At 45.0% G+C, this 230,686-nt stretch carries 171 protein-coding genes and 3 pseudogenes (1 of these 174 cut by a window edge); 75 read left to right on the top strand and 99 right to left on the bottom strand.

What is annotated here, in order from left to right; translation table 11 throughout:
- From V202x_RS26870 to V202x_RS26855, 4 genes are all read right to left on the bottom strand, one after another.
- Window positions 1-2,164, bottom strand: partial view of a hypothetical protein gene (locus V202x_RS26870; RefSeq protein ID WP_197993119.1) — the 5' portion only. The gene continues 899 nt to the left of window position 1, outside the view; 2,164 of the gene's 3,063 nt are visible here — the first part of the coding sequence; it begins with the start codon at window positions 2,162-2,164; its stop codon lies off the left edge, out of view.
- A 954-nt stretch (window positions 2,165-3,118) separates the two neighbouring features.
- Window positions 3,119-3,805: a hypothetical protein gene (locus V202x_RS26865; RefSeq protein WP_145180120.1), complete on the bottom strand. Its 687-nt coding sequence runs from the start codon at window positions 3,803-3,805 to the stop codon at window positions 3,119-3,121.
- Between the two features lie 38 nt (window positions 3,806-3,843).
- Window positions 3,844-4,386 (bottom strand): hypothetical protein, encoded by a 543-nt coding sequence (locus V202x_RS26860; RefSeq protein ID WP_145180118.1) that lies wholly within the window; start codon window positions 4,384-4,386, stop codon window positions 3,844-3,846.
- Window positions 4,387-4,472: 86 nt separating this feature from the next.
- On the bottom strand, window positions 4,473-5,243 hold the full coding sequence (locus tag V202x_RS26855; protein ID WP_145180116.1) for a hypothetical protein: 771 nt from the start codon (window positions 5,241-5,243) through the stop codon (window positions 4,473-4,475).
- A 555-nt stretch (window positions 5,244-5,798) separates the two neighbouring features.
- Between V202x_RS26855 and V202x_RS26850 the strand changes: the two genes are divergently transcribed.
- Window positions 5,799-8,213, top strand: a complete 2,415-nt coding sequence (locus tag V202x_RS26850; RefSeq protein ID WP_145180114.1) for a DNA topoisomerase (ATP-hydrolyzing) subunit A — start codon at window positions 5,799-5,801, stop codon at window positions 8,211-8,213.
- Between the two features lie 95 nt (window positions 8,214-8,308).
- On the top strand, window positions 8,309-10,240 hold the full coding sequence (locus V202x_RS26845) for a type IIA DNA topoisomerase subunit B (RefSeq protein WP_145180112.1): 1,932 nt from the start codon (window positions 8,309-8,311) through the stop codon (window positions 10,238-10,240).
- A 38-nt stretch (window positions 10,241-10,278) separates the two neighbouring features.
- Here the strand turns inward: V202x_RS26845 and V202x_RS26840 are convergent, their stop codons facing one another.
- Window positions 10,279-11,172: a hypothetical protein gene (locus V202x_RS26840; RefSeq protein ID WP_145180110.1), complete on the bottom strand. Its 894-nt coding sequence runs from the start codon at window positions 11,170-11,172 to the stop codon at window positions 10,279-10,281.
- Between the two features lie 260 nt (window positions 11,173-11,432).
- A complete protein-coding gene (locus V202x_RS26835; protein ID WP_145180109.1) occupies window positions 11,433-13,685 on the bottom strand; it encodes a hypothetical protein in 2,253 nt (750 codons plus the stop codon).
- Between the two features lie 583 nt (window positions 13,686-14,268).
- Here V202x_RS26835 and V202x_RS26830 point away from each other — a divergent pair.
- Together V202x_RS26830 and xerD are read left to right on the top strand one after the other, a co-directional pair.
- Window positions 14,269-16,533, top strand: a complete 2,265-nt coding sequence (locus tag V202x_RS26830; protein WP_145180107.1) for an ATP-dependent helicase — start codon at window positions 14,269-14,271, stop codon at window positions 16,531-16,533.
- A gap of 135 nt (window positions 16,534-16,668) precedes the next feature.
- Window positions 16,669-17,619, top strand: coding sequence for a site-specific tyrosine recombinase XerD (gene xerD / locus V202x_RS26825; RefSeq protein ID WP_145180105.1), 951 nt, complete (start codon window positions 16,669-16,671; stop codon window positions 17,617-17,619).
- Between the two features lie 25 nt (window positions 17,620-17,644).
- On the opposite strand, the gene V202x_RS26820 is transcribed toward xerD, so the two are convergent.
- The 10 genes from V202x_RS26820 to V202x_RS26775 form a co-directional block, all read right to left on the bottom strand.
- On the bottom strand, window positions 17,645-18,583 hold the full coding sequence (locus V202x_RS26820; protein ID WP_145180103.1) for a DUF1559 domain-containing protein: 939 nt from the start codon (window positions 18,581-18,583) through the stop codon (window positions 17,645-17,647).
- 100 nt (window positions 18,584-18,683) lie between these two features.
- Window positions 18,684-19,100 carry a hypothetical protein gene (locus tag V202x_RS26815; protein ID WP_145180101.1) on the bottom strand — a complete coding sequence of 139 codons (417 nt, stop codon included), beginning with the start codon at window positions 19,098-19,100 and terminating at the stop codon, window positions 18,684-18,686.
- Between the two features lie 22 nt (window positions 19,101-19,122).
- Complete coding sequence (locus V202x_RS26810; protein ID WP_145180099.1) at window positions 19,123-19,722, bottom strand: type II secretion system protein J; 600 nt, start codon at window positions 19,720-19,722, stop codon at window positions 19,123-19,125.
- Between the two features lie 2 nt (window positions 19,723-19,724).
- Entirely contained in the window at window positions 19,725-20,177 is a 453-nt protein-coding gene (locus V202x_RS26805) for a PilW family protein (protein WP_197993118.1), read from the bottom strand.
- Between the two features lie 22 nt (window positions 20,178-20,199).
- Window positions 20,200-21,309 (bottom strand): type II secretion system F family protein, encoded by a 1,110-nt coding sequence (locus tag V202x_RS26800; RefSeq protein ID WP_145180094.1) that lies wholly within the window; start codon window positions 21,307-21,309, stop codon window positions 20,200-20,202.
- A gap of 77 nt (window positions 21,310-21,386) precedes the next feature.
- Window positions 21,387-22,616 (bottom strand): type II secretion system F family protein, encoded by a 1,230-nt coding sequence (locus V202x_RS26795; RefSeq protein ID WP_145180092.1) that lies wholly within the window; start codon window positions 22,614-22,616, stop codon window positions 21,387-21,389.
- 91 nt (window positions 22,617-22,707) lie between these two features.
- Window positions 22,708-23,796, bottom strand: coding sequence for a type II secretion system F family protein (locus V202x_RS26790; protein ID WP_197993117.1), 1,089 nt, complete (start codon window positions 23,794-23,796; stop codon window positions 22,708-22,710).
- Between the two features lie 78 nt (window positions 23,797-23,874).
- Entirely contained in the window at window positions 23,875-25,092 is a 1,218-nt protein-coding gene (locus V202x_RS26785; protein ID WP_145180090.1) for a GspE/PulE family protein, read from the bottom strand.
- Window positions 25,092-25,541, bottom strand: coding sequence for a hypothetical protein (locus V202x_RS26780; RefSeq protein ID WP_145180088.1), 450 nt, complete (start codon window positions 25,539-25,541; stop codon window positions 25,092-25,094). The genes V202x_RS26785 and V202x_RS26780 overlap by 1 nt, the downstream gene beginning before the upstream one ends.
- Window positions 25,534-26,106: an RNA polymerase sigma factor gene (locus tag V202x_RS26775; RefSeq protein ID WP_145180086.1), complete on the bottom strand. Its 573-nt coding sequence runs from the start codon at window positions 26,104-26,106 to the stop codon at window positions 25,534-25,536. The genes V202x_RS26780 and V202x_RS26775 overlap by 8 nt, the downstream gene beginning before the upstream one ends.
- A gap of 397 nt (window positions 26,107-26,503) precedes the next feature.
- Between V202x_RS26775 and V202x_RS26770 the strand changes: the two genes are divergently transcribed.
- Entirely contained in the window at window positions 26,504-27,025 is a 522-nt protein-coding gene (locus V202x_RS26770) for a shikimate kinase (RefSeq protein ID WP_145180084.1), read from the top strand.
- Between the two features lie 43 nt (window positions 27,026-27,068).
- Window positions 27,069-28,112, top strand: a complete 1,044-nt coding sequence (locus V202x_RS26765) for a 3-deoxy-7-phosphoheptulonate synthase (protein ID WP_145180082.1) — start codon at window positions 27,069-27,071, stop codon at window positions 28,110-28,112.
- A gap of 101 nt (window positions 28,113-28,213) precedes the next feature.
- Here the strand turns inward: V202x_RS26765 and V202x_RS26760 are convergent, their stop codons facing one another.
- From V202x_RS26760 to V202x_RS26750, 3 genes are all read right to left on the bottom strand, one after another.
- Complete coding sequence (locus tag V202x_RS26760) at window positions 28,214-29,512, bottom strand: Gfo/Idh/MocA family protein (RefSeq protein ID WP_145180080.1); 1,299 nt, start codon at window positions 29,510-29,512, stop codon at window positions 28,214-28,216.
- Window positions 29,509-30,573, bottom strand: a complete 1,065-nt coding sequence (locus tag V202x_RS26755; protein ID WP_145180078.1) for a hypothetical protein — start codon at window positions 30,571-30,573, stop codon at window positions 29,509-29,511. Before V202x_RS26755 ends, V202x_RS26760 begins: the two co-directional genes overlap by 4 nt.
- 66 nt (window positions 30,574-30,639) lie before the next feature.
- The gene (locus tag V202x_RS26750; protein ID WP_197993116.1) at window positions 30,640-31,248 is read right to left on the bottom strand and encodes a TetR/AcrR family transcriptional regulator; all 609 of its coding nucleotides are present in this window, start codon (window positions 31,246-31,248) and stop codon (window positions 30,640-30,642) included.
- Between the two features lie 345 nt (window positions 31,249-31,593).
- Here V202x_RS26750 and V202x_RS26745 point away from each other — a divergent pair, with 345 nt between their 5' ends.
- From V202x_RS26745 to V202x_RS26710, 8 genes and pseudogenes are all read left to right on the top strand, one after another.
- Window positions 31,594-32,028, top strand: a complete 435-nt coding sequence (locus V202x_RS26745; RefSeq protein WP_145180074.1) for a secondary thiamine-phosphate synthase enzyme YjbQ — start codon at window positions 31,594-31,596, stop codon at window positions 32,026-32,028.
- Window positions 32,029-32,031: 3 nt separating this feature from the next.
- The gene (locus V202x_RS26740; protein WP_145180072.1) at window positions 32,032-32,355 is read left to right on the top strand and encodes a hypothetical protein; all 324 of its coding nucleotides are present in this window, start codon (window positions 32,032-32,034) and stop codon (window positions 32,353-32,355) included.
- Window positions 32,356-32,449: 94 nt separating this feature from the next.
- Window positions 32,450-32,545: pseudogene (locus tag V202x_RS28180) on the top strand (YjbQ family protein); the annotation flags it as partial.
- On the top strand, window positions 32,546-32,977 hold the full coding sequence (locus V202x_RS26730) for a hypothetical protein (protein WP_145180069.1): 432 nt from the start codon (window positions 32,546-32,548) through the stop codon (window positions 32,975-32,977). It begins immediately after the preceding pseudogene.
- A gap of 403 nt (window positions 32,978-33,380) precedes the next feature.
- Window positions 33,381-37,127 carry an HD domain-containing protein gene (locus V202x_RS26725; protein WP_145180067.1) on the top strand — a complete coding sequence of 1,249 codons (3,747 nt, stop codon included), beginning with the start codon at window positions 33,381-33,383 and terminating at the stop codon, window positions 37,125-37,127.
- Between the two features lie 17 nt (window positions 37,128-37,144).
- Window positions 37,145-37,729 carry a hypothetical protein gene (locus V202x_RS26720; RefSeq protein WP_145180065.1) on the top strand — a complete coding sequence of 195 codons (585 nt, stop codon included), beginning with the start codon at window positions 37,145-37,147 and terminating at the stop codon, window positions 37,727-37,729.
- Between the two features lie 98 nt (window positions 37,730-37,827).
- Window positions 37,828-38,127 (top strand): annotated as a pseudogene (locus V202x_RS26715) (secondary thiamine-phosphate synthase enzyme YjbQ); the annotation flags it as partial.
- A gap of 98 nt (window positions 38,128-38,225) precedes the next feature.
- Window positions 38,226-38,471 (top strand): hypothetical protein, encoded by a 246-nt coding sequence (locus V202x_RS26710; RefSeq protein WP_145180061.1) that lies wholly within the window; start codon window positions 38,226-38,228, stop codon window positions 38,469-38,471.
- Window positions 38,472-38,517: 46 nt separating this feature from the next.
- Here the strand turns inward: V202x_RS26710 and V202x_RS28175 are convergent, their stop codons facing one another.
- Window positions 38,518-38,676 (bottom strand): recombinase family protein, encoded by a 159-nt coding sequence (locus V202x_RS28175; protein ID WP_409996694.1) that lies wholly within the window; start codon window positions 38,674-38,676, stop codon window positions 38,518-38,520.
- Between the two features lie 110 nt (window positions 38,677-38,786).
- On the opposite strand from V202x_RS28175, the pseudogene V202x_RS26700 reads away from it, so the two are divergent.
- Window positions 38,787-39,110, top strand: a pseudogene (locus V202x_RS26700) (secondary thiamine-phosphate synthase enzyme YjbQ); the annotation flags it as partial.
- Window positions 39,111-39,176: 66 nt separating this feature from the next.
- Here V202x_RS26700 and V202x_RS26695 read toward each other — a convergent pair.
- Complete coding sequence (locus V202x_RS26695; RefSeq protein ID WP_145180055.1) at window positions 39,177-39,536, bottom strand: winged helix-turn-helix transcriptional regulator; 360 nt, start codon at window positions 39,534-39,536, stop codon at window positions 39,177-39,179.
- 118 nt (window positions 39,537-39,654) lie between these two features.
- Here V202x_RS26695 and V202x_RS26690 point away from each other — a divergent pair, with 118 nt between their 5' ends.
- From V202x_RS26690 to V202x_RS26675, 4 genes are all read left to right on the top strand, one after another.
- Window positions 39,655-40,335, top strand: a complete 681-nt coding sequence (locus tag V202x_RS26690) for a DsbA family oxidoreductase (protein WP_145180053.1) — start codon at window positions 39,655-39,657, stop codon at window positions 40,333-40,335.
- Entirely contained in the window at window positions 40,329-41,471 is a 1,143-nt protein-coding gene (locus V202x_RS26685) for an FAD binding domain-containing protein (protein WP_145180051.1), read from the top strand. Before V202x_RS26690 ends, V202x_RS26685 begins: the two co-directional genes overlap by 7 nt.
- Before the next feature lie 32 nt (window positions 41,472-41,503).
- The gene (locus V202x_RS26680) at window positions 41,504-42,253 is read left to right on the top strand and encodes a glucose 1-dehydrogenase (RefSeq protein WP_145180049.1); all 750 of its coding nucleotides are present in this window, start codon (window positions 41,504-41,506) and stop codon (window positions 42,251-42,253) included.
- A gap of 245 nt (window positions 42,254-42,498) precedes the next feature.
- Window positions 42,499-43,272, top strand: coding sequence for an MBL fold metallo-hydrolase (locus V202x_RS26675; protein ID WP_145180047.1), 774 nt, complete (start codon window positions 42,499-42,501; stop codon window positions 43,270-43,272).
- A 41-nt stretch (window positions 43,273-43,313) separates the two neighbouring features.
- On the opposite strand, the gene V202x_RS26670 is transcribed toward V202x_RS26675, so the two are convergent.
- The 5 genes from V202x_RS26670 to V202x_RS26650 form a co-directional block, all read right to left on the bottom strand.
- Window positions 43,314-45,014 (bottom strand): alkaline phosphatase, encoded by a 1,701-nt coding sequence (locus tag V202x_RS26670; protein WP_145180045.1) that lies wholly within the window; start codon window positions 45,012-45,014, stop codon window positions 43,314-43,316.
- A gap of 96 nt (window positions 45,015-45,110) precedes the next feature.
- Window positions 45,111-45,995 (bottom strand): inositol oxygenase family protein, encoded by an 885-nt coding sequence (locus V202x_RS26665; protein WP_145180043.1) that lies wholly within the window; start codon window positions 45,993-45,995, stop codon window positions 45,111-45,113.
- Between the two features lie 157 nt (window positions 45,996-46,152).
- Window positions 46,153-46,614, bottom strand: coding sequence for a DUF4198 domain-containing protein (locus V202x_RS26660; protein ID WP_144990349.1), 462 nt, complete (start codon window positions 46,612-46,614; stop codon window positions 46,153-46,155).
- Window positions 46,615-46,728: 114 nt separating this feature from the next.
- Window positions 46,729-47,748, bottom strand: coding sequence for a DUF1559 domain-containing protein (locus V202x_RS26655; RefSeq protein ID WP_145180041.1), 1,020 nt, complete (start codon window positions 47,746-47,748; stop codon window positions 46,729-46,731).
- 125 nt (window positions 47,749-47,873) lie between these two features.
- The gene (locus V202x_RS26650) at window positions 47,874-49,457 is read right to left on the bottom strand and encodes an HTTM domain-containing protein (RefSeq protein WP_197993115.1); all 1,584 of its coding nucleotides are present in this window, start codon (window positions 49,455-49,457) and stop codon (window positions 47,874-47,876) included.
- Window positions 49,458-49,749: 292 nt separating this feature from the next.
- On the opposite strand from V202x_RS26650, the gene V202x_RS26645 reads away from it, so the two are divergent.
- The 3 genes from V202x_RS26645 (at window position 49,750) to V202x_RS26635 (ending at window position 54,333) form a co-directional block, all read left to right on the top strand.
- Window positions 49,750-50,898 carry a GntR family transcriptional regulator gene (locus V202x_RS26645; RefSeq protein ID WP_145180037.1) on the top strand — a complete coding sequence of 383 codons (1,149 nt, stop codon included), beginning with the start codon at window positions 49,750-49,752 and terminating at the stop codon, window positions 50,896-50,898.
- Window positions 50,899-51,518: 620 nt separating this feature from the next.
- Window positions 51,519-53,261 carry an arylsulfatase gene (locus V202x_RS26640; protein WP_197993114.1) on the top strand — a complete coding sequence of 581 codons (1,743 nt, stop codon included), beginning with the start codon at window positions 51,519-51,521 and terminating at the stop codon, window positions 53,259-53,261.
- Between the two features lie 88 nt (window positions 53,262-53,349).
- Window positions 53,350-54,333, top strand: a complete 984-nt coding sequence (locus V202x_RS26635; protein WP_145180035.1) for an HAD family hydrolase — start codon at window positions 53,350-53,352, stop codon at window positions 54,331-54,333.
- Between the two features lie 57 nt (window positions 54,334-54,390).
- Here the strand turns inward: V202x_RS26635 and V202x_RS26630 are convergent, their stop codons facing one another.
- Both V202x_RS26630 and V202x_RS26625 read right to left on the bottom strand, forming a co-directional pair.
- A complete protein-coding gene (locus V202x_RS26630) occupies window positions 54,391-58,998 on the bottom strand; it encodes a M56 family metallopeptidase (RefSeq protein ID WP_145180033.1) in 4,608 nt (1,535 codons plus the stop codon).
- Complete coding sequence (locus V202x_RS26625) at window positions 58,995-59,393, bottom strand: BlaI/MecI/CopY family transcriptional regulator (protein WP_145180031.1); 399 nt, start codon at window positions 59,391-59,393, stop codon at window positions 58,995-58,997. Before V202x_RS26625 ends, V202x_RS26630 begins: the two co-directional genes overlap by 4 nt.
- 831 nt (window positions 59,394-60,224) lie before the next feature.
- Here V202x_RS26625 and V202x_RS26620 point away from each other — a divergent pair.
- From V202x_RS26620 to V202x_RS26605, 4 genes are all read left to right on the top strand, one after another.
- Window positions 60,225-60,572: a PadR family transcriptional regulator gene (locus V202x_RS26620; protein ID WP_145180029.1), complete on the top strand. Its 348-nt coding sequence runs from the start codon at window positions 60,225-60,227 to the stop codon at window positions 60,570-60,572.
- A 1-nt stretch (window position 60,573) separates the two neighbouring features.
- Complete coding sequence (locus V202x_RS26615) at window positions 60,574-61,548, top strand: carboxypeptidase-like regulatory domain-containing protein (RefSeq protein ID WP_145180027.1); 975 nt, start codon at window positions 60,574-60,576, stop codon at window positions 61,546-61,548.
- Window positions 61,549-61,625: 77 nt separating this feature from the next.
- Window positions 61,626-62,900, top strand: a complete 1,275-nt coding sequence (locus tag V202x_RS26610; protein WP_145180026.1) for an alpha/beta hydrolase — start codon at window positions 61,626-61,628, stop codon at window positions 62,898-62,900.
- Window positions 62,901-63,156: 256 nt separating this feature from the next.
- Window positions 63,157-64,296, top strand: a complete 1,140-nt coding sequence (locus V202x_RS26605) for an FAD-dependent oxidoreductase (RefSeq protein WP_145180024.1) — start codon at window positions 63,157-63,159, stop codon at window positions 64,294-64,296.
- A 52-nt stretch (window positions 64,297-64,348) separates the two neighbouring features.
- On the opposite strand, the gene V202x_RS26600 is transcribed toward V202x_RS26605, so the two are convergent.
- On the bottom strand, window positions 64,349-65,995 hold the full coding sequence (locus tag V202x_RS26600; protein WP_145180022.1) for a neutral/alkaline non-lysosomal ceramidase N-terminal domain-containing protein: 1,647 nt from the start codon (window positions 65,993-65,995) through the stop codon (window positions 64,349-64,351).
- Complete coding sequence (locus tag V202x_RS26595; RefSeq protein WP_232098727.1) at window positions 65,943-66,779, bottom strand: SGNH/GDSL hydrolase family protein; 837 nt, start codon at window positions 66,777-66,779, stop codon at window positions 65,943-65,945. The genes V202x_RS26600 and V202x_RS26595 overlap by 53 nt, the downstream gene beginning before the upstream one ends.
- Window positions 66,780-66,979: 200 nt before the next feature.
- Between V202x_RS26595 and V202x_RS26590 the strand changes: the two genes are divergently transcribed.
- Window positions 66,980-67,468, top strand: a complete 489-nt coding sequence (locus V202x_RS26590; protein WP_145180020.1) for a metallophosphoesterase family protein — start codon at window positions 66,980-66,982, stop codon at window positions 67,466-67,468.
- Between the two features lie 6 nt (window positions 67,469-67,474).
- On the opposite strand, the gene V202x_RS26585 is transcribed toward V202x_RS26590, so the two are convergent.
- The 4 genes from V202x_RS26585 to V202x_RS26570 form a co-directional block, all read right to left on the bottom strand.
- Window positions 67,475-68,563, bottom strand: coding sequence for a formylglycine-generating enzyme family protein (locus V202x_RS26585; RefSeq protein WP_145180018.1), 1,089 nt, complete (start codon window positions 68,561-68,563; stop codon window positions 67,475-67,477).
- Window positions 68,564-68,751: 188 nt separating this feature from the next.
- On the bottom strand, window positions 68,752-71,385 hold the full coding sequence (locus tag V202x_RS26580; protein ID WP_145180017.1) for a tetratricopeptide repeat protein: 2,634 nt from the start codon (window positions 71,383-71,385) through the stop codon (window positions 68,752-68,754).
- 130 nt (window positions 71,386-71,515) lie between these two features.
- Complete coding sequence (locus V202x_RS26575) at window positions 71,516-74,479, bottom strand: serine/threonine-protein kinase (RefSeq protein WP_145180015.1); 2,964 nt, start codon at window positions 74,477-74,479, stop codon at window positions 71,516-71,518.
- Between the two features lie 512 nt (window positions 74,480-74,991).
- On the bottom strand, window positions 74,992-75,873 hold the full coding sequence (locus V202x_RS26570; RefSeq protein WP_145180013.1) for a FliM/FliN family flagellar motor switch protein: 882 nt from the start codon (window positions 75,871-75,873) through the stop codon (window positions 74,992-74,994).
- 272 nt (window positions 75,874-76,145) lie between these two features.
- Between V202x_RS26570 and V202x_RS26565 the strand changes: the two genes are divergently transcribed.
- The 3 genes from V202x_RS26565 (at window position 76,146) to V202x_RS26555 (ending at window position 78,714) form a co-directional block, all read left to right on the top strand.
- Window positions 76,146-76,934 carry a TIGR00266 family protein gene (locus V202x_RS26565; RefSeq protein WP_145180012.1) on the top strand — a complete coding sequence of 263 codons (789 nt, stop codon included), beginning with the start codon at window positions 76,146-76,148 and terminating at the stop codon, window positions 76,932-76,934.
- A gap of 52 nt (window positions 76,935-76,986) precedes the next feature.
- Entirely contained in the window at window positions 76,987-77,520 is a 534-nt protein-coding gene (locus tag V202x_RS26560) for a DUF3592 domain-containing protein (RefSeq protein WP_145180010.1), read from the top strand.
- Between the two features lie 213 nt (window positions 77,521-77,733).
- Window positions 77,734-78,714: a zinc metallopeptidase gene (locus tag V202x_RS26555; protein ID WP_145180008.1), complete on the top strand. Its 981-nt coding sequence runs from the start codon at window positions 77,734-77,736 to the stop codon at window positions 78,712-78,714.
- A 13-nt stretch (window positions 78,715-78,727) separates the two neighbouring features.
- On the opposite strand, the gene V202x_RS26550 is transcribed toward V202x_RS26555, so the two are convergent.
- Complete coding sequence (locus V202x_RS26550; protein ID WP_145180006.1) at window positions 78,728-79,207, bottom strand: RrF2 family transcriptional regulator; 480 nt, start codon at window positions 79,205-79,207, stop codon at window positions 78,728-78,730.
- 138 nt (window positions 79,208-79,345) lie between these two features.
- Between V202x_RS26550 and V202x_RS26545 the strand changes: the two genes are divergently transcribed.
- The gene (locus V202x_RS26545) at window positions 79,346-79,918 is read left to right on the top strand and encodes a protoglobin family protein (protein ID WP_145180004.1); all 573 of its coding nucleotides are present in this window, start codon (window positions 79,346-79,348) and stop codon (window positions 79,916-79,918) included.
- A 19-nt stretch (window positions 79,919-79,937) separates the two neighbouring features.
- On the opposite strand, the gene V202x_RS26540 is transcribed toward V202x_RS26545, so the two are convergent.
- The 3 genes from V202x_RS26540 to V202x_RS26530 all read right to left on the bottom strand — a co-directional run bounded on the left by V202x_RS26540 (window position 79,938) and on the right by V202x_RS26530 (window position 84,538).
- On the bottom strand, window positions 79,938-81,278 hold the full coding sequence (locus tag V202x_RS26540) for a PQQ-binding-like beta-propeller repeat protein (RefSeq protein ID WP_232098726.1): 1,341 nt from the start codon (window positions 81,276-81,278) through the stop codon (window positions 79,938-79,940).
- Between the two features lie 45 nt (window positions 81,279-81,323).
- A complete protein-coding gene (aspS, locus tag V202x_RS26535; RefSeq protein WP_145180843.1) occupies window positions 81,324-83,087 on the bottom strand; it encodes an aspartate--tRNA ligase in 1,764 nt (587 codons plus the stop codon).
- A gap of 356 nt (window positions 83,088-83,443) precedes the next feature.
- Window positions 83,444-84,538, bottom strand: coding sequence for a PmoA family protein (locus tag V202x_RS26530; protein ID WP_145180002.1), 1,095 nt, complete (start codon window positions 84,536-84,538; stop codon window positions 83,444-83,446).
- Window positions 84,539-84,767: 229 nt separating this feature from the next.
- On the opposite strand from V202x_RS26530, the gene V202x_RS26525 reads away from it, so the two are divergent.
- Together V202x_RS26525 and V202x_RS26520 are read left to right on the top strand one after the other, a co-directional pair.
- Window positions 84,768-85,391: a ClpP family protease gene (locus V202x_RS26525; RefSeq protein WP_145180000.1), complete on the top strand. Its 624-nt coding sequence runs from the start codon at window positions 84,768-84,770 to the stop codon at window positions 85,389-85,391.
- 135 nt (window positions 85,392-85,526) lie between these two features.
- Window positions 85,527-86,219 carry a hypothetical protein gene (locus V202x_RS26520; protein ID WP_145179998.1) on the top strand — a complete coding sequence of 231 codons (693 nt, stop codon included), beginning with the start codon at window positions 85,527-85,529 and terminating at the stop codon, window positions 86,217-86,219.
- A gap of 19 nt (window positions 86,220-86,238) precedes the next feature.
- Here V202x_RS26520 and V202x_RS26515 read toward each other — a convergent pair whose 3' ends face one another.
- Together V202x_RS26515 and thiS are read right to left on the bottom strand one after the other, a co-directional pair.
- Window positions 86,239-87,072, bottom strand: coding sequence for a thiazole synthase (locus tag V202x_RS26515; RefSeq protein WP_145179996.1), 834 nt, complete (start codon window positions 87,070-87,072; stop codon window positions 86,239-86,241).
- Window positions 87,073-87,077: 5 nt separating this feature from the next.
- Window positions 87,078-87,278 (bottom strand): sulfur carrier protein ThiS, encoded by a 201-nt coding sequence (thiS, locus tag V202x_RS26510; protein ID WP_145179995.1) that lies wholly within the window; start codon window positions 87,276-87,278, stop codon window positions 87,078-87,080.
- Between the two features lie 327 nt (window positions 87,279-87,605).
- Here thiS and V202x_RS26505 point away from each other — a divergent pair, with 327 nt between their 5' ends.
- Together V202x_RS26505 and V202x_RS26500 are read left to right on the top strand one after the other, a co-directional pair.
- Window positions 87,606-88,436 carry a glycerophosphodiester phosphodiesterase gene (locus V202x_RS26505; RefSeq protein ID WP_145179993.1) on the top strand — a complete coding sequence of 277 codons (831 nt, stop codon included), beginning with the start codon at window positions 87,606-87,608 and terminating at the stop codon, window positions 88,434-88,436.
- A gap of 112 nt (window positions 88,437-88,548) precedes the next feature.
- Window positions 88,549-89,511 (top strand): PDZ domain-containing protein, encoded by a 963-nt coding sequence (locus V202x_RS26500; RefSeq protein ID WP_145179990.1) that lies wholly within the window; start codon window positions 88,549-88,551, stop codon window positions 89,509-89,511.
- A 1-nt stretch (window position 89,512) separates the two neighbouring features.
- Here the strand turns inward: V202x_RS26500 and V202x_RS26495 are convergent, their stop codons facing one another.
- The 5 genes from V202x_RS26495 to acs all read right to left on the bottom strand — a co-directional run bounded on the left by V202x_RS26495 (window position 89,513) and on the right by acs (window position 97,583).
- Window positions 89,513-90,949 (bottom strand): neutral/alkaline non-lysosomal ceramidase N-terminal domain-containing protein, encoded by a 1,437-nt coding sequence (locus V202x_RS26495; RefSeq protein WP_197993113.1) that lies wholly within the window; start codon window positions 90,947-90,949, stop codon window positions 89,513-89,515.
- 229 nt (window positions 90,950-91,178) lie between these two features.
- Window positions 91,179-93,083: a glycoside hydrolase family 88 protein gene (locus tag V202x_RS26490; RefSeq protein WP_197993112.1), complete on the bottom strand. Its 1,905-nt coding sequence runs from the start codon at window positions 93,081-93,083 to the stop codon at window positions 91,179-91,181.
- Window positions 93,084-93,183: 100 nt separating this feature from the next.
- On the bottom strand, window positions 93,184-94,689 hold the full coding sequence (locus tag V202x_RS26485) for a PKD domain-containing protein (RefSeq protein ID WP_197993111.1): 1,506 nt from the start codon (window positions 94,687-94,689) through the stop codon (window positions 93,184-93,186).
- A gap of 32 nt (window positions 94,690-94,721) precedes the next feature.
- Window positions 94,722-95,504, bottom strand: coding sequence for a nickel pincer cofactor biosynthesis protein LarB (larB, locus tag V202x_RS26480; protein ID WP_145179978.1), 783 nt, complete (start codon window positions 95,502-95,504; stop codon window positions 94,722-94,724).
- Window positions 95,505-95,627: 123 nt separating this feature from the next.
- Window positions 95,628-97,583, bottom strand: coding sequence for an acetate--CoA ligase (gene acs / locus V202x_RS26475; protein WP_145179975.1), 1,956 nt, complete (start codon window positions 97,581-97,583; stop codon window positions 95,628-95,630).
- A 567-nt stretch (window positions 97,584-98,150) separates the two neighbouring features.
- Between acs and V202x_RS26470 the strand changes: the two genes are divergently transcribed.
- A complete protein-coding gene (locus V202x_RS26470; RefSeq protein WP_145179972.1) occupies window positions 98,151-99,269 on the top strand; it encodes an acyltransferase family protein in 1,119 nt (372 codons plus the stop codon).
- Window positions 99,270-99,345: 76 nt separating this feature from the next.
- Here V202x_RS26470 and V202x_RS26465 read toward each other — a convergent pair whose 3' ends face one another.
- The 4 genes from V202x_RS26465 to V202x_RS26450 form a co-directional block, all read right to left on the bottom strand.
- A complete protein-coding gene (locus V202x_RS26465) occupies window positions 99,346-100,335 on the bottom strand; it encodes a cell division protein FtsQ/DivIB (protein WP_145179969.1) in 990 nt (329 codons plus the stop codon).
- A gap of 228 nt (window positions 100,336-100,563) precedes the next feature.
- Window positions 100,564-101,526 carry a D-alanine--D-alanine ligase gene (locus V202x_RS26460; RefSeq protein WP_145179966.1) on the bottom strand — a complete coding sequence of 321 codons (963 nt, stop codon included), beginning with the start codon at window positions 101,524-101,526 and terminating at the stop codon, window positions 100,564-100,566.
- Window positions 101,527-101,694: 168 nt separating this feature from the next.
- On the bottom strand, window positions 101,695-103,908 hold the full coding sequence (locus V202x_RS26455; protein WP_145179963.1) for an HlyD family efflux transporter periplasmic adaptor subunit: 2,214 nt from the start codon (window positions 103,906-103,908) through the stop codon (window positions 101,695-101,697).
- 32 nt (window positions 103,909-103,940) lie between these two features.
- Window positions 103,941-104,843, bottom strand: a complete 903-nt coding sequence (locus V202x_RS26450) for an efflux RND transporter periplasmic adaptor subunit (protein ID WP_145179960.1) — start codon at window positions 104,841-104,843, stop codon at window positions 103,941-103,943.
- Window positions 104,844-105,166: 323 nt separating this feature from the next.
- On the opposite strand from V202x_RS26450, the gene V202x_RS26445 reads away from it, so the two are divergent.
- Entirely contained in the window at window positions 105,167-106,246 is a 1,080-nt protein-coding gene (locus tag V202x_RS26445; RefSeq protein WP_145179958.1) for a peptidase, read from the top strand.
- 61 nt (window positions 106,247-106,307) lie between these two features.
- Complete coding sequence (locus V202x_RS26440) at window positions 106,308-106,841, top strand: hypothetical protein (RefSeq protein WP_145179955.1); 534 nt, start codon at window positions 106,308-106,310, stop codon at window positions 106,839-106,841.
- Between the two features lie 48 nt (window positions 106,842-106,889).
- On the opposite strand, the gene V202x_RS26435 is transcribed toward V202x_RS26440, so the two are convergent.
- The 5 genes from V202x_RS26435 to V202x_RS26415 all read right to left on the bottom strand — a co-directional run bounded on the left by V202x_RS26435 (window position 106,890) and on the right by V202x_RS26415 (window position 117,251).
- Entirely contained in the window at window positions 106,890-108,419 is a 1,530-nt protein-coding gene (locus V202x_RS26435) for a hypothetical protein (protein ID WP_409996693.1), read from the bottom strand.
- 35 nt (window positions 108,420-108,454) lie between these two features.
- Complete coding sequence (locus V202x_RS26430) at window positions 108,455-110,872, bottom strand: c-type cytochrome (RefSeq protein WP_145179950.1); 2,418 nt, start codon at window positions 110,870-110,872, stop codon at window positions 108,455-108,457.
- 285 nt (window positions 110,873-111,157) lie between these two features.
- Window positions 111,158-112,774 carry a DUF1570 domain-containing protein gene (locus tag V202x_RS26425; protein ID WP_145179947.1) on the bottom strand — a complete coding sequence of 539 codons (1,617 nt, stop codon included), beginning with the start codon at window positions 112,772-112,774 and terminating at the stop codon, window positions 111,158-111,160.
- A 109-nt stretch (window positions 112,775-112,883) separates the two neighbouring features.
- On the bottom strand, window positions 112,884-116,144 hold the full coding sequence (locus V202x_RS26420; RefSeq protein ID WP_145179944.1) for an LptA/OstA family protein: 3,261 nt from the start codon (window positions 116,142-116,144) through the stop codon (window positions 112,884-112,886).
- 63 nt (window positions 116,145-116,207) lie between these two features.
- A complete protein-coding gene (locus V202x_RS26415) occupies window positions 116,208-117,251 on the bottom strand; it encodes an SIS domain-containing protein (protein WP_145179941.1) in 1,044 nt (347 codons plus the stop codon).
- A 439-nt stretch (window positions 117,252-117,690) separates the two neighbouring features.
- On the opposite strand from V202x_RS26415, the gene obgE reads away from it, so the two are divergent.
- The 3 genes from obgE (at window position 117,691) to V202x_RS26400 (ending at window position 120,600) form a co-directional block, all read left to right on the top strand.
- Window positions 117,691-118,692: a GTPase ObgE gene (gene obgE, locus V202x_RS26410; protein WP_145179938.1), complete on the top strand. Its 1,002-nt coding sequence runs from the start codon at window positions 117,691-117,693 to the stop codon at window positions 118,690-118,692.
- A 20-nt stretch (window positions 118,693-118,712) separates the two neighbouring features.
- Entirely contained in the window at window positions 118,713-118,964 is a 252-nt protein-coding gene (locus V202x_RS26405) for a hypothetical protein (RefSeq protein ID WP_145179935.1), read from the top strand.
- Window positions 118,965-119,403: 439 nt separating this feature from the next.
- Window positions 119,404-120,600, top strand: coding sequence for a hypothetical protein (locus tag V202x_RS26400; protein ID WP_145179932.1), 1,197 nt, complete (start codon window positions 119,404-119,406; stop codon window positions 120,598-120,600).
- A 1-nt stretch (window position 120,601) separates the two neighbouring features.
- On the opposite strand, the gene V202x_RS26395 is transcribed toward V202x_RS26400, so the two are convergent.
- The 6 genes from V202x_RS26395 to V202x_RS26370 form a co-directional block, all read right to left on the bottom strand.
- Window positions 120,602-121,702 (bottom strand): zinc-binding dehydrogenase, encoded by a 1,101-nt coding sequence (locus V202x_RS26395; protein ID WP_145179929.1) that lies wholly within the window; start codon window positions 121,700-121,702, stop codon window positions 120,602-120,604.
- A gap of 154 nt (window positions 121,703-121,856) precedes the next feature.
- Window positions 121,857-122,966 carry a 2-aminoethylphosphonate--pyruvate transaminase gene (gene phnW / locus V202x_RS26390; RefSeq protein WP_145179926.1) on the bottom strand — a complete coding sequence of 370 codons (1,110 nt, stop codon included), beginning with the start codon at window positions 122,964-122,966 and terminating at the stop codon, window positions 121,857-121,859.
- 1 nt (window position 122,967) lies between these two features.
- A complete protein-coding gene (gene phnX / locus V202x_RS26385) occupies window positions 122,968-123,762 on the bottom strand; it encodes a phosphonoacetaldehyde hydrolase (protein ID WP_145179923.1) in 795 nt (264 codons plus the stop codon).
- Window positions 123,763-123,783: 21 nt separating this feature from the next.
- Window positions 123,784-124,356 carry a phosphonate degradation HD-domain oxygenase gene (locus V202x_RS26380; RefSeq protein ID WP_145179920.1) on the bottom strand — a complete coding sequence of 191 codons (573 nt, stop codon included), beginning with the start codon at window positions 124,354-124,356 and terminating at the stop codon, window positions 123,784-123,786.
- On the bottom strand, window positions 124,349-125,686 hold the full coding sequence (locus V202x_RS26375; protein WP_145179917.1) for an MFS transporter: 1,338 nt from the start codon (window positions 125,684-125,686) through the stop codon (window positions 124,349-124,351). Before V202x_RS26375 ends, V202x_RS26380 begins: the two co-directional genes overlap by 8 nt.
- Window positions 125,687-125,700: 14 nt before the next feature.
- Window positions 125,701-126,858 (bottom strand): TIGR03364 family FAD-dependent oxidoreductase, encoded by a 1,158-nt coding sequence (locus tag V202x_RS26370; protein ID WP_145179915.1) that lies wholly within the window; start codon window positions 126,856-126,858, stop codon window positions 125,701-125,703.
- A 278-nt stretch (window positions 126,859-127,136) separates the two neighbouring features.
- Here V202x_RS26370 and V202x_RS26365 point away from each other — a divergent pair, with 278 nt between their 5' ends.
- On the top strand, window positions 127,137-128,306 hold the full coding sequence (locus V202x_RS26365; protein WP_197993110.1) for a substrate-binding domain-containing protein: 1,170 nt from the start codon (window positions 127,137-127,139) through the stop codon (window positions 128,304-128,306).
- Window positions 128,307-128,370: 64 nt separating this feature from the next.
- On the opposite strand, the gene V202x_RS26360 is transcribed toward V202x_RS26365, so the two are convergent.
- On the bottom strand, window positions 128,371-128,922 hold the full coding sequence (locus tag V202x_RS26360) for a GNAT family N-acetyltransferase (RefSeq protein ID WP_145179911.1): 552 nt from the start codon (window positions 128,920-128,922) through the stop codon (window positions 128,371-128,373).
- A 286-nt stretch (window positions 128,923-129,208) separates the two neighbouring features.
- Between V202x_RS26360 and V202x_RS26355 the strand changes: the two genes are divergently transcribed.
- Together V202x_RS26355 and V202x_RS26350 are read left to right on the top strand one after the other, a co-directional pair.
- Window positions 129,209-132,736, top strand: a complete 3,528-nt coding sequence (locus tag V202x_RS26355) for a PVC-type heme-binding CxxCH protein (protein WP_145179908.1) — start codon at window positions 129,209-129,211, stop codon at window positions 132,734-132,736.
- A 235-nt stretch (window positions 132,737-132,971) separates the two neighbouring features.
- Window positions 132,972-134,462: a hypothetical protein gene (locus tag V202x_RS26350; RefSeq protein ID WP_145179906.1), complete on the top strand. Its 1,491-nt coding sequence runs from the start codon at window positions 132,972-132,974 to the stop codon at window positions 134,460-134,462.
- A 29-nt stretch (window positions 134,463-134,491) separates the two neighbouring features.
- On the opposite strand, the gene V202x_RS26345 is transcribed toward V202x_RS26350, so the two are convergent.
- Together V202x_RS26345 and V202x_RS26340 are read right to left on the bottom strand one after the other, a co-directional pair.
- Entirely contained in the window at window positions 134,492-136,180 is a 1,689-nt protein-coding gene (locus tag V202x_RS26345; RefSeq protein ID WP_145179904.1) for a GH3 auxin-responsive promoter family protein, read from the bottom strand.
- Window positions 136,181-136,279: 99 nt separating this feature from the next.
- Window positions 136,280-136,486: a small basic protein gene (locus V202x_RS26340; protein WP_145179902.1), complete on the bottom strand. Its 207-nt coding sequence runs from the start codon at window positions 136,484-136,486 to the stop codon at window positions 136,280-136,282.
- Between the two features lie 331 nt (window positions 136,487-136,817).
- On the opposite strand from V202x_RS26340, the gene V202x_RS26335 reads away from it, so the two are divergent.
- The 3 genes from V202x_RS26335 to nrdR all read left to right on the top strand — a co-directional run bounded on the left by V202x_RS26335 (window position 136,818) and on the right by nrdR (window position 139,159).
- Window positions 136,818-138,317, top strand: a complete 1,500-nt coding sequence (locus tag V202x_RS26335; protein WP_197993109.1) for a sodium:solute symporter — start codon at window positions 136,818-136,820, stop codon at window positions 138,315-138,317.
- 19 nt (window positions 138,318-138,336) lie between these two features.
- On the top strand, window positions 138,337-138,519 hold the full coding sequence (locus V202x_RS26330) for a hypothetical protein (RefSeq protein WP_144990222.1): 183 nt from the start codon (window positions 138,337-138,339) through the stop codon (window positions 138,517-138,519).
- Window positions 138,520-138,703: 184 nt separating this feature from the next.
- Complete coding sequence (nrdR, locus tag V202x_RS26325; RefSeq protein ID WP_144990220.1) at window positions 138,704-139,159, top strand: transcriptional regulator NrdR; 456 nt, start codon at window positions 138,704-138,706, stop codon at window positions 139,157-139,159.
- Window positions 139,160-139,173: 14 nt separating this feature from the next.
- Here the strand turns inward: nrdR and V202x_RS26320 are convergent, their stop codons facing one another.
- The 4 genes from V202x_RS26320 to V202x_RS26305 all read right to left on the bottom strand — a co-directional run bounded on the left by V202x_RS26320 (window position 139,174) and on the right by V202x_RS26305 (window position 146,642).
- Entirely contained in the window at window positions 139,174-140,598 is a 1,425-nt protein-coding gene (locus V202x_RS26320) for a DUF1501 domain-containing protein (protein ID WP_145179897.1), read from the bottom strand.
- 2 nt (window positions 140,599-140,600) lie between these two features.
- Window positions 140,601-143,213, bottom strand: a complete 2,613-nt coding sequence (locus tag V202x_RS26315; RefSeq protein WP_197993108.1) for a PSD1 and planctomycete cytochrome C domain-containing protein — start codon at window positions 143,211-143,213, stop codon at window positions 140,601-140,603.
- A 292-nt stretch (window positions 143,214-143,505) separates the two neighbouring features.
- Window positions 143,506-144,999 carry a sulfatase gene (locus tag V202x_RS26310; protein ID WP_145179893.1) on the bottom strand — a complete coding sequence of 498 codons (1,494 nt, stop codon included), beginning with the start codon at window positions 144,997-144,999 and terminating at the stop codon, window positions 143,506-143,508.
- Between the two features lie 53 nt (window positions 145,000-145,052).
- Window positions 145,053-146,642, bottom strand: coding sequence for a sulfatase family protein (locus V202x_RS26305; RefSeq protein WP_145179891.1), 1,590 nt, complete (start codon window positions 146,640-146,642; stop codon window positions 145,053-145,055).
- 400 nt (window positions 146,643-147,042) lie between these two features.
- On the opposite strand from V202x_RS26305, the gene V202x_RS26300 reads away from it, so the two are divergent.
- Window positions 147,043-148,860, top strand: coding sequence for a GspE/PulE family protein (locus tag V202x_RS26300; protein WP_232098724.1), 1,818 nt, complete (start codon window positions 147,043-147,045; stop codon window positions 148,858-148,860).
- Between the two features lie 97 nt (window positions 148,861-148,957).
- Window positions 148,958-149,623, top strand: a complete 666-nt coding sequence (locus V202x_RS26295; protein WP_145179889.1) for a CvpA family protein — start codon at window positions 148,958-148,960, stop codon at window positions 149,621-149,623.
- An 18-nt stretch (window positions 149,624-149,641) separates the two neighbouring features.
- Here the strand turns inward: V202x_RS26295 and rdgB are convergent, their stop codons facing one another.
- Both rdgB and V202x_RS26285 read right to left on the bottom strand, forming a co-directional pair.
- Window positions 149,642-150,268: an RdgB/HAM1 family non-canonical purine NTP pyrophosphatase gene (gene rdgB, locus V202x_RS26290; RefSeq protein ID WP_145179887.1), complete on the bottom strand. Its 627-nt coding sequence runs from the start codon at window positions 150,266-150,268 to the stop codon at window positions 149,642-149,644.
- A 169-nt stretch (window positions 150,269-150,437) separates the two neighbouring features.
- Complete coding sequence (locus tag V202x_RS26285; RefSeq protein ID WP_145179885.1) at window positions 150,438-151,508, bottom strand: hypothetical protein; 1,071 nt, start codon at window positions 151,506-151,508, stop codon at window positions 150,438-150,440.
- A gap of 372 nt (window positions 151,509-151,880) precedes the next feature.
- Between V202x_RS26285 and V202x_RS26280 the strand changes: the two genes are divergently transcribed.
- Window positions 151,881-152,573, top strand: a complete 693-nt coding sequence (locus V202x_RS26280) for a metallophosphoesterase family protein (RefSeq protein WP_145179883.1) — start codon at window positions 151,881-151,883, stop codon at window positions 152,571-152,573.
- Window positions 152,574-152,680: 107 nt separating this feature from the next.
- Here the strand turns inward: V202x_RS26280 and V202x_RS26275 are convergent, their stop codons facing one another.
- Together V202x_RS26275 and V202x_RS26270 are read right to left on the bottom strand one after the other, a co-directional pair.
- On the bottom strand, window positions 152,681-154,105 hold the full coding sequence (locus V202x_RS26275; protein ID WP_145179881.1) for a class II fumarate hydratase: 1,425 nt from the start codon (window positions 154,103-154,105) through the stop codon (window positions 152,681-152,683).
- A 134-nt stretch (window positions 154,106-154,239) separates the two neighbouring features.
- A complete protein-coding gene (locus V202x_RS26270) occupies window positions 154,240-157,242 on the bottom strand; it encodes a PVC-type heme-binding CxxCH protein (protein WP_145179879.1) in 3,003 nt (1,000 codons plus the stop codon).
- A gap of 338 nt (window positions 157,243-157,580) precedes the next feature.
- On the opposite strand from V202x_RS26270, the gene V202x_RS26265 reads away from it, so the two are divergent.
- A complete protein-coding gene (locus tag V202x_RS26265; RefSeq protein ID WP_145179877.1) occupies window positions 157,581-158,516 on the top strand; it encodes an SMP-30/gluconolactonase/LRE family protein in 936 nt (311 codons plus the stop codon).
- Between the two features lie 76 nt (window positions 158,517-158,592).
- On the opposite strand, the gene V202x_RS26260 is transcribed toward V202x_RS26265, so the two are convergent.
- Window positions 158,593-159,747 (bottom strand): type IV pilus twitching motility protein PilT, encoded by a 1,155-nt coding sequence (locus V202x_RS26260; protein WP_145179875.1) that lies wholly within the window; start codon window positions 159,745-159,747, stop codon window positions 158,593-158,595.
- A gap of 262 nt (window positions 159,748-160,009) precedes the next feature.
- The gene (gene hisF, locus V202x_RS26255) at window positions 160,010-160,792 is read right to left on the bottom strand and encodes an imidazole glycerol phosphate synthase subunit HisF (protein ID WP_145179873.1); all 783 of its coding nucleotides are present in this window, start codon (window positions 160,790-160,792) and stop codon (window positions 160,010-160,012) included.
- A 700-nt stretch (window positions 160,793-161,492) separates the two neighbouring features.
- Here hisF and V202x_RS26250 point away from each other — a divergent pair.
- The 4 genes from V202x_RS26250 (at window position 161,493) to V202x_RS27665 (ending at window position 165,290) form a co-directional block, all read left to right on the top strand.
- Complete coding sequence (locus tag V202x_RS26250) at window positions 161,493-162,497, top strand: DUF1559 domain-containing protein (protein ID WP_144990189.1); 1,005 nt, start codon at window positions 161,493-161,495, stop codon at window positions 162,495-162,497.
- 131 nt (window positions 162,498-162,628) lie between these two features.
- A complete protein-coding gene (locus tag V202x_RS26245; RefSeq protein ID WP_145179871.1) occupies window positions 162,629-163,069 on the top strand; it encodes a carboxypeptidase-like regulatory domain-containing protein in 441 nt (146 codons plus the stop codon).
- A 761-nt stretch (window positions 163,070-163,830) separates the two neighbouring features.
- Window positions 163,831-164,889, top strand: a complete 1,059-nt coding sequence (locus V202x_RS26240) for a DUF1559 domain-containing protein (protein WP_145179869.1) — start codon at window positions 163,831-163,833, stop codon at window positions 164,887-164,889.
- A 242-nt stretch (window positions 164,890-165,131) separates the two neighbouring features.
- The gene (locus V202x_RS27665) at window positions 165,132-165,290 is read left to right on the top strand and encodes a hypothetical protein (protein WP_197993107.1); all 159 of its coding nucleotides are present in this window, start codon (window positions 165,132-165,134) and stop codon (window positions 165,288-165,290) included.
- Window positions 165,291-165,773: 483 nt separating this feature from the next.
- Here V202x_RS27665 and V202x_RS26235 read toward each other — a convergent pair whose 3' ends face one another.
- Window positions 165,774-166,817 carry a DUF1559 domain-containing protein gene (locus V202x_RS26235; RefSeq protein WP_145179867.1) on the bottom strand — a complete coding sequence of 348 codons (1,044 nt, stop codon included), beginning with the start codon at window positions 166,815-166,817 and terminating at the stop codon, window positions 165,774-165,776.
- A gap of 709 nt (window positions 166,818-167,526) precedes the next feature.
- Between V202x_RS26235 and V202x_RS26230 the strand changes: the two genes are divergently transcribed.
- Both V202x_RS26230 and V202x_RS26225 read left to right on the top strand, forming a co-directional pair.
- The gene (locus V202x_RS26230; protein ID WP_145179865.1) at window positions 167,527-168,702 is read left to right on the top strand and encodes a sialidase family protein; all 1,176 of its coding nucleotides are present in this window, start codon (window positions 167,527-167,529) and stop codon (window positions 168,700-168,702) included.
- Window positions 168,703-168,863: 161 nt separating this feature from the next.
- Entirely contained in the window at window positions 168,864-170,216 is a 1,353-nt protein-coding gene (locus tag V202x_RS26225; RefSeq protein WP_145179863.1) for a right-handed parallel beta-helix repeat-containing protein, read from the top strand.
- A 38-nt stretch (window positions 170,217-170,254) separates the two neighbouring features.
- Here V202x_RS26225 and V202x_RS26220 read toward each other — a convergent pair whose 3' ends face one another.
- Both V202x_RS26220 and V202x_RS26215 read right to left on the bottom strand, forming a co-directional pair.
- On the bottom strand, window positions 170,255-171,490 hold the full coding sequence (locus tag V202x_RS26220) for an aminotransferase class I/II-fold pyridoxal phosphate-dependent enzyme (RefSeq protein ID WP_144990177.1): 1,236 nt from the start codon (window positions 171,488-171,490) through the stop codon (window positions 170,255-170,257).
- A 241-nt stretch (window positions 171,491-171,731) separates the two neighbouring features.
- Window positions 171,732-172,832, bottom strand: a complete 1,101-nt coding sequence (locus V202x_RS26215; RefSeq protein ID WP_145179861.1) for a peptidylprolyl isomerase — start codon at window positions 172,830-172,832, stop codon at window positions 171,732-171,734.
- Between the two features lie 646 nt (window positions 172,833-173,478).
- Between V202x_RS26215 and V202x_RS26210 the strand changes: the two genes are divergently transcribed.
- Both V202x_RS26210 and V202x_RS26205 read left to right on the top strand, forming a co-directional pair.
- Complete coding sequence (locus V202x_RS26210; protein ID WP_145179859.1) at window positions 173,479-174,585, top strand: SPFH domain-containing protein; 1,107 nt, start codon at window positions 173,479-173,481, stop codon at window positions 174,583-174,585.
- 94 nt (window positions 174,586-174,679) lie between these two features.
- Window positions 174,680-175,852, top strand: coding sequence for a glycosyltransferase family 4 protein (locus tag V202x_RS26205; protein ID WP_145179857.1), 1,173 nt, complete (start codon window positions 174,680-174,682; stop codon window positions 175,850-175,852).
- Between the two features lie 11 nt (window positions 175,853-175,863).
- On the opposite strand, the gene V202x_RS26200 is transcribed toward V202x_RS26205, so the two are convergent.
- The 5 genes from V202x_RS26200 to V202x_RS26180 all read right to left on the bottom strand — a co-directional run bounded on the left by V202x_RS26200 (window position 175,864) and on the right by V202x_RS26180 (window position 179,808).
- Window positions 175,864-177,075, bottom strand: coding sequence for an FG-GAP repeat domain-containing protein (locus V202x_RS26200; RefSeq protein ID WP_145179855.1), 1,212 nt, complete (start codon window positions 177,073-177,075; stop codon window positions 175,864-175,866).
- Window positions 177,072-178,229: a hypothetical protein gene (locus V202x_RS26195; protein ID WP_232098722.1), complete on the bottom strand. Its 1,158-nt coding sequence runs from the start codon at window positions 178,227-178,229 to the stop codon at window positions 177,072-177,074. Before V202x_RS26195 ends, V202x_RS26200 begins: the two co-directional genes overlap by 4 nt.
- Window positions 178,213-178,554 (bottom strand): hypothetical protein, encoded by a 342-nt coding sequence (locus V202x_RS26190; RefSeq protein ID WP_145179853.1) that lies wholly within the window; start codon window positions 178,552-178,554, stop codon window positions 178,213-178,215. Before V202x_RS26190 ends, V202x_RS26195 begins: the two co-directional genes overlap by 17 nt.
- The gene (locus tag V202x_RS27660) at window positions 178,554-179,468 is read right to left on the bottom strand and encodes a DUF1559 domain-containing protein (protein ID WP_197993106.1); all 915 of its coding nucleotides are present in this window, start codon (window positions 179,466-179,468) and stop codon (window positions 178,554-178,556) included. The genes V202x_RS26190 and V202x_RS27660 overlap by 1 nt, the downstream gene beginning before the upstream one ends.
- A 148-nt stretch (window positions 179,469-179,616) precedes the next feature.
- The gene (locus V202x_RS26180) at window positions 179,617-179,808 is read right to left on the bottom strand and encodes a hypothetical protein (protein ID WP_145179851.1); all 192 of its coding nucleotides are present in this window, start codon (window positions 179,806-179,808) and stop codon (window positions 179,617-179,619) included.
- Between the two features lie 175 nt (window positions 179,809-179,983).
- Between V202x_RS26180 and V202x_RS26175 the strand changes: the two genes are divergently transcribed.
- From V202x_RS26175 to V202x_RS26150, 6 genes are all read left to right on the top strand, one after another.
- Entirely contained in the window at window positions 179,984-180,802 is an 819-nt protein-coding gene (locus V202x_RS26175) for a Nif3-like dinuclear metal center hexameric protein (RefSeq protein ID WP_145179849.1), read from the top strand.
- Between the two features lie 217 nt (window positions 180,803-181,019).
- Window positions 181,020-182,501, top strand: coding sequence for a lysine--tRNA ligase (gene lysS / locus V202x_RS26170; RefSeq protein ID WP_145179847.1), 1,482 nt, complete (start codon window positions 181,020-181,022; stop codon window positions 182,499-182,501).
- 68 nt (window positions 182,502-182,569) lie between these two features.
- The gene (locus V202x_RS26165) at window positions 182,570-184,162 is read left to right on the top strand and encodes an ABC transporter permease (protein ID WP_145179846.1); all 1,593 of its coding nucleotides are present in this window, start codon (window positions 182,570-182,572) and stop codon (window positions 184,160-184,162) included.
- Window positions 184,163-184,230: 68 nt separating this feature from the next.
- Window positions 184,231-184,977: an ABC transporter ATP-binding protein gene (locus tag V202x_RS26160; RefSeq protein ID WP_197993105.1), complete on the top strand. Its 747-nt coding sequence runs from the start codon at window positions 184,231-184,233 to the stop codon at window positions 184,975-184,977.
- 185 nt (window positions 184,978-185,162) lie between these two features.
- Window positions 185,163-186,020 carry a branched-chain-amino-acid transaminase gene (ilvE, locus tag V202x_RS26155; RefSeq protein ID WP_145179844.1) on the top strand — a complete coding sequence of 286 codons (858 nt, stop codon included), beginning with the start codon at window positions 185,163-185,165 and terminating at the stop codon, window positions 186,018-186,020.
- 703 nt (window positions 186,021-186,723) lie between these two features.
- The gene (locus tag V202x_RS26150) at window positions 186,724-187,485 is read left to right on the top strand and encodes a YHS domain-containing protein (protein WP_145179842.1); all 762 of its coding nucleotides are present in this window, start codon (window positions 186,724-186,726) and stop codon (window positions 187,483-187,485) included.
- Between the two features lie 36 nt (window positions 187,486-187,521).
- On the opposite strand, the gene V202x_RS26145 is transcribed toward V202x_RS26150, so the two are convergent.
- Together V202x_RS26145 and V202x_RS26140 are read right to left on the bottom strand one after the other, a co-directional pair.
- The gene (locus tag V202x_RS26145; protein ID WP_144990153.1) at window positions 187,522-187,917 is read right to left on the bottom strand and encodes a hypothetical protein; all 396 of its coding nucleotides are present in this window, start codon (window positions 187,915-187,917) and stop codon (window positions 187,522-187,524) included.
- Window positions 187,918-188,152: 235 nt separating this feature from the next.
- Window positions 188,153-188,350 carry a hypothetical protein gene (locus V202x_RS26140; RefSeq protein ID WP_145179840.1) on the bottom strand — a complete coding sequence of 66 codons (198 nt, stop codon included), beginning with the start codon at window positions 188,348-188,350 and terminating at the stop codon, window positions 188,153-188,155.
- Between the two features lie 490 nt (window positions 188,351-188,840).
- Between V202x_RS26140 and V202x_RS26135 the strand changes: the two genes are divergently transcribed.
- Together V202x_RS26135 and V202x_RS26130 are read left to right on the top strand one after the other, a co-directional pair.
- Complete coding sequence (locus tag V202x_RS26135) at window positions 188,841-189,119, top strand: Flp family type IVb pilin (protein WP_145179838.1); 279 nt, start codon at window positions 188,841-188,843, stop codon at window positions 189,117-189,119.
- A 139-nt stretch (window positions 189,120-189,258) separates the two neighbouring features.
- Window positions 189,259-189,579 (top strand): branched-chain amino acid aminotransferase, encoded by a 321-nt coding sequence (locus V202x_RS26130; RefSeq protein ID WP_144985300.1) that lies wholly within the window; start codon window positions 189,259-189,261, stop codon window positions 189,577-189,579.
- A gap of 140 nt (window positions 189,580-189,719) precedes the next feature.
- On the opposite strand, the gene fliS is transcribed toward V202x_RS26130, so the two are convergent.
- The 7 genes from fliS to V202x_RS26095 form a co-directional block, all read right to left on the bottom strand.
- A complete protein-coding gene (gene fliS / locus V202x_RS26125; protein WP_145179836.1) occupies window positions 189,720-190,193 on the bottom strand; it encodes a flagellar export chaperone FliS in 474 nt (157 codons plus the stop codon).
- Between the two features lie 49 nt (window positions 190,194-190,242).
- Entirely contained in the window at window positions 190,243-192,978 is a 2,736-nt protein-coding gene (fliD, locus tag V202x_RS26120) for a flagellar filament capping protein FliD (RefSeq protein ID WP_145179834.1), read from the bottom strand.
- Window positions 192,979-193,222: 244 nt separating this feature from the next.
- Window positions 193,223-194,005 (bottom strand): TylF/MycF/NovP-related O-methyltransferase, encoded by a 783-nt coding sequence (locus V202x_RS26115; protein ID WP_145179832.1) that lies wholly within the window; start codon window positions 194,003-194,005, stop codon window positions 193,223-193,225.
- 44 nt (window positions 194,006-194,049) lie between these two features.
- Window positions 194,050-194,904 carry a phytanoyl-CoA dioxygenase family protein gene (locus V202x_RS26110; RefSeq protein ID WP_145179830.1) on the bottom strand — a complete coding sequence of 285 codons (855 nt, stop codon included), beginning with the start codon at window positions 194,902-194,904 and terminating at the stop codon, window positions 194,050-194,052.
- A 34-nt stretch (window positions 194,905-194,938) separates the two neighbouring features.
- Window positions 194,939-195,640, bottom strand: a complete 702-nt coding sequence (locus V202x_RS26105) for a sulfotransferase domain-containing protein (RefSeq protein ID WP_145179828.1) — start codon at window positions 195,638-195,640, stop codon at window positions 194,939-194,941.
- 69 nt (window positions 195,641-195,709) lie between these two features.
- Window positions 195,710-199,915, bottom strand: coding sequence for a tetratricopeptide repeat protein (locus V202x_RS26100; RefSeq protein ID WP_145179826.1), 4,206 nt, complete (start codon window positions 199,913-199,915; stop codon window positions 195,710-195,712).
- 306 nt (window positions 199,916-200,221) lie between these two features.
- Window positions 200,222-202,030: a flagellin gene (locus V202x_RS26095; protein WP_145179824.1), complete on the bottom strand. Its 1,809-nt coding sequence runs from the start codon at window positions 202,028-202,030 to the stop codon at window positions 200,222-200,224.
- A 1,234-nt stretch (window positions 202,031-203,264) separates the two neighbouring features.
- Here V202x_RS26095 and V202x_RS26090 point away from each other — a divergent pair.
- Entirely contained in the window at window positions 203,265-203,543 is a 279-nt protein-coding gene (locus V202x_RS26090) for a hypothetical protein (protein ID WP_144990135.1), read from the top strand.
- Window positions 203,544-203,633: 90 nt separating this feature from the next.
- On the opposite strand, the gene V202x_RS26085 is transcribed toward V202x_RS26090, so the two are convergent.
- Window positions 203,634-204,779 (bottom strand): cysteine desulfurase family protein, encoded by a 1,146-nt coding sequence (locus V202x_RS26085; protein ID WP_145179822.1) that lies wholly within the window; start codon window positions 204,777-204,779, stop codon window positions 203,634-203,636.
- A gap of 48 nt (window positions 204,780-204,827) precedes the next feature.
- A complete protein-coding gene (locus tag V202x_RS26080; protein WP_145179820.1) occupies window positions 204,828-205,901 on the bottom strand; it encodes an AAA family ATPase in 1,074 nt (357 codons plus the stop codon).
- A gap of 199 nt (window positions 205,902-206,100) precedes the next feature.
- Between V202x_RS26080 and V202x_RS26075 the strand changes: the two genes are divergently transcribed.
- Complete coding sequence (locus V202x_RS26075; RefSeq protein WP_232098720.1) at window positions 206,101-206,916, top strand: 3'-5' exonuclease; 816 nt, start codon at window positions 206,101-206,103, stop codon at window positions 206,914-206,916.
- Window positions 206,917-206,927: 11 nt separating this feature from the next.
- Here V202x_RS26075 and V202x_RS26070 read toward each other — a convergent pair whose 3' ends face one another.
- The 4 genes from V202x_RS26070 to V202x_RS26055 form a co-directional block, all read right to left on the bottom strand.
- Window positions 206,928-208,124 (bottom strand): hypothetical protein, encoded by a 1,197-nt coding sequence (locus V202x_RS26070; RefSeq protein ID WP_145179818.1) that lies wholly within the window; start codon window positions 208,122-208,124, stop codon window positions 206,928-206,930.
- Window positions 208,125-208,333: 209 nt separating this feature from the next.
- Window positions 208,334-211,507 carry a HEAT repeat domain-containing protein gene (locus V202x_RS26065; RefSeq protein WP_197993103.1) on the bottom strand — a complete coding sequence of 1,058 codons (3,174 nt, stop codon included), beginning with the start codon at window positions 211,505-211,507 and terminating at the stop codon, window positions 208,334-208,336.
- A 20-nt stretch (window positions 211,508-211,527) separates the two neighbouring features.
- Window positions 211,528-212,493, bottom strand: coding sequence for an aldose 1-epimerase (locus tag V202x_RS26060; protein WP_145179814.1), 966 nt, complete (start codon window positions 212,491-212,493; stop codon window positions 211,528-211,530).
- A gap of 65 nt (window positions 212,494-212,558) precedes the next feature.
- Window positions 212,559-213,125 (bottom strand): YqgE/AlgH family protein, encoded by a 567-nt coding sequence (locus V202x_RS26055; protein WP_145179812.1) that lies wholly within the window; start codon window positions 213,123-213,125, stop codon window positions 212,559-212,561.
- 332 nt (window positions 213,126-213,457) lie between these two features.
- Here V202x_RS26055 and V202x_RS26050 point away from each other — a divergent pair, with 332 nt between their 5' ends.
- Window positions 213,458-215,542 carry a hypothetical protein gene (locus V202x_RS26050; protein WP_145179810.1) on the top strand — a complete coding sequence of 695 codons (2,085 nt, stop codon included), beginning with the start codon at window positions 213,458-213,460 and terminating at the stop codon, window positions 215,540-215,542.
- A 72-nt stretch (window positions 215,543-215,614) separates the two neighbouring features.
- Here V202x_RS26050 and thiC read toward each other — a convergent pair whose 3' ends face one another.
- Window positions 215,615-217,264 (bottom strand): phosphomethylpyrimidine synthase ThiC, encoded by a 1,650-nt coding sequence (thiC, locus tag V202x_RS26045; protein ID WP_145180835.1) that lies wholly within the window; start codon window positions 217,262-217,264, stop codon window positions 215,615-215,617.
- A 482-nt stretch (window positions 217,265-217,746) separates the two neighbouring features.
- Here thiC and V202x_RS26040 point away from each other — a divergent pair, with 482 nt between their 5' ends.
- The 3 genes from V202x_RS26040 to V202x_RS26030 all read left to right on the top strand — a co-directional run bounded on the left by V202x_RS26040 (window position 217,747) and on the right by V202x_RS26030 (window position 223,531).
- Window positions 217,747-218,733, top strand: coding sequence for an adenosine kinase (locus V202x_RS26040; RefSeq protein ID WP_145179808.1), 987 nt, complete (start codon window positions 217,747-217,749; stop codon window positions 218,731-218,733).
- A gap of 1 nt (window position 218,734) precedes the next feature.
- On the top strand, window positions 218,735-220,396 hold the full coding sequence (locus tag V202x_RS26035; protein WP_145179806.1) for an NCS2 family permease: 1,662 nt from the start codon (window positions 218,735-218,737) through the stop codon (window positions 220,394-220,396).
- Window positions 220,397-220,594: 198 nt separating this feature from the next.
- Window positions 220,595-223,531: an FG-GAP-like repeat-containing protein gene (locus V202x_RS26030; RefSeq protein WP_145179804.1), complete on the top strand. Its 2,937-nt coding sequence runs from the start codon at window positions 220,595-220,597 to the stop codon at window positions 223,529-223,531.
- 10 nt (window positions 223,532-223,541) lie between these two features.
- Here V202x_RS26030 and V202x_RS26025 read toward each other — a convergent pair whose 3' ends face one another.
- Together V202x_RS26025 and V202x_RS26020 are read right to left on the bottom strand one after the other, a co-directional pair.
- Window positions 223,542-224,975, bottom strand: coding sequence for a hypothetical protein (locus V202x_RS26025; RefSeq protein WP_145179801.1), 1,434 nt, complete (start codon window positions 224,973-224,975; stop codon window positions 223,542-223,544).
- Window positions 224,976-224,981: 6 nt separating this feature from the next.
- Entirely contained in the window at window positions 224,982-225,596 is a 615-nt protein-coding gene (locus V202x_RS26020) for a sigma-70 family RNA polymerase sigma factor (protein WP_145179799.1), read from the bottom strand.
- A gap of 211 nt (window positions 225,597-225,807) precedes the next feature.
- Between V202x_RS26020 and V202x_RS26015 the strand changes: the two genes are divergently transcribed.
- Together V202x_RS26015 and V202x_RS26010 are read left to right on the top strand one after the other, a co-directional pair.
- Window positions 225,808-229,248 (top strand): DUF1553 domain-containing protein, encoded by a 3,441-nt coding sequence (locus V202x_RS26015; RefSeq protein WP_145179797.1) that lies wholly within the window; start codon window positions 225,808-225,810, stop codon window positions 229,246-229,248.
- A 57-nt stretch (window positions 229,249-229,305) separates the two neighbouring features.
- A complete protein-coding gene (locus V202x_RS26010) occupies window positions 229,306-230,631 on the top strand; it encodes a DUF1501 domain-containing protein (protein WP_145179795.1) in 1,326 nt (441 codons plus the stop codon).
- The last annotated feature ends 55 nt before the right edge of the window (window positions 230,632-230,686 follow it).

Genomic DNA, 230,686 nt, shown 5'->3' with positions numbered 1-230,686 from the left:
GATCGATAGGCTGACTTTCTTCTGGTTTCACTTTGCCAATAGTCCGCCAACTGACTCTGTTAGGTTGATCTTTAGGGCGATTCACCAGATTGATATCATAATCCTGTCCCAGCACTAGATTACGAATTTCAAGGCGTCCTTCATCATCCGTGGTGGTTGTACCGCCGAAGCTTGTTCGCCAAGGTGCCTTGTCATCGCCGATATGTACTTTAACACCGTAGCTGATTTCACGATCCTGCAGTGGCTCTTTCGTTTTCGCATCGATGAGTTGTGCAAGTGCGGTTCCCAGAGGGCGAATCGGAATGGTCACCATTTTCTCATCTGGACCGATTTCGACAACACCTGCTAGTTTCTTATCCTTGCTACGCGCATAGATTACGGTACGATGTAGCTCTCGCTCGACTTTAAAACGACCTGACTCGTCTGTCGCAGATTTCATGTCTCTGCCTGCCAAGTTGTAACGATAAATTCCAGATACTTCAGCATTCGGGACCGGTTGAGGTGGGTTTCCTGTGACAACAGAACCTGCTAGAAGCCCCTTTTCCGGCCGCGCGGCATGAAAATTAAACTCTTTTTCTGATTCAGCAGTGATCTCAAATTTTTTAACAGGAGACTGAGTTGGTCCCCGAATATCAAACTTGCCATCACCGACGAACAGTTCAAATTCGCCGTTTTTATCAGACGTGCTATAATGCACTATTGTTGGCTGAACCCAAATGGTTCTTTTATTTGGGTTAGGAAGCTTTAGATCTTTCTGATTGTGTGCGTCTTGTCCGTACTGATAGACATAAATCGTTTGCCCTTCGACCGCTTCTTGCTGGGAGCCGACAGTCACACGGCCAAATAACCGAGTCGCGGGACGTAGTTTGAAATCCAGATTTCGGATTGGCTTTCCGGGCCAAAGCGCAAAACCGGTATGTGGTGTCGACGCCCACATCTTATCTTTCACGACTACGAGGTAGACCATATTGGGGGCAGCCTTAATGGTATAACGGCCTTCTTTGTCTGTCTTCACAGTTGCTCGAAATGAATCGATCTGATGGCCCTTTCCAGAAACAGTAATTGCAATCTCTTTTGCAGGCGAACCATCTGGAAGCGTTACCCGACCACCAAGAGGGACCAGCTTCTCAAGTTTGAGGGTCAAAGAGCCTTCAGCTGTTTTCGGGTCGTAGTTGCCTCGCTGATGCACGTGCTCTTTGTCTCTGGGCCAGATTGTAATTGGAGTTTTTTGCCAGTGCGGAATCCACTGAAAGACTGCTTTGCCTGATTTATCTGTTGTTTCCTGAACAAGCTTGATAAAAAATGACAGATTCAAGTCCTGTGGTTGATCCGGCTTTTTCAAGAGCCACGGGTAGACTTTGATCCCAGCAAGCGGTTTATCATTGGTTCCTTTAATATGCACTTCTAATGGTTGAGTCCCGTCGAGCGTCAAGCGAATGGGATGATCGGGTAACTCAGGTGGTTTTGTGATTTGATCTCCAGACTGGCCACGAGGTAGTACATACGCTTTGTAGTCGACGCCGTGACCATCACTGACGGCACACACGTATTGAATATCTACATCCTGAGGCACCAGAAACTGGATATGACCTTTGTTGTCGGTCGTACCGGTTCCCCAGACTTTATAGCTGCCCATAATGCCTGTTTTTGCATTCGCAATAGGCTTACCGGTTCTATCGACGACAAGTAGTTCCACACGGCGCGCAGGATGTAACTGCAATCGCAGCTTTGTGAGTGAATCATTATTTTCAATATTTTGCCAGGGAAGTTTGAATTGTGCGAGTTGCCGACCTGAGTCTGCAGTCACCTGTATCGTCTGGCCCCGCACTTTCGTACTTAGTGCGTACAATGTGAATCGCCCCTGCGCGTCAGTTTTTGTTTGAATCTCCTGCTTTTCAGGATGCAACCATTCGATGAATACTTTCACCCCTTGTACTGGTTTCTTATTTTCATCAGTGACAATTCCACTCAAGGTAATCTGATCTACTAGTAGTTTTTGCTTAGCTGTTTTTGACTTGTCTTTACGGACTTGTTTTGGGGGCGCAGGCGAGGCTGACTCTACGGATAAGAACAAAATTCCCAGGACAGACAGAAACGCGAATGCCGTTCTGGAATATATTTTGGAGGATGGATTCGAGATCATATTGACAGGGACTTTTTTCATTGAATCCGCACTTTCAGAAAATGAGGTACTTGGATCATTTACCCTCAAAAACCCCAGGCAACTTTTTGATCGCTCCCTGGACTTTTGATTGCTAGTCCGTTTTGTAAATGCCTGCCTATTGTTATATGCTACTAGAAAAACAGTGAAATAATAAATAAAAAACCAAACGATTTCTGTAAAATCGGGTTTGTGTTGAAATCTACTTTTTTGTTCGTTCATGAACCCAAATTTTCACACTCAGACAACTGCATTTCCTCAGTATAATCTGCTAAATGATACTTGCCTGATTTTACCGGTTAGAAAATAAGCAGGCGATACATATTTTGTGCGTTTATCAAAGAAGAACATATGGTGTCTGTTTATCAGTGCTGCAGTCTCTTTTTCATAAATAGGATTAAGAAGCTGGTCTTCCTCCAGCCGTGTCAATATGTCACCATAGATTTTTAATGAGATGATGACCGATTTCAATTAGACATACCGGCCTGAGCTAGAGGTTTAACGAGGGTTGTTATGGAGCTGGTCAGTTAGTTAGATACAAGATTATTGTGAGAACAGTTATGCGCGTTATTGTCTCGAAAGTGGTACTTTTTGGCAAATAGGGACATGCACAAACGGAAGCAATTTTAAATTTCTGGAGTCGAATTTGGTTAAAACAGTTAGGTTTAATAGTGCTACCAATTTCAGTGAGGTAGATAGATTCACTAGATTTTTTTCTCGCGCGCGAGCCATAAACAGGGAGTTTGTCTTTTGGCACGGTTGAGTCAAGTCGTAAATTTTCACTTGTTAATCAGTGTTAAAAGGAAGTTTTGAAAGCCTTGAATTAATCAAGGGCAATTTAGTATTGGAAGATTGTTCTGCGCATGAAAAAACAGAGTCATTCCTTTAAGGTTATCAGGAACGACTCTGTTTGTTTAACAAGTGTTTCTTAGGAAACAGGCTTACCTTGGAAAATATTTATTGTTCGAATGAAGCCTGATTTAATTTGGAAGGTGACGGAGGAACCGGCGGGTTCGCATTTTCTGTTTTTGGAGCCGCCTCTGGTTGAGAAGCTTCCGGACTTTCATTGATATAATATACTGGTCCACCATAGTGCTGTCCTCGGCAATGTCGACAACCATGGCCTCTGCAGGAACGACAATCACGCGTATGGTACATATTTGGATTTGGTGGTGGGGGAATCATGCCACTACGTGGTTGCCAGGATGGTACACGCTGGTAATAAAAACCGAGTTGCGTTGTGTCAGTTGGCATGTAAACCTGTGGGTAATTGACAGCAGCTGTGGGACCTGGCTGTCCCATAAATTGATTCGAGTAATAACGTTGGTACTGAACCGGAGTCCTTTGAATACTTTGTGCAGAAGGAGGGCACCAACCATGACCTGGAGAGGTGTGGCACTTTCTTAAAAAGGCCCAGCCTTCTCGTGAGGTGTAGTTTCGATAAGTTCCATCACCATCATAGCGATTTGAATACCCGGGAGGACAATTGTAAGCATAGCCACCGCCGCGAACGTGATGGGCCACTTGTTGGATGTTTCCATCGTTCACTGTGGTTCTATCATCAGCGCTTACATTTGACGTAGTGCTGACCGCGAAACCGGTCACTGCCAGAATAGTAAGCAGTTGTACGTTTAAGATTCTCATAACGATCTTCCTGAACCTCATTGAGGATAATATTATAATTATTGAACGATGCGAGAGATTGGAGTAATACGGCTTGAAGGAATTCCCCAACCGTAGTTGTAGCTCTGTCGAACATTGGGAGCCAGTGGAACAGCAATCGGAACGCCGTAACCTTGTGCACCATAGATTCGTCCATCCCGTTGGTCGAACGAGTAGGGATCAACGGCGTATGTCATATTGTAGTGGCCGATGGGAGGACAACCTTTACCACCACATCCGGTAGGAATGAAGTAACCGAATTTGCAACGGAAAAAGTTGCGTAAGGAACCGCGTTTCCCAATACCAGCAGAAGTCCTTGATCCGGCACGACAGTGCGGGCAATCGCTGCCTACGTAAGAAGGACTATTCGAATAAGAATAGATATGGTTCTTCTTACAGCCACATTTATCATTTAAAAAACCAACCTGTTTAATCGGAGAACCTGATTTCTGGTACTGTTTCAGACTGGCTGGTTCACCAGCTTGCAGGCTCTGAACTGACAGGGCTGTAATGATCCCTGTCGTTACAATGAGTCCTGTTAATTTATAGGTAAAATTGTGCATGATATTTTTCCTGATGGTATCTCTGAGCGAATAGTCTCAGAGTGATAAACATTTTCTGGTCTCAACAGCCTTTTACTTTTAAACTGTCACCTTACCAACGGAGGAATGAACCTTGGGAAGAAGCCAAAATCCGATTTGTATTTTACATGAACCTGAGTACCTTCCAGCTTCCATCGTTCATGAGATCGCATCCCGAATGGTGTCCACATCCAGCCCCCCTTTACGTTGTAGTAATAAGGGCCATACATGGCTTTGTACTCATGTGGATATAACATTTCCTGAGGAGCCAATGCCTGGTTTGTGATAATGGTTCGTCCGACATAGTTAGGAATACCAGGTTTGGGAGAAGGGTACATTGGAGCTCCCAGTTGAGGATATCCGGGTAATACATTCATACCCGCCGTCGATCGGATCTGTTGAGGTGCTTTATAGTTTTTATGATGTTTAAAGTGCCCGTGTGAATAGCTGATTGGTCGTGCCTGCTGTGCTTGATCAAAACGAGCAGGTGCTGCTTGAATCATTCGAGGTTGATTACTGACCTGTTGAATATACCTGCTATTTTGAGTGCGACGACCCAGCTTCGGTCTTTTTGCAAACGAACTTTGCTTAGGTGGTTGGGAAGTTGCTTCTCGTTCATGGCTGACTTGCTTGATATTAGATGGCTTGCCAGCCGATCGGGAAAACTTTTGTTTCAACCAACTGACCGGATTATATTTTGATACTTTTGAGCGACTTTCCTGCTGAACCACAGCATTATTGACAGCACCTGTTTCCGCTGCCTGTACCGCTGGTGCCATCAGCAAAAATGCCGGTAACAGCCCGGTAAGCAAGGTTACCTTGAGACTCGAACGAGCCATAACAATCCCTCCCTGGATTTTTGTTGTGGTTTATCCACCAATTAGACTGTGTTAGAGAGTCGTCCAACTCTCCCAGTCAATATGAATGATCAGTTATCTAATTTCAGAACCTTTGTCGGCTTATAAACGAGGCAAAGCCACTTTATAAAGACCGAAGGAAAATCCGAATTTCGCGAAATTTCACTTTTCAGATCTCTGGTCATTTTTGTATGTTTCAATCGCCAAATAGTGATTCTCAAAAACGAAAGTCACTAGTTCAAATTTCGGCTGGCAGGAATCGTCGGAATGAGTCATTTTGTAACTACAATGACGATTCGTCCTATTTTCCCGAATTATCGTCTATTTAAAGGGTTACGAGTGGCCTTATCTATTCAATAATCGTTTCAACAGATACAATCCTTAGTGTTTGTTTAAGTGGCAAAATCAGCATATTTTTCTTAAGTTACCATCTGGGATCACCCGAATTCTTAACGAGAGCCATTGATCAATGTGGCTATTGATAGATTCTCAGCCCGTCGTTCATACGGCTGAGTCGTAGATGTATTGGAGAGACTCTTGGCTAAACGAAAATCAGCCAAAAAAGGCAAAACCGAAGGCACAAATGGACAAGTCGGGAGTGAAACCGACCGTATTGAATATATTCCTATTAGTGAAGTGACACGCAGACGCTACCTGAATTACGCGATGTCTGTTATTACGTCACGTGCTTTACCAGATGTCCGTGATGGCCTTAAACCGGTTCAACGGCGTATTCTGTATGTTATGTATCAAGACTTGCGTCTCGTGGCCAATGCGAAGCCACGTAAATGTGCCAAGATTTGCGGTGATACCACGGGTAATTACCATCCCCACGGCGATGCATCTGTCTATGACGCTCTTGTACGACTGGCACAGGATTTCAACCTGAGAAACCCTCTGATCAATGGTCAGGGTAACTTCGGTTCTATTATGGGATTGCCAGCGGCAGCTGCACGTTATACTGAAGCAAGGTTGACTGGAATAGCAGAACATCTCATGAATGAGCTGCGATTTCAAACCGTTGAGATGCGTCCCAATTATGATGGTACTCGTAATGAGCCTGTCGTACTACCTGCGCGATTTCCCAACCTGCTTGTCAATGGAGTACATGGAATTGCAGTCGGGATGGCAACGAATATTCCTCCTCATAATCTGGGTGAGGTCATTAAGGCTTGTACACATCTTATTCATAACAAGAATGCGACTGTTGCCCAGTTAATGAAGCACATTAAAGGTCCTGACTTCCCTATGGGAGGCCGGATTGTGACTGATAAGCGATCTTTAACAAGTGTTTATAAAGAGGGGCGTGGTCCCATAAAGATTCGAGGTGAATGGAAACCTGATACTGACAGGCGTTCGAAAGGGATGAACCGTCTGATTGTTTATTCCGTTCCTTATGGGGTCGAAACGGGTTCGCTTCTTTCAGAGATTGGTGGTATTGTTGAAGCGAGAAAACTTCCGCAACTGGTTGATGTTGCTGATGAGACAGACGATAAAAATGGCCTGAAAATTGTTCTGGAAATCAAGCCAGATGCTGATCCTGAAACAGTGATGGCCTTTTTATATAAGCATACACATCTGGAGCAGAATTTTTCGGTCAATCTGACCTGTCTCGTGCCAGATGAGTCTGACGTGCTTGTGCCACAACGCTGTGATTTGAAGGAGATGTTGCAATACTTCCTCGATTTTCGCTTCGTGAGCGTTCGACGTCGTTTTGAGTATCAACTGGAATTGCTCGAAAGACGAATTCATATTCTCCAAGGCTTTAAAATTATCTTTAATGGTTTGGATAAAGCGTTAAAGTTAATTCGTGCCAGTAATGGCAAGCAGGATGCCGCGAAGAAACTAATGGCAAATTTTCGTCTGGATGAAATTCAGACGATGGCAATTCTGGAATTACAACTCTATCGTATTTCCAAACTGGAAATAAACACGATTCGAGAAGAGTTAAAAGAAAAACAGGCAGAAGCTGATCGTATCCGCCGTATTCTTGCTTCTAAAAGAAGACTTTGGAAAGTCGTTGAAAACGAACTGGTTGAAATTGGGAAGGAATTTCCTGAGAAACGTCAAACCAAACTGGGCTCTTCCGATGAAATTACCGAATTTGACCCTCAGGCTTATATTGTGAGGGAAAATACAAATGTCGTTGTCTCCAGAGAAGGCTGGATCAAAAGGGTAGGACGTCTCAAAACAAAAGGGGAAACTCGGGAGCTCGATAAAACGCGCACCCGAGAAGGTGACAGTGTGTTAGCGGTGGCACCAGGAAGTACACTCGACCATGTCGTGTTTTTCTCCAGTGATGGTGTTGCCTATACATTACCCATCGAACAGGTGCCTGTTTCCTCTGGATATGGTGAACCACTTTCAAAACATGCACGTCTGGGAGATGGTGTGAATCTGGTTGCAGCTATCACAACTGATTCACGGTTCACACCTGAAGATAAGTCGACTCGCAGAAAGCCCATTCCCACTCCCCATCTCTTGATTGTCACCGAAAAAGGCCAGATCATGCGGGTCTCTTTCAGTACATTTCGTACAGCATCAACAAAGGCGGGTCGTAAATACTGTCGGCTTGGTAAAGATGATCGTGTGGTCTATGCGGCTTTGGTCGAAGATGCAGAAACAATGTTTATTGCTACGAATGATGCTCGAGTGTTGCACTGTGAGATTGAAGAAGCGGCGTTGCTCTCCAATCCGGGTAAGGGAGTCAAAGGCATTCGTCTTGAAAAAGATGACTTTGTCATTGGAGCGCTCCAGTTGAGTCGTCCCAGTGACTGTTTACGGGTGATAAACACAAATGGCAAGAAAATGACGTTTGGCCAAATGAAATATGGAGTGACCTCCCGGGGTGGCAAAGGAGTTAAAACCAGCCAGAGAAGTGGCTTTGCTGAAATATTGTATCCACCAATTGAAGTTGTCGACTGGGATGAGCTAGGAGACTATGAAGAGTAGACTCATTCCATTTTTTCATCTTGGGCCAGTCGAGGCTTTGAGATAACATCAGTTTCATATTTGCAGTTTATCTAGAGAAATTTATCACATCTATTATGGCAACCGCAGCAAAATCATCGAACACGAAGAAATACTCAGCCGCCGACATCGAAGTCCTGGAAGGATTGGAAGCCGTCCGCAGACGACCCTCCATGTATATTGGAGGAGTTGATATTCGAGGGCTGCATCATCTGCTCTGGGAAATTGTAGACAATTCGGTCGACGAATATCTCGCGAAGGAAGCAGACACAATTGTTGTTACGCTCCATAAGGACGGCGCATCGTGCAGTGTAAAAGATAACGGGCGAGGTATTCCCGTTGATAAACACTCTAAGACCAAAAAGTCGGCACTGGAGCTGATATTGACCACATTACACGCTGGCGGAAAGTTTTCGGATAAAAACTATGCTCGCAGTGGTGGTTTACATGGAGTTGGTTCTTCAGTCGTGAATGCGCTCTCTTCTGAAATGATGGCCACGGTAGTTCGTGATGGCCATCAATATGTCCAGCGCTATAAAAAAGGGAAACCAACTACGCCTGTCAAAAAAGTAAAACCGTTACGCGGACATGGCACAGAGATTTATTTCCGGCCCGATGATACCATTTTTCGACGTGTCCATTTCAATGCTGATACGATCCGCCAACATCTGGAAGATGTTGCGTTTATTCATGGTGGATTGAAAATTACGTTTAAGGATGAAGTCAAAAAAGAGACTCACGAACTTTCTCATCCGGAAGGAATTCGAGGGTATCTAGAAAAACTGACTCAGGAACAGCAGAAAAAGGCGGTACACGAACAACTGTTTTTCGCGGAAAAAGAAGATAAGAATGTTCGTGTTGAAATGGTCTTGCGTTGGACTGATGCAACTGATGAGCAAGTTCGCAGTTATGTCAACGGAATTCGCACACATGCTGGAGGAACGCACGAAAGTGGTTTGCGTTCCGGTATTGCCAAAGCAGTGAAGAATTACATGGACGTACATAATATCAAACACAAAGGGCTTTCCATCACTACAGAAGATATCAGGGAAGGCGTACTTTGCTTGATTTCGGTTTTCCATAACGATCCAATGTTCCAGGGCCAGACAAAAGAAAAGCTAAATAATCCTGAAGTGAGTGGTTTTGTGGAAGGAATTGTGCGTCCACTTTTAGAAACATGGTTAAATAATAACCCAAGTATTGCCGATGCAGTGGTTGGTCGTATTGTGTTAGCTGCACGTGCCCGTTTGGCCAGCCGAGATGCACAAAAAGAAGTTCGCCGAAAGTCTGCCACGAATCGAAAATCGACTTTGCCAGGGAAGCTTCTCGATTGTCGCTCTAACAAACCCGAAGAGTCGGAGCTCTTTCTTGTGGAAGGTTTATCTGCTGGCGGTACGGCGGCAATGGGCCGTGACAGTCGTATTCAAGCGGTATTACCGCTTCGTGGTAAAGTGTTAAATACCGAATCGTTGGCGGTTTCCAAGATCATGGGAAATCAGGAGATCAAGGATTTGGTTGAGACATTGGGAACAGGTATCGGCGCCAACTTTGACATTCACAAACTGCGATATAACCGTATTATTCTGCTGATGGATGCCGATAGTGATGGTTATCACATCAGCACATTACTGCTGACATTCTTCTTTCGTCATATGATGGAATTGATTCGGCAGGGAAAGTTGTTTCTGGCACAGCCACCTTTGTACTGTATCACCGTTGGAACTGAAAAATTTTATGCACAGGACGATGTTCAGAAAGAAGAAATTGTGGAGTCGTTGCCCGCCAACCGAAAATACGAAATTGGTCGCTTTAAAGGACTGGGCGAAATGACCGCCAGTGAGTTGAAAGTGACAACGCTGGACCCGAAACATCGTGTTCTATTGAAAGTCGATATTGATAGTCAATTAGAAGCGGATTCGACCTTCTCTCAGCTCTTTGGGAAAGACCCTTCTCTTCGCTATGATCTCATTATGGAAGAAGCTGTCGAGGCAGATGATATCGATTACTGATTTTGTTCAGGTATAGAATTTTCAATTGATTGAGGAAATTAGTTTTTATGAACTTCAATTAAGACGTCTATAAGGTCTGGCCGGATGGCGTGAGCTTTTTTTAGTAAGTTCGTGAATTCTTGTTTCGCAAATTCCACCTTTGGTTGTGGTGTCATTCTTAAATAAGTTTCACCAATTTCGAACAGGTATTCCGCTTCAGCCCGCACTCTCAGATATTGTTGCATGAAGTCGGGAAGATCAGTTTTTTCTTTTTTGCTGCGATTTTGTTGCCTCATCCATAGTACACCTCTCTTATAGATTTCCTGCTTGTCTGCCTCACTTAGTGCTCCATACTGATTCGTAAGAAGCTGAGATAGCATTTCTTCTGTGTTCAATTGATGCCCTTTGTTTCGAATGACATTCCTGACAAACTTTAAAAAGGGCCCTTCTTTATTTCGCATAACTTCTTTGGAAGCTTGAGCAAATGGTTTTTGATAGAGCCAGCTTTGATTACCACCATAACTCAAGACCCAAACAGATAGCCGAATCATGTCGCGATCTTCCAAATCGATCCATTCATTTTCCTGAGTTCTTAACCATGAGTTTCTCTTTGCCTCCATCTCACGAAACTGTTTTTTCCCATATTCAGATCTGAGTTGGTTTCGTAAATCATTATACTGAATTTCTAATTCACCAAAACGATCATAGGCCTTCAAAGCACGCCTCATTAACGGATCATTTTGTAAAGCGTTTTCCCAAGCAGACTCACAGTTTTTTCCAGCGAGTCCTACTTGAGTCCAGACATTCTTAAATTCTGCTTGTTTTTGAATAGAAAGTTTTTGTTTAGACGGAGGCAATTCAGGCACCCAAAGTCGAACAAAACTTAGAAACGCATCGTACTCATTGACTGCTAAAACAAATTCCGCATTGCCAATTGTGGCTACTAGCGTCAATGAAAATACGATGTTCCTTAATGGTTTTCTATGAAATGAGCGATTGGACGTTCTTAGACATGTGGAGGCGAAAGTGCAGACAACACAATTCAATAATGCGAAACGGTTCTTCATACTCAGTCTCATATTCAAGTACGATATAAGAATAGGAAATCACTCGTCAGATAATGCCTAAAGACTAAATTTTGTGAATCTGAACAAAAAAAGAGGCGAATCAGATGATTCGCCTCTTTTACAAAATATTGGATAAATGGACTAGACTAATTTACCGCAGCAGTTTCTTCCACAGCCGGCGGAACTTCGTCATGTTTTTCAACAGTCAAGTCATTGCCGACAGTTACCGTTAACCAACCATCATTTGCCAAAATATCGGTGATGTGTAAGTAAACGGTTCTGTTTTCCAGTTTCGCTTTTACCTGAGAAGGCTCAACACGATTCGGAAATGCCTTTTCCATCTTACTTCTTACAACACCAGCACGGGCGATTTGTGAAGCAATCCGATCAGGCCTTACAACTGGGGATGATTTCACGTCTCCTCGTGTGATATGGATTTTGTCTCCCTCCACTTTGAAATGTAGAGGAACTGTAATGATCTGTGTTGGTACTGCTGTTTCTCCTTTTTGTTCGAAACCACAACGCAAAATGAGATTCACTGTGTTATCGCTAATTTGCACACGAATCGGGTCTTTTTTATCAAACGCGAGAATATTTGGGCCTTTATCAGGATCAACAGGGGGGCGTTCCAGTTTGACTTCCCGATCCAAAATATCGGCGATCGACTTTTCAAACTCTGTGATTAAGTCTTGATCAGAAATTTTACGACCTTCTAAACCCATACGTGACAAGCTGTTGTTCATTACGGATTCATGTAGTTGCAGAACAACGCTATCTTTAGAGGAGATGGAAAGTGGAGGTGAATTGGCAGCCAATTCACCCGTATCCATTAACCGAGTACGAATATAGAGGTGGCTATCTGTAGATGCAAAGCTTCGAGCTGAAGGAAAGAGATCATTATCTCTCAGACGCTTGTTTAATTGGCCACCCACTTTTTCGTTGGCTCGTGTGATTCGATCATCTACTTCTTCATCAAAACGTGGGCGAACTCGATCACGAACTCGTTGAGCAGCAATTGCTTCTGCTTCACCTTTTAATTGTGCTGTACGACGATAGGCCATGGAACGACCGAGCCCTGACAAAAGAGGAATTCCATCCAAATTTGTACTGGCTCCGACAGTTGTGTTATGTGCATCAACCTGAACCCAGGCAGGTTGAGTTGTAAAAGTATCACCGTCAAAGTTAATCTCTTTCCCACCCCAGATTTGATGATGGCCTGAAGTATAAATAACAGCCTGGCTTGTTGTACCAGAGGTTTCACTGTTTGTAACACCATTCAGCGTCAAATCGAATCGAAGTGTGGAATCGCTGGGCTTGAAGTCGACTCCGACTTCAGTTGTCGTTGCCTGATTCCCAGTAACGTAAGCGCCCAAGATGCAATCAACGACGGGACCTTTCTCACATGTGCTATCATTGATCAACCGGTTAATGAAATCTTCGGCGACCATGACTCGTAAGTTATAATTAAAGTAGTTGTTTCGTAAAGCTGTGGTTAAAGGCTGTAAGCCCCTTCCCAGTTCTTTGCGTAACTGGGCGTAGGTTTTACGCGCTTCAAAAGCATTCTTATTACTTTGAGAGCTTTCATATTCTTCGAGGTTAGTCACAAGGGCCGTCAATTGTTTTCGGATTTTGCTAACATCAATTTTACTTGTGCTTGCTTTAGACTCGGCTAAAAACGCTTTAACGGATTTTTCTAAGTCCTTGAATTGTTCTCGATTAAAGAACTTTCGCTGTTCCGCATCTTTTAATGCGCCACGCGCTTCGAACTTGGCTTGCAGCGATTTCACAAGATCAAGCAATTCCACTTCAGAGTAATTGTTTTTTAATTCTTTTTGCAGTTCATTCAACTGTAGGTATTCAACCCAGCCATCGCCATTTTGTAACGAATTGAGGTAGCTCTTTAATGACTTAGCAACTGCTGCTAATTCGTTTTGCTTCGACTTCATTTGAGCAGTTTTGACAGCTCCCCAATCTTGTCCGAGTGTTTTGAGAACCGCATTAGCGATATCAATACGCCGTTGCAGACGACTACAGTATTCCGATAAGGCAGCTTGGCCTTGTGCCTCTTTAATTTTTGCCTGCAAAGCTGCTAATGTCTGTTTTTGTTGATTCAGAGTTAAATCTGTTTCATACAATTTTCCCAGCAGCTCAGAAACTTGTTGTTCCCATTGAACCCATTTACCTTCCAAGCCTTCTAAAGATTCTGTTGAGAGATCTTCAGGAACTTCGGCAGGCAAGATGCCTTGTAAACCAACGTCTTCTTTCTGAGGCTGCTTTCCTTCGACCGCCATTGTGGTTGTCACAACCAACGCCAAGCTGGCGATACCTAAAACTGCTAAACTAACCATACCAAAATACTGTTGTTTGTTTCTGGAAGGTTTTGATTCCTTTAGAAGCATGTCTAATCGCACTCCATCGGCAAAGGGATTTGAAAAACGGCTGCCACCGTTTAAAAAGTACACAGGACAGATTTGGCCCGTATTACAAATTAGGTAGAGGTGGGGACTACCGTTGTAAAATTAATTATCGTCATTTGTTGGCAGTGAGTATGTGTGAAATAATACTTAGGCACTACCATTCAACTATTAAAGCATCAAAATCTGCAAAACCCTGCCTATAAGCAGGTTTCAACAATGTTGTTATTTTCTTACAGAATACTTGTTCATTTTTGATAGTAAATTACAGGCTGAATATTCTAGGTAAACAGCCTAGTTCTCAGTATCGACAATCTCAGAAAGTCATTATTCTTTTTGCAACATATCCAAGCATGTCATAGCACCACTTCTGCGCAGTCTAGTGGACCCGCAAATATTGTGCAATCAACCAAGGCAACTTGTATTCACATCATAGGCAAAACATACATATGTTCACATTTGAATGCTGTGATAATCGGGTCATTCGATTTGGAATTTCCGAGTCCACAACATACATTGATGACTTCGTCTGTTTGAATTCAACTTTACGACACTAAAGGAATTTCTCTTGGATTTTCAGCAGGTCCTGACTTCACCGCAATTTGAAGCGGTCTCATATCATGAAGGTCCACTCTTAGTGCTTGCTGGTCCTGGTTCCGGTAAAACACGTGTGATCACCCACCGCATTGCCTCACTGATTCATGCTGGGATTTCCCCGCGCCAAATATTAGGAATTACATTCACGAATAAAGCATCAGATGAAATGGGCGAACGGGTCCAACAATTGATCCCAAACACTCATGTGGAAATCTCTACTTTTCATAAATTTTGTGTTCGTATCTTAAGACGATATGGAAATGTGGTTGGACTTGATAGTAATTTTTCGATTTTCGATACGACTGATCAACAACAACTCATTCGTCATATTCTGAACGAATTAGATATCGATACTGTTGCCTACAATCCATCAACGATTGGATCAATGATCAGTCGTGCAAAAAATGATCTGATTAGTGCAGAACAGTTTGTTGAAACTTATCAGGAGTCTATTGGAGATCACCTACAAGCAGTTGCCGCGCGGGTCTATCCGGTGTATCAGAGATTATTACTGGAATCAAATGCTGTTGATTTTGATGATCTACTGTTACATGTAGCCAGTCTTTTAAGAGACTCTCCCGAGTTACGGGAGAGTCTGGATGAGAGATATCAGTACATTCTTGTGGATGAATACCAAGATACGAATTTGGCGCAATATCAAATTGTGATGGGGCTTTCTTTGAACACGCGGAATCTTTGTGTGACCGGTGATCCTGATCAATCCATTTATGGCTGGCGCGGTGCAAAAATCGAAAACATTTTACAGTTTGAGCGAGATTTTCCAGATTGTAAAACGATTCGGTTGGAACAAAACTTTCGCAGTACAAAAGAAATCCTGCGCGTAGCTGACTGTTTAATTTCACATAATCAGAAACGTAAAGCCAAAACTCTGTTTACTGAAAATGAAGAGGGCAAACCCGTTGAATTGTTGTGCTTCAATGATGAACGTCAAGAGGCTGATGAAGTGGCTTTACGAATCCGTAATTCTATAGATCAGGAAGACTTTGATTACTCGGATTTCGCAATTTTTTACCGGGTGAATTCGCTATCCCGAGAACTCGAATTGGCGCTTGCCCGATATAAAATTCCTTATCAATTGGCCGGAAGTGTAGCCTTTTATGAACGGACAGAAGTCAAAGACTTGCTATCTTATTTGAAATTAATTAATAACCCGGATGATCGTATTGCCTTTTCTCGGATTGTAAATAAACCATTACGAGGGATCGGCAAGACAACGCAGAATAAGCTGATTCGCTGGGCGGATGAACGAGGGATTTGTCTCTTAGAGGCTGCTCATCAAGCTACAGACTGTCCGACTCTTTCCAAACGAGCCTCTACGACGGTTGCTCGTTTTGCCAAGATGATTTCCAGCTTTTCGATGGCCGACTCTGGCTCGGTTGCGCATTTAATGGAAGCGATTATCGACAGTACACGCTTGGTCGACACCTGGAAAGAAAGTCCTGATGAAGAAGATCAACAGCGGATTGCCAATGTCAATGAATTGCTGTCAACGGCTCGGAAATATGATGAAATTTTCGGAGAAGAAACAACACTGGAAGGATTTCTGGAAGTGAGTACCTTGGCTAGTGCCACCGATCAATTGGATGATTCCGCTGGCCGTGTGACATTAATGACCCTGCATGCTGCCAAGGGATTGGAATATCCAGTCGTATTTATCATCGGAGTCGAACAAAACCTGATTCCGCATGAGCGTGTTCTACGTGACGAGTATCGAGACGGTTTGGAAGAGGAGCGGCGACTGTTTTTTGTTGGTATCACTCGAGCCGAACAACGTCTTTTCTTGACGCAAACCCGAGAACGTTCTCTAAGAGGTCGTCCCTGGCGAACCATTACCAGTGATTTCCTGAAAGAAATCGATGTCGATGTTAAAGACCAGACGGATCACATATCTGACTCGAAATCTCACTTTGATGAGTTTGTTGAATCAGTCAAACGTGGTGAAGTTGATTCCGAAACATTGAAAGCTACAGCATCAAAACGCCCGTTGTTGATGACAGGTGCAGATCTCTTGAAAGAGACTCCAGAAGCAGCAGATCTTCCACAAGGATTTTCAGTCGGTATGCGTGTACGGCATCCGCGCTATGGTGTTGGTACAGTCATATCAATGAGTGGTTATTCCCGAAAACGAACGGTCAATGTCATTTTTGATAATGAGAAAGAAAGTCAGACCTTTATGGCCACCCATTGTCCATTACAACCGTTGGGATTGCGCTAATCGGTTCCAGGCTCAAGGCTAACCTTGTTTCCCACCGATAAAAATACAGGTCTCGATTCAAGCTAAGGAATCACCAGTAGTTCTAACGTGTTCGCATTAATAGTTTTGTGCGATCAGAAGCCCGTAGGTCCTTGCATGCCACCACGTAAAAAACCACCAGCAAAATCTAAATTTCAGGCCCGTAAGAATGCTGATCCAAAAGTGCATTTAGCGCCTTATTTGAATTATCTGGAGGCAGAATGTGGAATGGCTCACAATACACTATCAGCGTATAGGTCAGACATTGTCCAATTTCTAGATTGGTATTGTAAGCAGAAACCACGTGCTTTCAGTGATGTTGATTTAAAATTTCTGTCCAAATATTTGCAACATCTCAATAAACGAAAACTGGCAGCAACAACCATTGCGCGTCACTTAGCATCAATCAAATTATTTTTTCGCTACTTGGTTCTGGAAGGAATTTTGGCTGAGAGTGTTGCCGACCTAGTCAACTCTCCCAAACTCTGGAATTACCTACCTAAGGTAATAAGTCCTGAAAAAGTGAACGAACTCTTGATGGCTCCTTGTAAAAGAGATCGCTATCCATTACGTGATCGTGCGATTCTGGCAATGATGTATGCCACAGGCTGTCGTGTCAGTGAGGTTGTGAATCTACCTTTAAGTGCCATTAAGCTTGAGGAAGGCTACGCTCGGTGTATCGGCAAGGGGAATAAAGAACGAATCGTTTCACTGAATCCAGTTGCTGTAGCCGCCGTTGAAGCCTATCTGAATCATGAAAGACCGCACATGATAAAACGAAATCAGGCGGAACAATCGCTTTTTCTCAACCGTGGAGGTAAGCAATTATCACGGATCATGGTCTGGAATATCGTTAAGAAAAATGCAGCCCGAATTGGTTGCAGTAAAGAGGTTAGCCCTCACACATTGCGGCATAGTTTCGCCACACATATGATGGCTGGTGGTGCTGAGATCCGTGCCCTGCAGGAGCTATTAGGACATGCTAATATCCGAACGACTCAAGTCTACACACACGTAGATCACAGCCGCTTGAAAGCAGTGCATCAGATGTATCATCCGCGAGGGTAAAACAATCACTCGTTGTCGGCTCCAATTAAAACTCTTTCATGATCAATTTGCCATCAGCACGATTACCTAATTGTTCAAACAAGGCAGCATCAATATCTTCCGAAATAAATTTGACTCTGCCATCTCCGAATCCAAATTGGGCACCACCTAGGTGGTAACTGCCAAACCCTCCTACTCTGAGTAGTGGATCAATTGGTTCTATCTTTTCTTCATTCAGTTCGTCAGACGGAGATTGATTGGGTCTATTGTAGTGTCTCAGATTATTTGGTAAATCCGCATTGAAAGAACCCGTATTTCGTAAACTGGCTTTTGTTCCCGACATCCAACCCAAATCATTATCTTGAAATAAATGCTCACCGATAAAAATCGTATTACTACTGCCGTCTGTGATCTGGTCGTAACTGATGCTGCTGTTTAAATACATCACGCCTGAATTATCAACATTGATGGGAGTGTCTACTGCGTCATAGCAAACCGCGTAATTGGTCTGATAGACTTCAATGTTATTCTCTGTTTTAGATATTGTGAGCGAATCTTTCGGATCTGAAGGGCATCGTAAAACCGAGACAGGTGCTTTTCGAGCTTGTTGATTCACTGGTGCATAAACGCTTTCATTAAAATCAATTGAACGATTCAAAATCGGCTGGTCCAGATAAGGCATTAAACCTGCCAACCATCCCATGTGATAACCCACGGGTTCATTTTTTATAGGACCAGTCTGGTTGTAGACTCCGGCGGGTAAAATCTCAAAAGCCATTTCATAATTTTGAATTGCCAGACTGATTTGCATCAGATTGTTTTTGCACTGTGTGCGTCGGGCTGCTTCGCGCGCTTGTTGAACTGCTGGCAGTAATAGTGCGATTAAAATCGCGATAATGGCAATCACAACAAGAAGTTCAATCAAAGTGAATCCATGGGGTTCGCCACTGGACCGACTTCGATAATTGAGAAGAGGGTTTTTCATAAATTTCATTCTCCAAATATATAAAATCAATGATAGCTTACAAAATAGAGTCAAATAAGAATTATAAAATCAATTTGGTGGATCTCTGAAATAAATTAGATCACAAAACTATATTTTTTGTACGAGTAACTGAAAATGCACCATTTTCAGGATAAATCACACGCGCTTGGATCGAGATCTGACGATCATCCTTTCCCTCGGTTTTCAGCGTTATCTCTGCAGAACCTGCATAACGCGTTCCAAGATCCATAGGACTAATCTCCCAGACCTCTCCTTTGTATTCATTGTTTTCCAGTCGTTGTTGGGCAGCACGTTCCAATGCTGATTCTAAAATCCATTCTGCCTGTAAACGATTTTGCTCTCTTATGGTTTGCCGCCTTTGTAATAAGGCAGATTTCAGTAATGAAGACATCAATAGTGAGATTAACAGCAGACAGATCATCACAATGACTAAGACAGCACCTCTGCGAGACGTTGTTCTGCCGAGTGATAGTTGTGAATTTGCTGAACTTCGCATATTAATGACCCCGTCTGTTCTCTTATTTTGTTTCTTCTTCCGGTTGTTTTTTCCGGATTGAGGCCAGCCGATGGTCATGGCCTATTATAGAAATAATTGACAATTCTCTGGTTGAAGCTTCGTTTTTATTGACTTCTTTTTGTACTGGTATATTAAATTGACGTGCTTGATCGATTGAAATTCCTGCTTGATTTGAACGCTTTCGTTGAAAGAAATAAGCCTGAGATCCTTCAGGTAAATAAAATGTATCCTGATGAACCTGCTGATCTTTCCGAATTACAAAACGGAAAATACGGCTGCCCTTGACATGATACTTCACAACTTCATTTCCGGCTTTTTTAATCGTCAATTCAGGACTGTTACGAGCATCCCCATCTAGAAAATCCAGGCTGTCAGCTGCATGGATATCAGACCGAATGAGACGAGAAAATCGATAAAAGGATGATCCTAACCATGTCGCTTTACTGGTTTCGCGTTCTGTACGCATGACTGTATTTATTATTGTCATGCTGATACCCATCAGCACAGTTGCAATTCCCATTGCTACAACTACTTCCACCAATGAAATGCCAGGAGTACTTCCGTGGTGTGTTTTCATCGAACTAACAATAAAACGCTGCATCACTACAAACTTTCCTTGGGACACACCCATGAAGTCAATCGCACAGGTGCGACATTCACTCCACGGTGATCTTTCCAGCCTAACTCTATCTGAATCTTTTTCATTACAGGAAGATCACCAGAGTCAGTGATTTCAATAGCTAAACTAGGATCGTGTAACTGCCCTGATGTGCTTTCTGAGAGAGCAAATTTATCTACGGCCGGTTGATTGATGTCATCGAAAGGTAATGCGGCAATGCGTTCCATCATATTTTCAACCTCGACGATTGCAATTTGGCAATGTTCAGTTTGTCTTTGTTCGCAATGTACCCAATAAATGGCTGGTACAATAATCATCGTGACAGTCATCAACAGTACGCCGGCAACCATCATTTCAACGAGTGTGAACCCCCGTTGTAAACACGGTAGGTTCTTGACGAAGCATAATTCCTGATTGATGTGATATTTTTTTTTCACGGTGATAACCAATATAAAACAATTATGCTAAGTTATTCATAAGTTCCACAAGTGGCAAAAATAAACCGATTACGAATACACCGACCAGGCAACCCATGCTTAGAATCAAAGCCGGTTCCAGGTATTCCCTGATTAATGCCATTCGGTAATCAATGCGTCGTTCGATACTTTTCGCAATGGCTTTAAGAGCCCAGCTTAAATTCCCTGCTCGTTGAGCTGACTGTAGCAAGCGTACTTCACCCGGAGTCAATAGGCTGTAATCGTGCAAGGAAGTCCAGCAATCGTTACCTTTTCGAATGTCTTCCAAAATCGCTCGAAAACGTTGTGATAGAAAACGATTTTTTGTGCAATGAGTTAGTGTCTCAAATGCTCCCATCAAAGGACGCCCTGAGTCTGTCACGACATGTAAAAACCGCAATACGTCGGGTGCCCTTCCTCGCGGATAAATGCCTGAAAAATACATCGGTCTCCCTCTGTACTCGAGATATTCGGTTTTGATTAACAATGCACGTAGTAAATAGATTGTTAAAAGCAGTAATGGAAAGATCCAATAGTATTTTACCAACCAATCTGACGCCCGAATGATATCCAATGTTAAAGCTGGTAACTCGACTTCAAAATCGAAATAAATCTTTTTCATTTTGGGAATAATCCAGTAGCAGATGAAGCTTAGGATTAATGTTAAGATAAATAGGACAGATACAATGTAATAGGAGACTCCTGCGCGTAGACTATCGCGTTCATTGCGCTCTTCTGCACAAACTTCAGCAGCCATTGTCAGGGCTGAAGGGAGCGTGCCAGATTCTGCCCCAGCCTTAACCAGAAAAAAAGCTTTTGTGGGAATGACAGACGGAATCTTCTCCAATGCTTCAGCTAAAGGGACCCCACTTCTGAGCAAATCGACTAAACGTATGATTTGATGCCTCCAATGACCTCGTACATCTTTGGCGAAAGCTTCCAGTACATCGATTAACGGGAGCTGCTTTTCTGAAGCGACCGCTAAAATACGCAATAATGCTACTTGTTGAGATTTAGTCACTCGTCCTAAAAAAGAAAATGATCCACGCAAAATAGAACTATTTTCCAGACGCAGTAATCGCTCGAACTGATTGAAACTGTCTCGCTTGGTCATCGACTAATGATCTCTTTCAACAATTTCCACTTTCTGTCTGAAAGATAGAAGATCCAAATGGAACTGGACCTCTATTCTTAAGCGATCCAGTTCATCAGTTGAATCAATGGCGCAAACATGGCAATAAATAACCCCCCCATTAGAATTCCACAGAATATAATAATGAGTGGTTCCACCACTGAAGCAAAAAACGTGATACGAACCCTCGTTTGGCTATTCAGCATGTCTGCCAATGCATTGAGAATCTCAACAGAATATTTTGGTCCTATACGTGAAGAGGTCCCTGTTTGGTTTGATAGTGTTTGCAAAAAAGTAACAGGAAAGATATTTAATGATGCCAGTGATGAAATTTGAGCTTGTCCTGTTGAAGCGGTTTGTGAGAATTGTCTGCAGGCAGTGCGGATTTCATAGTTGCTTGAGCTTTCACCAGTCATTTTCAATGCGTCGATAAAAGGGACGTCATTATCAACAAGTAAGGCGAGTAAATGAGAAAATCGAGAGACTGTAATCCCACTTAAAAGCCCTCCTACCAATGGTAAGCGATAAATGAGTTTCTGTATCACCCTTTGACCAATTTCTGTTTTCATAAGCCATAGACAGCCAGCAATTCCAAACAGTGCTGCTGGCAGATACCACCACCACTGAGTACACAAAAAATCGGACATTTGAAAAAGTTTCAAAGTAATTTCCGGCAATTCGATTTGAAAGTCCAAATAGATCGATTTAAAAGAGGGAATGATCCAAATCAACATACTCAACAACACCAGTAATGCGAAGCCGACTAGAATCAAAGGATAGCTGAGTGCCATCAGTAACTGGCTTTTCATTTCACCCAGTTGTCTGGTGTGAGCAACATAATCGGCTAAAATTTCACTCATTCTTCCTGACCGGATACCAGCATGAACCAGAGCGCAAAGCTCGCGTGGTGCTTTAGATTCTGATAACACCGTTTCCAAATCTTTACCTGCATCAAGCTGTGCCGCCAATTTCTGTACTGCGGAACGGAGGCGAGCATTTTCGATTTCATGTGAAACGGCCTCCAATCCAACAGACAAAGGCAGCTTAGCGCGTGTCAAATCAGACAGATGTTCCGAAATCACTTCAAAATCACCAGAAGACAAATTTGACATACTATTCTCACTAGTTGCACTAGAAGTAGCATAAACGGCCGCTTCTTCCTGTATGCATTCAATTTTCACACCCTGATTTTGAAGCATGCTGGCCACTTCATCCCGGTCAGCGGCATGAATACGGCCTGATACATTTTTTCCTTTCAAATTGATTCCCTGGTAACGATACCAAACCATCGATTTTCAATCCCGTGGAAACGAATAATCGTTATAAAGTATCACGATATTCAAAATTAAAAGTAATTCACTCTTCTTTAGATCTAGAACTTTAAGGCTCTGCCAATTGTTTAAGCATATCGGAGAACGGTAGAAATAAAACGAGAGAATAACACAAAACAGCTCCCCCCCCGATGATTGCTCCGGTAAAAATGGGAAATAGGACCCTGAACCAGCGTGTATAATTGGTCGCTTTTCTCCGATACATATCTGCAGCGTTTTTTAATGCGAGACTTAACTCACCCTGTTGATTTTTTGTTGTCAATAGCCAGGTTAACAGTGGCGGCCAGCCATATTCTTTTGCTGACTCACTGGTTTCCTGTTGAGATTTTAAATGTCTCTCTGCCATAAGATTCGCAGATTTCACTAATTGATCATCGCCGGTTGCCTCCGCTGACAACACGATGGATTCGGCAAAGGGGATATTCTGTTGAATCAAGAGCGAAAGTAACTCCGAAAAGTTGCCATAGCGATAATAATTAGCAATTTTATGAACTCCAGGGATCCATCCGACCAGGCGACTGGTACCTTTAAAGTTGAGTAACTGGGAGCTACCTGTTCGCATCCATAAGATGACAAATAGAAACAGTAATAATGGTGGAATTAACCCCCAGTAAATGATTGTTGATTCCATTGTATTTAAAAAATGTAATGGTCGAGATTGTTCGAACCGAAATATTTCATAAGCCATATTGAAGCGCGAAAGCATTTCGAACAGAAAAATTAGAAACAAACCATAAACTAGACTAAATACGATCAGCGGATAAACCATTGCCATGCCGATCTGACGTCTTAAATGAAACAGTTCCCAGGCATAATTTGACATTTCCTCCAATGCCACCGTTAACTTTCCAGATTTGATTCCCGCCTCGACAATCACTCGATAAACTTTGGGAAACTGAGAGCCTTCAGAATTCATCGCTTCAGATAATGAACTACCTCGTTCCATCCGGTTCGCTAATTTTGAACTGATCTTTCCCAAACGATCAGGGAGTTCATTGCCCATTTCTCGCAAACCTAATTCCAGTGGTATCCCTGCCTGGACTAATGAAATGATTTCTTCATTCAAGGCAATCAATTCATCAAGTTCAAATTTCGTTTCCATTGGATTCGATGGTTCTGAACCTTCTCTCGAATTCATGTTCATACTCTCTTAGATAGAAACGATTATTTCAGTATTGTTTTTAATCTTTGTCGTTTGTTAATCAGGTCACCTCATTTAGGTTTCCGTGCGAGTCATACCCAAAATTCGTCGTACTTCTGCAGGGCTTGTAATTCCCTGGTTGACTGCCTGCAATGCACGATCCCACTGTGTGCGCATTCCTGATTGAACTGCCAGCTGGTGTAATGCAGACGAATCTGCCCGATTTAAAATCGCATTCGTCACATCAACGTGATTCGGCTGAAGCATTTCTGTCAGAACAACTCGACCCAGGTAACCGGTCTGACCGCAATCAGAACATCCTGTGGGTACTTTCCATTTCTCAACATGCAAACCCAGACGATCCTCTTCCTTGGCTGAAAATTGTGCACATGAGCAAAGACGCCTCAAGAGGCGCTGACTTAGAATTGCTAATAATCCGCTACGTAGTAAGTAAGGCTCAATTCCCATATCTGACAGGCGGCTGACAGCCTCAGCTGCACTACCCGCATGAAATGTGGTCACAACCAGATGCCCTGATAGCGACGCCTGAAAAACCGTTTCTGCCGTCTCACGATCACGGATTTCTCCAACCATGATCACTTCAGGGTCCTGTCTCAGCAATGATCGCAGTCCCAAAACCATATCAAATCCAGCGGATGGGTTCACCTGTGATTGGGCCACTGTAGGCACAACGACTTCAATCGGATCTTCAAGTGAAGCCAAACTTCTTGAACCCTGCGATTGCTGTATAATTTCACGTAAACAGGCATAGATGGTTGTTGTTTTTCCACTGCCTGCGGGACCGGTCATCAAGACGACTCCACCGGTCTGGGTAAGTAAGTGTTTCAAGTCTGTGAGAATTTCGTCAGGCAAGTTCAGACTTTCCAGGTGCTTGTACTGTCCTGACCCGACAAACAAGCGCACTACAACCTTTTCTCCATAAAGCGTGGGGAAAGTACTGATCCGCGTTTCCACCGCTTGTTCCCCTTGCTGACGAATTCGCCCTTCTTGAGGAACATCGGTACGATATGTCAATAAATGTGAAATCACTTTTAAGCGTGCGGTAATTCGTGGTGCTAATTCATGTGAAAAATCAGCTACGTGATGCAATACACCATCGATGCGCCAATCCATACGCATTTGATTTTCAGTGGGTAGCAAGTGAATATCGCTGGCATTGATGGCTTGAGCCTGATTTAAAATTAAATCTACCAACTCAGTTACAAATTCGGGATGGCTCTCTGCTTTTTCAGGAAGCTGCTCTTGAAAGTGTTGGGACAAGGTCTCCTGCATTAATCGCCTCGATCAAAGATCTGCTCAATCGTTCCTGCACGCTCATCCCGAAAGCGAACGACGGCGTCAACAAGCCCCCATTCACAGGATTGTTTGAGAGTCGCCTGCACAGAATTCCAATCAGTCTTAATTGCCCCTGGCTGTGAAGTTGTGGTAGAGAGTCCTAAAACTTGACTGCCTCTTGCATAAATGGTCTTGGGCCAAGCGGGAGCATGATGAGAGGAGGCACTTTCTCTCAGCTCTGGAGTTTTCGTGGAAAAGAAAAGAGTCATTACGAAAAAGAGCATGGAAATTACAGCCAGACTTTGCAAGCGATTTCTTCGAGTGCGCGCCTGACGTGCTGCATTCAGCACTTGCTGACGATGACTGTTCCGCAAAGAATGGACAGAAGCGGCGCCAGCTTTCGCTAATTTTTCTTCTAGAAAATGATGGTCTTCAAACTCAAACATTGATATCCTCACGCGTCGTGGGACGCAGGTAATTATCTAGCTTTTGGAGTGCATAACGATAGCGACTGGCCACGGTATTGGGCGATTCATCCAGCACATTGGCAATTTCAGCAAATGTCATATCCTCCCAAATCTTTAAAACGACAACTTCCGACTGGTTCGTCGGAAGCCGTTTTAATGCCCGCCTGATTACTTGTGCCTCGTCATTCTCTTCCACAGTTGCAGAATCTCGTGACCAGAGCTGTTTGCACTGTGAGAAGATTTGTAATGGTTTTCGTTTTTGTAAAATTCTTAATGCTTCGTTTCTTGTGACTCTCAATAAATAGGCCCAAGGTTGCTGTGCCGTTGCCAAAATTTTGGGTCTCATGGCGATCCGCACCATTGTTGCTTGAATTGCGTCCTCTGCATCAGCTGTGTTCTTTGTGACCGTCACTGCATACCTGATGAGACGATGCGCCGTTAAATCGTAAAGCGAACCTAACTTACTGACACCATGATCATCGAGATCGTTGGCACAACAGCGTATCTTTGCGGCAAACTTGACAGGTGACAGTTTTTCCACCATTGAATTCGATTCTTCAAGCTTCAGAATAACTCAGATTGCCGTTATAGAAACATAACAACAATGTCTTAACAGAATTGTTAAGATGTTTTGACGAGCAAAATTCCCGCGAAATTTCTATAAACATCAAACTGATGCTTGTGTTCATTTCAACTAGATAATAACTATTTAACTTTCAACTTAACTTCCACTTAGACACTATTAGACAATAATTGTGAGATTATTTGTTTTCTCTTTATTAGATTTTTTATTAATTTTCGAACACATATTATGCTTATATTACATAAGTCATTATATATGTTGAAGATGCACCATTTATGTTTTTGGCCTTAGAATTCACAAAAGACATTTTGCGAGCAATTTCTAGACTTCCCTTATTCAATCTTGGGGAGAAATAGTGATGGTCCCAAACGACAATCCCTCTGCACGAGGGGTTGTACTCATTGGTATGCCCGGGTCAGGAAAATCGACAGTCGGTAAACTACTGTCTGAACAGACAGGCTTTCCATTCCTTGATACGGATGAATTGATAGAGTCCGGCGAGTCTCAAAGACTTATAGAGATTATCTCCGCGCATTCTGCAGAGGGATTTCGCAAAATTGAGTCTGCGTACGTTCAATCCATTCAATCGGCAGGATCGATCATTTCTACGGGAGGAAGTGTCTGTTATAGTAATGAAGCCATGCAACATCTTCGTTCTCTTGGTACGATAGTATGGCTGGATGTGTCTCCTGAAGTGCTGGAACAACGTATTTCAGATGCCTTTGACCGGGGTGTGTTGATAGAACCAGGAACGAGCCTGGCTGAACTGTATAAGAGTCGATATGCACTTTATGAAAAGTACGCACAAATAAAGATAGATGGCTCCAAACTCACTCCACAGGAAGTGGTCTCCCAAATCTGTCAGCAACTGGCTTTCTAATAGATTACTTCACTTAATATGAATGAAAACGATTGAAGAACCGATGCTACCCATACAAAACGTCAACGTTCATGATTCGATCCGTCTCGTTGCTCCTAAGGAACTCAAAGAGACTTACAAACGTACGGATAAAGTGACTCAGACAGTCGGTGAATCGCGTGAAAATATCAAGCGCATCCTTTCTGGAGAAGACCAGCGACTGATCGTCGTGGTTGGTCCCTGCTCAATTCATGATCCCCAGGCAGCTGTCGAATATGCCAAACGTTTGAAAGAGCTCTCTTCAAAAGTTGACGACCACATGTTTTTGATCATGCGGGTTTATTTCGAAAAACCACGCACCACTGTCGGTTGGAAAGGCCTCATTAATGACCCACATCTGGATGGGACCTTTGATGTTTCCTCTGGTTTAAAGATTGCCCGTCAGTTATTACTCCAAATTGGTGAAATTGGACTTCCTACGGCAACGGAAATGTTGGAACCGATTACACCTCAATATATTGCGGATGTCATTTCGATCGCATCTATTGGTGCACGTACTACAGAATCGCCGACACACCGTCAGATGGCCAGCGGATTATCAATGCCCGTCGGTTATAAGAATGGTACCGATGGCAGTCTGGATGTCGCATTAAATGCCATGCTTGCAGCACAAAGCCCACATAGCTTTCTGGGTATTGATGCAGATGGACAGACCTGTGTTATAAATACCAAAGGAAATCCTTGGGGACATCTGATTTTACGTGGTGGACGCTCTGGGCCAAATTACCAACGGGAACATTTGAAGGCTGCCGCCGATCGACTCAGATCGGCAGGGCTTTCTCCTCATTTTTTGGTCGATTGTAGCCATGCCAATTCCAACAAGGATTATCGTAATCAGGGCATTGTATGGAATGATGTGATTGACCAGCGCGTCGCCGGTAACGAAACAATTATCGGTTTAATGCTGGAAAGCAACCTGCATGCTGGTAACCAAAAACTGACAGACGATCTGTCACAGCTACAGTATGGTGTTTCCATCACTGATGAGTGTATCGACTGGGAAGAAACCGAAAGTTTGATTCTGACTGCCCACGAAAAACTGGCTTAGCCGGTCTCTACTACCAGAGCCGGTAAAAAATCTGTGAAAAGGTCATCAACAATTCTATCAGGCTCGGTGTAGCACGGCAGATTGGAAACCTAAAAAAAGAATTAAATAAACCTTGTCAACCCCGGTACAGCTAACGGAGGTTGATCGATTTTAAGATCCCAGTCCAGTTCATCAGGTACAAGCTTTTGCTCTGAGTTAAGAGCCTGCTCCCATGTAATTCTTTTACCTGTGTAGGCGGCCATCCTACCTAAAATGGCCATCATTGTTGTGCGAGCCATTCTCGTGCCATCATTGATCGGCTTTCCGGTACGAATTGAGGCGATGAGTTCATCGTGTTCAGTTTGGTACATGTTGTTTTTCACGCCACGATAGCGCCAATTGGTTTCCCCCTCAATGACGGGGGTTCGGGCGATTTTGCAAATTCCTTTTGTGCCGATGATGTAATCTCCGTTTGATGTATAACATCCATCCTGTGATCGACAGCCGAGAAATCCTCGAATACCGTTGGCATATTCGTAAACAACAAAGCCGTTATCAAACGTGTTTGCTTCAGAGGGAATCGCGCGGCTCCCGAGGGCAACGGCCGCGGTCGGCATGACATCATTGAGCCACCAGGACATTTTATCGACGCTGTGTGCGCCAGAAAGCAAGAGGGTCACATCGCCGGAAAGCCAAAGATAGTTATACCAGTCGCGAATCTGCCATTCCATATCAGTCATTTCAGATGTGCGTTCTCCATTATATTTATGATGGAGTGCACCACGATAATAGGTGGCGTACAGTGCGCGAACTTCTCCGATAGCGCCTGCACGAATCTGTTCTGCTGTTGCCTGAAGACTATGATTATATCGCCAGCAAAATCCAGAGACGATTGTGAGGCCTTTTGCCCGGGCCAACTCAGACGACTTCAGCACAGAACGAACGCCGGGGGCGTCGATTGCAGCAGTGATTTCAATAAACACATGTTTGCCACCTTCAACAGCAGCTTTAAGATGCAAAGGTCGAAAACCAGGTGGCGTGGCCAGCAACACAATATCGACGTCGCTGTCAATCACTTTCTGATAGGCATCAAAGCCGACAAATCGTTGATTCGCAGGCACTTTTATTTTTTCCGGTAGTTCCTTTTGAAGCAGGTTCAAGCTCGATTCAAGATTGTCTTTGAAAACATCACCCATAGCAGAGAGTTCAACATTATTGTCGGCTTTCAAGGCATTTAAAGCAGCTCCAGACCCGCGTCCACCACAGCCAATCAGCCCGATCCGGAGTGTTTCGGTATTCCCCGTACCAGAGGCGATAGCCGGAAAACCAATCTGAGAAGCCAATGCCCCGCCTACCGCAGCAGAAGCCGATGAATGTAGAAATTTTCGACGCGACGTTTGGGAATCTTGTGCATCATTCATGGTGTCACCTCTTCTGAGTTGAGTTGCTTCGATTGATTTCGCCGATCATTCCTCTCTGCCGTGAATGCCTGGTAAAGCTTCAATGGTTGTGACATGTTTCGATCCAAGGCAGTCAAAGCCAAACGAACTTTAACTGTTCTCTTATCACCTGGTATCAGATTATCCCCGAACAGTGAGAAGTCGAACGCACTGTAAGAAGTGAGGCGCTCAGAGTCTTTGTCAGCATGGTATCGTGTACTAATCGCATAACAATCCTGAGGTTGCGACATCAGCACAACTCCCAATTGTTTTTCTTTATCTGCCATGAAGGCGAAGCAACGTGCATAATGGCGCACAGGACACATCTGAACCGTGGACCGGTTCCATTCACTTCGATCCCAACGACCATCGATACAGTACCGTGCTGCGTGGGCATCACGAGGAAAAACCAATACCGTTTCACGAAAGACATCGTTGACTCGCGGTAAGACAAGTTCTTCTGCCTGACGGCCGCGTGTCCATAAATAGATGTAGGGTCGGAATGACTTGTTAAAATAATTAGGCATAAACACTTCGTAGCCCGAGTATGTTCCCCGTGATTGAACTGTCAATGTGAGATCGATGGCGTTCGGCTCAACTACTTCATATCGTGCTGTGAGAACGGCCTGATGTGACTCAGTCGGGGCCCATTTCACTTCGACCCAATGCTCGCCATATTTGATCGTGCGTTCCATCTTCCGCGGCTCACCCATGACTTGATTGACGGACATCAATTTGTAGAAATTCAGAGCAGAATATCTCTCATCAATGACTTGTTTTCTCGTGCGCTTATCGATCAGTCGAGTGACTCCATGGTAGGGGCCATCCAGACGAATCGTTCCCTGCATCTGTTTCGTTTCGAAATTAAAACTGTCTTTCTTACTGTTTGGTTTAAGGAGCGCGTTCTCGACTTTTGAACCAGTAATTCGACTCGATTTTGAATCGTCAGCAAACAGACTCGATCTGAACATCAAGGCCAAGGTGATACTGAATGTCAGCAGGTAGGTAATAGCACCTTGTTTTGTGCAAAAAAATGAGTTCATTTTATGCTCTTGATGTTGGTTATGTTAGGAGTACCACTCAATGAATGTTCCCATTTCGAAATAACTTCATTTTGGCTGCAACGACATCCACGCGGCTTCCACTAAAGTGTTGGTCGCGGAGAGTAGGTCCTGATCAACGCGCCCGCGGAGCCAGCTTCGACATAAATGAATGGCGGGACCAACGATTAATGAAATATAAAGTTCTGGAGAATGTCGAACAATCTCACCCTGCTTGACAAACGGTTCGAAGTGTGGCCAAACGGATTGAACATAATCGTCATTCAATGATCGATATTGTTCACTGATTTCTCCGAGATCGTCAGCCATCCCAAGTCGTGTTAGATAAAGGGCCAGCGGTGGGTCATCTTTCACATCTTGCAAGTGGGTGGTAATCATGGCACGAATGCAGCCATAAGCTGTAGATTCATTCTCCAAAGCCTGCAAGATCTTTCGATGATAGTCATGCATCCCTTTGACGAAGAGAGTGAGTGCAATTTCATCCTTGCTGCGAAACAGATGGTAGATGCTACCGTGGCTGGCCTTTGAAGCGATTCGAATTTGTTCGATTGTGGTGCCTGCCACACCATGATCTAAAAAACAGGCTAGTGCAGCATCAAGAATTTCACGCCGTCGCTGTTCCGTCGAGATGCGACGTCCACTTTTTGCTCGTAACATGTTGTTAGACTTATTATTCATGATTAGAATGTTGATCTAGATTGTCAGTCTAGTCAAGAGCAGAATGAGATAATATCCGAGTTTCTAAAAAAAACTGTCATTGTGGTGGAGCTTGAGATCTCTACTCTTTATTGAAATGTTTCTTTATATTGAGAGAGCGTTTCAGTAGTCACAACACGAATATGATTTTCTTGATTGATTTGTCTCTGTCTGCGGCTCGATCTTCTTTTTAGCAATTACTTAATGGGTTGCGATGGCCACAGGCTAAACTCGTTTCCTGTAAATCAGGGGAACTACACCAGCATACTCTCTGAAAATATCAAAGAACGGGAGTAACTTTGTAACATGAAATCACTCACTAAAGAGCTCTGGATGGATATTCCCCAACGGCGGCAGATTGTTTCTATTCATAATGATGTGGAACAGTTGGTCGAAGAAAGTGGGGTTACCGATGGATTAATACTCATTAACGCAATGCATATCACGGCCTCTGTTTTCATCAACGATAACGAGTCGGGGCTACATGCAGACTATGACCGTTGGCTGGAGGATCTGGCTCCGTTTGATGCGGGCAGTGATCCTGACACCGGTGGTTATCTTCACAATCGGACAGGTGAAGACAACGCCGACGCCCACCACAAACGCCAGATCATGGGTCGTGAAGTTGTTGTTGCGATTACCGATGGTAAACTGCACCTAGGGCCGTGGGAACACATTTTTTATTATGAGTTCGACGGCCGCAGGCGGAAGCGGATATTGGTGAAGATTATTGGGGAGTGAGTTATGGATTTGAGTGATAGTTCGTCAGTATCTCGCCGAGTACAGTTATCAAAAGTTTCCGAAGTCGAAAGGGTAGAAGACCGTCTTTCATGCCTCAAGGCAATCTTCGGTACTACAATTGGTGTCAACGAATCTTCGTTTGACTGGTGCCCAGATGGAAGTCCACCAAGCCCCCAAGAGCTGCTTGGATGGTTGTGGTTCTTAGAGCCAGACATAAACATTAAATTGAAATCACAGGCATCGGGGCAATTGGCTAAACTTATGACTGCATACGATGAAGAGAGGCTAGACACTTGGTGGCAGCAATTGTTAGAGCAATATGAATAGAAATCGTTTGCGGGAAAATAGACTGAACCTGGATTTGCCCTCGTTTTCCCAGACACGACAAAAGGCAGGGTGTGACATAATGTGTCTGGTAAATGGTAAACTGCACCTGGGACCGTGGGAGCATATCTTTTATTACGAATTTGATGGCCGGCGGCGGAAACGGATATTGGTGAAGATTATTGGAGAGTGATTGTCTCCAATCAAGTTGGATGAAATGATGGTTACAGAAAAGTCGAATACATGCAGCGAACCAAGTGATGAAGTCCCTGCTCAGAGTTACGAAGGGATCGATTGGGGGTTGGCAATATTTCTCGTCCTTGGAGTCGTTGCTCTCTTGCTTCCCCACGTCTCAATTCCGTTTGTTGGAGTGTATTGGGCAGCAGCCGTAGCCGTTGTTGTATTTGTTGTCTGGAACACAGTAATGCCGACAACATGCATGAGCGGTGGTCTGATTTGTTCGCTGGTTGCTATGGCCGTTATTTTCAACACCCTTGGAATCGTGTTGGCCGTAGTCATCCGATTGATAGTCTCTTTTTTACTTAACCATATTTCCGCTCTAGTGAATGACCGAAGCAACTTCACGATCTGGGGGCCTCCAGAGCCTTGCCGATGCGAGTTCTGAATGCGTTCAGCGAATTCATAGTTGATCAGATTAGTCAGAAAATCGCCCTGACATTGTAAACTTTCATCCTTGATCAACAAAATCATCTTAGTGGACATAGGCGTGTCAATTGACTGTGCGTTTGCGTTTATGTAATAGTAAGTGTACAAAAAAGTGAATCGAAACTTAAGATGCTTTGACTATGCTTCATTCGTAACAATCAACACGATTCAAGCACAGACCTTCATATCAAATTTTCAATTATATTAGCATTCTCTTTGTTTTTGCAGCCTGTTTAGCAAATGTGATTGATTAGATATTGTCTGCAAATACTTATTAATCCAAGTAAAAATATTAAGACCACCAACAAGATATGAATGAACTGGACTAAAATTACTGCTGTATTAATTAGTTGGAATACAATATGAGCGAGCCCCAAAAGAAAGAGTACGACATTGAAGAAGTGAGAGAATTGATAGACATTGTAATCATTACAATACTCGACTGTGAACGCGATGCCATAAATGAGCACTTCAAGCCAGCAAGTTCAATAATTGGGCATGACCCTGAATCAAATGCACCATTAGTGTATTACTACTCGACTATCAAGGATGTACGGGAGCATCAGTGGCATATAGCGACTGCGCAAGTTGCAAACCAAGGAAATCTTGATGCTCAATCTCTCACGATTAAAGTCATTCAGAATTTTAGACCATCATGGGTACTATTATGTGGTATTGCTGGCGGTGTTGCAGAAGATGATTTTACACTAGGGGATGTATATCTTACCACGCGAGTTAACGACCTGTCGGTGAGTGCGGCGTTGGAAGGAAAACAGACTTCATTTAGGGCTGCGGGAGGACCATTGAGTGTCTGGGTTGAAAGTCTCTCGACTAATATTAGTGCTTTTAATCAAAGGTTGGATGGGTGGAATAGCGAACAAAGTATAGGTGCTCCTCGCCCCAATATAGAAGTGGCTGAGTCTTTCAACCATGAGTGTTACTACGGCGAAAATAGAAAAGAGATCCACGACAACATTGCTTTTCATTTTTCCGATACGCTAAAAAATCGACGCCCCAAGGTCATTTCAGGATCTGCATTCAGTAATAACACATTAGTTAAAGACACAAAACTATTTGAACTCTGGCAAACTTTTGCCAAAGATGCTCACACTGTCGAAATGGAACTTAGCGGTGTTTACAATGCAGTTCGAAACTTCGGTAGAAATACAGACTTAATGTCTGTTCGGGGTGTGAGTGACATCGTTGGATTTAAAAGATCTCCAACATGGACAAAATATGCCTGCAAAACAGCAGCATCCTTCTTGTGGAATCTAGTATCTGCAGGTCTTCTCCATGAGCAAATTGTCGCATTGGATGGAGAACATCTTGTACCGATTATTGATACAGATGATGCTTATCAATTTATGTGGTCGTCAGAACTGCCCGATTATGTGCGGGTAATGCAATATCTACCCGACGATCTCTTCTCCGACTCTGTGAAAATCTTCTCCCAGCTCATCTCATGTGTTACTACAGTTAACGACGATCTGAAAAAACTACTCACGAATTTCTCTGACGAAACATTCTGCGAATCACTTTGGAAGTATATACTAACACAAAGTGACAATAATCACTCTTTACCTGTATTTGGTGCTCCTGGAAGTGGGAAGACCTCTCTACTCTCAGTATTAGCTCTTATTGGACGTCGAGCCACACGAAATGATTCGAATATACATGTTGATTATCTAAACCTCCACCAATATGACGAAATACGTGGTATGGATGAATCAGAAACAAGAGAGCTGATCCATCAGGCTCTTGAAAATGACATTTCTAAACTATTAGAAGTTATAAACAGCTCCACTCACACTTTGTTTCTTTTTGTTGACGGTTATGATCAGCATCAACGCGAGAGAGTCCCTAAGATACACCGTGAATTTTTTCGACAAATTGAGCAACTTAGTGGTATTCGTGTTTTGGGAATTGGTTTTCTTGATGAATTAGAGCGAAAACTAAACATCAAGGAACGCAGGTATGTTATTGGATTGCCTGAAAAGAAAGGTCATTACCTTCAGCTTAATTCGATTTCTGTAGACCAATCAAAACAACTGTGTAAGTACTTCTTACGGTTTCATGATTTCTTAAATAGCGCACATCGCGGCTGGAACCATGTTTCAATGAGTTCCAATGAACTTTTCAGACGAGTCAAGAATTCCGACCTTCGTCGCATTGACCTTCTTCGGCTAGATATTTTGGCTACTGCCGCAGATAACGATGAAATGTGTTTTTCTTATGCTCTCGATGCATTTCTCCGGCGCAGAATAGAATTTCATCTTTCATCTCAGTGCCCTGATCCAGCTGATAGCGTTGAAAATGAGATGAATAATATTTCGCGATATCTATATTTGCGTGATGTAGCTAAACAAGATGACCCTTCTCTCCGTTACCAAATACGATGCTGGAAGCTTCTATCTGGTCATCCAGTTATTTGGTCATTCTTTCACGCAAGATATGTAATAATGACACTTACTGATATCGGTTCTGAGTTACCTCAAATAACTGAAGACCTTTTAGATGAGGAGATAGATCAGTCAGTAGAAATCTGGCAGGAGAAGCAGCTTTCCGGGAAACTTTTCCCGGCAGATACAAACATGCACTGTAAATGGTTTCTAAATGATGGAAGACAACAATCAGTTTTGGCAGCTATTGTAGCTATTTGTAAAGGGGCTGAAGCAGTTCCACTTGAATTAACTCATCTATGCTATTTACTAGGCCGATTTGAGGAGCACTCACATGAAGTACGAAACCAACTTGCTAATCTACACGCAAAATACTTTTCTAAAGATGCGTTCGAGCGTATCTTCACAACAAATCAGGAGACACTAGAACTCGAAGAAGCCAAGTTGCATATGTTGCAATGCACTTTACTTATTAGTCAGATGATCGTAGGTAACAAAAAGAATAGAGATGAATTGTGCGAAAAATTTTTAATAAGCATGAGAAACAAAACTTGGCGTGATATCGCTTGTGGTTTTCATCTGGAATATTACGGAGATCGGTGGTTTCATCACGATTTTATAAGTAATTTTGCAGATCGAAAAGACCCTTTTGTCCCGTTCCCGCGAACTCTCGATGCTGTTGAGGAGCGGCTACTTAAATCAATGACTCGTCGCCGCCAGCCATATGCGCTATTCGATGTAGAATTAGCAACGATTTGTGCTCTAGCAAACACCCGTCAAGAACATGAAGAAACAAATTGGACAGAAGAGCAATTAAAATGTAGGAGACGAGTTCGTGGTATCGTTGAAAAATGCTACAAGTCATCAAATGATAATGTTCGAGCAAGACCCGTTTGGGCATATTCCCGAATGACTTATCGATTTCTTCAACCAAATAGTTTTACATCACCATTCATATATCTCACAAAACTGTATGAGTTAAAACTTGATACACCTCGCTCAGGATGGATGGAAAAATTAAGTCTCCAAGGAAGAGTAGAATCTGTAGCAGATCATTCTTGGAGTTCAATGATTTTAGCGGAATTACTTTTACCAGAAGCTCCTCCTAGAGACCTTACAGAAGAGGATAATAAAGAGTATTCAAAGTCTGAGATCATCCGAATACTATTGATACATGATATTGCCGAAGCATTTACAGGAGATCGACCATCAGATATGGAAGGACAAAACCCGGGTGGTGAACATCGATCACAAGAGTCAAATTTAGTAGAGATTTTAAATAACGTAAATATGCTTTCGGGATTCACTGGTTTCCAAAAACTTCATATTAGATGGAGTAAGGCGGAGGAATGTATTGGGATCAATGGGCGCATTGCAAACTTTTTAGACAAGGTTGATGCACTGATTCAATTAGTTGTATATGCAAAATGGTACTTTAGTATGTACTCTGAAGAAACAAAGAAAGAAGCGTGGGATAAATTCTATACCAAGCTCAGCAGAGAAATTGGTAGGGCAGCTGGTAGAGATCGATTCCTAAAAATCTTAAAGGATCAATGTTTAGAATGGGCAGATTTAGAGTTTAATTCAACCCGTCAGTGGTTACAGCATGAAGAAGCTTTTGCTGGTATGTTCAAATATTATCCTAATATAGGAAAGAGAGGTACTCGTTCAGAGTTAGTACCTGGGAAACGTCACAAAGTATGTCAGTGATGGTGGAGAGCTAAAATATGCCAAATGAAAATGAATATAAAAATTGGATTCGATTTGAGTCTCTCTCAAGAGAATATCAAGTATTAAAGTCTGAACAATCGGCCAGAATCGGGTTCCGAGACAACTTACTCTATGTAACACTCGCCTCAATGGGAGCTCTATTGGGTTTTAGCCTTTTCGATAACAGTTTGGATAGCAAGGATTCTGAAAGAGCTCTATGTTTACTTGCTGGCCCTTGGATTTCGATCATATTAGGTTGGACCTATAGTATAAATGACCGCGCTATCACAAGAATTGCTAGATACACAGAAAATCAGTTAAAGAAACATTTTGAAAGACTTGAAGGCTTAGATTCTTTTTCTGTACTTGAGTGGGAAACTATTCATAGATCATATAAAGGTCGTTTTGCGCGTAAGCTGATACAAATATCTATTGATCTATTCGCTTTCCCATTTGCAGGTGCATTCTTCCTTGTTCTTGCTATTCAGAAATCGAAAATGGATTTTGGTAATTTTGGACTCTGTCTAATAATTTTGGAGGTAATTCTGTTAATATTAGTGGCTGGGCACATAATTCTTAACTCAGGATTAAACTCTGATTAATTGCTCAACTACTGAGTGAATGAAGTTTATTGCTCCTTGTTCTCAGTGGTGCCAGAGACGACAAAAGCTAGTGTGTTACGCAATGTGTTTGAGTTAGTGATGCAATGAATATAACCGCCTCTGTTTTCATTAACGACAACGAGTCGGGCCTGTATTATGACGATGACAATTGGCTCGAAGAGCTGGCTCCCTTTGATCCCAGTCCCGAACGCTACCACCACAATAGCACAGGAGAAGACAACGCCGACGCCCATCACAAACGCCAAATCATGGGCCGCGAAGTGGTCGTTGCCATCACAGATGGTAAACTGCATCTGGGACCTTGGGAACACATTTTTTATTACGAGTTCGATGGCCGCAGGCGAAAGCGGATATTGGTGAAGATTATTGGAGAATAACTGACAGCAAAATGAACCTATTTACAATAAAATCTGTCTAAGCACTTAATTCGTAGCGTTGACTAGTGAGTTCTTAATCTTTCTGGCGAGACAAACCCATGACCTTCTATGCAACGCACTACCAAACAGGAGAAGACATTCGGCCCGGCGACTACATCTCATTGGCAGGATCACCGGGGAAGGTGCTGTTCGTTCTTGGCCTGCCGGGAGTTCCGGAAGGTTGGGAGTCGCCGGAAGAATGGCTTGGCACGACCGAGGGCTACATGCTTGAAGTGGAAGGTATGGGTTGGGTGTTTGAGCACGAGAGTGACGAAGACTTGGAGTTCGTGAAGAGGAAGCAATAGGTGGGTAGGTCGTCTGTTATATTCATGTCGGTGGAATGGTCACGAATCAGTCTTCATCGTCAAACGAACGCAGTAACTTCACAATCTGCTGCGGATATCGCCAAGGTTTCCCTCTTCGAGTCCTGAACCCAAGATCGTTCAAAGCTTCGCAGACTTCAATATGAGTCATCCCCTGATCTTTAAGTTCAAAGGCCTTGGCAACCACTTCGGCGTACACATTTCGAAGTTCTGGAGGTATGATGTTCTTTGAGCGCGGACCTTGGGATGTCGGTGAGATTGTTTGCCCAAACACGACAAAAGTCAGTGTGTTACGTAATGTGTTTAAGGAACGCAATGCATATCACGGCATCTGTTTTCATCAACGATAACGAGTCGGGGCTACATGCAGACTATGACCGTTGGCTGGAGGATCTGGCTCCGTTTGATGCGGGCAGTGATCCTGACACCGGTGGTTATCTTCACAATCGGACAGGTGAAGACAACGCCGACGCCCACCACAAACGCCAGATCATGGGTCGTGAAGTTGTTGTTGCGATTACCGATGGTAAACTGCACCTGGGACCGTGGGAGCATATTTTCTATTACGAGTTCGATGGTCGTAGGCGAAAACGAATATTGGTGAAGATTATTGGGAAGTAAGTATAGAATCTGTCCATACTGCTGGGGGATGTTTCTGATGCTGATTCCTAATTTTCGGTTATCGTCTCATTTATTTTTTCGCTTCGACTCAACCGTTTCCAGTTCTGATTGATGTCGCTTAGCCCACTCACACATTGTTGTAACCAGTTCAAGAAAAGTAATCCCCATTGGAGTCAAATGATATTCAACCCGGGGAGGCACTTCATCATAGGCGGTGCGTTGGAGCAATCCGTCCTGCTCCAACGCTCGCAGAGTTTGCGTGAGCATCTTCTTTGAGATGTCTGGCAAATGTCTTTGTAACTCACCGTATCGCTTCGTACCCTGTCCTAAAATATAAAGAATGATCGGTGTCCATTTATTGCCGATCACTTCGAGTAAACGACGGGACGGGTATGTTTCGCTGTAGACTATGATTTCATCACTCATGGTTTTTTATGCCTCCAGGGAACCCAAAAGTGCCTACTTGTCCAATGAATGAGTGCGACCTATAACATGGTACTGAGCGAACTAACTGCTTCAAAGCCATGAAAGGATGAAAATTTCAATGACGCTCACTGTAAATGTTATTTCAGACATCATTTGTCCCTGGTGCTATATTGGCAAACGACGACTGGAAAAAGCGATTGAACATTTAGGTGATGCGTCAGTCGTAAAAGTAGACTGGCACCCTTTCCAACTCAATCCTCTTTTGCCAATCGAGGGTATAAACCGCAGAGAGTACCGTAGTAATAAGTTTGGCAGTTGGGAACGGTCACTGGCACTCGACGCTCAAGTAACCGCTGCAGGAGCCGAGGTCGGCATTGATTTCAGTTTCGCAAAAATCAAAATAACTCCTAATACGTTTGCTGCTCACCGACTGGTCTGGCAGGCTGGTTTGGAAGGTGTCCAGGAAGCAGTTGTGGAAGCTATTTTCCATAGTTATTTCGTCGAAGCCCGCGATATCAGCGATTACCAAACACTTCTCGAAGTCGTTGCGGGAGGTGGCCTGAACCGTGACCGGGCTGCAAATCTGTTGGCTAGCAACGAGGGAATAGACGCACTCCAATTAGCAGAGCAAACCGCTCGCCAGGCCGGTGTGCGAAGTGTACCGTTCTCGGTGGTTAATGATGAAATTTCTTTCTCTGGTGCGGAACACTCAGATGTTTTTCTCTCCGCCTTCGAGCAACTTATTAGCAACGAGCATGACTCTTGTGAGATTAAGTCAGATGGAAAGAAAACATGCTAACATCAAGCAATTTTCCTCCAAAAGTAATAATTGTTGGTGGCTCTCTTGGGGGACTATGCAATGCGGTAGCCCTGCGAGGTATTGGCTGCGAAGTTCAAGTCTTTGAAAAATCTACTGGATTAATGAAAGATCGAGGAGCGGGTATTGTTTTGCAAAGGGAAGTCCTGGAACTGTTTGATAAGTATCAAGTCGCAAGGCCCGAAGAAATTTGTGTCCCCGTTCACAGCCGTCGCTATCTTTCTAAAGATGGAACAGTTCTGCAAGAATCACCTATGTCTCAATCCATGACTTCATGGGATATGCTGTATCGAAAATTAAGGGAAGCAGTTCCTGACAATTGCTACCATACAGGAATTCAGTTACTCGATTTCGAGCAACGTGAGGAGTCTGTAATAACCCATTTGAATGTTGGGCAAGAGGAAATTTGTGATTTGTTAGTGGGTGCAGATGGCCCTCGGTCGAGCGTGCGTCAGCAAGTGCTACTAGAGATTCGGTCAGAGTATGCCGGATATATCGCATGGCGGGGAGTAGTTATGGAAGATCAAATTCCTGAGCTCGCTGATGAATTTACTGGCAGGTTTACGTTCTTTCAAGCTCCGCATACACACATCCTTTGCTATTTGATTCCCGGACCCAATGGGTCGTTATTACCTGGAGAACGGCGGCTCAATTGGGTGTGGTATTTGAATGCTGCTCCTGGCGACGAATTAGATCAAGTATTGACCGATAAAGATCAGCGACGTCGAGAGTTTTCGGTCCCTCAAGGATTTGTTGATCATCATTCCATTGAATTGCTTTATCGAAAAGCGAATTGTATGTTACCACCGGATTTCTCGCGTCTGATCCAATATACGGAGGAACCATTCATACAAACGATTCATGATCTGGCTGTCCCACGGATGTTATTTGGCCGGGTTTGCTTAACGGGAGATGCCGCATTTGTTCCTCGCCCTCATACTGCCGCAAGCACAGCTAAGACAGCAGCTAATGCTCTGGCGCTGGCAGACTGTTTGGTAGCGACTGGAGGTAAAGTAGACGATGCGTTACGACGTTGGGAGCCCGATCAACTTCAAATGGGACATCGCTTAAAGAAATACGGACAACGTCTTGGTAATCGATCACAGTTTAATAATTAATCATAGAAAAACTTAAAGCTGGGATAAATAACATGGCAATTTTGAATGGAAAAGTGGGAATTGTTACTGGTGGAGGAACTGGTATTGGAAGAGCTACTGCATTAGCGATGGCAAAGGCAGGGGCGACACTGGTTATTGGAAATAGGAACGCAGCAAAGGGTGAAGAAGTTGTGCAAACGATCGAACAATTTGGAGGCCGAGCGATCTTCCAACAGACTGATGTCAGTAAACCTGATGATGTAATGTCATTAGTTCAAAGAGCAGTTACCGAGTTTGGGAGGCTCGATCTTGGATTCAACAATGCTGGCATGGATGGAGAACAGGTGCCGCTACACGAACAGGACATAGACAAGGCATCGACTCTGTTCGACGTCAATATCAAGGGAGTGTTTTACTGCATGAAGTACGAGATCGAGCAAATGCTCAAACAGGGTGGCGGGAGTATTGTGAATACGTCTTCTATCTTTGGTTTAAATGGCTATCCTGGGTGGTCGCTCTATGTCTCAACGAAACATGCCGTTACTGGAATGACGAAAGCAGCAGCACTTGATTATGCCAAGCGGGGGGTTCGAATCAATGCCGTTGGACCCGGTCCTGTGGAAACACCACTTCTACATGAAGGTACTGGTGGTGATCCCCATAGTTACGCTGCCTTTGTCCCAATGGGTAGAATTGGACAACCGGAAGAGATTGCCGATGCGGTGGTTTGGTTGCTATCAGACGAGGCCCGATATGTTACAGGGCATACGCTGCCAGTAGATGGTGGAGTATGCTCACAGTAGCTTCAATCAAATAGATGACTGTAAACGAATCTGGTTAAAGATGATTGGGGATCTGCAATGGTTGGCATTTAATTCACAATCGTAGCTTGCTTGACTTGTAACTTTCATAAGATTAGAGTCAAAACGACATAGCGAGTCGCGCCCTTAATCCCAGAAAACAGCTGGTGTTCCATTTGGTTTCAGTTGCATTCTTGATGCCAGCGCGAATTGTCTAAACTCATATATTTGCACACAAGGAACCAACAGTGACGAAAATTCATCATATCAATTGCGGGACACTGATTGTGCAAGGGTACCCCACTGTAGTGTGCCATTGTCTTCTCCTCGAAAGCAAGCAGGGACTCGTGTTAGTGGATGCTGGAATTGGGCTGTTAGACGTACAAAACCCGGTTGAACGCCTGGGCCAGGAATTGATCGACATGGCTGGCTTTCAATTCAACGAATCAGATACCGCAGTACGACGAATCGAAGCCTTAGGATTCTCAGTTGATGATGTCCGTCACATTGTTCTGACTCACTGCGACCCTGACCACACCGGTGGTTTGGCTGATTTTCCCAATGCTCAAGTCCATGTCGCACAGGAGGAACTGCAGCATATGCAGTCCGGACACTGGCGATATGTCACCAGCCACTTCGAACATGGTCCGAATTGGCAAACTTACTCTCGTGGCGAGAGAGATTGGTTCGGATTGCAGGCGCGTCCCATCAATGTGGATCCTGCAGCGGAAGTTCTATTGATTCCTTTATTCGGGCACACCATCGGGCATTGCGGTGTTGCGATTCGGCAGAACAGCCGGTGGTTACTCCATGCCGGTGATGCGTACTACCTGCGCGCGGAACTGACGGACGATAACCATCCAGTCTCATCATTTGCTGCTCAGAGAGCCGATGACGACGACTTGCGTCAGTCTAGTCTCAAGGAACTGCGCCGGTTATTTACTTCTCACACAGACGAGATCGAAATGATTGGCTACCACGACATCAACGAGCTGCCTCAGTTCCCAGTAGCCACTGCCTAGCCTTGTTTTACTGATAATGCTTGTGAAGTTTCAAGATTTCGTCATGGTCCTGATGAAGCATTCGTTTGCTTGTATTGGCTCTTTTTTTCATTGGCTTTGGCGGCAGCAATCACTTCAGGTTGATCGAGATTCAGATAGTGGCCGTGATCCGCGGTTACTATAAGAATGGATTCATTCCAGTTACTGTTCCGTTCCACCCAATCAGTGATGACTTTAATGGCATCGTCTCCGCTTTTGACGGCACCAATCGAGTTATCTAAATTGGTGTCGTGATTCGCCCAGTCGACGTCTCCTGCTTCGACCATCATCCAGAAGCCCTCTTTGTCAGCCGAAAGCACTTTGATTGCAGATGCTGTCATCTCGGCCAGCGTTGGGTTTTCATACAAATCAGCGGGCGTGTATTGTTCGGCGACGTCTTTTTTTCCGTTAGCGGGTTGGTAGTCGCCGTTGGCGGTTTGGTAGGGTAGATGGCCTTCATATTTTCCCACACCATAAACTCCCAATAGTCGAGTGCCTTTTCGCCGCGCCTCTTCTGCAGCGCGTTTCAGGCTTTCATGACCATTTTGTCCGAGGGTTCGCACAGCAACCGTGTATTGCCCCCCATTTTTGACATTAGCTTTCGAAATCGTTTCGGAAGTAATGTATGCAGTTCCCGGAATAAAGTTGGCCCCCTGCCGATCTACATCTTTGTCTTTGGCGGGGAATCCGTATCCGCCACCGATCACGACGTTCATCCCAGTAAGGGGCTGATGAGGATGTGAAATTGAGGCCTGCCCCAACAAGTCTCGGGCCAGATCCTGATAGTCATGCCGGGAAACATTGTGCGCATAAGCTGCCGCCGGAGTGGCATGGCTAAGGGGAACACTGGTTACGATGCCGATTGCATATCCCTCTTGTTGTGCGTCATGAGCAATTGTTGAGACTTGGCCCCCCAAATGGTCCACGTTTAGTGCTTTCTTGTAGGATTTTACTCCCGATGTCATGGCCATTGCTGTATTGGCAGAATCCGGATAGGCATGCTCACCAAAACCGTTTCCCTTATTTCCAATAATGTACTTATTGTCGTTTCCAGGACTCCAGGGGTTTGGCCCCCCCTTTGCCGAGTTGTAGCCACTTCGAAGCTGACCACCAGGGTTGAGGACGGTTTGGTCATTGACGTTGGTTTCAGTTTCTTCGTTGTGAGGTGCGGTCACGGCAAAACCATACTGTGTCGTATCCCCTGCTGTGTAATCCAGGAAGTGCAGCCCGTGTCCGCGCCCTTTTTTATATACTTTACCGGAATAATACAGGGCGGCCGCCTGTGTCGTTTGCCAGTCCATCCCATCAAAGATCACAAGGAAAATATGCTTTTTCCCAGCAGATAACGCGGCTTGTTGCATGTCGGCAATGTTGGTGTTGTCGAGGTATTCTGCCTGTGGATTCAAAGAGTTTTCAGGCAGATATCCATAGATCTGACGCAGTGCATCAGAACTTCGATAGGGGCTGTTTTCTTTTGTGTAAGACTTGAGGTCGATACCGCTACCACTTCCTTTAGTTCCGAAAGTATAAACGGGTACCAACCGTAGTGAATGGCTGGTCCAGGTTGAATAGTTGTCTGGGTTGTACCCCCAGTGTAATACAGGTGAGCGGTTATGAAGTACGGCATTGTTCTGGATTTCACGGATAGGATCGGCTGCCGAAGCTATATCGTGAAAGAGTAAGAACATTGAGGTGATAAATAGGATACGCGTGAGATACTTCATGTTTGATTTACCAATATGATCTGTTGAGGGTTATGGTTACCAATGATACTACCGCACCGCAGTACTGTTCAGCATGTGTTGCCAACCTCATGACCTTTACCACTGCAGCTCAGCAGGAAAAAATTTGCTGACCAGTTTTTCGTAGAAGGGTAGTAAGCGATTTAGATCCGGTCGTTTGTCTGCCTTTGTGTATAAATCGTAGGGATTGAATCGACGTACCCATTCCATCATGGTGTAATCCAGATCGTTCATGAAATGTGTATATGCGCCTTCTCGGTGGCATGCATAGAATGAGTGGTAGCGGATGATGTAACGCGCTTCTTCCGGCAGGAAGTCTTTTACAACGTGTGACATATACTCATCATGTCCCCATGAAAGCATGATTTGATCGAGACCACAGTTTGGCTCGAATATTCCAAACTGTGTCTGATATTCGGGAACATGAATATCCGGATTTTCTTTGAAGAACTCATGCAGGACAATTTTCTCGGAAAAACGACAACCAACGGGAAACGTGTCTCCCACAACTGCCCACTGAGGTTCATCAAACAGGCACAATACCTTTCCAAGGTCATGGATCAAACCGACAAGTATAAACCAGTCGGGATGACCATCGGCACGAATGGCTTCTGCGGTTAAGATGGCATGTTCGATTTGAGGCAATTCCGTATCGGGATCGCTTTCGTCAACGATTTCATCAAGACATTGGATGGCCTCCCAGACACTCATCCTTCGATTCTGTAGTGGAAGATATTTTTCTCGTATAGACCGATTGAATTCAACTGTCTGTTTAACATGATTAAGGCGATAGAATTCACAGACTCCCGCACTTGTATCAGCATCATAGTTTCTAAAGTGTTGGTCAATATCACTAATTTCACTTGGGCTTGATGGACTGGGATAACGCCGTCGTACGTCGTGATCCCAGTCATCCAGGCTCGCTAATGGCACGTCTTTATTTGTGGAAACTCCTCGATCCATGAATGCTCCTTATTTGCAAGAGGTAAGTTTCTAATTCCTCATGCGCTTTTTGTAATTGGGATAAATTGTAGTGACGAACGCTTGTAATATCGTATTTATCTACAAGGCCCATATTTCTGATACACTTACGGATCAACCATACTTATATTCGTAATAATCATCGTTTTCGTGCTTTTCCGGATCGCTCATTGAGTTCGAGTTTGATTTCATTGCTTCCTGATACAATTTCAAATTTGAGATCAGCGGGCACAAAGATTTTTTTATTTTTAAACCATTGAGCGACCTTTGCATCACCATCTTCTTCTAAATCCTCATTATCGGGTGAAAGATAGTCTACCTGATGCATTCCGACAACTGCTCCATCACCGGATTCATATGTCGTCAATGTGAAACCTCCATTGGAGTCAACACTACCCATAGCGGGACGGCCTTTTGCCTCAGTAGTATCGCCGATCGCAACTGGATTAAACATTACCTTACCACCTGGCACCGGCTCTCCATTCAGAAGAACTTGCCCCTTGACTCTTGCCATTTCTGGTCCGCTACCTCCACAGCCATTACTTAAGATCAACATTGTGAACAGCAGAAGACCTATTATGATTCCTCTCGCTTGAACCATGATGGAACCTCACTAATAGTAATTCGATAAAAATTGGATCACGTGAATCGCTTGCCAGTCTTCGCACACTGAGTATGCGAAGACTGGTACGATAGAGACAAAATTAGCGCCTCATTAGAATTCACCTACAGTCTGCCCATCGTTGCGACTACCCAATCGTTGGTACGTTCCCCATTGCGACCGGGCAGGTACCGGAGAGGGGCAGGTAGAGTCATTAGAAGAGCAACCAAATCGTGAGTCGATATTCTCACTAAGAAAGTGCACAGATCCATCAGCAAACAGGAAATGGGCACCACCTACGTGGAAGCTAAAAAAGCCGTCATCATCTGCACGGCTATTAAGTGGAGAACGCCGGTCCGTTTTTGCAAAGACTTGCTCGTCCTGCCCGCCGGCTCCTGCCCAGATTGGGAAATCTCGGTCGTTCTGCCCGCCTGTCGCAGCTCCCCATGGTCTTTCGAGTGTGGGGTCTACGTCGATTGCGTTGTAATACGAGGACTCTCCAATTGCGATTGTATTACTCGTTCCGTCAATTACGTCGCGTATGCGAGTTGCTGCTGTGACGCCGGAGGGGCCACCAGATGAAGAGACTGCATCACTGGGTTTGTTAAAGATGCCATCGGTCCAGTCGTCATTACCGACACAAGCTTTGTAGTCGCTCTTGCCTGAGCCCACTGATGTATCGACACCTGACCCTTGTCCTGTAGAACGATTTGGCAAAGTGGATGAAGGGCAAATAAAGGCTGCTAGAATTGTGCCTTCGATATTGGGGCGGGGTACGCCCGCATTTGAAATCGGCCATTTATCATTACTGCAGAGAAGTTTACTGCAATCATCAATTGCAAAATCAATTTGATTGTACAACGAAGCTTGATCTAAATAAGGCAGCATACGTGTCCCCCAGCCGTAGTCGTGATCATCCCATCCTGTACCGAGTGGAAACATCCCAAATACATCGTGATAGTTATGCATCGCCAGACCCATTTGCTTCAGATTATTTTTACACTGGGAACGTCGGGCCGCTTCTCGTGCTTGTTGAACAGCGGGTAGTAATAAAGCAATCAAAATTGCGATAATCGCGATCACCACCAGCAGCTCAATGAGCGTAAATGCCTGCCTTTTTTGCAATTTCTGCATCAAATCTTCCTCCACCAAAAGTTAAATCACTAAATATTAGAATAAACTTCCTTTTCCGCGTTTCGACCTTACGTTCCTGAAGATTGCAAGTGCCGATTCCCCCAGCCATCATGACTTGAGAAGTCTTAATTTTGTCCTTGTGCCACACTGAGCTGATTGTCGTCAACAATTCCAGATGGCATACTTTGGCGCGCCTTCCTCCTTGTCTGTGACATGGGTGTTCCCTCAAGAAGCTGCTTCATATCCAGATGCTGTTCCCATTCAGCAATAGGCATGAGCCATGCCCGATCTCGTAGAGATTCGTGAAGTTCTACCAACCACGGCGCACGGCGCCAGGTTCGATCGAATTTAGATAGATCCATTTGGGGATCAACGAGCAACTGTGGTTTACGCCCATTCATTGAAACCAAATCCAAGCAACGGATCTCCATATTGGGATGGCCGTCCCGCGCTAACTCATCCCTGAGGAAGAGCGCCAGGTCATGAACCATATGAGGATCTTTTCCCAACTTACCCATCTGACGGGTTGTCAGAAACGGCCGTAGATCAATGACCATCGTTTCCCGGGTTTCTGGATCAGTTGCGTAGAAGCGAACTCCACAATACTTGCCACGCAACATCATATGCCAGGCGAAGCAGTGTCCTTCTTCTGTCCAACTTGCGTCGCCTTGGTAGAAGTAGTGGCGAAATGGAATAACTAGTTGCGCAAGAACGTAAGCCATCAGTAAGGCAGAGCCCCAACGCTGTAGCGGTGTTAATGTGCTACAGAATCTCTGTTGCTCTACAGAACTCTTTGCGATAGTACGCCCTCCCAGACCGCACCAGAAAAAGTTGATCACACGACGAGGCCAGTTTGGTTCAAAGAATTGAGTGGTTGCAAAAATCATAAACCACGGGAAGTACCCGATATCGAACATGACAGAGTTCATACAGTGAAAGAATAGAGCAGCCAGAAATGCTGGTATTCGTGTCTTCCGCCATAAGAGGAGGGGCACGATCGATAAATCGAAGACCAATCCACCATAGTTGAAAAACCAGACCATCCAGTCTTCGGTGAAGAATTGACCAAGGTAAGGAAACCGATCAGCACGCTGCGCGAGTGCAATCTTCATAGGCTGGCACCGTAACCAGTCTGGCTGCAGTTTTGCCAGACCACCATAAAAGTACGGAACCCCAATTTGGAATCGCATTAACCAAAGCGCCCACCGAGGTGCAGTTTGTGACTTCAAGTTTGGTCGCATCCATGCGTCAATAGATAGTGCATGATGGGCTGGAACAAATGCCATTAACAGGCTGACCAGACATGTGAGGTAGTAGTGGTTGAGGTAATAAGCCTTATCAATCAGGAAGCAATAGGTGAATAGCAACGAAAACAGGAGGCAACTGATTCGGTAATGCAATCCAACCATAATGCATGCTGCCAAGATACCCATCGTATAATAGAGCAAGTACATGCCTGACCCGGGTAATGGCTTGACCCAATCAAACCAATACCAGGTAAAATGGAACGGTGGGTCAATATAATCTGCCTTGATCACTCCAATCTTAAAGTATTCCCAGATGTGCCACAGCATTACTGCGCCAAACGCAATGCGGAACAAAACCAGTGATGCGATGTCGACCCTTTCAAAGAGATGCGAACGCCAATCCCTATTTCGAGGGAGTTGTGCGTCCGATTCAATGGAATTTATTTGTGCTTGTTCAGTCATATGTTTTTTCATTATTGAATATTAGACATGACAAATAATTTACAATTGATTGCTATATAAGTGGCTAATAATCAATTTGTCAACATGTAATTATCTGTTTTTGCAAAAAAAACTCATTAATTCGTTTGATGAGAACATATGAATGTTACTTGTATTAATTCTGTTTTTATAAATATGTGTTTACAAATGATGCTGATTATTTATAAATTGTGAATAACTTATGAATAAATGGGAAGAATCTGAATTCTTTGCCTTGAGTTGAACATTGAAATCAATGTAATGTTTGAAAATTATGTCACGACCAAAACACCAATTCGTTCGGGATTACATCCAAAACTCCATTGATAGTGGACATTTTGTTCCTGGAGATCAGTTGCCAACCGATGATGAGTTAAGCGAGCGTTTATCCGTGTCGCGTCCCACGATTGCACGAGCGATGCGTGATTTGGAACAGCTCGGATTGATCCGTCGCCGAGTTGGTGCGGGAACATTTGTAGAAGCCAAGTCATCCGAATCCGAGCAGCGACTTGGTCTTCTCATTCCAGAATTGGGTAACACTGAGATCTTCGAACCGGTTTGTGCAGAAATCGCACGTACGGTACAGCCATTTGGATATTCGCTTCTATGGGGTGACGCTGGTGTGGTCAATGATTCTAATACAAAAGAGGGTCGGCTTGCTGTCTCTGCAGAGCGGGCCGAACGTGCTTGTAAGAGCTTCATTGATGAAGGAGTAACCGGAGTGTTCTTTGTTCCTATGGTCTCAACTCAGCAAGATAAAGACGCGGATCGAAGAATTCTTGATCGACTTGATGAAGCTGGTATTGCTGTCGTGTTACTTGATCGCGATGTGGCACAATTCCCCGAACGCAGTTCGTATGACCTGGTAACAGTAAATCACCTCAGCGGACAACTCAAGCTCTGCGAGCTTTTGCTCAAGTCGGGACGCAAGCGTATTGCTTATTTGCAATGGCCGGGTACCTCTGATTCCATGGAGCAACGGCTTGCCGGATACCAGCTTGCTCTCGTGCGAGCCGGTCAAGTGTTTAATCCCGAATGGGTTCACCAGGGTGATGCCCGTGATCATGAATTCATTGGCCAGATTCTTTCAGATCACAATCCCGATGCGTTTACTTGTGAAAACGATGTTGTTGCTGCCCACCTGATGCAAACCCTCAACACACTCGGTGTGAGTATTCCCGATGAAATTGCCGTGGTCGGGTTCGATGATGTAAAGTACGCACAGCTACTTGCTGTCCCGCTGACAACGATTCGTCAGCCCTGCGCACAACTTGGCGAAGTAGCCGTGCGATTAATGAATTCTCGTATTGCTGCACCACACATGCCCGCACGAACGGTACAACTGGAATCCGAACTCATTGTACGAAAATCGTGCGGTGTAGCTGCGAAAGATGAGCCTGCTATCTCTCGTGAAATTCAATAGAGTTCATGGCTCCGGATATATGCTACCTTATTTTGTAGACTTTCAGATGTTTCCGCGCTTATATTGCTCTATGCTCACGATGGGAATCTTTTACCAACGCAAAGGCAATACGATATCCTTTCAGTAACAAAGTTTATTCGCAAGTATTTGATAATTTTCTGACATGCTTAAAAGTAAACGAGGGAACATTTTCTGAAATAGATTTTCTCATCGTTATCTTGGTGTGGCGGGAAATTTTATTGAAAACGAAGCACCACTCTCATATAAACAGTGAGATGTGAGAAACATCACTTCTAATATCCCTTGATCTTCATAGGGTGGATAAGTCCTGTCTATTTGAAATTTAACAACTGTCGTTCAGTGCTATTCTCTTGCCTGAAACTCTTTGATCATTATGAGGCTGTGTCGTTAAGAATAATTCTGGGTGAAAATATAAAAAGATAATCAAATTTGTGCTCCGCAGTACAATAATAGTATGCATCTATACGGTCACTGGTACCAAATTGAATCGAGATCTCGTTTTCACAGCTATATTTATAGTAAGGATCTCTTCCTTACCCTGCGAAACATGCGAACTTATCATCTCTATAACGGATTCTTTTTCTTTGAGGACTCTACTTATGAGAATCAAGCTCTTTTCTTTATCATTAGTGGGAGTCGGCGTGCTCCTCGGATATCTGGCTGCTAGTGCCGACTTCAATGTAACTAAGGCTGCAAAAGTACAATCCAAGATTCCTTTCAGTTCGAGGCAATCTGACTCTAAACAGCAATCATCTCTATCGGATTCTGATTCGACGAACTTAGTTCATGATGGGAACACGCAGTCTAAACTGTTAATCGCTACCAACCAGCAGGCGGTAGCCGCTGCTTCAACAGTTATCCAACAGCGAACTGGCAAAAAACCAAATATTCTGGTGATCTGGGGTGATGATATTGGCCAATCAAATATCAGCGCTTATACGAAGGGGCTGGTGGGATACCGTACTCCGAATATTGATCGCATCGCACATGAAGGTTTAATTTTCACAGACTACTATGGCGAACAAAGTTGTACGGCGGGAAGGTCTTCTTTCATCATGGGCCAAAGTGTTTTTCGCACGGGGCTCAGCAAGGTTGGTTTACCGGGAGCCGATTTAGGAATGCGTATTGAAGATCCCACTATCGCTGGTCTGTTAAAGAATCATGGTTATGCAACAGGTCAGTTCGGTAAGAATCACCTGGGTGACAAAAACGAAATGTTACCTACAAATCATGGTTTTGATGAGTTCCTGGGCAATCTCTATCACTTGAATGCGGAAGAAGAACCAGAAAACGAGGACTACCCTAAGAATCCTGAGTTCCGGAAAAAATATGGTCCACGTGGCGTCATTAAATCATTCGCTCATGGCAAGATCGAAGATACGGGCTCTCTGACCAAGAAACGGATGGAAACGATCGATGACGAAACCGTTGCTGCCACGTTAGACTTCATCGAACGACAGCATAAAGCTAATAAGCCGTTTTTCTGTTGGTGGAACGGAACACGCATGCATTTTCGTACGCATGTTAAGAAAGAAAATCGTGGCATTTCCGGGCAGGATGAATACGCTGATGGCATGGTTGAACATGACAGGCACGTGGGTCAATTGCTAAAGAAACTCGATGACCTGGGAATTACCGACAATACAATTGTTTTCTACAGTACCGATAACGGACCTCACATGAATACTTGGCCTGATGCAGCCATGACTCCCTTCCGTGGCGAGAAGAATACTAACTGGGAAGGAGGTTGGCGTGTGCCAGCAATGGTCCGCTGGCCTGGCAAGATCAAGGCTGGCTCAGTTTCTAACGGAATCATGCACCACATGGATTGGCTGCCAACATTTCTTGCCGCTGCCGGTGAAACGGACGTTAAAGAAAAGCTTCTAAAAGGTCATCAAGCCATCGATCGTAATTACAAGGTTCACTTGGATGGTTATAACTTCCTGCCACATTTGACGGGACAGGAAAAGAAGTCTCCACGCAATGAGATTTTCTACTTTTCAGACGATGGGGATTTAACAGCCCTGCGTTTTCAAGACTGGAAGTTGGTCTTCATGGAACAACGTGCAACAGGAACTTTGAAATTATGGGCCAACCCCTTCACTCCCCTACGCCTGCCATTAATGTTCAACTTACGTCGTGATCCCTACGAGCGCTCACAGCTCACCTCAAATACTTACTACGATTGGGTAATCGATCACGCATACATGATCGTTCCAGCGCAGGCTTATGTCGGAAACTTTCTTGAAACATTTAAGGAATATCCGCCTCGTCAGAAGGCTGCCAGTTTCAGTCTCGATCAAGTGATGGAAAAATTGAGGCAGGGGTTAGGCAGTAACTAGATCTGGATTTCTTAAAATGGAACGGTGTGGTCGTTTCAGGATCATGCCGTTTTATTTTGTTTATTCAGAGTATATGGAGTACATTCCGATGAACCGATTGGGCATCTTAATATTTGTCTTGATTGCCATTTTGACTTCAGTCGTTCGTGCTAATGACCCCCTGCCGTCCTGGAACACAGGGCCGACGAAGACTGCGCTTATCAATTTTGTAAAGCGTGCTACCACCAAAGGTAATCCAGAGTATGTTTCCCCACCTCAGAGGATTGCAACCTTTGACAATGATGGTACTCTCTGGTCGGAAAAGCCGGTTTACTTTCAGCTTCAATTTGCCATTGACCGTATCAAGGCACTCGCAGCAAAACATCCAGAATGGAAAACAGAGCAACCATTCAAAACAATACTCGAAGAGGAGCAGAAAGCACTTACTTCGCTCAGTGCGAAAGATATGATGATCCTGCTTATGACCACTCATGCTGGTACAACGACAAAGGAATTCAAGAAAACAGTAAGAGCCTGGCTTAAAACGGCGCGGCATCCACGCTTCAATCGGCCTTACACAGAGTTGGTTTTTCAGCCAATGCTTGAACTGTTGGCCTACCTGCGTGCAAACGGTTTCAAAACATACATCGTTTCGGGAGGCGGAATCGAATTTCTGCGCGTCTTCGCGGAAGATGTTTACGGAATCCCGCCCGAACAAGTTATAGGGAGTAGTATTAAAACAAAATTTGAAATCCGCAAAGGTAAGCCTGTGATCGTTCGTTTGTCCGAAATCGATTTTATCGACGACAAAGCAGGCAAACCAGTTGCGATTAATAAGTTCATTGGCCGTCGGCCCATTGCCGCTTTCGGCAACTCAGACGGTGATCTGCAAATGTTGCAGTGGACTACTGCTGGCGATGGAATTCGTTTTGGTTTACTCGTGCATCACACAGATTCCAAACGTGAATGGGCTTACGACCGGCAATCGCATGTCGGGCGTCTGGATGTCGCCTTGAAAGAAGCCAAACAGCGAGGTTGGACCGTGGTGGATATGAAACGAGACTGGAAAGCAATTTATCCATTTCAAAAATAGTTTTCTTCTATAGTTTTAGTTTGTTCTTTTAAATAAGCGACTAATCAAAGACAAAGGTTACGGTTGCTTCGACAAAAACACACGGATCATCCACTTCCTACCGGATACATCAAAGTATCGTTTTCCAGGAACAATCCCGCGTGCACTGCCATTATTGCCTGTTGTCTTGATGTAGTGAAAATAGATGCCTTTGAACTGAGTCGCGTGAGGGTTAAGACCCAATGTTAGTTTTCCCTGATCGAGAAGTTCGGAAATAAGCGGAGGATCGGGAATCACGAGATCAATCCATTTTTTTCGATATCCGAAATCAGAGAATGGAAATGAATGTGACCATTGTGTTTTTGCATCCTTGTCAGCGACTAAGATGTCAAGCATTGTTTTTTTCGGATCGTAGCCGGATCCATAACGACTTGCGTATAAGCGGATTCCTTTCAGACGCAGGCTGTCGAGAGCTACATCTTGGGGAACCAATTCCTCCATATTGATGTCGATTGCAGGCCCAGAACCACCATAGCTCTGTTTGCCAGCAGATGCTCCCGCGACCGAATGAACTTCTATGCATCCAGCGAAAGGATCGGCTGTTGAAGCTGCAGGACGATCGGCCAGACGACGTTCCCCGAGATCCGCAGTTGCTTTAGGGGCAATGAATGGACGGACCATCCAGTTCTGGTTCTTATCGAGTGCGATGAAACCATCATTTGGCAGGCCTGTGAAAGAACTTGTTTTGGAAGGACTGTCATCGAGCCCCAGATAAACACCTTTTGTTCGATGCGGGTTGAACGCGAGCGCGATGTGGAAATCGTCTGGCAATTCAATTGATGGAGTACGCAACGTATACCATTTGAGATCACCTCGCTCAATGGTCGAATAAGGAAATGTCAATTCGGCGATGAGTTTTTGTTTCTCGTCCAGAACATAGACATAAAAGTCAGCCTTCGGAGGTTTAGGAGTGCCGTAGCGTGCCGCGAAAATTTGTACGGCTTCGAGGTATCGCCGTGATGTCGGTCGATCAAATCGAACAGCATGACCAGATGCGGCTATACTACGACGAGACTCTGCGGTTCCATCATCAAGAATCAGCGGCTTTGCCGACTTGGGAATGCTGTGAGTAACGGACTCGGTAACGCGGTTTCCTTTAACTCCAGTGCGAACTTCAGTTAATAAAATTCCTGCACGCAACTTCTTAATTGCGGAAACATCATCCCAAATTCTGAGAGGAACATTAAAGGTCTCTTGCTTTGATTTCGTATCTTCGGATAGTTTTGTTGTTAGCTTGTGACTACCTCGGCCGATGACCTTATTTTCTGAATCAAACGCAATGATCCACATCCGCCAGTCGGCATTCAGTCCGCCGGCATTCTTGAAGGATACTTTACCAGAGAAAAGAGGGTGATCATCGGAATCAGGCTCCTGTTTTGTGAAAATCAGACTGTCACAGTTTATTATTGTATGATCCCCCCGCTTGGCGCTGAGATTTAGTGAAAGTGTTTGATCGCTGGCAAATCCTAATTCGACAGGTGGTGTAATTATCGTATTGGCAGGAAGTTTACGAGGTACTTCGTTAAAACTCAATTCGAAATGATCAATTCGTTTCGTATCCTGGGAACCAAAGTCGAGCCGAACAGGCTGCAATGAAGACCGACTTATTCGACTGATGATAAACCCCGGAGAGCTGACGTCCGAGTGAGCCTTTGCAATGAGAACATCATCTTTGTCAAACAAACGCAAGCCGAGTCTGAAAGTCGCGGCAGGCCAACTGTTGATTCCTCCACGTAATGTGGCAGTTAGTTTATTTGCATCTTTGCGAATTTCAACCGATCCAATACTGACAATATGCGGATATTCTGGTGTGCCGGCAGTGAGTTGTGTCTGAATCGGCACGTTCAAATGAAACTTACCGCTTGTGTGACCATCTATCATTTTCGTGCGTGGGACGAATTCATCCTGCGATTTTCCGGAAGCGATGAGATAACGAATGCGCTCTTCTTTCGTGTCAGGCTTCCAGCCAAGTCGAATCAGTGACCGCGTAGCAGACCGTGTATGACGTTGTAAAGGGTCGTCAAGAATCGATTTAAGGTAGGCGATGGAACGTGGATGATTGATGCGTCCCAGTGCAATGATCGCGCGGTCAACAGCGCGATCTTTCTCTTCAATAGCTAAATAAGCCAACAGAGCATCGAGAGCAGATTCATCGGCAACTTTATAAAGCGAAGAAATGGCAGCACGTCGCGTACCCGGATCAGAAGACTTCAACAGCCGGCACAGCGCTGGATTTGCCTTGCGTCCGAAATAATGAAGATGTTCGGCAGCAGCACGTTGTGTGTATTTGTTACTGTCCTGTGTCATTTCCACTAACATAGGAAAAGCTCGTTTGTCACCTCGTTCTGCGAGTGCAAGTACGGCAGCTGTATGATCTGCATAATTCGTAGTGAGTGACTCCGCCAGGGTTTCAGTTGCCGCATCAGATTCATCATTCAAAAGGGCGGTCACTGTGGCTTTACAAATCACATCGTTTTTGTGTTGAGCCAGTGGTCTCAGAAGAATCGCTCTTTGATCTTCCGCGTGTAGTGCCACATAGCGTATTGCCGCTAAAACGAGTTTTTCATTCGTTTTTCCCAGCGATTCACGGGCCACTGCCAATCCTTTCGACGCACCTGATTTGTGCCGTGCGTGATTAGCACCCAACTTGATATCGTACAATGCCTTTTCGGCAGCTTCACGTAGTCGCCGATCTTCATATGTTCTCAGCTTCTCAATCTGTGGCAGTGCCCGTTGTTCGCCAAACTCTGCCAGCGCGCGGCACAAGCTTGTGAGAATCTTTTCATTCTGTTCATGTTGTAACAGGTTTCGTAACGGTTCGACGGCACGTTCTTCACCAATGGCTGACAAGGCGGAAATTGCTGATACCAAGTTAGGAACATCCGAAAACCGGTCACGATTTGTTGTAGTTGTGATAAGTTTGAGTAAAGGTTCCACAGCTTCGGTTGCCTTCAGCTGTCCCAGTACCTGAATTGTTCGTGTATGCTTTTCATTTGGATTCTCGAGTAGCTTCAATAATCGAGGTATCAGACGGCGTTCATTCATGTTGGCTAGTACATAAACGAGATTGAATCCGGAGACCCCCTCTGGTGGAAGCTGGGAAAACAATGCGTCACGAATGCGTACATTATCAAATCTGGCAACTTCGCGGATGGAATGAGCGCTAAGCTCCGGATGCTCACGTAGCGCTTTGGCCACAGGTTCAATTGCGCGTTCATCTTTGATCATTGCGAGACTATGAATAATAGCACTGATTTCAAAACGGTCCTTCGTGTTCCTTAATGCGTCAATCAATGGTTGTACGGCACTGTCATCTTGCAGATCACCTAACATATATGCTGCTGTCGTTCGCGTAGGCCCATCTGAGTCTTTCAGCATTTTGATCAAGTTTGGAACCAGCGTTGATTCTGCTTGCTCGCGCAATGCGTTTAATGCTGTTCGACGAATGAACGGGTCAGAATCATTCAGCAATCGCAATAGTCGACTACGTTCGCTTTCACTGGCCGCCGGCTTTGATTTTTCGGATTCCGTCGGAGCAGTATCTCCAGTGGCCACGAGACCAGCAATCGCAATGACCACAACAGAGACGGCAATCAAGGGGTTTCCAGCTAACAGTGGCTGAGGTGTTGTGGAGCGACCAAAAATACGATCGATGCGTTTTTTAAGCCCCGAAACGCGTTTTAATGCAGCGCCGAGAATCGTCGGTGGGACTGACTTTGTATGTTGAACGTGTTCTGCAGCTAAAACCAGCGCATTGGCATAGTCAACAGCGTCTACTTCATTCAACTGCAAAACAGCATCGTCGCAACAGTATTCACGTTCGGCTCTGATATTCCGCGAAATCACCCAGATCGCAGGATTGTAAAAACAAACCAATTCAGTGATGAGTTGAATTAAATTCACTAATGGATCACGCCGTTTCAGGTGCATTAATTCATGTAGCAATATCGCTGTGAGTTGTGCAGAAGTAAGTCCCGTTGTCATTGTCAATGGTAGCAGAATCATCGGTCGTGCAAAGCCAACGACCGCAGGAACCATAATCTCAGAGGACCAGGCAATTGCTGGTATCATGCTCAATTGCAGTCGTTCGGTGGTCTGGTGGTATATTTGTAACACACGGGGGTCATCAATCGTCGATGAAAGCCGTCTCAATGTTCGTCCTCGATTCAGTAAAACGATGAGTCGACCGCACATGACAATCATGCCCGATAGCCAGCCGGCAATCAGCCATTCGGCCCAAGTGATTTTCATTCCGACTGAGAGTTCTGCTGGAGGCCGTTCGATGGCATTTGTCGGTGCGAGAATGCTCTCAGACCGATATTCTGGAACAGGTAATCTGTCTTCCACTTCTGGTGTTGGTAGTACTGCATTAATCGTGTGACTACGTTGTTCCGTAAGAGATACCGTGTTGGATCCTGAATCAGCTCTGCCAGGTAGCAGACAGAACGTGGCAGGTAACGATGTGACAAGGACCAGCAATGCAGTCAACCAGACAGCATAGCGGATATTAGAAGTTTGCACGAAGAATCGACACACGCTCCATGCAATCACTGTAGCGAGCGCACCGATCCAGAGTGAATGTACGAGAGTCTGTACTAAACGAACTGCGAGTACGTGTTCAATCATGAATCCCGTTCCTTAGCTTTGCGATCTAATTCGCGACGAAGTTGGGTAAGCTCTTCGGTGTCCAGATCAGATGTATCGAGCAGTTGCAGAATGGCGTCCATGGTGGAACCAGCAAACGCGCGATCGACAAGATCGCTCAGCATTCCACGTACAGTTGCGTTACGGCGAATTCGTGCAGTGTAGAGATATCCGCTACCGTTCGATTGCAGACGACGCCGTAAGTAGCCTTTGTCTGTCATGATTCCCATGACTGTCATCACCGAGTTATGGGCCAATTCTCGGAAAGGCTCTAGCTGCTCGCGCACATGTCGTACGGTAGATGGACCATCGCGCCAGAGAATTTTGATAATCTCCAGTTCCAGTTCTGTCGGTTGTTTAGAGGTCGGGCGTGGCATCAATTTAATCCTCACTAATTATTTAGTGCAGTTTGCGTGTCGTTTTTTCATTTGTCAATACCAAACTAATTAATTAGTGACAAAAGTGAATCGCTCTTACCTTCATTGATGGTTTGGTGACCCCTTCTAAAATGCGATACATCCTTTTTCTAAAGGACTTATGATTCCAAAAACTGTATCGAGTGTCACAAACTTGTAAATGCTTCCAAATAATACTGCACATTATTCGTGTTGACTCCGTTATGCCTTTATCGAAACTGCGCGATCTGCGTCGCGCGCGCGTGGGAGTTGTTTTTGCCAGTGAATGTCTCTGCTCCTGTCGATGCTATCACTATAAAACCCCCCTGAAATGGAACGTTTTTTATCAAAATCTCAAATGACCTCCTCAAAAAAGTACTCTATCGACTCATCTTCGAATCAGGTTCGATTCACAACAGCTTGACTTCAGCTCACTTCGGTTCACATTCACGCCAACTATTCCAATTGACTGCTCTGTGCCAATTTGCATGATCTTTCATTAGCGGTAACACCAATGCTTTAGAAAAATGCCAATCAGCCATCTGGTAAGAAATAGGCTCCTCACCAGCACTGAAAGAAACAGTTACAAACCGATTATTTATTCAAATCGACTGCAAAATCAGAACACACCTTCATGCTACCCGATATCACTCGGGCGCTAGAGATGAAGATTCATCACCCTGCTTATATCACCAGTTCCTGAAGGGAGCGTTTCGCAATTTTATCACCAAAGTGCATCATTGAAACTTTTCCCTTGACATTCTAGGGGAAGGCTGACATACTCTTCCCTAGATATTCTTGGGGAGTCTAAATATGGCGAAAAAGCAAAAAGCAGATTTACTGCAAGGCACATTGGATATGCTGATCCTGAAAAGTCTGCTGGAAGGGCCGCGGCATGGGTATGGTGTGGCCAAGTGGATTCAGGTGACGACCAAAGACGCTTTAAAAATTGAAGAAGGCTCACTTTATCCCGCTCTGCATCGCATGCAGAAACGGGGGTGGGTGAAATCGGAATGGGGTGTATCAGAAAGTAATCGTCGGGCGAAATATTATCAACTGACCTCCGATGGCCGTGCGCAGCTCACAACAGAAGTAAAAGCATGGTCGCATTTAGTTGCTGCGATCAGTCTGGTTTTGAATTCAAATTTGGCGGAGGCCTGAAATGATTCGAAACGGGATTCGCACACTCATGGCTTACCTGCACTTGCCACCCATCGTGCATACGGTTCGAGAACTGGATGAGACACGTCAGGAAATCGAATTTCATCTCTCGGCCAGCGCGCAAGACAATCTTGATTCAGGAATGGATAGCCAGAAATCAGAGCAAGCGGCCCTACAGCGGTTTGGCGATGTCAATACCGTGGTCGAAGAATGTTGTAACGTCTCCTTTTCAAAACACATCTTCTGGCACCGTATCCATCAGACACTCACGTTGATACTCATCTGTGTTGTGGGTTCACTATGGTTTTACACTCGTAACAAACCAGCGGAGAAAACCGATCTTTCTGCGATGGCCGCATCCGGTTATTCACTGGCAGAGACCAGCGGCGATCTCAGAGGAACTGTGGTAAACAGTCAAGGGAAACCAGTGAATGCAGCGCATGTATTAGCGGTGGTCAAGACATGGCCAAACCATGGATTCAGGCAAAATTCCTATACGGCGACAACACGGGCAGATGGTACATTTTTGATTGAAGACGTTTATCCGCCAGAGCAGGACTACGAAGTTCAGATCGCCACTCTTGCGGACAATCATTTGCTCCAGTCGGAATATATTTCGATGCGAAAAGGTATTCTTGAACCATTTCGCTTTCAGTTAAGTGAAACGTCGCCTTTCGTATTACGATTTGAGACCAGCGATGGCAAACCGATCGCGGGAGTGAGTGCATTTCCCTTTGAACGCGTCGAACATGATGGACACGAACATTGTGTCTATTTCAGCAGTGCTCAACCTGTTGTTCGCCAGTCGAGTGCGACGGGAAAAATTTCCATGCCTCACTTTCGACCAGGTGAGCAAATTACAGTTTACGTTCGATTTCCTGAGAGCGATTGGCAGACACGTCGTTTGACTGTACCAGACCGTGCACAGGAATTCGTGCTGACACCCATTTCGAACGATTACCTCGACGGCGGATAACATTGAATTTTTATGGATGATGACTTACTGCGTAAAAGGTACGCGCACACCAACTGAGAATTTGAAAGGAACGGGTCATGAATCACCTGATACGATATGCAATCACGTTAACAACGCTGGCTCTGATATCGACGGAAACTGCTTACACTCAAAATCCGAATGTTTTGCTGGATGACAGTTTTGAGGAAGGGAAGACAGCCCCCGATGGTTGGCAGCGCGGTGCCAAAATATCTGGAGTGCGGTATGTGTATGATAAGGGGCGTGGAAAAACAGGAAAGCGCAGTCTGTCTTTGCAGAAATCTGCCCGGCGTTATTTTCCCATCGCACAATGGTATCGAATACTGCCTTATTCCGGTAAGCATACGTCTCTGAAAGTTTCCGGTCAGGTTCGCGCGCAACAGGCTACCAAAGCGATTCTGGATGTTCAGTTTTTGGACGAAAATGGAAACCAGATCGGTCACAAATGGGCGAGCTACATTGGTGCAAAAAAAGCCGGCGATGCTCCCGTAAGCCATGACTGGAAGGAATATTCCGGTGAGGTGTCTATTCCTGCGAAAACCAGACAGATCGTAGTGGCACTCCAAATTTATGGTCCCGGTAAGGTTTGGTTTGATGATATCGAAGCAACATTTGTGGATTCAATGGCAGCCACAACTGACAAGAAAGACAAAGAGAAAGAGAATGAGATAGAAGTTAAAGTCGGAAAAGCAACGGGGCGTTACCTATTGGTTCCTTCTAAAACAAAACAGACTTCAAGTAGGGGGCATGCTTTGCTGATTGTACTGCCTGGCGGCAATGGCTCAGCGGACTTTCACCCATTTGTCAAACGTATCCACGAACATGCACTCAGCAAAGATTTCATTTTGGCTCAGCTGATTGCGAGGCAATGGACAAAATATCAAAGAGTTGTCTGGCCCACCGAAGACAGTAAAACGAGCGTTGTAAAATACACCACTGAAGAACTGGTGGCAGCTGTGATAGAAGATATCAGTAAAAAACAGAAAATTGATGCCAGCCAAATCTATCTCCTGGCCTGGTCATCCGGGGGGCCTGCAGCTTATGCCACTTTATTGCAGAAAAAGACACAAGTTAGTGGCGCACTTATCGCGATGTCTGTCTTCAAACCAAAGCAACTCCCAGAGGTTACCAACGCAAAGAATCGTAGTATCTATCTGTTACACTCACAACAGGATCTCATCTGTCCCTACTGGATGGCCAAATCTGCGCATGATACATTCACTAATGCTGGAGTAAGAACAAACCTGGTTGACTATCCGGGCGGCCATGGCTGGAAAGGAAACGTCTACGGTAATATTCGCAAGGGCATCGATTGGTTGCAGAATACCAAGTGATTCGATGGGCAATCGCATTGGTATTCACGAGGATTTCATCCATCCTGTCGATAAACTTGTTGTTCTTATCGACCTTGTGATTCTTTTCTGCGAACTGTTTTGACCAAAACAGAGCTACTGTAAAACTCCCGCGAGACATTGGACAATTGGCTGATTCGAATTGGTTTTTGAGGTCGCATCCTATCCGTAGAATCTGATACATTATGTCCGATGGACAGACTTAAGAACCAAGATCCTTTTACGGAGAGAAGGAACGATGCGAATCTTAATTGTGGGAGCTGGCATTGGTGGGATGACCCTTGCCGCCCTGCTCAAACAGCGTGGTATTAAACCCACGCTCATCGAACGCGCCCCTAACTTCGACCATGCAGGCTATATGCTTGGCCTTTGGCCCCTGGGCTATCGCGTGTTGCATGGTCTCTCTCTCTATGAGCAGTTTGCCGCCGAGTGTATTGAGTGTAAACATTACGAAGTCCGCGATAACCACGGTGAAATTGTTAAGAACTGGTCTATGGGTTCGATTAGCAATCGATTCGGTGCGAACTTAAGTTGCACGCGACCACAACTCATCAAACTTCTGCACGCTGGTCTTGGAGATACCGACCTGCGATTCAATACGTCTTTTGAATCTCTCCAGCAAGAAGGAGAAGAGGTCGAAGTCACACTCAGTGATGGATCGAGTGAAACCTTTGACCTCGTTGTGGGGGCTGACGGACTCCATTCGAAAGTTCGCACTTTGGTGTTCGGTGAACAGCCCTATTATCACACCGATTGGGGTGGCTGGGTCTGGTGGGTCGATCTTAATTCGGTTCCACAGGAAACGTTTGTCGAACACTGGGGTGCGGGTCGCTTCTTTGGTGTGTACCCGACACGTGATGGAGCGGGCGTTTATGCCGGCGCGCCTGTGATGGGTGAATTTGATCAGCAGGGCGCGGGCCGACGCGAACGTATTTGCGAACAGTTTGCGGGCATGGGCGAAATTGTTGACACTTGTCTGGCGGCGATGCCCGACGACGATGAAAGTCTGTTCTTCTGGAAACTTTCGGACGTTCGCTCGAAAGAATGGGCACACGGTCGGGTGGTTCTGTTGGGTGATGCCGCCGCTGGTTTTCTACCCACAGCGGGCATTGGTGCATCGATGGCGATGGAGTCCGCCGCTGTCCTGGCTGACGAATTGTCACGCACTAACACCCGGTTCCTCGAACACGCTCTCTCCCTCTACGTCAAACGTCGTAAACACCGGGTTGAAAGCACACAAAACGACTCTCGTCATCTGGCCAAAATGATGTTTATCAAGTCCGCCACTGTCGCCCACATCCGCGACGTCGCCACGAAATTTTATTCACTCGAACAACTCGCTGGTTCGATTGCCAAAGCCTTTGATGAACCAATTTGAGTTTATTGAATTTAAAAAAAGCGTTCTAAGAATTATAAGAACGTAACGAAAATCAATATCCCCGATTCGTGCGATTGTTATTTTCAGTTTTCGCTTTCTGAATCGCCGTTCGTTGTTCCTCGTTATAGAAATCGACGGTCAGCGGTTTCCGTTTCTGTCCAGAGAGTGTTTCCAGCAACCTAAGCAGCGTTTCGACAATCTGGGGCTCGGCGTTTGTTTCCAGACCAGCTGTGCGGGCGGGCCAGGTGGTGTAACCACCCAGGTAGTGTTGTTCGTGTGGGGGAATGTAGCCGGCGGCTCCGTTGGCCAGACCCATGTTGAACGTGACTTGGAACGGACTTTGTGCTTTCAGCTTCAAGCCGGTGATGCCGTAGACTTCGTTGGGGATCGCGGTGATCGCTAAATCGCCGATACGAACTGCTTGCAGTACTACTTCTTCGTGTGGATGCTCTTTAAACCAGGCAACCTGTTCGGCGTAAACTTCCGGAAGATTCTTAGGACGCCGCTTGCCCCGTTTGGTATTGAGTTCTTTCGCCCAGGCGATGCGTTTCCGGTTCGGCATTCGAAGTTTCAGTAACAGTGTTGTTTCAGCCATTGCTAATTTTGGATTTCCAGTTTCGTATTGCATTTTCTGATAAGCGCCAAAAGCGATGTCAGCCAGTTCGTTGCTATATTTGGTGATGTTATAGTCGGTCCTCCGCGGTTGGGAGTAGTCCATCCATTGCAGGTCGCCGGACGTTCCCTGCGACATCGCAGCCACAAACGGTGTCTGAGAGGAGCTGGCAGCTGCGATTTTGTTTTCCATGAGCTTGCTGAATTTTCCATAGTAATCAGCGGAAAATCCGCCTCCGGTGCCAAAGTAATGCATCGAATAGTTGGCGATCAAACCAAGGGGGCGTTTACCATCCGCTGACTGAATACTTAGCAGTGTGAGGCCCGTATCAGCCGGTCCCGCAGGGCCGCTATAGTCGGGATTTTGATAGCCGGGGTGCATCATCGCGCGTACTGTTGTTTCCCCAAATGGATCGGCCGCGTATTGATCAGGCTGCTTCAACCAGCGGCGGCAGTGAGTATGTTTCGGTGCATCGACGACCGTGAAGCCGACCCGCGCCGGTTCGAGATTTGCATGCGCCTGCGCAATTCCTTCGGCCAGTTTGGGAGGCAGAAAGCGTTCATAGTTGGGGTCGCTCCGTGTGCCCAGGCACAAGTTCATCACGCTGGGGGCAGTATGAGTGTGCGTGGATGCGATCAGAATGCGATCGACGGGGATTCCCGTCTCTTTACTGGCGAGAACCTTTGCCCGATAGCAGATGTCTCGGGGGATCATGCACGAATCGACGACTGCAATGGCAACCGTTGTATCTTCCGATTTCAATACGAAACACCGCGCATGTAGCCGGTCAAGAATTTTGTTCTGACTCCGTTCGAGAAAACCACCGTTCTGAATGGCAGGCAGTTTGGGGGGAGAGACATCGATTGCATACGCACCCGCGGAAAGCCCACAGTCTCCGCGTGTCGGCACGATCCACAGAAACAACACAAGCACAATAAAGACAGATTTCGTAAGTCGTAAGCCGTTCACCGTGTTGTGCACTCCCAAACTTTCAGTGTCGTTTCCGTGAATTGTCACATGAGCCCCCTGCCCTTTATTTTGCTTTCTGTTCCCGCAGCAGCTTTGCCAGATATTCTGTGGTTTCATCGGCAATCACATTGTACCCTGCCAGATTCGGATGTCGATCTCGGTACCAACCCGGCAGGTGCCCCAGAATGGGATCGAGTTCATTGCTCATCACCTGCACTCTATCTCGATAGACAAACGGTTTCACGAGTGCATGATATTTTTCGGGTACTTTCTCCAATGGATATCGTCGGTAGTTGAGCATGTTCGGCCCCTTTTTCAACTCGGCCGCATAGCGGGGATAGATATCAAATACGTCGAGCTTCTCTTTCTTGGCGACATCAAATACCAGGTCATTAATCTCTTTGCTGGCTTGCTCATTCGAAAAGGGAATCACAGTCATGGGGATCAACTGTGCGTTGGGATGGTCTTTTCTGAGACGCGCTAGCAGCTCATGAAAGTCTTTAGGGAAATTTTCAGTGAATTTTTTTCGCCTTGCGCGATCGTTGATGCCATAGCGAATGAAAATATAATCCAGTCCGGGCAACTTAGCTGCATCGCGATCATAGCGTCCCGAATCGAACAGCCGGCGGATGTATTCGCCACTCAAGCTGGAATTGATCACATGACACGCAGGCAAATCTCCTTCCGCAGCCAGCAACTGTTCGATCACCTGCTCCAGATGCGGCCCTTTGGGTTTCAACAGTCGCGGAATACTGCCTTCCGTAGTGCTGTCGCCCAGTAAAAGTATCTGTATTTTCCCCTCATGCTCGGCTTGAGCAACTGAGGGTGGCAGAATTGCTACCATACTCAAAACAAGGAAGGAAAAAACGGTTTTCATTAACGGGCATCGGTGCGAGTTCATCTAGTTAGTCCTGTTTGGAGGAAGAAATCAGCGGAGGGTTTTTCATTGTGGAGTATTCCTTTCATTATGCTTCACCGGTAGACCGAATTCAATTTCAATACTGATTCGAAATGAAAGCGAACTGTATTTCTCAGACTTTTTCGGTATCCTGAATAGGGGCTCTCATCTGAAAAGAACATGCGACCACGGCAGGTACTATAGTGCAAATCGGAATTTTATCAGACACACATAATCACCTGCCACGAACTGAGCAGGCTGTTACCATTTTGCTGGACGCTGGTGCTGAGGCACTCTTTCATTGTGGTGATCTGGCGAGTCCTGAAATTGTCACCGCCTGTTCGGTATTGCCTTTCTATTTCACATTCGGAAATCACGATTCCGATATGGTGCCTGTGCTCGAGCAGGCTGCCCGAGAAGAAGGAGCACATTGTCTGCGGTGGGGCGGCGAAGTTATGCTGGCCGGGAAACGGATCGCCCTCGTACATGGCCACATCACAAAAGATTTGCGGCCTCTGCTGGAAGCGGAACCAGACTATTTGCTAACCGGCCATTCGCACAAAACTCATGATTTTCAGGTAGGCTCCACACGACGCATCAACCCCGGTGCCCTGTTCCGCGCCAGCGAGTTTTCAGTTGCCCTGCTCGATCTTACGACCGACGATTTGCAGTTCATACGGGTAAACAATTAATAACCCTCACCCACGAGGCACTCCCAGGCAAATTCGAAACCCGTCACGCGAGTCGGAGTAGCTGGGGCTCTGGAGACCGAGACGGACGGCACAGCGGGCATTCCCGGGGACGTCGAAATAGTTGCCTCCGCGACAGACAGGACGCGGATTCTCTTTGACAAAATAGAGATCTTCATGTCCTCCTTTTGGATCGAAGTGATCCAGGACAATTTCCCACACGCCGCCACACATGTCCGCCAGGCCGAAGCCGTTGCGGCCTTTTTCTCCATAGTGATCGACGGGCGAGACAAACGCGAAGCCATCACTCCAGGGTGCATTTGCCAGTGGCCAGATTTTGTTGCGTCCGGGTAGAAAGTCGACAGCCGAAATGTTGAATCGCCCTTCTCCCTCTCTGAGATCATTGCCCCACCAGAAGTAGGTGCTTTCACGGCCGCCCCTGCAGGCATACGCCCACTCGGCTTCTGTAGGAAGGCGGTATTCCAGTCCTTTCGGTAGTCGCCCTGCCTTGCGTTCGCGTTCTGTAAGCCATTGGCAAAACGCGCGGCCGTCGTTCCAGCTTACACAGACCACTGGATAACAGTCCCGCAACGGAAATCCGAAATTCGGATCGCGCCAACTCTTACCCTTCATCGAAATCCAGGGGTGAGGTGGAGCCTTGGCGGTAACCTTCCAATTGGGATCAAAGACTTGTGTCTTGCCGCCCGGTTTTTCCGCATCACTGACGTAACCACTCTCTTCTATAAACCGTTTGAACTGTCCCACGCTGACTTCCGTGCGGCCCATCCAGAACCCGTCTTTTACCCGCATCGGTCGTGGTTGCTCTCCTTCGTACGACTCACGCACGGTTCCCGGTGTGGCCCCTCCTTCGATGCCTGTCGCCCAGGCTTTCTCTTCCGGTGTACTTCCCATTTTGAATTTTCCTGGCGGAATGAAAACCACTTCCAGCGAGACATTGCCGCCCAAATCGATTTGCTTCGCCGCCCCCTGCTCTGGAGGCTCAGCGGCCACTACGAGAGCGGTGCCGCAAATCCCAGTTAGAACTGTCATGCATAGGAGGGACAATGAAAACAGGCAAACGACATTTAAGATCCTCATGGGATGTTTCCTTTCAAGAGAAGACTCAGTATCGCAAGGCAGAACGAGTGGCCCCTGCCTATGTCAGCAATATGGCATACCCGGGGAGCTTGTTAAGGCTTTACTATAGTCTAAGATTCTTTTAGGAATTTCGATACCACTGGCACCAAATTGGGGCTATTTGTGCATGTGATCCTGGGCATCGATCATCATTTTTTGATGAGAGCTTCCATTTCGCGATAGCGGCTTTGTAATTCGGCGTTGCCGAGTTCAGGATAGAGCAGCATCGTCACGCCCAGCAGTTTTTTGGCCTCTGCTTCATCACCCGATTTAAAAGAAGTTTGAATAATGTGTAAACGCGTTTCCAGCCAGGGAAGGCTTCCGGCTTTTTCTGTCTGTTCGATCTGACGCCACTTTTGTCTTGATTGCCGCAGGCATTCTTTGGTTCCACATTTTTCCAACAGCAGCGCCACCTGTTTAACGAGACTTCGATCATTGGGAGACTGTTTTAAAAGTGCCTGATAATATTCGAGTGCTCTGATAGGTTGATCAATTGCCAGGTAGGCTTCTGCCAGACAAAGATCTAACTGTCTTATTTGATGTGGTTTCAGTTCGTCTCGCCGGCTTGCGAGCTTTTCCGCTGATTTTAACTGTAAGAGACCTAACTCTCTGCGGACTTGCGGTGTCAGTTCCAAATTGATTTGGGAAACTCCGTTCAGAACAGAAAGCAGTTCGTCGGTCCCCGCCGTTTCCAGATTTTCAACCAATGAACGTGCTTCTGATGGGTTTCCCTGTCCAGCTAACGCAATGATTTGCAGTCTCAGCGCCTGATTGGAAATGCGATTCCAATGTTGGATTTCCCGTGTTGTTTGTGAAACACTTGAATCTGATTGCTCATTGTTTCTTTTTAATTGAGCCACAATGTTGGATGAAGTGTGAACGATCAATTCCAGCAGTCGATTTGCTTTTCGATAGAGGGGAGGCGTATCATTCAAATAGATGCGAGTTAGCTGCAGGGCAATGTCTGCCTGAATTTGTAGTTTTGCTTGATTGCTTTCGTTAGGGAAATGGGCAAGCATTTTCTCCAATACGTCAATCGCTTCTTGTCGCCATGCCTGTGTTGGTTTATTCAACGAAGAAAGGCGTAATAAAATATTTTCATAACAGCGCGCTATTCCAAGTTGTGCATCAAGTAATCTTGGATGATTTTCTGGAACTTCGGAATACAGGATAAGCGCTTTTGAATATTGCAGCCGCGATTCTTCCAGTCGTGCCAGCATCCACCCTGCTTCATAAAAGCTTGTACCATTGGGGAAACGTTTTCGATGGGCTTCCAGGGCGGCCGTATATGCCAGTCGCCGTGATTTCGTCCGACTCTGAGTGTAGAGTTGTCCCAGACACCATGCCGCCAGCAGGCTGGCGTCGGCTGCTTTGGGGACAGAATCGTATCGTTGTACCAGCGATTGAAAATGCGCGGCCGCTTTCTTGTATTGCTTATCCTTTAACTGGAGCGAAGCACTGGTGAATCCAAGTTCGAATGCCAGATCTGTATTTCCCTGTTCGGCTGCTTGTTTTGCCGTTTCGTTGTAAGCCTCGATGGCTTCTTCTGTTTTTCCCTGTGAATAAAATAATTGCGCTTGTTTCAAACTTTGGGAAATACTGCTGCCGTATTGGTCTAGTTGCTGCTGCTGGTTAACCAGCATGCGCGCACGCTGTGCCCAATAACCGGGTTGGGACGTCCAAAGATGCTGAGTTCGTGTTTCAATTTGTTGCCAGATTTCTGCTTCCAGAGCTTCCTGCTTTTTATCTAACGCAATTTTTCTGAGCTGGATCAGCGCTTCGATTTCCAGGTAACCTAATTCGCTTGAAGTTCCATTGTTTTCCTGTCGATAGTTGATGATCTGTGTTGCTGCAAGCTGTGCTTTGTTTTCAGCCAGTAAAATTCGCATCGATTCTACAAAGAGGGGTTCTTTGAGATAGGCAGGTGGTTTTTCTTTGATTAGCCTTTGAATGGCTCGCACAGCAGCGCCTAAATCTCCAGCAATTCGCTTACATTGAATTAATGCGAGTCTGCTCATCCAGGTAATTTGTAGAGTGGAAGCACGTTGTGACAGAGGTGTCAGCCATTTTTTTGCGGCGTCGAGATTCACGGTTTTTTGATTGACCTGATGATCGTACAAATCGGCAAGTTTCATTTTTGTTTGTGCGATCAGCAGTTGAAAATCCATCAAGGAGTCTCGAAGGAGAGCAGTCCCGAGTAATGTAAAATCTTTGTGTGTGCCTGATCTTTTTAAAAGTTGATTTAACTGTTTTTCGGACTGTGTTAATTCTGAAGCTGCATTTGTCAGCTTCGAAATCGTTTTTTGCTTGAGTGCTTCATTATGCGGAACTGCTTTTACTTGCCAATAGAGAATGTCTGCTTTTTGAGCCGAGATTCGGGAACGCTCGGCATTGAAGATCGGAGCATCAGTCCAATTGGGATGCGCTTTTAATATTTGCGTGATTGCGTTGTTTGCACGTTTCCAGAGTTCAGTTTGCTCAGCATCCTCGGCAACCATGGCATGTGCTGATAAAGTCCTCACCAGTTCCAATGTGTAGCGGGCACGATCAGACTCGGAAAGACGAGGTTGCGCAAGACGATTGAGACAATATCCTTCGGCAATGCCAAAGAGATGTCGTTGACGTAAGCCTTCAAAGTATGCGGTTGTATGATCTTCCCCAAAGCCAACATTGCAAAAAGTAATCAGCAGCATTACAAGGGAGGGGGGGAGCCATCTTGGAGACGCCGTCAGACCCCGGGGTGATTCTGATGTGATTCCCGATTGTTTTTGTCGATGGTGCATAGGCAAATCAAGTGGACAAAGCTTGCAGAGATCAATGTAGCTGTCATTCAATGTAGACAATAAATATCTATAATCATACGCATCACAGACCTTGATTTGTGGGTCTTTTTTACAGGACCGAAATCCATATCTATTCCGCCTCAGATGCTTTCATTGTGCGTGGCTGCTCTGTCAACTCTGGTAGAGATACCAGGTCAGCTCCCGCATTTGTGCGATCAATGGCGGTAATTGTGGGGCTGCCGTCTGTCGGCTGGTTAAACTGAAGCTGACCAGCCTGGATTTCAGAGCAGGGAGTATCTACCAGTTTTTGCCGATCGACAATCCAAGGGATCTTCATTTGATAGCTGCTGATATCTGAAGAAAGTCCCCAGATATCTTTCCAGTCGAGCGCATCGAGTGAAAGTGCGCCCGTTGTCCCCTGTTGCGATTGAATCGTCCAGAAAGTTTCGAAACGATCGTAATAGTTGTTAGAGCCTCGCCACGTTAATAGTTTCTGCCGAAAATCATTTTCGTTTGTATTTCCTTTCATCATCACAAAAGGAGTATCAGATTTTGAGAAAAAGATATTGTTGCGGGCTGAGACATGGAGTGGAATCAATTCGCGAGGTATGGTTCCACTGTCCATCACAGAAAGACCTTTTCCCAGCAGAAACGTACAATGATTTAATACTAATTCTAAGTGGTCGCCCTCTTCTGGTTTGTTATTACAACCGACGAGGTCTATCAATGATTGTGCAATCATCAATGCAGAATTGGTAAGTTCCAAACGCGTAGGGGCCGTTTCTCGAATCGAAAAAGCGTTCCCATCACAGCGTAGAATTGAGTTCACAATTTCCACGAATGTAGATTCCTTCACGGGGCGTTTCCCCATCATAGAATCGTCATTCAAACCCTGATTGATGGGTTCATTCATTTCAAAGAGTGATACTTGTTGATCTGTCGTATTGGAACAGGTCACAGTCACCTGGTGTAATCTAACATCATGCGCATTTTTTAGAGAAAAGATAGCCCAGGAATCTGAGTCAAGATTTTTCACATTGACAATAATTCCCAACTCAAATAGTTCCAGCGATCCATTAGCCACTTGAATCATATGAGTTTCAAAACCTTCCGCCGGTTTTTCGATGGCTTCAAATAGTAAAATGGGTTTGCGATCTTTAGCCGCTCGAATTCGAACGCGTTTATTATTGATGTGAATGGGCGCTTCTTTACGGATACCTGTAAAACCAAGTTCAATAATGCTTCCATCATCGGCGGCTGCACATGCAGCGTTTAGAGTTTTGAAATCCTGGCCTGGTGTTCCATCTGGTTTAATTATGGTAATCGCCGGTATTTCAATCTTACGGAATTCGCCATTACCATTCTGGGGAAATGGTTCTGGTACCGTTTCCATTTTTTTATCGGATTGAGGAGCCAGAGGAATCCGTGAGTCGGTTTTCGCAACACGGTTAGACATTGCTAATTCTGTCTCAGCATCATTTTTTAGAAGGACTTTATTTTTTTCAGAGTCTTCGACATCAACTAAAGAGTTAATTGGTTTTTTAGAAGACAGCAATGGTATTTGGAACAGTTTTTTGAGCTCGTCTAGATTTTCATCTGAGTTTGTTAAGTTCGGTTCATCCGAGTTACTCAAGAGAGAAGAGGGGGTTACAGAACCCACAGGTTCCATAGATGTTTTTTCATTCAAAGAATCTGGAGTGTTGGTAGAGGCTATGGCTTTTGTACTTGTCTGTCCATTCGAGTTGACTTTATCAGGTTCAGCCAAAGGAGTTTTTACGTCAGGAGTGGTATTTTCAGTACCGGTTACATTCTGTTTAACCGGGGGGACTGTGTTTTGATCAGCGTTTTGTGTCACCTTCACCGAAGAAGGGTCAAACGTCGGGTACAGTTCCAGTAGAACAACAACAACTAATAAAACAGCAACAGTCGTAATCCAGCCAACATGCTTTTCGAGAAACCCAATGCGTGTATTGCTAGGCGAAGTCCAAACTAATCCTTCCGGGTTCACTCCACGCAAATCAAGCTGGTTGGCAATTTGCATTAAGTGATACATGACTTCTTCGGGAGTCTGATATCGGTCACCAGGATCGCTGGCCATCATCTTCTGAACAACCAACGAAAGCTCACGTGGTAGTTGTTTATTGATTGCTGCCGGATCAGGTACCTTTTTTCCAGAATGATCTAATAGTTTTTGTAGAACCGTTCCCTCTCCGTAGGGAGGTTCGCCTGTTAACATGTGGTATAGCGTGCAACCCAGAGAATAGATGTCACTACGAACATCCACATTTCGTGGATCTTTTGCCTGTTCCGGTGAAATGTAGTCGAATGTTCCCAATGTGGTTCCGGCACTGGTAAGGTCTGCGGAAGCATTATCACTTTCTTTTCGCGCCAGTCCAAGATCTACCAGCTTTGCTCTACCACCAGGAGTAATAATGATATTCGAAGGTTTGATATCACGGTGAACCACACCTGCTTTATTCGTATGTTTCAGGGCCGATGCCACTTGCAGGGCATAGTTTACTGCTTCCGCTGATGGCAGAATACCCCGTGACTGAATAATCTCTCTTACATTCGTGCCTTTAACATATTCAAAGGCGATGAAGTTTAATCCCTGATCTTCTCCAATATAAAATACACGTGAGATATTTTCATGATCTAAACGCGCTGCTGATTTAGCCTCGTTTTGAAAGCGTTTGACCGATCCTGGATCCTTCGATTGACCCGGACTGAGTACCTTCAAAGCAACGACCCGGTCCAGCCGTGTATCGATCGCACGAAAAACAGCTCCCATGCCTCCACGACCGATACGCTCCCGAATGATGAAATGTTCTAATTTCATTCCTGAAGGATTTGGAGTTTCCGTTTGTCCGTCGGTATCAGCATTGATGGGTGGGAATAATCGATTCCAAACTGAGGAGCGCGCAAAGTTCTGCTGTGCGTCACTTTTGTCTTGGTTAGCCGTATGGCTCAGAGTCTGATCGAGTGGACTGATAATCGTCTCAGGCCCGTCCGTTTCAGGAGCAGGGCGCGCAAAAAATTCAGGCAATGATTCCTGATTTGTAATTGTGCGCTCAGATTTTGACTCGGAACTCATGATTAAAAGTTCACTTTAAAAAGCTTTGATGCGATGTGTGAAATGATATCGAACTTCAATTTGTGCTAGCAACAGCTTAATCCGAATTCACGTCGATTGTTCGGAACAAATCTGAGATACATACGTATAATATGATCTTTGAAATACTCTCGATGAGCACATTACCAAGATTAAAAATACTTAAAGCTTTAATTCATATGAACTTAGCGGTCTAGAATGTCGTCAGAAGTCATTCTGTCAGAATTTGAAAAAAGAAGGGAGTTATGATAACCGAAAAGTATTTAATCTTTATAAACAATATCTACTTATATAATACGCGCTATAGAGCCGAGACGTTCGGAGAAAAGTTCGAATTCCATGAATTTCACCGAATTTTATGACTCAGCACGATAGTGGATGCCTTTGGAGATGATTGGTGTTTCTGGTCGATAAGTGAACCCAGTGCAATTGCAGGAAAAATTGCTCGAGTCGTAAGCTGTTTAAAGATCAGAAACGGAAACAGATCATCTACTTTAAAATTCGATAATCTTCGTTTCGTATTCTTTTTTGAGGCCAACTTGATCAATTTTCAGACCAAAGTTTTCTCCGATCTTTACGGCCTCGCCCTGACAATAGATCTCATTGTTAATGTATAAGTCCAAAGGATCTTCGCAGGCTTTATCAAAAGTAATGAGTGAGCCGGGACAGATCGAGAGGAGTTGGCTCATCTCTATTTTTTTTGTCGCCAGTGTTACAATCGCTTGCACAGGCAATTTGCTGATTCGGTTTAACGGATTATTGCTCGAATTTGGTGTAGAAGTGTCGCTCATAGGTGGTGGGGGACTTGTAGATGAAGCGGCTTGTGGAGCTTCTGGATCTTCTTCTGCTTCCGCAGAATCTGCAACTGGCGGTTTCGTCAGTGGCCAAATTACAGGGATCACAGCGCTCGGGCTCTGGCCGTCGGTTTCATCTTCTTTGAATAAATTAACCCGCAGTAATGCTGCCCAGTCACTGGGAACACCCTGCGAGACTTCTGCTAATAAACTCTCGACATGGTAAGTTTTAAATTCTTCAACGTCACCTAAATCCATGGGGATCAGGTTCATTGACCATTCTAGAGACAATGTTTGCAGACGGGAGGATTGTGAATCTCCAGGATTTGAATACCAGTCCGGCAAAGGAATATCAGCGGGGATGAGCCCCATCATTGCTTCCTCACCAATCCGAAACAAGGCAACCAAACCGGGGCCCTGAAATACTGGATCCAATTCATCTGGAGACCAAACGCCGGATTCTCCCAATTCCAGCCGATAATTGAAATCGAAACACTGGTTGAAAGAATCAGAAAGTGCAGGCATACTTTCACCAGCAAGGGTAAAAATCGCTTCTACATTTTCCTGGCTAAAGCCCGCCATATTTTACTATTTATGTCCCGAAAATGATAATTTGTTCATTTGAAGAAGCACTTTGCAATCCTCAAAAATGAATTCTACTTAAGTCTTTCAATCGACCACATTAAATTTAGTTCTTCACTCTAAATCGGCAAACTTCGCTTATTCGGAAAAGATTGACAATTTTCCGAGTGAGGACAAGGATAGTTTAATCTTACAGGACTTGGCTCACGTTCAGATCAGTGTGTACAGACAACGAAAATCCTGAATCAAATTTATAAGAGTGAGGTGAAACCATGCAGTGCCACGAAGTCGATTATGAGATATTTGGTTCTGATATGCAGATTGTGGAAATCGTACTGGATTCAGGTGAATCGGTCGTTGCAGAGGCGGGGAGCATGAATTACATGGAAGAAGGGATTCGTTTTGAGGCCCGCATGGGAGATGGCTCTGTCCCTAACGATGGATTTTTCGGCAAAATTTTTAAAGCAGGAAAACGAATGCTGTCTGGTGAGTCATTATTCATGACTCACTTTACGAATGATGCACCACTTGAACAACGAGTGGCATTTGCTGCGCCCTATCCAGGAAAAATTATCGCAATTGATATGAATAAAATCGGAGGTTCGCTTACCTGTCAGAAAGATTCTTTTCTCTGTGCCGCATTAGGTACTGAAGTGACAATGGCGTTTACTCAACGACTGGGAACCGGTTTCTTTGGGGGAGAAGGTTTCATCCTCCAGCAACTTCGAGGCGATGGTATGGCGTTTGTGCATGCCGGAGGAACTGTGATAAAAAAGAAGCTGGCGGGAGAAACGTTGCGAGTGGATACAGGTTGTATTGTCGCATTCACTGGAAGTATTGACTACAACATTGAGAGGGCTGGAAATTTAAAATCGATGGTCCTGGGGGGCGAAGGCCTGTTTCTGGCAACCCTAAGAGGACATGGAACAGTGCTGCTGCAGAGTCTTCCCTTCTCTCGGTTGGCAGATCGTGTCTTGGCTCATGCCCCATCCGCCGGTGGTTCTTCTGTTGGCGAAGGTTCTGTTATAGGAGGGTTAGGTGATTTATTTGGTGATCGCTAAGCGCTTATAAAGTATCAAGCACTGGTTTGATCGATGGAACAGGAGTGAATCAATGAGAGGCAGAATCTTCAATCATAGTCGTAAGAAGGGGCGGTTCATTTTCCTTTCTCTGGGAATCATTTTTATGGGGACCGGTTACTTCATCGCTTATCACATCGGGCTACCTCTTATCAAAGAAGCGAAAGCTAGTACAGGCTGGCCCACAACAACTGGAGTAATACAAAATTCAAAAGTGAAAGTTCATCGTAGCAACGACTCTAACTCTTCAACTTATTCCGCTGAGGTAGTCTATCGATATCAGGTCGAGCAAAATGAATTCCAGTCTGAAACAGTCTGGTTTGGTGGTGATATTTCGACGTCCAATCGATCTATGGCACAAGAAACGGTAAAGAAATATCCGGCGAAAAAACAAGTGACGGTGTACTATAATCCCAATGAGCCTGCTACGGCGGTTCTCGAACCCGGTGTGTTTACGATGACTTATTTCTATTACATTTTTGGTTGGCTGTTTTTGGGAGTTGGTATTCTCAGTACTGGCATTCCGCTGTTTCGCACACTCTTTCGCATCATAGTCGGAAACCGTTAACCTCTATGCGGTGTTGAAGCGTCTTCAGGGGCATTTGCAAAGCGTCGAATCGCTATGGTCAATTGGAACGTAGGCTGGAACTCTGCTCCGGCAAATTTTGCAGGATCGCAATGCGGATCTTTCAGATCTGCAATCTGATCTTGCTGAAAATAGAAATCTCTGATAAATAGCGTTTCCTCTCACCTTTCTCATTCTCTCAATGGTTGTTCCAATATGTCTCAATTGAGCGTACTTTCTGCGCCACGTCAGGTTCTGATTGCGGTTGTGTTTCTGATATTGCCCCATTTTGCCATGGGCTGTGCGACCACACCTTATGCATATCAGACAAACGTGATTTCGCATCCGGAAATGGCTTTCGAGGATGGTGAGTCACAATTCGAACGCGGGAAACCCAAGCCAATCTTGGATGGCATTGGCTGGGTCGTGGGTATTCCAGGAAAAATTCTTCTCTGGGATCGTCGCATTGACAATCATCATGTTTCTGAGGAGACAGAAGTCGCACTTGCTGAGTATCTTGACAAGAATGGCCTGGATCAGGTTAAAGTTCGAATCAATGAATACGATCCACTGGGAGAGTGGAGGCGGTTACGAAAAAATAAATCTGTTAGTTGGGGTTGGAGATATACAGCCGGAACACTAACGGCCCTGCATTATACTTTACTCCCAGGTCGCATTATCGGTGGTGATAATTACAACCCGTTTACCAACACGATTAATCTTTACTCAGATCATGCAGCGGTTGCCTTGCATGAAGGGGGCCATGCCAAAGATTTTGCCTCTCGAAAATACAAAGGAACTTATGCAGTGGCAACAGCTCTGCCCGTGTTATCGCTTTGGCCAGAGGCGATTGCGACTAATGATGCGCTTGGTTATCTACGTGCAGAAGAAGATTACGAGGGTGAAGAGGAAGCCTATCGTGTGCTCTATCCTGCATATGCGACTTACGTTGCAGGTGCTGCTTCACCCTTGCTGTCTTATGGAGATTTAGTGATCACAGCCGGCGCGGTGATTCCAGGTCATTTATTGGGACGCTGGAAAGCTCATGAAGTGAAACAGGACCAGCTTGCACGAATTTCTTCTCGGCCAGCGATTCAACAAGTCTCATCTGAAAGTAATGAAATCCAGCAAGTGCAGAAAATCGATGAACCAGGTGTAGTTCGGCATATGCATTTCGAAAACGAATCAGAGCAGTAAAGCTGATGGGATGCTATCGCTTTGTGGTGGGAAGAGCGGGTGAGCCTTCCAGTGTTGTGAGTCGTTCGTGCGGTTCATTGCAAAGAGGATAGCTGTTGGTAGAGGAAGAAAGAATGTCTGCTAAAGACGTTTCAGAAAAGGCCGTTTCTGTTTCTCGCATTGCATCGTCCAGCTTGCGATGTAATGGACATAAATTTGTGCCATGACCTTTGAGTCCAAGTGGACACGTTTTGATTCTGCAAATCGGATCGACTGCGTTGACCACTTCCAGCAGATTCAATGCATCAGGTGTCTTCACCAGTGATATGCCTCCACCAATGCCTCTTTGCGAATGTACGATTTGGGACTGACGCAGGCTCTGTAATACTTTCGAAAGATATGCTTGAGGGACTTTGGTGGCTTTCGCAATTTGCTCTGTTGTGCACGGATTTGGAGACTGGTCCGCTAAATGAACAATCGCTCTGAGTGCATATTCAACTGTCTGGGAAAACATAAGCAAAGTCCTTGGAAATGACAACTGGACATTGATGTCTATTATTGTGTCTGCTATTCTGCGTAGCAATGATATTTTAGTAATAGGGAAAAAGTTTAGATATTTATTCAGTCGCTCTTCTTGATTACAGGATTCAAAATGAAACACATCGACGAAGCTAAGCTGGAAAACGACCTGCTATACCGATTTCAGTATCTCACCGAATTTATTGGTGTGAATGAAGATGATTTACAGGCAATCCATTCCGCAGCTGATGCGATCGCACCTTTGGTTCCTACCTTAGTTGATGCTGTTTATGACCAACTATTTAAATATGATTGCACAAAACGTCATTTTGTGCCACGCCAACACGGTTATGAAGGTGAAATTCCTGAAAGCATTGAGACACTAACTCTCGATCACGAAATGATTCAATTTCGTAAACAGCATCTCGGACGCTATCTGGAAGCTTTGGTGACAAGACCTTACGACGAGAAAATGGTGCAATATCTGGATATGGTAGGCAAGATTCACACTCCCAAAGCAGGCAATAAAGAATTGAATGTACCACTAGTACAGATGAATGCCCTCATGGGATTTGTTTCGAATGCGTTAGTCAGTACACTTCTCGGCCTGAATCTGGATCGGGAAACCGAAGTCAAAACTCTAGCGGCATTCAACAAATTACTCTGGATTCAGAATGATTTGATCACTCGTCATTATCAGGCATAACGATTTCAGGTGAATCGGATTACGGTCGGAGATCGACGCAGGCAACGTTTCCGGCTGAGTCCCGACAATAAACGAGTCCATTACATAAGACAGGGACTGTCCAGCATTGGTGATCGAGGACTTTAAAACGGGAAATTTCCTGGTATGACTCTGGAGAAGCTTTTGCTGTTACCAATGTCCCTTCATCAGACAGAATGATAAGCTTGCCATTTGCAATCAGCAAAGAGCCACAGCCAAATCCCGCTTCCCGCCATTTCATTTTTCCCGTTTGTTGATCAATGCAGGTTAAGCGTACGATACGCCCTAAATTAGAGTTGCCGTTCATTCCATAAAAATGTTTTTGATAGAGCACGCTATTGTTGAAATGATTTTTCATATCGCGATTTGTATAACGGGTTTTTAATTGCAGATTATCGAAATCAAACAATGCACACCCTTTTCCATAACCTGAAGAAATAAAGATGCTCTTTCCATCAATGATAGGAGTCGTGGAATTAGTAGCAAACGGTGAAGGCCAGTCGAAGGTCGTTACTTCTTTTCCATCGTCGGCACGCGTTATCGTCAAACATTCATTGTTCAACAGAGCTAGATAAATCGTTCCATCGATTTCGAAAGCAGCCGGTGTTCCATAACCGGGCATATGTGGCGTCGATTTCCAGAGTTCGGCTCCCGTTTTTTTATCGAGGGCGACGAGTCGGCCTGCTTCGACAATCAGTTTGTCTCCAAGAACCAGAGGCGAACAGGTGAAACCCCACTCGGGAACTTTCATTTGATAGGCTTCGGTCAATCTTTTTTCCCAAACAACTTTTCCTGTCTGGACTTCAAAACAGATTAGATTCCCATCTCGACTGTTCGTATAGAGAAACTCTCCATCGATGGTCGGGGTCGCACCAGGACCTCCTGCATTCAGGCGATTGACCAATTCAGCAGGGTAGGTATGTTTCCAGATCTCTTTTCCGGTCTCTGCATCCAGACAAAAGACTGTTTCATTCCCTGCTTTATGCCCCATGGTATAGATGCGGCCGTTGGCTGCAGAGATCGAGCTATAACCCGTTCCCACGTTTCCACGCCACAGGACAGTGGGTGGTTTTTGCGACCAATCCGCACGCCAGTTTGTTTCTGGTGAGATACCGTTGTAATCAGGTCCGAGCCAGTTTGGCCAGTAACCAGTCTTTGAATTCTGTCGACTGACAAACTGAGCATCATTAAATGAAACTTCGACCACAGTCACAGGGTCAGTCTGTGTTTTTGGGATTTTCTTCTTTGTGGAATCTACATTAATGGTCGATTGAGTAGAATCACTACAGGCTGTCATGAGCGTGCCCACGACAATTAAACTAAGTAGAGTGACGGACTTCATTTGGTTCTCCTTAATGATCGTCACCCTATTATGAACATTCTTTGATTATTGGGGAATGTCAACTTTGATACGCAGGTCTCGCAATTGATGTGGATCTACCTCTGAGGGAGCACCACTCAATAAGTCAGCTGCTTTTTGTGTTTTAGGGAACGCAACGACATCACGGATGTTATCATTCCCGCACAAAATCATCACAAGTCGATCCAGTCCCAGGGCTGCTCCCGCGTGAGGTGGTGCACCATATCGTAGAGCTTGTAACAGAAAGCCAAACCGTTCTTCCGCTTCTTCGGCAGAAATGTCCAGCAGATCAAAGATTACCTGTTGGACACTCTGGTCATGCACACGAACACTGCCGCTTGCCAATTCATAACCATTCATGACCAGATCGTATGATTGTGCCCGTACCTTGGCAGGGTCACTTTTGAGATACTCAAGGTCTGCTTCCACTGGTTGACAGAAGGGATGATGTTCCGCTTCCCAGCGTTTTTCATCTTCATTGTACGAAAATAGAGGAAAGTTCGTTACCCAGCAACATTTGATATCGTTAGGGTCATATAGTTCCAATTCTTTCCCTAAGCGATTTCGTAACGCTGCTAAAGCGGCTGATGTCACAGCACATTGATCGGCGACGAAAAACAGCAGATCGCCTACTTCAGCTTGCATAGTTTCCATAATCTTCTGTTTGTCAGTTTCAGAAAAGAATTTTGCGATGGGTGAGTGCAGGCCCTCATCTGTGACCTTGAAGAAAGCCAGCCCTTTGGCACCGTATTCACCTGCAAATTCTGTGAGGCAATCGATGTCTTTTCGGCTATAACGGTCAGCTGCTCCTTTGGCATTCAGACCACGTACACGGCCACCCGCTTCCATGGTTTTCTTGAAAACAGCAAAGTCGCAAGTTTGAGCAATTTCAGCGACGTCCACCAGCTCCATGCCGAATCGTAAATCGGGTTTGTCTGAACCATATTTTTCCATGACGTCTTGATAGTCATAACGAGGCAAAGGTCGTTCTGTTTCCTCGTTTCGCAGATCTTTCACTAATTTGCTAATCAGACCATCAATCAACGAAAGAATGTCTTCCTGATCGACAAACGCCATCTCCAGATCGATTTGTGTAAACTCCGGTTGCCGATCAGCGCGTAAGTCTTCATCTCGGAAGCAACGTGCAATTTGGAAATAGCGGTCATAGCCGGAAATCATTAGAATTTGTTTATAGATCTGTGGAGATTGAGGTAAGGCGTAAAAACTGCCTTCATGGACACGACTGGGAACCAGATAGTCGCGGGCCCCTTCCGGAGTGCTTCGACCGAGGATGGGAGTTTCGATTTCGAGAAATTGATGCTCATCAAAATAGTCGCGTGTTAACTTGGTGAGGCGATGTCTTAGTTGCAACGCTTCCTGCAGACGATCACTACGAAGATCGAGGAAGCGGTAGGTCAAACGAAGTTCTTCATTGGGCAGTTCGGTTGTCCCTGGTTCAAACGGCGGTGTTTTGCTTTTGTTGAGAACTTTCAGTTCGTGACCACGAACCTCGATTTTACCAGTTGCCAGCTTTGGATTTTCGCGATCATCTCGTAAAACGACTTCTCCTGTCACCTGAATCACATCTTCTGCACGCAGGGAACGTGCCAGTTCATGCATTGCAGCATCACGATCGGGATTGAATACGATTTGTGTGATTCCGTAGCGGTCTCTCAGATCGATGAAAGCCAGGCCTCCATGATCACGACCTCGAATTACCCAGCCTGCGAGAGTCACTGACTGCCCAACATGGTCTAATCTCAATTCTCCGCAGGTATGTGTTCGTAACACCGTAGTAAGTCCTTGTTTAGAAAGCGTTTTTTCCAAAATGTTGTCTGTTTTGGCGGATCCAACCTGATTGATGGAACGATCTGACTCAAAAGTCGATTTCCGCAATTTATATCGGGAGAGATGGTCCCTCATAAATCTTTGCCTCTTGGTATCGCGAGATCCCAGATGAATGTCCGAGGTCCTCTATCAGCTTTTGAAACCAAAAAAAATCGGTGGTGCTGATCTTATTGGAGCGGGGAACGAGTCGCAATGAATAGAATGATCGTACCCTCATCTCGGCAGGTATCTTTTTCTGTTATGTCCGATTATTCAGACCAGAAAGCGAAATAATCACCGGTGAGGGTTGTTTTGTTCACTTATCTGCGGCTACGCCAACGACGAAACAGCCTTCGACTTCGTCTTTGAGGACAGCAGTTACAATCATTACTGCTATCAACGGCTGTCGCAGGAATCGGTTCGATGCGATTTTCTTTTTCTTCATATGGTGCAGTGACAATGTTCTTTGATGAGGATTGCTTATTTCCATTTTTGGAGGTAACTGCTTTCTTCTGAGTCACCTTCAGGAATTGCTGATATGCGGCTGCCACTTGTCCTTGTTGGGTATTACCTGAGTGAATATAAATTCCATACTTCAGATTCAATTTTTCTCCCGCTTTGAGATGCTTTGGATCTGTCGGCTGTTTCTTGTTTGTGTAAGCATGATCGCCAAACGGGCTGATAGTAAATAGCCCGTAGTTACGTACATGATAACGAGACTTTTTATAGTTTTGTGGAGAGTCCATCAGCGTGACTCCATAGACTTTGCCATTCAGCGGGCCATAGTAGTCAATCCACTCGGTTGGTTTACCCCAGTTGTCCTTAGTGCCTTTGATGCCTGTATTATTTTCTACACTGCCTTCCTCTTTTTCCCGCATCCCATTAGGCAGGCGAATGCCAAACAAGCCTTCTTTCGTATCTTCAAAGACAACAGATTTAGCACCTGCAGTAAACGTGATGTTATAAGTCAGTAATCGATTCGCATAAATTGAAATGACGGTATTTTCCGTGACAATCGGTTTACCATCTGAACCTTGCCATTGGTTGACAACTCTCATTACAGCGGGATTGCCAGATGCTTTGATGATTTTTACGCGCGAATTACGAATTTTGCCTTTTTCAGCCCAAAAGTCGACTTCGTTGACTTCATCAACGGCCACCCAAATTCCTTTATGGTGTGGATGATCTTCCGGATCGACCAGCGAACGGGTAATGATCGTTCCATCGGCTGCACGTACAGGAGAGAAAAAAGGCTTGGGAAGGTCTCTTCCCGTGTTATAGGTCGCAAAGGGTTTCCCATCGATGGAAACGTTGACTTTCGACCCTTTCTGAGTAATTTGAACGGACGCACCGTTGGCAATGGTTGTTGTAGACAAGCCGACAAACAAACAGATCATGCTGAACACGATTTTCACGGTGAGAATTCCCCAATTTTAATCAGTCGTTTATAGTTTATAATGAACAATGCGTTATTGTGTGCTGAATACTATCTCGGCGCCAAGTCGTACAGACATTTTCGCAGACTTTTTCCCGAACTGAGCTGGGACACGGTTTGCGAATGGGCCTTTTGTTCTGTTATTCTAAAGAGTTTGGATTATGATTTTTTGTTGGTAATCTAAACGAAGAAAAAATAAAATAGAAACAATGAATAGACGACGACGGTTACGTACCACTTCTTCTCTCAAATCGTATCCCGAGAAATTTGCTTCTTTGAGGAGCAATTCGGCTCCAGAAAAGGAGCCAGATTGGGAAATTGCAATCTCGGGGGATCTCGGCGAGAAAGAGACTGATCTTGTCTCGCGACTTGTAGATTTACCGCGTGGCAGTCGGGGAACGATCTTCATTGATTCGCCCGGTGGTTCTGTTTATGCTGGACTCACATTAGCCAGTTTAATCCGCCTGCGAAACTTAAATGTTGCCGGAGTCGCTTTAGGTGAATGCTCATCTGCCGCGATTCTCCCCTTTGCGGCATGCAAGTATCGATTTGTAACCAGTTATACGACGCTCCTGTTCCATCCCGTTCGCTGGCAAAGTGAAGATGACGTGCGATTTGAAGAGGCCGCAGAATGGGCTCGACATTTTAAAGTTATGGAATCTGACTTTGATCGATTGCAGGCGCAGCTATTTGGTTGTGAACAAAGTTTACTCGATCAATGGACGCGACCAGGTAAGTTTGTTTCAGGACAAGAATTGGTTGATGCTGGATTAGCACAATTGGTTGATCCCTTTTCATCAGAAGACCAATGGAAACTGATAGAGAAAAGATAGTGAGAGTTTTTTGGAAAAGCTTTTATTTTTCGGAACCGAATCAAGTTCAGATTACGTCTTAATAATGAAATAACAACGTCTTTAGAATTCTGTCGAAATAAATTCCCTTACAGTTTTTGGTTGGAGAGATTTTTCATGAGCTACTTAAAAATGATCTCTTTTGTAGTGATTGCTCTCGTTTTCACATGCGTTCCTTTAGCTTCGGTGCAGGCAGAAGAAGTAAAATTAAAACCGATTACTGTTCCTAAAATATTGAAGGTCGCTCATCAGATTCAGAAATCCGCTCCACCGAATCTGATACTCAATGTGGTCGGAGAAGTTCCGACAGGCGGTTATACCAAGACAAAGCTATCAAGGGTCGTTTACAAAAAACCGCCTAAAGATGGAGTTCAAGATTACAAGCTGACGGCAGTGCCTCCCTCAGGAATTGCAATCCAGGCTATCTCCCAGGTAACTGCCTCCAACACATGGAAAGGCTATCCAAATTGGGTGAAAGGCATTCGTGTCCACGGCGTGAAATCTGGAATTGTACTGATCAAGTTCGATCAAGGTGGTGATACCATTCAACCAGTGCGTCGCAGATTCAAGGGAACTTCTAAGGATGGTTCCTTTGAAAAAGCACTCACTGATGCGCTTACAAAATTAAATCAAGCATTGTCAGCAGGGGGTGTGAACGACGCCTCAGCGACTTGGAAGGTGGTAAAAACATCGGGACAGGTTGGAGGTATCGCTGGTCAGAATCAATTAAGTGTGGTCATTTCTGCAGAACGGCAGCCTCCGTGGCCACAAAAGAACAAATCTAAAAAACAGCCTCAAAAGAAAAAATAATCAGGACGTTGGAAACAACTTATCCCTTTGGGGCAATCACGCCAGTTTCCGGACTGGAAGCAGTCGCATAGAGCTTCCTGGGAATCCGGCCAGCGAGATAGGCATCGCGTCCCGCCTCGATCGCGCTTTTCATAGCGCGTGCCATACGGACAGGGTCTTGTGCACCAGCGATTCCCGTATTTAATAACACCCCATCACAGCCGAGCTCCATCGCGATTGTGACATCGCTGGCTGTTCCCACGCCGGCATCAACGATGACAGGGTAATCGGGATCGTCTTCTTTCAGATATTCCAGACAGATGCGAATATTATTCGGGTTCAATATTCCCTGACCGCTACCGATAGGACTACCCGCAGGCATCACTGATGTCGCGCCCGCTTCTTTCAGACGTTTCGCAGTAATTGGATCATCAGTTGAATAGCAGAGCACAGAAAATCCTTCATCTACCAGCTGTTTCGTAGCTTCCAGGGTGGCTACTGGATCAGGGAGCAATGTTTTCGTGTCACCGAGAACTTCAATTTTTACCCAGTCCGCGCCCGGATTTTCCAGACCTCGTAAAATCTCACGTCCCATACGTGCCACGCGAACTGCATCTTCAGCGGAAAAACAACCTGCGGTATTGGGCAGAATGGTATATTTTTCCAGATCAATGAAATCGAGTATATTCCGACCATCTGCATCAATTAACCGTTCGCGGCGTACCGCCACAGTAATGACGTCAGTGCCACTGACCTCAAGACTTTCTTGCATCAATTCGTACGTCGCATACTTTCCGGTACCGACGATCAACCGGGAGTTCAGATGATGAGTTCCCAAAGTAAGAGAGGTTTCTGTACTGCCTATCGTTGCCATATCTGTTATCCACCGCCTACCAGTGTTACAATCTCCAGGCGATCACCTTCCTGCAGTGTACAGGTAGCGTGTTCTTCGCGTGGAATTAAAATCAAATTTCGTTCAACAGCCAGATATTTGGGCTGGAGTCCCAGTTGGGCCAAAAGTCCGGCTACTGTTAAATTCTGGGGAACCTCTTGGGCTTCACCGTTCACTTGAATTTGCACCAATGAGACTCCTTCAACTAAGTCAATAATCAGTAGACAACACACATCAAAGCAGAGTCATCTAACTATCGCATTTGTTATGATTAGCAAAAATTGAGTTTAGATGTGATACTCCTAATCGTCAAGGAACGCCCTGAATACCAGATGTACAATTTGAAGCAGGAATATCCGATTCTATTTTCAGATGGGGGCACAAACACAACTTCGTTGGTTCCAGTAAGTAAATTTCACAGATTCTTTACAAGCCGTTAATATGCTTCAATATAACTAATTAGGAAACAGAATTTTGTCACAAGGCTTAGAATATTTTACCAAGGATCAGATAAGATGTCGTGCGTGCGTTTCCCTCATTTCATTGTTATTTTTACAGGCCTAGTCATCGTGTCAGCGACTTCTGATCTCCCTGCTGTCGAAATCATCGGACACCGCGGCGCTTCATACGATGCCCCGGAGAATACGCTCGCTTCTGTAAATCTGGCTTGGCAACTCAACGCGGATGCAGTTGAAATCGATATTTATCTGACCAAAGATGGGAAGATCGTTGCCTATCATGATAAAACCACAAAACGCATCGGGGGACGTGATCAAGCGGTGAAAGAACAGACGTTCGCAGAATTGCAGACTCTGGATGTAGGTGCGTGGAAAAATTCGAAATACAAGCATGCAAGAATTCCCACGCTGACTCAGATTCTGAATACGATTCCAGACAATAAGCGACTCTTTATCGAAATCAAGTGCGGTGCCGAGGTGCTGCCGCAACTCAAGCAGGATTTGGACGCTTCCGGAAAAGCAGCAGCACAGACAGCAATCATCGGCTTTGATTATGAGACTATGCAACAGGCAAAGCAGATACTTCCTGATTTGAAAGTGTATTGGGTCTTCAAAGTGAAACAGAACAAACTAACAAGAAAATGGGCGCACAACGCGGAATATTATATTCAAAAAGCAACAGACGCTCATCTGGATGGTCTGGATGTTGGTTACAATAAATTCGTGACGAAAGAGTTTATTGAACGCGCCAATTCAGCCGGTCTACCCGTTTATGTCTGGACAGTCAACTCGGTAAAGGATGCTAAAAAACTTGTAAACATGGGTGTTGAAGGCATTACTTCCGATCGTCCTGGACTACTGAATTCTGCGTTCAAACCAGAAAAATAGGAGTTTTTCCCGCGGACATACAGAAGTCTCGTATTGATTTAGGCGAGAATTTCTCGGAAAATAAAGAGCAGTAACGATTTTTCCGAGGAAGTTTGCTTAAAGGTTTTGACAAATGTTAACACGGGTGATTTTGATTGCAGGATGCGCCCTTATCACGGCATCAATTTTACATTGCGAAGTGTCGAATGCGAAAGACGCTGAAAAAACGACTAAGCTTCCTCAACAGGCGATTGAGTATATCCTGGATCTGGAGAGTGATGACTTCAAAACGCGTGAAAAAGCGACACGTGCATTACCTGAGTATGGTGAACAGGTTATCGAACCACTGCTGAAAGTCACTAAAGGTGATAGTCTGGAAGCCTCCGTTCGTGCAATCCTGGTCATTGAGCGGATTTACCAGCTAGGGAAAAAGGGCTCCGTCGATAAAGCCGAAGACGCACTTGATGCATTAACTGAAGCTCCTAACCCTTCTGTTGCAGTGCGTGCCGAAGAAGCCATAGATCGGCATGTCGGTTTTCGGGAAGAACGCGCTGTTCGCGAAATCAGAAAATTAGGAGGGAAGGTAAAACTTTGGACAGCGGAAGATATCGCCAATGGCCCTCCACGTGGTAATACGAAACCGGGGCAAGTAAAATATCTTGTCATAGGAGCCAAGTGGAGAGGGGAAGAACAAGGGCTGAGATATATTAAACGAATATCTCAGCTTCATACTCTCTACATGATCAAAGGCCACTCCTTAAAAGAAGAGGCTTTGGATGACCTGAGAAAAACGCTTCCCGGAACTATGTTTCAAACTCGGGATAGTGATGCGATGTTGGGTATTTCTGGCGGTGGAAATACCATTAGAGGCGGTTGTCTGGTGGGAGAAGTTTCAGAAGGGTTGGCAGCTCAAAAAGCAGGGATTCAATCTGGTGATTTTATCATCAAGTTCAACAAGGAGGATGTCGAAGATTTTGATTCACTTGTGAAACTCATTGGCAAAAAGGAAGCCGGTGATACTGTGGATGTTGTGTTAATGCGAAATGGTATGATAAAGACGTTAAAGGTGACACTGAGTAGCTGGCTGGATAAGTAATTCAGTGATTAAGCTGTTGCAGCAATTTTAGCGCCGTCTGGCGAATTTTTGTTTCTGCATCGATTTCTAAGTAACTGCTACGAGCAGGCCAGGTTTCATATCCACCCAGCAAATGTTGCTCAGCTGTCGGCAGGTAGCCACTGGAACCGTTAGCCAGTTCCATCGAGAACGTAGCAGCAAATGGACTCTGCCGTTTTATTGCCAGGCCTGTTTCCGTAAACACTTCGCAAGGCAGTCCTACGATTCCTAGATCACCAATGCGAATTGCCTGAATGATGATAGACTCAGTTTTCGGATACTTGCTCAATTCAATTGCTTCATTGGCATAAACTTTTGACCAGCGATGCGCCGTTTTCTGTTGCGGATTTGCCAAAATTGTTTGAGCCCACGCCAGTCGATCTGTGTCAGGGCGGCGTACTTTCAATTTGAGTTCTTGCTCCAGAATTTCCAGTTTTAAATCAGGTTTATGGTCAAGATTTTCAATCGCTTTCAATGTTTGATCGGCGAACTGTTTCCCAGATTCTTCAATCCATTCAAAAGCGGCATAATTGCGCCGATCTTGTTTTATGACCGCTCCAATATTTCCACTGGTTCCATTCGACAACATTCCCACGAACGGAGGATGTGTGTTATGCTTTTTCAGTTTTTTGGCGAGATGTCTTGCATAGGAACCGAAATAGTCAGCACTGATTTGACCCTTTTGATAACCACCGCAATAATGAATGCTCATATTTCCTAAAATTGCCAGTGGTGTCCCGTCTAAATGTTGTACCGAGAGGATCGAACACTGAGGGTCAATGGGAGCAGCTGGCTGGATGACATGCTGACTACGTCCAGAGACGGATTTGATCTGATCACCGGCAACACCAAACGGATTCAATGAGACACTCCCTTTTTTCGCCAAAAACCTGCGGCAGGCGGCATACTTGCCGGCATCGAAAGAACCCCAGCCAATACGGGCAGGTTTGAGATTTTCTTGAGCCTGAATAACGGCTTGGGCGATTTGTTTTACCAGTGTGTCATAATACTCATCATCAAGTTTTCCCACACGGCCATAGGGAACACGTGGTGCGGCGTGTGTATGCGTGCTCGTCATGAGGATGCGATTCATAGCGAAGCCGGTTTTCTGATTGACGATATTTTTCGCTCGATCAAAGTATCTGCGTTCCACCATGCAGAGATCATTCACACAAATCGCGATCCGTTCCTGACCATCGTCAAGTACCAATGCCCGTGCAAAGAGCCGATCATGTATTCCAGTCACAGGCCCATTCTTGGAAATCACCCCATCGAGGGAAACACCGATGGGAGGTGTAATATCTACAGCTGCAGCTCCAGCCCGGAGAGTCGGCTCTTCAGCCTGAGCGACAACGTCAGTGGTACTGAGCACGAGAGAACTGATAAACAAAAACGCGATGCAAAAAATACGCGGCGACATAAGTGACCTCTTGAACGAAGAGTCAATGGGAACAGAAATATTCATTAGCCTGTATCCAGATTTATTGTAGCGGCTCTAGAACTGTTTGGGCCTCGTATCATCGCTTTGAAGCCGCTATGGTTAAACTGGACGCGTTATAGAATAACAGATCACTGATCACCAGATCCAGATGATGGCTTCGATTTTGCGTGAATGCTTTCATCTGAGTCTACTGATAATAGAGCGGTCACTAATCCATTATTTGCTCTAGAGCATTAGCCTGCTGATTTCGCCATTGCGCCATCTCATTCGAAACAAGAAATGCCATAGCGCCGCCCCGGGCATCGGTTCCGAGGATAGCCATGCGGTCAAGATACCCTCGCAAACTGGTCTGTTTTCCGGTTCCCGTACAGACATCAACGAGTGTGCCATCAAAGGCGACACGCGTTTTGATCGCATTCCAGGCACGCTCAATGAGGGGCGCGTATTGTTTTTCATCTAGCCAACCCTCACGTACGCCACGAATCATTGAAAAGGTAATCATACAAGTAGAGGTGAGCTCACGGTAACTTTCTCTGTGGTCGATGACTTGATGCCACATTCCAGTTGGGTCCTGATGGTGACTGAGTGCTTCAAGATGATGTCGATGACCAGCAATGAAGCTTTGTCGTAACGGTGAATTCAGAGGGAGTTCAGTGAGCACAAGAGCCAGTCCCAGCGCGGGGAAGCCATTACCACGTCCCCAGGCTGCGTCACTCAAAGGGGAATTCCGATAAATACCATCCGGTCTTTGGTCCAGTTTCTGGATGAATCGCCAATGTCGTTGAGCCATTTCGTAATAGCAGGGATCTCCCGTTAAGCGCCCCACAGCTGCCAGTATCGGACACGACATGAAGACCGCATCACTCATCTCGACATGAAATGGCATCGATTCACGCATCTGCCCTTCTTCATCAAAGCCAAGGTCCGCTGCCTGTTTTGCCAGATTGACATATTGCCGATTACCGGTTGCTTTCGCTAGTTCGGAAAACAATAAATGCCCGGCAATCAGACTTCCCCCTCCGCGGTTTTTGAGGGGTTTTGGGTTTTTTGAAAGGTATTTTTGCGTAATGGCTTCGACATGAGACAGTCGGTTCTTATCGCCTGTGAGCTTTCCCAATCGAATCTGACTGATGAGTGAGACGACAGGCAGGTAGGATAATCTTTTCAGTTCATGGCCATACACTTTGGAAAGTTGAGTGGCGACTTGAATCGGTGTACGTTGTAGACGGCGCATCATTTCCAACCGAGCAGGGGAAGGCCTTCGAAATTTGCTTTGTTGGATCGCCGTCAATAACGTTGGTAGAAACATTGGTGAATTGTTTGGCGCGATCTCGACAGCCAGCGCAGGTAGGCGTCCTATCTGAGAAGGTGGTTTATAAGCCAGACTGGAAACAAGCTCCCAACCAAAAACCGGACGAACTTGTGGTTGTAATTGTTTTCCTAAGGTGCGTGCAGATCTAAGGGCATCGACGGGAATGATCCATTGAAACTGTTTTCCCTCCCGAACATCTAAAACGAGGTCAGGGGCATGCATGCCAATCCAACGCCATAAATATTCCGTTTCGGGCTTAGTGACACTCTGGTAGGCAGGACTTAAAGGAGGATAACCGCGAGTGGGATTTCCGTTTGTTGCATTCTTGGGACCCTTTTGCAAAACCCAGCCATCCGGGTTCGCGATCGGGATCGCCGAGACTGAAAATGTATTGTGGAGTGGTTTTGCTGCATTGGAACCATAAAACCAGTTAACGGCATTGATGACAGAATTCACCGAAACTTCGGATCCGTCAAGGCCACCAATCAATAGAATGCGTATTTTACCTGTCTGAAAGTTAAGATCCTCTTTGGAGTAAACGCAGGGAATAGGCGTCTCTTTACGCGTTACACCAATGGCCGAATGAATGAGCGCAGGTCGTTTTTGTATTGACTTCAAACGTTTTTGAATGGCTGTTTTGAAATCGACCGTCAATTCAGGTTTCTGAGCTTCAATGGAAGCCGCTGAGAGCATCTCTACCAGAAAGGAATTCAACAAGAAGAGAATCAAACAAGTAGTATAGAGGCGAGATTTCATGGACGGTAGAATCCAGGCAGGTGTTGAGTCGCGTGGTATAATCATGGTGTTTTCTGAAAATGTTAGAACTATTCTAAAAGCGGCTCTGACCAAATACCAGAAGGGATCTTGCCGATAATACTGGAATTTCTGGGATCTAAGTGGCTTACTCGGGTTCAACACGCACATGCAAGTGTGTTACAGCCGTGACACCATCTTTGCGGCTACGTTGCACTTTGACCAGATAATCGCCGGCTCTCTTATAGGTATGTTTGGTGACAGCATAACCATTTTCATCCAGAGGTTTGACATTGCCATCCGATTTCACACTAACCGAAGGGCTGCCATCCCCAAAGTCCCAGACCTCATTACCTGCCGTATTACCAAATGAGCGTACCTTGAATATTATGGGGTCACCCACTCGGTTTTGCAGCGAAGGCCAATACACGGCGTGGATGCGGGGCACATATTTCTCCAGATTTTTCGGATCGAGTACATGGACTTCCGCGAAATCATAATCGACATGACCTTGTTGATCAGTGACTTTCAGGATCTCACTAAAAACTCCCGGCTGGTGATAGGTCCGTTTTACTTCAGCGCCACTTGCCGTAGTGCCATCTGTGAAGGTCCATTCAAAACTCTGAATACCGCCGGTTTTACTATAAGACTGAGAGCCTTTCAGAGTCGTTGAGTCTCCTGCTTTCAGAAAATGTTTGCGACGCGAGTTCGCAACCAGTTTGGGTTGATATTGGTTTCGATAAGCTTCCCAGAGAAATGCATAGCCAGCTTGTGTGCCCCATTTGCCCGAAGGCTGGCGGCTCTTGATTTCAAAATGGAGATGCGACCAGCCACCGCTGGCCCCTTTCTTTCCCAGGATGCCGATTTCTTTCCCCTGTTTGATCAGACGACCCGGACGGATATGATCATTGATTTTATGCAGATGACTGTAGCGGTAATACCAGCCTCGTGCATCCATGAGATAGACCACATCGTAACGAGGTGCAACTGGCGTATCTTGGCAGTGCTCTTCGAGGACATCGGTTCCAGATGACACAACAACGGCATCTGTGGCGGCGATGACTTTCGTTAGCTTTTCGGCTCCGCCAATATCCAGTCCACTATGATAATAGATTTTGGGGAGAATTTTTTTGCCACCATCAACGGGTTCATTGTCAAACCAGGTCCGAGTGGCAAACCAGCGTTGGTTAACGGGATAAATAAACGAACCAGGCTTGAGCAAGGGTGAGTCAGCGGGCCAAAATCGCAGACGGGCCTCTTTATCCAGACCCCAGAAGGCCGGAGTTCCGTTTGAGTTGTACCCCTTGGTAATCGAACAATCGATCTGCACACGCCCTGTCTTTCGAGGCAAATTATACATGCCTGATTCAAGTGCGATTTTCTCATCATCAACCTGTACGGTGACGATCGCACTACGAACCGCCTGTCGGATGGGGTCGCGCTTCTCATTTAAGTCGAGTAGTTTTACTTGTACCTGTTCGCCATTACTCAGAGTGACAGTCGTGGATTCACCCACATTTAAGTCGACAACGCGCACAATCGGTTCTATTGTCGATGGTTCTTCAGATCCTTCTAAAGTAATGTTGCAATTACAGAAACAGAGGAATGTCAGAATCATGAGGTAGCGCACAGATCGCAGATGTGACATCGTCATGGCAGGACTCTCTATAAGTTGGTAGGTATACATCAGGAAGTAGAATGTTTCTGATCGGCGATTAAACCGGCAATGAAACCCGCTTTAAAGCCTGCATTGATATTCACAACAGTTACATTAGCGGCGCAACTGTTTAACATACCTAGAAGTGCTGCGATGCCACCTAAACTGGCTCCATAACCAACGCTGGTCGGAACTGCTATAACAGGGCAGGAGACCCAACCGCCAACAACCGAAGGTAATGCGCCTTCCATGCCAGCAGCAACAACAATGGCGGAGACATTTTGAATTCGTGGTAATTGTTCCTGTAAGCGATGGGGGCCTGCTACTCCAACGTCGAGAATGAAGTCGGGTTCATAACCCATCCAGGTTAGGGTTTCGATTGCTTCTTCTGCCACGGGGCGATCACTGGTACCGGCGGTCAGGACGGCAATTTCCCCGGCAATGAGTTTTTCGTCAAACGCAGCATCTTTTTCCGGAATACGAACGGTGCGGGCTGTCTGATTGTAAATCGCCTGTGGAAATTGCTTGAGGACAGTTTCAGCTTGTTCTTCTGAAATCCGTGTTCCCAGACAACGTTGATTTGATTCAAGTAATGTTGAGAAAATTTCAACGAGGGAGGCGGAAGTTTTTCCTTCGCAGAATATCACTTCAGGATATCCGCAGCGTGAACTACGATCCAGATCGATGTTAGCAGAAGTCAGGATTGCTGATTTCTGCTGGCTCTGGTTCGCAAAATGAGAAACAGCCTGTTCCACAGAGAGTGACCCTTGACGAACTTGCTCAAATAGCGAAGAGAGTTGATCTTCAGACATTCGGGGACCTTGATTGACTTTATCAAACGAAGAGCAGGATGGTACACAAACTACCATCCTGCAGAATATTTTAGCGCGTGCAAGCACACATTTTGAAGTTGAATTTCGAAGAGAATCTTAAAATTATTCATTCCCTTGCCGCAGATTCGCGACGACGCTGTAATCTTCGAGAGTTGTTGTATCCCCCACGCTTTCACGACCTGCAGCGATGTCTCTTAATAGACGTCGCATGATTTTACCACTGCGTGTCTTAGGAAGAGCTGCCGCGAAGCGAATTTCATCGGGAGTTGCCACCACGCCAATCTGGGTACGCACATGCTGTTTCAGCTCTGCCTTAAGTTCATCGCCACCATCGTCAGTGGTCAGAGTGACAAAGCAGCAGATGCCTTCTCCTTTAATTTCGTGTGGGAAACCAACCACGGCCGCTTCTGCGACATTCGGATGTGAAACGAGTGCACTTTCGACTTCCATTGTACTCAAACGGTGACCGGAAACATTAATTACATCATCGATACGTCCCATAATCCAGTAGTAGCCATCTTCATCACGTCGTGCACTATCGCCAGCCAGATAGCAGCCTTCAATAGTGCTGAAGTAAACTTCTTTGAAACGATCATGATCACCGTATAATGTGCGTAACATGTGAGGCCATGGTTGACGCATTACGAGTAAACCTCCCTGATTGTCGCCCAGGCTTTCCCCAGCTGCAGTGACAATATCAGGGACAACGCCCGGTAAAGGAGTCGTACAGCTACCGGGTTTGGTTGCTGTCACACCCGGCAGGGGACTCATCATGATCCCTCCAGTTTCGGTTTGCCACCATGTATCAACAATCGGGCAGCGCTCCTGTCCGATAACAGTGTGGTACCACATCCAGGCTTCGGGGTTGATTGGCTCACCCACGGTTCCCAAAAGACGCAAGCTGGAAAGATCGTACTTATTCGGCCACTCATCGCCCCATTTGATAAAGGCACGAATCGCAGTGGGAGCGGTGTAAAAGATGTTAACCTGATATTTCTCAATGATTTCCCAGAAGCGACCTTCGTCAGGCCAGTTAGGAGCCCCCTCATACATAACAGTTGTGGCACCGTTCGCCAGAGGTCCATAGACAATATAGCTATGCCCAGTAATCCAGCCAATATCGGCAGTACACCAGTAAGTGTCATCTTCTTTCAGATCAAAAACCCATTTAGAGGTCATCTTCGTTCCCAAAAGATAACCACCGGTGGAGTGTTGTACTCCCTTGGGTTTACCAGTACTTCCTGAAGTATAAAGAATAAAGAGCGGGTGTTCGCTATCAAGTTCAACGGGATCACACTCAGCGGAAGCCCCATCCATCAGATCGTGCCACCAGTAGTCTCGATCAGGAACCATGTCGACTTCGCAACCAGTACGGCGGTAGACGACGACTTTCTCCACACTTGGTGATTTTTCCAGACTCTGATCAACGGCTTCTTTAAGCGGAATGTTTTTGCCACGACGCCAGCCACCATCTGAAGTAATCACGAGTTTGGCCTGAGCGTCATTGTTCCGATCAGCGATGGCGTCTGCACTGAAACCACCAAAGATAATGGAGTGGGTGGCTCCGATGCGCGAACAGGCAAGCATCGCAATGGCAAGTTCGGGTACCATTGGCATGTATAATGTCACTCGATCACCGGTTTCAATGCCCAGCTTTTTCAAGCAATTTGCAAATTTGCAGACTTCGCGATGTAAGTCTTGGTAGCGAAGGACACGTGTATCGCCTGGCTCACCTTCCCAAACGATGGCGGCTTTATTTTTTCGCCAACTATCCAGGTGACGGTCAATACAATTCACTGAGGCGTTGATTTTGCCACCGGTGAACCACTTTGTTTCCGGCATTTCTCCCTCAATGACTTGATCGTAAGGCTGTGACCATTCCAGTTCTTGTGCCAGATCGCCCCAGAAGCTGACGGGGTCGTCTTTGGCATGATTCCAAAGTTCCAGGTACTGTTCTTTACTGGAGATATTTGCCTGTTCTACAAACTCTGCCGGAGGTGGAAATGAGCGAGTTTCGTGAAGAACGCTTTCTATGTTTTCGTTGGCCTGGTCACTCATCGTTGTCATTCCCCTTTGTTTTATTTGGCGAGCGAAATAGGAACCGAGAATGTTGCTCATCAACGGCCTGATATTCAGGGACGTAGACTCGATTCTCTCTAATTATTGCTGAATTATTAAATAATGCTAAGTTAATGATTCTAGGGCAGTATTTTTTCGAAGTCAACAAACTGACGGATGCTTACTATCAGAACTTGGATTGCTTGTTTATTCAAGTTATCCCAAGGTGAAAGAGTGGAAAATCAAGCATATCGGGCTGGGTTAATTGGCTTTTGTACCACCTGCGAATGCGCTGTCGATGGTCTTATTATCAACGGGAAATGGATCGTTTGCTTGCTTCAAAAACTCTGTCGTCAAGATGTATTGATTACTGGCAACAAACTAATTTGCCCTCAAAAACACTACCATAGTACAGAATAGAGGCTAAAAAATGATTTGAGCCTTAACCAGGCACATTTTTCTTGCTTTCAATATGCAGTACCGTTTTAAAAGAAATTTGATATTCAAATTAGTTATTTTTGTGTAAACAAATATTTGCGAATAAGTGCCAACGGCTGAGCCAATGCTATGAAGTCATCAACCGGAAAATATTATATAGGGCTAGATCATATCAGGGCTGTCGCCATCTTTATGGTCTTTTCCTGGCACTTTATGCACCAAGAGATTTCCTTCACTTATACTCCTTCATTCTTTCCACTTTCTTTGATCAATGAGGGACATACCGGAGTTTCATTGTTCATGGCCTTGAGTGGTTATTTATTTGCGAAGCTACTCGATGGAAAGAAAATAAAATACGCTTCATTTTTGTGGAATCGTTTCTTAAGGCTTGCGCCATTATTATTTTTTGTGGTGACAGTCATTGGGATTCACCAATACTCAATCGGTGTTCCTTTTGATCTCTATTGTCTTGAGATTCTTAAAGGACTAATCTTACCAACCTTACCTAATGGAGGTTGGTCAATTGCAATCGAGTTTCACTTCTATTTATTGCTACCTTTTTTGTTATATATAGCGCGTAAATCAAACTATTCTCTTGGATTTACTATTTGCTTTGCGATTCTTTTACGACTCTTCTTATATGAAGAGGTCGGCCAAATTCAAAGGTTTGCATACTATACAATCATTGGAAGAATCGATCAGTTCCTCTTTGGTATGATTGCGTATCAAATGCGAGGTTATATCATGGGACGCCATATTTTAGTAATTGGTAGCTTCATCGCATTTTCGATATTTTTTTGGAACTTTGATCAATCAGGAGGTTTCCATAACAATCCGTCCTATCCCTCAAATCGACTCGTTTGGGTCGTTATGCCGACATTCGAAGGCCTCACATATGCATTACTCATTGCCTGGTACGATAATTCTTTTATGCATTCCACCAGTAGATTTTCCCGATTTATTGCTCTGATTGGTACCTATTCTTATTCGATCTATCTACTACACTTTTTTTTCTACAAAGTTCTGATCTTAATTATGGTCAGGTACATCATGCCTGTCTCTAATTTCTATATCGCCCTTTGTTATTCTGTGTTGGGATTTTTGTTCATGGTGCCGATTGGCTACTTGAGTTTTAGGCTCATCGAGTCTCCTTTTTTGAAGCTAAGAACAAACTATATCATAAAAAATGATACAGAGCGTGTTTTGGAAGTCCGCTCGTGTAATCGCTTAGGTAGCTCGGACGGGTAATATATCGAGAGGCTTTTGATTGTAGTAGGTGTTACTCTGCGATAGCGCGAAGCTACTGTTGTCAGATTCATTCGCTTCAACGACGAATCAAACTACGGTGTCTGCTTTGTTGTTTGAGAGGGCGGCGGGAAATTTCCTGCCAATGCCGGATGTCGATTTCATAGGGACCGTGCGGACGATCAAAACCACCGTAATCGCGATAATATTTTTCCAACTTTCCGATTTTCTGATCGACACGTAACTCTCCTCGTCGCTGACTTTTCGGTGAACGGCCCCAGACGATTTGAGAACCACCTGTTGTAATCAGACGATAAATCAAATCATCTAGAGATAGTTCCGCACTCGTTCGTGGCGGTGCTTCGATGGAAACAATATCAAGTTCTTTCCAATGAGGCCCGAGTGCTTCTGCCAACTGAGCGGCTCCAGTGACAGTCAAGTCTCCCCATGATGTGCCAGCAGGCCCCTCTGGGATCGATCGAATTCCCGTGATGACCGGATATCGGCGGGCATCTGAAACAGAAAAATCTTCGGGAGGTAACAAAACGCCTTCATTGTCAACCGGATATAAACTCTGTTTGATCTCGACCATCGCTGCCGGTTTACGAAATAAGACTTCAATTTCTATGTTATTGGTCTTTCGAACGGAGACGACGTTCTGTACCCAGGGGTGTTTCTGAAATGCTTCTGCGATTGTTTGTACTAAGTTTTTATCGAGTAGTGATAATTGATCGGGCAGTCGATTTTGTGCCATTACCTGATCGACGATGTCGATGGGAACATAATGTGGAGGAGCTGGTATCAGTGAAAGGTTTTTTGTTTCTATCTGGTATTCTTCTCGCTGAGACAGATCAGGGATGTAGCTTTTGAGCTTCTGAAAAAAGAATAAACCCGAGGCGATAACTGCTAGAAATACGAGAACCTTAGGTCGGAAAAGCAATTGAATCAGTGAGGAAGGACTCAGCGCAGAAGCTTTTTCTTCTTCAAATTCTTCCTCTTCTTCAATAACTTCTTCGACCTTCTTTTTTTTGACAGGTCGCTTTTTAGATTTGGGGGCTTTTCGGCTCATACGCTCTTTGTGATTACGGGCTCTATTTAAACGAGGTACTTTTAAATGTAATGTGGTTCTTATCCTGTTGCAGAAACTATTAGGCCGGATGCATGACTCAATTCCGCTGGAGCAATTACGGTACTGGTTCTTACTTTATGATTATCGCAATCTGATGCTTGTCGAGTTGGAGTGCTCTATAAAAAAGCTGATATTGTGGTGCCAAACAGGCCGCTTGGTTAAATTTTGTCAATTTTGCGGCTTATCGGCTGTTTTTGTCAGGCAATGGATGAGAGCCCGTTCGCACAATTCGCCAAAATCAATGCCGGCTTTAGCTGCTGCTTTGGGAACCAGGGAGTGATTTGTGAATCCAGGAATAGTATTTATTTCAAGTACCCAGGGTTGCTGAAAACGATCTAAGATCATATCGACACGGACAATGCCAGTTGTCCCTAGTGCTTCACAGGCATTCACACCTGTTTTGGTAATTGCCTGAATCACATTTGTTGGGAAGTCGAAATCGAACAGATATTCGGTTGAGTCTTCGTGATATTTTGCTTCATAATCAAAAAATTCACGTGCGGTCTGAATCTGAATCAGCGGTAGTACCTGATCATTGACCAAACTGAGAGTCCATTCAGAGCCTTTGATGGCTGACTCGAGAATTCCAAATGAGTCGTAGTGAAAACAGCGAGTCAGTGCTTGCGGTAATTCTTCAGGAGTCTGTACGATTGTAACTCCCAGGCTGGAACCTTGCGCATCCGGTTTTACAACCAATGGGTAGCCCATCGTTCGTGCGTGCTGCTCAATTCGTTGTGCGTTATCTGATTCATGGATCAACACATAAGAGGGAGTATTCACATTGCATTGAATAAAACGTTCTTTGGAAGCTGATTTACTGAAGGCGAGTTTGGATGTCGATGCATCGCAGCCAGAATAGGGGACGCCCAATCGATCGAGAGTCGCTTGAATGGTGCCATCTTCTCCATAAGTTCCATGTAAGGCAATGAAGACGGCATCACAGTTAGTCCAGTCATAGCGCTCGAGATCGATCAAAGAGGGATCAATTGTTTTTACCTGGTGTCCGCGAGACGTTAATGCACGTGCCACGCTTTCTCCACTTTGCAGGCTAATGGTACGCTCAGCTGATTCCCCACCAGCGAGCACAACGAGCTTGAATGTGGGTAGGGAATCGGTTTGTGAATCGGTCATCGAGAAGCTTCCTTGCCGCCAGATTCTACTTGTTTCGAGATTTAGTTTTAACAACCTTGTTTTACAGTCAATCCGGGGATTTTAGCAATCCTGCGTCAATCTGGAAATGTCGATCTTGAGTCAGGAATGTCTGTTAAAATAGGGCGTTTATGGCCATTCTGGTCAAAGCTACTGAAACAGGCGAATGGTTTTTCTCAGATGTCGATATGCTTTTTTCCCCAACGATTCAGGTGAAACAGCAATTTTGGCCTGACCTCCTGAGTGAATCAGAGGTCGCTCAGAAAAAGCATCCAGGGTGACCCGAGCCAGATAGGATGTATTACTCAGTTTTCTTTTCCCTGTATTGTCGACTTCTGTCGTAATTTCTTCACGATGGATCAGATTTGAGTGTAAGTCATTGGTGTCAATTTCTGCAATTTCCTGAATGGTTCCTCTCAGAAGTTGACCAGGATATTCATCTAATAGAATCCGGACGGACTGTCCTGATTGAATAAACTCGACATCTTCCTGGTCAACAATCAGGCGCGCCTGAAGTTGGTCAGGGTTGCCGATCGAACAAAGCCAGGTTCCTCGATCCAGGAAACAATTTCGATTTTCCTGATCCAGCGGCGAGCCTGACCAGTTGGGAAGTGATCCTTCTTCGGGAGAAGTCGATTTGGGTGGTGCTGGAATGACAGTACCTGTAATAGGGGCTCTGAGACTAAGTCGCTTGAAGTCTGTGAGGCGTTGTTGCAGTTGATCTTCTAGATCGGTCAGTTGTTCTGTTGCAGTTGGAAGTTCCTGAGCAGCTTCCGGATCATCTAATTGACGTTTTCCCAGCGTGTCGATACGAATTTGCTGCTCGTTGATTTGACCAGTCAATTTGAGTATTTCCTGTTGAATCTGGTCATTTTGCAATTCAGCGATCAGGGAACCCTGCTGCAATGAGGTTTGTGGAGTGACTGCTGATTTCAGGAAACCAGGCGCGGTAACATAGACGTGCTTTGCGTCCTTCAACTCAATGAGTGCGGGAGTGGTAATACGATGAGGCAGAGGTATGAACAGCAAGCCGCCCAATAGAATCAGTGTCAGTGTCGTACGTACCGTAAAACGTCGCCACTGAATTTGACCTGCTTTAGAATAGGTCTGGATTTCTTTAATACCAGATTTCAAAGGCACAACCAACATTCCCATCAAAATAAAAGCCCCTAGCGCCTGAGCGATGATTTCCAGTCCATAGGGTTCCAGAACATAGTAACAAACCGACAAAATCACGATGACAATAAACCAACGGTACAAAACCGAAGCAATTCCGTAGAAAAACAAAAATCTTCGCTGACGCGTTGGCTCTTTCAGTAGCGTGGGGGCCTTGTGGCCAAAAAACCAGTGATGCAGGCGATTGGAAACAATCGTTTGTGCCCTTTGCCTCAAGTTTGGCACTTCCAGCAAGTCCAGCAAAATATAATAACCATCATATCGTAACAAAGGGTTTCCATTCAGTAACAAAGTACTGACCGAACAGATAAAAACGACATTCAGACAGAGTGAGTGAAATAATCCCGGATAAGAGAACCACCACAGGAAGACACAAATAGATGCAATGATTAGTTCTACAAAGATACCAGCTGCACTCACAATGATACGATGCCACTTGTTAGGCATCGTCCACGCATCGCTGACATTGACATACAGGCAGGGAATAAATGCCAGCAACATCACTCCTAACTCATGACATTCGCCCCCAAATTGTTTGCAGGCCATCGCGTGTCCTAACTCGTGCAGTATTTTAACAAAGGCCAGACTGAGACCAAGGAGTACCAGATTTTTTGCTTCGAAAAAAGTAGCAAAATCGGGAAGTTGTGCAATCACTGCTTCGAGCTGTGTAAGAATTAATGTCAATGCGGCAATCATTAATACGAGTGAAGACAATAGAAACAATGGCGAAAAGCAAATAGATGACCAGGGTTGTAACCAGTTCAGAAAACGATGAGGATCAAGACCTCGAAAACGAATTGCCAGGGGATTCATAAATCGGGAGCGAAATGCTTGCTTCTGTTTTTGGCTTCGACGTTCCAACAGGATTTCACCCTGCCCAAATGCTTCGGCAACGATTAATCCTTCCTGATGCAGTCGTGATAAAAATCCCTGTAGTTGTGCGGCTTCCAGTTTCTGGGGTCGAAATCGTTGTTCGTATTCACGTCGAACTGTCTCAAATGACGCAATTCCGTCCAGCATTTGAAGGATAAAAAATTCTTCATCTCGCAGTTGATAATATTGCAATGAAATCGGGTCTTTAATGCCCCAATATTTTTTGCCGCCGAATTGTAACTGTTGAATACTCAGGTCGGCTCGCTTTTGCAGACGCAGAGGTTGATTCGAAAAGTCTTGAGGACCGAACGACATGGTGGCTGTACTGTCTTTCGCAATCGAATGGGTTACTTGATAATCAGAGAAGCACGCATGCCCGGTTTGAGCTTGAAGTCGGGGTTTTCAATATCTGCCCAGACGCGGGTCTGGTGGTTGACCGGATTAATTTCCGGACTGACAAACGAAATTTTCCCTTGGAACTCGAGTTCATTCTTTGTTCCCTGATTCACGATCAGGACTACAGGTCGACCTTTCAAGTTTAGATTCTGCAGTTTAGATGCATTTACGAGTCCTTCTGCACGTAATCGATCCAATTTTAAAATTCGAAGCACGGTATCACCGGGGCGAACCCATTCCCCGTTCTTTGCCATAATTTGTACGACCATTCCCGATAGCGGTGCCACAACTTTTCGACGTTGAATAGCCAGTGAAGCAATCTGTTCTGCATTCTGTTTCAAGCGAGCTTCTAATTGTGACGTCTTCGCTTCTTCTAAGGCCTGTTCGATTTCCAATTCTGCTTTTTCTGCAGTAAGTTTCAAGCGATCCAATTCGGTTTTGGAAATACTCTTGGGATATTTTTTGATGGAATCTTCCGCGCGCTGTAACTCAGATTTCGCTACTTCATATGCTTTACGGGCAAAACGAATATTAACGTCATTTTCTGCTTTCAGATTTGACATTTCCGATTCTAATTTCGCCTGTTTTAAAAGTAAGACAGCTTCTGAATCTTCAATTCGAGCCAACACTTCTCCTTCTTGAACCGACATACCTTCTTTGACCAACATTTTCTTGAGTTGACCAACTTCACGTGCGGGGACTTCTACTTGCTCTATGAGGCTCACTAATACTGAGTCAATTTTCAGGCCGGAAGAGCTCGATGATTGTGCCCAGGCATCCGTAAAGCCACAATTCACAAACAATAATCCCGTGATAATGGTGGACAAATTAATCAACACACGTGAATGATTCATGATATTTAATTCCTGGTCACGGAGAAGGTAGAAGGAATTGATGAAGTCAAAGTCTGATGCAATCTTGGTTAACGGCGTTTTGGGGATATTTTCAACTCATATCACATCCACCTACAGAAGGCTACGTAAATTCAGGGAACTCTGCGTTCGAGATGGAAACAGATGCCAAAACTACGGAGAACATTGTCAGAATACCCTATTTTTGGGGATCCACAATTGAGATTAGGACAATGTGTCCGTTAAGATCGAGTAAAAGAATGGTATTAATAATACTGTAGAAATTAAAAATCGTTTGAAACTCTTTGCATTCAGGTACTAGTCCTATGGATCAGTCTTCAACAAAACGTGGTGATAAAACAGCTTCTCGTCGTACTTTTCTCAAATCGACGGGAGCTGCCGTTGTGGGTGGTTTTTTCGCACCTGCCATTCTGGGAGCTGAGGATAAAGCCGGGGTTAAGAATCCGATAATGGGTGAAGGTGAGTACAAATATGAAGCAATCCACGGTTGGGGCGAGGTTCCCAAACACATCCAATGGGGAGAAACACATGGTGTGTGTGTTGACGAAGCAGGATTAATTTACGTCAAGCATCGTTCCAAAAACAAGACACCTATGGATGCCATCGTCGTATTCAGCCCGGAAGGAAAATTCGTGCGATCCTTCGGCAAGGAGTATCATGGTGGTGGGCATGGTATCGACGTTCGCAAAGAAGGAAACGAAGAGTTTTTATATCTCTCAGATACCAAACATGGAGTAGTAGCAAAGACCAATCTAAAGGGAGAAGTTGTCTGGAAAATCAGTCGTCCAGAAACTCCCGAACATTACAAGAAATCAAATACTCGCTACAGTCCTACAAATGTCGCTTTTGCTCCCGACGGTGGAGTTTATGTCGGTGATGGATATGGATCGCACTTTATTCACAAATACACAAAAGACGGAAAATTCGAATTCAGTTGGGGGGGAAGTGGAACTGAAGCCGGCAAGATGAAAACGCCACATGGTATGTGGTTAGATGAGCGGAGTGGAAAACCAAAAATCGCTGTCTGTGATCGTGCAAACCATCGTTTACAATATTTCACGCTAGATGGAAAACATCTTGGTTTTGTGAATACCGTTAGCTTCCCTGCCGATATTGATATTCGAGGGGACCTCATGGTTGTTTCTGACTTGCATGCACGTGTCACATTGTTTGATAAGAATAATAAAGTTATTACTCATTTGGGGTACAATCAGGATTGGACCAATCAAGTGCTGGATGGCTTTAAAGTTCGAAAGCAGCCCCGATTATGGAAAGCAGGACGATTTATTCATCCACATGATGCCTGCTTTGACGGGGATGGTAATCTCTTTGTAACGGAATGGGTTTCAGTAGGCCGGGTGAGTAAGTTGAAGAAACTAAGCTAATGCCAAGTTCCTTAACCCACAATCTTCACGTTTCTATTTTATTCACCATGGTTGGAGCCTGATGAATTTTTCTCACGAGTTCGACGAACAGCGTTTCTTCGAAATATGGACAACGGTAAAAATTGAACGCCCTGTGAACTTTTCTCTGTTTACATTTGGTGATCAGACTTTGCCTTATTTTCTGGTATGTGGTGCGCCGCAGCGTGGTTCTACGGTTAGTATTCGTAAGGGAGAAGTGAGTATCACACGTCCCACGATTATTACTCCAGACAGTATGGAACCTGAATTTCGAAACTTCTTCGAGGAACAGGAAGAAGCAGAATTAGCGGCTTTTCTCTTATCTCGTACAGCTGGTTTTTCGAATCTCAAATTTACAAATACCAGTGGCCCCGAACGTATTGTCAGTGACAGTATAGAAGAAGCGGTTGCCAAGTTGAATCAACAGCTTGATGACGAAGAAGAGGAGCACGTTGCCATTCTCAGTGCGCCGCCTGACATGGGAGGCATTGCCGTTATGCGTTATGCCGCTGAGCGTGTCTGGGAAAGCGCTCCTGGAAATATTCAGGAATTAAGAGAACGTGGTTTTCTTAACTGACAACAGAATTTAGTTTTTCAGCTAAAATTTGTTTGTTCTCAGTCCAGCTTATTTTGGAATTTGATTCAACGTATAATACGCTTGAGGGTGAAGTAAGGATTGTCCATCACTGCTTCTCACTCCATCCGCCTGCAATTCATGAACGTAGAGTTCACGGAGGCCTTTGATCTTTAGTTTAACTTTTAAACCATCCGCAGAGGCAGTGAGGTTTTCGAACGTTAACTCTTTAGCCAAAATTTCGTCACTGCCATAAGAGGAGTGGTACGTATAAGTATAGCTCTTCATTTTATAAGATCTTGGGTCGGTGGCAGTTTTGGTATCAACGGGTTTCGTGAATTCTAATTCGAAGCCATCGGGCTGAGCACGCATTTCTTTAATTTCGAAGGGTATCTTCCGCGTCCAGATTAATCGTTGTAGTCCGTAAGAAGCAGTTCCCAGGCTGCTCCAACCACGGTTGCTTAAGCCGACGAACACACTTCCATCGGTTCCCTGGTCCATACGAAGTACGGCAGAGGCGAAGCCTGCACGGAACGGAAAGCAGGCTCCCTGATACTGACCATCAATTTTTTCCAGGAAGACACGTTGCATCGCGGCTTGTGTAAATTCTCCAATGAAAAGCTGACCATCAAACGGACCAAATTTCCCACCACTATTGTCGAGCATAATGTCAGTGGTCGACTGCCCGACTTTCTTGTATGGAAACCAGACTGCCGGAGGCTTGAGTTGCGGGAACCGTCTCATAGCCTCGGGAAAAGGGAGCCCATTGGGAATCGTTTTGATTCCCTGGATTGGCGATCCTTTCAGATTCATGGAAGCTAATGCTTCAACATGATGAAAGAAGGCTCCTTTACGCATATGGTGCAACGTATTGGTGGCGACCCAGTTTCCCTGTTGATCGGTGTAGAACATATCTCCGGCACGGTTCACACCTAATCCAGAGGGAGAACGCATACCGGCACAGACTGGAATCAGTTTTCCCTCAGGAGTACATTTCATACCCCAGCCTCGCCAACGACCTTGTGAAAATCCGAGTGTTGGTTCATGGACGGCTCGTTGTTTGTGTTCTTGTTTCAGGCCCAGGCCAATATTCAATGTCAGCCACATGTTACCCTGGTGATCAAGTTTAGGTCCATAAGCGTACTCATGGTAGTGCCCTGTCACACCCCAGCCTTTTGCAACTGTCAGATATTCATCTGCCACCTCGTCTCCATCGGTATCACGAATCCGCGTCAATTCACTGCGTTGTACCGTGTAAAAGGAGTTATCTTTCCAGATTAATCCTAGTGGTTCATGAAGTGCAGTCGCAAAACGCTTGTATGTCACATTTTTCGGCGGCTCATCATACACGCCATCTAGAATCCAGATTTCGCCTTTACGAATCGTAACGGCAAGGCGTCGTTCATCAAGCACTGCCATGCCACTCACCTCCAGTACAAGATCACCGGGCGCTGGCTTCCAATTTTGCGAACGAGATTTGGTTTGTGCTTTTGAAGTCATAATCGAAACGAGTCGATAATAGTCCTCTTCGCTCTCGGCGAATGCAGACTGTTGCACGTCAACGTGAGCGAAGCACATCATCAGCACAAAAACCAGAAGTGAGAAATGCAATCGATTTACCATTGGTATTTCACCTCAATTACGATGTTATCTTTGGCTGGAATTGGTATAAGCCAGTCGGTTTCATTTTCAATGGTATGTAGTTTACCAGTCTTTGCGAGAATTCCTGAAATTGATACCATTAAACCAGTATCATTTTTCATAGTAGTCAAATTGATCTGTTTCAGAGATTTCCCCGTCAATCCACGGAACCATAGATTTTCCTGTTTACTCAATGGCTGATTTCGTTTGATCTTCAATTGTCGTTTCAGTGTTTGTTTTTCGACAGGCTCAAACCGGTCTTCGATTTCAAATTGTTGAAAGTGATAGAGAAAGGTAGGGATACCCTCTGCATCAATTTTAAATCCTCGAAATTGATAAGGACTGTCTGCAGAACTGATTGCTGGCCAGCGTTGATTTAGACTGTTTAAGACCGCAAATGGTGATCCTGCAGGCATCAGCACAGGGCTTTCACCAAGAGGTATTGCCGGTGGTGCAAACCGAATAAACCAAGTTCCCTGTGCGTCGAGGAAGCGTCCTTTCCAGGCAATGGCAGGTCTAATATGCTCGGCATCAAATGCGAAATGAACTTTTTCCGGGAAGCCAACAGCAATCGCATGTGTTCCCGCTGCTTTCATAAAGGTGCGTAAGATAATAGGTCGTTTTTTGGGAACTAACTCATAGTTTTTGGACTTTGCTTCGATTATTTTTTCTGGTAGAGGCTGTTTCTTGCCCGCTTTAAGATAGGCCCAGGCAGAAGCGATTTGTCGATCCACATTACCATCGAGTAGCGATATATTCTGGCTTTTTCCATCAGGGAAAAAAGTAGGCATCCGAGTTCGCGGTTTGAGTGCTCCCGGGTTCAACAAAAATTCGCGAAACCAATTGGCATGCACGCGATTCGTGACATCACCCAGATCGGTACCTACCACCCCAGGCATGTTTTCACCTCGAATCGGATGGCATTGTATGCAACCTGTCTCCAGCATCATGCGACCTGCAACAGCCAACTTCGTAGAGTTATGAAAAATTTGTTTTTCTGTTTGTCTCTGAGTGCGATCTACCGCTTCAAACATCGCAGGTAAAGTCGAAATGACTTTGGCAGGAAAGACTGGCATGCGAGCCAGCATATGGGGGCGAATGTCTCCTTTTCCATTGAGAACCTTCGTTAGCCATTTTTTTTGCAACTTATAACCGACGCCCATTAACGTAGGTGGAATGCGTCCTTCATCACCCAGGTCAATATGTCCGTCAGTTTCAAAATAAGGCTTACGATTGAAACCGACACCCCCTTGTTTCTCTCTTTCGTGACAGGCGAAACAGTTGAGTTGCAATATTTGAAAGCTTAAACGCTGTTCGGTATCTGATTTATTGTCGTCGGGCAATTTTTCAAACACCTCCTGTATCGCAGTTTGCTGTTGATCATCAAGAGGATAGTAGGGCAGGCCGTTCTGATGGTTAGTGAGACAGCCTGTCGATGCTTGCTTGCCTAATTTTATAAGAGGCTTTGCATGTTCTTTCTGCTGTAAATTTTGAACTGTGTGGCAATTTACACACTTCAGCTCTACAAAATGTTTTTCCCCTTCGGCAATGAGTGTGGAATCACTGTTGGTAATTTTTATTTCATCTTGAGGTTGTTGATCTCTTAGTAAGTAGGCAGTGATGTCCGCAGCTTCCACAGCCTTTAATTTGAGATTCGGCATACGTCCTGACGGCCGACTTTGAGCTGGATCCAGCAGAAAAAACGTTAATGCCTTACGAGTGTACTTTGCCGGCAGATTCCCATGCGGAACCGACTTAACAGGACGCATTGCGGCTGACAAGCCTAGCTCTTTAATGTCTTCCGGGTCGAGTTGTGCGAGCATTTTGTCGGTAGGAGAAATTTTCGTTTCACCTGGTTCGTAGGTTTCATCCGGCTCGTGACAGGCAACACAGCCGATCTTGTGGTACAAATTCTGTCCCTGTTTCACATTTCCTTTCTTCCAGAATTCATAAGGGACTGGATTCGCACCTGTGGCCTTAATTGTTGGGTATGCGGTGCGTTGAGCTGCCAAGAATGCGGCTAATGCGTTGACCGTTTGGCGTTTTTTGTTTTCTGAGAAACCATGTAGAACGTCGGGCATCGTTGTGCCAGGTTTGACTAAATGTGGAGATGTGAGATAGTCCCTGATCCATGTTTGTAGCCGACGATTACCAATACCGCTCAAGCGAGGGCCGCGTTTGGGTTGTAATTCAGAACGTGGTGTTTGATGACAGGCGGTACAACTCAGCTCGCTCAATAATAGCCGTCCGCCAGTTTGTGATTCAATTTCTCCATGCCGTGCAAATCGATCGAAACCTGATACAAAAGGAGGACTTTTGATGTCACAGTAAGCCACACTGCCATTAAGCAGGAAAATATGCCCTAACAGAGAGAATATCAATAGCCGACTCATCGCAAGTTTCTTTCGTTCAGAGCGCTCTAACAGGGCAGAATCCGTTTTTTATTTTCGTCACGATTTAGCCCATTCTAATTCTAGGTGGATATATTGATCATAAAGTAGCATTGCATGCAAATCAATCAGGGCAGTTTAACTATCAGAGTCCATGCGATTCTTCATCGCTTCAATGAGACCTTATTATTGAGGTCATAAATCTATTTCTTCGAAGAAGGAATGGAATGCTGTAGTTCGAAGAGCAATAAGAACAAACTGGATCCGCTAAACTCAATAAGGATGTTCCTACTGAGTTTGCAGACTTAATTCGCTTTCATCGAGCGCATTTTGTAGAGTGGCTGAATATTCTTTGTACTGGCGGTCCAGCTCGGTATAAGAGGCGCCGGTTAGCTCTTCCAGAGTTTTTGCGTTGTTGCGAACTCGGGAGTTAAAGCTATAAAGTTGTGTCAGCTGACTGATAAAAGCGTCGCGATATTTTCGGCCTTCAGCATGCATAAAAAAATGAGACAATCCTGAGGCTTGACTATAGTTCGGACTTATGTTTGGGCTCGTCTGAAATGCATTACGGCCCATAGAGGCAAATGTCTCCAGAGGAATATAATAGTTGTCTTGCAGGAGACGATAACGGGCTGCGTTGAAGCGAATGTGTTTTGGATTCCCGGATCGGAAAACATCGCCTTTTCTCTCAAATGATTCCATATAGCAGGCAATGCCTTCGATTGCCCAAAAATGATTCTTCTCGCCAACTTCCCTGTTTTTGGAAACGATACCCGCTTCATAAAACAATTGATGCGTTGCTTCATGATAAAGTGTTCCCAGATCGCCATCCGCGTCAGGGCGATGGTAAAAATGAGAAATCCGATCGCCAAACAGATAAATACCGTGTGTTAATCCGATTTGTGGAATCTCTTTCTGTAATCTATTTACGTATTCTTCCCGAGTACTGTAGTAATGCATCACATGCTGATGACCATTTTTTCGTTTGAAAAAGTTTCTGGCTCCTTGAAATAACTTATTCAGTTGCTCTGGTGTATTGAAAAAGCCAACGAAGGTCTGATGGAAGTAGCGATAAAAATCTTCCATTTCGGTTGCCAATTTGACACCCATTTCGAGGCTGTGATTCGTTTTAATCAGAAAATGTTCGGTACGGATTTCCCAGGCGTTTCGAAAGTCACGCCTGATTTCCGCTTCCTGTGCTGCCGACTTCCACCGACCATTGACGTAGCGTTCTCCTTTTTCATAGCGGGCAATATGAGCGGCCGGAAGCCAGCCATACTTTTCATGCCATTGATACTTTCGGCGTTGCATCTCCTTTTCGAAAGGAGTAACCCAGTCATTGCCGTTACGAACGTAACCCAGAATCAATCTAACTGAGCGATGATCCGGGTTAAGAAAAGCGGTTTCTAAGACCAGGTCATATGCAAAACTGGGAAAGCCTGCATGCAATACTTTGCGCGAAAACACAAACAGATCATTTGCTTGTTTCTCCTGCAGATTACGAAGTTTCAAACGCCAGGCACGTTCTCCTATGGGTAGGTTAAGAGGAATTTCATCACGCACTGATTTTGGAAGTGGATTTGATTGCGGATCAAGCTCATCTAACTCTTTCAGCAACTGGGTGATTTTCTGCACTCCGTCAAGCTTTTGATCTTGCTGACATTGAACGACTAGTTTCTTCAAATTCGCTTCAAAGTTTTTTTGCAAAGCCGCGTGTTGTTTCTGATAAGTCATCAGCGCGCGAGAGTTTTGTGCGAAGCTTCGAGTTGGCATTCCCAGTAGTAACAGGAAGATCATCAGACTGTAAAACAGGATGCTGAAATTAAAACGTCTATTTGTATCTTCAACCAGTCTCAAACGGGCAATAGTGATGCCGAAAAAGGATTGATGATTTTGAATAGACATAATCGCAGTTCTTCCTTATTGAAGCCGAAGCTGGAAATCTCACTTTTTAATTGTAGACGAGGAGATCAGCGGAAAAAAGAAGTATTCTTGAGATTAACCGTGAATTCGATTAAGGCAGTCCTTGTATGACAGTTACACCATGTAATGTGACTCGATCATAAGTGGGTGCGAACTCGATTTCCTGCGATTCATTCATAGTTGGTCCGTTGCCCCCTTTGGAATAACGTCGAAGAGTTGCTTTACGGTTTCCAAAGGAACGCATTGTGTACAAGTCTTTGGATTCATCAAAGCTAATCGTATCGGCTCGAGCAATAAAGGACTGATTCATAGGAGTACGCTTATTCTTGATGAGCGTATTCCCTTCCAGTTCTGCATTTCCTTTTGCTAATACTGAAATGAATTTCTTTTTCTGACCGTTGATCTCATGCTGGATGAGTTTCAAAGAATTACTGCGCATCCATCCTGTCTGGGGAGGGAGTTTATTGGGATTAATGGTATCGAGAGGTCGTTTGACGGCTCCATAAGTAATTTGCACGCGATCGTCGAAGTTAGTACTGCGTTGTGAAACATTACCCTCCATTTTGCCGTTAAAGTCAATCCGCGTGTAGGTCCAACTATCTGTGTCGGTCTTTTGTGGTTGATTGGCTTGTGAAACTTTTGTTTGCGAGTCAGGTTTTCCCGGATTTTCTCTCCGCCACAAAATCAACCACCCGGGGCCGTTCGCTTCGGCATTGCCTGTTTCCTGATCGACATTCATCTGCCAGAAACTGGCGCGACGAATTCCAATTAATCGATTCTCCAAATACTCATTACTCTCTACTTCCACTCCATCTCGACAAGTAATGAGTTGGACTTTTGGTTTCTGTTCCTTTGAATTCTTTTCTGTAAAGGAAACTCGATCAGACAGAATGACTTCCATCTCCTGACAACGTAGCCGGTTGTCTCCCATATTGGTTCTGACTTTTCCGAAGAAGTTTGCTGTCAATCCATCGAAAATCATTTCCTTTTCCCAGTGTATTTCCAGGACCTGATCAGATTGGGCTGCCGAATGACTTTGGGGTGATTGTGCTTTATTTTTTCCTTCTGTAATGCCTTCTGCACCGGAAAGTAAACCGGCTGCGGATCGGCTACCCCCACGCACGGGGAGCAGTAGTAGTCCTTTCCCCTGAACTTCAGCCCGGTTTGCGAGACGATAGAGAAAAATATTCTCTCCTTCAATCTGAAAACCTCGTTCATTGATTTTCGCAGGACTGCCAATGATATGTACCACTTGGTCATTGCTGCCTTTGTTCCGAATATGTAATTGGTTACCAGTGATATGCAATGGTTTTTCTTGTTCACCATGAAGTTGTTGAACAGAGACATTTCCTTTGGTCCAAACTTCTGCGACTTCAGCTTTGCCGAGTACATTCTTTTGCACACGCAGTGTCATTAAGTCTGCAGTTACCATTACTGGCTCGAGCGGTTTATTTGTGTCGCTTCTACCAAAGAAATCAGAATTTTTATTACGAGACGGGATCTTAGCTCGACCTTCTTTTGAATCAACAGTTTGTTTGTTATTGGTTGAGACAGTTTTTTTAGGTTGGATTGAAAAAGGGCCACTTTGATTCATGGCGAGAGTCTGTATGCGTGTTGATTGAGGTACCTTTAATGAAAGGATTGGATCCTCGACTGCAAATGCGACCTGTTTGACAGTCGGCTGTTGTAGCTGCGTTTGATTTTCAATAGGCGCATTGGGTGCTGACTGCGGAGTCGCCACAGGACCAAACCAGACTTCGAGTCGTTTGGTTTTTCCTCTGAGTTGGGGACTGTAAATGGCAACATCCTGCTCCGCAATCATTTTATACGGATCCAATTTGTTCTCTATCTTTTGAGAGTTCTTCGATTCCCGTTGATTTGATCCTTGTTTTTTTGAATTGACTTTTTTTAAAGAAGGCAAATCACCTTTTAGCCATAAACGTATTATTTGGGCAGCGAGTGCAAATTCTTCAGTCGGTTGTCTGACGATACACTGTTTTTCCAATTCTACCATTTCGAGTCCGTTCTCTGGATCAACGGATTTTTTCATCTGTTTGGCCCATTGGGCTGCCATAGTTAATTGGCCCGTATTGGCATCGCGGTGTTTGATCCAACCAGCTCCCTGGCAGGTGACCGTTTCTAACTTCCCTTCCTGATTCTGGACAATAGTGATCTCAGGACACCGGAGTTCTGAGGATTGTTGCAAAACGCGAACATCTCGTTTGTCAGTCAGGACAATGGTTTTAGTATCTTCGTTATAGAAAAGTCGGGTCATCGTGCCTGTAAACTGGTTCTCTTCAGAGATGAGTGTGACGTTGTTACCCGTAGCAACTAGCTTTTGAAATTTCAAATTTCCACTGGAGTGACTCAGAGTAGACTTGCCTGACTCTTTTTCAATTGTACTTGGACTATCATCATTGGCTTTACGAACAAACTGTAAATTTAAATTATCGCATTGCAGAGTATCAGCCTGATGCGGGCTGGTTGGTTGATATACGCGAACGTCGTCGGTAAACGTTCCCTGATTTGTTTCTAGGTTAAACGTGAAACTTCCAGTGCTTTTTACTGTTGCAAAACGTGGTTTGCCGTTTCTTGAAGACTCTAGCTTTTTTTTCAAGGCCAGTTCCATGTACACATCTCGCCGAAGTACGATTTCCCTTATTCCCTCTGCAGCCGGCTTGAGCTCCGTTGGTTTAGTGGCAGAAGGTATCAGTTTCATTTCAATGCCTCGCGCATGGCCTCGATGGTTTTCATACGCGAAGCGTACTTCATGATCGCTCCAGATATTCATCGACGATTCATCGTAGAAGAAATTACGCCCATAAATGATGAGACCATTCGGTCCTGTAATTTTTACATTGCCTTCTAACGAGCCAGCAATCATCCGTCCAGGGTCAGTGTGTTTGACCCCAAAAGGGAATTCAAAGCGAATCAGTGCCTCTTGACTCATTAAGGCAAAAGGTTGTTCGGCTTCCCCTTTTTTGGTGTCGAACATTAACATCGCAAACGGTTTCAAGCGTGCTGCTTTTTTCTCTTCTTCCTGTTCCCATTTCTCAGTATAAACAAAGACGTTTTCATCTTGGAATTGATAACGTGCATCGGCTGCCCAAGGGCTTTCGGGAAGGTACGTATTGGCCCTCTCGTTATTGCCGGTTGCATAAGCGGGCGATTCGATGACTTCTTTCGGAAATTCGCGGCGAATTACTTTTTCTTTAATCACAAGCCGTATTGCCTGCGCATATACCAGATATGCACCAGTTAGTGAAGCTGTTGTAACCCAGATCAACAACAGACGACTGGCTATCAGGCGATCGAATAATCCATTCCGATTATGGTGAATGGCTCCGGACATAGAAATTACAAGGTCGTTTCTAAAATAGGATGTGACTTATTGAAATGAAAATTAAGATCCGATTTAACCCGCTTCAGTGTTCACTTCGGTTGATTCACGTTGTGGTTGCCAACCAATGACGTCGGTAATATCGATGAGGCCTGCTAATTGATGTTGTTGATCTACAACAGGCAGTTCGCTTAATTTGCGAGTTTTAAGTAATGTAATTGCTGCTTCCAATGAAGCATCAGACTGAATGGTTGTGGGTTCGGCTGTCATAACTTCAGAAATAGGACGATCCAGCTGTCCTTCGCGACGTTCTTCAAGTAGTCTGGCGAGGTCACTATCAGTAAAGATGCCGGTGACCTGATCTAATCCATTGACAATAATCACAGCACCACTTCGGCGACCGGGACGACTCAACTGAATGAAAGATTCTCGAATGGAAGTGGTTTCTCTGGTGACACGCACTTCCTTACGATCGCGCATCACTTCATTGATTTTCGTTAAACGTCGTCCCAGACTTCCGCCAGGATGAAATGTTGCAAATTGTAATGGAGTGAACCCGCGTGCTTTGCTGATCACGAGAGATAAGGCGTCCCCCATGGCAAGCATTGCGGTAGTCGTTGTGGAAGGCGCCAATTGATGTATGCCTGCTTCTTTTAAATCTCCTAAACATAACACTACCTGAGATGCCCGCCCAAGAGTGCTTGTCTCACGGGCAGTGATACTAACCAGTGGCAGGTACATTTTCTGGACAAGTGGTATTAAGCGCCTTAGTTCTTCTGTTTCACCACTATTAGAAAGCGCGAGTATCATATCATCTGCGTGAAGACAACCCAGGTCTCCGTGAATGGCTTCTGCCGGATGTAAGAAATGAGAACGCGTGCCTGTAGAGGAAAGTGTGGCACAAATTTTTTGCGCGATGAGTCCCGCTTTTCCCATTCCTGTGAGAATCACGGCTCCTTTTCTTGAGAGTATTAAATCGATGGCATCACAGAACTCAATTCCCAAATTCTGTCCCATCTGGCGCAAGGCATCTGCTTCGCAAGAAATGATTTCACGCGCATCACGTAATTGGTCAAACTGTGAAAACTCGATTACCGACCTTGCAGGCAGAGAACTCATTGCGCCATTCCTTTGTCGCATCATTGAGGGCATTTTCAGGGGAGCGGAAGTATAAAAGGAAGCCCAAAACGGGTCAATCCGAGTCCAGGAACATCAAATTGGCGTAAGTTACTGTTTTAAAATGGCTTATCGAACTTAGTTCACTGAAGTTATTCCAACGACTGGCAGTATAATCCTTCTTGTTATGATTTCATGACAAGGATTGTAGAAGAATGCACGAATCGACACTCGTATTTTGTATGAGACCATCTAAAATGTTTTTTCCTTCGATAATCTAGTGATAGATAGTTAACTCTATCTCACTATCTGCCACACATATTCTAAAAAGAACAATAGCCTTGGTGATTTCGATGGCGGATTCATTTTTTCATGAAATGATTTTCTCAACATCGTGAGCTATTTAAGCTTAGATAACTCAGGTAACAGTAGACGGATAATTATGTTTGTAGATCGTGTTGATATTTATTGTAAAGCCGGTGATGGTGGAGATGGTTGTACCAGTTTCCGACGGGAAGCACACGTACCTCGTGGTGGTCCCAATGGTGGGGATGGGGGTAAAGGTGGAGATGTTGTTGTGCTTGCAGATGAGAATGTCAGTAGTCTGGCGAATCTCATTGGTCATAAACATTGGAATGCGGAGCGGGGAGGCCACGGGCAAGGGAGTTTAAAAACAGGGAAAAGTGGCCAGGATGCTATCATCATGGTCCCCCCCGGTACGTTGGTACTGGACAGCAAGCGCGGGCATCTCTTACGTGATATGAAACAGAGTGGTGACCGAGTTGTCGTAGCGAAAGGTGGGGATGGAGGACGTGGAAATCGTCATTTTGCGACAGCCACTCATCAGACACCCCGTGAATTCGAGCCTGGAAAGCCAGGAGAACACCGGGATGTTTCACTCGAGTTAAAATTAATCGCTGATGTCGGATTAGTGGGAAAGCCCAATGCTGGAAAATCTACTCTATTAAGCCGCCTTTCTAAGGCACATCCTGAAATCGCTGCTTACCCATTTACCACAAAATATCCTAATTTAGGGCTTGTGCGCGTCGGTTTTGACCATCAATTTGTGGTGGCTGATATTCCCGGTTTAATTGAAGGCGCCCATGCTGGGATCGGGCTCGGGCACGAGTTCCTGAGGCACGTCGAGCGAACGCGGGTACTTGTGCATCTGGTAGAACCTTCACCCATGGATCAAACTGATCCAATTCAGAACTATCGTCAGATTCGGGAAGAAATGCGGCTCTATGATCCTACTCTGATGGAACGCCCAGAAATCATCGTCGTCACTAAATGTGAGCTTCCTGATGCAACTCCTGTTGCAAAATTGCTGGAAGAGGAGCTAGGTCATTCCATAATGCAGATTTCATCTGCTACGGGAGAAAACCTGGAACAACTGATTCGGATGATTGTCGACGAACTGCAAACGCTGGAAATTGAGGCTTGAATCTTGTGAAGGAAGACAAGTTGAGTTTGAACAATCCCGAAAATGAAGAGTCTACCCAGACTCCTACTGAATCTACCAAATCTGAAGTGAATACCAGGGAGATTCGGGTTCGTTTTGGAAAATATGGAGCGGGACTGATGATGGTGTTGGGCTTCGCCTTTCAAGCGTTTTTCAATTCGCCCCAAAGTCAAACCCAGCGGATTACTGAGTTGGGTGTACTAATGCTGGTTGGTTTCTTACTAGGATGGGCTTTTGCACGCATCCGATTTTGAAGCCTTTATGATTACCGCGTTCCAAATTGTAAATATTGCATTTCCAATTGTGATCTGATAACGATTGCAAATTCTACAAAACAGTTTTGATTCATTCCACACTCTGCTGTTACGGTAAAAATTTCAATAATGTGCTATAAGTGATTAAACAAGTGAGACTTAAGCTGAATGCACTAGAGTCTTTAGAAGACCAAATTTGCTTTTTTCCAATCATTGGTCTCATGTTTGCATAAAAGAAGTTTACCTGTCACCAACCCCTTTCGTCTGAATCGGATTCACCGACGATGGTTTCAGGTGACTCGAACCACAGGTTCAGCAAGCGATCAAATCTCAAAACCCCATTTCGAGTGATCGACCCAAAACTATCCCATTACAATCAATTAAGAGTTTGTCAGCCAAGACCCGCATCTTTGGCTGCATCAATAAGGAACAAGAGGGCATGGAAGCTCAACTTTGTCGTTGTCTCATTTTGTGTTTGGCTTCATTCATTTCGCTGGGAGCCTCTTATAAGACTCCTAATTTTGTCACACATGCACCAACTCCAGAGATTGCCAAACAGATCGGCGATGCTGCAGAAATCTACCGAAAAGAGTTAGCCATTACCTGGCTGGGTCACGAATTACCAAAGTGGTATGCCCCATGTCCGATTAAAGTCAAAGTTGGTAACTATGGTGCAGGAGGGGCTACTACTTTTTCCTTCGACCGTGGCCAAGTGTTTGGCTGGGACATGCAGATTCAGGGAACCTTGGAGCGAATCCTGGATTCTGTATTACCTCATGAAGTCAATCATACTATTTTTGCTTGCTACTTTCGTCGTCCACTTCCGCGTTGGGCTGATGAAGGAGCTGCTACGATTGTAGAACACGAATCAGAGAAAAAGCGTCAAAGATTATTAAACCGGCAAGTGATGGGAACCAATCAGCGTATTCCTCTCAGGCGTTTGCTGTCGATGAAAGAATACCCATCAGAAATGCAACAGGTCCTCACACTTTACGCTGAAGGATACTCACTTGCTGATTTCCTGCTGCAAGCCGGTGGTAAAAAACGTTATTTGATGTTTCTGGAAGACGCACATAAAAATGGCTGGGATGAAGCGATCGCCAAGCAGTATAAATACAAAAATGTTGAGCACTTGGAACAACATTGGAGTAAGTGGATCATCGCTGGTAGCCCTTCTTTACAGCTTCCTGCTGACCAACAACTTGCAACCAACGAACAAAAACCAGCTATTGGAAACAAAAACCTTGTAATTCGATCACAGAGCCCGGATGACGAAGAGGCAGAGGCTGCTTTATCACAAGGCGAACAAACAACATTGGCAAGCCTGGATGGGCAAAGAGATCAAGCTTTACGTAAGTCACGACCACTTCCCATTGAATCACGAATTCCTTTTGATGGCCGCAGAGTAAAGAGTCATGAGCATCGTTCTACGGTAGCCTTTGTTCCCGAATCAAAGCGGATCCCACGCAATGTCCTGGATCAGAAAAGAGAGCAGTCAGTGCGTGCCCAAGTTCGGTCCCAACCAAAGCGAATTGCTGAAAACAGGGGTTCTCAGTGGCCTGCCAAGCGTTTTAATCGAGTTGCGAACCCTGGCGGTGGTATCAGTCTAGGTGAGTCTGCCGAAATTGATTTTTAGATCAAGCCTCAAGGTTCGGCAGAACGGCAACCCGATAAGAGCGTCGATTTGCTGATTCAGCAAATGCAGCAGACACATCTTCCAGAGAAAATGTCTGTTCGCAAAGTCGATGAAACGGATAGGTTTTTTGATGTCGTTCAAGAAAGTTCAGCGCATTTGCGAGATCAAGGTCGATATAATTGTGAATTCCTTCTAGTCTGATTAGTCGACGCACAATATTTTCTGCTGGAAATTGAACCGGTCGCGCGGGGTATACCGAACCGACGAGAATCATTGTGCCACCAATGGCAGTTGCTTCCAGACCACTCTCAATGACTTCTGGTACGCCCGTCATATCAAACACAAAATCGACACCTCGACCTTGAGTCAAATGTTGGATCTCTGCATGCAGAGGCTGCTCTTTTTTTACTAACAATGTATGATTTGCTCCAAATTCCAGGCTCTGTTTGAGACGTGATGCGTCGATGTCTGTAATAAAGATGGATTCAGCACCTTTCGAATGTGCTACAGCCGAGGCAGTCACTCCCAGCATTCCTGCACCCAATATTAATACGGAGCGATTTTTAACATCGCCGGCAAGTCGAAACGCGGCCATAACAGTTGCGGTCGCACAATTGGCAGGACTGGCAATCAGATCGGGTAGTGATTCTGGTACTTTGAAAAGAGTCGTGCCTTTGGCCAGATGGCAATGGCTGGCCAGTCCACCACTCAGGTAATTTGCGTCTGACAGTTTCTGATGACCATACTTGAAGAGTCGAGAACATTTTTGTGTTAGTCCACGTCGACAGTATTCGCAGTCTTTGCAGGAAACGGCAACAGACCAGGTAATTCGATCACCAACTTTGACAGGACGTTCCAGAAAATCCACGGTCGGATATTCAGGGTGCATGTCGACTACGCGTCCTACCATTTCGTGCCCGAGTATGGTAGGGCAGGGAGTGGAGCGTGTACCTTGAAATGTATGCAGGTCACTCCCACAAATTGTGCAACAGAGAATTTCTACGAGTACTTCACCAGGCTGTAGTTCAGGTTGCTCTACAATAGAACATTCTAGTGTAGGCTCACTTCCTGTCAGAACGATCGATTTACATTGAGCATTCATATTTTTATATCTAATAATAATGATGAAAATAAAACTGTTCGAAATATATAACGCTATGTGTTAAGGTTCTAAAAGAGACAGGTTGATGGTTTTTTTATAGGCTTTGTACTGATGAGCGAAAAGTGTACTTCTTTATCACATTATAAAACATACTCTAGGAAACTGTGATCGTATGTAATACCTGTTCAATATGTTCAACCAAAGCCAACATGTCGTCAGGAAATACATTTCCAATATTTCCAATTCGAAATGTTTCGGCCTGACTTACTTTACCCGGGTAGATCACATAGCGGCGTTTTTTTAACTCGTCGTAAAATTCGTTGAACGAAAACTGTGGATGCTCCGGATAATAAAACGAGGTTATGATTGGCGATTGTAATTCGCGCGGTAAGAGCGTATTCAAACCTTGTTTTTGCATCGCAGTCACTAGTGTAGATTGATTTTCAGAATAACGGTCATATCTCTGCTGAATACCTCCTTCCGTTTCCAGTTCTTTCAAGGCTTGGAGAAAGGCACAGACTACATGTGTAGGAGATGTGTATCGCCATTTTCCTCCTTTGTGCTCCATTTCATTCCATTGACTAAAAAGATCCAGACTCAAAGAACGTGCGAAACCAGCCGTTTGTTCTAACATCTTCTGGTTAGCGATGACGAAACCAAAGCCGGGAACGCCTTGAATGCATTTGTTGGCTGATGATATGAGATAATCAACATGATGTGATTCCATTGAAAGTGGAATTCCACCGAAGGAAGACATGGCATCTAGGATATAATCTTTTCCTGCTTCAGCGACAATCTTTCCGACCTCAGCTGCTGGGTTCAACATACCTGTTGTTGTTTCGCAGTGAACCATTGCCACATGGGTGATTTGATTATCGGTTGCCAGGTAATTTCGGATTTCATCGAGATCTGGTGGTTCCGTTTCGGGGTACGACAACTCTTTCAGACTGATATTCAAACAGCGAGTAATTTGTGCGATACGTGCTCCATAAGCTCCGTTGGAAATCACCAGCAACTTTCCATCAGGAGGAATCACCGAGCCGATAGTTGCTTCAACGGCAAATGTACCGCTTCCCTGCATGAGTACGGATGTGTAGCCTGATTCATTAGTAGCAAGTTGAACCAGCCGATTGCGGATCTCCACCACACGTTGATTGTAGTCAACATCCCAGGTCGAATAGTCAACCTGCATCGCTTCGCGCACACTCTTTGTTGTGGTCAAAGGGCCTGGTGTCAGTAATAAGTAGGGAATCTCTGCATCCATCTTAATATTCTCTCGATTCAATTTGATCAATGATTTCTGGAAGTGTATTCAATGTTGGAATGACGAAATGGGCGCCTGCATTTTTGAGCTTGGTTTCTGCGGCGTGTAGTCTTTCTTGTTGTTGTTCGCAGTTTAACGCTTCAAATTCAGAAAGCGTTAAACCTACCTCACTGCCTGTTTGTGTCAGACCTACAGTCCACGTTCCCGCGTTCAGACCTGCTTCAATGTCAGGAATGGTATCACCGACTTTGATGACCGAAGTGGGGGGAAATACATTAAGGGCCTCCATATTTCGATAAATCATCCAGGGAGCAGGCCGCCCTGCAGGAACTTCATCTGCACACATGGAGAAATCGGGGGTATAACCATGGGAACTCGCAATCTCCAAGATCGGTTCTGCAACGATTCGCGGATAACCGGTCGTTGAGCCAATTTTCATACCCCGCTCCCTTAGCAGGGATATAGTTTCGCAGAGACCGGGAACGAATTCAGTATAGTTAAGCGCTTCTGTAACTTGCAGAGGCATAAATGTTTCGTAAATGTGCTCAACGTCTTTTTCTGCCCAGGGCTTCTGATGCACCTTCTCCCACTGCGCGGCAATTTCTGGGATTTGAAAGAGATTGCGGATGTGATCTTGCTTATGCAGGCCCATTGGCCCCCGTGCTTGTTGAGGCGTCAGTTCCACACCACAAGTTTGAAATGCTTTAATAAACGCGGAGATCGGGGCAAAACAGCCATGGTCGATAGTCGTGCCTGCCCAGTCGAAAATAACAAGTTGAATTTTTGATGCCTTCATAATGACTTTCGATTGATAAAATTACAGAGCTTGTTGTTCCAGAACTCTGTCGACGTAAGTTAAAAAATGTTCCAGTTCCGGTGTTTTATAATTGGGGATTTTTGCAGCTTCATCCCAACTGCGGAGACGTAGAGCTGCCGCATGCCAGGGATTATCTTCGAATATTTTCAGTTCTTCTTCTTCAAAGGGTCCTCCCTGGAGTTGCAGGCTCAGTACTGATGCTGGTGACAATTGCGAATGGTATTGGGGGTCTAAAGCACAACGGTAGCGTTTGGCAGCGACATGCAAACGGATTGGTTCGGTCACATCAGGAGGAAAGTATTGAAGCAGCCACTGTGCACCAATGGATTCATGTAGATCGTCTATGCCTTGTTCGGCACAGTCTTCATCATGTTTGTGTAGTAAATGACCAATATCATGTAGTAAAGCGGCAACAATTAATTCCGGAGCCTCTCCTGCTTGTTCTGCAGAAAAAGCCGCTTGCAATGCATGCTCTGTCTGTGTGACTGGTTCGCCGGCATACATCGAATTCCCTTTTTCAGTAAAAAGTAGCCGGATTTCTTTGACGATCTTGAGCGGATCATGTTTAAACATCAGGGACCTCGCTGTTAGATTTGGGTAAGAGTGCCTGAGCAAGATTCATTTCCCGTTCCTGAATTAACCAATACACAATACCGGCAATGATGGCTGTACAACAAACGCCTGCCAATCCACCAAAGGCCATCTTCCAACCATAATTTTGGGCAATCATTCCAATCGTATATCCAGATAGAATACCACCTAAATAGCCGGCAGAATCGACGAGACCTGCCACCGTCGAGCAACCTCGTTTTCCTCCCAGGTCAATGGCCATCACACCGGAAAGAAAGGAATAGGGGGCCATTAGAAAAAACGCGACTAGTGAGAGAAGCGTGAGAGCCAGAATTGGTTTTCCAGAGACATTGATAGTGGCGAGTAGTATCAACGATAAAACCAAGAGTACTAAACTAGGGAGCACGACCCGTCCATGTCTTCCACGTAATCGGTCCGAAGTGATTCCTGCCAAATATGTTGAGCAGCCTCCCACAAGAGGGAACAACATACTACCGATGGCAGCACTCCCGATATCAAATCGGGCTACTTCGTTTAGAAATGTAGGCGTCCAAAAGTTGAAGGTTTCACGCACTAAAGTGAGGCTGAAATTCATGATGCATATCAGCCAGAATAATGGACTGGCGAGTAATGGTTTTAAAACTGCTTTAATCGAAATGCGTTCTGCATGATTTCCTTCTTCGCCAAAAACATTCATGGGGTTTGCGTCAGGTTCAGGTAAACCCACATCGACCGGACTTGAGTTTAATGTTCGATAAACAAAGATGGCAATCAAAGTCAGAGAAAATGCGGCTACGAAAAAAACCGTTCGCCAATCCGTAAGAAATCCGAGAAGGGAATAATTTTCTCCGATTGAAATTAAACTGCCCAGATAGAATCGAGCGAACGCGTCTCCAAATAAGAAAGAGAGTGATAGGATCGCCATCACGGTTGCATGTCGCTCAACAGGGAACCAACGGGACGCAGTTTTCACCAGTGCGACCCATCCCATTGATTGAAAAAAACGATTACATGCCCAAAGGAAGATAAAGAATATCAAACCGGAGGCGAGTCCGAACAGAATCGAAAATAGGATTGAGCAAATCATGCCCATCAAGAAAAGTAATCTGCCGCCAAGGAAGTCTGCCAGATAACCATTGATGATTTTACCAACTGTATAAAGGATGATGCCCGCTGAGGCAACAGTCCCCATTTCGATTTTTGTAAATCCCTCTTTTAGCAGTAATGGCGTGGCGACAGCGAGATTAGAACGGCAGATGTAATAACCGACATATCCCAGGAACAGACTCAGCAGGGTCATGCGTTGCCATTTTTTTGAAGTGTCTTTAAACATCGAATACTGCTTAATTAGAGGGAGAGTCGGCTGATGTTTTCTTTTGCCAGTCCGGGGCCTGTTGTCATCCCTTTGCCACCGATACCGGTGATGAGATCAATTCGTTCACTCAGAGAGTGCTGAAAGAGCCCAGCTGATTTTTCTTCAGTATAAATGCCAGACCAGCGATCTGTGACTTTAAAATCTAGATTTACAAACATATTTCGTGCATAGTCTATCATCTTCGATTCAATCTCGGCTGACAGAAACTCGGTCGGCGGTTCCTCAGAATATTCATGTGAATCACCCAAAATAAATTCGTTGTGCTCATTTTGAGTGAACCAGATTTGAATGCCTCGTTCTTGTAAGGCTTCGTCTGGTAATTCCAGAGAAACTCCTTGTGAAAACTGAGCATTCAGAAATGCGGGATAACGTGTGAGTGCAATGGGGGAGGCAATGTTGACGCCGAGCATTCGATTATTGGGATTTGCCAGCTTGAGCATTTGCAGCTTGCAATAATGGAGGTTACTTTCAGCATAGACTTCCGGAAACAGTGTTTGTAGATCGGCTCCGGAGCAGGCAAAAACCTGCTGAGCATAAAATTGTCTGCCATCGGCTGTTTTAATTTGATTATGATTCTTACGTTCTTCTACAGAAACGACCGTTGCTTTGGGAAGATAGTCACAGTCAGATGAGCTGGCGAACCAGTTGATAAACGCACGAAAGAACAATCCAGGGTCTAACTGTAAATCATTCGGAAAGTAGAGACTTCCTTTGCAGAAATCCATATTCAAACAGCAACTTGATTGAACTGTTTCTTTTGAGTTTCGAAACTCCGCCGGACAATATTCATCATGTTGTTCCTGCGCCATACGTTTCAAAAAAGAGGCTTCCGCTTCTGTATGGGCCAAATACTGTGTCCCGACACGGCGGATGTGAACTCCCAGCAGGTCAGATAATTCAGAGTAGATCTCACAAGAAGCCAACGCTCGATCTCGCCAGATGCCGGGTGGCATGGCACTTGGAATGATCAAACCGAAATTTCTTACCGATGCTTGTTGTGGAAATACACCTTTGTCAATTAACAGCGTTTTAAACCCTCGTTGCGTGGCGAAGTAGGCATGAAAAGCGCCCAGAACACCTGCACCGATCACAACGACATCGTAATTACGCTGATAAGGTTGAGTCGACATGCTTTGCGAATCTGCAGAATCGGGATGAAAATTGAAAACGAAACAAGTTGGGGTCTGAGGAGAAGAACAGGAAAACTTCCCCCCAGACCTCTTTCAAACTTTGTTCTAGATTGAAAATTATGTAAGACTCAGTTCAAATTACAATGACAAATTGCGCAGTATAATTGATAATATTTACATCATCTTCATGACTTCTTTAACAAATCATGCCTGGGATCCCCTATGGGGAATTCGGTAAAAGCGCAAATAAGTTCCATTCGCAGTTCAGGAAAGATCCTATGTTAAGGTTCCCCGAGCGTCGCAAGATTGCTTTATTGGTGCAGACTTCCAGTGACTGGAGTCGACAGGTTATTGAAGGGATAGCCGACTATGCGACCGAGCAAGGGGGGTGGGATTTTTGGATTGAATTTCGAGGTTTGAAGGAGCAGCTTCAGTTTCCCACTTCATGGGAAGGGCACGGGACTATTTGTCGCCTGACTGATACCCGAATCCAGCAATCGATTATTGAGCGACACTTACCGGCGGTCAATGTTTCGTGGCTTGGAAAGCATTCACAAAAAATTCCCAAAGTTGTTTCGGATGAAACTGCATGTGCGAATTTGGCAGCACAGTTTTTTTTAAAGAAAGGGTTCCGCTCATTTGGTTACATTGGTCCCGACTCGAATTCGAACTATCCAGAGACAATCTTGAACCAGTTTCGACGTGCAGTCAAATTGGCAGAAGGAGTTTGTTTTGATTTCCCTTATTATGAGCTCACAAAAGAGGCAGACTATGAAAAACAGCAACAGCAGTTGAAACAATGGTTATGGGAGCTCCCGAAGCCAGTGGCATTGTTAGTTTGGTCGAGTAAAGTGGGACGGGAAGTATCTACTGTTTGTGTGAATCATCATCTGGAAATTCCGGATCAGGTTGCTATTCTTAGTATTGAGCATGATCCTCTGATGTCCTCTCTTTCACCAGTCCCACTTTCCTATATCAATCAGGCTCCTCATGCGGTAGGTTATGCGGCGGCAAATCTATTAGACCAGATGATTCAAAGAAAGCCTGCACCCAGGAAACCAGTTCTGATTCCCCCCTTGTCGATTGAGGAACGCGCTTCGACCGATACTTTGTTTGCAGATGACGATTTGGTCAGAGAAGCGGTTCAGTTTATTCGCCAACATGCTCAGGAACCATTGCAGGTATCCGATCTCACACAGCAATTGAATGTGTCCCGCCGCATTTTAGAGCATCGCTTTCAAAAGTCGTTGCACCGATCTCCGGCGAGTGAAATTCGACAAGAGAAATTAAAACGCATCACAAAATTATTACAAGATACAAACTTAACCATTTCACAAATCGCAACACGTTGCGGATTCCAGCATCAGGAAGCGATGATTCGGATGTTTGGCAGACTGATGGGTATGTCTCCCCGTGAATATCGGCAAGCGAACCATTCCCAAAAGTAATCAAACTCTCTGGATAAATGATATCTTTACGACTGGCAAAGAATCTTCTGGTTCGGAGAAGGCATCAGTTTTGCTGTAAATTGTCTCTTTCTTTGCTTGTGATGTGATAGAGAACGTGTTGTCGTAACGGATCTTTTTCTAATAGAGCCGGATGATCAAAATCGCAGAGATAAGACATACCGATTTTTTCCATCACACGCCTTGAAGCTAAGTTTGCAGGGACCGTAAAAGAAAAAATCTCACTTAGTTTGCATTGCGTAAATCCAAACTCAAGTGCAACGCGTGCGCCTTCGGTCGCATAGCCTTGATTCCAAAAGGGAACAGCCAAACGCCAGCCAACTTCGACACAGGGAGTAAAATCAGCTGTGAATTGGGGAACAGCTAGACCGATGAATCCAGCAAATTGACTGGTCTTTTTCACTTCTACTGCCCAGAGACCAAATCCGTGTTCCTCGAAATGAGCGGTAATCCGCTTGACCATTTGTGAACTTTGTTCGTAAGAAAGAATGTTTGGAAAGTGCTTCATCACCCGCGGGTCCTTGTTCATTTCTGCAAAGGGAGCCACATCGGTTTCAGACCACTGTCTTAGAATGAGTCGTGGAGTTTCTAGCGTCATGTGTTTTGATTTTCATCGGAAGCTTACAGATTTGATCAATCTAAAATATGTTGATGAATCTATGGTAAGACCAATTTGAATTCAATTCAGCTTTCACTCCATAGAATCCGCTACTTTCGCGTATGATAATCAATAAAACTCACGCAAATCACGCTCAAAATGACAGAGTTGACTCAATCGAGATTGAATTCAGTGCCGCTGCTTGCTCAAATAGATTAACAAAACTAAATAATTCGAAATCAAAGAGTTTCGAATAACTTAAGAGCGCTTCTATGGAGTATTTTTGATGAGATTTTTTTGTCTGATCGTATTTTTTACCTTAATTCACGTTTTTAATCCCAATGTGCTTTTGGCCGCTGATTCTGACAGCACACCGACATTGATTCAGGTCCCCGGTACTTGGGAAGCGCAAGCAGACGGGAAATTTTCAGACCTGGATGGTTTTGCCTGGTATCGCTGTTATGTCAAAGTTCCCAAAAACTGGGCCGATATGACCGCACGTCCGCTCTGGCGCGATTCGGTAACACTTTCGATTGAGAAATTAGCGGATGCACATGAAGTCTATATTAATGGGACACGCATCGGCCAAATTGGAAGTTTTCCACCTCAGTTCGAGAGTGGTTATGAAAACTATCAACGCTATAAGGTTCCGCCGGGAACATTGAAAATAGGGCAATACAATACGATTGCCATTCGCGTCTATAACCAGAATGGTCCTGGCGGTTTTCGCGGCGTGCCTCCGATTCTAGCAGGTTACTTTCTGGAATGTGTTCTCAAAGGGAAATGGGAATTTTTACCAGGCGACAATCAAAAATGGGCGATTGCAGGATTGGAAACGAAACCGAATGCAGCCGCTTTCGATGAATTCACACCGGCGACTTCAACTTTAAAACGTTCTACCAAACTTTCTCCGGGTCGAAGATTGGCTCCCGAAAAATCAATGGAGTTATTTGAAACCGACGGTGATATGGTTGTCGAGCAGCTACTGACAGAACCAATGATTGGACAACCACTGTTTATGAGCTTCGATGAACGAGGTCGCATGTGGGTCGTACAATATCGGCAATATCCTTATCCCGCTGGTTTAAAAGTGTTGAGCCGCAATAAATATTATCGGATGGAATTCGATCAGGTTCCTCCACCGCCACCAAAACATTTTCCCGGTAATGATCGAATTACGATTCATGAAGATACGAACGGCGATGGTAAATTCGATGAGCATAAAGTATTCGCGGGAAATTTGAATATCACCACTTCCGTAGTCAAAGGGCGGGGTGGTGTGTGGGTGCTAAACCCACCTTATCTTATGTTTTATCCAGATAAAAATAATGATGATATTCCTGATGCCGACCCGGAAGTACATTTAAGTGGGTTTGGAATTTCTGATACTCATTCGGCTCCGAATAGTCTGCAGTGGGGGCCTGATGGCTGGCTCTACATGGTGCAGGGAAGTAACGTCGTTTCTCATTTAAAAAACGGCGATAAGCCCAAAGCAAAATCAATTTACTGTGAAGGACCAGCGATTTGGCGCTATCATCCCGAGACAAAGCGTTACGAACTCTTTGCTGAAGGAGGAGGAAATGCCTTTGGTCTCGAAGTCGATGCAGAAGGGCGTGTTTACTCTGGTCACAACGGAGGGGGCACTCGTGGTTTTTATTATGTGCAAGGTGGATATTATGAAAAAGGAACCGAACGAAAATACGGCGATGTCAGTAATCCCTATGCGTTCGGTTTATTGCCATACATGAAGCATTCAGCGACACCCCGGTTTAGTCATGCACTTGTTAAATATGAAGGGGACACTCTCCCAGAACAGTATCTTGGCAAGCTATTGTCCGTCGACCCGCTTCATCAATATCTGGTATTTTCCAAAATTGAACCGTTGGGTTCTTCTTTTCAGACGGAAGATATCGGCTTCCCGTTGCGTAGCACGGATTTTGGTTTCCGACCTGTTGAAATTAAAGTCGGTCCTGATGGTGCAGTCTATGTGGCTGACTTTTACGAAGAATTCATCGCACACGGCCAACACTATCAAGGACAAGTCGATCCAAACTCCGGACGTATCTATCGCTTCAAGGCAAAGAATGCTAAGCCTCGGAAAGTTGAAGATCTCAGTAAAAAAACAACACGTGATTTGCTTGAACTATTGAAGCATTCCAATGAATGGCACCGACGCACAGCACTAAGGCTCATTGGTGACCGTAAAGATCAGTCAGTGCTTCCCATTCTCAAACAATGGATCAAGGAGGACGAGGGACAACTTGCGTTAGAAGCATTTTGGGCATTGAATCTGTCTCAGGGATTTGACGAGACAATCGCCGAAGCAACTTTAAAGCATGACAATCCAATGGTACGTTTCTGGACCGTGCGACTCCTTGGCGATGATATGGTTGTCTCCACCAACATGCGGCAGAAACTTGTCGAATTAGCGACTGAGGAACCCAATGCAGAAGTGCGTGGTCAGCTGGCGGCAACTGTCCGAAGATTGCCTGCAGATGTCTGTTTGCCAGTGGTAGATGCCTTGGTACGTTTTCAAGAAGACATCAGCGATCCGCATCAACCTTTAATGGTCTGGTGGGCACTTGAATCCAAGGCTGTGTCTGACCGTGATCAAGTGATAGAGTTGTTCCAAAATCAAGAATTCTGGAAACAACCACTTGTACAATCGACAATTCTGGAGCGATTGATTCGGCGTTATGCCACTGCTGGTACCCGCACCGATCTGATCACTTGCGCCAGGCTATTCGAATTAGCCCCCGATTCTGTATCCAGAAAAACATTGATGACAGGTTTTGAAAGTTCGTTCAAGGGGCAGTCTTTAGCCGGTTTGCCTGAAGCACTGGTGCAAGCACTCGCTAATGCCGGCGGTGGCTCTACGACTTTGCAAATACGATTGGGGAACAAACAAGCTTTGCAGATCGCTTTAGAGGTATTAAAGTCTCCCGGTAAGAACCGAGGACAGCTCATCGAATATATTCAAGTGCTCGGCGAATTACAGGAACCTCAAGCGCTTCGCCCGATGCTGAAATTGTTAAGTACAACAAACGATGCAGGACTGCAGACCGGTTTATTAGTTGCTTTACAAAAATTTAATCAACCCCAAGTCGCTCTGACAATCCTCGAACGTTATTCTGCGATCACCGCGGACGTGTTAGAAGTCGCTCAGAACACACTCGTGAGTCGAAAAGACTGGACGCGCGCATTTCTGAAAGCAATCGAAGCAGGACAAATCGAGTCTAAGGCAATTCCTATAGATATAGTTCGTAAGATGACGATTCATCAAGATCAGCAAATTGCTGCCTTGGTTGCCAAGCATTGGAAAGAAGTGCAGGGTGCTTCCAATCAACAGATGCAGGCCAACATCGCCCGGATTTCAAATTTACTGAAAACAGAGAAGAGTGATGTCTATCATGGAAAAGAGCTCTATCAAAAAAATTGTGCAAAGTGCCATATTTTGTTTGGTGAAGGCAAACGAGTGGGGCCTGAACTGACTCAGTATAAACGTGATGATTCTTTACGCATGCTGATGCATATCATCAATCCGAGTGCAGAAATTCGCGAAGGCTACGAAACATATCTTGTGATTACCGAAGATGGCTTGGTGGTTTCTGGGTTCTTGTTTGACCAGGATAAACAGATTGTTGTGATTCGTGGTGCCGATGGTCAAAATGTGACGATCAAACGGGAAAATATCGATGAGATGATCAAGCAACCCAAGTCACTCATGCCCGAAGGTCTGCTTGACAAACTCAGTGACCAGGACCTGCGTGATTTATTTGGGTTTCTACGGAGTAGTCAACCGGTTTTTAAGTAGCAGGTTCTGAAAGTGAAATTTCATGAACGACTCTAAGCAGTGATGCCGTTGCGCACTTGGTGGTTGTTCAATACTATTTTCGGGGTTAAATCCGTGTTGGCGTATATGAAAATCAGAATGATTTGTTGAATACGAAGTCATTCCCGGCTACGATCGATTCGGCCATACGAAATAGAGCCTGTCAGGGGAATGCCCATTATTATCCTGAAACAGCGAACAGAGGGAGTATTGGATAATGACTTACCGCATCGTTATCGCTTTAATACTTAGTTCTCTCGTCACTTTCTCTCTACAAAATTCACTCTCTGCAGAATCGCGTACTCTGCCAATTGAACCGATTGAAATTGGCACCATGCCCCAATTTGTTTTCGACGGTTACATTGTCGATAACTATTATGCTTTGAAATACAAACAGCAATCGATGGAACGCATTTTTCATGCGCCAAAAAAGCATGGCATGAATCCACTCATTTCCGGTGAAGGTGGCTATGTCAATGTTCGCCGTGATTCACAAACCGGACGGTTTCAGATGTGGTATCAGACCCATGCCCCGAAGCTAGATGAGCAAGGAAAATTCATCGGCGCGAATTATGCGATTGCCTACGCAGAGTCCAAAGATGGTTTAAACTGGAATCGTCCCAGGCTGGGCTTACTAAATTGGAATGGGACCAAAGACAACAATATTGTCTGGAAAGGCATTACCGACAAACGTGCCAGTGGACCATGTCTACTTGATGTACCCGAAGGGGAAAGAAAAGGGTATCGTTACCTGATGTCCTACCATACTGGAGGAGCCGGTAAAGGGATGAATGGGATTCGTGTAGTAGGTTCACACGATGGTATTCATTGGGACAAATCAAGTGACTCGCTCTTGGCAGAACTACATAGCGATACGCTGAATAGCATCGTCTATGATCCCATTTCCAGGCAGTATGTAATGTATTGCCGAGCGAAACATATTTACCGTACTTTTAAAGGTTCTATTCTCGACACAGGAGCGTCACGGCGCGTCGCAAGGATGACAGGACCATCAATCTGGGAAGAGTGGGCCACCGAACCCCAGAACATTCTGGTTCCGGACGAACTTGATAATTCGAATCAATTCAAATTTTTTTATGGAATGCCCGTTCGCTATCATGCGGGCATCTTCTGGGGCGCTTTATGGCCATTTAAAATGAACACAGATATTGTCACCGAGCTTGCATTCAGTAGAGATGGCGTTCAATTCGAGAGACTTGCTTCCCGTCCGCAACTGATTGCACTTGGAAAAGAAGATAGTTGGGATGATGGAATGGTGTTTGGAAATCATTGGATCGAAGTCGGTGATGAATGGTGGTTTTATTATGCCGCTTTTGATGGTCCACATGGTGATTCAACCGATCGAAAGTCGGGTATCGGCTTGGCGACTACTAAAAAAGAACGTTTGATTTCATTACGTGGTCCGCGTGATGGTGGAGTGATAATTACCCGAAAGATCAATTGGGGAGGAGAGAAACTGGTTCTGAATGCGAATGCGAGTCAGGGAGAAATCAAAGTCCGTGTCTCTGATGCAAAACGGAGAGTACTGGATGGATTCGACTACGATGACTGTGTCCCATTTCATTCTGACAATGTTCGCCACGAAATCCATTGGAAAAAGCAGTCCATCGGTTCTCTCAAGGGACAAATTATTCGGCTGGAATTTCTCCTGCTGAATGCAGATCTGTTTACTTTTCGCGCGGATTAATGAATTCCAAACTAACCATTCGGTATGAGTCAGCCTGAAAATTGCGCTACAATTTGATCTGCATGGTCTAGTTCCGGTATCAGGCAGGGATGTTTGTACTGCTCGATACTGCCTCCCAGTTTTTTCTGTCGTTCCTCAGCGAAACGATTCCAGGTTCCTTTAGGGAGTGAGCAAAGTTCTGGTGGAGCAAGGCGGCCTGATTGACGTTTTTCTTCGTATTCACAATTGGCCTCTTGAAGCAGTGTATCAATTTGCTCTAGAAGATCTGGGAGTTTTGTGGTCGAGAGGGAAACTGATTCTTCGACGAGCAATTGGTAGTGAGGTGGTTTGTCCCACTTGGGAATAAAGGAGTATTGACCGATTTCGAGTGACGTATTTTGAATTGCTTTTCGGACAGAGTCGACGACTTGTGATTCTGTAATTTTTTCTCCCGTCAGATTAGAAATATGCGCCCCCTTATGGAGAAATTCGAGCATTGGTGTCGTTTGATAAAACCCGGTACAACGGACGACATCGCAGATATGATAACGATACAGGCCCGATGGTGTGGTCAGTAAAATAAAGTAATTCTGACCAGATTGAAGTTGATCGGCCGTTAAGACATTAGTTGAGGTTAGCGGATCTTCTGCTTCTGGCACGAATTCAAAAAAATGAGAGGTAATGTCCAATACTCCGGTGGAAATTCCTGATTCAAGAGGAATCGTCATACGACCTTCGCTGGCCGAGAGCCCATGATCACGGATCGGTAGATTGCCATAGTACGGGGTGAGTTGTGATAGATATGCACCAGCACTCCCCCCCATCCAAACAGCAAGTAAAGAAAGGTCAGGCCAGAAATCACGTGGGTAAAGATGTCCCGTACGTTCGATGATTCTTGTCAGTTGCCGCGCACGTTGTTTCTTTTTGCGGCTGAGACGAGGCTTCAGTTTTCGGTATATCTCTGAGTCGAGCTCTTCTGCACCTGTCAGTGTTCCATCGAAGATATCGCGAATGAGCGACTCTCGATGCTGGTCCGTGAATTGCGCCATGTGTAATAGTGTGCTGGGATTTGCTGTGGTGACCATACCTACGTAAGGGTCAGCCAGCGATAAGCGGATCGCTGTGTAATATTTTAGGTATGCCTCATCAATTTGTGAAACTTCACTGGGTACAGTGTAAAGCAACTTCACAACCCGACTTTGCATCGCAGCAACCAGTCCGCTGATATTACCACAGGGGGTTCCACCGGGGGTTCGAAACTTATCAAAATTGCTGGAGAGTTGGACAATGTTTTGATATTTTAATTTTGGGTAGTCGTTGTAAGCGAGGATGCCCCAGTTCTGCCAGCCCTGGCGATAATCTTTGAGGAATGGTTCGGTAATCGGAATAAATTTGGAATCCGAGGTCGTTCCGCTACTCAGAGTAAACATCAAGAGACGATTGGCTGCTCCCAGCAATGCAGAGGTCTCTCCGTTTTTGACCCGATCAATAAATGGGCGAAAGCGTTCATAATCAGAGACCGGGAAGCGAGACTGAAATTCTTCAATGGTGCAGGCTTCGTTCAGCTTCCATTGGCGACTGAAATCACTGTTGGCATTCAAGCTCAAAATTCGACGAAGCGTTTGCTGTTGGACTTGTCGACAGTCATTGGTTAGAGAAAGAAAGGAATTTGCTGCGCGACGATATCGGCGTCGTGTGAATGTGCCTCCAGCAGCTCGTAGCAGATACAGGGTATGCATTCCTTGCTCCCCGGTTGAATATGACTACTCTGAAAATCGACTTGGTAGAGGAGAGTGTCAACTATATGACAACTCTCTTTCCACCAGTAAACCAAGTGACTAATCGTCTGAATCTTCTTCTTTCTTCTTTTTCTTCTTCTTACCAATAGAAATTTTTTCAACTCGAACTTTAGGTAAACCGAGCGCACATTGACCTTCAACCCAACGGTCTTCGAACTTTAATTTTTCAATTCGCTCTGCGCGTTTCAGTACGTTGCGTGTACGTACCAGCGAACTTTTACTCTTCAAACTTTTGTCGAGTGACACGGTGTCATCCCCTCTTACTTAAGATGTTATTTCGATGACAGTCGGTTACTATGGAAATTGACTGTCAAAACTGGCATAGTGGTATAACTTTCGCAAGATGAGCTGAATCCAGCATACTGGTCAAAAGGTGAACCCCCCGTGACGATTTGCGAAGCGACATATGGTAAAACGAATCAGCATCGATTGCAACCGCTGACAAATGAAACCTTTCAGCTGATTTACGTGAAGTCCCGATTTTCTTGCCTGAAACGATGACCGAAGGAGACCTGTTATTTCTCTTTACGATACAAATTTCACCTGGTTTGATTGGTCCATAGTCGCTTGCTACCTGTTGTCATCAATCGTAATTGGTTTGTGGGCCAATCGTTACGTCGGTAATCTTTCTGATTATCTGGTTGCGGGGCGTAAACTACGTCTTAGGCTCGCGCTGGCAACAATGACCGGGACAGAACTTGGATTGGTCACGGTCATGTACATGGCGGAACTTGGTTTTATGAAGCAATATGCTTCTTTGTATCTCGCATTTCTGGAAGCAGGGGCCGTGTTACTCATTGGGATAACCGGTTTCGTGGTCTATCGCTTACGTGCTTCTTCGATCATGACAATTCCCGAATATTATGAGAAACGCTATTCATCCCGTGTTCGAATTGTGGGAGCCACGGTCATGGTCGTTTCAGGTGTCTTGAATATGGGGTTGTTTTTGAAAGCAGGTTCTCAGTTTGTGACGGCAATTTCTGGGATGCAGGATGAAACATCTCTTAAACTGATCATGACCGGACTGTTGTTGCTTGTACTCTTTTACACAGTATTGGGGGGCATGGTATCTGTAGTCATCACCGACCTGATTCAGTTTTTGATTCTGGGCACTGGTATGGTGATTGTCACGGGGGTTGTATTCTGGTCGATCGGTTGGGAAGGTTTCTCGGCAATTGTGACAACACAAAATGGTTATTTTAATCCTTTTGATTCGCACAACCCTTCCGGTAAAGGGCCAGGGATTGGCTGGTTGGAGATCATCCAGATGACAGTCGTCATTGGGTCTGCAGCAATGCTATGGCCGACGAGTGCCGCCAGAACACTTTCCTGCCAGAGTGCGGAAGTTGCTCAGAAACTTTATACTTTAAGCTCGGTTTCATTTTTAGCACGACGTGCATTACCTGTTTTCTGGGGCATTGGCACATTTGCTTTTTTTGCTTCACAGCCGGCGCTGTTCGCTGAATTTGAAGAAGCCGTCAAGACGAATGCCTCAATCACTTCGTTATCAGCTATGCCTCTCTTTCTGGCGAAAGTAGTACCTACAGGATTATTAGGACTTGTGACGGCGGGTATGATTGCCGCTTTTATGTCGACTCACGACAGCTACTTGCTCTGCTGGAGTGGTGTCATTACACAGGACATTGTGGCACCGCTTGCGGGGCCGATGAGTCAACGTTCTCGAATTTTGCTAACTCGAATTGCGATTTTCATCATTGGCGCGATGTTGTTGACTTGGGGGCTCTGGTATGAAGTCAGCAGTGATTTGTGGGGCTATCTTGCTGTGACAGGGACCGTTTATCTCTCAGGAGCCATTCCTACTGTAGTGGGAGGCTTGTACTGGAAACGAGGTAGTCAGGCAGGGGCTCTCGCAGCGATTCTCGGTGGGCTACTGGGTCTTTCGGCAATGGGGCCTTGTGTGGGATATATTAATGAAAAATTCTCATTAGGAGTGAATGGAACACACCTTACTCTAATAACGTTTGCATTTTCTATCATACTTTACATTGCTGTGTCTCTCATATTTCCTGATAAAGCACCTCAAACAGAGACAGTAGAAACGAGCACTTTTTCATAATCTCCATGAAAGAAAAACGATGTATGCGTGGATGACGATTTGGACGCTGTTACTGATCATCAGCGGTTTGGCTTTTCTGGTTGTACTAGGGTACGTTGCCTATGGAGTCAAATCAGAACTCCTTGAAACCTTAAACGATCTGAAAGAGGACGTTGCTGACTCACAGGCACATGAAGAAATTCTGGATCGTCCTATTGAATAGCTCTGTAACATCATGTTTATGCGACTGAGCTATGATGTTCGTAAACCTCTAAAATTTCAGGATTTCCGAAATAATTGACTGGTGTATCGGTTTCGATCATGTTACTTTTAGTCTACAAGGAGCGGGCCTTCTCGGAATGTGAAGAGGTGGTTTCGTAATTTAACTACCAGGAGTCGCGTCGTTTATGATGTGCCCTTTTTGTCGTGATGGTGAGACGAAAGTGATTGATTCTCGTTTGAGTCAACCTTTCAGTGTGCGCCGAAGACGAGAATGTCTGGCTTGCGGTAAACGTTACACGACTTACGAAAAGATTGAAGAATCACCTCTGAAAGTCATCAAGAAAGATGGTGCACGTGTTCCCTTTGACCGTACCAAGATGGTGAAGGGTATAGAGACCGCCTGTTATAAAAGGCCGGTTAGTCCTGATAAAATTGAAGCACTCGTATCACAAATCGAAGCTGAAATTTATGAGAACTTCGATCGCGAAGTTCCCTCACGTTTTATTGGTGAGCATGTTTCTGCGGTTTTGAAAGACGTCGATCAGGTTGCCTTTGTACGGTTTGCATCAGTTTATCGCAACTTCACCGATGCGAACGATTTTGTGACCGAGATCCAACCCATGTTACGAACTGATGATTAATTAGTAACTGTGGATCAGGCGATAATTTCAGGAACGACATTTCCGGCCACGCCGGTGACTCGCATGTCGAGACCTTGAAATTTAAAGGTAAGACGTTCATGGTCCATGCCTAACAAATGCAGTAAGGTGGCATGAAAATCATTCACGTGCATTGGGTTTTCAGCGACATGAAATCCGATATCATCTGTCTTGCCAAAAACGAACCCGCGTTTCACACCGCCGCCTGCCATCCAGACTGTATAGGCATCTTTATGGTGGTCACGACCAGGAGCCTTTCTGTCACCTTGAACCATGGGGGTTCGTCCAAATTCAGCACCCCAAACCACGAGTGTATCATCCAACAGACCTCTCTGTTTCAGATCGCTAATCAGGGCTGCAATGGGCTGGTCGACTTGTTTGCACTTCTTTTGAATGTTTTTGACGAGACTTCCATGATGATCCCATCCCTGATCAAACAATTGCACAAACCGCACACCCCGTTCCACAAGCCGTCTGGCTAACAGACAGTTATTCGCAAAACTTGCTTTACCAGGTTGTGTACCATATTGCTCGTGAATATGTTTGGGTTCGTTGGAAATATCCATGAGTTCCGGGACTGCAGATTGCATACGGTAAGCCATTTCATATTGGTTAATGCGCGTTGCGATTTCCGGGTCACCAACATCAGCCAATTGGACTCTGTTTAATTGATTCACACTGTCGATAATACGCTTGCGGTCATTACCAGTCATGCCTTTGGGATTGGAAAGAAATAATACCGGGTCTCCCTGTGAACGAAATTCGACACCCTGATAAATGCTGGGCAGGAAACCACTGCCCCAGAGGCTGTTACCGGCTCCCGCGACGTTACCAGTAATTAGCACTACGAATCCAGGAAGATTATTATTTTCCGAACCCAGGCCATAATTCACCCAGGATCCAAAAGAAGGGCGACCGAATCGTGAAAAACCGGTTTGAAAAAATAGTTGGGCGGGTGCATGATTGAAATGATCGGTTTTCAAAGAGTGGATCATGCAAAGTTCATCGGAGACGGTTCCCAGATGGGGCATCAATTCTGAGACATTGATGCCGGCTTCTCCCTGTTGCTGAAAGGCGAACGGACTTCCCATCAATTTGGGTTGCTCACGAATAAACGCTAACCGCAAACCTTCCCAGAGTTTGTCGGGAACGAGTTCTCCGTCCAGCTCTTGTAGCTTTGGTTTGGCATCGAAAAGATCAAGGTGTGAAGGTGCACCCACCATGTGCAGGAAAATTACGTTTTTGGCTTTCGGAGGAAAATGCGATTTACGGGCTGCCATCGGATTTGTGGCTGACGGAGCCGCTGCCTGCAAGCTATCAGTTAATAAGGCTGTCAACGCAGCGCCGCCTACCCCCATTCCTGCGCGTTGAAAGAACTCACGTCGGGTATAATTCAGCAATTGCTGCCAGTGGTCGTTCATTATTATCCCTTTGTAATTGTTTCATCGAGATTCAACAGAATGTTGGCGATATAAAGCCATGCTGCCATGCGTGTGGCGCCCACTCCCTCAGGACGATTCTCTGCCGAGATTAGTTTTTGGGCTGCTTGGGGATGTTCCTGAAAGTATTTTAATTCTTGCTGAAACACTTTCGTCAGAAGGTCCACTTCTTCCGTCTTTGGTTTACGGGCTACACAGAGTCGGAATGCATAGGTAACCCTTTCGCGATCACTTAGATTGGAAGCGATGTCTTTTGTTGCCAGTCGTTTTGCCAGACCAACGGCAATTTCAATATAAGCGGGATCATTTAATAATGTGAGTGCCTGCAGAGGAGTATTGGTTCGCGAACGATTGATCACGCATGAACCTCGATCAGGTGCATCAAAATTCGTAAAACTGGGATAAGGGGCACTTCGACGCCAGATCACATACACACCTCTGCGGTAGCGGTCTTCTGTTGTAGAAGTGAGATACTTGGGAGCATTACGGCCGACATGTCTCCAGAGTCCCTTTGGTTGTGGCGGATAAACGGGAGGCCCTCCCATTTTAGTTGAAAGTAAACCACTAATGGCCAGTGCATTGTCTCGAATACTTTCTGCCGCAAGTCGTAATCGTGGACCGCGCGTATATAACTGATTATAAGGGTCTACTTCCAATAGAGCCGGAGTCACTTTTGAAGATTGTTGATAGGTAGCCGACATCACAATCAGTTTGTGGATATGTTTCATTGACCAGTTGTGCTCCATAAATTCAACTGCTAGCCAATCAAGTAATTCAGGATGAGTGGGAGCATCGCCCTGGCTGCCAAAATCTTCTTGAGTTGCTACGATTCCATGCCCAAAAAATTGAGACCACCAGCGATTCACTGTTACACGGGCAACCAGTGGATTCTCTCTGGCGACCAACCATTTCGCGAAAGCGAGACGATCTGGTTTCCTGTTCGTTTTTAGAGGATGCAGGGCATCTGGAGTTTGTGGTGTGACTGCGGCTCCTTTATTAAGAAAGTCACCTCGTTTGAAAATGTGATTCATCCTCGGTTCTGACATTTCAACCATCACTAATGTTGTGTCAGGTTCAAATGCTTTTAATGCGTTTCGAATACGATTGAGATCTTTTTCTAAAGTAGAGTAAGCTTTGTCTTGTTTTTGTTGAAAACTTTTTAACTCTTTTTTTTGTTTGCTTGTACGTTTTTCAGAATTGGTACGGAGAATTTTTTGAACTGTTACAGGAACTTTTGTGCTTTCTTCACTGTTTTCCAAAAGTGCGAGCATAGTTTCTTCCCACTTTGGTAGCGATTCAACCAGCGCTTTTTGCCGGGCGTTTAATTGAGTCTGAACAGCTAATCGTTGTTTGGTCAGTTCGTCCTTTGTTTGTTCTGCCTTCTTATCCAGAGGTAAGGCCAGCTTGGGGCCGGTAACTTCAAATGTCACACTTTTGCCAACCTGTTTTACTTCCAAAGGAGTGTTGTTAAAGAACGCAAAAATTTGATAGTAGTCCTGCTGTGAGAAAGGATCATATTTATGGTTGTGGCATTGAGCACATTCGAACGTGGTTCCCAGCCAAACCAGTCCGGTAGCGTTCACGCGGTCAAAAATCTGATTGACACGATTTTCTTCCGGGTCAACTCCTGCTTCAACATTACAGGTGGTGCAGCGGTGAAATCCGGTGGCAATTTTTTGGTCGATGGTCGCTTGTGGCAGGAGGTCACCCGCTAATTGCTGAATCGTGAACTGGTCGAAGGGGAGATCCTGATTGAGAGACTTGATAACCCAATCGCGATATAGCCACATCTCGCGTAATTGATCTGCCTGAAAGCCGTTCGAATCGGCATAGCGTGCCAGATCGAGCCATTGCCGTGCCCACTTTTCTCCATAGCGCGGAGATTGTAACAGAGAGTCAACATACTTCTCATAAGCTTTTGGCGAAGGATTTTTTTCGAAAGCAATTACATCCTCAAGTGTCGGAGGTAACCCGATCAGATCAAGAGAGACGCGCCGCAGTAAACGTGCTGGACTGGCTGGTTCTGCTTGCGAAAGCGGTGTCTCCTGACTTCGTAGTTTTTCGACAATAAAAGAATCAATAGGATTGTTGATACGAACTTCACCTTTGAGAACAGGTGGCATGTTTTTGACAGGTGGCACATAAGCCCAGTGCTTAGGCTCTTCTGACTCTGTTGGCCAGTGTGCACCCTGATCAATCCATTGTTTCAGAGTTAGGATTTCCTGACTGGAAAGACGCTCGCCTGCATCAGAGGGTGGCATCTGTTCTTTTTCATTCTGCGTTGAGATACGATGGTAAAGTATGCTTTGATCACTTTTGCCAACAACAATTGCTGGTTCACCAGAATCATTTCGGAGCAGGATGTTTTTGCGGCTTGTGAGTCGTAAGCCCCCTTCGCGGTCATCTGGACCATGACAGTCCAGACAATGTTTAACAAAGATAGGACGTACGGTTTTTTCAAAATCGATTTGCTGCTTAACGATTGGTTTTGTTGCTGATATAGAATCGGACCAGCATACAGACGAAGTGCAGAGAATGGTGGCCAACATTATTGGGGGGCAACAAATGACAGATCGCATACATTGAAAAGCATACATACGCATTCAATCCCTGACAGTTAAACTCCAGTAGAACTGCAATTACCTGCAGCATGTCCTGGTAAAATAATTGTAGGTCTTGCCGGTCCGTCAGAACGGTCTAATTCGGGAGACGGTAGCCAAGCACCATTGCCTGACGGGCTGATTCTATAGTCTGGTGGGTTGTGATGATTGATTCTTCACAAGGGGAGAATCAATATATCAGGATATCTTCAATTACTGGAAATTTCAAGTTTTTTATCAGTAGACATTCAAGGTTGAACCTTATGAAGTCAATGTAGTTTACCGATTATCAAAGGGAATGCCTTTGGTGGTTTAGTATTAGTCTGGTCTGTAAGTTCTTACGTGGTGGTTTCTTTCGTTTTTTGGGTTTGGGCCAGGCCTTGAAAGGACCACCATATCCGTCGCGTAACTCATCGCAACGCTTACGCATCTCTTTGAGCACCTTTGCATAATTGGGATCATATGCAAAATTGATTAATTGATCAGGATCGGCCTCAAGGTCGTGTAAAAATTCGAAGTCGTTTTCAAAATAACGGGCATAGACATAGCGCTTGCCGCGCACACCTTCCCACTTTGGTATGCCTGCATTATCCATCAAATGTTCGCAGAAAAAATCTTGCCTCCAATTCACAGGCGTTTCTCCTTTAATGAAAGGCAAGAGCGAGCGCCCCTGGTATTGGGCAGGGATTTTGACGTCAGCTAAATTTAATATCGTCGGTGGAATATCGATGTTTAATACCATCGGTTTAAGAACGCGACCAGACAGAGACTTTGGCTCGCGTGGGTCATCGATGATAAGAGGCACACGTAGTGATTCTTCGTAATGCGACCATTTACCGGCAAAGCCTCGCTGACCCATGTAATATCCATTGTCGCCGGTATAGATGATGACGGTGTTTTGATCGAGCCCCTGCTGCTTCAGTGCTTTCTGCACACGTCCGACAACATGGTCGACGCCACTGATCATGCGGTAGTAAGCTTTCATATTGGTTTGAAATTTATCGGGAGTATCCCAGCGCCAGAAATAACGTACACGGTTAAACGATTTTTTGAGAAATGGCGGCTGGCTTTCAAAGACTTTAGGATTAGAAAGTCGAGGTTCGGGTAGCGTTAAGTCTTCATACATGCCGTCCACAACTTTAGGCCAGGGGTAATGTCCTATACCGGGGCGCTTGTCTCCATCTTCTGCGTGAACAGCGTTAAAACTGATCGAAAGACAGAAAGGTTTTTGTTTGGTTTGTGATTTGATAAATTGGATTGCATTGTCGCCTGCAATTTGTGTTTCATGTCGTGTGCTTCCATCAGGCATTTTTTTGTGATAAGGATTACGATTGTGTGGTTGGAACGAATCGAACATTTTGGCGATCACGTCTCGGGAGAGACTAACGCCAAATTTACCAATGAAGCCGGTCTGGTAACCATTTCGCTTTAAAACTGCCGGGTAGCTTTCCTCTCCGAACTTTGAGGCAATGGGAGGCGTGCCGAAGGTGTAACGATGGGTACGTTCCACGAGTCCCGTCAGAATCGATGCCCGACTGGCAGCACAAATTGATGTTGTTACGAACGCATTTTCAAATCTGATACCTGCAGCCGCTAATGCGTCTACATTCGGGGTTTTTATAATTGGGTGTCCTGCACAACCGAGTGTATCATCTCGCTGATCGTCAACTAGAAAGAAAACAATGTTGGGGCGGGCTGTTCTCTCTGCCGCATTTGCCGATGGGTTCATTACGCCAAAGGCTAACAATGATAGAATGGTCAAACTAATAACTGAAGAGGGCATTCAAAACTCCATGACCGAAATATGGGGATAATTATGTTTCGAAGTGTGAGTAATTACGATTTAATTTTCTTCTTTTTTTTAATCTGTGGTTTCATCTTTTGAGCAGACTTGCCTGCAGCAAAGATGTCGACGGCACCATTATTCTTTTGTGGCTTACCGGGAGTGGAACGACCCCTTTCAGCATAACTTTGCAATAATTCTGTTAATTCCTTTACGACTTCAGGATGCAGGTGTTGTACGTTCTTTTGCTCTCCCAAATCATTTTTTAAATTATAAAGCTGAATACTTGCAAACTGGCTCAGATCATCTTTACCAGGTCTTGGAGAACTCCAGCCTCCCGAACCAGGGCAGAGTTCGAGTTTCCACTGATCTTTTCTGATCGAAAACGCGCCACGTATCGAATGATGGACGGCTGCCTCTCTCAGGGGGCGAGTTGCTTTCCCTTCCAACGCGGGAAGCATGCTGACGCTATCTTCACCTGCTTCATCCGGAAGTTTAGCTTCAGTAATGTCAGCAACGGTTGCCAGCAGGTCTGTCAGACAAGTCAATTGATCAGAGTGAGTTCCTGCTTTAATGCGAGCGGGCCAACTTGCAATAAACGGGACACGATGTCCGCCTTCATAGATATCTGCTTTGTGCCCTCGGAATTGGTAACTGGGTTGATGATCTTTGTCAGCCATCTCTTTAAAATTAGCCGCTGGTGAACAACCATTATCGGCAGTGAAGATGATTAAAGTATTCTCGGAGATGCCTTGTGTTTTGAGGGCATGCATCACTTGTCCTACTGTGTCATCAACCTGCATTACAAAATCACAGTAGGCATTGATACCACTTTTGCCCTGCCATTGAGGAGTGGGAAGAATGGGTGTATGCGGGGCGTTTAATGGAAAATAGACGAAAAAGGGAGTACCCGATTTTGAAGCTGCTGCCCTTTGTTTAATAATATCAACCGTTTTTTTAGTGGTGCGTGGGAGGACATCAATCGCTTCGAAATCCTTATGTGCTGGACCATCTCGGTGGAATGCTTTGGTGACGGTTGGGATTCCCTGGCTCCGATTATTTTCGATGTAGACGTATGGGGGCATATCTAAAGAGGCGCTAATCCCAAAGAAGTAGTCAAACCCGACACTGTTTGGTCCATTCTGGATTGGTTGGGAATAATCGACTTCCCAGCCCAGATTGGTTTTTTTGTTAAATGATTTTTCAGTAGCGACGCCTCCTTCTTTCAGAGTCCAGTCCATACCTAGATGCCATTTGCCGACACAGGCTGTAAAGTAACCATGTTGTTTTAGTAACGTTGGCACGGTCAAGCGATTTTCTTCAATCAGTCGGCGCGATAAGCCCCAGAGCACACCACTTTTCAGTCGGGAACGCCAATTATAACGACCAGTTAAAATTCCATATCGAGTGGGAGTACACACAGAAGAGCTGGAATGAGCATCGGTAAAAATCATGCCACTTTGTGCCAGCTGATCCAGATGTGGAGTTACAATTTTGCATTTTGGATTCAACGCGCGAATGTCTCCATACCCCATGTCGTCCGCAAGGATGTATATGATATTTGGAGGAGCGGCTTGGGCAGTATCCTCCATGGTATAGAGTATGATGAAACACAGGCAGAGCGTAGCGGGTATCAATTTCATCGGAGCCTCAGAAAAATAACGAAAATCAGGGAACGAAAGGCTGGAAATTCAGTCTAACAATTGACAGCTGTATTTCACAATCCAGCGAGTAAGCTTAGCATTAACTTATGGAAACGAACTTGATTTATTGCTGATGTGGGTTCTTAATTTTAGACTTTCATTTTCTAGCGACTTATCGTTACTATATACCTGTATCAATAAATGCTAAAATAGTGACTCGACAACGGTATAAATATGCGAAAACGTGGTTCTCTATAATTTAAATTGAGAATGCAGTTCCTTCTGCACCGAATATAAAGTAAATTCAAGTCCTTGTATCATAGCATTTTATAATGACCGACATCCGGCATCTCGGTCAACTCCATTTGTTTGATCAGCCCAAATTTTGAGGAACAACAGCGTGAAATCTACCTGGGCGTGTCTTATTGCAATTCTATGCTTTACGACGCATTTAACAGAAATCCATGCGCAGCCCCGTCCGAATGATGATGGTGAAACAGAAGAAAATCGGCGAACGATAGCGAATGTATCTGCTATTGGACAATATCCGCCGCTTCCGGTTCCCTTTTTTCGAGGTAATGATCCACGATTCACAAACTCACAAGGGTTTTATTTCCATTTTTGGAAGTTTCTCCTGGTCGTGTTGTTGTTTTTGCTTTGGGCAAAAACATCTTCTTGGGTCGATGAAGACAGCCGTGGTTTGAAGAGTAATACCGAGTTTTGGAGCTCTGCTATCTTAGTTGCTGGGGGACTTGGTTTTCTCCTTGTATTTTGTATGCCTAGCTTCATCGTTGGATTTTTTGTGCTATTGCTGGCTTACGGAACGCCTTTAGGATTTTATATTCATGAGCGAAATGCCAAAGTTCCCCCTTCCAGCAGAGTGATGACTCCCGATCACATTCGCAATTTAACCATCCGATATCTGGCACGTATGGGAATTCGTATTGGTGGTACAAAAACTCAACAAGCGGCTGTGGGGCCTGATATCCGTTTCATCGGAAAGTCATCGACCGGTCGGGGCGATGATCCAACAAGTTCACGACGTGTTGAAAATTCACGCGGTTTTCTTGCAGCTAAAGAATTGGTTTATGATGCCATTATGCGCCGTGCCACTGATGTGCATCTTGAACCCAAAGAAGATGAAGTGGGAGTGCGTTTACGTATTGACGGAGTTATGTATCCCACAGAAGGCTTTGACCGTTCTATCGGCGAGGCCGTTCTGAATATCTTTAAAGTTTTAGGTGCGATGGATATTACTGAGAGACGTCGTCCACAAGATGGTAGTTTCCGCGCGATTATGCCAGATCGTGAAATTGATTTTCGTTTAGCCAGTCAGGGAACACGGCATGGCGAAAAAATGAGTTTAAGAATTCTCGATCAGACAAACTCGATCGCTTCATTGCCAGAGCTCGGATTACGCAAGCAGCTTGTGGATAAGTTAGGAGCAATTGTCAAGCAGCCACATGGTTTATTTTTGTGTTGTGGTCCCACGGGTGCAGGTAAATCAACGACTCTATTTGCCGCTTTGCACGAAATCGATGCGTATCAGCGAAATATCATCACAGTTGAAGATCCGGTGGAATATCGAATTGAGAACGTGACACAGATCGAGATTAACCAAAAAGCCGGTCAGACATTTGCAGAGTCATTGCGGAGTATTCTTCGTCAGGATCCAGATGTGGTTATGATCGGAGAAATTCGTGATGCCGAAACCGCGCGCATTGCTTGCCAGGCAGCGAATACCGGGCACATGGTCTTTTCGACGGTGCATGCCAACGATACGTTTACAGCGTTGTATCGTCTGATTGATCTGGAAGTGGAACCGTTCATGCTCGCAAGCTCCCTGTCTGCCTTGCTGGCTCAGCGGCTTGCTAGAAGGTTATGTCCTGACTGTAAAGAAGCATACCAGCCCAATCCTGAGTTTTTGAAGAAAGCAAATTTACCTCCAGAAAAAGTGAAATGTTTTTATAGGTTGCCTAAAAACAGGGAATTTGTTTGCCCTACTTGTAGTGGACTGGGATATATGGGACGTATCAGTGTTGTTGAATTACTCGAGTTTAATGAGCGGATGCGAGACATGGTACGCGATGCCTCTAATATGTCTCAGTTGAAAGCGCAGGCACGAAAAAATGGTATGCTTTACATGAAAGAGGAAGGCTTAAGATTGGTTGTGAAAGGAATCACTTCTATTGATGAATTATTGAGAGTTGTGAAGTAATTCACGAATCGTGAATTACTAGATCTAGAACACTGCTTCTGATTCTACGAGTTTTTTTATTATATTGTTTATTGACAAATCATTCCGGAAATCGAGCATGATCGACATTTTACTTTTGGCAATTTTGGGAATTGTGACTTGGTGTGTTGCCAGTGAAGGTGCCTGGGGGGCGGGGTTTATCTTTGTCTCTGTTCTGTTGGCTGGTCTTTTAGCGATGAACTATTTCGAGCCTTTGGCAACTTTCTTGACGAATAATATTGCTAGTTCCGGGGCTTGGCGGCAGCGCTGGGATAGTATTGCCCTGGTTGGGTTATTTGTTGCTTTTATTTTTCTCTTTCGCGAAGTTACCGTGCGTATTGCTCCAACTTATATGCAGGTCCATCCTCTGGTTCATGAAGTTGCAAGATGGAGTTTTGCATTCATGACTGGATATATTGCCATGGCATTCTTACTGACGGCTTTGCACACAACGCCTTTGCCGCGTGAGTTTGGTGGTTTTACTCCAGAGAGAGCCAATTTTTTTGGAGCTGTCGCCCCAGATCGTCAATGGTTGGGTTTCTCGCAATACGTTTCTGAAAAGTCTATGCGTAACGGTTCTATGGGCCATATATTTGATGGACCTGAATACACATTTCCACAGCATCAGAATAGTATCTGGCCATCTTTTCCCATTCGTTATGCAACGCGAAGAGGCCAAGGGGCAGCCAGTGGTGGGCAGGCTGCGAAACCGTTAACAGAAGAGAAAGCCAGTCGTGCTTTTTAGAACGTACGTTGGTGTGTCTCAGTCTTGGCTGAACTGGTGGCGGAATAAATCCACTACCTGTGGAATGAATTTTTCAAAAGCCCGCGCTCGATGACTCAGATGCTGTTTAACAATTGGTGCTAACTCTCCGAAGGTTTTATGCAATTCAATGATTTCAAAATAAGGATCGTAGCCGAATCCGTTTTGCCCTCGTGGAGCCTCAGTGATTCGTCCATGGCAACTGGCCTGTGTCTGTAAGCAAATTTCTCCTTGCGGATTAGATAACGCGACATTACAGATATACGCGGCGGTACGTTTTTCTTCGGAGACGTCCTGCAATTCCTGAATCATTTTGGCATTGTTCTGCTCATCAGTTGCATCTTCGCCACTGAATCGTGCCGAAAATATCCCTGGTGCACCATTCAGTGCATCAATCATTAATCCACTGTCTTCACCAATCGTCCACTGGGATGTGTTGAGCGCGACTTCCGATGCTTTTTTAGCTGCATTTTCTCTAAACGTGTTGCCGTCTTCCACAACTTCGGGTACATCAGGGAAATCGGTTACACATTGCATCTGGATACTGTGTGGTTTTAATAGATCTGAAATTTCATCAACTTTTTTTTGGTTACGACTGGCTAAAATGATGGAGGGAAAATGAGACATTAGTCGGTTGATTTTCAAAGTAACTATTCAGAAATCATTACTTTGGGTCGGACAAACGACGGTTTTCCAAGCTCACCGTGCAAAAAATAAGCCTTCCCAACTGCTTGCACTTTAACAAGCTTGCGTTTCAGAGGGAAGGCAATCAGCCTTTATATAAGCCGAACGATATTTACTTTGCTTTGGGGTTTCGAATCAAAGTTGGTTTGGGATCAAATACCCAAGATGCCACAGGTGGTGATTGTGGTGTCTTTCCGGGAATCACAAAGTATTCTGCTGTCATCGATTCAACGCCCGTTTCTGGATGTGCTTTCATTTTTGCTCCAAATAGCTTGGCATATTCGGTGAGCCGAGGATCGTTTGGTGAATCGAAGGAGCCGACAGTGACAACGGATCGGTATTTTTCATGCAGGATATATGCATCAATGTTCTGAGGTGCTGAAGCTGGGAATCCATAGCTTTTAGCATTTCTGAGTGCTTTGGCGAGAGACCAGGCATTCTCGGCAGCCTGATCCAAAGCATTACTGATTTTTAAGGTCTCGGAAGCATTTTGAAATCGTGAAGTTGCTGTTTTAGTGACAGAGTTTCCATAGAACGATGCCACAACGAGAGAATATTTTCCCTTATTTTTCAAAAGTGAGTATTCAATGCCAGAATTGAGTTTGGCAATGAGAGGGTCCTGTTTTCTTTGAGCCACTTCTTGTGGTGAAAGCAGGGGATTGATAGTAAGAAATGCTCCACTCAGTGGTCCTGGTTGTCCAGGAGTTTTATTATATACGCCATTTTCTGTAAGCACTTTTGGCTGAAATTTTTTGAGATACTTAAGTGTCTTCTGGGCAACATCGTCTTCACTATCAGAATAATTACCGGCAATCACTGAAATCATCGCACGTTGTGCAGCATAACTGCGGCGTTCTTCGCGACCGAGGCGATCGAGTGTATTAAAACGTTGGATCACAGATTCCTGGCTGAAAGTATAGGCAGGAATTCCACGCTTACGTAATTCGTAGACTAGTTCGTCGGCTGCCTCCTGCGAGCTTAAACCTTTTGAGCGTCTGCTTTCAGGAATGTCACGTAAGCTGGCTACCATGATCATCCAGGGACCATGCCGCTTGGTAAGCTTATATTTTTTACCTTTAACGGCTTCAATTCTTGCATCTGCTTCTGGCGGAAGACACGTTACAAAAATGGCCATAGCCAAGGTGATGATTAGACTTTTGTAACATAGTCGCATGGTCCGCATATCAGTATCCCTTCTGAAAGCGTCCGAATTGGAATAAATTTATTAGCGAGAGCAGGCATTGATTTCCAATGCGTCCTGATTGGATCCAGATACCCATGAAATACACGTTTTGGTGATCTTGAAGTTGAGATGTCTCAGACATGCGAGAGGGAGTCTAGCAGTTTACCAAAAATGAGTCTATAGGTGATTCATTCAAGACTTTCAGATCTCTGAGTTCAGAGTAAATTAGCTGAGAATAGCCAGTGTTGCTCTATTCATCATTTTCAATGAATTGCATATTTCATACAATCTAAGTATTTATGAAATAATAAGATAAGAATTACCTTATGACTCTGCTCCCAAGTAAGTCAGCCAAAACCAGGATGAGGGGATATGCGCATTCTTGTAGTATCTGACATTCATTCGAATTGGATAGCCCTCTCTTCGATCCAGGAAGACTTTGATTATTGTCTGTGTATCGGAGATCTGGTTGATTACGGGACCGATCCGTTACCTTGTATAGAATGGGTAAAACAGAACGCAACGGCTTGTGTGCGAGGCAATCACGATCATGCTGTGGCTCAGCGGGTGGAAGCAAAAGGAGCAACTGGATTTCGAAAGCTGGCGTGTGAAACCCGTCCCTTCCACTGGGAGTTACTAGACCGAGTCAGAATGAAGTATTTGGCACGATTACCTATTACACAGCAAATTACCATTGAAGGAGTGACATTCTACCTCGTTCATGGAACCCCCCGCGATCCACTCGATGAATACTTGAATGGCAACGAAGCTGGCTGGAAAGCACGATTGCAAAATATCCATGCTGACTTTGTCTGTGTCGGGCATACTCATTTACCATTTCATCTCGATCTCGGTGATAAACAAGTTGTTAATCCGGGAAGTGTAGGTCAGCCTCGAGACGGTGATCCTCGTTGTTCATATGCCATCATTGAAGATGGAAAAGTTTTCTTGAAGCGACAGGAATACGATGTCCAGGCTGCCATTCGTCAGATGGAAGAAGCTGGATTAACAGGAGAGGCGCTGGAAATGGCTTCCGGAGTTCTCATGAACGGTCGCATGTCTTGAATGTAAAATTTGATTCAATAGCACATCCAATTTAACCATAGTGGCTTCAAAGCCATGATACGAGATTCAAACAGTGCTAGTGACGCTACAATAAACCCGGATACAGGCTAAGCTTGCGGTTCAGTCATACTCATCGGGTCAAGGGCTTCTCGTAACGTTTCATCTGGCAGTATTTTTTGTTCGGTGCAAAGTTCACGAATGGTTTTACCTGATTTGAAGGCTTCTTTGGCTAAGGCAGAAGCTTTCTCGTAACCAATATGTGGGTTCAGGCTAGTTACCATTGAGAGGCTGTTTTCGACTGCTGCATTGCAGGCTTCTTTGTTGGCTTCCATATGATCACTACAGAGTTTCACAAATTCATTACTGGAATTTGCTAACAGATGGATGCTCTCTAAAGCTGTGAATCCCATCATAGGCATCATGATGTTCAATTGAAATTGGCCACCCGCTGCACCAGACATCGTAATCGTTTGGTCGTTACCAATCACACGTGTGGTCACCTGCATCATACTTTCACACATCACGGGATTGACTTTTCCAGGCATGATGGAGCTGCCTGGTTGCAGGTCAGGAATTTTGATTTCATAAAAACCACAGCGAGGTCCCGAGCCTAACCAGCGAATATTGTTAGAAACATTAAAGAGAGTTGTGGCAATCGTTTTCAATTCAGCATGACATTCTACTAGTCCATCTCTTTGTGCGTTGGCTTCAAAATGGTTGGAAGCTTCGACGAACGCAATGCCTGTTAGCTTGGCCAACTCGAGACTGACACGGTGTCCAAATTCTGGATGAGTGTTAATTCCAGATCCAACGGCAGTGCCCCCTACTGGCAGCTCATAAACGGCAGCTGCAGCCCGCCTGGCACGTTCGACACACAATTCCAGTTGGCGGGCAAAACCACCGAATTCCTGTCCTAAGCGTAGCGGAGTCGCATCGGCCAAGTGGGTCCTACCAATTTTGATAATTTGATCCCACTCCTTCGCCTTTTGTTTAAGACTGTCAGCAAATTTTTCTAAGCCAGGGATCAGTTCATGATGAATACTGGAAGCGACTGCGACATGGATAGCGGTGGGGAACGTATCGTTTGTACTTTGCCCCATGTTGACATGATCGTTTGGATGGACAGATTTTTCAGGTGCAAATCGGTCTTCGTCCAGAATCTCAATAGCGCGGTTACTAATGACTTCGTTCACATTCATATTACTCGACGTTCCTGAACCGGTCTGATAGACGTCGATGGGGAATTGATCATCAAATTTGCCTGCAGCCACTTCCGTTGCTGCTGAGATAAGAGCTTCTATTTGTGTTTCAGTGAGGGGGTTTTTGCCGGTTCCCGATAATTTTCCTAAATCGCGGTTGGCATGGGCGGCTGCGAGTTTGACCTGTCCCATAGCATGAATCAGGCTGGGAGGCAGAGTATTACCGGAGATTTGAAAATTCTCAACGGCTCGTTGAGTTTGCGCGCCATAATAGGCCTCTGCGGGAACTTGCACTTCACCCATTGAATCACGTTCGGTTCGAAACCCCGACATGGTATATTTCCTGTCTCTGATGTGGATGTGAATTGTAAAAAAAGAGCCGACTTTCAAAGGTTTTGAAAGCCGGCATCAATTCTAGCAAGTTATCCTGTTTTCTCAATCGCCGTTTACCATCAGATTGGAAATGCCTACGGTAGTGGTTGTGAACTGCGCAAATAGCTAAACAGATCGCGAATTTCTTTTTCGGTGAGTTTGTTAAACAGTCCTTCTGGCATCAATGATTTTTTTTGTGGCAGCATTTCGTCAATATTGTCACGTTCAATCGTGATACTCTGGCCATCGGCACTACGCATTACGATCACATTGTTGTCTTGATCTGCAAGGAATCCATTGACAGTTCGGCCATCTTCTGTGACTACCAGGAACGTTTCAAATCCTTCGCGAATTTCAGCAGAGGGATTTACAATATTGACCAGCATTCGTCCGACATCATCGCGTTTGAAGGTAGTCAGGTCGGGGCCGATTTCACCTCCTTCACCAAACAGTTTATGACATTTTCCGCAATGCTTCTGAAACAGTTTTTCTCCAGCATAACGATCAGGAGATTCTTTAGATGTCTCTAGAGTTTGTTGATAGGCGGCAATTTTTTTTTGCATTTCTTCGGTTGTCGCTCCAGAAATAGAGCCAAAATGCTTGGAGATGAGGTTGGCAATGTTTGCATCACTATAAACGGTCATTTTACGCGCTGTTTCAACTGGTACTGTTTCTTTGTTGATTTTTCCCGCGTCAAGAGCCGTTAAGAATTCGCGCGTCCAGGGTTTACGGATTGAAACCAATGTCTGAGCAGCGCTGCGTAAATCGTCCGACATTTCCGGGTACTGAGCGGTAACGACCTTACCGATTGTTTCGTCTGGATATTGCTGGAGAGCATTGATTGAGGCGATCTGCATCTGCAAGTCGCTTGATGTTTTGATAATTTTTAATAGCACGGGAATACACTGTGTTACTTTCACTTCACCAAAAATCTGGATGTAATCGAGTCGCTTTTGATTATCGGCTTTGGAATTTGCTACGACTTTTAATGCCTTTGCAATGGCAGCCTTGTCACCCTGGCGAATACCTAAAGAAATGGATTGCCCACCATATTTTGACATCGCAATGACCAGTGCTTTGGGGAAGCTGGTTTGAGATCGACCTTTCATTGCCGTTTCAAAGCCTGACATGAGAATTTCAGCATGCGATTTTTCTGGTGCCAATTCCAACAACTTTGCGCAAACCATCAGGTCATTACGTGATCCTGTGGAAGCAAACCGACGCATCATGCGTTCCAGAATGTATTTTTCGACGAGTGGATATTGCCAGACTTCCGCTTTTGAAAAGTAATCCAGCAATGCTTCTCGATTTTTTGCAACCCGCTTTTCCAATGACCACCACAGGATGAGAGGAATATGAATATCTTCAAGGTCTTCTGAACGGCTTAGTAGATTAAAGGCGATGGGTAGCCCGATTTCTGCGGGAAGCCGTTTGGATGAACTGGCAAGTTGACTTCGAACTTGTACGTGTGGTTCCGTTAAGGCAAGAGCAATCAATTGCTGCCCGATTTTTGCTGGGACCTGGTTTTCATCACATAATAGTCTGATGGTCCAAGCGCGGACAAAAGGGTCTTTATGCTGTAAGGATCTGCGGGCTATCTTTTCATCCAGCCCGCCACTCAGGTTCAGAGCCCAGAGTGCTTCTAATGCTGATTGTCCCTCCGAATCGAACAGTTTCTGTTTTAAAGCGGGAATAACGGTAGCGTCTTTTCGATCTCCAAACAGGCGTAAGGCCTGTTGGCGATACCATTTGTTGGGATGGTCCAGAACTGCAATCAACTCCAGTGAAGTTTTTTTACCCAGGTCAAAGGGAGCAACAGGCCTGGCATCTTTAGCATTGATCCGATAGATACGGCCATCTCCTTTTTCCACATTGCCCTGGTAGTGCTGAAGGTGGGCAATCTGTGGTTCATACATGTCACAAAAATAAATCGCACCATCAGGACCAAGTTTGATATCGACGGGCCGAAAACGTTTATCAGTGGTAGCTACGGGGCGCTGTAAGTCCTCTGTTTTATAAGAAGATCCATCATCGGAGATTTGGCTTTCGACGACGCGGCCTTGTAGAGGTTCGATTCCGAATAAATGACCGTGATATTTTGAAGGGAGTGTATTGGCTTCATAGATAATAAAGTTATGTGTGAAGCGGGGTACCTTAGCGTGCTTCATCGCCTGGAAATAACCGAATGCATAAGGATTTGAAAGAGGTCCGTGTTTTCCGAACCCTTTCTGGTAATAACTGCCTTGCGTATAATGAAAGCCACGTGTATTTCCGCCGTTGTGTCCTGAATAGATACGACCTTTCTTATCGACTTCCACACCAAAGGCATTACCACCCCCTTCAGCAAATATTTCATAAATTTTCTTTTCAGGATGATATCGCCAGATTAATTGACCGAGAGAAGCGATGGCTTCTTTATCTTTTTGTCCGGGTTTTTTCACTTTGCCAGAGACTGTACTTCCTTGTGAGGAATACAGCCAACCATCGGGCCCCCAACGTAAACTATTGACTACAGAGTGGGTATCTTCCAGACCGAAGCCTTCGAGATGGACAACAGGGTCACCATCGGGAACATCGTCGTTGTTATGATCAGGATAAAACAACAGATAAGGAGGATTTAAGACCCAGACACCGCCACGTCCTTTGACGAATGAAGAGGCAATATTCAAGCCATCGATAAACGTTTTATGTTTGTCGTATTTACCATCGCCGTCGGTATCTTCATGAATTGTGATTTTGTCGGCACCCCGTTCGTGATGAGGAGGTGGCAAGGGAACTTTATCGTAAACAGCACGCAGGTGTTTGTCCTTGCTAAGAACTCGAAGGCCTTCAGGGTAGGGGTACTGCAGGTAGTTAATAACCCACATTCGCCCCCGTTCGTCGAAGTTTTGAAAAATGGGCTGTTTAACATACGGTTCAGCCAGCACCTGTTCAATTTTGAGGTCTTGGGGAACAGTGAATTTTTTTAGTGAATCTGCTGGGTCGAAAAATTCTCCTCCTTTGTTATTCGAAGGTGGTACTGGCGGCGCAGCCTGACTGATTGTGAACGTAGTTATGATTTGTGAGATCGTAAGCAGAAAGAGCAATCGATGGCTCATTGTTCTGGATCCTTTAAGTCAATAGTTCGATGGTTGTAATCGATTCAGGCGGGGCTCAGGATTTTTTTACCTGGGGATGAAAATAGAGGTTGAATTCTTTAAGTAAATTCAGAAACAACTCTTTAGTCTGAGCAGTGGAGATATCAAAATCAAGTATCAAGCTGAGATTCCATAATGGTTTTTTTGATTATGAAAGCTTAAGCTTCTGTGGAGTTTATAAGAAAAAGTTTTGTCTTCAGTAGCTTCCGACCGCTCTCCGTTCTTACGATAATTAAAAAGAAGTTGTTCAAAAGAATGCTAGCATTTTCAACAAATCATTCGAAATAGGACCCTGTAAGATGATGAACAAACAATTGACGCTCGCGATCATAGGTTTGTGTTTTGGCTCTCAGATCGTTGTGGGCCAAGATCAGAATGATACTAGACAAGAAATACATCCCTTGCCTAAGACAGTAGCACGGGATGCAAAGCTTCAAGAAGAGTATGCTGCCAAAGCATTCTTTGAAGGACCAACTTGGGATCCATTAGGAAAGAGATTGTATTTTACTTCGTTTGTTGACAAAGAGACTAAGATTTTGCGATTGGAAAGGCGAGGAAAAGTGATGGTATGGCTCGATCATACCAAAGGGATCAATGGAACTTATCTTTCTAATGAGGGACGCATGCTCGGAGCGCAGGCATATGGCCAACATGTGATGAGCTATGAATTTGGTAAATCTGGTCCGAGTGAGACAATTGTTGTGGCTCAAAATTCCATGTGGAATCAGCCCAATGATGTCTGCCAAACTCCGAATGGAAATATTTATTTTACAGATCCTGATTTTAAGCATCGCAAAACGAGTGCTGTTTATGTGAGAACGACTGATGGAACGGTCAAAAAAATTATTACTACGATGCCGGTTCCCAACGGAGTGATTGCCGCCAACGATGGCAAGACGCTTTACGTAGGTGATAGTCACGAAAAACTTTGGAAGAGTTTTCCCATCAAAGCAGATGGAAGCGTTGGGGAAGGCAAAGTATTTTTCAATCCTGATACAAAGCGACAAGATTCTCCTGATGGTATGACAATCGATTATAAGGGTAACCTGTATCTTTCGGGACGAGGTGGGGTCTGGGTGACAAGCCCCCAGGGAGAATCTTTAGGACTGATTCCCGTGCCTGAATTTTGTTCGAATGTGACCTTTGGAGGAGAAGAGGGAAAAACGCTGTTTCTCACGTGTTCGAATAAAGTTTATAGTTTGAAAATGGATGTTAAAGGTGCTCAGTTTCCATAAAATCATTTTAGAATCGAAACGGGCGATGTAACTGGTATTACATTGCCCGTTTTGAATTAGACATTATGAAACGCGATTACAAAATTGCAGCCCCTTTGACGTCGATTCCCTTCAGCGTCATCTTCAACTCTTCCACATTCGGTGAAATTTCAAATGCATCAGCACGACTGATAAATTCCTGATCGATGAAGCCTTTCAGACTGTCGTTGAATTGTTGCATTCCTTCATCTTTACCGATACGGATAGCAGATGCCAACTTCTCGTCTTCTTCTTCCAGGACCAATTTTCGCACAGTTGGATTGAATGTCATGATTTCCACAATAGGCACTCGGCCGGGAGCGTCGACGATCGTTTTCAGTAGTTTTTGTGCTACGATGGCACGCATGTTAAATGCCAGACTTCCTCTAAGCGCTTTGTGCATATCCTGCGGAAACAAGTCGAGAATACGGCCGATACAACTGGGGGCGTTAGATGCGTGAATTGTACCGAACACCAAGTGCCCCGTTTCCGCAGCATGGATCGCGGTTGAAAAAGTTTCCATGTCACGCATTTCACCCACCAGCATAATATCAGGGTCTTGACGTACAGCGTGTTTCATTGCGATTTCAAAGTCTTTAACGTCGATCCCGACTTCACGTTGGTTAATGAGACATTTATTCTGGGTGTAAACGAATTCGATCGGGTCTTCAATCGTTAAAATGTGTTTGCGATAATGATCGTTGACCCAGTTCAGCATTGATGCAATCGTGGTACTTTTACCACTACCAGTCACCCCTGCCAACAGAACCATACCCTGATCAAACTTACAAAGTGATTCCATGACGGGGGGTAAATGAAGACCTTCGAAATTCGGAATAGAACGCTCAATTTTACGCGATACCATGCCTGGAAAACCCAACTGGATGAATAGGTTCACACGGAAACGCCAAGGCTCTCCTTCGTGTTCTACAACGTAAGAGAAGTCAGCCCCCCCTTCGTCGTGAAAGATTTTTGTATTTCTTTCATCCATCATGGGGGTGAAGAGAGCCATCATCTGATCTTTAGATATGGGCTCCATTTGTAATTCACGCAAGGTTCCTTTGACACGTAGAATCGGTGCCTTTCCCACCTGCATGTGTAAGTCAGAACCGCCATGCTTGATTAACTGACGGAAGACTTTATCAATATCATTTTCTGCGCGTCCCGTGATGGGTGAAATATCTTTTGGTTTTGCAGGAACGGTTGTCGCCATGTATCAGCTCCACTATGAAATGCTCTATTCAGACTGGGAGTTCGTGATGAATTCGAAATGAAACAGAGATCAGATTTAAACGCTAAAACAAAGAAGCAGGGATGCATCGCCTCCCCACTTTAATCTGTGATTACTCGACGTATACTACTATTTTGAAGAGTCTGGAAGAACATTCAAGGCCCTTTTGCTGTGATCAAGAGAAAAATGTCTCTTGTTCCATCGAATAAGTTGCTTTTACTGGTTCAAACGACAATTTATTTATTTAGGAAACGGTGCTTTTAAAGCGGATTGGTACACCCCGTTCAGCTAGGTAGCGTTTTGTGACATCAACTGGGTAAGTACCATAATGAAAGATACTCGCAGCCAGAGCGGCGCTAGCGTTTCCCTCAGAGAGAATTTGATATAAGTGTTCAGGACAACCGGCACCACCACTGGCAACAACAGGGATCGTAACTGCTTCTGCAACAGCCTTGGTCATCGGTAGATCGTAGCCGTCTTTGGTTCCATCGGCATCCATCGATGTCAAAACAATTTCGCCTGCGCCAAGATCTTCCACTTTCTGAGCCCATTCGACTGCTTCGAGCCCTGTAGGAATTCTTCCTCCATTAACATGAACTTCCCAAAATTCGTTTCCTGCTTTTTGGACTCGTCTGGGATCAATGTTTACAACGATACACTGGCTACCAAATCGTAGTGCAGCTTCCTTGATTAATTCAGGATCCTTTACGGCAGAAGAGTTGATCGAAACTTTATCACAACCCGCACTCAGTAAGGCGCGAATGTCATCGAGAGTTCGAATGCCACCCCCAACGGTAAGGGGCATAAAAATGACTTCAGACGTTCGCCGAACAATGTCAAGAATGATGTCACGTTCTTCATGGCTGGCAGTGATATCCAGAAAGACCAGCTCGTCGGCCCCTTGTTCTTCATAGCGCGCGGCAACTTCGACGGGATCACCAGCGTCTTGAAGATTGACAAAATTTACACCCTTGACAACACGGCCTGCATGGACATCCAGGCATGGAATGATTCGTTTAGCCAGCATTAAAGAGTTTATCCAGAAAGTTCATGAAACAGGAAGTAGGTATGGCACTATTCAAGACAATTAAACTTGCCGAAGTATTGCATTTTGTAATTACCAGATTAATCAACTTTGTGGAATTTCGATAGAGAGTTCATCGTTCCAGCTCATAGTCAAAAAGAGATTTGATCAGCCACTTCAATTAATCTTCCAATAACTAAAAGCGCGCACTCGGTGAAGGCAAAGTTAATTAATAATAATTTTATATTATTGTTGAAAAATATTGACTGAGTCACATTACTTTATATACTCTAGAATTAATACTTTTGTATATTAATAATTTCATGTATATTAATGTTTACCATTATTTAATAGGTGAAAATATGTATTATACGAAAGTGGTTGTCAGTTTAAAAACTGACAAATAAAAAAACTCCTATCTCGATTTTTATTCTAATCGATCAACGGATTCACGTTCTGCTGATCACGATAAATGCTGTTAAGTCTAAATAAATCATTGTTTGTGTTTACTTCGAAATCCATTAATTCCTAGTGGAGGCGCTTACAAATTTAGACAGTGTTTTGAATTGAGCTTTAAACGATCAATCTCTTCTTCTTTGTTTTGTCATTTAAAGTCATTTCAATCCTTTGGTTTTTTTGTTTGAGCCAATGCACGAAGTCGTAAATTTATCTCATTTCTTTTTCTTTATTCTGGAGGTGAAAAATGCAACGGCATGTAAGAAAACGTGGGTTCACTTTAATTGAACTCCTAGTCGTCATTGCCATCATTGCGATCTTAATTGCTCTATTGTTGCCAGCAGTGCAACAAGCACGTGAGGCCGCACGTCGTTCAACTTGTAAAAACAATTTGAAACAGATTGGACTTGCTTTACACAACTACCACGATGCTCACTCTGTGTTTCCTTACTCTGTCTCGCATGCTCACAGTATCACATCTGGGTCAGCAAACCATCCTATTGGGCTTAACCATCGTGGATGGTTGTTATTATTGCCGTATATCGATCAGGCTCCCCTATATAATCAGTTCAATTTCAGCCTGGCGGCAAGTACAGGAGCACCTTCTGCGAAGCCAGTTCCAGGAGGGCTATTGCCTGGATCGCCAGGGAATGCGAATGACTTGGTGATTTCAAGGATTATTCCCGCATTTATGTGCCCTTCAGATGATAATGTCACACATTATACTTCAACGACTAGCGCTCATTATTCAATTGCTCCCGGAAGCTCAACTCAAACCGCTGCTCATACAAACTATGATTTCAGTGTTACACGAACATCCAGTTCAGCAAGTATATGGTCACAGGAATCGAGAACCACTCGGCGAATGTTTGGTCTTGATGCGTGTAGTCGAGTTCGTGATGTCAAAGATGGTATGAGTAATACCGTTGCGGTGGCAGAAACCACTCGTTGGACTTATAACGGAGTCTCGGCTACATGGGGGCATGCGAAGTGGGTTGGTCATGGTGTCGATTTAACCTATTCACGTGGAATTAATTGGTGGCCCTGCTGTTCTTGGGATTCACCACCATTTCAACGTCCCACAGGACCAGGAAGGCTTGGCGACTGGTCTACCGTTGGTAGCTTACACACCGGTGGAGCCCATGTATTGTTGGGAGACGGTGCGGTTAGATTCATCAGTGAAAATATTGATGCTACCACACGAAATAACCTGGCCTACATTGCAGATGGAAATCCACTTGGAGAATTCTAAGCTCTCATTTGGGTAAATTAATCATATGTGATCACGGGTGATGCTATCCAGCACGCCCGTGGTCCATTTCTCCACTGCTTCTTTTTCTCAGTAATTCTTCTGATTTTCAGATTGGACAGGATATTAATTAGATGTTGCACAATCGACTATTATTGAGCTGTTTATTTTTCTGCCTGGTTGGATGTGGCGGTGCAAGCGAAAACACCTTGGAAGTCTACCCTGTGAGTGGGTCCGTAACCGTTGATGGGGAGGCATTACCAAATGTTTCAGTTACTTTTTTCCCTGAGAAACCGACGAAAGGTAATGGTGGTTTTGGAGCCACGGATGAGACTGGTAATTTTACGCTCAAAGATCGTGATCAACGTGATGGTGTTGCTGAAGGAACGTATCGGGTGTTATTCACGCGTCTGGTAAAGGCTGACGGGACTCCCATTGGAAGTGATCAAATGGCAGCAGATGTTGAAGCAAAGAATTCACTTCCTGAGAAATATAATGATCCTGGCCAATCTCCAGTGACAGCTACAGTCACGAAATCAAACGAGCCTTTCAAATTTGATTTGAAGACAAAATAGTAAACTCGGTTGCACTAGTTCCCCAATAAAACAAGGGCAGATCTTAGAAGGTCTGCCCTTGTTTTTTCGATGGACTGCGACTCAGTTCCAGGCTTCCAATGTTGTTTTCAGTAGTAAGAGGTAAAGAAATTATTTCTGATCTACGTTGGACTATACTGCGAACGTTCAAAGGCTCGTCATATCTCACTAGAAGATCCAGGACCAGTTAGTTGTCCTCAGCATAGTGCGGTGTGCATTCTATGGAACCGCCTGTTCCCTGAAGGATGTCAACGTTCGCTTATTTATAATCAGGCTTGTCTGACAATATTCAAGACACAGCTCTGCTTATTGACAATTGCTCTGCACATCTCACGTCTACCTTGAGCGCACACTTTTGAATTGTAATTCCACTTGTTCTGCAGTCTGAAAGCGAGTCCTGATTCTTAGCTCAATAATGATGACTCAAAAATTTTATTCGTTGAAAAGGATTGACTAGCAAACAATATTTTATATACTCAAATTAATACTAATGTATATTAATAATAAAATGTATATATTTAAAATGTTGGTATTGGATACTAATGTTTTTATGAATACTTTTTTGGAGTGATGAGTTTGTCATTTTCGAACTCCATTCTAAATCAACAAATCGGCGAACATGCGTTCGATTGATCATCATAAATGCTTTTATCTTATGGTGTTATTCCCTTTAGTTTGAGCCAGAACGCGAATTTGTAATTATTATTCTGATTTTCTTAACTAACTTATTCCGGAGGTGAAAAATGCAGCATCATGTGAGAAGACGTGGTTTCACTTTAATTGAACTCTTAGTCGTGATTGCCATCATTGCGATCTTGATTGCTCTTTTATTACCGGCAGTACAGCAGGCTCGTGAAGCCGCGCGACGAACTGAGTGTAAAAACAACCTAAAGCAAATTGGGCTGGCATTACACAACTATCACGAAACCTTTGGTTCGTTTCCGCCTGCGCAAATTCGCGGTTTTAACGGTACTGTTGAATTGGGAAATGCAGCAAGTTGGGGAGCGATGATTCTTCCCTATATGGATCAGGCACCTTTATATAATCAGCTCAATTTTAATATTGGAATTTTTGAGGGAACCAACAAAACAGTGATTACTGGTCTGAGCGGTATTGATGCTGTTTTATGTCCCAGTGATTCCGATCGAAATCCAACACGAAGCGTTCATGGTTCAAGCACGGCGAATTATATGAGTTCAATACCCAGTACCAGTTATGCTGGTACTGCGGGAGGGTTTCAGAACCCGAATAGTACCTTTGCTGGACTTTCCGGAGGTTTTTTCACGTATGATCCTGCACGACCGACTAAAATGTCGGGTTTTAAAGATGGAACTTCAAACACAATTGCTGTTGGGGAAAGGTCGTATCAGGTATGGACCGGTGGTTCATGGTTGGGAGTCCAGCATCATACATTTACAACAGCCAGCCCTGGAAATGATACTGCCTGCTGTTGGGATTGGTTCATGGCCGCTGGTTTATACCCCATCACTAACGAACTCAGGTCAGGGATGACATCTCCGAATTGGCGTTTTGGTAGCCCCCATGCGGGCGGAGCACAATTTCTAATGGCAGATGGTGCTGTACGATTCCTATCGGAAAACATCGACCATATTATTTCGCAAAGAAGTGGCTCGACTTGCGCTGTTCAGGGTTGTGGCTGCGAGTGGAGTAATGATCCCGGCGGTTGTGCAACGGGAGTACCCGGCGGTGGCTGGAACGATAAAGCTTATCTGGCAAATCATTGGGGCATTTATCAGCGATTGCACCACCGAAACGATGGGTTGTCAGTCGGTGAATTTTAAATACCTATTGCAAGTCTATCTTTTTTAAAAACAAAGCAATCTGTCTGCCTGCGTTTGGCCTGCATTTCTTTTCCTATGGAGTGCAGGTTTTATTTTAAAGACGTTCAATACGGAAAGTAGATTCTCTTGTAAATGATGCAGAGGGACAGTCATCAATACATATACTCGGAATATCGAATATTAACCGCCCGAGGATCCGGTTATTAAATCAGAGCAAGCGATTTCATTGGAAGGAAGAACTAATGATGAAAGAAAGTCGTAAATTAGCGTGTTTAGGCTTATTATTTCTGTGCGTATTATCTGCCGCTTGCGGCAGTAGCAATAATGCTGAATCATCTCAGCCCGATCCGGGATTAAAAGCAAATGAATCTACCGCGGAATTGGAGAAAACAGCAAAATAGTGCCATAGCGTTTTGAAGGAACATATAATCTTCGTTGAATTTTGTATGTGACGTTGGTATGTGCATAAAATAGCTTAGTATTTCAGCAACAATTCACTTTATCATCCTCTGACAGAACTCAAAAACCGGCTAACCCTTGATTAAGGGTAGCCGGTTTAGTTGAAGATTCTAAAACAAACAGAAGAGAGAGCAAGTCCATTCTGTAATGTTGCTTGCTGATCACCCATTTGGTGGAAGAGTGAGGGACTCTTCATCTCCTACTTCTATAGGGGTTTCACTATCATCAGAAGGTCCTTTTGAGTTTCCAGAACACCCTGAAATCGGTAACAGTAGAACGATGCTTAAAAGCACTGACTGTATTTTGCGAAACTTTTCCACAATGGTCTCCTTAATACTTTCACCAGATAAAGAGATATCTGGGCTCTGAGGGGATAAATCAGATTTCAGATAGAGCTCCCTCTCTGGAGAGGGAGCCAAGACAAATTAAAATTCACCTAAGACCTGGCCATCGTTGATACGCGTCAATAAGGCATAGGTACTCTTATCCATGTTTTCAGTCAGAAAACGAACAGATCCATCTCCGAGTAAAACATGAATCCCCCCTTCGTGGACGCTGGAAGCGACTCCCACATGATGGTTTCTGTTTGTGGCTGTATGATGTCCATTGATATGGTAGCGCCTATTATTGTCGTGAGCGGGGTCGATATTGGGATGATTTACAGCAAATGTTCCAAAGCGACGATAGCCGCCCCAGATGGGAGTATAAGAATCGCTGGTACGACCATTGATGGCGCCTTCGCAGACGGCGATCGTATTGCTCATTCCATCTTTGACATCTTTGATCTTGGCAGCACCGTTATAACCGAACATGCCCCGGTACCGAATGCCAGTGCGGCCATCAGCCAGATTGCTGGCGCTTGTTTGATAGATAGACCAGATTCTCCCTCCAGACCATCCAACACCATGCCCCCCAGCACAGAAGAGATAATTGGTTCTGGCATGATTGGCGATATAGTTATCAACACTACCATTGACGACTTCAATCGTTTCACCATCATCGGAAGGGCAGAGCAGAACAGGAAGAATCGTTTGTACCAGAGGACTATTCGCATTGGGCCATCCGCCTACGACTCCAGTGATCGAATTGGGAACTGAGCCAGAAGGTGGCCCAAAATGACCATTTGTAGCGATGTTGAGATTAAACTGATTGTAGAGTGGTGCTTGGTCCATAAAAGGCAACAACATCAGCCAGGCAGTGTGATTTAATGCGAGAGTTGGTTGGACAGAAACATCTCTAAAGTCTCCACTACCAATATTATTGGCTCCGATAGGAAAGACGCGGTGAGTTTCGTGATAATTATGTAGTGCCAGACCAATCTGTTTCAAATTGTTTTTGCACGTACTACGACGAGCGGCTTCTCGTGCCTGCTGCACGGCGGGTAATAGTAGTGCAATGAGGATGGCAATGATGGCGATCACCACCAGTAATTCAATCAATGTAAAACCACGATTCTGCGAGCGTTTCATGTTCATGTCACATCTCCTTTATTTAAGAAAATAAAAAATGAGTATTTATAAAAATATTTCTACAGAAAACAGCAGGCAAATATTATGAAACTCAATGGAGTTGTTAGTTAGAACTGATTTTGTAGCAATCTCGAGAGATGTCGAATTTGTATATAAACTGTTTAGATTTCAGTTAGATAGATCGAATTGTTTATCATTAATGCTATTTAGATAGGTGGATACATTATTTTTATAGTGTATCTATTAATGTTTTTGAGTTCATTAATGCACTAATGATTAAGGAATTGATTTTATAAAGAAAAAAATGAAAATGTCAAACAAATTCAAGTGAAAATAAAAATAACCCTAAATTAGGGTTGCTAATAAATGGGCGCCTCAATGATCTTGGTGATCTCATGCATCTAGTTTCGATTCACTTAACCTATCTGAAATAAACAGATTCTGAACGAATACCCGCTTTGATCAGAATGTTTTAATATCAAGATTTCCAGCGATTTCTTACATTTATCCTTGGCATACCAGCATCGATACTGCCAGGGTTTTTGATCTCAATACAGAATCACCCGTTGATCGGCTTGTGGAAGCATACTTCTTTCAGTTGAATAGAATTGAACTTCCAACATAGTCTTGAGGGAGAATGCTGAAATAGCCGCAATCAGATTTGCTGTCGAAAATCAATATTTTGTTATGAAATCCGGAGATCAAAGAAATGTATTCATTGATAAATTGGAATGGTTTGTTTTTGTTCTATGCAACAATAGTTTCAATTCAATGTACATCCCTTATAGCTGGTAAAGCGGATGAAATTGATGCGCAAGGCTCTGGTAAAATAGAACGAGTATTACAATTACCACCATCTGAGAATAACCCTCGCAATAGTGAAGGTGACTTTGTCACACTCAAGGACGGCCGTCTTTTATTTATTTACACACACTTTACAGGAGGCGCAGCCGATCATTCCTCCGCTTATCTCGCGGGACGCTATTCATCGGATGGGGGGAAAACATGGTCTCAAAAAGATAAGACGATTATTGAGAATGATGGTAATCAGAATATTATGTCGGTTTCTCTACTCCGTTTGCAATCGGGAGAGATTGCCTTGTTTTATACTCGTAAAAACTCACTGCAGGACTTACTGCCTGTGATGCGCATCAGTAAAGATGAAGGCATTAGTTGGAGTGAACCAGTTGAGATCATTCCCCCAAAACATATTGGCTATTATGTCTTGAATAACGACCGGGTTATTCAAATGAAAAACGGACGTCTTGTAATTCCTCTGGCTTTACATCGGAATCAACCTGGTTCAGATCGTTTTAATTTCAATGGTCGTTTTCTCTGTTATTATTCAGATGACAACGGGAAAACCTGGCAGCGCGGTGAAGAGGTTGTTGTGCAAAAGCAAGTTGGGGAAAAACAGCCTTATATGCAGGAACCTGGAGTTGTGGAATTAAAAGACGGGCGGTTGATGGGGTTCTGTCGTACTAATGGTGGTAGTCAGTATGTCGCCTATTCTAGCGATGGAGGAAAGTCATTTTCTGAACTCAAGCCATCCAATATGATTGCCCCTGTTTCGCCCGCCTCGATTGAACGCATTCCTGCGACTGGCGATTTATTGTTGGTTTGGAATAATCACGAAAGAATTAGTCCTCAATTGCGTGGTAAACGGACACCTTTATCCATCGCTGTTTCGAAAGATGAAGGCAAGACCTGGCAGCATACTCAGAATATCGAAACAAACCCGAATGGCTGGTACTGTTATACCGCGATCGAATTCACCAAAGATGGTGTGCTATTGGGACACTGTGCAGGCGATCGTACCAGAAACAATGGGTTAGCTGAATCACAAATCACTTTTGTTCCGTTGTCGGTACTTTATGAGAAATAGAAGTTCCCAACCCATGGTAGGAATATGCTTTATTCTGGCAGAATAAAGCCATCTTTACTGACTCCTCGAAAATTCGCTTGAATTACCGGCAATATTTTAGGAGACTTATATTTAAAGATAGTTAAATTAATCGAGACGCAAATATCTATCGGAGTCAAACGATGCATTTATCATCACTCTCCCGTCGACAATTTTTGGGAGCCGCTTTAGTCACTGGGATTGGATCTCTTGCCACAAATCAAAGTCTCGCAGGAATGCCTCCTGTTGTTCGAAAACCTCGTGCCACTGATGGTGATGAGCGGTTCGAACCAGACTGGGAAGAACGACTCTCGATTACTGTCGGACCCAAAACAGGAGATATTGTTGGAAGTACTGATAAAGCGTTACAGGCTGCTATCGACTACATCGCCCGCAAGGGAGGGGGTACCGTTCAAGTTTTGCCAGGAACGTTCACCTTGCGTAATGCACTACACCTTCCTTCTGGAATTCGTTTACAAGGTAGTGGTCCTGAAACAATCATTACCAAAATCGCTTCCGAAACGGTGGCTTTATCTGAAGATTCCGACTGGTACGATCAGGAGATAACACTTAAGAAAGCAGCCGGATTTCAGGTTGGTGATGGAATAGTGCTAGTCACAAAAAATCCGAGTACCGGTAGTCAGGATACGATTAAACACACACTCGTCGCGCGATCAGGAAATCGATTTAAGCTGAATGATGGTCTTCGTAAAAATCTCTGGCTTTCGGGAAAGCCCACAGTCTCGTCTCTCTTCCCACTGTTGACTAGTGAATATACAAAAAATGTATTGATTGAGAATCTGACGCTAGATGGAAATCGGAAAAATAACACAAATCTGAACGGTAATTATGGTGGTTGTATCTTTCTGCAGGATTGCAGCAACTACACGATTCGAAATGTTACCACACGTAACTACAACGGTGATGGAATCAGTTTTCAGATTTGTCATGATGTGAAAGTCGAACATTGTCACAGTCATGACAATGCTGACCTTGGCGTACATCCTGGCTCTGGTTCTCAGCGACCTTTGATCCTGAATAACCGTTTGGATAATAACAACATCGGCCTATTTTGGTGTTGGGGGGTGAAGTATGGTCTGGCTGAAAACAATCAGCTCAATGGAAATAACTATAGTATTTCGATTGGCCATAATGATACGGACAACATGATGCGAAAAAACAAAATCACCAATAGTGGAAAAGTAGGTATCTTGTTTCGGAACGATGCGCGAGGGAAAAACTTCTGGGCGAATCGCAATACTGTAATTGACAATGAGATTATCAACACTGTTGCCAACGATGGTGTAGGCATTGATATTACCGGCAAAACGTCGGATCTTATCATCACAGGTAATAAAATTTTTGAACGACAACAACCGATGCAACGAACAGGCATTCGGATCGGAGCAGAAGCCGGGAGTGTTAAGTTGTCCGACAACCAAATTCAGGGTTTTATGAAGTCGATCGATGATCAACGTAAATCCCAGAATTCCTGACCAAAACTTTCACAGCATTGCATTATGTATGAAATTCTCTATTCAGCCGAGATTTCTTCTGATTTTAGGCATTTGCCGATTTGCTTGACCGCTTGTCTGAGACGCTGTGAGTTTTCGACGATGGCCATTCGCAGGTAGCCTTCGCCGTCTTCACCAAACCCTCGACCAGGACTGACGGCAACACCGCCTTCATCGAGAAGTTTCATCGCAAAATCAATGGATCCCATTTCTGACCAGGGTTCGGGGATTTTAGCCCAGACAAACATGCCCGCCTTGGGGCGTTCAATCTCCCACCCCAAACGTTCCAGGCCACCACAGAATGCATCTCGCCTTTGCTGGTATTCTGCAGCGATACTATCAACGGCAGCGTCACAGTGCCGCATGGCTACGATCGCAGCAATCTGAACCGGCTGAAACAAACCATAATCATAGTATCCTTTGATCGTAGAGAGGGCGCGTACCATCTCTGAGTTGCCAGAGCAAAATCCAATTCGCCAACCAGCCATACTATAGCCTTTGCTCATGGTAGTGAATTCCACGCCGACTTCTGTGGCACCGGGAGTTGCCAAAAAGCTGGGAGCCTTGTAACCATCAAAGCAGATATCTGCGTAGGCAAAATCACTGATGACCATGAATGAGTATTTTCGGGCCAGACGCACCAGCTCTACGTAAAAGTCCTGTTCAATGACTGTCGCACTGGGATTATGCGGAAAGTTGACCACTACCACACGTGGTTTGGGATAAAGGTGTTCGCAAGTGTAAGCGATGTTAGAAAGAAACTGATCAGGTTCACGACAATCAAGTTCAATCACATTTCCCGCGGCCAGCATCACGGCATAAACGTGAACGGGAAAAGAGGGAGAGGGAACAATGGCTGTATCTCCTGGTCCCATCAGAGCCAGACATAAGTGGCTGAAACCTTCCTTCGATCCGATGCAGGTCACAACTTCTGAATCGGGGTCCAGACGCACTCCGTATCGCTTCCAGTATCGCGCTGTGACTTCTTTTCTGAGGTTCGCTATCCCATTAGCGACGGAATAACGGTGATTCCGAGGATCGGATACGGCCTCTGTCATTTTTTCCACAATCAGGGGGTCGGGCGGGTCTGTGGGGTTTCCCATTCCCAGATCAATGACATCGATTCCCGCGACGCGTTTTTCGTATTTCAGTTTATTGATTTTCCCGAATAGATAAGGGGGGAGACGTTTTACTCTCTCAGCGACGGGAATTTTAAATCCATCGTCTGAAAAAGGGACTTCCGATTCGCCACGCATAATGAATACTCTGTCTCTTTACTTAGGAATGTTTGTCGACTATCTGTCAGGATTCTTCACTGTTTGTCTTAGATAGAAGAATCTGACCTGACTTTCGCTATTTTACGCGATTGCCCCTAAAAATGCGCCTGCGGAATGAGGGTAATTTCGCTCAGATTTTCAAGACATAAAAAAACGTGTGTCAGTAAACTGAGACTGACACACGTTTTGGTAATCTGGTTCTCATTATTTTGAGAAATGATTATTTAGGAGGTCGGTTAAAACCTTGTGTCGGGTTGGGGATCGCTCGATTCACGCTACCTGGTGAAAAGTTGGTTCCCGAAGTTTTGGAGACTCCTCCTGTTGAGGTATTAGTAATGTAATTGTCGACGCGAGTTTCCCGCTTGAGTTTGTCAAACACTCGGGCAACGGCTTCCTGAGTTTGTTCTTCTGTGAGCTGGTCCAGTAGTTGCTCTTTCACTTCATCAATACTGGTGACAACAGGTTCTGTACGACCTTCACATTTCAAAATGGCATAACGACTCAAACCGATTTGAATGATCCCGGAAATTTCTCCCTCTTTCAATTTGAAGGCCGCTTGCCAGAGTCTTTCATTGTCGGAATATTGTGGAATCGGTTGGATAGCTCCACCTAAAGCACGGCTATTAGGTTCAATTGAGTTATCGCGGGCGATGCGTTCAAAATCGGCAGGATTACTTTTCAGCTTGTCCCAGACTTTCTGTGCGCGGCCCAAGTTGTCCAGCATGATCATACGAGCTTTAACTCGAGGGCCATAATCTCGGACGAATGCTTTTTGGACTTGTTCCTGAGTCAATTTTGTTTGTTGACCTGCCAGTTTTCTCAATGCCAGCATAGGCCAGATTACATTGCGGCGATATTGATTCGGATTCATTTTGCGTTCAGCCTGCAACATATCATACCAGGTCTTGGTATCCAGGTTGAAACGCTTGGCTATCCGGTTGACTTCAGCATGAACTTCAGCTTGTTCGACAACAACACCTGCTTTCTGGCAGGCTTGTTGGATGATTGCCCGGTTGACAACGTTTTCCAGAACATCAGGGCCGAACAGCGCCAGACACTCGCGTGCCAGTTCATCTTCACTGATGATTACATTGCCGACCTTAGCTACAGGTTGACTACGAACAGCAGGTTTTGCTCCGGAAATTCGCACTTTACCAGCTTGTTTGTCTTCACCTGCAGAACCGTCTTTAGCGTTGAATGTCTGAAACAAGAGCACGCCTGCAAAAAGAACCAGTCCTGTACCGGCTGCGAAAAAGAGAATTTTACGTTTCGGGTTTGTCTTTGATTTGGTCGCATGCGGGTTTGGGGTTGGTTCGCCCATTACTAAAATCTCCATTTTTGTATCCGACGCGGGCGGATCATGTGATTGTTGATTTTCTGTCCCACCAAATATTTCGCTGGGCTCAACGGGCCTTTGGGTCTTGAATCGTTGAGAAATCATTCCAGAGTTGAACCGAGATTAGTTAATCCCGGAACTCAAATCACATTGAAACTTAGTCGTCAGAAGATTTACGAAACTTCCTTGTCTCAAGCTCTACCATTAGAGCGCGGCAGGAATGTAAAACTTTCAAGAAAACAGGTCAACATCAATTTATGGACCAAGTTATGTATACGTTTAGACATTTCCGGAGAGTTTAAAAAGAAGGATTGATGTGGCACGACGTTGGTTCTGCTAAATATTTTAATCCTTAAACGGCTGGGGTACGTTCCCAGAGATAGTACATCGCATATTTGATACTAGGAAACGGACGAGATTCTCTGGTCGGGCTTTAAAGCTACAAATCAACTTGATTTGCGATTTATCTGCCGGTACCCGTTTTCTTTGATTGCAGGTGAACTTTAAAGAGGGGTACAATCAAACAAATGGTACCTCAAATGTCAGCATTTCATGATCGAGCCGTTCTGGTTGAATATGTTCAATAGTCAAGAAGCAGCCAAAAAACAGTATTAATTTAAGGGAAGTCACTATGGGATTCTGGATGGATAAATTACGGGCGGAACTGATAGATATTATCGAGTGGCTCGATGATTCAAAGCATGTCATTGCCTGGCGATTTCCCCGATATCAAAATGAAATCAAAAATGGGGCACAGTTAATTGTGCGTCCTGGCCAGATGGCACTCTTCGTACATCGCGGTCAGGTAGCTGATGTATTCGAGCCTGGGAACTATCAACTTACGACAGACAATTTGCCGATCTTGGGAACGCTGCAGGGATGGAAACATGGTTTTAATAGCCCGTTCCGCTCAGAGGTTTATTTTGTCAACACCACACAAATTACTGACCTCAAGTGGGGTACTCCCAACCCGATTATGCTCCGCGATCCCGAATTCGGCCCCATTAGACTGAGGGCGTTTGGTAATTATTCGCTCAAAGCCAATGATCCCCGTATTCTCGTTCAAGAACTGGTGGGGACTGATTCCGAATTTCACTCCGACGAGATTACTGAGTTGTTAAGGTCGATCATTATCAGCTCCTTTGCTGATCTGATTGGCGAATCGAAATACGCTGCTTTGGATCTCGCTTCCAAATACACAGAAATTTCGAATGAGCTGCAAAAAATGGTCAACGAACGAATCGATGATGAATATGGTCTGGAAGCCCCACAACTGCTGATCGTCAATATTTCGTTACCGGAAAGTGTAGAAAAGGCTTTGGATACGAAGACCAGTATGGGCGTGATTGGCGATATGAATCAGTTCCAGCAATATCAGATGGGGCAGGCCATGCTGTCTGCTGCTGAGAATCCTTCAGGTGGAGGAGCTGCTGAAGGTATGGGACTGGGGATGGGCTTTGCCATGGCGAATCGCCTGGTACAAGCTCCGGGAATGGGAGTGCCAGGTCAGATGGCACCACCCCCTCCACCAGCGGCTTGGCATATTGCAGTTAATGGCCAGACTCAGGGACCTTTTCCGGTTGAACAAATCGCTCAGGGGGTTGCCAGCGGTCAGATTACTGGAACGACACAAGTCTGGTCTGCCAGTTTGTCGGGTTGGACCCCCGCTGGTCAGGTACCACAACTGGCAGGGTACTTTCAAGCGGCTACACCACCACCGCCTCCACCAGCGGGTTAATAATTCATCTGGTTCCATCTTCGATTATGATAAGAGTAATACAGAAATTGATTGTTGATTGCCGTTGCCATAATGAGCAAAGGCGGGTGTCTGCGTGAGAGTCGCACACATTATCACTCGAATGATTATTGGTGGCGCGCAGCAAAATACGCTCTTTACGGTCGAAGATCAGTATCGGGACTATCAAGATGAAGTTGCGTTGATGACGGGACCGACTACGGGGCCTGAAGGAACTTTAATCCCACGGGCCGAGCAAGGCGGCTTTGATTTGCGAATCATACCTCACTTAACGCGTAGCATCAGACCATTCAAAGAATGGCGCGCCTATCGGGAACTGATCAGCGAACTACGCGATTTCCAGCCTGAATTAATACATACACATAGTTCCAAGGCAGGTATTCTGGGACGAGCTGCCGCCAGCCACTTAAAGATTCCTGCCGTACATACGATTCACGGTGCTGCCTTTCATTTTGGACAATCTCCTTTTCATTATCGAGCTTACATTGCAGCCGAAAAATGGGCCGCGCGCCGTTGCGACCGACTCATCAGTGTGTGTGATGCAATGACCGACCAATATGTGGCAGCTGGTATTGCAACTAAAGATCGTTGTGATACTGTTTACAGTGGGATGGACGTAGAACCGTTTCTCAGGCCGACTCGTCCTCCTGCAGATGTCCGCCAGGAATTAGGTATCGAACCGCAACATATTGTCATTGGCAAAGTGGCGCGGCTATTTCATTTGAAAGGACACAAGTATTTGATCGAAGCGGCTAAAGAGGTCGTCGCGGTGCAACCACAAGTTCGCTTTCTGTTGGTAGGAGATGGAATTTTAAAAGATGAATTTGAACAACGCATCTCAGAGTTGGGACTGTCGGACTATTTTATCTTTGTTGGTCTGGTGCCTCCTGAACGAGTGCCAGAATTAATTCATGCGATGGACATTGTCGTGCATACCAGTGTCTGGGAAGGATTAGCTCGCGTACTGCCGCAAGGGTTGATCGCAGGTAAGCCAGTGGTTTCCTATGATATTGACGGTGCGCGAGAAGTTGTCATTCCAAACGAGACCGGCTATCTATTACCATCAGAGTCGATAGAACCATTATCGCAGGCGTTAATTGAGTTGGCGACTGATCCTGAAAAACGGCATCGTTTTGGCCAAACGGGACGCGAACGATTTACCGACCAGTTCCGGCATGAGACAATGACCCGTCGACTACGCGAGATCTATCAACGGGTATTGGATGAACGAAAGCAAAACAAACGCTGACAAAACAGATCCTATTTCTGTATCAGGACGTTCACGCCTTTTTTGTTCGAGAGCACAATATCAGGGCGACCATCACCGTTCATATCGGCCATCGAAAATTGAGTGCCCACACCGGTATCATTTCCTGCTTCGATTTTGTGAGGAGTAATTTGAGGCGCCGCGTTTTTACCCATTTTAATTTCATACCAGTACATGACGACGGGGTCTTTTCCGCCCGGATCTCTACCGTTGTGTGCAAAGAAGCGCTTGCCGGTTACTATATCTCGCTGCCCATCACCATTCATATCAATAAAATGCATCGCATGAGTTTGAGAATAACTCTTATCAATCAAATGCGCCTTAAACTTTGGCTTACCTGGTTCAGACACATTTTCGAACCACCAGATACCAAATGCATGTGCTGAGCTGCCGATAATATCGCTGTCACCATCCTGGTCCAGATCTTCTACATACAAGTCAGCCATTTTCTCAGGAGGTTCAGCTCCATTCACACTGAGCGTGAATGGATGGAATTCCCAGAGACCTTCGCCCAATGTTTCGGGGGCCTCCCACCAGCCATGAGGAATGAGCACATCATTTCGGCCATCCTGGTTGAAGTCAGCGACTCCCAGGCCATGGTAATATTTGAAAGTACCGTTTTTCATTGGATCGCCGGGTTTACTAATCGGAATGAAGGTCCATTTTTTGGTGGCCTGTTCAGGAGGGGGGATCTCCATATATCCCATCTGTTTTTCAGGCTGTGACCCAAAAACGAGTTCCGGCTTTCCGTCACCAGTCAGGTCTGTAAACTTGGGAGTCTCATTACAGATGCTGTGCCAGATAAGGTGTTCTTTCCAATGCCCTGATTTATTTTTGGGATTTTCATACCAGTAGAACTCTTTTCCGGGAAAGCTGACATAAATGAAATCGGTCCAGCCATTCTGATTGATGTCGTAGGCAAAGTTGCAAAAGCTGTCACTGTATCCTTTACCGGCAACAAATTTTCCGGGTTTACGAACTTCGTGCATTTTCCAGTCTGGAGCTTCATACCAGACATCTCCAGCAATGACATCCATTTTGCCGTCTTTATTTACGTCGGCTGCGGCGGAACCTTCCGAACGGAAGGCGGCGTCCAGCTGTTGACGCTGCCACTTTTCGCCGGCGGAAACTTCAAAAGAACCTGACAATAAAATTGTGACAGCGGCAAAACTCAAATAGCGATAAAATGGATGAGTTCGTTTCATTGATGTTTTCCTGTTGTTAACTTGCGAACGCGGTAAGTCTCACTGTCACCAATATAGACATTTCCCTGAGGTCCCACATAAACGCCATGCGGTCGTGCCATGCGGCACTTTGCCGGGTTGCCATCAGGGCCATCTCCTTTTTTGCCATCACCGACAGCCGTTTCAATCAAACCATTCTTTTTTCGAATGACACGAATGGTGTGGCTTTCTGTATCGGCCAGATAAATGTCTCCGTTGGGAGCAACGGAAATTCCTTTGGGACCTGACAAAGTTGCTGCTTTTGCCGGTCCACCATGCCCCGTATATCCTTTTTTACCAGTCCCAGCGACGTGATGTAAAGTCTCATTATCCAAATCGATGCGATACACCATATTTCCTTCCCGCAACGCGAGATACAATGAACCTGTTCCAGACCCGTCATCAAAGAAGTCCAAAGCCCGTGGTCCGTTGAGTGGTGTTCCTGTTACCGTTGCTCCATCAGGCGTTGGTTTGCGTTGTCCTGTTCCGGAAAACGTATTCACAATACCTGTTTTTAAATTGACTCGACGAATGCGATGATTGCCTATGTCACAGATATAGAGATTGTCATTCTTATCCAGGGCAATCGAATGTGGTCGCGAGAAAGTCGCTTTCGTTGCGGGACCACCATCACCAGAGAAACCTCTTTTTCCGGTACCCGCAACCGTTTCGATCTTACCAGTTTTAGCATCGACGCGACGGACTATATGATTCACCATTTCAACGAAATACATATTGCCTGCCTGGTCGAAGCGAATTTCATAAGGTTCGTTTAGTTTTGCTTCAAGAGCCGGGCCGCCGTCACCGCTATATCCTTTTTTTCCAGAACCGGCGACCGTTGAAATTCGTCCGTTTTTTTCGTCGATCCGGCGAATCACATGACTTTTGATTTCACAGACATATAAAGCCCCATCGGGGCCAAGCGTGAGACCATACGGTTCACCCACCAGGGCATTTACCGCCGCCCCACCATCGCCGGCGTATCCCAGTTTTCCAGTGCCCGCTAAAGTGGAAACGGTTTGCGCAGAAACTTGTGAAATGAACAGACTCAATACAAACAGAATGATAAATGAAAGAATACGCGGCATGGCTTGATTCCAGATGGCATGTTTTCCAGAACTAATGGGGAATATCATCAAAAGGACGTTCCGGATCATCATGTTTAAATATTAAATAAGGACCAGCATTCGGATTATGCTTAAGTGCTTCAGCCGGTGATACCAATGTTTGTGTATTGGTCTTCTTATCGATCATCACAATTTTCACTCCGTCTGGATGTTCTTTCTGTTTGAAGAACTGATCGAGTAAGATATTTGCCGGTTCTCCCTGCTCATCCACAATCACGACATATTCCGCAGAAGGCTGGGGTACGAAAGGCCTTTCTTCTGAACATCCCTGCAAAATGGCGAAGCAAACTACGAGATAAAATTGAGCGATTCCATTTTGAACAGAGTCGTTCATTAGTTAACGCCTCCCATGTCTGATTCCAGTTTGTCTTTGTTGGTAAACAGGATGTTGGAATCCATCGGGCCGAACCAACCAATTTGAAACGCCTTGGGATCTCCACCATATGCTGAAGTTCCGGTACCTGAGATGGGCGCTGTGGTCACTCTCCCGTCCGCCCAACCAATATTTGCAACTGTTCCCGTATGACGAAAATGAATTGAGGGATCAGGGCGAAAGGTTGATTCCTGATAGGTTGGCGTCCAGTTATCAATAAAAAAAGGTGGTTCGATAAAGCTGTATTCGATAATATGCAGATCAGGAAGGCCCTGAGCTAAAGCAGCATCTGCAAAAGCCACGGTACGAGCCAGACTTCCGATTTCTCGCATGTTGGTTGCCACTTGATTACTAAGAGGAAACGGATTTTTCCAGCCAGTCCCTCCAAGATACGCCTGATTATAACCATAGCCACCGGCACCTCCTTCAAAGGCATTTGGAACCGTTCCATGTGCGGCGAAGTTACCAAATGAAGGGCACTTTTTTATTTCCGCGTTTTGTTCCAGGAAGGGAGCCAATGGTCCAAGGTGCGGTTGGAATTTGCTGGTGGGATCTGCTGTAACTCGTTCGCCGTGCCAGCGTTTCTTTCCACCGAAGCCGACATGTTGGTCGGCGGCAGCCCGTGGCCAAAACCCTCCGTTGGAGTCGGCATACATATGGCAGGCGAGAACGATTTGTCTGAGGTTATTCTTGCATTGTGCCATGCGCGCAGCTTCGCGAGCTTGTTGAACAGCCGGTAAAAGCAAAGCAACCAATACAGCAATGATGGCAATGACCACCAGTAACTCAATTAATGTAAAACCGTTTTTTCTTACGGTCTTTGAAGAACTTCGATTTGTTTGGGAAGAAAGGGAAGGTGGGCTGAAAAAAGACATTCTTGCGGCTTTTCTAGGTATACAGAGAATAGTTGGAACTAAAAAACAGTTCTCAATATTCTAACGAAGTCATACCAGGAATGTCTTGCCTGAGAGCAGTCTTCAAGCGGGGGATATAAACTTTTTTCAAAGTTTAGCGAGAAGCAGACTATTCCGCACCTGCATCCATTTGATTTTGTTTCTCGGTGATTTCACGTTCTTTTTTCAGGCACATCGTGATAAACGTTCCTGAAATAGCGGCTTGAGCTACCAGATAAACTAGAATATCCGGACCGTTCACAGCGATACAGGCACCGAAGGCGATGACAAATAGAGCAATCAAACGTGCTTTTAGACTCATGGTCTTGACCTTGTATTATTTCTAAGAAATGAATCCTATATTCTTTGGTTACGGAAAGTATAGTGCTGTATGATACATTGATCAATTGATATTCATGAATCAAAACCACGAACTTAATTGATTTCCAAAGAGATCATTTATTGTATTCTTCCCCAGGCAACAGGAGTGCAAAGGTATGTCGAGCATCGCTGATATTCAGGATTTTCTGGTGAGTCTCGCACCTCCCGATCTGGCCGAGAACTGGGATAATGTGGGTTTATTGACGGGGGACCCTGCACAGAATGTCGATCAGGTTCTGACTTGCTTAACGTTGACACCAGACGTCGCAGAAGAAGCAATTTCAGAGGGAGTGGATTTGATTATCACCCATCACCCGATTCTCTTTCGGCCTGTACAGCAGATAACATCTATGTCTGTCGAAGGTAAACTTCTGCTGGACTTGATCCAGGCAAAAATCTCAGTCTATAGTCCCCACACTTCTTATGATAGTGCCGAACGTGGGATCAACTGGCAGTTGGCTAAACTTCTGGGTTTAGAAGAGATTGGAATTCTAAGGCCTGTTAATTCTCCAGCAGAACAAGCAGAGAACGAGGAGAGCGGGGCAGGTCGATTTGGTTTATTGCCCGCTGAGTTGACACTGGCGCAACTGAATCAATTAATCAAGCAGGCACTTCGTATTTCTTCTCTCCAATTCGTGGGTGACCCTGATCTCCGCGTGGAGCGTATGGGCATAGCCTGTGGGGCGGCAGCAGAATTTTTGAACGACGCACACCGTCACGACTGTCAGGTTCTCTTAACAGGTGAGGCGCGGTTTCATGCGTGCCTGGAAGCAAGGTCGTTAGGCATGGGGCTAGTATTACCTGGTCATTATGCCACAGAGCGACCGGCGATGGAGAAGATGGCAGAATTGTTACAAATACAGTTTCCAAAACTGAAAGTCTGGGCCAGTCAAAACGAAACAGACCCACTGCAATGGGATTGTGACGGTGAATAATCTTCAGCGCTGGAGTAAGAATTCAAGATTTTAAGCCAATTAATGTGTCTCTATGTATATTCTCAGCCGGTTGCCATTGACCTGATCGGCAGATTTCGCCATTATCCCCCCTCTCTCAGTAGTTTAAATTCTCCTTTTTGACATACAGTCCGAACCGTTTGTGTTTTTGTATGTCGTGAACCTCAAGTAAATAGCTCACAAGACGTAATCGATTTCAATGTCCAAAGTTAAGCCCAACCGTTTCGAAGCAGAGCGGATTAAAAAGTTAGAGAAAATTCAATCCCTGGGATTCGATCCCTGGGGACAGCGATTTGATGGTCATATTCCCATTTCTGAAGCACGCACCCAGGCTCCTGAAGAATCTGGCGTCGATGGCGAAGAGGTGCGCATCGCTGGTCGAATCATGCTGCGTCGAAAGGCGGGTAAACTTCGCTTTTATGATATCAAAGACTGGACGGGCAAAATTCAGTTACTCTTCTCCCGCGGCGATTTGAGTGAAACGCAATGGGAGTTAATGGGTACGTTGGATCTGGGCGACCTGATTGGAATTGATGGTTGTCTGAAACGTACGGAAACCGGTGAAATTTCGGTGTTCGTAAAAGAGTTGACAGTATTATGTAAATCTCTCGCGCAACCTCCAGAAAAACACCATAGTGTAAAAGATGTCGAACTGTTGTTGAGACAGCGTTCACTTGATCTGATTTATACAGAAGGTGTTTTAGATAAGATGCTCACACGGAGTCAGATTATTGATTCTGTACGGCAGACCTTGCGAAACCATAAATTTGCAGAAGTCGAGACACCAGTCTTGCATGCAGTCGCCGGTGGTGCGGCAGCGAAGCCCTTTATTACCCATCATAATACGCTGGAAATGGAACTCTATATGCGGATTGCATTAGAGTTGCATCTGAAGCGGTTGATGGTCGGGGGGATCGAACGTGTATATGAGATCGGTCGCGTCTTTCGAAATGAGGGAATTGACGCAACTCATAACCCTGAATTTACGATGATCGAAATCTATCAGGCGTACGGTAATTATGAAACCATGATGGATTTGACAGAAGCGATTGTCACCGATGCCGTTAAAGCCATTAGTGACACGATGCAGCTTCCCTGGGGTGAAGATCAGACAATCGACTTCAGTGGACCTTGGGAACGCAAAAAGTATTATGATCTGGTCAGAGAGCACGCAGGCTGCGATCCACATGACCCGGCTGCCGTAGCAGAAGTCGCTAAGCAGCATGGTATTGATACAGATAACGTTCATCCAGATGTGATTCTGAATGAAGTCTTTGAAGCCACCTGCGAAGTACATCTGTCGGGTCCCGTTTTCGTGATTGATTATCCGGCGTCTATCTGCCCGTTGACCAAGCGAAAGCAGGATGATCCTAAAATTGCAGAACGATTTGAGTTGTTCGTGCAGGGGATGGAATTGGCAAATGCCTACACGGAATTGAATGATCCACTGCTCCAGGAAGAATTATTTCGCACACAATTATCAGGGCTGTCGGAAGAAGATTCGATGGCGAAAATGGATACGGATTTTGTAAAAGCGTTAAAGGTTGGTATGCCACCGGCAGGAGGCCTGGGAATCGGCATTGATCGTCTTGTGATGTTGTTGACCAATAGTCACAGCATTCGTGACGTGATTTATTTCCCACTACTCAGGCCAGAAGGTCAACCAGCTGTCAAAGAATAAACCAGGGATGTAACTGGCAATATGAGTGATGATTGCCGGTAGGAAAAATCAGCCAAAGGATTGGCCGTATGTACAAAACATTGCTTTGCTTACGATACTTGCGAACGCGTTATATTGCGCTTGCCAGCATTATCAGTATGACTCTCGGCGTGGCGACGATGATTGTCGTCAACAGCGTGATGGACGGTTTCAGCACTGATATGCGAACCCGACTGCGTGGCATTCTGGCGGATGTGATCGTAGAAACCAATTCTCTCGATGGCGTTGCTATCTCGCAGGATATGAAAGACAGCATTAATCGTGCTGTCGGCGACCACATTGAGGGCATGACGACAACCGTTGAAATCTATGCAATGCTCAGTGTGCAGTATGGCTCTCAATGGCAAAGCAAGCCCGTCACTTTGATCGGTATCGATCCAGGTACCAAAGCAACTGTCGGACCACTGGCTGAATATCTGGTAAATACAGATATCAATTCAGTACCTGATTGGGAACTGTCGCCGGAAGCGATGGCCTATCGCAAAGAGTGGACTACCCGCGCACAATGGATGGTTGATCGCTGGAATCATAATCCACCACCTCTGGATGATCAGACTGCACCTGTTGAGGAACCTGAATCGAACAAGCCACTACCTCCTCCTCAATTCGATTCTAAGACACCCTCCGATCAGGTATTTGATTCTGAACCACAGGTAGCAGACAAAGCAGATGCGGTCACTAATCCTTTCAAGGAAAACTTAAAAGGATCCGCTTTTGAAAAACAAGAAAATCGTGATCCTGGTAGCCCTTTGCAGGGACGTGTTTATGTCGGTTATGGGTTGGTCAGTTTTCCTTATGAAGATCCCGAAACCGGCGAAATCAAAATGTTTCAAATCGTCAAGCCGGGCGATGATATTAAGATCAGCACTGTGACGGCCGGGCATCCTCCAGAACCGACCCACTTTAATGCAACTGTAGTCGATTTATTCAAAAGCGACATGAGCGAACACGATGGAAATTTGGTGTTCTGTAATCTGGAATATTTACAGGAAGTTCGTGGAATGGTGCTTGATCCGGAGAGCGGTGCTAAACCGATCACATCGATTCAGCTTAAGCTGAAAAATCCGGAAGATGCCGCCATGGTCGTGAGCAAGTTGGAGGAAGCATTACCTGCCGGCTTGTTTCGTGTTCGAACCTGGGAAGACAAACAAGGTCCATTGTTAGCAGCCGTCGAAGTCGAATCTGCAATCTTGAATGTATTACTGTTTCTGATCATCGCCGTTGCCGGTTTTGGCATCTTAGCGATCTTTTTCATGATTACCATCGAAAAGACGCGTGATATCGGAGTCCTGAAAGCACTGGGCGCGAGTTCGAATGGAATCATGTCGATCTTTCTGTCTTACGGCCTGGCATTAGGACTCGTGGGAAGCGGTGTTGGTGTTGCTGTCGGATTGCTGTTCGTGAGATATATTAATGAGATCGAGAAATTCATTACCTTTATCACAGGTCGGAAAGTGTTCGATCAGCGGATTTATTATTTTCCGGAAATTGCCACGCATGTAGAACCGATGATGGTCTTCTGGGTTGCCATCGGCGCCATGATTATTGCCGTGCTGGCCAGTATTCTACCTGCACGAAAAGCAGCACGTTTTCATCCTGTCGAATCATTGCGATACGAGTAGTATGAGCGTGTTTTAGATCAAGAACTAGTTGCGATTGTTGTTTTCCCGTTTATGTCGAGTATGAATTCATGACCGAGACCATATCAATGCCTCATCCACAGTTAGCGGCGATTGCCGTCGAAAAGGCTTACCGAAAAGATAAGCACAAGGTCCCCGTATTACGTGGAATCGATGTTGAAGTGAATAAGGGCGAGTTTCTGTCGATCGTCGGTCAGTCAGGATCAGGAAAGAGCACCTTAATGCATCTGTTTGGGTTGCTGGATACTCCCGATGTGGGAGAGATTCATCTGGAAGGTCAACAGATTGACGACTTACCCGAGCATGCCCGTGACCAAATTCGTAACCGCGTCTTTGGATTCATCTTCCAGTTCTATCATTTATTACCTGAATTGAACTTACTGGAAAATGTGCTATCTCCTTTGATGATCCGTTATTCAACCTGGGAATACTGGAAAAAGAAAAAACAGTTCAAACAGGATGCAATGGAGATTATTGAAAAGGTAGGCTTATCTCACCGTATCAAACATCGTCCCGCGGAATTGTCTGGTGGTGAAATGCAACGTGCCGCCATCGCCCGGGCATTAATTGCCAAGCCGCAGATTCTGTTGGCTGACGAACCGACCGGAAATCTGGATAGTAGTACCGGTAAAGAGATTATGGAACTGCTGACCAACTTGAATGAGCAGGAGCAGCTGACTATCATCATGGTTACGCACGATGATTTGATTGCATCGCAGGCACATCGAACCGTTCGTTTGCGAGAAGGTCAGTTCGAATTACTAGGCAAGCATCAAAGTGCTTCGGTACCTGCTTAGTAACAAACGATCAGAGGCCTTGTTTTGTAGACGAACCAGTTCTGCCTGTGTTGTGTCGATGGAAGAACCGCTGCATCTGATTGTGCTGTCTGAAATGGATTTCACTGAATTCAAAACAGTATGGAAATTCCAACCGAACCAGCCAGCCCCGTCTTGGCCTAATTTGAGAATGGTAACAAAATCTGATGTCGATTTTAGTGTATATTGACGGAACGCTGCTTCCCAAAGAAGAAGCGAAAATCAGTGTATTCGATCACGGCTTGCTCTATGGTGATGGCGTGTTTGAAGGCATTCGAGTCTACAATAAAAAAGTGTTTCTGATGCAGGAGCACATCGATCGACTCTATGAGAGTGCTTTGGCAATTCGTTTGGAAATTCCCCTCACAAAATCCGAAATGATTCAAGTTGTTAACGAAACGGTTGCTGCTAATAAAATCGAAGATGGTTATGTGCGGTTAGTGATTACGCGTGGCGCGGGCTCGTTGGGTCTGGACATTCGCCGCACGAGTAACCCTCAAGTGATTATCATTGCCGATAATATTTCGTTATATGATCCACAACTTTATATCGACGGTCTGAAGATTGTGACGGCTTCGACGATCCGAAATCATCCGGCGGCACTATCCTCGCGTGTGAAATCATTAAATTACCTCAATAACATTCTGGCAAAGATTGAAGGCACAGACGCAGGTTCCATTGAAGCCTTGATGTTGAATCATAAAGGCGAAGTCGCAGAATGCACGGGCGATAATATTTTCATTATTAAAGATGGAGTCGTCAAAACGCCTCCCGTCGAAGCAGGTATCCTGGAAGGTATCACCAGAAACGCTGTGATCAAGCTGGCAGAAAAATCGGGTATTACTGTAGAGCAGTTACCCTTCACTCGGCACGATATTTTCATCGCCGATGAATGTTTCCTGACCGGTTCAGCTGCCGAAGTAATTCCCGTTGTCGCCCTCGACGGTCGTGTCATTGGTGATGGAAAACCAGGCCCGATTACCAAAGATTTAAACGAACAGTTTAAACAACTCACACGCGAGTAACTTCCCCGGCGATATGATTCGTTTCGGTTGAACAAAAAATGGGATTGACATTTTCGGGAATCCTTTCATACGCACACTTTGCACTTGGGTCATTATTTTTATCTTGACACTCACATGCGGATCACGAAACTGCGCGATCTGCGTCGCGCGCGTGGAAAAACTTTTTTAGTGTGCTCTTTTCCTCACTGTTGATTTCATCACTACAAAAACCGCTTTGTTTTTCAATATTCTGATAGGAACAGTGTGAACTAATTCTAAATACACAGTTTCCTGAGGTTATTATCAAACCGTTTCACACGCACTTCACGTCGATCTCATTTCATTTGACTTCCCTTTCAATCGTTGTTGACGTTTAGTCACCTCTTGACTCGTCCTCGCTGATCAATGTTTTTTACGGTAACGAGTCGCTCTTTTATATTGATGTAAATTCTGAAATGAGAAATTCAACTGTAAAATACGACTATCGTTTGTCCGTTGCATAGCTCAATTGCTTGATTTCAAAGGCTCGCATTGATTAGATCCAGAATCCACTATATCTGATGTCAACTCAAATGCGGAGATGAATACCCGGTGAACTTTCGTTGCATCAGCCGATTTGTGTGTTAGGATGGGAAAACGTGAATCGGCGCGATCGGTTTGCTGGCTTCATGTGTTTATTCTTTCAGCGGAACCGTAAATTGTCTGTCCAGTTGGGATCTTTTTGATGCAAATCTTAAACCGAACAATTGTTTGTTGCTTATGTGTCAGTGCTTTACTTTTGTCACTGGGTGCAGAGGAGCAATCTGCAGCGGTTTCGGCTGCTACAGAGAAGACCGATCTGAAAGTCGTGAAACAAGCACTCTCCGAATTCAACTCGTTGATTGGTGGCTGGCGTGGCGTGGGGATGATCAAGCGAAATTCGCGTAAAGGAGCCTGGTCGGAAAAGGCAGAGTGGGTTTGGAAATTCGCCCCAAACTCTACTGGGATCGCTTATCAGATCACGGATGGCAAATTTCTGAAGTCGGCATTACTGACATATGATCCTCAAAAGAAAACCTATCTTTTGTCTGCCGTCTTGCCTGATGGAAAAACGCGGGACTATAGGGGTACATTGGATAAGGACACGTTGGTCTTAGAATCAGTGCCTGATAAAGCGGGAACGGTCTATCGCATCTCCATTAGACGTCTTAATGAAAAACGGACATTGGTACTGTTTCAGAAACGGAATCAGGGGCAGTCGTTTTATTACCGCTTGGCAGAGGTTGGTTATACAAGAGCTGGCACCCGATTGGCAGAATCAGGGAGTGGTGGCCCGGAATGTATTGTGACTGGTGGCGCTGGTACGATTCAAGTGAGCTATCAGGGCAAAAACTATTATGTTTGTTGCAGTGGATGTAAACAGGCTTTTGAGGAAGATCCTGAAACGTTCATTGCGGAGGCGAAGAAAAAAGCAGACGCACGCCGCAAGAAGAAATCGAGCCAGTAATTCGGTTCTTTGAATCAAAAAACGAATGCGTTTCCATTAGAAGTGTTCAAGTGAAGAACCCAGGTCACCCACTGTTGGTTCTTCCAGGATGACTTCCTTATCCGCCAAATCAGTACGAGGCAATGGAATTCGCTCACCCTTTGAGGATTTCTTCGACATGGGGTTTAACCATTTGGGGAGCTTCGAGAAATGCGAAGGTTCTTCTAATTTCGTCTGTAAAATTGCCGGTTCCAGTTCAACTGGTTGTTGTTGAGACACATTTTGAATGGAAGTGGGTTTTTCTTTTTTGGTATAAAATTCCAAACCGAAAAAAGGAGACCGGCCATCACTGTCCATCCGGAACATTTTATTAGCAATGCCCTGGCACCCTGATTGTGTACCAATCAGGAGGGTCGTAATACTAAGAACCCAAATTAGTCGCAGCCCATTCATTTGTCGACTTATTCCATCCTTGTCTAAGTCAAATCACTCTTAATTTACTTTGCTGTCACATTAGAATTGATACTGTATCAACGATGCTTAGTGACGATTCTCTTTTCACTGTTAGGAACGAATCCCTTTTCGTCATCGACTAACTGAATCTGTCAGTTTGCTCAATTTTAGTAGATGGAGGGATCCCTTTGAAATTTTTTGTTTTGAAGCCGTTTATCCCCAATAGATTACTGATCTATTCGTCCGTAATCGACTCAGCCATTTCACTTTCGATCTCTTCTTCAGACTGAACGGGAGGTTCGCTCTGTTTGGGAACATCACGAAAACCGAGTGTGCTGGTGATTGGCCCATCACCGCCTGCCATTTGACAACCCGTCATAGGCAGCACACAGAGCATGGAACAGAAGATTGTAAGGTGTAACTGTTTACGCATAGGGATTCCTTTCCCTTTCATCCCATAATAACACCCCCTTAAAATCTGTTGCGGTTCATAACAGGAAATGGCTTGTATGTGAAGAGCATTTTGTACTTCGGCACACCTCCCCCCTGATTTTCAGAGACATTTCAGTTACCTTTCTCTCATGTTGATTTTTCGCATCATGCTGTTTTAAGGCTACATGGCAATAACTGCTTGTCTATAAATGGTTTACGTGTTTAAACCCTCTTTCACCGTTCTAAGCGGTGTGAATTCGCCTCATTCTGTTTTGGTCTCGGTTTGTCATGTGCCGAAAAAAATGTCCGCAATGTGTTTTTTCTATCTGACCATCTCTTAACGACTTACAGTTCTGTTTTTGAACAGATTGTAAAAAGTTTTTAGCGCGGAGCCCCTTTTGGTATTCAGCTTGCTTTACATCCCTGTATCAACTTGAAAACACAAAACTCGATGCAAAGCATTCATATTTAACACCAGGGAGACCCACACCATGAAAAACATCTTCACTCAACTGATGAACGACGAAGCCGGATTCATTGTTTCTGCCGAGCTTGTTTTGATTTCCAGTATCGCCGTTCTGGCAATGATCGTCGGACTGTCTGAAGTCGCTTTAAACGTCAACAATGAACTCGAAGATGTGGGCAGTGCCTTCTCCTGCATCGATCAGTCTTTCAAACTCAAAAATGCACACGGTCACAAAGCGTGCACCGAATCAAGCAGCTTTTACGATTCGACTGACTTCTGTGCTGGTCAGTGGGACGTTGAATAATCGTTCCCTGAAAAACCGAATGACAACCTCCGAAACGTCCTTTCTTTCCTGAAGACTGTCAGCAGGGCTTCACCAACCCTGCAGATTTTAAAACCCAAAACAAACCCAATACCCACTTTATGAACTGGAGACTATCACCATGAAAACCGTGTTGATTCAACTGATGAACGACGAGGCCGGATTTATTATCTCTTCCGAGCTAGTGCTCGTTTCAACAATTGCCGTATTGGCGATGATAGTAGGGCTGAGTGAAGTCGCTCACAACATTAACCAGGAACTGGAAGATGTGGGTAGTGCATTTGGTCGGGTCAACCAGAGCTTCTATGTTTCCGGTGCCTCAGGCCACAAGGGCTATACGTTTGGAAGTGATTTCAATGATCGGGTTGATTTCTGTGACAGTCAAAACGACATCGTTTGTGACCGTGGCCCTGTTCGCGAAGGACGAGGTTACAACAACTAAGCGATTGATTATGACTGCGAAATAGATGACGTTTCCCGCATAGGAAGCAGGCTTGCATCGAGGCGGAGGTCTCCACCTCAGACACCCTTATCATTTCACATGATGAGGGTGTTTTTTATGCGCAGCACGATGATTTGTTATCAAGTCAACCAGGAGCGGCTTTGGTGTACTTGCTCCGGTTGCTCAACATGATGAGGGGCTTTCAGTGATTCCGGAGCGTGGATCGTTTTTTTTTCCTCGACGGTTTCAGTCTGCAGGAGTTCGATAAGCTCACACCAGGACTCTCGATGGATTTCCAGAACCTTTATGGCATCATGAATGTATTTCGGATCCTGTTTGACATCTGCATGGTTTAGGTTTTCATAAACAAACACAAACAGTGCTTTCAGTTGTTCAATCATTTCCGGTTGCTGCTCAGGATTCAATCCGCCTATCAGTTCGGCAACGAGTTCGCGGCTTTTGTCTAACGCAAAGTGAGTCTGCTCAAAATTTTGCGCTTCTGCTGCCTGTGCTGCTTTTCGGGCAAAACGTAATGCGCCATCAACCACCATGAGATGCAACTGATGTGGTTGTGCTGTTAGAACCTGGTTTTCAATATAATCGCTTCCGTTCATCTCCTTGATGGCCCCTCTATATAGTTTGATTGACTCGATTGAGTAGAAATTATTTCTTGTTGTTGGAATTGTTTGTACTCAGAAGTTGCAGTCGTTCTAATGCAGACTGTTGTGAGTTCAATTGATTGACGATCGTTTCCTGTAGCGTAAATTGGCGAATCAGTCGTTCGCGACGGTCTTCCAAAATTGAATTCAGTTCATCGACACGAGTGTTCAAGGCCAGTGCGGATGCCTGTAGTGAGTCCGTTTGGGCCTTGAATGTTCCCGTAAACGGATCTGTCATCGCGGTAATCACTTCATCCATGACAACAGCAAATCCCGTATTTTCCTGCTGGAAAAACTCCGTAACGGCACTGGGATCGTCGATCAATACCTGATCAAAAAAAGATTCGTTGAGCTGTAATTTCCCATTACTACTAAACTGAACTCCTAATTCAGACATGCTCTTAATCGAGTTGTTACTGACAGAAAGCTTTTTTGTCAGTAATCCTTCCAAACGGGAAACCGTTGTCAATACAACACCATTTCCATTGAGCACACCTCGTTCATTCGTTTCAGAGTTAAAACTGGTGAGTGAATCTTTGGCGTCGACGAAGGCATTATATGCAGTGATAAAATTATTGATCGAAGATTTAATGCCTGCGGTATCACGGGCAACAGAAATTGTGGCTGGTGAAGTACCTGTTGAAAGTAAGTCGATTTCCAGTCCTGTAATGGCATTGTCAAAACTGTTGGTGGACGAGGTCAATAAAAATGAGGTTTGCGGGTTACTACCGATACGAATTAATGCGTCCTCAGCATCAACAGAAGTAGTAAATCCAAAATCGAATGAACTTTCCAGAATCATTTCCCCTGCACCACCGCTTCGTACAGAAGTCAAAGAGAGTCGAGAAGAATTAAATGCCGTACCATCATCAATAATCGATGCACTTGCAACGCCTGTGGCATTAATTTTTTCTGCAATGTCATCAAGCGTATCTGTTGCCTCAACCGTGATCACTGTCGTCTGATTACTTTCGACGCTGGTTGTTCCCGAGCCTAAAATTCCCAAGTCCGCTGCCACGGTTCCGCTGGAGACTTCCTCGACTTTGACATCGAATGAGCTTCCACCTGTACTTTCGATAATAAAACCATCTCCAGCATCATTCAGACGGGCATTGATTTGCGCACTGGCTGTGGTGGCAGCATCATTAATTTTTGTGAGCACATCCCCGATTGTTTTAGTGGTTGTTGCGTCTGACAAGTCGACGTTAAAGCTGACTCCATCACGGTCTGTAATGCGAATGCTACCCGTTGAGACCGCCGTACCATTTTTTCCATAAGTCGATAAGGATGTCTCTTCATTAACATAACGCAAATCCAATGAACCGGAATCAACGGTATGTTTTGTTTCAGCAAGTGTTGTATCGATTTTGAGGAAGCTGGCTAAATTCCCGGTGACATCTTGTATTTCAATAGATGTTCCCGAAGGAGCCGAGAGATCTTTGATTTGAATCCCTGTTTTTGTTTCGTTCAAGCTGGCTTCAATTTGAATTGCGCCATTCGCATTGATCAGATCGATTACATCATCTAGCGTTTCTGCTGAGGAAAAATCGATGGTTGCATTTCCTGCTGCACCATCAGTAATGGAAATCTGACCTGCGTTTAGTACGGTTCCCGTTGACGAAACTCCACCATTCAGGCTTCTGAGTAATACAGAATTCAAACCTCCGGAAATAGTGCCCAGAATGGTTCCACCGGGGGCTGACTGCTGAATTCCCAACTCGCGTGCTGCTAATGAACTATTCAAGGCAGTGACTGCAAAGGTAGAACCGCCGACGGTATTATCTACCAGGCTTAATTTCCCATTACTGTCAATAGAGGCGGTCACTTTGCCTGCATTAGAAACATCATTATTGATTAAATCGACGACGTCTCCAATCGTCTGCGCGGTATCTAAATTAACGTCGATGGTTGATGCATCCGCGGCCGTGATTTGAAAGTCATCGGAACCTGCGACTGTCGTAATCCCATTTCCATCGTTAATTTGTGACAAGTTAAAATCAGTAGTCACTCGATAGACGGAGTCACCATTAAACGACGAGCCAGCCACTGACTTCAAAATTCCCAAATCAGCTGCTGTTTGACCGCCGCCCACTTCCGTGACAGAAAGAGTTCCCACACCTGAGCCGGTATCGGTAATAACGAGGTGATCGTCTTCAATACTGGCGACAATCGTTGTGGCTGACTTATTGATGGTGTCGATCACATCATCGATATCAATTGTCTTGGTCAGGTCAATGACTTCCGTCTGACCATCACGGTCGGTAATGCGAATACTCCCACGTTGAACGCCTAAACCATTATTCAATTCTTCCAAAAGTTTGGGCTGATCCAGCTTACCTCCATTTGAAAGGGTAATGGTGGTAGCTGTTCCAATTTGTGTTGTATCGGAATCAGCGAATCCTTTTGAAATGACTTGATGGTTCGATGAGGTACGCAAGCCCTGTAATTGATAGGTGGCTGCGGTGGCGGTGCTGTTGGCGGCAACGCTGAATTGACTCGTGTCGGAGCTTGTGGCCTGCAGCGTCTCAAAAGTGCTTTCCAGGCCCAGTGTTTGAACTGTGGAATTAAGCGAAAGCAGGTTAGCTTCGAGGGTTTTGATACCCCCTTCGACTGCCTCAAATCCTGAGGCACGATCCGCCAGACGGACAAGCGCATTTCGCTGGACACCGATCAGGGCGTCCACAATTTCCGTAATGTTCAACCCGGTTGCCAAACCGACACCGGAACTAATGCCTGACATCTTACCAAGCCTGTCTTAGGGTAATTGAGCGACTGCTCCTCTTACATTGAATGGCCAAATTCTGAATCGAAATCATCTTTTGATGCCTAGTCCTTAATAACTGACTGCGCACGACGGACTACTGCATCTAAATTTATATCGGTTAGTGAAAGGTTGCTGCTTGAAGCGAGTGTTCCAAGATCTGCTCTGTAAAGCGTGTTTTTAATAGAATTTAGTAATTATGACGAATTTTCGGGCCATGATGCTATTCGATCACAGCATAGGAAAGTGAAGTTGCAAAGGGAAATCGTTTCAGTCGTAACTTTGGTAGCCCGATCGTTTCCATTGCTGCGAGAGTTTCTCCTGGGAATAAATTCATATTTAACTCATCAAAGGCGATGATTGCCCCTTTGGGCATTCGTGGAATCAACTGCTCCAATGCGATTTTTGTTGGTTCGTATAAATCTGCATCGAGATGTAACAACGAAACGACCAGATGCTGATTTTTTTCGAGATATTCTGGCAGCGTGATACCAATATCCCCTTTCACTAATTCCACTTTCGGAATGTGATTCAGATAACGGGTGGAATCATAAACCTGTGTCGCTCGTTCGATGTCTTCCATTGCGTTTTCTTCTGACTTGAAACCGCCTACTTCAAGATGTTCGCTGGTTCCCGTTGTGTCTTTTTCGCTCAATGAGGGAAAGCCTTCGAAAGTATCAAAGCCGATAATTTTTCGTAGATAATTAACAGGCTCTAAAATCGCACTGAATTGCGCCCAGGCCATTAAGCTGGCGCCCCGGTGCACGCCGAGTTCGACAACTGATCCGTTAACATCTAACTGTTGTTTGAAAATTTCATAACGAGCCAGTAATTTAGTAATCGATTGCCGGGAAACGTATTTGGTAAATGCATCTAATTTGTTTAAGTTTGTGCCGACACTCGATTCCCAATATTCTTCGACCGCATTCAATGCATTCAAGTCGCTCGCAGACTGATTCTGCGATTCTCCCACGTTGCCTCGTAGTAACCCTTTTTTTTCTGCCATGTCAAATTAGCTTTTTCTGAAGTGTTTCGTGAATCAATTTGGTTTCAGGATGCCGATCTCTGCATTGCGTTTCTGGCACGTGTAATTTCTTGAATGCGCCAGCCTTCGTTCAAGAATTGAGGATCTCTTAGATCCCGATACCGCAAATTCAATACGAATCGGACGTGATCGGATTGATTTTTTGAAGGAGTGTGCGGTGTCAGACTGTGAAATAACAGCACATCTCCCACATCCAGCGCCGTTGGTACAACGCGGTCGTATTGGTTCACCTCTTCGGGAGGAAGTGAATGCCATTTTGTGACTATTCCATGATTATGTTCGTCGTGTGGCACCGGTGGTTTTTGATGCTCACCTAATGCGAACGTCAGACTACCATTCTGTTGATCTGTTTTCTGTAGAGGTGCATAAAGCGTAATTGTTGAATAGGGACCTTCATTGTAATACCAGTCCTGATGCCACGACGCAAGATGCCATTCTCCCTGAGGCATACTCATGAGAATGATATAGCGATCATGAATGGAAATTTCAGGCGAGAGCAGTTTTTCGAGAATCGCCATTAATTTCGAATGTGCTCCCATCGCATGCAGGGATGGAGCAAAATTCATTGCATCATAAAGAATGCTCTGTGTACCGGGAACCTGCTCTTCCAGCCTGATCAATCGATCGCTGATTTGTTTGATCTCATTTTCGTTTTCAAAGACTTCACAACCGTTGTGTCGTTCCAGGAGAGTGAGACGCCCTGAAAGGTCGTTTCGAATCGATAGGAAGTCCGCAGGATCAAACAGATTTTTGACCAGCAGAACCCCTTCTTCTGCATATTGATCCAGGTGCTCATTTGAAAGTTCAACATCTTCTGTCTGACAGTTCAAGGTACATAATTGGTTTATAGGAAGCATCATTCACCGTCCCTGGTCATTTTGATGAGCCGTGTGTTTATTGTTCGTATCCAAATTGATCGACTAAAGGTTTAAAAAAACGGTTGACCATTGATCTTTCAGACTGAGACAACTGGTCGCGCCACTTGCCAATCATCAAAGGTTGAACAAGGGGCGAATCTGACGTGTGCTCTTCATCAAGTCGTAATGCTTGTGCCGGGAGCGAGTCGGTGGCTGTGGAAGCAACCGCGCACTCGGGTTGTGCCATTAATTCACGAATTTCGGCAGCAATTTCTGAGGCAACGTTCAGTTTTAGTAAAACTCCTAATTTGGTCGCCATCTGAAAAATCAAAGCTTCAGCATTTTCTACGATGTGTTCATAAGGAATGACCATGATTCCCGGTAGACAAAGTGCATGGTGTATTTCCTGATAAGCACTCACTGTCTGGTCGACGGCGGTTGAGAAATTGATGTCGCTGTTTTCCATTTCGGAGCAAACCACGTCACGAGGGTCACGATAATGATAAAAAGGGCGTACGGCATCCTGTTGAGCGGCTTCAATAGCCTCTTCGGTCAGCAAATGAAATCGGATAATCATCCGCTCATTTACATTCATCGTTCCAATCAGATGATTCAGTTCCTCCAATGACTCTGGCTCTTCGACCTGGAAGGTATAGTTTTGTTTTTCCCAGATCTTCTTAAAGACTTCCTGTGACCAGTCGGTTCCTGAATTGGGAATTCCGAAATTAAAGATGATCATATTTTATCCTGTCTGAAATCGTGGTCTTTGTGGAAGCATTCATATATCGAACGCTGATTCCGTCTACGTTTATATGATATCGCTGTCGATTGAATCACGCTGTCTGTTTTTCTGTGAAAGGAACTGAGGCCTTGGGACCTGTGATTCAGATTGGTCGTGTTCCCCACGGTAAGGGTGTTGATCTTTGAAATAATCGATCAATCGCCCCTGATATTCGATCAAGATTGTCTTGAAGGGAATTTGATTGCGTTCAATTTCAAGTACAATATCGGCGGCTCGCCATTGAGTGGCAATCAGAATGACTTCGACCGGTTCTTGGATCAAATGATCTCGGAAGAGAATTTCCTGACCCGTTCCAGGTACAAAAGTGCCGACTTTATTCTGATCTGAGTCGATTACAACCGGAAAGCGATTTTGATCAAGCTGGTTCTGGTTGATAAACGCAGCCGCTTTTCCAGTACCACCCCAGATTGCCACGCGTTTTCCGGTGCTCGCCAGATCATCAAACTGCTGCGCCAGTTGAGCCGCAGACTGCAATGCCTTTTCCTGAAACATCACTGCCTGACGTGCTAATTCGACCTGGTGCTTTTGCGGCTGGAAGCTGGCCAGTCCGTAAATCACTTCGCCGTTGTAGCTGGTTTCAATCAAATCAGTGTTAGTGGCACAGCGGGTTAACAGTCTTTCCAGCGATTGGGTCGTAAAATGAGAATTGTGTTCGTAGAAGAAGTCAACCGTGCGACCTGCCGCCAGTACGCCGTCAATACAGGGGACTTCAATAAACAGTTTGGTCGCACACTCAGCGACGTTCGCCGCAAATGCGACTTCTTGTGCAAAACCCAGGGGATTCATCAAATGTTCAAACACATGTCGGCTGATGATCAGATCAGGCTGCAGTTCTGCCAGATGTGTTCCCGGTTCAAACAACATCGCCCGAGCATCAATCAAGGCGCCTTCGGTCTCGATTTCTGCATTTGGATCAAAGCCAATGAATTTCCCTGTGGGAATTTTCTTTGCCAGTGAACGCAATAGATGGCCTTCTCCACAACCGATTTCCACAACGGTTGGATTTTCAGGAAGATGCTCTGAAATCAGGTCGCAGACTTTTTGCAAGTGTTCAGACCAGATTGCACCTTTGTTGAACATTAAGTTTGGTTTATCTGAATAAGGAACCTTCGCATAGTCGAACGCGGCATTCGAAATGTGTCCGCAATCCACACATCGCATAAAATCATGTGGCAAACGTTCCATCGTCTGTGCTTCTTCGCAAGTTTGTGGCCACGCCAACGTCGTCAAGGGGAGCAATCCACCATCATAAAACTGGACCGCAATATGGTATCCACAAGCGGGACATGTATAATTCTGCATGGCAGAATTAAGGATATGGGAGTGATCTTGACTTTGTGTGTTGTTTAATGAAGCATCCATGCTTTCATCCTTATTTGAGGCAGAGCTTATCAGGTTCGTATGAGGTTGATGAGTTTTTTTTTGTGTTTCTAATTCGTGAAAAGCAGATTCGAAAAATGCTTCCAGTTCTCGAACAGTGTTCATATCTTCAAAAACAAGATGACTTTTGGAAAGAATTTTCAGACGGAGTTGATCGCGGAAATTTTCATCTTCACCAATGCGACAGGCGAGATCAATGTATTCGTCGATAGACGAAACAACGCAGTCCATAATCCCCATCTTTTTATAGACAGCCAGCATACCGCGACCACGCATATATTTTGCCGGCAATGTCACAACAGGCGTTCCAATGGCCATCGACTGATAGGAAGTATTACCGCCTCCGAAGTGCATCGGATCCAGCATGACATCGGAAATATAAATCAGGTTCAGAAAGTCATACGTCGACATTCCTCGTAACCAGTGAATTCGATCAATGACATCAGAAAAAGACTTATTAAATCGTTCGACTAGTAAATCCTTCCATTTGGAATTTTGGTCACGAATCATAACGATACGTGCTTTCGGATCTTTTCTTAGAATTCCTGCCAGAATCTGATCAAATTCTGGATGAATTTTAAAGAGTGTCTGGGGACAGGCATAAACATGTTGCTCATCAGAAAGTCCGAACGCGGCCCGATTTTTGATCTTCGCAGGTAAGGTGGGACGATAGTAATAGGATGGTAGTGCATCAAGTTGAACCAGTTGCTCTGAGTAATGATCATCGGCGTTTTCTGGTTCGATTAGTTTACTGGAGATAAAGTAATCAATGGTCTTCAATCCGGTCGTAATCGGATGCCCCCAGGTGACACATTGTACGGGCGCATGCCGAGTGGTCGCCAATGAGAAGATGAACGGGTCCATACCAATGTCAGCATAAAACAGAACATCTAGTTCCAAGCTTTCCAGAACCTGATTGGCACGTTGTAGATCGATTCCCAGAAAAACGTATTCGTCTGAATTTTTTCGGATCTCCTGAGCAACTTCATCATTGTATTTCGCTGGCGAAATCGTGATCACATGAAACTTATCTCGATCAATATTCTTGATGATCCCTTTCATTAGCGATCCGATGGTATGTTTATAGAACAGGCTGGAGATAAATCCGATGCGGATGTGTCCATCACGCTCTATTGTAGGTTCTTGCGGATTCCAGCTGAGCGTGTTTTTGATCTGATAGAGTTCTGCCATGCGTTCGATAATCGGACGGTCATTATATCCCTGGTAGGCCAGATAAAAGGTGCCGGGCGTCAGTTTGATCGAAGCATCGATTAGCACACGATCTTCGTGCATATCTTCGATTTTTTGTATAAACGATTGTCGTACTTCCTGAATGGCATCCATGGATGCAGGAATCGCTGGCAGCAAGCTGGCAATTGCGAGGCGATATTCTGGCAGAGGCTGCAGTTCAAATGCTTTCTTCAATGCCGATTTTGCGTCTTCAAACTGGCCCATCCCCTGATAGATGGTTGCCAGATTTAGATAAGCGGACACACAGGTATCGTCTAATTCCAGCGCACGTAAATAATATTTAAGTGCTTTCTTAGTCTTCCTCTTCTGATTAACGAAGTGCCCGCGATAGTTCCAGAGGATGGCGCTGTCGGGATGTTCTTTGATCGCTTGCTCTACCTGTTCTTCAGCTTCTTCGTTGCGCAGTTGTGATGAATAAAGTTCGATCAGTTTTAAACGAGACTGTAAATGATCAGGTTCCAACTCCACCAGCAATTCGAAATAGCCAACAGCAGAACCGACTTTTTTTTGCTTTAATCGGATTGACCCCATTCCAAACAGTGACGCTGTATTTGTATGGTCACTCTGATAAAGACTTTGGAAAATTTCATAAGCATATTCCAGGTCACCCAGTGAAGCCACCAGAGATCCCAGGTGAAATGCCGCACCCGGGTGATTAGGGTGCTTTTGCAATACTTCTCGAAAAGTGAACGTTGCTTCGGGGATCTCTTTTGATTCTTCTAATGCCTTGCCTAGGTGAAATAAAATATCACAATTCTCAGGTTCCAATTTTAATGCAGCTCGAAAACATTTGATGGCAAATGCAAAGTCTTGTTGCTCTGCATAAAGGATACCCAGATTATTTAAAATCTCCCAATTAGCTGGTTGTAGCACTGCCGCTTTTCTGAGAATCTTGATTGCAGCTTCGCATTTCTGTTGTCTTGACAGAAAGACGGAATAATTTTTCAAAGTATCAATATGGTTAGGAACCAACTTGAGAGCTTGTTGATAAGATTCTTCAGCAGCTTCAGGAGCTTCTGATTTTGCGTAAGCATTTGCTAAATTAAAATGCGCAGTATGAATATTAGGTGCTAGCTTGACAACTTGCCTGCAAAGGGTGATCGCTTCTTCAAGGTCATCATCTTCTTCCAGTAGTAGATTGCCGAGATTAATTAACGCATCAACATAATTCGATTTCAGCTGAATTGCTTTGCGATACGCATCACGCGCTTTTTCTTTTTTTCCGGATGAAGCGAGCGTGATTCCGAGATTATAGTGAAATGACGGGTTGTCAGGCTCCAGCTCGATGGCGCGTTCGTAATTGGAAACTGCATCCTGAAAATGACCTAAGCCTTTACAGGCAGCTCCACGATTTGAAAAGAAAGATCCAATACCATCATTCTGGCAAATAGCACGTGTGATAAAATCAATTGATTTTTTGTACTGTTTTAAATGTAAATAGACTACGCCTAGTAAGTGCAAGGCATCCGCTTGGCTTGGATCGTGTTTGAGTACTTCACGATAGAGTTCTTCCGCAAGTGGAAGATTTCCAGCTTGATGCTGTTGAACCGCCGTTGCCAATAGTTCCTGAGGTGAAGGCATAGAATCTTCTTTGAGTCACAGTACGAATTGTATTTTTTGCAATGCGAGCTGTTGAAACCTGGTCAGGTTCGATCACCAGCTAGACTATTCCGGTTATTCTGTTTGTATCGGCTGAGGCGCGGAGAGAGATAAGCCGTTTCTTTAGTCAGTCTGAAATCAGGTTCAAACAAGGTTTATTACTGCAAGCTGTTTGGGGAAATAGGATGAACAGTGGGTATAAACAAAAAACACTACCCATCGTATGATGAGTAGTGTTTTCGTTTCTGAACTTATTTTTCAGTCGGTAATCGACTTCTCAGAGGATTATTATCCTAAGAGACTCAATACCTGCTGTGGGTTCTGGTTGGCAATCGAAAGAACCGAAATACCAGCCTGGTTCAAAATCTGAGCTTTTGTCAAATTCGCGGTTTCGACAGCAAAGTCGGTGTCCACGATCTGACTTCGAGCTTCAGAAATGTTTTCCAAAGCAACCCCCAGCGAGGAGACGTTGGTCTCAATCACGTTTTTCTGAATCGCACCCAATCGACCACGAAGGGTGGAAACACGGTTGACTGCCTCTTCGATGATATTCACCAGGTCAGCACCAGGAACGGCAGGTCCCACATCCAGCAGACTCTTACCACCACCTGATCCCAGTTCGAACAATTTACCGGAAACACCACCCAATCGGGCTGTATTCACAGCTTCAATTCCAATGCCCACCTGACCGGCGGCTGACACATCCTGTCCAATCTGGAACAGTGAACCACCACCGGTAATTGTTAAACTGGCGGTATTTGAGGCTGTGTTAGCGGCAGCAGTGAAGGAGAACGATGCATCAAGCTGTTGAGATCGCAGGTTGGCCTGTAGACCGGATCCTTGAGCGACCTGTCCGTTAATTCGGGCGACAATATCCGAGCCGATATCTCGTGAGAGAGCATTGGCATCTGTCACATTGTCGACAGTATCAAAGGTTCCAGACAACACGTTAACGTCAACAAACTCGTCAGAGCCATAGTTAGAAGCACTGAAAGTCAAGTAAGCGCTAGTACCACCAGATAAGGCAGCAGCAGCTTCAACTTCGACGACTCCGGTACCATCACCTTCCTGAGCAGTTGTGATCAACGCATTGGTGTCGGCATTACCATCCAACAAAGCTTTGATTGAGGTCGCTGTTGAGGTAATTGCATTGTTAGCATCAGAAGCGACTTGCACAATGATATTAATATCGGTGTTCGAATTATTGAACGTAATACCTGCAACACTGTTGGGACCATTCGCAGCAGCAAACTCAACTCGGATGTTTTGTCCTGTATCACCCAAGATGCTGTCTGATGTACGGGCATCAGTGAATGTTAAGCCAGAGTTTGTCGCAGCATTGTTGAATGACAGGTTACTGGCTACTTTATTGGTTTTGGTTGCCGTCACACCGGTAATATCAGTCACACCGTTTACAGCGTCACGAACGTTATCCAGCGAACTGGAAGCACCCAGGAACAGCACCTGACTACCACTGGCTCCACCTACTTCAATAGTGGTTGCAGACGCCAGGCCACCAGAAACAGCACTATAGTCCAAGCTGGCTTGCGTCGCAGCAGTTACGATTGTGGCATCGAGTGTAATTGTGCTGCTGGATCCAAATACGGCTTCGTTGACCTGGAAGTCAGAGAGTTTGGCAGAGTCGACTGCTGAGGCTTGTGTTCGGAATGCTTTACTACCGTCGATCAGTTTGTCACCGGCGAATGATGTATTTGCTGAAATTCGGTTAATTGCAGATAAAGCAGTATCAATTTGAAGCTGATTCGCTGCAATTTCATCTGATGACAGAGCACCTTCGTTCAAACCTTCTTGAACCAAACCTCGAACCTGGTTCAACAGGTTGGTGACTTCACCCAGAGCCGAGTCAGCAGTCGCGATCACGTTACTGGCACGGTTACTGTTTTTGATTGATTGCTCAATCGCAGACACCTGAGATCGCAGTGTTTCACTGGCGATCAAACCTGATGGATTGTCTTTACCAGAGTTAATTTTCAAACCAGTTGACAATCGTGTCAAAGACTGGTCTAAAAGACTCGTAGATTTATTTAAACTACGTAAACCTCTGATCGAGGCAACGTTAGTATTAATTCGTGTCATGGCAAATAGCCTTTCTCACTAGTATTTAAAGCTTCCCAAGGGATTTACTGGGTTAGAGCTACATTATGATTTAAGTACCCGAGTGATGCTGAAACCACTCGTAAACATTAGTTTTCGTCCCTGTCAAATCCAAAAATGTCAATTAAAACAGTACATTTTGACAGGATTTTTCGAACTGATGTGGCTTATCTTTCCATAACAAAACCATTCCAGATTCAGATGATGCAATGAGAGCACAGAGGGAAACCGCGCAATCACGCCTCTTTCATATCGGAATGATACTTTGGGTAAATTAGGTGTCTTAGTTGTTTTTTTGAAAATAAACCGATCTCTCTGTCATCGCAAACAGGTAAAGACTAGTCATGACTATTATCCTGTCCTTCAACAAAGTGTCGGTTGTGACTCTCATGTTATAAGAGAGGAAATGTCGGATCGTGACACGCAAAGTGATATGAACATTAAATCGGCCAGCACGATCGTTATTGTTTGCCTAACCGGACCTTACCTGGATTTCTAGACTCGGAGAATCGTTTTAATTGGTCCTATTTAACATGCTGCATAAACAGATTACTGATACGTCTCAGAGAGTAAAAAAACATTTGTGATGGGATCCAGATTTCAGGCTGTTTCCAGGTTTATTTTAGTGTCTCCAGGACTATTTGGACTTCGTATCATCGCTTTAAAGTCGCCATGGTTTAAATTGGTTGTTCTATAGCTGATGCTAACAGGACCAGGTGTTCGGGACGAGAATGTGATTTGCATTGAGCCGTGTTTCAGTATCATACGGAATCACTCTGATGATGGATTCGTGATAGCAGATCCAGAGTCGTTGCATTAAAGGAATCATGACATTCCCAGAGTTGAACCTTCATATGCTTTTTATACCTGCTTTTGCAGCGATGTGGGTTATGAGGATTAATAACAATTGTTCTGATGAATGCTGGTCGTATCAAATGAACTTAGAGTTTCACAACTCTCTCTATTTTCACACGAAAAGTCATCGCTTACTTCTCAAGATCTCTGATTGTCATTGACGATTCATTTTCCATATCTTGCCAAAAGCGAATGTATGACAACAGGTGATTGAATAAACTGACAAATGATGTCGGATCGGTTGATGGACTATTTTAAAAAGATCATATTACACCTGCTTTGATCTAACTCACTTTTCAAGATGTATTTCATCCTAAGAAGACCACTTTAACGAATCGCATACCTTAGGGAGCAGCATCGCATGCCTTTGTGTCCCAAACACACTAGTCATATGGTAAAGGAAGCCCACGCTCGATTAGGAAGATCACTTGTTAAAATTCAAAAGACACGTCAGACATCAACAATAGAATCAGAAACGCCTGAGACCATGTTTCGAAATTGGGAAAAGAAATGGATGCACCGCCGCGAGCTAATCGCCAGCCGTATCCAGATGATTGAAAATCAACTGAAAGAACTTGGAAAATCGGATCTGCCCCTTCCGATGACTCAATTCTCTATCTTTGACGCACCGGGAGAGTAGGACACTCGATCTATTTCATACTTTATTGAATAGCATGATCTCTGACCATCTAGGGGTCGTCATGTCTCTCTGTTCAATAAATACTGAAATTCAGGATCGCAGTTGGTTGACAACTCTGCTGATTCGACGAATCGCTTCTTTGATTTCTTCACTCGTATTGAGAAACGACAGGCTTAGACGGACAGCAGAGCGATAAACGTTTTCGGGGCAGCCCATTGCCAGCAACACGGGAGCCGGGTCTCGCGAACCGCTGGCGCAGGCGCTTCCCAGAGAGCAGGAGATTCCGGCCAGATCCAGAGAAACGAGTAGTGCTTCCCCGTCCAGACCTGGAAATGAGATGTTAAGCGTGTTGGGAACCCGATGTTGTTGGGAACCATTTACAACGATTGGCGCGCATTGTTCGCCGAGACCTCTTTGCAAGCGATTACGCAGTTCGTTGACCTTCTGAGAACGTTGTTCTCTGTCGCGCATCCAGCATTCCAATGCCCGGGCCATTCCTGCAGCAAGTGCCACTGGTTCGGTTCCGGCGCGTTTGCCTCGTTCCTGATGGCCTCCAGCAATTTGGGGATGTAGTCGGGCACCTTCTTTGACAATTAGTGCACCAACACCACGGGGCCCATGAAATTTATGGGCCGCCAAGCTGATGGCGGTTGCCCCAGAATCGTTAAAATGTACCGGAATTTTGCCAATTGCCTGCACACAATCCAGGTGCAGGGGAATAGAATTTTCTGCGCAAAGTGATGCAAGAGGGTCAATATCCTGAATCACTCCCGTTTCATTATGAGCCAGAATGACTGAAACCAGCTGAATTTTGTCCCAGTTCTGCAGTTGTAGCTGATCTTGATTGATTCTGCCATCAGTGTTGAGAGGAAGTAACGTTTGTCTGATTCCTCGTGAAGACAGTCGGCGAATCGTATTGACGGTCGCCGGGTGTTCCCCTGCCGTTAAAGCAATTTCACTGGGCGAACCAGCTAAGAAGCCATGTATGGCAAGATTAATCGCTTCGGTACCGCCACTCGTGAAAATGATTTCTTGTGGCTTGGCTCCGAGGAGTGAAGCGATCGACTCACGCGCATCCTCCAGCACGCGGCGTGCCTGGCGTCCCTCGGCGTGAGCACTCCCCGGATTAGCGTAATGTGTTTGAGAATACTCTGCCACTAATTCCACGACTTCATCCAAGGGCCGCGTTGTAGAATTGTTATCCAGAAAGATTCGTTGTGAAGCGGGAATCGACATGACACATCAGTATTTCATGATCGCCTTTAAATTCGAAGGCTGTGAGAGTTATCCTTTGACGGCTTCTTGCGCCTGCGCTTTGAGCTGATTGGGAACATGTTCAATCAGCATATCTATAATATCATCCTGAGTGAGTCCTTTACTGTCCGCCTGAAATGTTGTCACAATTCGATGTCTGAGGACGGCATGTGCGACCGACTTCACATCTTCTGTGGAAACATGGAATCGTCCTTCCAGAATCGCTCTGGCTTTGGCGCCCAGAATTAAGAACTGACCAGCCCGCGGACCTGCTCCCCAGGATAAATATTCTTTGACAAACTTCGGCGCAGTTCCTTCTGCAGGGCGAGTTGCTCTTACCAGGTCGCGGGCATAGACAAAGACATGTTCAGCGACAGGTACTTTGCGAACAACTTCCTGCAGCGCCAGGATCTGCCGACCAGTCAAGGCAGCTTCCAGGTGGGGTTGCTGACTGCTGGTTGTCTGTTTCAGGATCATCAATTCTTCTGCAGCAGAAGGATAATTAACGACAATATTGAACATGAATCGGTCTAGCTGTGCTTCAGGAAGTGGATAAGTTCCTTCCTGCTCGATCGGATTCTGTGTCGCTAATACAAAAAATGGTTCTGAGAGACGATAGGTATTTGTGCCGACAGTCACGTGTCGTTCTTGCATCGCCTCCAATAAAGCGGCCTGAGTTTTCGGAGGCGTTCGATTGATTTCGTCTGCCAGTAACACATTTGTAAAGAGCGGTCCCTGCATGAACTGAAAGGTACGATGTCCTGTTTCAGGATCATCTTGCAAAACATCTGTTCCGGTAATATCTGACGGCATTAAGTCGGGGGTAAACTGAATTCTGCGGAAAGAGAGATGTAGAATTTTGGCAATTGTACTCACGAGTAACGTCTTTGCCAGACCAGGGACGCCCACCAGCAGACAATGACCGCGACTGAATAGTGAAATCAGAATTTCGTCTACCACTTCAGTCTGGCCAATAATCACTTTGCCGATCTCGTCGCGCATCAACAAGTAGGCATTTGCGAGACCGCGGATGGCTTGTGCCTCCAGATCTCGTTGTGCTTCATCATCTTCCTGAATCATCAGTTGATCATCTTGGTCGCTCATATCCACAACAGCCTTATCAAGAAAATCGCAAACTACAATAAATTCTCACTATTGTTTATACTTATCAACAGAACCGAATGGAAGGGGCTGTAAGCCGTGTCACGGCATGAAGTTCTATTTTTCGTATCAATCCTGTTCGTCAGTGAAGGCGTTAAGTGTTAATATCATCACAACTTGCAAAATAGAAAGCGAGAGAAACGTGTCCCAGTCCCAAGTAGCCTATCTCGTTTTTGACGTGGAAGCGGTGGCCGATGGAGATTTGATTTCGCGGGTTCGTTATCCCGGCGAAGAATTGGCTCCTGAAGAGGCGATTGCCAAATATCAGGCAGAACAAATTGAGTCGACAGGCAGTGACTTCCTCCCGGCGACCTACATGTTGCCGGTATCAGTGGCCATTGCCAAAATCACTGCTGATTACCGTATGCAAGACTTAACGGTACTCGATGCTCCGAAATTTCGTCCATATGTGATCACACAGAAATTCTGGCAAGGTTGGGTACACTACGGTCAGCCGGCGTTTGTGACGTTCAATGGCCGTGGTTACGATTTGCCTGTATTGGAATTAGCGGCTTATCGCTATGGTATTGCTTTACCAGAGTGGTTCAATCTCGAGGCCCGCAGTTATGAGCAATCTCGCAATCGTTATAACACTTCAGCTCACATAGATTTAATGGACGTATTTTCCAACTTCGGTGCGAGTCGTATGACTGGTGGCTTAAACTTATTGGCGAATCTCATTGGTAAACCGGGTAAAACCGGCATCGATGGCTCCAAGGTACAATCAATGTATGATACAGGGAAAGTGCAGGAAATTAACGATTACTGCCGCTGTGATGTACTGGATACGTACTTCGTGTTTCTCAGATCACGAGTCCTTACAGGACAACTCAGTATTGATGATGAGCAGGAAGTTGTAACCGAAGCCTATCAGTTCCTGGAGCGCGAATCAGCAGGGAATCCTGCCTATCAACATTACCTGGAGCATTGGGGTGACTGGGTAGCACCTGAAGAGTAACGTTTCGGCTTTTACTCTGCGTATTGAATTTTCAGATCTGATAGCAGGAACTGTTGTACAAAGTGAAGTCGAGTTTTGCTGATCTTGATCGGCAGGGGTTGGTCGCTGCTGAAGACAATTTCGACGGCATCCCATTTGGTTCCTGGGTGAGAACTGGGTGGAAAGGCGGGGTTCGGTTTCATATTTAATGTGATGAATCGTGGTGCCGAAGAGCCATTTTCGTTTGTCGATCGTTCTGTCGCAAATGATTCGATGATGAATGCATTTTTCTCGACGTCAATCAACCAGGGTTGAAGTGAGTTTTGGAAAGCTGAGTTACCGGTGACGAATGTTCCATTAGGCTTTAAATTCGAGTTTTTGGGAACGGCCCTATCACGTTGATTCCCAAGTTTGGAGATCGTAACGCCATTACCTAATTCGATAGATTCAATACGCTGAGTTTCAGCAATCCAGCGTAAAACCATTTTTTCAATTTCTATTATTTCTGCCTGATCCTGATTCTCAGAATGGGAAGTTGCAAACGAAATGCGTTTAATAGAACCCGTTGTCGAAGTAGAGTTCTGGTTATTTTCTGCTTCTGGGAATACGGCTTTCGCAACTTTGCGTAATACGATCTGTGGTGTGGATTTTGATATTTCAGGTTCAGTCGTTTGTGTCAATTTGTAAGCCGTCAATTCAATGGAAGCAAAACCAATGTTTGGTTTTGAAGCGAGTGCCAGGAATTTTAGTGACTCTGGTAACATTGTCTGCGAATTAATCTGAAGTTCGAATGGGCGACAGAGACGACGGGTTAACGTATCCTTTGGTTGACCGCGCAGGATAATATTTTTTTTTGTTTGTCTCACAACTTGCCAATCATAGTTTGCTAATAAATCTTGCGTGGTCACTGGTTGTTGAAATTCGGAGATCAGCGTGAGTTCATGTCCGGAAAAATAGGCTTGGTTTTCTTTTTTGAGTTCGTCTATTTTTGACGAGGGAGCCACTGTCGATAGCAATTGGGAGGCTGCAGACCATTGCGTTAATATTTTCTCGGGAGCGATTTTTTGTGAATTGAGCGAAATGTCACTGTCGGTCAAATGACCATCGGATATTCCAGAAGTGGTTTTTGCGCGTTGTTCTGGGGGAGACGGTTCATCTGCGTGAAGCCGCTGGTTGCCGATCAGGACGAATAAAATCAGATAATAAACCAAATAGGGATGACGATGCATCGCTAGACTCACTGTGAAATGGGTGGATGAATTGGATTTCGTAAGAGAACGAAATCTCAAGAAGGGAATCGCTAGAGAACTTCAGAACCTTAGCAGAAAGGCAAAACTAAGAAAACGGCAATTTTTGTTGACAAATTATGATTGAGCAGGAATTTCAGGAGTCATTGATAAGCTCAAATGGATCAGTCAGTTAGAAAAATTTGCTTTCGTTATTTTTTAGCGTCAGGAGTCGATTTCAAATTGGATATCTCGCGTTTTTTATCGAGCGATTGTACCAACGACTTAAAGGAGGGTAATGCATGTAGCTCATTGAGGTCGGGATCTTTTTGCATCCATTCCACATCATCAAACCCGGTTTTGGATGCGTTTGTGAGGTGAAAAATCGCTTTTTCCCGATACGCTTTCATTTTGCTCTCGACATCGGGAGTCTTCGTTTGGTCCTTTAAGTTGATTAAGGCACGGCCGAAAACACAGGCTACGTTATAACTGAATAATCCATCGTTTTCGAACTGCTTCAAAAACCCTTCGACAAATGGAATCGCTTTGTCTTCCTCGTGGTTATAAACCATGCAGATTGCTAACCCTGTAATGGCTTGTGAACTTTTTTTATTCAGCTCATATGCTTTTTGAAAATCTTGCTGTGCTGCCTTCCAGTCGGTTTTTTGTAAATTCGTATGGCCTCGTCCCGTATAGGCGCTCACATAGCGGTCATTTTTACGAATGATCTGATCATAGACCTTTAAGGCTTCATCCCAATTGCGAATTTCACTTAAGATTTGTGCTTTGAATAGATACGGCTGTAGGTCATCTGGTTTGATCTGGATAATCGCATCATAAGCGGCGATAGCCTCTTGATATTGTTTTAGTCTTACATGATGTGAAGCAACGACTCGATAAGGAAATATGTCTAAAGGAGAAAGCTCAATGGCTTTATTGAATTGTTTCAGGGCTTCTGTCGGGTTGGACTGATTGCTAAAAACGAGTCCTTTTGCTACATAGAGCCGGGGATTCATCTTATCGATTTTCAGGCCCTGCTCTGCATATTTTAATGCTTCCTCAAACTTCTGAAGCGAATTGTTCACATCCACCAGTCCGATATAGACAGGGATCAATAGTTCATCGATACTGATTGCTGTATGATATTCTTCAATCGCGGCTTTCAAATTTTTTCTGGTTTGTGCTTGCAGTCCTTTTTGGTAGTAATGGTTTCCCGGTGAACGCTGATAAATTCTTGTTAAAGCCTTATGTGCGTCATTTTTTTTCTCGTCGATCTTACCATCATAACGGGCTTGCATAATAGTTTGTCGTGCTTCAGGTGTCCCTAAGGAAACTAATGCTGAGTAAATCGAATTCCACCTTGATGATTCATTTGCCTTTTGAAGCGCGTGTTTTAATATTGCGAGTGATTTGCCAGACGCTGAGGCAGCCAAGCTGGAGGCTGCTCCATTTGCGATCGACAGGTTACTATCCTGTATTGCTTTCTGGGCTAAATTGAAATAGTGTGGCGACCCCAGTCTCTGGAGCGATGTCAGGATTAATAATTTCTCAGCAGCTGAAGCCTGAGGATAAATTTTCAGGAATTCGACATCGACAGACTGGTCTCCAATTGCTGTTAAAGATTTGAGAATCGCAGTTCGCGTTCCCGGATCGAGTTTTAGATCTTTTAAATGGCGAGCTAATAGGGGGATTGTTCGAGGATCTTTCAATCGATTTATAAACGTCAACATTTGTTGTGATGGAACCGTATGTTCTAATTGTGACAGAACATAATTCATCGCTAACGTTTCACTTTTGCTGTCGTTCCTTTTAATCAGTTCCTGAAAGGCGACTTTTCTTAATTCAGATTGAGAGGAATTTAATGCATCAGTCAGTACTTCATAGAGTTGAGGGTGTCCATTTAGGACTAAGGCATTAATGGCGGCTTTACGAAGCTCCAGGTTTTCACTGGAAAGAAATTCATAGATCGCGTTTCCCCACTGTGGTCGGGGACTTTGTGCAATGATACCTATAATTGTTTTCTGAGCTGCGGGCGGCTGCTGTTTTAACAGCTGAAGCAGTCGTTGCTGACCTTCCGCGAAACGGGATTCTGCAAGACTTGCCACCGCCATTTCAAACTTTGTACCAGGTGGTGAATTTGCGACTTGGATAAGGCGTTCAAATGCACGAGGGTCTCCGAAATAGCGAAGTGCATACAAGGCAGCTTCCTGAACAATCTGATTATGATCTGAACTCAGTTTTAAAACCAGAGGTAGCTCTTCGTTCGTTAATTGCCGTCCGCCACTCATCAGTGCTGCCACCTTGACTGCTGATGAGCCGGTATGGATTTGCTCAGCAATCTTTTCTCGCGAGAGCACACTCATGGCACTGTCTAGTGCAGCATGTATGGCTGCCTCTTCCGTAGTGTGTGTCACTGTGGTATGCGTTCTTAACCCAAATCCGAAGTAGCGAGGTCTGTGATTTTTAAAAACGACACCGGAAAGATGAAGCTCACTGATCATTGTCGGAAAAAGAGGAAACTGCGATTGTACGATTGAATTCATACCAATTTGTTGCGCTGCGCGTGGTAGCCAATCAAATACACTTTGTTCTATAAATGAGTTTTGATTTGGAAAATGGATCACAAATCGTCTGACATTTTTCTGTGTCGTCAGTAGATCTACTTCATTCATCAGACTTGCTAGATTGATACTGTTGAGTGCTCCCGATACTGTCAGCTTTGCCAGGCATTGATTGGGTCCCATCAAGCTCACCGTATGTTGTAAATTACCCAACTCAAACCGATTGACATGCAAATTTAAGAGTTTCCCGTTAACTGTCGCCTGAATCTCAATTTCTGGGACATGAGTACCATCGGGTAAGTCTGAGAGCGCAAGCCACATACTACCCTGTTTGCCTGGTAGCACCTTGACTTCTTGTTCGAATTTCAAAGCATTCAAGCTTTGTTTGTTTTTTCCTACCAGGACAATTTTGTTGGGGATGTGTTCAGGGAAACCCGTCTTAGAATGAGGTTGGCCATCGACTTTAAAATGGATTTGGTCACGCGACAGTTTGAGAGGTTGTCGACTTTGATTGACAAGAACTAACCGCGTTAAGAAAAACCCTTTGAGAACCTGATTCGATGTGACTCCTTTCATGGAGTTTTTGATGACCATGAAAGCCTCAGATTCTTTTGAAACAGCAGGTCGGTGCGCGGGTAATTTCTTTAGTACCTGCAACCGGTTTTCAATATCCATCAATTGGTTCTGGGTTTCTTGATTAGAAATTGGTTGGTCGGGAGAATTTGGCTTTATTGTCTTAGACTGAGCAATCACACTCTGCGTTGACAGTGCAAAAGTCGTAAAAAAAAACGTTGTGATCAAAAAAGAACCATTTTGAGATCGCATCCTGTTTCTCCAAATATTCATCAGACAATGACTTTACCGGCTCGGATTTCAATCCAGGTTTTGATTTCTGATCCTGGTGGCAATACACGTAGCCCGGTTTCGACATCTTTTCTTGTCAGGTTGATGGCATTGGTCACGCATGTATAAGGTTCCAGACAAACACAGTTTCGGTTGGGAGGTGTGAAAACGACCAACTCCGAAAAGAGGGAATCATAGTCCTGTGAAATCACAAGCCCGCCTTGTTCATCCATCACCAGACATTCATACTGGTCGGTCTCTTCTGGAAGGCCGCTGAGTACATGATCTGCTTTCAATTGATCGAGCCAAGCTCCTTCTCTGAGATCATGCGGTTTTTGAACGGCTTGCTTTTCTCCAGTGGGCAGACTGTTTTCCAGAACCCATTCTTCAGTAGCGGGCGCCTCGATCAGACAGTTTTGCAGACTTCCTTGTTCCGATAGCGGAACTTTAAAATAGGGGTGAGTACCTAATCCCCAGGGAACGGAGGTTTGCCCAGGGTTTCCAATACGAAAGTCGGCGCGTAACATTGCTCCTCGTATTTCGTATTTGACTTCAATAAAAATATCGCCGGGCCAATATTTTGAAAGGTGTTTTCCATCGATGCTAAGCTGAAATTGTCCGATTGCGAATGTTTCCTCCTGGGCGATCACACGCCAGGGTTGGTCCAGGCAAAAACCATGAATTGCATTTCCGTTATTATCATGATACACCTTATCAGTGGGAAGTTCATAGTTGACGCCTTCCCATTGAAAGCGTGCATTAGCGATACGGTTTGGAAAGGGAAACAGGATAGGAATTCCACTGCTACTGGGGCGTTGCTTCCCATACTGAAATTCAGGATGAGCATCAATAACATCGATGCTTTGATCGTCGACCATAGCCTGGAATTGATAACAATTAAAACCCAACTCCGGCAGAATATGCGCGGTCGAACCAGTTTCCGAATCTGTAATTTTAATAGGCGCCATGCGTGTGAATACTTTTCATGCGGGTTAATTATAATCAGGATAATCTTTTCGAAAGTCTTCGATTTTCAGTTCCACTCTGGATGGACACTTTGTTGTGGGAGAAAGCGTTTTTCTGCCATAACTCTTTCCAGTAAAACGTCCCACAATTCATAAGGATCAATTGCAAAAATATCTTCAGTCTTTGCTTCCGTGTAAAGCCAGTCCATGCGATAAATTTCAGACTCTAATTGTAAGGGAGCCCAGCCCGCGCATCCAAAAAAAATTCGAAAGTCTAATTCGGGGTCACCTTCTGAAATCCGCCAGACGACCTTTTCAAATACTTCCGGGCTACTACCCATGTAGAGTTCGGGAACAATTGGTTCCTCTGTTTGCTCCAGGTCAGTCGCATTATGTAAAACAAACATGCCACTCGGCTCAACAGGCCCCCCCGTGAATACCATGTCTTCCAGCTTTGGTAGATCAAAATATTTGGAGAGTGCATTGGTAATTGAGAGTGAAGAAGGGCGGTTGACGATTAACCCGGTTGCCCCTTTCTCATTGTGTTCCACAATCAATACAACTGATCGATAAAAATTGAGGTCATTCAATTTCCGGGAGGCGATTAAAAAATGCCCCTTTAAAGATTTCAACATAGAGAAATTCAAACTCCAATATTTTGGTCTAATGGATCAATATGGATTTCTGAAAAACAAATAATGACACAAGTTTTATTATATCTGGACAAAACCACAAAAAACAGAGTTAGATTTTTCCTGGCCAATCGCCCCTTTATTTACAGCATGCTAATTTGCCGATTAGACGGATCTTGCCTTTTGAAACCACAGAGTGTCGATTGTCTTCGATTAGCCGACAATTTTCAAAAATAAGTATTTCAAATTGAACGTTTGTCGTCTATTCTAACAGTTACGCCGAAGTGTTGTTTCCATCTAAGCACTTTTTCAGTTTTTTTATGGTTTTGATCAAAATGAGTTCTTTCAAAACACAACTTGCCATTTTGTTTGTCATTTTGTCTTCGCTTTCCTTTTCAGATTCGATTCGGGCAGAAGAAAGCTATGAGCGCTTCACCGTGCGCACCTGGACATATCGCGATGGTGCTGAGGAAACAGGAAAGCTCATTACAGTTTCTGGACCGATTGCCACACTCAAACTGGATGGAAAGGGGACAGTTCGTGTGCCGCTGGAGAAATTGAGTGTCAAGGATTTGAATTGGCTCTATGAATATCACAAGCGAAAAAAACAGTTAAGTTTCCTGCCCCCTCAGTATCGAAGAAAACAGAAAGTAAAAGAGGAGCCAAAGCTAGACAATACAAAACCAGCAGAGACGGAACCAAAGAGAGCACAGCCTGAAAAGAATATGTCTTCTGCTAAATCCAGGGATGAGGAATCATATAAAGTGTCCACAACTCGTGAATGGACACTTCAAGATGGTAGTAAACACCAGGCTAAGTTTTTATTTGTCTCTAAGCAAAATGTAATGCTTTCCAAAAAATCGGGGGGATCGTTGAAGTTTTCTCTTGATCAGCTTAGTGAAAAAGATTTGAGTTGGATTATAGAATATCATCGCAGGAATAACTTGCTCACCCTGTTACCGGTGGAGTATCAGAAGCGGGGCACACCCGGTCAACCTACTACTTCTCTCGTCCCCAATCTTCCCAAAGAGATGGCTGAGAAGCTCAAAGAGCAAAAGTCCAAAACAGAAGAGTTGGCGGCTGAAGCCAAAGCCAATATGACAACTCATGGAGTTCAGGACGATCCGAATGTGATTAAAGCGAATACGGAAATCGACCCTGCGCTCGTTGCTGCACTAAGTGAATATCGGGTATGGTCAGATAAGAAGGGCCAGAAGTCGGAAGCACGCTTCAGCAGAATTAATGGCCGTGAGATTATATTTACGACTCGCACTGCGGGTTTCTTACAAGTTCCTATTGGCACCCTCATTGAAGAAGATCTTCAATTACTCCGCGATGCACTGAAAATGCATGGACGTTTCGAGGAAATGCCTCTCGTTTATCGCGAGCCTCTTGATCCCAATCTCTCGCCTACTAAATTGAAGCAGTTGATCAGGGTTAACAATCACCGAAAATGGACTGATCTTTCCGGAAATTCTACGGGTGCATCCTATGTAAAAATGGAAGACGGAAAAGTCTTTCTGAATATTACGAAAACTTCAATGCTACAGGAATTTCCTTATCTGAATTTCAGCCCTGAAGATCAAGAGTATGTTCAGGAACGTCTCAAAAAAGAAATTCCTGGCCAATTTTTCCCCGATGGTACCGATACGGTATTAACTCTGGAAGAGCGAGAAAAAGAATTCCGGGTGTGGACCGACAGAAATAAACGCCAGATTAAAGGTAAGTTTGTACGGTTGGCGTATGGTGATTCTGTGGCCGTGATTAATACTGGTGAAAAAGAGGAGTTGTTTATCACGGAATTTTTCAGTGACCAGGATTTGAGTCTGCTCAAACCTCCTAAACAAAAACAAACAGATCAACTGGCGATGAATAATAATACCAATGTGGGAGGCTTTCCAGGTAGGATACCCGGCGGAATGAACCGTGGCATGACTGGCAGGGGCAGATTCCGAGGAGCGATGCCGGGGTCAATACCGGGAAATAACCCTTTTAATAATCAGAATGCTACGCCCCAGAACATGAACGGGCCACGCAATACGACTTTTATCTGCCCTGTTTGTAATAAAAGACATACTACTCAATCATCAACATTCGAGCGGTGTCCTCATTGTGGAGTGAATGCGAATGATAAAATTTACTCTTGCTCAAGATGTTTCCGAAAATTTACTGCAGAAGGCCAGGGCATCACAGCACCATGCCCATATTGTAATGAGAACAAACAAAATCGAGTTGCTTCCAACAATGCCAATCCGTTCATGAGTAATGGATCTGGAGGCAGTTCTAACTCAAATGATGCAGGTTCATCAGTGCGATCCGGATCGTCTGCTTACCGATCAGGCAGAGCCATCGGTAAAATTTGTGGTTTGATCTTCTTGTTCATTGGCTTTATTGCCGGTGCTATGAAACTTCGTGGTTAATTTGATCAAAAAAAAACGCCCTTTTGTCGAACAGAGCGCTTCTTAATAACCTAAGCTAACAGAAATTGCTTTCTATAGTTTTTGGTTTAACACAGGTAGTTGCTTGGAGGTTTGCATCTCTTGTGCTTCTTCGGGCGCCACGTAATCACTATGGCAAGATGCTTTATCCTGATCTCCGGTCATTTCCTGTTTGACTTTGGAAGCCAGTTTATGGATCTGATCTGGGCTGAGTACGCCTCGCTTCTCCAGAATTTCCTGTTGTTCTGCTGTCAGCGGTAAAGTTTTCTTGGCTTTGTCCCACGCATAGTCTTCCGATTTACCGGACATGAATTCCTGTATTTCTTTCGAGATGCGAACACTGCACCAGTCATGGCCGCACATCGCGCAGAAATCAGTATCCACGTCTAAATCTTCATCATGTAAGGCGCGTGCAGTATCAGGATCAAAGCTCAACTCAAAGTGTTTTTCCCAGTTTAATGCAGCGCGTGCTTCTGTTAAGTCATCATCTCGATTGCGTGTACCAGGAATTCCCAATGCCACGTCAGCAGCATGTGCCGCAATTTTATAAGCGATACAACCTTGTTTCACGTCATCTTTTTTGGGCAAACCGAGATGTTCTTTGGGTGTTACGTAACAGAGCATACTGGCACCATGGTAACCAGCCGCGGTCGCACCAATACAACTTGTGATATGGTCATAACCGGGAAAGATATCCGTAACGAGAGGCCCCAATACGTAGAACGGGGCGCCATGGCAGAGTTTTCGCTGAACTTTCATGTTGAATTCAATTTGATCGAATGAAATATGCCCCGGACCTTCAATCATGACCTGCACCCCATTTTTCCAGGCCCGTTCAGTCAACTCGCCAAGCACACAGAGTTCTGCCAATTGAGCGCGGTCGGAACCATCAGCCAGACCGCCAGGCCGCAAACCATCACCAATCGAAAAGCTAACATCATACTCTCGCATGATTTCACAGATCTCATCCCAAAGCTCATACATCGGGTTTTGACTTTGGTTATGCAGCATCCACTTTGCCAATAGCGATCCACCACGACTGACGATTCCAATCAGCCGCTGTGTGACTAATGATAAGTGCTCCTGCAACACTCCGGCATGTATAGTGAAGTAGTCTACTCCCTGTTTTGCCTGATGTTTCAGCATTTGTAAAATACTGGCGTGATCCAGATCTTCCAGGCGACGGGCAATAATCATCGAATAAATGGGGACTGTTCCTATGGGAACCGTACTGTTCTGGATAATCGCCTGACGACAACCGTCGATGTCTCCCCCAGTAGAAAGGTCCATCACGGTATCTGCGCCCCAGCGCGTTGCCCATTCTAATTTTTCAATTTCTTCCTCTGTTCCCGATGAGACCGGCGAGGCTCCCATATTAGCGTTCACTTTAGTTTTTGACGCACGCCCAATCGCCATCGGGTCCAATTGGTATCCCAAGTGGACCTTGTTGGCAGGGATTATCATGCGGCCGGAGGCAACTTCATCGCGAATTTGTTCGGCAGTTAAATGTGGCTCCCTCTCGGCGACTCGTTCCATTTCCGGAGTGATCGTTCCACAGCGTGCAAATTCCAGTTGTGTGACTGGTAAAAAGTCAGAGGGAGGAATCCAGGCTTCAGCCGTTTCATAATTATTTTCATAACCAGCTTTTAGTTCCCAACCTTCCGGCATGAAATCCCATGCTGTATTTTCCGAAACGCCAGGCATTCCGGGGGTATCAGGGGAAGAAAAGGTTAAAGCACCTTCGACTCCCGGGGCAATCCGTGGAGGATTCGCAAAACTTCCTGGATTTGTCTGTTGCGGATGAGTTGAGGGATTTCCTCCAATTGGTGGTAGGGAGTACATCAGGTCATAAGCAGATGAGGAGTCAGTCATTCTAGAAGCATCCTTTATATATTTGATGCAGAGGATCGAGTATGTTTATGGTTTAAGAATCCCAACCTCGAAAGTTTTAATGAGACAACCAGCGGCAGAACTGCACTTGATGGAAAATCTCTCTAGATTCTCGTCTATATAGTAGTGACCTTGATGCTTTTTTCAAACTGATTAGATGGGTACTCTCTGTGGTTTCCCATTGAATGATTCATTGGCTATGATCTGCACATACTCAAAATAGTTGATTTTAACTCCCTGTTTTTCTCAAAAAGATCAAATTCAAGCGATTCTCAATTCATCAGGTTAAGGTAGACATGCAGTATAATGTTTTTGGCGTTGGAAACGCGTTGGTAGATATTCAAGCACAAGTTTCAGATGCCACTTTGGAAAAATTAGGATATGCCAAAGGTATCATGACACTGGTTGATGAAGAAGCACAGCAAAAAGTGCTGGGAGCGCTTGATGGAGCCCCCATCTCTCAATGTGCCGGTGGTTCTGCTGCGAACACGATACTGGGCATCGCCGATTTTGGTGGAAAAGCTGCGTACGCAGGCAAAGTTGCCAGCGATATGCTGGGGGAGTTTGATTTGGCTGACATGCGAAAATTGGGTGTCACCATCGAGGTTCCTCCCGCTTCTGAAGGACACACTGGAACCTGCGTTGTACTGATTACCGATGACGCACAGAGGACGATGCTGACAAACCTCGGTGTATCAGCCACCTTGAGTGTGGATGATTTAAACGAAGAACATATTAAACAATCTGAATATGTCTATGTAGAAGGGTATCTGTTTACAGGGGAAACACAGAAACAAGCCGCCTACCGTGCCATTGAACTGGCTAAAAAACACGACGTGAAAGTCGCGTTTACCGTTTCCGATCCATTCCTGATCAACTTGTTTCGAGAAGAATTTCAGCAATTAATCGAAGGCCCCGTGGATTTGCTGTTTTGTAATCTGGAAGAAGCGCGTAGCCTGACAGGAAAACAGGACGCGGTGGATTGTGCTCAGGTGATTCACAAGCATGTACCAAATCTTGCTTTAACACTGGGGCCTGATGGCTCCATTCTGATGCATGAAGGACGCGTGATTCCGATCGAAGGTGTTGAGACTGAGGCCATCGATACTACCGGTGCTGGAGATATGTATGCTGCAGGAGTTTTGTATGGAATTACGAACGGACTAACCTGGCACCAAGCGGGCCACCTTGCTTCACATGCAGCGGCTCGCATAGTCTCGCAACTGGGCGCACGACTGCAACGTCCTTTTACAAAGGACGAAATTCAGGAACTACTGAGTTGAAATGAAGCATAGCAACTACCCTCTCTTTGTACGTCGCGATCTGGACGGCTTTTTCGCCTTAATGATCGATAACCTCGTCCAGCTTCTCTTAATCGTTGCTTTGTGTAGTCTATGTGGAATCTCTGCAGATTCCGATTTGTTGTTGCGATACATTCTGCCAGGGGCTGCACTCAGTATTTTGTTCGGGAATCTGTTTTATGCCTGGCAGGCTCATCAGCTTGCCAAAAAAGAAAACCGCAGCGATGTTTGTGCTCTACCCTATGGTCTGAATACACCTTCGATCCTAGTTTACATTTTTTTTGTGATGATTCCCGTTTACCAGCGAACCGATAGCGCCGAGGCGGCCTGGCAAATGGGTTTACTGGCCTGTTTTGGTAGTGGCATTATTGAATTTTTAGGTGCTTTTATTGCGGATTGGGTTCGCAGGCTGACTCCACGGGCGGCACTTTTGTCAACGCTTGCGGGTATCGCGATCGGGTTTATCTCCATGACTTTCGTTTTGAAGATCTATCAGAGACCTTTGATCGGCATGTTACCTGCCGCTGTTGTACTGCTAACGCTGTTTTCTCAGACGAAACTTCCTTTTCGCATGCCAGGTGGCTTACTGGCGATTATCGTTGGGACAATTAGTGCCTGGGTTCTCCCCGAGTTCATCCCTCAATTCATGCAGGGATCGGCCATGAGTACTGAAGCCATCAAGACAGCCTGGGGGCAGTGGGGCTGGTACCCGCCTCAATTTGCAGGCTCTGCGCTTTGGGAATTACTGAAACAACCAGACGAATGGCTCGGTTATATGTCGGTAATTTTTCCGATGGGACTATTTAACGTAATCGGTAGCATGCAAAACATCGAATCTGCAGAAGCCGCCGGAGACAGTTATGCTGCCCGACCCTCTATGATTGCCAACGGTATGGGAACGATCGTTGCATCACTTTTAGGGAGTTGCTTTCCGACGACAATTTATATTGGTCATCCTGGTTGGAAAAAGATGGGATCGCGGGCTGGTTATTCGACTCTGAATGGGTTCTTCTTTCTAGTGATTTGTCTCACGGGAACCACGGGAGTGATCAGTCAGATTATTCCTCTTGAAGCGGGTGCTGCGATTGTGCTTTGGATCGGCATGGTCATCACCGCTCAGGCCTTTCAGGCCTGTCCTAAGCGGCATGCGCCTGCTGTCGCGCTGGGGCTCTTTCCTGCTATCGCTGCCTGGGGAGCAACCATAATGCAGGGAACACTCCTCGTTGCCGGCAACAAAACATTACAGCAGGTTTTGTCGGCAAATCTCTTTACAGAAGTCAATGGATTTCTGGTTCATGGAATGGTGGTCATGGAGCGAGGCTTTATTTTTACCTGCATGATTCTTTCTGCCATTTGCGCGTGTCTGATTGATAGCAAATACCGCTCTGCAGCAATCTGGTCAGTCATCGCTGCGATCTTTGCATTTAGCGGACTCACAAATGCGTATGAAATTATGGGGAACGACATTCACTTTCGACTCGCATTCACAGAAGATAATCTGAGTGGAGTGACTTATCATGCCACAGGTATTGGCATTGGTTATCTACTGTTTGCGGTCACCTTTTTGATCCTCGGTGGTTTCAAAGACGAGCCCCTTACACCAGAGACAGAAGAATCCGATTCTGAACCGAGCTTAGGGCATTAGCTAGAGCGTTTCTAAAAAAGATCAAAATCAAGTGGTCACGAAATATTCTATCGGAACATTTTACTATGAATCCTGTTATCATTTGATTACTTCAGGTTCTCTTGAATTTATGAGCCTTGTAACACAGGTATACAGGTCATCGTTAAAGAAGCCAAAAACTGATTCGACTTTGATCTTAAACCATAATAAACTTGATCTATGAAGCGTAATATCAAGATAGGAATCTCTCTCAGTTTATTCTGTGTTTGTTTATTAGTTCTTGTATACTATGGGAAATCTCAGAATTCTCCTGCCCAACTACTAAAAACAGCAAATGAAGCACTGCTGCAAAAAAGATATTCCATCGCACAGCAAATTGCAGAATCACTGCTTGGTCAGAGGGGATATGCAGATCAGGCCGCACTGCTTGCCGCGGAAGCGGCAGAGGCACAAGGGAATTATGAGCAGGCCGTGATCTTCTACGACCGTGTTTCCGATTCAAAAAAAACAGACGCAATCAAAGCCCGCGGTAAAGCGGGCGAGCTTTTGTTAATGAAATTAAAAGCTCTCTCTCGTGCAGAGAAAGAATATCGTCTACTTTTAGAACTTGACCCTCAAAATACAATCGCCAATGAGCATTTGGCATATCTGCTTGGTTTAAGTTCGCAAAGTTGGGAAGCAGAACGCCCACGCTTGTCATTGATTTCCAGTAATCGATTTACTCCCATCATTCTTTATCTACTTGTGATGGGGGACCGTGCGTTTGAAAACTATCAGACGGTCCTGGAATATGCGCAAACTTCCCCCCATGATCCGCTGGTACTTTTAGGTCTGGCACGGGGATCGATTGAGGAGCAGCAGTTTAAAAAAGCGGAAGAACAACTAAAGCAAGTCATCAAACTGGATCCGAAGTTGATAGAAGCCTATGTCAAATCGGGCCAATTGATTCGCCAGCGAAATGATCCACTGGAGATGAAAGCCTGGCTGTATAAATTGCCAGAACAAGCAAATCAGCATCCCCTGATCTGGAACATTCGAGGAAACTGGTATCAAGAACAGGGTAATGTGGATGCTGCCATTCGATGTTTTGGAGAGGCAATTCAGCTTGATGGAACGAACTCTCAAGCCTGCTATCAACTGGGACAACTTTTATTAAAAAAGGGCGAAACAGAAGAGGCAAATCGATTTCTTGATCAGACCACAAAACTTCAGGCATATGAAAGCGAAGTGAAAGTGGCTTTTTCCGATCAGGATTTGAACGCTGCCAAGAAAGCAGTTCAACTAGGCAAAGAACTTGGTTTGATCTGGGAATCGTTTGGCTGGAGTAAAGCAGCGTTGATGCTTGCACCCCAGGCAACATGGGCTCGAAGTACTTTGGATGAGCTTGGTCCAGAACTGGCGACGATCCCACGTAAACGCATGTTGGATTCAAAAAACCCGGCATCTGAGATTGATTTCTCTGTGTATCCTCTGCCGACGCGATCACCAAAGTCTTTACCTGCTGATTATTCCACTATAGTTACGCAGCATTCTGCAGTCACATTCCAGGAAGTCGCAGCAGAGACGGGAGTCGTCTTTGAATATTTCAATAGCGCGGAACAACCAAACCGAAAACCGAAAATGTATGAGTTTACCGGAGGAGGGGTTGCTGTCCTTGATCTGAATAATGATGACTGGCCCGATCTTTATCTGGCACAAGGATGTGTCTGGCCACCTCGTGAACGTGATATGCAATATCTCGACTTTGTATTTCTTAATCAGGGAGATGGCACTTTTCGAAATGTAACTGACCACACTGGAATCAGAGAAAATCGATTTAGCCAGGGTGTGACAATTGGTGATATCAACAACGATGGTTTTGATGATATTTATGTCGGAAACATTGGTGAAAATCGACTCTATCTCAACAATGGAGATGGGACATTTTCAGCGTCAAATCAGGCAACAGGTAACGCTAGTGACTGGACAACAAGCTGTCTCCTGGCAGATTTAAACAATGATTCGTTTCCTGAAATTTATGCGGTCAACTATCTCACGGGGAAAGATGTATTCGAACGTGTGTGCCGAACTGGCGATGGTTCGTTTCGCTCATGTATGCCACAAAATTTTCCTGCTGCACAGGATCGCCTCTTTTTGAATCAGACCAATGGTAACTTCGGAGACATTACATCTGAATCGGGAATTGAAGTTCCTGACGGAAAGGGGTTGGGGATTGTTACGGCTGATTTTGGGAATCAAAACAAGTTAAATTTATTCATAGCCAACGATGCTGTTCCCAATTTTTATTTTGTCAATCAGACCACTAAAATCAAAAGCCTGCCTCACTTCCAGGAACAGGCTCTTCTGGCAGGGCTCGCCCTCAATTCCGATGGTCGAACTGAAGCCTGTATGGGAATTGCGGCCGGTGATGGCAATGGTGATGAACTATTAGATTTGTTTGTGACGAATTATTTTCGTGAGTCCAATACATTTTACAGTCAAATCAATCCGGAAATATTTCTGGATCTCACTCGTAAATCCTTACTTCACGATTCCAGCCTTTCCGTGTTGGGGTTTGGAACTCAATTTCTGGATGCGAATTTAAATGGCAAATTGGATTTAATCGCCACTAATGGACATGTGGAAGATTTAAGTAAGACTGGCATGCCGTATCAAATGAAAACACAGTTTTTTCTGAACACAGGCGCTGGTCAATATGAAGACATTCCAGCCAATGAATTGGGGCCTTTCTTTGAAGAAAAACGGCTTGGACGCGGACTCGCGCGCCTGGATTGGAACCGAGATGGATTACCGGAAGCGGTAATTACTCAATTACAGTCTCCTGTTGCTCTCTTACAAAATACAACCGAGAATCATGGTAACAGTCTCGTAATCCACTTAACGGGAACTATTTCCAGCCGGGATGCCATTGGGACCACGGTGCGTCTGCAAGTCAACGGTCAGACAATGATGAGGCAGTTGACTGCCGGGGATGGGTACATGGCCAGCAATCAGCGGATACTGGTTTTTGGATTAGGCAATCAGACCGAAGCACAAAATATCTCTGTTGAATGGCTTTCAGGAAAAAATCAGACATTCGAGCGACTGGCGGCAAATCAAGAAGTGATGATTATCGAGGATAACCCTGAACCTGTTCCGCTGAGAACCTACCCCTAATCAAGAATATTTACTGATTTGTCGGGGCTTCGTAAATTCTCACATTACGAAACTGGCTTTCCGCGCGGGCGATGACATCTTCATCGGCGAGAAAATAGAGATAACGTTGTTTTCCCACATGATAACGTCCTACTCGAATCCGAAAACGTTTCCAGTCAGTCCCCGAATACGTGTTAAATTGCTGGCCGATACCGGGCCGCACTTCATAGCCGTAAATCTGAAAAACATAATTAGTCCGAGCGTCATACTCATTATCTGAATCAAAACCAAAGCCATGGATCTGACCTTCATGAGCACAGCGAAAGTCAAATTCGATCACGGTATCAGGAGTGATTTCTCGGTTGATCTCTATCATTTTCCAGGCGTTTCCCCACAGACGAAGGCCTTTGCCTTGTTCGATTAATTGGTAGTCAGTGGGTAATTCATATTGTCCGTCCTGAAAACTATAAGGTTTGATTTGGTATTCAGCAAAATTGATCGCTGGAATGTCTCCGGGAGGATCAGCAACAGAGAATTGACTGCGAGTCGGGAATTCACTTCGATTAGCCAGTTGACGTGCAACTTCCTGGCCACTCTGATCGAAAATAATAGACTGACCTGCTTCAACTTTGATCGAATCAACGGGTACGGAGACTTGATTCTGAGTAGGTTGTTCATCCGGTTGAGACTGCGATTGTGAAACAGTGACACTCCCTTCAAAAACATGTAATTCCGCTTGTTTTTCGGGATTTACGATCAGTCCGAAATTGGCCGACTGTGAAAGGATCGTCAGATTTTCTGTTGTTAAAGTAAACTCATGCGTTCGCGAAGTTCCCACCACAGCTAAACGACCGGATTTTAAATAGGCTCGATTATTGGCATTCAAACCCAGTGCTGCAGGACCTTGCAAGGCAATCGTTGTTCCACCTAAAAAATCAATTAACGCGCGTCCTGATTTCAATTTTAACCAGCCGGGTACAAGCGGCTTGCTCACATCTTGTGTCCATTCCGTTTGCTCCCAGACCGCATCATGTTCCTCGATAATCATAGCGGCAGGAACACCATCGCTGGAATCAAATTGCGCAACTGCCGGAGTGGGATGACTTTCCATAATTAAGAGTCCCGCCAGACATACGCAGATGGCAATTGTTGCACCCAATGCATAGCGCATCATGGCTAATTGCTTGCGTGCTGAAACAACACCAGGATCGATGTTTGTGGTGTCAGCGTTGATTTCGCTGCTCGCATGAATGAGATCTGGTAAAGGTTCCGTCTGCCCTTGTTCCCATTGCAAAAGGGAATCGGTATTCATCATTTCCAGAAACAGGTTACGGGTTGCTTCATCAGATTCCAGACTTGCCAGAAAGCTCAGATTTTCCTCTTCGGTGAGTAAACCGTCGAGAAATGCCGAGATGATCTGTTGCGGATCTTTCTGTTCTTCATGATCATGGGAATTGATATTCATGATAAATTACTCTCCCTGCTCACTGGCAAGTGTTTTCTGAACGCATTCTTGCAATAGTTGACGAATACGGTAAAGCATTTGAGAAATAGCACCTACGGATCGCCCTTGTTCCGCTGCAATGGATTGCACAGATCCACCCGGTGCATATCGTTTTTGAATCAGCTGGCGGCTTTGTTCCGGAAGTTTGGTAAGACATCGCGACAAAACCTGCTGCAGGTCATGCGAACCAGCCAGTTTCTCTTCATTTTGTTTTGCTAACATGGATACCAGCTCGACATTAAATACCATGGAATCTCGTTTATTGTCACGGTAAAAGGCCATAACTTGAAAATAAGCGACTTTGCATGCCCAGGCAACAAAATTCGTTCCCTCTTTAAATTCTGCTGATCGTCGCCAGAGCACCATATTCGTTTCCTGGAGGACATCCTGTACCGCATCGGAATTTGGTAACAATGATCGAATATAGGCATAAAGCATACTCTGATTCGCGGTCAGCAATTGAACAAATTTTTCAGTCTCGTCAGGCTTCAAGATTTGAATGATCCCCAATATCAGTGCCATCAGTAGACTGGCGATGTCGAAGTAAGCTGCTTTTATATACCAGAAGATCGCCGATCTCACAAAAAATTCACAAATTGGACAAACATGATATAATTTGGCGTGAGATTATGGTGCAGTTCGGTATATGCTGGTAGATCGTAATCTACAATAGAGTTTGTGTTCTTGTGTGCAGTGTTGTTTGCCGGTCAGGAATACTCTGTTATTCGATTACGACAAAACCCGCCCACTGTTGTTTCTCTTCCGAGAACCCGTTTATCTGGAATTACGTATTATGAAATTTCTGGTATCCATTAAGAGTGCTTCTTCTTTTCTGGCGTTATTGCTCTTCTTCCTTCCCAGTCATTCTTTTGCAGAAGTAGAAGCAAAGAAACCTCATACCAGTTATCGTGGTTTAATACTCTCGCATCAACCGTCGGTTTATTGGAGTTTCGAACAACGTTCAAAGGCGGGATTTCCCAGTACTCCGCTGAGTCATCATGATAAAAAGCAGTCACCTCAAGCGCTGATGGGATTGTTGAGAGGCAATAGAGTAGAGACATCAACTGGTCCCAGACCTTCTGAGTTTCCTCTATTCCAGTCAAACAATCAGGCTGCAGAATTCAAGCCAGGCCAGGGGTTTCTCCGCGTTGTTGACCCGGGTGAGAATAGTATCCTCGATTTTACCTCTGGCGATTCAATTACATTAGAGGCCTGGGTCAATATGGAATCCACTCAGTCAGGCCGTCATTACTATATTATTGGTAAAGGTCGCACTAACCGACCAGGTATGGCGCGCGATAATCAGAACTATGGCTTAAGGGTCACTGGGTCTGAGATCAGCTTTTTGTTTCGTGGGCATCCAAAAAAGAAAGATGAAAAGCCAAACTTTCATCGTTGGACTTCAAGAGGTGCGGGGATCAGCTCAGGCAACTGGCATCATGTTGCTGTAACTTATACCTTCGGAAAAAAGAAAAGCCTGAAGGCGTATGTTGATGGTAAGACTGTTTCCGGTAAGTGGGATATGGGCGGTGATACAACTTTGCCTCCCGTTGTCGATAACGATGAACTCTGGATCGGTTCTTCATTGGGTGGTTCAGCAAACAGTTCATTTCATGGACGACTGGATGAAGTCGCCATTTACAGAACTATATTATCTGCGAAACAAATTGCTTCCCACTTTCATTATGTTACTCCCAAGCCGCGCATCGATTGGACCAGTGTTCCCTCAGATCGGGTTCAAGTGGATGTGTTTGAAGGGGTTCCCAATCGGAAATCATGGACCTTCCGCCCGCCTCGTTTTTCAGAATCATACACGCAACCTCATTTTGCGCTGATTGATATACCTAATAAGTATTCCAGTCGGGGTATCAAGTTGGATCGTTCTGGTCCGTTTTTAATTCGGGCGATGTCGCATGTGACCATTCCTAAAGGAAAAAAGCGGATTCTGGTACGAGCGCGAAACGCGTCTCGACTTTATATCGACGATAAATTAGTTGCCGAGACGGGATTCCATAAAATTTCCGGTAGTGCTCACGGTCGTGTCTTTGATGTAGATCGTAGCCTGGCACCTCATATTCGCCCCTTGCATCGAGGCGATCAGGAAAAAGTGATCGAGTACGTTGGAGACGGCAAGTCACACCGTGTGCGGTTTGAGATGTTTGTCGGTGGTTTCGGTCATCGAGCTGATTTCGGAGAAACCGCCATTTTCATCGGTGATCTTGAAAAAGACTTTCAATTACTTTCAAACGATGATGAGATTGTCTGGTTAACTGATGAAAGCTGGGTTCCCTTCGAACGCAAGTTCCGCCACTCACTGATCGCCATCAATGCGCAGCGTCGACAGAAAGTGGCCACCAAAGAAGACAAATACTGGGATTGGCGGCATCGGCTTGCAAGAGAGGAAGTACTGAAGCAACCCCAAGCCAAAGTACCCGCGGCTACTGCCGGGTTACGGGCAAACAATGAAGTTGATCATTTCATCAATCAACGTTTAGCCAAAGAGAAGGTCGCTCAATCACCACAGCTCAATGATCTCGCCTTTCTGAGGCGACTGTCACTCGACACAATGGGAACTGTCCCTTCGCCAAAATTGATTCAGGAATATCTCTCTGATAAACCAGAATTACGGCGTGTAAATGCCATTACGCGTCTGCTCAATGATCCCGGTTGGGCCGATAACTGGGTTGGATATTGGCAGGATGTTTTGGCTGAAAATCCCAATGTCATCAAACCCACTTTGAATAACTCGGGACCGTTTCGCTGGTGGATTCATGAATCCTTTTATGATAACAGACCTTTTGACCGCTTCCTTACCGAACTGGTCTTGATGGAGGGCAGTAAATACTTCGGTGGACCCGCCGGTTTTGAAATGGCTTCACAAAACGATGCTCCGATGGCGGCAAAAGCACACATCATTGGTCAAACCTTTCTGGGGTTAAACATGAAATGTGCGCGCTGTCATGATGCTCCCTTTCATGATTTCAAACAGCGCGATCTCTTCAGTCTGGCGGCGATGTTAAAGCGAACGCCGCAAGGAGTTCCTAAAACCAGCTCGATTCCGGGGTTTGACCCCAAGTCAAATTCGATGCTCGTTTCAGTGACCTTGTTGCCAGGAGAGCAGGTTCCTCCCAAGTGGACGTTTGGAGAATTGATCAATCCCGAACGTTTTCCTGAAAACTATCTACGTTCTGCCAAAGACACTCGTGAGCAATTGGCGGCCATTATTACCTCGCCTAAAAACGATCGCTTTGCGAATGTGATTGTGAACCGCGTCTGGAAGCGATATATCGGTCAGGGACTGGTCGAGCCCGTTGATGACTGGGATGGGCAGGAGCCTTCACACCCGGAATTACTTAAATACCTGTCACAACAATTCGTCATCCACGGCTACGATTTAAAGTATTTAGCACGTCTGATCTTTGAATCGGATCTCTACCAACGGCAAGTGAGTACTGATGCGACCAAAGTCGAATCCATTGTGGAGGGAACTTACAATTTTGCATCTCCTGTTTTACGTAGAATGCAAGCCGAACAAATTGTTGATTCGATGTTTGCGATTTGTGGTAAGCCTTTAAATGCCGGACGCATGTGTATCGACATTGATGGGGCATTGGGCGTTCCGACCGCTCTTGACTTGGGATCTCCTCGTCGTGCCTGGGAATTTACCTCGCCTTCGAACGAGCGTGATCGTCCCAGCCTCGCACTCCCCTTTGGCCAGCCATTTATTACGCTACTGAAAACGTTCGGCTGGCGGGATACGCGACAGAATCCGACAAGCGTCAGAGAGTATACCTCAACAGCGCTACAGCCTGCGATTCTCGCAAATGGCATCGTTGGGAAGCGTTTTACACGCCTTTCTGATGACAGCGATTTTACAGAATTGGCATTGCAGGATCAGCCTGTAGAAAAGTTGATTCACCAGACGGTCTTAAAAACACTCACACGCGAGCTAACAACTAATGAATTGCAGATGTTTGTTGAGTTGCTCAAACCCGGTTTTACAGACCGCGTCAATCCCAATGCAAAAATAGTCAGCCCTGAACCGTTACCTCGTAATCTGGTCGGTTGGTCAAATCATTTGAGCCCCCGGGCCAATGAAATTAAAGTCGAACTTCAGGCCGCAGTGAAAAAAGGAGACCCTCCTACACAGCGTCTAAAAGACGACTGGCGAAATCGATATGAAGATATGCTTTGGGCACTCTTAAACTCTCCTGAATTTATCTTTGTGCCTTAACTTCTCGACTTAACTTAATCACGATACTTTATCAGAATTATAAACTAAGAGTGAATCATGAACGAATTTCATTCAACACGCCGTGATTTCTTGCGCCAGGCATCTGTAACCGGTTTGGCTGCCTCTGCTTTGGGGACTCCCTGGCAACAACTTCTGGCCTCTGAGAAATCGAGTGTCAAGAAACAGCCTATGCCTGTCGGAAAAGCAGAGCATTGTATTATGGTCTGGCTGGGTGGCGGTTCCTGCCACATTGATACCTGGGATCCCAAACGGAAAGGCGATCCGAAAGCGAAAAAGGCAGGTTCCTATTACGATCCGATTCCGACAGCGATTCAGGGAACTGAAGTTTGTGAGCATCTTTCCAAATGTGCGCCGATTCTAGATCGATTCAACATTGTCCGGAGCGTACATCATGAAGTGATTGACGAACATGCGGCTGCCACAAATCGCATGCATACAGGACGGCCTACTACGGGTACAATCACTTATCCTTCAGTTGGTTCGGTGGTCGCCCATCAGAGAGGAGCCGCGAGCCCGCATGCCCCTGCTTATGTTTTGATTGGATATCCGAATGTGACCCGTGGCCCTGGTTTTCTGGGAAGTAAAGCCGGTTACGTCTACCTGACAGATACGACCGCCGGTCCTAGTGGATTCACTCGATCCGCACGCGTCAATCAGAGTCGGCAGGATCGCCGAGAACGCTTATTGTCAAAGGTAAGAGCCGAATATCGCCAGAAAAGTTTCGGCGGACAAACGATCCAGGATTATGACGAATCTGTCGCCGAAGCACTTCGTCTGTCCGGTCCCGAGTTCATGAAAGTGTTCCAATTAGAAAACGAAAAAAGTGACCTGCGCGCTTCCTACGGTGGCGAGTTTGGACAGCGTTGTCTGTTGTCGAGACGGTTGATTCAATCGGGAGTTCGCTTTATCGAAGTTTCTCATAACCTGAACTTCGTAAATGGTACAGGTTGGGATACCCATAATGACGGCCAGCTCAATCAGCATTTGTTGATTAAAGAGCTTGATTCTGCACTGTCGTCATTGGTACTCGACCTGGAGAAACATAAGCTACTCGACAAAACATTGATTGTTGTCGCTTCAGAGTTTGGTCGTCCTGCGAAATTCGATTCGGGTGGAGGCCGTGGCCATCAGTCCAAAGCTTTCAGCGTGGTATTGGCAGGCGGTGGCTTACAAAATGGAAAAACGATCGGTGTGACAAACGAACTCGGCGAAGCAATTGTCTCTCGTCCCGTTTCAGTTCCCGATCTGCATGCGACCATTTATTGTGCGCTGGGCATCGATCCTTCCGAAGAGTTACACTCTGGCGACCGTCCTGTGCCAATTACCGATATGGGGCAACCCGTGCGCGAACTCTTCGGGTAAATAGACTCACTGTTAGTCTAGCATGCAAACGGTTTTAAAAAACGATAAGCCGTTC

This window comes from Gimesia aquarii, from assembly GCF_007748175.1.
In the GTDB taxonomy this organism is placed as follows: domain Bacteria; phylum Planctomycetota; class Planctomycetia; order Planctomycetales; family Planctomycetaceae; genus Gimesia; species Gimesia aquarii_A.
The sequence above is the reverse complement of the archived record's forward strand: the minus strand, read 5'-3'. Positions and strand labels throughout refer to the sequence as shown.

Coding starts and splice junctions, on each gene's coding strand:
- V202x_RS26190 (WP_145179853.1), bottom strand. CDS start 178,554: ATGAACGACTCTGTTCAAAATGGAATCGCTCAATTTTATCTCGTAGTT.
- V202x_RS26570 (WP_145180013.1), bottom strand. CDS start 75,873: ATGGCGGGCTTTAGCCAGGAAAATGTAGAAGCGATTTTTACCCTTGCT.
- V202x_RS26650 (WP_197993115.1), bottom strand. CDS start 49,457: ATGACTGAACAAGCACAAATAAATTCCATTGAATCGGACGCACAACTC.
- V202x_RS26540 (WP_232098726.1), bottom strand. CDS start 81,278: ATGAAGTCCGTCACTCTACTTAGTTTAATTGTCGTGGGCACGCTCATG.
- V202x_RS27660 (WP_197993106.1), bottom strand. CDS start 179,468: ATGTCTTTTTTCAGCCCACCTTCCCTTTCTTCCCAAACAAATCGAAGT.
- ilvE (WP_145179844.1), top strand. CDS start 185,163: ATGTCGATTTTAGTGTATATTGACGGAACGCTGCTTCCCAAAGAAGAA.
- V202x_RS26860 (WP_145180118.1), bottom strand. CDS start 4,386: ATGCACAATTTTACCTATAAATTAACAGGACTCATTGTAACGACAGGG.
- larB (WP_145179978.1), bottom strand. CDS start 95,504: ATGTCTGAAGATCAACTCTCTTCGCTATTTGAGCAAGTTCGTCAAGGG.
- V202x_RS26040 (WP_145179808.1), top strand. CDS start 217,747: ATGCAGTATAATGTTTTTGGCGTTGGAAACGCGTTGGTAGATATTCAA.
- V202x_RS26240 (WP_145179869.1), top strand. CDS start 163,831: ATGCAGCATCATGTGAGAAGACGTGGTTTCACTTTAATTGAACTCTTA.
- V202x_RS26315 (WP_197993108.1), bottom strand. CDS start 143,213: ATGTATGCTTTTCAATGTATGCGATCTGTCATTTGTTGCCCCCCAATA.
- V202x_RS26565 (WP_145180012.1), top strand. CDS start 76,146: ATGCAGTGCCACGAAGTCGATTATGAGATATTTGGTTCTGATATGCAG.
- V202x_RS26740 (WP_145180072.1), top strand. CDS start 32,032: ATGGATTTGAGTGATAGTTCGTCAGTATCTCGCCGAGTACAGTTATCA.
- V202x_RS26400 (WP_145179932.1), top strand. CDS start 119,404: ATGGAAGCTCAACTTTGTCGTTGTCTCATTTTGTGTTTGGCTTCATTC.
- V202x_RS26855 (WP_145180116.1), bottom strand. CDS start 5,243: ATGGCTCGTTCGAGTCTCAAGGTAACCTTGCTTACCGGGCTGTTACCG.
- V202x_RS26415 (WP_145179941.1), bottom strand. CDS start 117,251: ATGAGTTCTCTGCCTGCAAGGTCGGTAATCGAGTTTTCACAGTTTGAC.
- V202x_RS26580 (WP_145180017.1), bottom strand. CDS start 71,385: ATGCACCATCGACAAAAACAATCGGGAATCACATCAGAATCACCCCGG.
- V202x_RS26230 (WP_145179865.1), top strand. CDS start 167,527: ATGTATTCATTGATAAATTGGAATGGTTTGTTTTTGTTCTATGCAACA.
- V202x_RS26790 (WP_197993117.1), bottom strand. CDS start 23,796: ATGAATTCGAGAGAAGGTTCAGAACCATCGAATCCAATGGAAACGAAA.
- V202x_RS26395 (WP_145179929.1), bottom strand. CDS start 121,702: ATGAATGCTCAATGTAAATCGATCGTTCTGACAGGAAGTGAGCCTACA.
- V202x_RS26090 (WP_144990135.1), top strand. CDS start 203,265: ATGCCTTTGTGTCCCAAACACACTAGTCATATGGTAAAGGAAGCCCAC.
- V202x_RS26760 (WP_145180080.1), bottom strand. CDS start 29,512: ATGAATGATGCACAAGATTCCCAAACGTCGCGTCGAAAATTTCTACAT.
- V202x_RS26245 (WP_145179871.1), top strand. CDS start 162,629: ATGTTGCACAATCGACTATTATTGAGCTGTTTATTTTTCTGCCTGGTT.
- V202x_RS26425 (WP_145179947.1), bottom strand. CDS start 112,774: ATGTCTATTCAAAATCATCAATCCTTTTTCGGCATCACTATTGCCCGT.
- V202x_RS26145 (WP_144990153.1), bottom strand. CDS start 187,917: ATGAATGGGCTGCGACTAATTTGGGTTCTTAGTATTACGACCCTCCTG.
- V202x_RS26665 (WP_145180043.1), bottom strand. CDS start 45,995: ATGGATCGAGGAGTTTCCACAAATAAAGACGTGCCATTAGCGAGCCTG.
- V202x_RS26030 (WP_145179804.1), top strand. CDS start 220,595: ATGAAGCGTAATATCAAGATAGGAATCTCTCTCAGTTTATTCTGTGTT.
- V202x_RS26655 (WP_145180041.1), bottom strand. CDS start 47,748: ATGCAGAAATTGCAAAAAAGGCAGGCATTTACGCTCATTGAGCTGCTG.
- rdgB (WP_145179887.1), bottom strand. CDS start 150,268: ATGTCTCATTTTCCCTCCATCATTTTAGCCAGTCGTAACCAAAAAAAA.
- V202x_RS26420 (WP_145179944.1), bottom strand. CDS start 116,144: ATGTCCGGAGCCATTCACCATAATCGGAATGGATTATTCGATCGCCTG.
- V202x_RS26710 (WP_145180061.1), top strand. CDS start 38,226: ATGACCTTCTATGCAACGCACTACCAAACAGGAGAAGACATTCGGCCC.
- V202x_RS26490 (WP_197993112.1), bottom strand. CDS start 93,083: ATGATTATACCACGCGACTCAACACCTGCCTGGATTCTACCGTCCATG.
- V202x_RS26010 (WP_145179795.1), top strand. CDS start 229,306: ATGAACGAATTTCATTCAACACGCCGTGATTTCTTGCGCCAGGCATCT.
- hisF (WP_145179873.1), bottom strand. CDS start 160,792: ATGCTGGCTAAACGAATCATTCCATGCCTGGATGTCCATGCAGGCCGT.
- V202x_RS26660 (WP_144990349.1), bottom strand. CDS start 46,614: ATGGTTCAAGCGAGAGGAATCATAATAGGTCTTCTGCTGTTCACAATG.
- V202x_RS26555 (WP_145180008.1), top strand. CDS start 77,734: ATGTCTCAATTGAGCGTACTTTCTGCGCCACGTCAGGTTCTGATTGCG.
- V202x_RS26130 (WP_144985300.1), top strand. CDS start 189,259: ATGAAAACCGTGTTGATTCAACTGATGAACGACGAGGCCGGATTTATT.
- V202x_RS26375 (WP_145179917.1), bottom strand. CDS start 125,686: ATGTTTAAAGACACTTCAAAAAAATGGCAACGCATGACCCTGCTGAGT.
- V202x_RS26525 (WP_145180000.1), top strand. CDS start 84,768: ATGAATAGACGACGACGGTTACGTACCACTTCTTCTCTCAAATCGTAT.
- V202x_RS26720 (WP_145180065.1), top strand. CDS start 37,145: ATGCCAAATGAAAATGAATATAAAAATTGGATTCGATTTGAGTCTCTC.
- V202x_RS26695 (WP_145180055.1), bottom strand. CDS start 39,536: ATGAGTGATGAAATCATAGTCTACAGCGAAACATACCCGTCCCGTCGT.
- V202x_RS26100 (WP_145179826.1), bottom strand. CDS start 199,915: ATGCCTTCACCTCAGGAACTATTGGCAACGGCGGTTCAACAGCATCAA.
- V202x_RS26380 (WP_145179920.1), bottom strand. CDS start 124,356: ATGTTTAAACATGATCCGCTCAAGATCGTCAAAGAAATCCGGCTACTT.
- V202x_RS26545 (WP_145180004.1), top strand. CDS start 79,346: ATGAAACACATCGACGAAGCTAAGCTGGAAAACGACCTGCTATACCGA.
- V202x_RS26115 (WP_145179832.1), bottom strand. CDS start 194,005: ATGGCAGAAAAAAAAGGGTTACTACGAGGCAACGTGGGAGAATCGCAG.
- xerD (WP_145180105.1), top strand. CDS start 16,669: ATGCCACCACGTAAAAAACCACCAGCAAAATCTAAATTTCAGGCCCGT.
- V202x_RS26150 (WP_145179842.1), top strand. CDS start 186,724: ATGCAAATCTTAAACCGAACAATTGTTTGTTGCTTATGTGTCAGTGCT.
- V202x_RS26370 (WP_145179915.1), bottom strand. CDS start 126,858: ATGTCGACTCAACCTTATCAGCGTAATTACGATGTCGTTGTGATCGGT.
- V202x_RS26450 (WP_145179960.1), bottom strand. CDS start 104,843: ATGAATCATTCACGTGTGTTGATTAATTTGTCCACCATTATCACGGGA.
- V202x_RS26285 (WP_145179885.1), bottom strand. CDS start 151,508: ATGCGGACCATGCGACTATGTTACAAAAGTCTAATCATCACCTTGGCT.
- V202x_RS26235 (WP_145179867.1), bottom strand. CDS start 166,817: ATGAAACGCTCGCAGAATCGTGGTTTTACATTGATTGAATTACTGGTG.
- V202x_RS26345 (WP_145179904.1), bottom strand. CDS start 136,180: ATGCATACCCTGTATCTGCTACGAGCTGCTGGAGGCACATTCACACGA.
- V202x_RS26505 (WP_145179993.1), top strand. CDS start 87,606: ATGTCGTGCGTGCGTTTCCCTCATTTCATTGTTATTTTTACAGGCCTA.
- V202x_RS26605 (WP_145180024.1), top strand. CDS start 63,157: ATGCGAATCTTAATTGTGGGAGCTGGCATTGGTGGGATGACCCTTGCC.
- V202x_RS26755 (WP_145180078.1), bottom strand. CDS start 30,573: ATGAACTCATTTTTTTGCACAAAACAAGGTGCTATTACCTACCTGCTG.
- V202x_RS26085 (WP_145179822.1), bottom strand. CDS start 204,779: ATGTCGATTCCCGCTTCACAACGAATCTTTCTGGATAACAATTCTACA.
- V202x_RS26575 (WP_145180015.1), bottom strand. CDS start 74,479: ATGAGTTCCGAGTCAAAATCTGAGCGCACAATTACAAATCAGGAATCA.
- V202x_RS26350 (WP_145179906.1), top strand. CDS start 132,972: ATGACTTACCGCATCGTTATCGCTTTAATACTTAGTTCTCTCGTCACT.
- V202x_RS26195 (WP_232098722.1), bottom strand. CDS start 178,229: ATGATATTCCCCATTAGTTCTGGAAAACATGCCATCTGGAATCAAGCC.
- thiC (WP_145180835.1), bottom strand. CDS start 217,264: ATGCCTGGCGTTTCGGAAAATACAGCATGGGATTTCATGCCGGAAGGT.
- V202x_RS26635 (WP_145180035.1), top strand. CDS start 53,350: ATGAACCGATTGGGCATCTTAATATTTGTCTTGATTGCCATTTTGACT.
- V202x_RS26600 (WP_145180022.1), bottom strand. CDS start 65,995: ATGAAACCACAGAATATCTGGCAAAGCTGCTGCGGGAACAGAAAGCAA.
- V202x_RS26140 (WP_145179840.1), bottom strand. CDS start 188,350: ATGCGTAAACAGTTACACCTTACAATCTTCTGTTCCATGCTCTGTGTG.
- V202x_RS26610 (WP_145180026.1), top strand. CDS start 61,626: ATGAATCACCTGATACGATATGCAATCACGTTAACAACGCTGGCTCTG.
- V202x_RS26670 (WP_145180045.1), bottom strand. CDS start 45,014: ATGAAGTATCTCACGCGTATCCTATTTATCACCTCAATGTTCTTACTC.
- V202x_RS26260 (WP_145179875.1), bottom strand. CDS start 159,747: ATGGCGACAACCGTTCCTGCAAAACCAAAAGATATTTCACCCATCACG.
- V202x_RS26135 (WP_145179838.1), top strand. CDS start 188,841: ATGAAAAACATCTTCACTCAACTGATGAACGACGAAGCCGGATTCATT.
- V202x_RS26745 (WP_145180074.1), top strand. CDS start 31,594: ATGAAATCACTCACTAAAGAGCTCTGGATGGATATTCCCCAACGGCGG.
- obgE (WP_145179938.1), top strand. CDS start 117,691: ATGTTTGTAGATCGTGTTGATATTTATTGTAAAGCCGGTGATGGTGGA.
- V202x_RS26810 (WP_145180099.1), bottom strand. CDS start 19,722: ATGCAGCGTTTTATTGTTAGTTCGATGAAAACACACCACGGAAGTACT.
- V202x_RS26105 (WP_145179828.1), bottom strand. CDS start 195,640: ATGATCATCTTTAATTTCGGAATTCCCAATTCAGGAACCGACTGGTCA.
- lysS (WP_145179847.1), top strand. CDS start 181,020: ATGTCCAAAGTTAAGCCCAACCGTTTCGAAGCAGAGCGGATTAAAAAG.
- V202x_RS26785 (WP_145180090.1), bottom strand. CDS start 25,092: ATGCAGGAGACCTTGTCCCAACACTTTCAAGAGCAGCTTCCTGAAAAA.
- V202x_RS26750 (WP_197993116.1), bottom strand. CDS start 31,248: ATGTTACGAGCAAAAAGTGGACGTCGCATCTCGACGGAACAGCGACGG.
- V202x_RS26365 (WP_197993110.1), top strand. CDS start 127,137: ATGTTAAGGTTCCCCGAGCGTCGCAAGATTGCTTTATTGGTGCAGACT.
- V202x_RS26630 (WP_145180033.1), bottom strand. CDS start 58,998: ATGATTGAACACGTACTCGCAGTTCGTTTAGTACAGACTCTCGTACAT.
- V202x_RS26295 (WP_145179889.1), top strand. CDS start 148,958: ATGATCGACATTTTACTTTTGGCAATTTTGGGAATTGTGACTTGGTGT.
- V202x_RS26615 (WP_145180027.1), top strand. CDS start 60,574: ATGATTCGAAACGGGATTCGCACACTCATGGCTTACCTGCACTTGCCA.
- V202x_RS26060 (WP_145179814.1), bottom strand. CDS start 212,493: ATGGCGCCTATTAAAATTACAGATTCGGAAACTGGTTCGACCGCGCAT.
- V202x_RS26690 (WP_145180053.1), top strand. CDS start 39,655: ATGACGCTCACTGTAAATGTTATTTCAGACATCATTTGTCCCTGGTGC.
- V202x_RS26800 (WP_145180094.1), bottom strand. CDS start 21,309: ATGACCAAGCGAGACAGTTTCAATCAGTTCGAGCGATTACTGCGTCTG.
- V202x_RS26440 (WP_145179955.1), top strand. CDS start 106,308: ATGAATTTTTCTCACGAGTTCGACGAACAGCGTTTCTTCGAAATATGG.
- V202x_RS26595 (WP_232098727.1), bottom strand. CDS start 66,779: ATGAACTCGCACCGATGCCCGTTAATGAAAACCGTTTTTTCCTTCCTT.
- V202x_RS26110 (WP_145179830.1), bottom strand. CDS start 194,904: ATGATGCTTCCTATAAACCAATTATGTACCTTGAACTGTCAGACAGAA.
- V202x_RS26435 (WP_409996693.1), bottom strand. CDS start 108,419: ATGATGTGCTTCGCTCACGTTGACGTGCAACAGTCTGCATTCGCCGAG.
- V202x_RS26820 (WP_145180103.1), bottom strand. CDS start 18,583: ATGAAAAACCCTCTTCTCAATTATCGAAGTCGGTCCAGTGGCGAACCC.
- V202x_RS26485 (WP_197993111.1), bottom strand. CDS start 94,689: ATGACGATGTCACATCTGCGATCTGTGCGCTACCTCATGATTCTGACA.
- phnW (WP_145179926.1), bottom strand. CDS start 122,966: ATGGATGCAGAGATTCCCTACTTATTACTGACACCAGGCCCTTTGACC.
- V202x_RS26050 (WP_145179810.1), top strand. CDS start 213,458: ATGAGTTCTTTCAAAACACAACTTGCCATTTTGTTTGTCATTTTGTCT.
- V202x_RS26310 (WP_145179893.1), bottom strand. CDS start 144,999: ATGCCCTCTTCAGTTATTAGTTTGACCATTCTATCATTGTTAGCCTTT.
- V202x_RS26065 (WP_197993103.1), bottom strand. CDS start 211,507: ATGCGATCTCAAAATGGTTCTTTTTTGATCACAACGTTTTTTTTTACG.
- V202x_RS26625 (WP_145180031.1), bottom strand. CDS start 59,393: ATGCCACGCCCGACCTCTAAACAACCGACAGAACTGGAACTGGAGATT.
- V202x_RS26270 (WP_145179879.1), bottom strand. CDS start 157,242: ATGAGCCATCGATTGCTCTTTCTGCTTACGATCTCACAAATCATAACT.
- V202x_RS26780 (WP_145180088.1), bottom strand. CDS start 25,541: ATGTTTGAGTTTGAAGACCATCATTTTCTAGAAGAAAAATTAGCGAAA.
- V202x_RS26265 (WP_145179877.1), top strand. CDS start 157,581: ATGATGAACAAACAATTGACGCTCGCGATCATAGGTTTGTGTTTTGGC.
- acs (WP_145179975.1), bottom strand. CDS start 97,583: ATGAGTGACCAGGCCAACGAAAACATAGAAAGCGTTCTTCACGAAACT.
- V202x_RS26175 (WP_145179849.1), top strand. CDS start 179,984: ATGTCGAGCATCGCTGATATTCAGGATTTTCTGGTGAGTCTCGCACCT.
- nrdR (WP_144990220.1), top strand. CDS start 138,704: ATGATGTGCCCTTTTTGTCGTGATGGTGAGACGAAAGTGATTGATTCT.
- V202x_RS26585 (WP_145180018.1), bottom strand. CDS start 68,563: ATGAGGATCTTAAATGTCGTTTGCCTGTTTTCATTGTCCCTCCTATGC.
- V202x_RS26180 (WP_145179851.1), bottom strand. CDS start 179,808: ATGAGTCTAAAAGCACGTTTGATTGCTCTATTTGTCATCGCCTTCGGT.
- V202x_RS26210 (WP_145179859.1), top strand. CDS start 173,479: ATGGGATTCTGGATGGATAAATTACGGGCGGAACTGATAGATATTATC.
- V202x_RS26455 (WP_145179963.1), bottom strand. CDS start 103,908: ATGTCGTTCGGTCCTCAAGACTTTTCGAATCAACCTCTGCGTCTGCAA.
- V202x_RS26465 (WP_145179969.1), bottom strand. CDS start 100,335: ATGAGCCGAAAAGCCCCCAAATCTAAAAAGCGACCTGTCAAAAAAAAG.
- phnX (WP_145179923.1), bottom strand. CDS start 123,762: ATGAAGGCATCAAAAATTCAACTTGTTATTTTCGACTGGGCAGGCACG.
- V202x_RS26025 (WP_145179801.1), bottom strand. CDS start 224,975: ATGAATATCAATTCCCATGATCATGAAGAACAGAAAGATCCGCAACAG.
- V202x_RS26815 (WP_145180101.1), bottom strand. CDS start 19,100: ATGCGAAGTTCAGCAAATTCACAACTATCACTCGGCAGAACAACGTCT.
- V202x_RS26645 (WP_145180037.1), top strand. CDS start 49,750: ATGTCACGACCAAAACACCAATTCGTTCGGGATTACATCCAAAACTCC.
- V202x_RS26305 (WP_145179891.1), bottom strand. CDS start 146,642: ATGAAATTGATACCCGCTACGCTCTGCCTGTGTTTCATCATACTCTAT.
- V202x_RS26775 (WP_145180086.1), bottom strand. CDS start 26,106: ATGGTGGAAAAACTGTCACCTGTCAAGTTTGCCGCAAAGATACGCTGT.
- V202x_RS26845 (WP_145180112.1), top strand. CDS start 8,309: ATGGCAACCGCAGCAAAATCATCGAACACGAAGAAATACTCAGCCGCC.
- V202x_RS26765 (WP_145180082.1), top strand. CDS start 27,069: ATGCTACCCATACAAAACGTCAACGTTCATGATTCGATCCGTCTCGTT.
- V202x_RS26460 (WP_145179966.1), bottom strand. CDS start 101,526: ATGACCGATTCACAAACCGATTCCCTACCCACATTCAAGCTCGTTGTG.
- V202x_RS26445 (WP_145179958.1), top strand. CDS start 105,167: ATGGATCAGTCTTCAACAAAACGTGGTGATAAAACAGCTTCTCGTCGT.
- V202x_RS26685 (WP_145180051.1), top strand. CDS start 40,329: ATGCTAACATCAAGCAATTTTCCTCCAAAAGTAATAATTGTTGGTGGC.
- V202x_RS26035 (WP_145179806.1), top strand. CDS start 218,735: ATGAAGCATAGCAACTACCCTCTCTTTGTACGTCGCGATCTGGACGGC.
- V202x_RS26015 (WP_145179797.1), top strand. CDS start 225,808: ATGAAATTTCTGGTATCCATTAAGAGTGCTTCTTCTTTTCTGGCGTTA.
- V202x_RS26360 (WP_145179911.1), bottom strand. CDS start 128,922: ATGACGCTAGAAACTCCACGACTCATTCTAAGACAGTGGTCTGAAACC.
- V202x_RS26275 (WP_145179881.1), bottom strand. CDS start 154,105: ATGTCGGGGTTTCGAACCGAACGTGATTCAATGGGTGAAGTGCAAGTT.
- V202x_RS26080 (WP_145179820.1), bottom strand. CDS start 205,901: ATGAGCGACCAAGATGATCAACTGATGATTCAGGAAGATGATGAAGCA.
- V202x_RS26865 (WP_145180120.1), bottom strand. CDS start 3,805: ATGAGAATCTTAAACGTACAACTGCTTACTATTCTGGCAGTGACCGGT.
- V202x_RS26550 (WP_145180006.1), bottom strand. CDS start 79,207: ATGTTTTCCCAGACAGTTGAATATGCACTCAGAGCGATTGTTCATTTA.
- V202x_RS26215 (WP_145179861.1), bottom strand. CDS start 172,832: ATGGGCGAACCAACCCCAAACCCGCATGCGACCAAATCAAAGACAAAC.
- V202x_RS26640 (WP_197993114.1), top strand. CDS start 51,519: ATGAGAATCAAGCTCTTTTCTTTATCATTAGTGGGAGTCGGCGTGCTC.
- V202x_RS26355 (WP_145179908.1), top strand. CDS start 129,209: ATGAGATTTTTTTGTCTGATCGTATTTTTTACCTTAATTCACGTTTTT.
- V202x_RS26620 (WP_145180029.1), top strand. CDS start 60,225: ATGGCGAAAAAGCAAAAAGCAGATTTACTGCAAGGCACATTGGATATG.
- V202x_RS26055 (WP_145179812.1), bottom strand. CDS start 213,125: ATGTTGAAATCTTTAAAGGGGCATTTTTTAATCGCCTCCCGGAAATTG.
- V202x_RS26495 (WP_197993113.1), bottom strand. CDS start 90,949: ATGTCGCCGCGTATTTTTTGCATCGCGTTTTTGTTTATCAGTTCTCTC.
- V202x_RS26250 (WP_144990189.1), top strand. CDS start 161,493: ATGCAACGGCATGTAAGAAAACGTGGGTTCACTTTAATTGAACTCCTA.
- V202x_RS27665 (WP_197993107.1), top strand. CDS start 165,132: ATGATGAAAGAAAGTCGTAAATTAGCGTGTTTAGGCTTATTATTTCTG.
- V202x_RS26095 (WP_145179824.1), bottom strand. CDS start 202,030: ATGACACGAATTAATACTAACGTTGCCTCGATCAGAGGTTTACGTAGT.
- V202x_RS26770 (WP_145180084.1), top strand. CDS start 26,504: ATGGTCCCAAACGACAATCCCTCTGCACGAGGGGTTGTACTCATTGGT.
- V202x_RS26520 (WP_145179998.1), top strand. CDS start 85,527: ATGAGCTACTTAAAAATGATCTCTTTTGTAGTGATTGCTCTCGTTTTC.
- V202x_RS26680 (WP_145180049.1), top strand. CDS start 41,504: ATGGCAATTTTGAATGGAAAAGTGGGAATTGTTACTGGTGGAGGAACT.
- V202x_RS26160 (WP_197993105.1), top strand. CDS start 184,231: ATGACCGAGACCATATCAATGCCTCATCCACAGTTAGCGGCGATTGCC.
- fliD (WP_145179834.1), bottom strand. CDS start 192,978: ATGTCAGGCATTAGTTCCGGTGTCGGTTTGGCAACCGGGTTGAACATT.
- V202x_RS26725 (WP_145180067.1), top strand. CDS start 33,381: ATGAGCGAGCCCCAAAAGAAAGAGTACGACATTGAAGAAGTGAGAGAA.
- V202x_RS26200 (WP_145179855.1), bottom strand. CDS start 177,075: ATGAAACGAACTCATCCATTTTATCGCTATTTGAGTTTTGCCGCTGTC.
- V202x_RS26470 (WP_145179972.1), top strand. CDS start 98,151: ATGAAGTCATCAACCGGAAAATATTATATAGGGCTAGATCATATCAGG.
- V202x_RS26280 (WP_145179883.1), top strand. CDS start 151,881: ATGCGCATTCTTGTAGTATCTGACATTCATTCGAATTGGATAGCCCTC.
- V202x_RS26560 (WP_145180010.1), top strand. CDS start 76,987: ATGAGAGGCAGAATCTTCAATCATAGTCGTAAGAAGGGGCGGTTCATT.
- V202x_RS26330 (WP_144990222.1), top strand. CDS start 138,337: ATGTATGCGTGGATGACGATTTGGACGCTGTTACTGATCATCAGCGGT.
- V202x_RS26515 (WP_145179996.1), bottom strand. CDS start 87,072: ATGGCAACGATAGGCAGTACAGAAACCTCTCTTACTTTGGGAACTCAT.
- V202x_RS26220 (WP_144990177.1), bottom strand. CDS start 171,490: ATGCGTGGCGAATCGGAAGTCCCTTTTTCAGACGATGGATTTAAAATT.
- V202x_RS26070 (WP_145179818.1), bottom strand. CDS start 208,124: ATGCATCGTCATCCCTATTTGGTTTATTATCTGATTTTATTCGTCCTG.
- V202x_RS26835 (WP_145180109.1), bottom strand. CDS start 13,685: ATGCTTCTAAAGGAATCAAAACCTTCCAGAAACAAACAACAGTATTTT.
- V202x_RS26165 (WP_145179846.1), top strand. CDS start 182,570: ATGTACAAAACATTGCTTTGCTTACGATACTTGCGAACGCGTTATATT.
- V202x_RS26795 (WP_145180092.1), bottom strand. CDS start 22,616: ATGGTTTGGTATCGTTACCAGGGAATCAATTTGAAAGGAAAAAATGTA.
- V202x_RS26225 (WP_145179863.1), top strand. CDS start 168,864: ATGCATTTATCATCACTCTCCCGTCGACAATTTTTGGGAGCCGCTTTA.
- V202x_RS26430 (WP_145179950.1), bottom strand. CDS start 110,872: ATGAGTCGGCTATTGATATTCTCTCTGTTAGGGCATATTTTCCTGCTT.
- V202x_RS26320 (WP_145179897.1), bottom strand. CDS start 140,598: ATGAACGACCACTGGCAGCAATTGCTGAATTATACCCGACGTGAGTTC.
- V202x_RS26500 (WP_145179990.1), top strand. CDS start 88,549: ATGTTAACACGGGTGATTTTGATTGCAGGATGCGCCCTTATCACGGCA.
- fliS (WP_145179836.1), bottom strand. CDS start 190,193: ATGAACGGAAGCGATTATATTGAAAACCAGGTTCTAACAGCACAACCA.